The 230,686-nt window shown below is 57.9% G+C and carries 185 protein-coding genes and 15 pseudogenes (1 of these 200 cut by a window edge); 116 read left to right on the forward strand and 84 right to left on the reverse strand.

What is annotated here, in order from left to right; all coding sequences use genetic code 11:
- Window positions 1-77: 77 nt before the first annotated feature.
- Window positions 78-1,103, forward strand: a complete 1,026-nt coding sequence (locus NG900_RS00005) for an IS110 family RNA-guided transposase (RefSeq protein WP_252675502.1) — start codon at window positions 78-80, stop codon at window positions 1,101-1,103.
- 342 nt (window positions 1,104-1,445) lie between these two features.
- Here the strand turns inward: NG900_RS00005 and NG900_RS00010 are convergent, their stop codons facing one another.
- The gene (locus NG900_RS00010; protein ID WP_252675503.1) at window positions 1,446-2,723 is read right to left on the reverse strand and encodes a hypothetical protein; all 1,278 of its coding nucleotides are present in this window, start codon (window positions 2,721-2,723) and stop codon (window positions 1,446-1,448) included.
- Window positions 2,724-2,924: 201 nt separating this feature from the next.
- Here NG900_RS00010 and NG900_RS00015 point away from each other — a divergent pair, with 201 nt between their 5' ends.
- Together NG900_RS00015 and NG900_RS00020 are read left to right on the forward strand one after the other, a co-directional pair.
- The gene (locus NG900_RS00015; protein ID WP_252675504.1) at window positions 2,925-3,161 is read left to right on the forward strand and encodes a hypothetical protein; all 237 of its coding nucleotides are present in this window, start codon (window positions 2,925-2,927) and stop codon (window positions 3,159-3,161) included.
- Window positions 3,158-4,396 carry a hypothetical protein gene (locus tag NG900_RS00020; RefSeq protein ID WP_252675505.1) on the forward strand — a complete coding sequence of 413 codons (1,239 nt, stop codon included), beginning with the start codon at window positions 3,158-3,160 and terminating at the stop codon, window positions 4,394-4,396. The genes NG900_RS00015 and NG900_RS00020 overlap by 4 nt, the downstream gene beginning before the upstream one ends.
- A 34-nt stretch (window positions 4,397-4,430) precedes the next feature.
- Here the strand turns inward: NG900_RS00020 and NG900_RS00025 are convergent, their stop codons facing one another.
- From NG900_RS00025 to NG900_RS00070, 10 genes are all read right to left on the reverse strand, one after another.
- A complete protein-coding gene (locus NG900_RS00025) occupies window positions 4,431-5,177 on the reverse strand; it encodes an NYN domain-containing protein (RefSeq protein WP_252675506.1) in 747 nt (248 codons plus the stop codon).
- Window positions 5,178-5,526: 349 nt separating this feature from the next.
- Window positions 5,527-7,926, reverse strand: a complete 2,400-nt coding sequence (locus NG900_RS00030; protein ID WP_252675507.1) for a restriction endonuclease — start codon at window positions 7,924-7,926, stop codon at window positions 5,527-5,529.
- A gap of 17 nt (window positions 7,927-7,943) precedes the next feature.
- A complete protein-coding gene (locus tag NG900_RS00035) occupies window positions 7,944-8,798 on the reverse strand; it encodes a DUF5677 domain-containing protein (protein WP_252675509.1) in 855 nt (284 codons plus the stop codon).
- A 57-nt stretch (window positions 8,799-8,855) separates the two neighbouring features.
- A complete protein-coding gene (locus tag NG900_RS00040) occupies window positions 8,856-9,041 on the reverse strand; it encodes a hypothetical protein (protein ID WP_252675512.1) in 186 nt (61 codons plus the stop codon).
- Window positions 9,022-9,582: a hypothetical protein gene (locus NG900_RS00045; protein ID WP_252675514.1), complete on the reverse strand. Its 561-nt coding sequence runs from the start codon at window positions 9,580-9,582 to the stop codon at window positions 9,022-9,024. Before NG900_RS00045 ends, NG900_RS00040 begins: the two co-directional genes overlap by 20 nt.
- Window positions 9,583-9,720: 138 nt before the next feature.
- Window positions 9,721-10,431, reverse strand: a complete 711-nt coding sequence (locus NG900_RS00050; RefSeq protein WP_252675516.1) for an RES family NAD+ phosphorylase — start codon at window positions 10,429-10,431, stop codon at window positions 9,721-9,723.
- Window positions 10,431-11,054, reverse strand: a complete 624-nt coding sequence (locus tag NG900_RS00055; protein ID WP_252675518.1) for a hypothetical protein — start codon at window positions 11,052-11,054, stop codon at window positions 10,431-10,433. The genes NG900_RS00050 and NG900_RS00055 overlap by 1 nt, the downstream gene beginning before the upstream one ends.
- An 11-nt stretch (window positions 11,055-11,065) precedes the next feature.
- Window positions 11,066-11,638, reverse strand: coding sequence for a hypothetical protein (locus tag NG900_RS00060; RefSeq protein ID WP_252675520.1), 573 nt, complete (start codon window positions 11,636-11,638; stop codon window positions 11,066-11,068).
- A gap of 889 nt (window positions 11,639-12,527) precedes the next feature.
- Window positions 12,528-12,758, reverse strand: coding sequence for a hypothetical protein (locus tag NG900_RS00065; RefSeq protein WP_252675523.1), 231 nt, complete (start codon window positions 12,756-12,758; stop codon window positions 12,528-12,530).
- Between the two features lie 79 nt (window positions 12,759-12,837).
- Window positions 12,838-13,761, reverse strand: coding sequence for a LysR family transcriptional regulator (locus NG900_RS00070; RefSeq protein ID WP_252675525.1), 924 nt, complete (start codon window positions 13,759-13,761; stop codon window positions 12,838-12,840).
- Window positions 13,762-13,928: 167 nt separating this feature from the next.
- On the opposite strand from NG900_RS00070, the gene NG900_RS00075 reads away from it, so the two are divergent.
- The 11 genes from NG900_RS00075 (at window position 13,929) to NG900_RS00125 (ending at window position 25,501) form a co-directional block, all read left to right on the forward strand.
- Window positions 13,929-15,434 (forward strand): CoA-acylating methylmalonate-semialdehyde dehydrogenase, encoded by a 1,506-nt coding sequence (locus NG900_RS00075; protein WP_252675527.1) that lies wholly within the window; start codon window positions 13,929-13,931, stop codon window positions 15,432-15,434.
- 102 nt (window positions 15,435-15,536) lie between these two features.
- A complete protein-coding gene (locus NG900_RS00080; protein WP_252675529.1) occupies window positions 15,537-16,520 on the forward strand; it encodes a zinc-binding dehydrogenase in 984 nt (327 codons plus the stop codon).
- A gap of 47 nt (window positions 16,521-16,567) precedes the next feature.
- Entirely contained in the window at window positions 16,568-17,449 is an 882-nt protein-coding gene (mmsB, locus tag NG900_RS00085) for a 3-hydroxyisobutyrate dehydrogenase (protein WP_252675531.1), read from the forward strand.
- Between the two features lie 47 nt (window positions 17,450-17,496).
- Entirely contained in the window at window positions 17,497-18,720 is a 1,224-nt protein-coding gene (locus NG900_RS00090) for an ABC transporter substrate-binding protein (RefSeq protein ID WP_252675533.1), read from the forward strand.
- Window positions 18,721-19,114: 394 nt separating this feature from the next.
- Window positions 19,115-19,933 (forward strand): ABC transporter ATP-binding protein, encoded by an 819-nt coding sequence (locus NG900_RS00095; RefSeq protein WP_252676856.1) that lies wholly within the window; start codon window positions 19,115-19,117, stop codon window positions 19,931-19,933.
- Window positions 19,926-20,633, forward strand: coding sequence for an ABC transporter ATP-binding protein (locus NG900_RS00100; RefSeq protein ID WP_252675535.1), 708 nt, complete (start codon window positions 19,926-19,928; stop codon window positions 20,631-20,633). Before NG900_RS00095 ends, NG900_RS00100 begins: the two co-directional genes overlap by 8 nt.
- A 12-nt stretch (window positions 20,634-20,645) precedes the next feature.
- Window positions 20,646-21,533: a branched-chain amino acid ABC transporter permease gene (locus NG900_RS00105; protein WP_252675537.1), complete on the forward strand. Its 888-nt coding sequence runs from the start codon at window positions 20,646-20,648 to the stop codon at window positions 21,531-21,533.
- A gap of 11 nt (window positions 21,534-21,544) precedes the next feature.
- Window positions 21,545-22,564: a branched-chain amino acid ABC transporter permease gene (locus NG900_RS00110; protein ID WP_252675539.1), complete on the forward strand. Its 1,020-nt coding sequence runs from the start codon at window positions 21,545-21,547 to the stop codon at window positions 22,562-22,564.
- Window positions 22,561-23,568, forward strand: a complete 1,008-nt coding sequence (locus tag NG900_RS00115) for an NADPH:quinone oxidoreductase family protein (protein ID WP_252675541.1) — start codon at window positions 22,561-22,563, stop codon at window positions 23,566-23,568. Before NG900_RS00110 ends, NG900_RS00115 begins: the two co-directional genes overlap by 4 nt.
- Window positions 23,569-23,846: 278 nt before the next feature.
- Complete coding sequence (locus NG900_RS00120) at window positions 23,847-24,779, forward strand: NAD(P)-dependent alcohol dehydrogenase (protein WP_252675542.1); 933 nt, start codon at window positions 23,847-23,849, stop codon at window positions 24,777-24,779.
- Between the two features lie 2 nt (window positions 24,780-24,781).
- Window positions 24,782-25,501, forward strand: a complete 720-nt coding sequence (locus NG900_RS00125) for a helix-turn-helix transcriptional regulator (RefSeq protein WP_252675543.1) — start codon at window positions 24,782-24,784, stop codon at window positions 25,499-25,501.
- A 419-nt stretch (window positions 25,502-25,920) separates the two neighbouring features.
- Here the strand turns inward: NG900_RS00125 and NG900_RS00130 are convergent, their stop codons facing one another.
- The 8 genes from NG900_RS00130 to NG900_RS00165 all read right to left on the reverse strand — a co-directional run bounded on the left by NG900_RS00130 (window position 25,921) and on the right by NG900_RS00165 (window position 34,851).
- Window positions 25,921-27,576 carry an acyl-CoA synthetase gene (locus NG900_RS00130; RefSeq protein ID WP_252675544.1) on the reverse strand — a complete coding sequence of 552 codons (1,656 nt, stop codon included), beginning with the start codon at window positions 27,574-27,576 and terminating at the stop codon, window positions 25,921-25,923.
- 604 nt (window positions 27,577-28,180) lie between these two features.
- On the reverse strand, window positions 28,181-28,765 hold the full coding sequence (locus tag NG900_RS00135) for an NAD(P)H-dependent oxidoreductase (RefSeq protein WP_252675545.1): 585 nt from the start codon (window positions 28,763-28,765) through the stop codon (window positions 28,181-28,183).
- Window positions 28,766-28,929: 164 nt separating this feature from the next.
- Window positions 28,930-29,514 carry a TetR/AcrR family transcriptional regulator gene (locus NG900_RS00140; RefSeq protein WP_252675546.1) on the reverse strand — a complete coding sequence of 195 codons (585 nt, stop codon included), beginning with the start codon at window positions 29,512-29,514 and terminating at the stop codon, window positions 28,930-28,932.
- A 337-nt stretch (window positions 29,515-29,851) separates the two neighbouring features.
- On the reverse strand, window positions 29,852-30,625 hold the full coding sequence (locus tag NG900_RS00145) for an enoyl-CoA hydratase (protein WP_315862353.1): 774 nt from the start codon (window positions 30,623-30,625) through the stop codon (window positions 29,852-29,854).
- A 69-nt stretch (window positions 30,626-30,694) separates the two neighbouring features.
- Entirely contained in the window at window positions 30,695-31,891 is a 1,197-nt protein-coding gene (locus NG900_RS00150) for an acetyl-CoA C-acyltransferase (protein WP_252675547.1), read from the reverse strand.
- Window positions 31,892-31,913: 22 nt separating this feature from the next.
- A complete protein-coding gene (locus NG900_RS00155) occupies window positions 31,914-32,672 on the reverse strand; it encodes an SDR family NAD(P)-dependent oxidoreductase (RefSeq protein ID WP_252675549.1) in 759 nt (252 codons plus the stop codon).
- A gap of 24 nt (window positions 32,673-32,696) precedes the next feature.
- Window positions 32,697-34,067 carry an MFS transporter gene (locus tag NG900_RS00160; protein WP_252675551.1) on the reverse strand — a complete coding sequence of 457 codons (1,371 nt, stop codon included), beginning with the start codon at window positions 34,065-34,067 and terminating at the stop codon, window positions 32,697-32,699.
- Between the two features lie 61 nt (window positions 34,068-34,128).
- Entirely contained in the window at window positions 34,129-34,851 is a 723-nt protein-coding gene (locus NG900_RS00165) for a nitroreductase (protein WP_252675552.1), read from the reverse strand.
- Between the two features lie 490 nt (window positions 34,852-35,341).
- Between NG900_RS00165 and NG900_RS00170 the strand changes: the two genes are divergently transcribed.
- Window positions 35,342-37,039 carry a tannase/feruloyl esterase family alpha/beta hydrolase gene (locus NG900_RS00170; RefSeq protein ID WP_252675554.1) on the forward strand — a complete coding sequence of 566 codons (1,698 nt, stop codon included), beginning with the start codon at window positions 35,342-35,344 and terminating at the stop codon, window positions 37,037-37,039.
- 228 nt (window positions 37,040-37,267) lie between these two features.
- Here NG900_RS00170 and NG900_RS00175 read toward each other — a convergent pair whose 3' ends face one another.
- Window positions 37,268-37,918, reverse strand: a complete 651-nt coding sequence (locus NG900_RS00175) for a TetR/AcrR family transcriptional regulator (protein WP_252675555.1) — start codon at window positions 37,916-37,918, stop codon at window positions 37,268-37,270.
- Between the two features lie 248 nt (window positions 37,919-38,166).
- Between NG900_RS00175 and NG900_RS00180 the strand changes: the two genes are divergently transcribed.
- The 3 genes and pseudogenes from NG900_RS00180 to NG900_RS26655 form a co-directional block, all read left to right on the forward strand.
- Window positions 38,167-39,060 (forward strand): Crp/Fnr family transcriptional regulator, encoded by an 894-nt coding sequence (locus NG900_RS00180; protein ID WP_315862354.1) that lies wholly within the window; start codon window positions 38,167-38,169, stop codon window positions 39,058-39,060.
- A gap of 808 nt (window positions 39,061-39,868) precedes the next feature.
- Window positions 39,869-41,428 carry a methyl-accepting chemotaxis protein gene (locus NG900_RS00185; RefSeq protein WP_252675556.1) on the forward strand — a complete coding sequence of 520 codons (1,560 nt, stop codon included), beginning with the start codon at window positions 39,869-39,871 and terminating at the stop codon, window positions 41,426-41,428.
- A gap of 473 nt (window positions 41,429-41,901) precedes the next feature.
- Window positions 41,902-42,308: pseudogene (locus tag NG900_RS26655) on the forward strand (ATP-binding protein); the annotation flags it as partial.
- Between the two features lie 424 nt (window positions 42,309-42,732).
- Here the strand turns inward: NG900_RS26655 and NG900_RS00195 are convergent.
- From NG900_RS00195 to NG900_RS00205, 3 genes are all read right to left on the reverse strand, one after another.
- Complete coding sequence (locus NG900_RS00195; protein ID WP_252675558.1) at window positions 42,733-43,086, reverse strand: winged helix-turn-helix domain-containing protein; 354 nt, start codon at window positions 43,084-43,086, stop codon at window positions 42,733-42,735.
- A 237-nt stretch (window positions 43,087-43,323) separates the two neighbouring features.
- The gene (locus tag NG900_RS00200; protein ID WP_252675559.1) at window positions 43,324-44,421 is read right to left on the reverse strand and encodes a porin; all 1,098 of its coding nucleotides are present in this window, start codon (window positions 44,419-44,421) and stop codon (window positions 43,324-43,326) included.
- 122 nt (window positions 44,422-44,543) lie between these two features.
- Window positions 44,544-45,755, reverse strand: a complete 1,212-nt coding sequence (locus tag NG900_RS00205; protein ID WP_420804110.1) for an IscS subfamily cysteine desulfurase — start codon at window positions 45,753-45,755, stop codon at window positions 44,544-44,546.
- 200 nt (window positions 45,756-45,955) lie between these two features.
- Here NG900_RS00205 and NG900_RS00210 point away from each other — a divergent pair, with 200 nt between their 5' ends.
- From NG900_RS00210 to NG900_RS00260, 11 genes are all read left to right on the forward strand, one after another.
- On the forward strand, window positions 45,956-47,149 hold the full coding sequence (locus NG900_RS00210; protein ID WP_252675562.1) for an ABC transporter substrate-binding protein: 1,194 nt from the start codon (window positions 45,956-45,958) through the stop codon (window positions 47,147-47,149).
- A 59-nt stretch (window positions 47,150-47,208) separates the two neighbouring features.
- Window positions 47,209-48,078 (forward strand): branched-chain amino acid ABC transporter permease, encoded by an 870-nt coding sequence (locus NG900_RS00215; protein WP_252675564.1) that lies wholly within the window; start codon window positions 47,209-47,211, stop codon window positions 48,076-48,078.
- Window positions 48,075-49,040 (forward strand): branched-chain amino acid ABC transporter permease, encoded by a 966-nt coding sequence (locus NG900_RS00220; RefSeq protein ID WP_252675566.1) that lies wholly within the window; start codon window positions 48,075-48,077, stop codon window positions 49,038-49,040. Before NG900_RS00215 ends, NG900_RS00220 begins: the two co-directional genes overlap by 4 nt.
- A complete protein-coding gene (locus NG900_RS00225) occupies window positions 49,027-49,785 on the forward strand; it encodes an ABC transporter ATP-binding protein (RefSeq protein WP_252675569.1) in 759 nt (252 codons plus the stop codon). Before NG900_RS00220 ends, NG900_RS00225 begins: the two co-directional genes overlap by 14 nt.
- The gene (locus NG900_RS00230; protein ID WP_252675571.1) at window positions 49,772-50,467 is read left to right on the forward strand and encodes an ABC transporter ATP-binding protein; all 696 of its coding nucleotides are present in this window, start codon (window positions 49,772-49,774) and stop codon (window positions 50,465-50,467) included. Before NG900_RS00225 ends, NG900_RS00230 begins: the two co-directional genes overlap by 14 nt.
- A 32-nt stretch (window positions 50,468-50,499) precedes the next feature.
- Window positions 50,500-51,273 carry an SDR family NAD(P)-dependent oxidoreductase gene (locus NG900_RS00235; RefSeq protein WP_252675573.1) on the forward strand — a complete coding sequence of 258 codons (774 nt, stop codon included), beginning with the start codon at window positions 50,500-50,502 and terminating at the stop codon, window positions 51,271-51,273.
- Window positions 51,274-51,299: 26 nt separating this feature from the next.
- The gene (locus NG900_RS00240) at window positions 51,300-52,613 is read left to right on the forward strand and encodes a Rieske 2Fe-2S domain-containing protein (protein ID WP_252675575.1); all 1,314 of its coding nucleotides are present in this window, start codon (window positions 51,300-51,302) and stop codon (window positions 52,611-52,613) included.
- A 36-nt stretch (window positions 52,614-52,649) separates the two neighbouring features.
- Entirely contained in the window at window positions 52,650-52,958 is a 309-nt protein-coding gene (locus NG900_RS00245; RefSeq protein WP_252675577.1) for a non-heme iron oxygenase ferredoxin subunit, read from the forward strand.
- On the forward strand, window positions 52,955-54,178 hold the full coding sequence (locus NG900_RS00250; RefSeq protein WP_252675580.1) for an NAD(P)/FAD-dependent oxidoreductase: 1,224 nt from the start codon (window positions 52,955-52,957) through the stop codon (window positions 54,176-54,178). The genes NG900_RS00245 and NG900_RS00250 overlap by 4 nt, the downstream gene beginning before the upstream one ends.
- A gap of 45 nt (window positions 54,179-54,223) precedes the next feature.
- Window positions 54,224-55,327, forward strand: coding sequence for a zinc-dependent alcohol dehydrogenase (locus NG900_RS00255; protein ID WP_252675582.1), 1,104 nt, complete (start codon window positions 54,224-54,226; stop codon window positions 55,325-55,327).
- A 623-nt stretch (window positions 55,328-55,950) separates the two neighbouring features.
- Window positions 55,951-56,514, forward strand: coding sequence for a MarR family winged helix-turn-helix transcriptional regulator (locus NG900_RS00260; RefSeq protein WP_252675584.1), 564 nt, complete (start codon window positions 55,951-55,953; stop codon window positions 56,512-56,514).
- A gap of 702 nt (window positions 56,515-57,216) precedes the next feature.
- Here the strand turns inward: NG900_RS00260 and NG900_RS00265 are convergent.
- The 3 genes from NG900_RS00265 to NG900_RS00275 all read right to left on the reverse strand — a co-directional run bounded on the left by NG900_RS00265 (window position 57,217) and on the right by NG900_RS00275 (window position 61,642).
- Window positions 57,217-59,022 (reverse strand): methyl-accepting chemotaxis protein, encoded by a 1,806-nt coding sequence (locus tag NG900_RS00265; protein WP_252675586.1) that lies wholly within the window; start codon window positions 59,020-59,022, stop codon window positions 57,217-57,219.
- Between the two features lie 648 nt (window positions 59,023-59,670).
- Window positions 59,671-60,444, reverse strand: coding sequence for a citryl-CoA lyase (locus NG900_RS00270; RefSeq protein ID WP_315862355.1), 774 nt, complete (start codon window positions 60,442-60,444; stop codon window positions 59,671-59,673).
- A gap of 19 nt (window positions 60,445-60,463) precedes the next feature.
- Window positions 60,464-61,642 carry a CaiB/BaiF CoA transferase family protein gene (locus tag NG900_RS00275; RefSeq protein ID WP_252675588.1) on the reverse strand — a complete coding sequence of 393 codons (1,179 nt, stop codon included), beginning with the start codon at window positions 61,640-61,642 and terminating at the stop codon, window positions 60,464-60,466.
- Window positions 61,643-61,739: 97 nt separating this feature from the next.
- On the opposite strand from NG900_RS00275, the gene NG900_RS00280 reads away from it, so the two are divergent.
- Together NG900_RS00280 and NG900_RS00285 are read left to right on the forward strand one after the other, a co-directional pair.
- Window positions 61,740-62,462 carry a dienelactone hydrolase family protein gene (locus NG900_RS00280; protein WP_252675590.1) on the forward strand — a complete coding sequence of 241 codons (723 nt, stop codon included), beginning with the start codon at window positions 61,740-61,742 and terminating at the stop codon, window positions 62,460-62,462.
- Between the two features lie 55 nt (window positions 62,463-62,517).
- Window positions 62,518-63,372, forward strand: a complete 855-nt coding sequence (locus NG900_RS00285; RefSeq protein WP_252675591.1) for an SDR family NAD(P)-dependent oxidoreductase — start codon at window positions 62,518-62,520, stop codon at window positions 63,370-63,372.
- Between the two features lie 253 nt (window positions 63,373-63,625).
- Here NG900_RS00285 and NG900_RS00290 read toward each other — a convergent pair whose 3' ends face one another.
- The gene (locus NG900_RS00290; RefSeq protein ID WP_252675592.1) at window positions 63,626-65,170 is read right to left on the reverse strand and encodes a 4-hydroxyphenylacetate 3-hydroxylase family protein; all 1,545 of its coding nucleotides are present in this window, start codon (window positions 65,168-65,170) and stop codon (window positions 63,626-63,628) included.
- A gap of 182 nt (window positions 65,171-65,352) precedes the next feature.
- On the opposite strand from NG900_RS00290, the gene NG900_RS00295 reads away from it, so the two are divergent.
- From NG900_RS00295 to NG900_RS00320, 6 genes are all read left to right on the forward strand, one after another.
- On the forward strand, window positions 65,353-66,051 hold the full coding sequence (locus tag NG900_RS00295; RefSeq protein WP_252675593.1) for a DUF2848 domain-containing protein: 699 nt from the start codon (window positions 65,353-65,355) through the stop codon (window positions 66,049-66,051).
- A gap of 11 nt (window positions 66,052-66,062) precedes the next feature.
- On the forward strand, window positions 66,063-66,452 hold the full coding sequence (locus tag NG900_RS00300) for a cupin domain-containing protein (protein ID WP_252675594.1): 390 nt from the start codon (window positions 66,063-66,065) through the stop codon (window positions 66,450-66,452).
- Between the two features lie 10 nt (window positions 66,453-66,462).
- Entirely contained in the window at window positions 66,463-67,398 is a 936-nt protein-coding gene (locus NG900_RS00305) for an ABC transporter substrate-binding protein (RefSeq protein WP_252675595.1), read from the forward strand.
- A 10-nt stretch (window positions 67,399-67,408) separates the two neighbouring features.
- Entirely contained in the window at window positions 67,409-67,894 is a 486-nt protein-coding gene (locus tag NG900_RS00310) for a flavin reductase family protein (RefSeq protein ID WP_252675597.1), read from the forward strand.
- Between the two features lie 49 nt (window positions 67,895-67,943).
- Window positions 67,944-68,567, forward strand: a complete 624-nt coding sequence (locus tag NG900_RS00315; protein WP_252675599.1) for a flavin reductase family protein — start codon at window positions 67,944-67,946, stop codon at window positions 68,565-68,567.
- A gap of 455 nt (window positions 68,568-69,022) precedes the next feature.
- Window positions 69,023-69,937, forward strand: a complete 915-nt coding sequence (locus tag NG900_RS00320) for a TRAP transporter substrate-binding protein (RefSeq protein ID WP_252675601.1) — start codon at window positions 69,023-69,025, stop codon at window positions 69,935-69,937.
- Window positions 69,938-69,950: 13 nt separating this feature from the next.
- Here the strand turns inward: NG900_RS00320 and NG900_RS00325 are convergent.
- Window positions 69,951-70,136 (reverse strand): annotated as a pseudogene (locus NG900_RS00325) (DHA2 family efflux MFS transporter permease subunit); the annotation flags it as partial.
- Between the two features lie 18 nt (window positions 70,137-70,154).
- On the opposite strand from NG900_RS00325, the pseudogene NG900_RS00330 reads away from it, so the two are divergent.
- A pseudogene (locus NG900_RS00330) lies at window positions 70,155-70,346 on the forward strand (DHA2 family efflux MFS transporter permease subunit); the annotation flags it as partial.
- A gap of 221 nt (window positions 70,347-70,567) precedes the next feature.
- Here the strand turns inward: NG900_RS00330 and NG900_RS00335 are convergent.
- The 6 genes and pseudogenes from NG900_RS00335 to NG900_RS00360 form a co-directional block, all read right to left on the reverse strand.
- Window positions 70,568-70,951 (reverse strand): annotated as a pseudogene (locus NG900_RS00335) (transposase); the annotation flags it as partial.
- 99 nt (window positions 70,952-71,050) lie between these two features.
- The gene (locus NG900_RS00340; protein ID WP_252675603.1) at window positions 71,051-72,205 is read right to left on the reverse strand and encodes an enoyl-CoA hydratase/isomerase family protein; all 1,155 of its coding nucleotides are present in this window, start codon (window positions 72,203-72,205) and stop codon (window positions 71,051-71,053) included.
- Window positions 72,202-72,999, reverse strand: coding sequence for an enoyl-CoA hydratase (locus NG900_RS00345; RefSeq protein ID WP_252675605.1), 798 nt, complete (start codon window positions 72,997-72,999; stop codon window positions 72,202-72,204). The genes NG900_RS00340 and NG900_RS00345 overlap by 4 nt, the downstream gene beginning before the upstream one ends.
- The gene (mmsB, locus tag NG900_RS00350; protein ID WP_252675607.1) at window positions 72,999-73,892 is read right to left on the reverse strand and encodes a 3-hydroxyisobutyrate dehydrogenase; all 894 of its coding nucleotides are present in this window, start codon (window positions 73,890-73,892) and stop codon (window positions 72,999-73,001) included. Before mmsB (NG900_RS00350) ends, NG900_RS00345 begins: the two co-directional genes overlap by 1 nt.
- Window positions 73,893-73,911: 19 nt before the next feature.
- Window positions 73,912-75,459 carry a CoA-acylating methylmalonate-semialdehyde dehydrogenase gene (locus NG900_RS00355; protein WP_252675609.1) on the reverse strand — a complete coding sequence of 516 codons (1,548 nt, stop codon included), beginning with the start codon at window positions 75,457-75,459 and terminating at the stop codon, window positions 73,912-73,914.
- 171 nt (window positions 75,460-75,630) lie between these two features.
- Entirely contained in the window at window positions 75,631-76,764 is a 1,134-nt protein-coding gene (locus tag NG900_RS00360) for an acyl-CoA dehydrogenase (protein ID WP_252675611.1), read from the reverse strand.
- Between NG900_RS00360 and NG900_RS00365 the strand changes: the two genes are divergently transcribed.
- Both NG900_RS00365 and NG900_RS00370 read left to right on the forward strand, forming a co-directional pair.
- Window positions 76,726-76,983, forward strand: a complete 258-nt coding sequence (locus NG900_RS00365; protein ID WP_252676936.1) for a hypothetical protein — start codon at window positions 76,726-76,728, stop codon at window positions 76,981-76,983. The genes NG900_RS00360 and NG900_RS00365 overlap by 39 nt on opposite strands.
- 120 nt (window positions 76,984-77,103) lie before the next feature.
- The gene (locus NG900_RS00370; protein WP_420804104.1) at window positions 77,104-78,075 is read left to right on the forward strand and encodes a LysR family transcriptional regulator; all 972 of its coding nucleotides are present in this window, start codon (window positions 77,104-77,106) and stop codon (window positions 78,073-78,075) included.
- Window positions 78,076-78,276: 201 nt separating this feature from the next.
- On the opposite strand, the pseudogene NG900_RS00375 reads toward NG900_RS00370, so the two are convergent.
- Window positions 78,277-78,614 (reverse strand): annotated as a pseudogene (locus NG900_RS00375) (integrase core domain-containing protein); the annotation flags it as partial.
- Window positions 78,615-78,718: 104 nt separating this feature from the next.
- Entirely contained in the window at window positions 78,719-79,009 is a 291-nt protein-coding gene (locus tag NG900_RS00380) for an H-NS histone family protein (protein ID WP_252675615.1), read from the reverse strand.
- 62 nt (window positions 79,010-79,071) lie between these two features.
- Here NG900_RS00380 and NG900_RS00385 point away from each other — a divergent pair, with 62 nt between their 5' ends.
- Window positions 79,072-79,347, forward strand: a complete 276-nt coding sequence (locus NG900_RS00385; RefSeq protein WP_252675617.1) for a hypothetical protein — start codon at window positions 79,072-79,074, stop codon at window positions 79,345-79,347.
- A 224-nt stretch (window positions 79,348-79,571) separates the two neighbouring features.
- Here NG900_RS00385 and NG900_RS00390 read toward each other — a convergent pair whose 3' ends face one another.
- On the reverse strand, window positions 79,572-80,930 hold the full coding sequence (locus NG900_RS00390; RefSeq protein ID WP_252675619.1) for an NAD(P)/FAD-dependent oxidoreductase: 1,359 nt from the start codon (window positions 80,928-80,930) through the stop codon (window positions 79,572-79,574).
- A gap of 109 nt (window positions 80,931-81,039) precedes the next feature.
- Between NG900_RS00390 and NG900_RS00395 the strand changes: the two genes are divergently transcribed.
- On the forward strand, window positions 81,040-82,005 hold the full coding sequence (locus NG900_RS00395) for a LysR family transcriptional regulator (protein ID WP_252675621.1): 966 nt from the start codon (window positions 81,040-81,042) through the stop codon (window positions 82,003-82,005).
- 785 nt (window positions 82,006-82,790) lie between these two features.
- Here NG900_RS00395 and NG900_RS00400 read toward each other — a convergent pair.
- Window positions 82,791-83,579 (reverse strand): cell envelope biogenesis protein TolA, encoded by a 789-nt coding sequence (locus tag NG900_RS00400; protein WP_252675623.1) that lies wholly within the window; start codon window positions 83,577-83,579, stop codon window positions 82,791-82,793.
- Window positions 83,580-83,745: 166 nt separating this feature from the next.
- On the opposite strand from NG900_RS00400, the gene NG900_RS00405 reads away from it, so the two are divergent.
- Window positions 83,746-84,936 (forward strand): tyrosine-type recombinase/integrase, encoded by a 1,191-nt coding sequence (locus tag NG900_RS00405; protein ID WP_252675625.1) that lies wholly within the window; start codon window positions 83,746-83,748, stop codon window positions 84,934-84,936.
- Window positions 84,937-86,833: 1,897 nt separating this feature from the next.
- Here the strand turns inward: NG900_RS00405 and NG900_RS00410 are convergent.
- Both NG900_RS00410 and NG900_RS00415 read right to left on the reverse strand, forming a co-directional pair.
- Window positions 86,834-87,787 carry a ParB/RepB/Spo0J family partition protein gene (locus NG900_RS00410; RefSeq protein WP_252675626.1) on the reverse strand — a complete coding sequence of 318 codons (954 nt, stop codon included), beginning with the start codon at window positions 87,785-87,787 and terminating at the stop codon, window positions 86,834-86,836.
- Window positions 87,788-87,801: 14 nt separating this feature from the next.
- Complete coding sequence (locus NG900_RS00415) at window positions 87,802-89,013, reverse strand: ParA family protein (protein WP_252675627.1); 1,212 nt, start codon at window positions 89,011-89,013, stop codon at window positions 87,802-87,804.
- A 1,096-nt stretch (window positions 89,014-90,109) separates the two neighbouring features.
- Here NG900_RS00415 and NG900_RS00420 point away from each other — a divergent pair.
- Window positions 90,110-91,495, forward strand: a complete 1,386-nt coding sequence (locus NG900_RS00420; RefSeq protein WP_252675628.1) for a replication initiation protein — start codon at window positions 90,110-90,112, stop codon at window positions 91,493-91,495.
- 214 nt (window positions 91,496-91,709) lie between these two features.
- The gene (locus NG900_RS00425; protein ID WP_252675629.1) at window positions 91,710-92,084 is read left to right on the forward strand and encodes a PHA-granule associated protein 4; all 375 of its coding nucleotides are present in this window, start codon (window positions 91,710-91,712) and stop codon (window positions 92,082-92,084) included.
- A gap of 250 nt (window positions 92,085-92,334) precedes the next feature.
- Here NG900_RS00425 and NG900_RS00430 read toward each other — a convergent pair whose 3' ends face one another.
- From NG900_RS00430 to NG900_RS00455, 6 genes are all read right to left on the reverse strand, one after another.
- Window positions 92,335-93,198, reverse strand: a complete 864-nt coding sequence (locus tag NG900_RS00430; protein WP_252675630.1) for a hypothetical protein — start codon at window positions 93,196-93,198, stop codon at window positions 92,335-92,337.
- 1,547 nt (window positions 93,199-94,745) lie between these two features.
- On the reverse strand, window positions 94,746-96,275 hold the full coding sequence (locus NG900_RS00435) for a Fic family protein (RefSeq protein WP_252675631.1): 1,530 nt from the start codon (window positions 96,273-96,275) through the stop codon (window positions 94,746-94,748).
- A gap of 536 nt (window positions 96,276-96,811) precedes the next feature.
- Window positions 96,812-98,302, reverse strand: a complete 1,491-nt coding sequence (locus NG900_RS00440) for an ATP-binding protein (protein WP_252675633.1) — start codon at window positions 98,300-98,302, stop codon at window positions 96,812-96,814.
- Window positions 98,303-98,786: 484 nt separating this feature from the next.
- Window positions 98,787-99,086 (reverse strand): hypothetical protein, encoded by a 300-nt coding sequence (locus NG900_RS00445; RefSeq protein WP_252675635.1) that lies wholly within the window; start codon window positions 99,084-99,086, stop codon window positions 98,787-98,789.
- 456 nt (window positions 99,087-99,542) lie between these two features.
- On the reverse strand, window positions 99,543-100,523 hold the full coding sequence (locus NG900_RS00450) for a CAP domain-containing protein (RefSeq protein ID WP_252675636.1): 981 nt from the start codon (window positions 100,521-100,523) through the stop codon (window positions 99,543-99,545).
- 658 nt (window positions 100,524-101,181) lie between these two features.
- Entirely contained in the window at window positions 101,182-101,973 is a 792-nt protein-coding gene (locus NG900_RS00455; protein WP_252675637.1) for an IclR family transcriptional regulator, read from the reverse strand.
- 177 nt (window positions 101,974-102,150) lie between these two features.
- Between NG900_RS00455 and NG900_RS00460 the strand changes: the two genes are divergently transcribed.
- The 4 genes from NG900_RS00460 to ilvC all read left to right on the forward strand — a co-directional run bounded on the left by NG900_RS00460 (window position 102,151) and on the right by ilvC (window position 106,285).
- A complete protein-coding gene (locus NG900_RS00460) occupies window positions 102,151-102,753 on the forward strand; it encodes a type II 3-dehydroquinate dehydratase (RefSeq protein ID WP_252675638.1) in 603 nt (200 codons plus the stop codon).
- A gap of 519 nt (window positions 102,754-103,272) precedes the next feature.
- Entirely contained in the window at window positions 103,273-104,271 is a 999-nt protein-coding gene (locus tag NG900_RS00465) for a thiamine pyrophosphate-dependent dehydrogenase E1 component subunit alpha (protein ID WP_252675639.1), read from the forward strand.
- Complete coding sequence (locus tag NG900_RS00470; protein WP_252675640.1) at window positions 104,262-105,242, forward strand: alpha-ketoacid dehydrogenase subunit beta; 981 nt, start codon at window positions 104,262-104,264, stop codon at window positions 105,240-105,242. The genes NG900_RS00465 and NG900_RS00470 overlap by 10 nt, the downstream gene beginning before the upstream one ends.
- A gap of 26 nt (window positions 105,243-105,268) precedes the next feature.
- Entirely contained in the window at window positions 105,269-106,285 is a 1,017-nt protein-coding gene (gene ilvC / locus NG900_RS00475; protein WP_252675641.1) for a ketol-acid reductoisomerase, read from the forward strand.
- A 417-nt stretch (window positions 106,286-106,702) separates the two neighbouring features.
- Here the strand turns inward: ilvC and NG900_RS00480 are convergent, their stop codons facing one another.
- The 5 genes from NG900_RS00480 to pdxR all read right to left on the reverse strand — a co-directional run bounded on the left by NG900_RS00480 (window position 106,703) and on the right by pdxR (window position 113,193).
- Window positions 106,703-108,604 (reverse strand): FUSC family protein, encoded by a 1,902-nt coding sequence (locus NG900_RS00480; protein ID WP_252675643.1) that lies wholly within the window; start codon window positions 108,602-108,604, stop codon window positions 106,703-106,705.
- Window positions 108,605-109,405: 801 nt separating this feature from the next.
- A complete protein-coding gene (locus NG900_RS00485; protein WP_420804111.1) occupies window positions 109,406-109,714 on the reverse strand; it encodes an H-NS histone family protein in 309 nt (102 codons plus the stop codon).
- Window positions 109,715-109,933: 219 nt separating this feature from the next.
- Window positions 109,934-110,227 carry an H-NS histone family protein gene (locus tag NG900_RS00490; RefSeq protein ID WP_252675647.1) on the reverse strand — a complete coding sequence of 98 codons (294 nt, stop codon included), beginning with the start codon at window positions 110,225-110,227 and terminating at the stop codon, window positions 109,934-109,936.
- 373 nt (window positions 110,228-110,600) lie between these two features.
- Window positions 110,601-110,957 (reverse strand): MmcQ/YjbR family DNA-binding protein, encoded by a 357-nt coding sequence (locus tag NG900_RS00495; RefSeq protein ID WP_252675649.1) that lies wholly within the window; start codon window positions 110,955-110,957, stop codon window positions 110,601-110,603.
- A gap of 670 nt (window positions 110,958-111,627) precedes the next feature.
- On the reverse strand, window positions 111,628-113,193 hold the full coding sequence (pdxR, locus tag NG900_RS00500; RefSeq protein ID WP_476655364.1) for a MocR-like pyridoxine biosynthesis transcription factor PdxR: 1,566 nt from the start codon (window positions 113,191-113,193) through the stop codon (window positions 111,628-111,630).
- Window positions 113,194-113,330: 137 nt separating this feature from the next.
- Between pdxR and NG900_RS00505 the strand changes: the two genes are divergently transcribed.
- The 7 genes from NG900_RS00505 (at window position 113,331) to NG900_RS00535 (ending at window position 121,156) form a co-directional block, all read left to right on the forward strand.
- Entirely contained in the window at window positions 113,331-114,623 is a 1,293-nt protein-coding gene (locus NG900_RS00505) for a 4-aminobutyrate--2-oxoglutarate transaminase (RefSeq protein WP_252675652.1), read from the forward strand.
- 33 nt (window positions 114,624-114,656) lie between these two features.
- Window positions 114,657-116,117 (forward strand): NAD-dependent succinate-semialdehyde dehydrogenase, encoded by a 1,461-nt coding sequence (locus tag NG900_RS00510; RefSeq protein ID WP_252675654.1) that lies wholly within the window; start codon window positions 114,657-114,659, stop codon window positions 116,115-116,117.
- Between the two features lie 1,036 nt (window positions 116,118-117,153).
- A complete protein-coding gene (locus tag NG900_RS00515) occupies window positions 117,154-117,405 on the forward strand; it encodes a hypothetical protein (protein WP_252675656.1) in 252 nt (83 codons plus the stop codon).
- 376 nt (window positions 117,406-117,781) lie between these two features.
- Window positions 117,782-119,137 (forward strand): 2Fe-2S iron-sulfur cluster-binding protein, encoded by a 1,356-nt coding sequence (locus NG900_RS00520; protein ID WP_252675657.1) that lies wholly within the window; start codon window positions 117,782-117,784, stop codon window positions 119,135-119,137.
- Window position 119,138: 1 nt separating this feature from the next.
- Window positions 119,139-119,798: a M24 family metallopeptidase gene (locus tag NG900_RS00525; RefSeq protein ID WP_252675658.1), complete on the forward strand. Its 660-nt coding sequence runs from the start codon at window positions 119,139-119,141 to the stop codon at window positions 119,796-119,798.
- Between the two features lie 188 nt (window positions 119,799-119,986).
- The gene (locus NG900_RS00530; RefSeq protein WP_315862356.1) at window positions 119,987-120,421 is read left to right on the forward strand and encodes an acyl-CoA thioesterase; all 435 of its coding nucleotides are present in this window, start codon (window positions 119,987-119,989) and stop codon (window positions 120,419-120,421) included.
- A 48-nt stretch (window positions 120,422-120,469) separates the two neighbouring features.
- On the forward strand, window positions 120,470-121,156 hold the full coding sequence (locus NG900_RS00535) for a TetR/AcrR family transcriptional regulator (protein ID WP_252675659.1): 687 nt from the start codon (window positions 120,470-120,472) through the stop codon (window positions 121,154-121,156).
- A gap of 434 nt (window positions 121,157-121,590) precedes the next feature.
- Here the strand turns inward: NG900_RS00535 and NG900_RS00540 are convergent, their stop codons facing one another.
- Window positions 121,591-122,016 carry an alpha/beta hydrolase fold domain-containing protein gene (locus NG900_RS00540; RefSeq protein WP_252675660.1) on the reverse strand — a complete coding sequence of 142 codons (426 nt, stop codon included), beginning with the start codon at window positions 122,014-122,016 and terminating at the stop codon, window positions 121,591-121,593.
- Window positions 122,017-122,054: 38 nt separating this feature from the next.
- Between NG900_RS00540 and NG900_RS00545 the strand changes: the two are divergent.
- A pseudogene (locus NG900_RS00545) lies at window positions 122,055-123,202 on the forward strand (transposase).
- A gap of 1,000 nt (window positions 123,203-124,202) precedes the next feature.
- On the opposite strand, the gene NG900_RS00550 reads toward NG900_RS00545, so the two are convergent.
- A complete protein-coding gene (locus tag NG900_RS00550; RefSeq protein ID WP_252675661.1) occupies window positions 124,203-125,072 on the reverse strand; it encodes an oxidoreductase in 870 nt (289 codons plus the stop codon).
- A 141-nt stretch (window positions 125,073-125,213) separates the two neighbouring features.
- On the opposite strand from NG900_RS00550, the gene NG900_RS00555 reads away from it, so the two are divergent.
- A complete protein-coding gene (locus NG900_RS00555) occupies window positions 125,214-126,107 on the forward strand; it encodes a LysR family transcriptional regulator (protein WP_252675662.1) in 894 nt (297 codons plus the stop codon).
- A gap of 442 nt (window positions 126,108-126,549) precedes the next feature.
- Here NG900_RS00555 and NG900_RS00560 read toward each other — a convergent pair.
- Both NG900_RS00560 and NG900_RS00565 read right to left on the reverse strand, forming a co-directional pair.
- A pseudogene (locus tag NG900_RS00560) lies at window positions 126,550-127,254 on the reverse strand (IS110 family RNA-guided transposase); the annotation flags it as partial.
- Between the two features lie 80 nt (window positions 127,255-127,334).
- The gene (locus NG900_RS00565) at window positions 127,335-127,739 is read right to left on the reverse strand and encodes a RidA family protein (protein WP_252675665.1); all 405 of its coding nucleotides are present in this window, start codon (window positions 127,737-127,739) and stop codon (window positions 127,335-127,337) included.
- 353 nt (window positions 127,740-128,092) lie between these two features.
- Here NG900_RS00565 and NG900_RS00570 point away from each other — a divergent pair, with 353 nt between their 5' ends.
- Window positions 128,093-128,908, forward strand: a complete 816-nt coding sequence (locus tag NG900_RS00570; RefSeq protein WP_252675667.1) for a citryl-CoA lyase — start codon at window positions 128,093-128,095, stop codon at window positions 128,906-128,908.
- 270 nt (window positions 128,909-129,178) lie between these two features.
- On the opposite strand, the gene NG900_RS00575 is transcribed toward NG900_RS00570, so the two are convergent.
- The 3 genes from NG900_RS00575 to NG900_RS00585 all read right to left on the reverse strand — a co-directional run bounded on the left by NG900_RS00575 (window position 129,179) and on the right by NG900_RS00585 (window position 132,648).
- Entirely contained in the window at window positions 129,179-130,849 is a 1,671-nt protein-coding gene (locus tag NG900_RS00575) for an electron transfer flavoprotein-ubiquinone oxidoreductase (protein WP_252675668.1), read from the reverse strand.
- Between the two features lie 92 nt (window positions 130,850-130,941).
- Window positions 130,942-131,877: an electron transfer flavoprotein subunit alpha/FixB family protein gene (locus tag NG900_RS00580; RefSeq protein WP_252675669.1), complete on the reverse strand. Its 936-nt coding sequence runs from the start codon at window positions 131,875-131,877 to the stop codon at window positions 130,942-130,944.
- 21 nt (window positions 131,878-131,898) lie between these two features.
- Entirely contained in the window at window positions 131,899-132,648 is a 750-nt protein-coding gene (locus tag NG900_RS00585; protein WP_252675670.1) for an electron transfer flavoprotein subunit beta/FixA family protein, read from the reverse strand.
- Between the two features lie 576 nt (window positions 132,649-133,224).
- Here NG900_RS00585 and NG900_RS00590 point away from each other — a divergent pair.
- The 6 genes from NG900_RS00590 (at window position 133,225) to NG900_RS00615 (ending at window position 139,633) form a co-directional block, all read left to right on the forward strand.
- Entirely contained in the window at window positions 133,225-134,016 is a 792-nt protein-coding gene (locus tag NG900_RS00590) for an electron transfer flavoprotein subunit beta/FixA family protein (RefSeq protein WP_252675671.1), read from the forward strand.
- Window positions 134,016-134,999 carry an electron transfer flavoprotein subunit alpha/FixB family protein gene (locus tag NG900_RS00595; RefSeq protein WP_252675672.1) on the forward strand — a complete coding sequence of 328 codons (984 nt, stop codon included), beginning with the start codon at window positions 134,016-134,018 and terminating at the stop codon, window positions 134,997-134,999. Before NG900_RS00590 ends, NG900_RS00595 begins: the two co-directional genes overlap by 1 nt.
- Before the next feature lie 8 nt (window positions 135,000-135,007).
- The gene (locus tag NG900_RS00600; RefSeq protein WP_252675673.1) at window positions 135,008-136,519 is read left to right on the forward strand and encodes an FAD-dependent oxidoreductase; all 1,512 of its coding nucleotides are present in this window, start codon (window positions 135,008-135,010) and stop codon (window positions 136,517-136,519) included.
- A 65-nt stretch (window positions 136,520-136,584) separates the two neighbouring features.
- The gene (locus tag NG900_RS00605; RefSeq protein WP_252675675.1) at window positions 136,585-137,742 is read left to right on the forward strand and encodes an NAD(P)/FAD-dependent oxidoreductase; all 1,158 of its coding nucleotides are present in this window, start codon (window positions 136,585-136,587) and stop codon (window positions 137,740-137,742) included.
- A 458-nt stretch (window positions 137,743-138,200) separates the two neighbouring features.
- Entirely contained in the window at window positions 138,201-138,920 is a 720-nt protein-coding gene (locus tag NG900_RS00610) for a FadR/GntR family transcriptional regulator (RefSeq protein ID WP_252676872.1), read from the forward strand.
- A 5-nt stretch (window positions 138,921-138,925) separates the two neighbouring features.
- Window positions 138,926-139,633 carry a PDC sensor domain-containing protein gene (locus NG900_RS00615; protein ID WP_252675677.1) on the forward strand — a complete coding sequence of 236 codons (708 nt, stop codon included), beginning with the start codon at window positions 138,926-138,928 and terminating at the stop codon, window positions 139,631-139,633.
- 48 nt (window positions 139,634-139,681) lie between these two features.
- Here the strand turns inward: NG900_RS00615 and NG900_RS00620 are convergent, their stop codons facing one another.
- Window positions 139,682-140,467 carry an SDR family NAD(P)-dependent oxidoreductase gene (locus NG900_RS00620; protein WP_252675679.1) on the reverse strand — a complete coding sequence of 262 codons (786 nt, stop codon included), beginning with the start codon at window positions 140,465-140,467 and terminating at the stop codon, window positions 139,682-139,684.
- Between the two features lie 74 nt (window positions 140,468-140,541).
- Complete coding sequence (locus NG900_RS00625) at window positions 140,542-141,966, reverse strand: aldehyde dehydrogenase family protein (RefSeq protein WP_252675681.1); 1,425 nt, start codon at window positions 141,964-141,966, stop codon at window positions 140,542-140,544.
- A 494-nt stretch (window positions 141,967-142,460) separates the two neighbouring features.
- Between NG900_RS00625 and NG900_RS00630 the strand changes: the two genes are divergently transcribed.
- The 8 genes from NG900_RS00630 to NG900_RS00665 all read left to right on the forward strand — a co-directional run bounded on the left by NG900_RS00630 (window position 142,461) and on the right by NG900_RS00665 (window position 152,559).
- The gene (locus NG900_RS00630) at window positions 142,461-144,143 is read left to right on the forward strand and encodes a choline dehydrogenase (protein WP_252675683.1); all 1,683 of its coding nucleotides are present in this window, start codon (window positions 142,461-142,463) and stop codon (window positions 144,141-144,143) included.
- Between the two features lie 194 nt (window positions 144,144-144,337).
- On the forward strand, window positions 144,338-145,504 hold the full coding sequence (locus NG900_RS00635) for an alcohol dehydrogenase family protein (protein ID WP_252675685.1): 1,167 nt from the start codon (window positions 144,338-144,340) through the stop codon (window positions 145,502-145,504).
- A gap of 233 nt (window positions 145,505-145,737) precedes the next feature.
- Window positions 145,738-146,850: a nitronate monooxygenase gene (locus NG900_RS00640; protein ID WP_252675687.1), complete on the forward strand. Its 1,113-nt coding sequence runs from the start codon at window positions 145,738-145,740 to the stop codon at window positions 146,848-146,850.
- A 64-nt stretch (window positions 146,851-146,914) separates the two neighbouring features.
- Complete coding sequence (locus NG900_RS00645) at window positions 146,915-147,577, forward strand: nitroreductase (protein WP_252675689.1); 663 nt, start codon at window positions 146,915-146,917, stop codon at window positions 147,575-147,577.
- A gap of 259 nt (window positions 147,578-147,836) precedes the next feature.
- Window positions 147,837-148,601: an enoyl-CoA hydratase/isomerase family protein gene (locus tag NG900_RS00650; RefSeq protein WP_252675691.1), complete on the forward strand. Its 765-nt coding sequence runs from the start codon at window positions 147,837-147,839 to the stop codon at window positions 148,599-148,601.
- A gap of 161 nt (window positions 148,602-148,762) precedes the next feature.
- Window positions 148,763-150,190, forward strand: coding sequence for an amidase (locus NG900_RS00655; RefSeq protein WP_252675693.1), 1,428 nt, complete (start codon window positions 148,763-148,765; stop codon window positions 150,188-150,190).
- Between the two features lie 841 nt (window positions 150,191-151,031).
- The gene (locus NG900_RS00660) at window positions 151,032-151,436 is read left to right on the forward strand and encodes a RidA family protein (protein WP_252675696.1); all 405 of its coding nucleotides are present in this window, start codon (window positions 151,032-151,034) and stop codon (window positions 151,434-151,436) included.
- Window positions 151,437-151,623: 187 nt separating this feature from the next.
- Complete coding sequence (locus NG900_RS00665) at window positions 151,624-152,559, forward strand: alpha/beta hydrolase (RefSeq protein ID WP_252675697.1); 936 nt, start codon at window positions 151,624-151,626, stop codon at window positions 152,557-152,559.
- Between the two features lie 96 nt (window positions 152,560-152,655).
- Here the strand turns inward: NG900_RS00665 and NG900_RS26705 are convergent.
- A pseudogene (locus tag NG900_RS26705) lies at window positions 152,656-152,934 on the reverse strand (TetR-type transcription factor C-terminal domain-containing protein); the annotation flags it as partial.
- Window positions 152,935-152,972: 38 nt separating this feature from the next.
- Between NG900_RS26705 and NG900_RS00670 the strand changes: the two are divergent.
- From NG900_RS00670 to NG900_RS00700, 7 genes and pseudogenes are all read left to right on the forward strand, one after another.
- Window positions 152,973-153,439, forward strand: a pseudogene (locus NG900_RS00670) (transposase); the annotation flags it as partial.
- A gap of 28 nt (window positions 153,440-153,467) precedes the next feature.
- Window positions 153,468-153,815 carry an IS66 family transposase gene (locus NG900_RS26780; RefSeq protein WP_476655363.1) on the forward strand — a complete coding sequence of 116 codons (348 nt, stop codon included), beginning with the start codon at window positions 153,468-153,470 and terminating at the stop codon, window positions 153,813-153,815.
- Complete coding sequence (locus NG900_RS00680) at window positions 153,787-154,164, forward strand: IclR family transcriptional regulator domain-containing protein (RefSeq protein ID WP_252675699.1); 378 nt, start codon at window positions 153,787-153,789, stop codon at window positions 154,162-154,164. The genes NG900_RS26780 and NG900_RS00680 overlap by 29 nt, the downstream gene beginning before the upstream one ends.
- Window positions 154,165-154,655: 491 nt before the next feature.
- Window positions 154,656-156,131 carry an APC family permease gene (locus NG900_RS00685; RefSeq protein WP_252675702.1) on the forward strand — a complete coding sequence of 492 codons (1,476 nt, stop codon included), beginning with the start codon at window positions 154,656-154,658 and terminating at the stop codon, window positions 156,129-156,131.
- 168 nt (window positions 156,132-156,299) lie between these two features.
- Window positions 156,300-157,892 carry a carboxylesterase/lipase family protein gene (locus NG900_RS00690; RefSeq protein WP_252675704.1) on the forward strand — a complete coding sequence of 531 codons (1,593 nt, stop codon included), beginning with the start codon at window positions 156,300-156,302 and terminating at the stop codon, window positions 157,890-157,892.
- A 144-nt stretch (window positions 157,893-158,036) separates the two neighbouring features.
- Entirely contained in the window at window positions 158,037-158,393 is a 357-nt protein-coding gene (locus NG900_RS00695; RefSeq protein WP_252675706.1) for a hypothetical protein, read from the forward strand.
- Window positions 158,394-158,535: 142 nt separating this feature from the next.
- Window positions 158,536-158,688: pseudogene (locus NG900_RS00700) on the forward strand (ketol-acid reductoisomerase); the annotation flags it as partial.
- 82 nt (window positions 158,689-158,770) lie between these two features.
- Here NG900_RS00700 and NG900_RS00705 read toward each other — a convergent pair.
- The gene (locus NG900_RS00705; RefSeq protein WP_252675708.1) at window positions 158,771-159,202 is read right to left on the reverse strand and encodes a YybH family protein; all 432 of its coding nucleotides are present in this window, start codon (window positions 159,200-159,202) and stop codon (window positions 158,771-158,773) included.
- A 328-nt stretch (window positions 159,203-159,530) separates the two neighbouring features.
- On the opposite strand from NG900_RS00705, the gene NG900_RS00710 reads away from it, so the two are divergent.
- From NG900_RS00710 to NG900_RS00770, 14 genes and pseudogenes are all read left to right on the forward strand, one after another.
- On the forward strand, window positions 159,531-160,331 hold the full coding sequence (locus NG900_RS00710) for an amino acid ABC transporter ATP-binding protein (RefSeq protein WP_289813584.1): 801 nt from the start codon (window positions 159,531-159,533) through the stop codon (window positions 160,329-160,331).
- Between the two features lie 35 nt (window positions 160,332-160,366).
- On the forward strand, window positions 160,367-160,984 hold the full coding sequence (locus tag NG900_RS00715; RefSeq protein ID WP_252675710.1) for an amino acid ABC transporter permease: 618 nt from the start codon (window positions 160,367-160,369) through the stop codon (window positions 160,982-160,984).
- Entirely contained in the window at window positions 160,981-161,640 is a 660-nt protein-coding gene (locus NG900_RS00720) for an amino acid ABC transporter permease (protein ID WP_252675712.1), read from the forward strand. Before NG900_RS00715 ends, NG900_RS00720 begins: the two co-directional genes overlap by 4 nt.
- Complete coding sequence (locus NG900_RS00725) at window positions 161,637-162,581, forward strand: substrate-binding periplasmic protein (RefSeq protein WP_252675714.1); 945 nt, start codon at window positions 161,637-161,639, stop codon at window positions 162,579-162,581. Before NG900_RS00720 ends, NG900_RS00725 begins: the two co-directional genes overlap by 4 nt.
- 187 nt (window positions 162,582-162,768) lie before the next feature.
- On the forward strand, window positions 162,769-163,557 hold the full coding sequence (locus NG900_RS00730; protein WP_252675716.1) for an aspartate/glutamate racemase family protein: 789 nt from the start codon (window positions 162,769-162,771) through the stop codon (window positions 163,555-163,557).
- A 265-nt stretch (window positions 163,558-163,822) separates the two neighbouring features.
- A pseudogene (locus NG900_RS26665) lies at window positions 163,823-164,228 on the forward strand (transposase).
- A gap of 709 nt (window positions 164,229-164,937) precedes the next feature.
- Window positions 164,938-165,729, forward strand: coding sequence for an SDR family NAD(P)-dependent oxidoreductase (locus NG900_RS00735; RefSeq protein WP_252675718.1), 792 nt, complete (start codon window positions 164,938-164,940; stop codon window positions 165,727-165,729).
- 30 nt (window positions 165,730-165,759) lie between these two features.
- Window positions 165,760-166,578, forward strand: a complete 819-nt coding sequence (locus tag NG900_RS00740) for a polysaccharide deacetylase family protein (protein ID WP_252675720.1) — start codon at window positions 165,760-165,762, stop codon at window positions 166,576-166,578.
- A gap of 26 nt (window positions 166,579-166,604) precedes the next feature.
- Window positions 166,605-167,099: a MaoC/PaaZ C-terminal domain-containing protein gene (locus NG900_RS00745; RefSeq protein ID WP_252675722.1), complete on the forward strand. Its 495-nt coding sequence runs from the start codon at window positions 166,605-166,607 to the stop codon at window positions 167,097-167,099.
- A 29-nt stretch (window positions 167,100-167,128) separates the two neighbouring features.
- Window positions 167,129-168,649, forward strand: coding sequence for a class I adenylate-forming enzyme family protein (locus NG900_RS00750; protein ID WP_252675724.1), 1,521 nt, complete (start codon window positions 167,129-167,131; stop codon window positions 168,647-168,649).
- Window positions 168,650-168,752: 103 nt separating this feature from the next.
- Complete coding sequence (locus NG900_RS00755; RefSeq protein ID WP_252675726.1) at window positions 168,753-169,832, forward strand: tartrate dehydrogenase; 1,080 nt, start codon at window positions 168,753-168,755, stop codon at window positions 169,830-169,832.
- Window positions 169,833-170,354: 522 nt separating this feature from the next.
- Window positions 170,355-171,830, forward strand: coding sequence for an APC family permease (locus NG900_RS00760; protein WP_252675728.1), 1,476 nt, complete (start codon window positions 170,355-170,357; stop codon window positions 171,828-171,830).
- 886 nt (window positions 171,831-172,716) lie between these two features.
- The gene (locus NG900_RS00765; protein WP_338001345.1) at window positions 172,717-174,408 is read left to right on the forward strand and encodes a methyl-accepting chemotaxis protein; all 1,692 of its coding nucleotides are present in this window, start codon (window positions 172,717-172,719) and stop codon (window positions 174,406-174,408) included.
- Between the two features lie 274 nt (window positions 174,409-174,682).
- Complete coding sequence (locus NG900_RS00770) at window positions 174,683-175,996, forward strand: MFS transporter (RefSeq protein ID WP_252675730.1); 1,314 nt, start codon at window positions 174,683-174,685, stop codon at window positions 175,994-175,996.
- A gap of 135 nt (window positions 175,997-176,131) precedes the next feature.
- On the opposite strand, the pseudogene NG900_RS00775 reads toward NG900_RS00770, so the two are convergent.
- A pseudogene (locus NG900_RS00775) lies at window positions 176,132-177,381 on the reverse strand (IS110 family RNA-guided transposase).
- Window positions 177,382-178,670: 1,289 nt separating this feature from the next.
- Here NG900_RS00775 and NG900_RS00780 point away from each other — a divergent pair.
- The 5 genes and pseudogenes from NG900_RS00780 (at window position 178,671) to NG900_RS00800 (ending at window position 186,000) form a co-directional block, all read left to right on the forward strand.
- Window positions 178,671-180,053, forward strand: coding sequence for a DUF1329 domain-containing protein (locus tag NG900_RS00780; protein ID WP_252675732.1), 1,383 nt, complete (start codon window positions 178,671-178,673; stop codon window positions 180,051-180,053).
- A 145-nt stretch (window positions 180,054-180,198) separates the two neighbouring features.
- Window positions 180,199-182,016 (forward strand): DUF1302 domain-containing protein, encoded by a 1,818-nt coding sequence (locus NG900_RS00785; RefSeq protein WP_252675734.1) that lies wholly within the window; start codon window positions 180,199-180,201, stop codon window positions 182,014-182,016.
- A 58-nt stretch (window positions 182,017-182,074) separates the two neighbouring features.
- The gene (locus tag NG900_RS00790; protein ID WP_252675737.1) at window positions 182,075-184,435 is read left to right on the forward strand and encodes an efflux RND transporter permease subunit; all 2,361 of its coding nucleotides are present in this window, start codon (window positions 182,075-182,077) and stop codon (window positions 184,433-184,435) included.
- A 13-nt stretch (window positions 184,436-184,448) separates the two neighbouring features.
- Window positions 184,449-185,444, forward strand: coding sequence for a WD40/YVTN/BNR-like repeat-containing protein (locus NG900_RS00795; RefSeq protein WP_252675739.1), 996 nt, complete (start codon window positions 184,449-184,451; stop codon window positions 185,442-185,444).
- A gap of 232 nt (window positions 185,445-185,676) precedes the next feature.
- Window positions 185,677-186,000: pseudogene (locus NG900_RS00800) on the forward strand (PHA-granule associated protein 4).
- Between the two features lie 714 nt (window positions 186,001-186,714).
- On the opposite strand, the gene NG900_RS00805 reads toward NG900_RS00800, so the two are convergent.
- From NG900_RS00805 to NG900_RS00840, 8 genes are all read right to left on the reverse strand, one after another.
- Complete coding sequence (locus NG900_RS00805) at window positions 186,715-188,409, reverse strand: carboxylesterase/lipase family protein (protein WP_252675741.1); 1,695 nt, start codon at window positions 188,407-188,409, stop codon at window positions 186,715-186,717.
- An 809-nt stretch (window positions 188,410-189,218) separates the two neighbouring features.
- On the reverse strand, window positions 189,219-190,385 hold the full coding sequence (locus NG900_RS00810; protein WP_252676878.1) for an enoyl-CoA hydratase/isomerase family protein: 1,167 nt from the start codon (window positions 190,383-190,385) through the stop codon (window positions 189,219-189,221).
- A 330-nt stretch (window positions 190,386-190,715) separates the two neighbouring features.
- The gene (locus NG900_RS00815; protein ID WP_252675743.1) at window positions 190,716-191,588 is read right to left on the reverse strand and encodes an SDR family NAD(P)-dependent oxidoreductase; all 873 of its coding nucleotides are present in this window, start codon (window positions 191,586-191,588) and stop codon (window positions 190,716-190,718) included.
- Window positions 191,589-191,628: 40 nt separating this feature from the next.
- Window positions 191,629-192,399 (reverse strand): SDR family NAD(P)-dependent oxidoreductase, encoded by a 771-nt coding sequence (locus NG900_RS00820; protein ID WP_252675746.1) that lies wholly within the window; start codon window positions 192,397-192,399, stop codon window positions 191,629-191,631.
- Between the two features lie 181 nt (window positions 192,400-192,580).
- A complete protein-coding gene (locus NG900_RS00825) occupies window positions 192,581-193,450 on the reverse strand; it encodes a PPC domain-containing DNA-binding protein (protein WP_252675748.1) in 870 nt (289 codons plus the stop codon).
- A complete protein-coding gene (locus tag NG900_RS00830) occupies window positions 193,437-195,068 on the reverse strand; it encodes an acyl-CoA synthetase (protein WP_252675751.1) in 1,632 nt (543 codons plus the stop codon). Before NG900_RS00830 ends, NG900_RS00825 begins: the two co-directional genes overlap by 14 nt.
- Window positions 195,065-196,234, reverse strand: a complete 1,170-nt coding sequence (locus NG900_RS00835) for an acetyl-CoA acetyltransferase (RefSeq protein ID WP_252675753.1) — start codon at window positions 196,232-196,234, stop codon at window positions 195,065-195,067. Before NG900_RS00835 ends, NG900_RS00830 begins: the two co-directional genes overlap by 4 nt.
- Window positions 196,235-196,299: 65 nt before the next feature.
- Window positions 196,300-197,130 (reverse strand): IclR family transcriptional regulator, encoded by an 831-nt coding sequence (locus tag NG900_RS00840; protein WP_252675754.1) that lies wholly within the window; start codon window positions 197,128-197,130, stop codon window positions 196,300-196,302.
- A gap of 178 nt (window positions 197,131-197,308) precedes the next feature.
- On the opposite strand from NG900_RS00840, the gene NG900_RS00845 reads away from it, so the two are divergent.
- The 4 genes and pseudogenes from NG900_RS00845 to NG900_RS00860 form a co-directional block, all read left to right on the forward strand.
- Window positions 197,309-198,319 (forward strand): TRAP transporter substrate-binding protein, encoded by a 1,011-nt coding sequence (locus NG900_RS00845; RefSeq protein ID WP_252675755.1) that lies wholly within the window; start codon window positions 197,309-197,311, stop codon window positions 198,317-198,319.
- Between the two features lie 11 nt (window positions 198,320-198,330).
- Entirely contained in the window at window positions 198,331-200,199 is a 1,869-nt protein-coding gene (locus NG900_RS00850) for a TRAP transporter large permease (RefSeq protein WP_252675756.1), read from the forward strand.
- 594 nt (window positions 200,200-200,793) lie between these two features.
- Window positions 200,794-201,957: a porin gene (locus tag NG900_RS00855; RefSeq protein ID WP_252675757.1), complete on the forward strand. Its 1,164-nt coding sequence runs from the start codon at window positions 200,794-200,796 to the stop codon at window positions 201,955-201,957.
- Window positions 201,958-202,207: 250 nt separating this feature from the next.
- A pseudogene (locus tag NG900_RS00860) lies at window positions 202,208-202,781 on the forward strand (integrase core domain-containing protein); the annotation flags it as partial.
- Between the two features lie 125 nt (window positions 202,782-202,906).
- Here NG900_RS00860 and NG900_RS00865 read toward each other — a convergent pair.
- The 5 genes and pseudogenes from NG900_RS00865 to NG900_RS00885 form a co-directional block, all read right to left on the reverse strand.
- Window positions 202,907-203,803, reverse strand: a complete 897-nt coding sequence (locus tag NG900_RS00865; protein ID WP_252675758.1) for a tyrosine-type recombinase/integrase — start codon at window positions 203,801-203,803, stop codon at window positions 202,907-202,909.
- Window positions 203,804-204,032: 229 nt separating this feature from the next.
- A pseudogene (locus NG900_RS00870) lies at window positions 204,033-204,838 on the reverse strand (transposase family protein); the annotation flags it as partial.
- Window positions 204,839-204,863: 25 nt separating this feature from the next.
- Window positions 204,864-205,658, reverse strand: coding sequence for an SDR family NAD(P)-dependent oxidoreductase (locus tag NG900_RS00875; protein ID WP_252675759.1), 795 nt, complete (start codon window positions 205,656-205,658; stop codon window positions 204,864-204,866).
- Between the two features lie 65 nt (window positions 205,659-205,723).
- Entirely contained in the window at window positions 205,724-206,512 is a 789-nt protein-coding gene (locus tag NG900_RS00880; protein ID WP_252675760.1) for an SDR family NAD(P)-dependent oxidoreductase, read from the reverse strand.
- A 464-nt stretch (window positions 206,513-206,976) separates the two neighbouring features.
- Window positions 206,977-208,074, reverse strand: a complete 1,098-nt coding sequence (locus NG900_RS00885) for an alkene reductase (RefSeq protein ID WP_252675762.1) — start codon at window positions 208,072-208,074, stop codon at window positions 206,977-206,979.
- Window positions 208,075-209,064: 990 nt separating this feature from the next.
- Between NG900_RS00885 and NG900_RS00890 the strand changes: the two genes are divergently transcribed.
- On the forward strand, window positions 209,065-210,543 hold the full coding sequence (locus tag NG900_RS00890) for an APC family permease (protein ID WP_252675763.1): 1,479 nt from the start codon (window positions 209,065-209,067) through the stop codon (window positions 210,541-210,543).
- 234 nt (window positions 210,544-210,777) lie between these two features.
- Here NG900_RS00890 and NG900_RS00895 read toward each other — a convergent pair whose 3' ends face one another.
- Entirely contained in the window at window positions 210,778-210,927 is a 150-nt protein-coding gene (locus NG900_RS00895) for a hypothetical protein (protein WP_252675765.1), read from the reverse strand.
- A 69-nt stretch (window positions 210,928-210,996) separates the two neighbouring features.
- On the opposite strand from NG900_RS00895, the gene NG900_RS00900 reads away from it, so the two are divergent.
- From NG900_RS00900 to NG900_RS00930, 7 genes are all read left to right on the forward strand, one after another.
- On the forward strand, window positions 210,997-212,604 hold the full coding sequence (locus NG900_RS00900) for a Re/Si-specific NAD(P)(+) transhydrogenase subunit alpha (RefSeq protein ID WP_252675767.1): 1,608 nt from the start codon (window positions 210,997-210,999) through the stop codon (window positions 212,602-212,604).
- 22 nt (window positions 212,605-212,626) lie between these two features.
- On the forward strand, window positions 212,627-214,045 hold the full coding sequence (gene pntB / locus NG900_RS00905) for a Re/Si-specific NAD(P)(+) transhydrogenase subunit beta (RefSeq protein ID WP_252675769.1): 1,419 nt from the start codon (window positions 212,627-212,629) through the stop codon (window positions 214,043-214,045).
- A 114-nt stretch (window positions 214,046-214,159) separates the two neighbouring features.
- On the forward strand, window positions 214,160-214,321 hold the full coding sequence (locus NG900_RS00910) for a hypothetical protein (protein ID WP_252675771.1): 162 nt from the start codon (window positions 214,160-214,162) through the stop codon (window positions 214,319-214,321).
- A 10-nt stretch (window positions 214,322-214,331) separates the two neighbouring features.
- Window positions 214,332-216,035, forward strand: coding sequence for a phage integrase family protein (locus tag NG900_RS00915; RefSeq protein ID WP_252675773.1), 1,704 nt, complete (start codon window positions 214,332-214,334; stop codon window positions 216,033-216,035).
- 488 nt (window positions 216,036-216,523) lie between these two features.
- Window positions 216,524-217,057, forward strand: coding sequence for a 2'-5' RNA ligase family protein (locus NG900_RS00920; protein WP_252675775.1), 534 nt, complete (start codon window positions 216,524-216,526; stop codon window positions 217,055-217,057).
- A complete protein-coding gene (locus NG900_RS00925) occupies window positions 217,050-217,628 on the forward strand; it encodes a nucleotidyltransferase family protein (protein WP_252675777.1) in 579 nt (192 codons plus the stop codon). Before NG900_RS00920 ends, NG900_RS00925 begins: the two co-directional genes overlap by 8 nt.
- 195 nt (window positions 217,629-217,823) lie before the next feature.
- Window positions 217,824-220,751 carry a Tn3 family transposase gene (locus NG900_RS00930; RefSeq protein WP_252675779.1) on the forward strand — a complete coding sequence of 976 codons (2,928 nt, stop codon included), beginning with the start codon at window positions 217,824-217,826 and terminating at the stop codon, window positions 220,749-220,751.
- A 25-nt stretch (window positions 220,752-220,776) separates the two neighbouring features.
- Here NG900_RS00930 and NG900_RS00935 read toward each other — a convergent pair whose 3' ends face one another.
- Window positions 220,777-222,087, reverse strand: a complete 1,311-nt coding sequence (locus tag NG900_RS00935; RefSeq protein ID WP_252675781.1) for a site-specific integrase — start codon at window positions 222,085-222,087, stop codon at window positions 220,777-220,779.
- Window positions 222,088-222,395: 308 nt separating this feature from the next.
- Here NG900_RS00935 and NG900_RS00940 point away from each other — a divergent pair, with 308 nt between their 5' ends.
- On the forward strand, window positions 222,396-222,623 hold the full coding sequence (locus NG900_RS00940; RefSeq protein WP_252675783.1) for a hypothetical protein: 228 nt from the start codon (window positions 222,396-222,398) through the stop codon (window positions 222,621-222,623).
- 80 nt (window positions 222,624-222,703) lie between these two features.
- Here the strand turns inward: NG900_RS00940 and NG900_RS00945 are convergent, their stop codons facing one another.
- The 5 genes from NG900_RS00945 to NG900_RS00965 all read right to left on the reverse strand — a co-directional run bounded on the left by NG900_RS00945 (window position 222,704) and on the right by NG900_RS00965 (window position 225,373).
- A complete protein-coding gene (locus NG900_RS00945; RefSeq protein ID WP_252675785.1) occupies window positions 222,704-222,847 on the reverse strand; it encodes a hypothetical protein in 144 nt (47 codons plus the stop codon).
- A 164-nt stretch (window positions 222,848-223,011) separates the two neighbouring features.
- Entirely contained in the window at window positions 223,012-223,272 is a 261-nt protein-coding gene (locus tag NG900_RS00950) for a hypothetical protein (protein WP_252675788.1), read from the reverse strand.
- A 2-nt stretch (window positions 223,273-223,274) separates the two neighbouring features.
- Complete coding sequence (locus NG900_RS00955; protein WP_252675790.1) at window positions 223,275-223,739, reverse strand: plasmid fertility inhibition factor family protein; 465 nt, start codon at window positions 223,737-223,739, stop codon at window positions 223,275-223,277.
- 671 nt (window positions 223,740-224,410) lie between these two features.
- Window positions 224,411-225,088: an MgtC/SapB family protein gene (locus NG900_RS00960; protein WP_252675792.1), complete on the reverse strand. Its 678-nt coding sequence runs from the start codon at window positions 225,086-225,088 to the stop codon at window positions 224,411-224,413.
- A 63-nt stretch (window positions 225,089-225,151) separates the two neighbouring features.
- Window positions 225,152-225,373, reverse strand: a complete 222-nt coding sequence (locus NG900_RS00965; RefSeq protein WP_252675794.1) for an NADH dehydrogenase [ubiquinone] 1 beta subcomplex subunit 3 — start codon at window positions 225,371-225,373, stop codon at window positions 225,152-225,154.
- Window positions 225,374-225,656: 283 nt separating this feature from the next.
- Here NG900_RS00965 and NG900_RS00970 point away from each other — a divergent pair, with 283 nt between their 5' ends.
- Complete coding sequence (locus NG900_RS00970) at window positions 225,657-226,649, forward strand: DNA-binding protein (RefSeq protein WP_252675796.1); 993 nt, start codon at window positions 225,657-225,659, stop codon at window positions 226,647-226,649.
- 295 nt (window positions 226,650-226,944) lie between these two features.
- Here the strand turns inward: NG900_RS00970 and NG900_RS00975 are convergent, their stop codons facing one another.
- Complete coding sequence (locus NG900_RS00975) at window positions 226,945-227,886, reverse strand: LysR family transcriptional regulator (protein ID WP_252675798.1); 942 nt, start codon at window positions 227,884-227,886, stop codon at window positions 226,945-226,947.
- Between the two features lie 249 nt (window positions 227,887-228,135).
- Between NG900_RS00975 and NG900_RS00980 the strand changes: the two genes are divergently transcribed.
- The 3 genes in view from NG900_RS00980 to NG900_RS00990 are tightly spaced (at most 17 nt apart) and all read left to right on the forward strand, a layout consistent with a single transcriptional unit that may run on beyond the window.
- A complete protein-coding gene (locus tag NG900_RS00980) occupies window positions 228,136-229,452 on the forward strand; it encodes a cation:dicarboxylate symporter family transporter (protein WP_252675800.1) in 1,317 nt (438 codons plus the stop codon).
- 11 nt (window positions 229,453-229,463) lie between these two features.
- Window positions 229,464-230,024 carry a carboxymuconolactone decarboxylase family protein gene (locus NG900_RS00985; protein ID WP_252675803.1) on the forward strand — a complete coding sequence of 187 codons (561 nt, stop codon included), beginning with the start codon at window positions 229,464-229,466 and terminating at the stop codon, window positions 230,022-230,024.
- Between the two features lie 17 nt (window positions 230,025-230,041).
- Window positions 230,042-230,686, forward strand: partial view of an SDR family NAD(P)-dependent oxidoreductase gene (locus tag NG900_RS00990; protein ID WP_252675805.1) — the 5' portion only. 189 nt of this gene lie beyond the right edge of the window; the window shows 645 of its 834 coding nt (coding positions 1-645); it begins with the start codon at window positions 230,042-230,044; the stop codon falls past the right edge of the window.

Here is a 230,686-nt window from a genome sequence, read left to right on the forward strand (position 1 = left end):
CCTCCCGTAATGAGATGGTCACCCCCACCCTACGAGCGGGTAACGCTGGTAGGGTGTTTTTCTTTGTGGAGGCCATCATGGAGCACGTCACGCTGGTTGGAATCGATCTGGGCAAGCACACGTTTCACCTTCACGGACAGGATCGGCAAGGTAAGGCCGTGTTTCGCAAGAAGGTGAGCCGCAAACAATTGGTCGAGTTTTTCGCCAAGCTGCAAGCCTGCACCGTGGTCATGGAGGCCTGCGCCGGCGCACACCACATGGCCCGCAAGCTCGCTGGCTTCGGGCATCAGGTCAAGCTGATCTCGCCGCAGTTCGTGCGCCCCTTCGTCAAAGGCAACAAGAACGACTTTGTCGACGCCGAGGCGATCTGTGAAGCGGCCTCACGACCATCCATGCGGTTCGTGAGCCCCAAGACGGAGTCGCAGCAGTCACTCTCGGCTCTGCACCGGGTACGCGAATCGCTGATTCGCGACCGCACCAAGACGATCAATCAGATCCACGGGTTCCTGCTCGAATTCGGTATCAGCCTGCCGGTGGGCTTGGCCGTCATCAAGCGCCTGCCGGCTGTTCTGGCCGAGTCCCCGCTGCCGCCGCGCATGGTTGACCTGCTGGAGCGGTTGCACGCCCACTTCAAGCACCTCGGCGAGCAGATCGGCGAGATCGACCAGGAGATGGGCCGCCAGCTCGCCGAAGACGATCTCGGCCAGCGCCTGTTGTCGATCCCCGGCGTGGGGCCGGTCACCGCGAGCGTGCTGGCCGCCGAGATGGGCGATGGCAAGCAGTACGCCTGCAGTCGGGACTTCGCCGCTTCGCTCGGACTTGTGCCACGCCAGTACAGCACTGGCGGTAGAGCCAACCTACTGGGCATCAGTAAGCGTGGGGACAAGAACATCCGGCGCCTGCTGGTGCAGTGTGCGCGTAGCTACATGCTGCGGCTGGAGCGGCTGAGCGGGCGCCTTGCCGATTGGGTGCGCAGCATGCTGGCGCGGCGGCACTCGAATGTGGTGGCTTGTGCGCTGGCGAACAAGCTGGCACGCACGGCGTGGGCACTCGCTACCCACCACACGACATTCAAGCTAGATGTGAGCCTCGCACAGGTTTGAGCGCTCGCGATCGTCCCTGTTTTACCGAAGAACACCCCTCTGGTTTTGCGATTGCTGGAATTCTGATGACGTGAACGGCATACCGGCCTGACGGACACCCTGACAAAAAATTCGGCTCTCGAAGCCGATCCCGTTTTTAGGACCATCAGGCGCGGCTCTCATCGTGGCGCGGGCAGCTTCTGCCTACATTGACGCCGGATAGATTTAGGCAAGCCAAACACACCATCAAAACCCAGGGTTGCAAAAGTGGGGGTGACCATAGATTTTTGTTGGCCCGGCGCCGGCATGCCGAGTCACGGCTAAGCGATGAGCCATCGCTCTAGTCGTCCACCGAGCGGCGCGCTATTTGACCGTCGTCACCGTGATGTCGAGGTTGGCCGGCCTGGCTGCGCTGTCCCGGATGCGCAGCGTGTAAGTGCCGCCGGAGGCATTGGCCGGTGCCGCGAGGCGGATCTGCTGATTGGCGACGAGCCAGCTGTAGCCAGCATCGCTGTCCTTCGGCAAGGTGCCCACCCAGTCCGCGTACAGCGGCGACCGACCGCCGCTCACCACCACGACGGTGCCGTTCTCGCCAGCGTGCAACGTGACCGTGGTCTGGCTCGCGCTCAACGGGGTGACAACCGCGGGGGTGGCCGACAGGCAGTCCTTTCCAGCGTCGGCCACCGAGTTCACCACCTCGTTCAGCGTCTGCTTGTAACCCTCGAACGTAGTCTGCAACTGGCTCATTGTCTTCCGGTCCTCGTCCGTACAGGCATTGACCGGGATGACGTTCTCCATGAAACCAAAATTCTGATTCTTCAGCGTCAGACCGAACAAGGTACCGGTCGCGCCCGTCGTTGCTGTTGCGGTCGCTGAAGCCAGGGAGCCGGCTGCGGTCAGCGCGCTCTTACCGGCGGCCAAGTAGGCATCTGGGTTCGGGCGTTGCGTGTCGAGTTGCGCTTGCAAGCCGTCATGGGCTGCCAGGCGCGCGCGGAACAACAACTGTGCCAACGACACCTGCGAATCCCGCACGGAACGCAGGGCATCCTGCGCCGCATCGCGCGTCCGCACCAAGGCCGCATACTGCGTGTCGGCTTGGCAGCCTGTCGGCAATTGCGCGACCTGCCGCGATGTCTCTTCGATTTGGGCGGTCAGCGTACCGTAAGCGCCCAGCAAGTCGTTGCCGCGCGCGGCCACACACATCAGTGCGCTACGCGTGCCGAGCTGCACCTGCTCAGTCGTGCGCGGAAAGAACAAATTGCCGGCCACGTAGGTGGCACCGGCCCCTAGTGCGAGATTCTTCGCGCCGTTCGTGAGGGTGTTGCCGTGCACGAGCTTAACGCCGAAGGCCGCCGCCAGGCCAAACGTGGCAACGTCTGTGGCGGTCGAGGCGACCAACTCGGATTTCATGGCGTCGGTCATGTGCGTGGCGTCGCCGGCAGCCAGTCTCACTTGCTCGGCAACGAACGGGAGGTCTTTGCATGCCGCCTTGGTGTCGCCGTTGGGGCAGTACTCTGGCACCGTGGGATAGTGACTCAGCGCGCTCCAGCTCGCGCAGGAAGGCAGCGTCACCACAGCAGCAAGCACCAGCGCGCAGGAAACCAGCCGCCGCGAAGCGTCGGTCCGTGTGACATCGTGCATGAACCCCTCCCATACGCCCCGGCCGTCGGACGTTGATTGTTGTGTGCGGCGCACATGCATCGTAGGCACCTGCACGGGGTCATGCCTCCCTTCCGTGGTTGGGTAGCCCTCAGGAACACCCCAGTTCTGCGGCAAACGCCCTCTCGGAACGATCAGACCGCCGTGGTAGCCTCGCAGGGCTCCTCACTCACTCTCTGGATCATGTCGCCCATCTCCAAAAGCCTGCTCGTGTCGTTTACCGACAGCGAGGGGGTACGCAAGCAGCTCCTTATCGACGCGCCGCTTCCGTGCACGGAAAAATCGGCGTTGATCCAGTTGCTCATGGCCAAGGGCGTCGACGTTCCACTCTTGATCGACGTCTCGGAACTACGGCGGCGAGCGAAGCAACTCGCCCTGGCTGAAATCAGCTGGACGACGACCGACCGATCCACCCAATGACGCTTAACGCGACGTTTCCCACGGGCGCTGAACTAAAACAGCGTTTCTTCCAACTGGTAGAAAGCGGCGAGGTCAACCTGGACGGCGTGATGTCCCCGCTGACCCGGTCACTGGTCGAGCGATTCGGCGCGCAGGGCGTGGATATGACGCTGGCGTGGGCGTGCACCCCAACCGGATGGGCGTGCCCCGCATGCGGACGCTCCAAGCCGGAGATCGTGCGACTCAATTCCAATGGACACCTCATGTGCCGACTGGTCGAGCACCACGATCACATGAAAGATCTCGTGAAAAGCGAGTTCGAGCGCCAATGCAAATCGCAAAAAATCGTCGTCGCTGACGAATCCGCCAAGCAGTTTGCCGCGCGCGCTTCGCAAATGGTTTCTGCCTACGACAACGCGATCATCTGCGACGACTGCAATGCCGCCGATCCAGCCGCCAAGAGCGCTGTCGGCACCCACAGGGATTTTTCTTTTTCGCCGCAGGAGATCCACCGGTTTGTGCGCGCCCGGCCCAACCTTCCCCACGAAATCGACGTGGAGGAAGCCGCGCGGATCTGGCAGCAGCAAGAAGAGACGTTCCACCTGCGGCTCAAGATCGTCGCGCGAATCGCGGAGATTGCGGCAACCAATACCCACTGGTATCAGGAGCTACCGTTGGGGCAGCGCGCTGCGTTCGTGTATCGCCATGCCGAGCACCTTGCCGGCCGCTCTGGCGCTCCTGACGCCATCTACGAGCTGGCGGGGGACAAGCGGCCATCCCCTGCGGCAGATGTGAGCGCATGGCGACGTGTCCTGCAGAAGCGGCCGCGTACGCGCCCTCGCCCCGAAGACGTCGACTATCTCGCCAAGGTGACATGTGCCAAGCACTGGAGCACCGTAGACGAAGGGTGGCGTTGTCCTGCCTGCCAACGTGCCAAGCGCGAGACGGTACGCAAATCCAACAGCGGCGGGTGGACGTTCCGGCTGTCGGATCGAACCTTCTACGCCCCCGGCGAACGCTACAAGAACAAGCGTGCGGTGGTGTGCGGAGACTGCAGTGAACTGGCATCCAAGGTAGGCAAGGAAGCCTGCCTGACCGCTGGGGCCGAAGGAGAGAGCGACTACGCTCGCTTCCTGACTGTCCCAGAGATTGCCCTCGTGGTTTTGGCCCAACCGCACGGTCGGCACAACGTCAAGAACGAAGTCGCCGATGCACTGATAGTGCGTCTCGCCGAGCGCGTCTTAGCGCGTGAGTAGGCACGTTCTAAAGCGCCGCGGATCGAGTCGCGCTCTATGCCCTCCCGGCGCGCCCCGCCCGCCCCTTGAGCTTCACATGCAGGTGCTGGCCAACTCCATTGGCCTCGGGAACTTCCTTGTGCTCCAGATAACTCTGCTCGCGCACGAGATCACTCAAGCGCCTGTATCCGTAGTTGCGTGCATCGAACGACGCGTTGTTCTTGCTGATGAATTGCCCCACGGCGGCCAACGTGGCCCATCCCCCATCCCGGGACGTCTCCTGAATCGCATGCGTCAATAGCGACTTGAGGTCCGGCAAACCGTCGACCCGCAACGGGGACCCGACGTCACCATCGGTCTCGCTCTTGAGAACTTCGAAGAAGATGAAGCGATTGCACGCAGCGATAAACGGTTCAGGTGTCTTACGCTCACCCAAGCCGTACACCACCTTCCCCGCTTCGCGCAACCGTGTTGCCAGACGCGTGAAATCACTGTCGCTGGACACGATGCAGAAGCCATCGACGTTTCCGGCATAGAGCAGATCCATGGCATCGATGATGAATGCTGCGTCTGTGGAATTCTTGCCCTTCGTGTAGGCGAACTGCTGAATCGGCTGGATGGCGTAGCGGTGCAACTGGTCCTTCCAGCCCACCAGGTTCGACGTGGTCCAATCGCCATAGGCGCGCTTGACCGTCGCCGTGCCGTGTTTGGCCACCTCTTCGAGCAGTTCCTTCACGACTTTGGCCGATGCGTTGTCGGCATCGATCAGCACGGCGAGGCGGGTGGTTTCCTTGTTCGACACGTCGTGTCCTTCGTTCTGTTGTGCCATGGTTCAACGATTAACCGACTCAATCGATCAAGCGCAGTTGACCATGACGCTCCAACTTCTCTCGATCGGCCTGATCGCTATGCGCCGGCGCCACCGGGTGGGCAGCGCCACAGATCGTGCAAATCCATAGCTGCCCCCTTTGTGGCGCGTCGAACGGTGTCACTCCGGTTGTATCGGGAACGTGGTCACGCAGGACGCCACAGGTGTTGCAGGCTAGCCATCGTATGTGGGCTTTCATAGGCGAGCTTCGGGGTTGTCGGCCATTTCGATGATAGCGCGCACGTGCGCATTGCAAGGTGCCCGCTCATGTGGTGAACCGACATCAACGCAACTTTTGCCGCCACTCAGCAAATTGCTGCCCGTCGATTAGCTCGAAGCCAAACTCGCGCCCGACCTCGGCGACCCCCGACGTAAATCGGCTCGTTGTAATGACGATCCCTTTGCTGGTGGCGCTGCCGCCCCGATCCGCAAAGGCAATGGCCCCATGCAGTTCACGGACGGTCTCCGGGCCGACGCTACGGTGGGCCGCCCAGCATTTGCATTGCACGATCCACGATTGACCGCTCTCATCAACCGCGTACAGATCGACGCCACCATCGCCGTCCCGACTTGCCGCCTGATGTATCACGCGCAGCCCTCGATCCGTGAGCAGCTGCATGCAATCCCGCTCAAACTCAAACCATTCCGGACGTGCACCATCTGGCGCGGTCGAAACCTCTTCGTAGATCATGCGCGATGCGGACCGACTGCGGTAGACACGCACGCGCTCTACCTCCGCCATTGCACCGCGCGTGTGGGGGCGCACGAACGTGAACCCTTCCGGAAGATGCATGCCATACCGCTGCGCGAGAAAGCGCTGAGTCGCCGATGTGGTTGCCGCCCGGCGCAGGTGTTGAGTGACTGCGTGCGGCGCACGACCTGATCCCTGCGCGAGTTGCGCCGCATGGCGCAAATTGGGTCGACTATAGCGCACGCGCGGCAGGTACACCACCGTCGTCACGTCACGCCCACGGCTGCGGCGCGTTGTCGTCCGTGTGCCAAATAACGCCTCGCGCTCCTCCACCACCAGAAAATCCCGGACGATCGCAGCCGCGATCAACTGCAGGCTCAGCTCCGCATCGGTGTTCCACGTCACCTCACCATCGTCATCGCGCGGGCGGATCAAGCGCCCACCCGTCGCACGCGGCGGGTCGCTCGCAATGCCAATCACAACATGGAGGTAGCGCTGCACTGCGTCGAGGAAATGGCACGAGAATTCGCCTTGGTTCTCAAAGATCCGCACCGCCACGAACGGACCGAACGCCACCTCGACCCGTGCACCCCACGGGATGGACCATTGCCGAGCTTCCTGTGCCTCGCGCAGTATCGCCTGAATTGTCGCTTCCGCTTCGTCTTCGGTACCATCGAGCGCGACACTGCGCATGGCTTCACAGACATCCGCCAACGGGACCGGAAAATCGTTCGGCCCGAGCCGCTGGCCCGCGTCTATGAGGTCCAGGATTTCCAGACCACTGCGCCACATCACTTCGATATCGGGTAGGGGCGCGTCAAGATTAAAGGGCGCGCTGCGCAACTCCAAGCCGTATTGCCCGGTGTTGGCGAACCACGGCCTATGCGTGCCGCCCTGCGTGATCTTGTCATCGAGCAAGGCTGCCTCGAACGTCCAACGAGTGGCTTCGGCCAGCAATTGGTCGCCGGCGTCGTTGAGCAAAGGGATCAGCTTGTCGAGTACACAGAACAGCGCGTACGAATCGTGCAGGACATCGACACACGCGCGATGCGCGGATTCTGCGCAGGGCGTGGGTCCCGTCAATGCCGCGAGCCAAAGGCCGATCAATGGCGCACATGCGACCAACTCCCTGCCCTGCTCCGCAATCGCGCCATCACCGAGCCACTGACCTTCCTCAGTGACGACCGGTGGCACGCCGTCATGTGTTTGGCGCTCTACGATGCCGCGCACGAAACCGGCGGCGAGCCGGCGATTCCGATACACCTGGCTGCCCCAGGCAGCTCGAGCCTTGTCCGCCGAATGGAGGTCGGCTGCCCAGGGACCGTCGTAGTTCAGCTCTGCCCAGCTATCGGATGCGGGTTCCGACCAAAGCGGGATCGCAGGCACATCATCCGTGGTGTCACTCTGCTTTTCGCATGCGAACGGATCAAACCGCTGCCCTGCACGGGACCCCTTCAATCCCGGCGCTGGATGCGCCCAAGATCCTTCCATGGCATCTAGAGACGGTTCGGTGTCCTTTATGCCTGAATACATCTGCGCTTCAAACCAGGTGGACTGATGCCCTTCCGGCGTGACCGCGATCATGTAGAACCGGCCATGCCGGCGAATTGCAGCCACCACAGGATCGGTGCTCGGCCGAATCCAACGTGTATGCGGACGGGGATTCTTTCCTTCCAACATTAGCGTGAACGAAAACGCCATGGTGGGTGAGTTGTTCCAGAGCCAGCCAATCGCGACACACGTTCTCTGGTCACGGAGCTGCTGGACGGCGGCACGATTCTGCGCAATAAACACCAGGCAGGGAACACCATCCTCGCGCAGCCAGGCTGGCCCGAAGAACCGTTGGCCCACCGTGGCCCCGTTGTAGGGTTCCGCCAACGCTTTGATTTCGGCCGCCGTCGCACGATTCACATTGGTGGCCACCGCGCGCGCTACGGGCACGCGTTCGGATAACAACGTCTGCTGGTTGGGGGCGACAGATTCAGTGGGCATAGAGCGTTTCAGCAAACTCAATTCGGGGCGCTGTAATGAGGGGCTAGACGATCGGCGTTCAGATGCCACTGCTTCGCAAGGTTGCCCCCTTCGGGGTTGCTAGTCAGGACAGCATTGGCCTGGGGAAACAGGGCAACATAGTTCTGCACAAAGAAACTCATGAAGACGAGGGTGGCACTCACGAACTTGGCGGCCATCGCCTCCTGGGCACTTAGCGCTTGCGCGTCGCGAATCTGCAGAATGCTGAGCCAGCTCGAGTGCGCATAGCCGCAGAGGAAGCTATAGACGTTCCGGATATAGACCGGGTGGAAGCCGGCCGCGACGCCGATGTTGGCCCAAGACATTCCCGCATGCCATTCGCCCTTGAGCATCTGCTTACGCTGTGAAGCGGAATACTGCTGCCAGACACCATGCGTTTCGATCTCCGTCTGGAGCTGATCGATCTTGACCTTCTCGTCGGCCAGCTTCTTCCGGTGCGCCGGATCGCGGGCGGAAAAGTTCTGTCGATCGAGGAGGCCTGCGCGGTGCCAGACCAAATGGCGGAAATGCCTGACCTGCGCATCCTTGCTGCCATAGACGTAGGCGAACGTGAGGTAGGTTTCCAGCGCTGCGCGCGCCAGAATCATCACGGAGCTGTGGTCAATGTGGCAATCGACGCCGTGTCCGTCAATGTCGACTTCGACCGGTTGAGCTATCAGGCGTAGCGAGGCAACGTGGTAGCAGAACTTCTTGCCCAGGACTTGCGCATCGTTCAACCAAAATTGGTCCGCTGGTATCGGCTGCCCGGTCTGAGATTGAACGAGCTGCATCACCAGTGTCAGTAGACGCTCAAAATCAGTCGCAAGATTCTTGGTCAGCACCGATGCGGTCATTGCGGATATGAAAAAGCCGTCTTCGCAGACGGCTTTTGTGTTTTCACAAGGCGGGGATCATTTGAGTGCTAGTGTGGCTCCCTTGACGGCCACCCGCAGCTTCGTGCGCAGCACCACCGTCGCCGGCTTGCGCGGCGACTCTTGTGTGCGCGCCTTATCCGCATGACGCAGGATCACCTCCATGCCCTTCTTCTGCATGGCGACGACAGCTGGCCGCACGGCTTTACGCGCGTTGGTAGCCATAGAAACCTCCTTCGTCTGCTGCGGGCCGTGTGACACAACGGAATCTCACCGGAAATTGGCCGCGTTCAAAATTCCTGGCCATTCGATTATAAAGCGAGTCCAAACTCGCTGCCTGGGGAATGAAGAAATACTCCGGCACCTGGGGCAAATGTTCTGCGTGCGCAACAAGCGCTTCGGACAGCACCTCAATGAACTGCCAGATCGCTTGCGGTTGGGGCAACGGCCAGTGCTCCGGCTCGAACATCGTGGCGCGGTCAGCTTCAGCGCGCAGAAATTTCACGACGCGCGCGTCCGCTTGTGGCACATAGCCGCCAGCCCAGCTATTCACAGTCTGCTGAAGATAGTCTGGATCGCCGTCTGCCAGCGCGAGGGGACTGGCGAAGAACACCACAAAGCGCACGCTACCGAACACGATTCCCATAGCCTCGCCGACAATGTCCGGCGCGATCGGAATTGGACCGAAGACACTGACCGCATCAGGTTGGTCATCCTCCAGATCGAAGAGTTCGGCCAATAGCTCCGGGGTGATGTAGTCGTACATGGAAGTGCAAAGGGATGAGGCTGGCCAGGATCATCAAGTCCGCCATCGTAAGCCTTCAAGAAAGGAAGGCAACCAAGACCCTACGTTCCGCAATTAAGAACCAAGCTCCTTGGGCCCGATACGGTGGCGCGAGCGGCGCTATTCGACTGAGAATCCGCCCAGCAGCGGGGCCGCATAGTTTGAGTCGGCGCGCAGCAGTTCAAAATGCGGCATCTCCGCGAACGGTACGACCCGGACCGCCGTACTCTTGCGCCACTGCTCCAACGCCTGCGAGTGGATGGCCAGCGCGTTGTGGTTCCGGTGCCGACGCGACGGATAGCGAAAGCCCAAGGGACGCCCGAGCTCCGGCCACGCCGACAGCACCGCGTCGAGCCGCACCCCAAGCCACTGGCACCACGCGTGCTCGGCGCTGATGCGGTCGTAGATGCCGAGCTTGCTCAGCGCCGTGCCTGCCAGGTCGACGAGGGGCACGTCCATGCGCAGCGTGAACTCGGCGATCAAGCCCTGCTCGGCCACTGCGTCGGGGATGTAGAAAGTGCCCGGCTGCGTGATGTCGTTGCAGCAGAATTCGGCCTCCCACAGCGCGGTGTACAGATCCTGCGCCGCGTAGAGCCAGTAGAACGGATACTGATTTTGCGCATCGCGCAGGGTGTCGGGCGGCCCGAAGCGGTAGGTCCGCGTCACGTACGGCGGGATGACGGCGGCCAGATGCCGGACCGCACGATAGAGGCGGGTGCCGGCGGGGAGCACTGTCACGCTGGCGGCCAGGATCGGCTGCAGGCGTTCAACGGCAGGGAGGGTTTCGGCAAAGACAGGCGGTATTGTGGTTTCAGGTTGCGATGTCGGCATCAGCTGATGTCATCCGAACGGCGCGAGGGCAACCAGGCCAAGCGGGCCACCACCCTCGCCTGCCGCTGCGCTGCAGCTTGCGAGAGATGGCCCTGCTGGACGGCAGACAGTGCCGCCCGAGTCTCGAATGGCTTGCCTGCCAGCAGTTCGGCTGGGGTCAGGTCATCAAAGACGTCGACCGGGGTCACCCAGAACGCATGAATCTCACTGCTCGGAACGTCTTGCATCTGGCGCAGGATGGGGGCTAGCAGCTCTGGCACAGGCAGCGTGAACTGCCAGGCCGGAAAAGCTCGGCCGATCGCCTTGCCCGGCGGCGTGACGCAGTAGAAGCGTCCATCTTCCACCGCGCGGTACAGCGTCGCCTGCGACATGGCCACCAGACCCTGTGCAATGACCTCCGAGGGCTTCAGATATGACACGGCGAGCTGGTCGTCGACATCCACCGCCGGCGTACCGGGACGTGTGAGCGTTGCCGTCAGGCACTGGCGCACGATGGCCATCACGCGTTCGCGCTCGTGCGAATCGATGGCCAACTCCAGTTGCTCGTCAATGTCGTGGACCAATTTCTCGACCAGTCGGGGGCCGGCTGCCACAGCGGCCGGCATTTGAGTACGCGGTGTCATATCAAACTCCATCAGATGACAGCACGGGGCGGCGCGAAAGCCGGATGCACAGCCACTTCGCGGTCCGACAACAGGCAAGCAACAATATCCCTGGCGACCCGGGCGATCCGACGCCGGGCCAAAGCAATAACGCGACGGAAATGTTCACCGTTGTGGCGTAGGGACTGGACGTAGCCTTCGGAAATACTCCCGCTCACCACCTTCACGGCCACTACGCCGTCGGCTTCAACCCCGCCCAGGATGGCCAGAACCCGGCGTTGGTGACTCGTGCGGATATTTCCAAGCGGAACGAGCAGAAGATTGTGCTCCAACGAGAGCATCCCTCGTCGGAGGCCCACCTCGACCTCGGTCACCGGCATCTGGATAGCTTGTTCCTCCTCCGCCTGTAGTTCGTCGGCGATCTCGACGGCCCGAGAGCCAAGCAGCTTGCGATAGAGCGCACTGAGCGCTGCAACGTCCGCCTCGTGGACTGGGTCTTGTGCGTTGGCTTTTTCCACCCCGGCTGCCCGCAGCCTTTCGAGAAGCGTCTCCGGCTCGATACGCATGCGCGCGGCCAGATCGGCCACATTGGAATAGGTACACATGGTTGCGAAGGACTGTGCAGTGGATCTTGACTCAATCCTACGCAACTTTTGCAAGATTCTCAAGTTTCTCAACCGAACAAGGGGCGGATAACCGTTTTTCTGTGGTTGATAAGTTTCATTATCATGTGTTGCGAAATATGCGCGTCTGTGCACTTTTCTCGTCTGACGACACAATTTTGTTACCCCCCCTGTCACCCAGTTTCGGCTTCATGAGCAACAGCTGAATTTTCCCGATCGGGCAGATTCGGGCGAGTACGTCGGCAACGCTGGGCAAATATTCCCGCTCGGGAAGAAATGTGGATGAGCGACGTAAGGTGCTCCCCTACGCTGCTGTCACAGAACGGTGCTTACCGCTCAGTCGAAGACACCTGCCCCACCTCTGCCATCCCAGCAGGGTTGTCGGTCGCCGTGGTCGTTCCCTGAGGCACCCCGATGGATACGCCAGCCATGCCAGAGGCAGTCGGCCCGTTTGCTGTCAGCTCCGCGCCATAGTTTGCTAATGCGAGCGACGTCCAGGAATTCAGGCCAAAAAACAGCAATCCCAATCTGGCCCTGGTCCGCATGCCTTTTATCATCGTCTCCTCGCTTTCATCTAATGTAGCTGCGCGGTATGGCCTGCCCCAAGTCACCCAAGGCTGATGCCCTCGGGCAAACGGGCCGCAACGGGCAAACCGGGGTCGATCGGCCGCAGCGGCGTCCTATAGAGTCGCGAGGCCACGCTAGCGGTGATATGCAGCACCGTGCAGATACTTCGGTCTCTTCTAGACTGCGCTGCACCAGCCGTATACACACGCCTAAACGCCGTGGTGACGCCTCGGCGCCAGCCGCCTCCTATTCGCGCAGATCAAGCAGCGCCTACCTGCTAAGCCAGGCCGGCTCCATAGCGGTGCTAGCACCACTGGGCGTGCTGCTCTCGCCCCCCCCAGCCAACATCGGTACGCTTGGAGAGGTTGTAGTCAGCAATGAAGCTGGCTTGCCATGGGTTCGGCTGGTTGATGATGGGTTGTCCCGCCCTGACCTTCAATGCTTTGACCGCATCGTAGTAGTACACAAGGGTCAGGCCCAGGTTCGATGTCGGTTGGTAGTTGACGGCTGCCGAGTAGAAGTCATCACGCTGCAAGGTGCTGCTGCAAGAAGGCGCATCAAAGCGGGCTCGGTCGCGGTGATAACTTACAAAGAAGACCCGCACAGACGCTTTGTCACCTGACCCACGTAATGCGCGTTGTTTCCCCCATCATAAAGTCACAATTGGAATCGACCACTTCGCATATGTAATCCCATAAAGCCTTTACGCGCGCGACTTCCCTTCGCTCGGGCGGGGCGATCAGCCAAAAAGTTCGGGTAATGTCGACTTTGCCGGGAAGCACAGGGACCAGCCCATCAATCACACTGCCGAGAAAACAAGGTAGCACCCCGATGCCGCAACCTGCTTTCACGGCCTGCGCTTGAGCGTTAACGCTGGTACTTCTGAAGCATGGCTTGACGCCAGGGAGCCATTGTTCCAACGTGAATTGCTGCGGCGAGAAAATCAGGTCGCTGACGTAGGCTATCCATCGGTGTTCGATCAGATCATCGATATCCTTGATCGGTGGGCGACCGTCCAAGTACTCCTGCGTAGCGTACGGCAGTAACCGGTATTCGGAAAGCTTGCGGGTGACGAAGCTGTTGGCGCTCGGACGGTCGATGGCCACCGATGCGTCGGCTTCCCGCTTGGACAGGTTCAGGTTGCGCGGCAGCGGCAAGACGTCAACAGTGAGCGCGGGGTGCCTAGCGCAAAAGTGCGTCAGGTGCGGGGGTAGAAAGAACGTACCGAAGCCTTCAGTGGCCCCTAGACGAATCTCGCCTGTCAGCGCGACCTCATCGCTGATCATGCTCGACTCGACAGCCGTAAGCGTGCCCTCAAGCACCTCCACATGCTCGAGTAGCCGGTGCCCAGCGCTCGTTAGGCGAAGGCCCTGTGAGCTGCGATCGAAGAGCTTCGAGCCGGTATCGCGCTCTAGTCGTTGAATGCGCCTCGAGATCGTCGACTGACTCATTTTCAACGCGTGTGACGCTTCCAGCGCAGACTGCGCACGCGCTGCTGCCAGAAATATCCGCAGGTTGTCCCAATCGAACTGCTTCATCCCGTCTCCTATCCTCTTTATGCAAATATGGATAACGCAGTTCCATTTTAAGGTATTCCGATTGCAGAAATGCTCATTAAGATGACTCCTATGGCCGAAATTGGCGCAACGGTCTACGCAGTCGCCAATCAGGTGCGGCCCCATTCCAAACAGGAGACAAGGCAGTCATGAGTCAATTCATCGAGCATTTCATCGCCGGCAAACCGTATTCCGAGGCCGCAGGCCGAAGTGGCCCGGTGTACAACCCATCGACCGGCGAGGAAACGAGCCGTTGCGCATACGGAACGCATGCCACTGTGGACCACGCCGTCGTTGTGGCGGCAGAGGCCGGTCGCAAGTGGGGGCGTGCCTCCCACGCCGCGCGCCAAGCCGTGATCTTCAAGCTGCGCGAGCTGATGATCGCCAACTTGGATCTGCTCGCCGAGGTCATCGGGCGCGAGCACGGTAAGACCATCCCGGACGCGAAGGGCGAACTTGGGCGTGCCATCGAGGGAATCGAATTCGCCTGTAACGCGCCGCATGTCTCCAAGGGGGAGTACACCAACAACGTCGGGGGAGAAATTGAAGTGTTCTCCATGCGCCGACCGATTGGGGTGGTTGGGTGCATCACGCCGTTCAATTTCCCCATCATGGTTCCCGCGGTCATGATGACCATGGCGGTGGCTGTGGGCAACAGCATTGTCTGGAAACCCTCCGAGAAGGTACCCAGCGCGGCACTTGAGTTCGCGCGCCTTTGGAAGGAGGCGGGATTGCCGGACGGGGTCTTCAATGTCGTGCAAGGTGACAAGGAAGTGGTGGACGCGATTCTTGAGCACCCAGGCATTGCCGGAGTGAGCTTTGTCGGATCCACGGCGGTCGGCGAGTACATCTATCAAAAAGGCACCGCCCACAACAAGCGTGTAGCGGCCTTCACGGGTGGCAAGAACCATATGGTCGTCATGCCTGACGCGGATCTTGAGGCCGCGGCCTCCGCGTTTGTCTCTGCGGGTTTTGGCTCCGCGAGTCAGCGATGCATGGCCGTGTCGCTCTTGCTACCGGTTGGCGTGGAAACCGCCGAGCGCCTGCGCGAACTCGTCATTCCGAAGATTCAAGCTTTGAAGGTCGGGCCCTACAACGATGCAGTCGCAGACTACGGCCCGGTGGTGTCCCGAGAGTCGAAGACCGCAGTTGAGCGAGCCATTGCCCGTTGCCTTGAGGAAGGAGGCGAACTCGTCGTTGATGGGCGTGGCCTGGAGGTGCAAGGACACCCCAATGGCTACTACCTTGGGCCAACGTTGTTCGATCGGGTCACAACCGATATGCAGTTGTACCGAGAAGAAATATTCGGCCCGGTACGCGGCATCATGCGGCCATCGACATTTGAAGAGGCGATTGAAATCACCAACCGCCACGAATACGGCAATGGCTCAGTCATCTTCACGCGCGATGGCAAGTCCGCTCACCGCTTCATGATGGAGATCGAGTCCGGCATGATCGGCGTGAACGTACCGGTTCCGCTTCCCTCAGCCTACTTCAACTTCGGCGGATTGCGTCGTTCGAAGTTCGGTGATGGGCATCTGTACGGGCCAGACGCTGCTCGCTTCTACACGAAATTCAAGACCGTCTCACAACGCTGGCCGGAGCCGGATGACGACGCCATGCCGGTGTCCCTCGCGTTCAATCCCAGCGCCTGATTCTCAATCCAAATATCCGCGCACTGTGTGCCCGGCGAGCCGGGAAGGCATGGCCATTCCTCTTGGCCATCCGCGCAGCCCTGCGCTTACGAAAGGTATGCCATGAAAGCCATAGTTATCGTTCAACAGGACGGTCAGAAAAGGCCGACGCTCGAATATCAAACCGTACCGGATCCGGAGGCCGGGCCAACTGATCTGCTCGTCCGCGTCAAGACTGCGGGCATCAACCGCATTGATTTGGCCCGCTCCACCGCACACGGGGGGCCGGCCGCCGGCAAGCCGATGGTCGCGGGCCTCGAAATGGCTGGAGATGTCATCGCTGTCGGTAGCGAAGTCAAGGGCTTCAAGGTAGGCGACAAGGTCATGGGCATGACCACTGGCGCCTACGCCGAAATGGCGACGATCGACTACCGCTTCGCGATGCCGATCCCCTCGTCGTTCTCTTACGACCAGGCAGCGGCCGTATCGACTGTCTACCCGACGGCACACAACGCGCTTGTGACGAATGGCCATTTCTCGGCGGGCCAGAGCGTACTGATCCAAGGGGTGGCATCTGCTGTAGGGATCGCCGCGCTGCAAATCGCCCGAGCGATCGGGGCAGGGAAGATCATCGGTACAGGCCGTACGACCGATAACGCCAGCGCGCTGACCGATATCGGCCTGGACCGATTAGTGATCAACGGCAGTGATGACGTGGCGACCGAGGTCATGAACGAGACAAGCGGTCGCGGTGTAGATGTCGTCGTCGATATGGTGGGCGGGCCGGCAATCGCAGACAACTTGGCTGCGGTGGCTTTGGGCGGTCGCATTGTCAACGTTGGATGGGTCGGAGGAACCACGGGCGAGATCGACCTGGACACGCTTGCACGTAAACGGATTTCCCTGGTCGGCGTCTCCTTCCGGACGCGCACTGTCGAGCAGAAGGCAGAGTTGTTCGAGCAATTCCGACGCGACGTCTATCCCCTGTTCGTCGCTGGCACGCTTCTGCCCGTGATTCATGCCGCTTATCCGTTGTCCGATGCACTGAATGCGCAGGACACCATGGCTCGCGACGAGCATTTCGGAAAGTTCCTTCTGCACCCCTAGAACCGGCTGCACAGCCTAGGACTACCAATAAACAAGTAGGAGACAGCATGGAAATTGGATTCATTGGTTTAGGGCACATGGGTTTTCCCATGGTGGCCAATCTCTTGGCTAACGGCTATGCCGTGCGCGTCTACGACACATCGGATGCGGCGGTTGCTAAAGCGGTCGAACACGGCGCGATAGTAGCCCAGTCACTCATCGATCTGGCGCAAAGCGCCGACGCGATCATCACCATGCTGCCGACGCCTGCAGTTGTACGCAGCGTCCTGTGCGTGCCGGGCGGGGTCATTGCGAATGCCAAGCAGAACGCCCTCATCATCGACTGCAGCACGAGCGACCCGCAGACTGCTGTTGAGGTTGAGGCTCTCGGTGCAGTCGCCGGCAAGATTGTTCTCGATGCGCCAGTTTCCGGCGGTGTTCAAGGAGCCAAGGCTGGCACGCTGACCTTCATGGTCGGTGGCTCAAAAGATGGCTTCTTGCTTGCCAAGTCGATTCTCTCCGCGATGGGCAAGAACATCGTGCATTGCGGAGCGGCCGGAAGCGGTCAAGCCGCCAAGCTCTGCAACAACCTCCTGCTTGGGGTGTCGACAGTGGCCGTGTCGGAGTCCATGTGCCTCGGGGCTAGCCTGGGCCTCGAACCCGAGGTTCTGGCACAGATCATCAACACGTCATCGGGCCGCTGTTGGGTCTCCGAGCTCTATAACCCGTATCCCGGCGTCGTCAAGGACGCCCCCGCATCGAACAACTTCGCCGGCGGATTCGCATGCGATCTGATGATCAAAGATCTCTCTCTTGCGCTGGATGCCGCGCACGGGACACGGCAGCCGTTGCCCATGACTTCGGTGTCCAAGCAGCTGTTTCAACTGCTCAGCCATCAGGGGCACGGGGATAAGGACATCTCCGCCATTGTGGAGATGTTCAAGAAATAGAGCCGACCAATTCACGGCCACGACCAAGAAGATAAAAGGAGACAAAGATGAAATTCAAATTCAAGAAGACGGCTATCGCCGGGATACTGGGCGTCGTGTGTGCATCGTCCCACGCGCAGGGCGTTTCGGACGACGTCGTCAAGATCGGCGTACTGACGGACCTGTCCGGCACGTACTCGGAGTTCGCGGGACAAGGCGCCGTTACGGCTATCAAGATGGCGGTTGAGGACTTTGGAGGCAAGGTCCTTGGCAAGCCGATCGAGGTGGTGGTGGCCGATCATCTCAACAAGACGGACGTTGCATCAACGAAAGCGAGGGAATGGTTTGATACGCAAAAGGTGGATGTCATTGCGGATCTGACCAACTCTTCTGTGGCGTTGGCGGTCAGCAAGTTGGCCAAGGACAAGCAACGCATTGCGATCGTTGCCGGCGCCATGACGGAAAAAGTCACCAACGAAGAATGCACGCCTAACACGGTGCACTACGTCGCCGACTCCTATGCGTTTGCCAATGGCACGGCGAAGGCCCTTCTGGATCAAGGCGGGAATTCCTGGTACATCCTTGTTGCCGACTACGCGTTCGGTACGCTGATGCTCGATCGCCTCACGGCTACCGTGAGCGCAAATGGCGGCAAGGTAGTCGGCTCGGCGAAGCATCCCCTTGGTGCATCGGACTTCTCGTCCTTCATGCTGCAAGCACAGAACTCGAAGGCGAAAGTGATCGGGCTGGCCAATGCTGGCGTTGACACGGTCAATGCCATGAAATCGGCTCAGGAATTTGGCGTAACGCGCGGCGGCAAGCAAACAGTTGTGGGGCTGGCCACCACGATTACCGACGTCCACAGCATGGGTCTGAGCACCGCTCAGGGCCTAACTCTCACCACGCCGTTCTATTGGGATCTGAACGACGAAACCAGGCAGTGGTCCAAGCGTTACTTTGCAAAGATGCACAAGATGCCCAACATGGTTCATGCGGGCGACTATTCATCTGTCATGCATTACCTCAAGGCTGTGCAAGCCGCTGGTACGGACGATGCCAAAGCAGTGATAGCAAAGATGCGCGAGATGCCGATCAACGACTTCTTCGCCAAGAACGGAAAGATTCGTGAGGACGGCCGCATGGTGCATGACATGTACCTGGCACAAGTGAAGACACCTAGCGAGTCGAAGTATCCGTGGGACTACTACAAAATTCTGAAGACTCTGCCTGCTAGCACGGTGACGATTCCCGCCGCCGAAAGCAAGTGCCCGCTGCTTAAGAAGGGTTCGTAAGGACCGGTAATCCGTCCTAGTCTGGGTGAAGGCGGCAACGCGTCGCGCGCCGCACCGTTTACTGCTTCGGACGCAGGCGCAGCCTTCTCATGGAGTTGCGCTTGCCGAGCCTTATTTGTGTGTGCCATGGATGCACAGGCTTGCGGCTGTTCCGGCGCTTGAACATCGGCGCGCACTCAATGTTCGAAATTGCGGCAAGTCGGAGTTGGCGTCGCGAGGCATATATCTCGCAGCGTCGTCTCACACCTTACCGATTTCACCGGGTTCTTCATGGACCAACGGTAGTTTGGGCTACCAAGCATCTCCTAGGACGTAGCAATCCCTTCGTGGAGCGACACATTCCCACAAGGAGTTGCGCCTCCACACAAGGGATCACACTATTAGAGAGGTGATGATGACAGACATCATCCTGGAGACACGCGGCTTGACAAAGGTTTTCAAGGGGTTCACAGCCGTTTCAGATGTGAACCTGCAGGTACGGCGCGGTGATATTCATGCGCTGATCGGGCCGAATGGAGCTGGCAAAACCACTTGCTTCAACCTTCTGACCAAGTTTCTGGCGCCGACGACTGGAACGATTCTTTTCAATCAACGCGATATCACCACCGAGCAGCCCGCGCAGGTTGCCCGACAAGGGATCATCAGATCCTTTCAAATCTCGGCGGTATTCCCGCACCTATCGGTTCTAGAGAATGTCCGTCTAGGTCTGCAGCGCCGGCTCGGCACATCCTTTCATTTCTGGAGGAGCGAGCGCACGCTGGCCGGGTTGAACGATAGGGCGATGTCCCTTTTGGAGCAAGTTGATCTCGCGGGCTTTGCCCACACCATCACTGTCGACCTTCCCTACGGGAGAAAGCGCGCGCTCGAGATCGCCGCGACGCTAGCCATGGAACCGGAGTTGATGCTTCTCGACGAGCCGACCCAAGGCATGGGGCATGAGGATGTGTCCCGTGTTACGGACCTTATCAAGAAGGTGTCGGCTGGCCGAACCATCCTCATGGTCGAGCACAACATGAGCGTAGTCTCCGGCATCTGTGATCGCATATCTGTGCTGCAACGTGGTGCTGTCCTTGCGGAAGGCGCCTATGCAGAAGTTTCCGTAATTCCAGAGGTCATGGCGGCATACATGGGGACTGCCGGTGACACGCCGGAATCTGGCGATTCAAAAAGCTCCGTGCGGGCTGAAACAACAGATGGGAATACGCATGGATAAAGCACTTGAAATCGTGGATCTCCACGCTTGGTATGGCGAGTCGCACATCTTGCATGGTCTGAGTCTTTCAGTGAACAAGGGTGAAGTGGTCACGCTGTTGGGGCGAAACGGCGCGGGGCGCACCACCACACTGCGCAGCATCATGGGCCTGACTGGTTTGCGCAAGGGGACCATCAAAGTCAATGGCGTGGAATCGATTGGTCTGCCTACCCACAAGGTCGCCCACCTCGGCGTTGGCTATTGCCCCGAGGAGCGTGGCATTTTCTCCGCGCTCTCAACTGAGGAAAACCTGATGCTTCCGCCGATGCTTTCGAGCACTGAGCGGGGGATGTCGATCGGTGAGATCTACGAAATGTTCCCGAATCTCGCCGAGCGGCGAAGCAGCCAGGGCACACGTCTGTCAGGTGGCGAGCAGCAGATGCTCGCGGTGGCGCGCATCCTGCGGACCGGCGCACGGCTGTTGCTACTGGATGAAATATCGGAAGGGCTGGCCCCCGTGATCGTGCAGGCGCTGGCTCGCATGATTCTCACATTGAAAAGCAAGGGCTTCACGATCGTGATGGTGGAGCAAAACTTCCGGTTCGCTGCTCCACTGGCTGACCGCTTCTATGTGGTGGAGCACGGACGGACCATCGACCACTTCACCGCAGCCGAGCTTGAGGAGAAGAAGCCCGTGCTGCATCAACTGCTTGGCGTTTAGTGGGAGAAGAATATGGACGCAATTTTCGGAATTCCGCTGCCAGCGTTGCTAAGCCAAATCCTGCTCGGCCTCGTCAATGGTTCCTTCTATGCAATGCTCTCGCTTGGCCTTGCGGTAATTTTTGGATTGCTCAATGTCATCAACTTTGCTCACGGCGTGCTGTACATGTTGGGCGCCATGTTGACATGGATGGGCTTGAGTTACTTCGGTCTAAGTTACTGGGTGATGCTGGTTCTCGCGCCGCTCATCGTCGGCATCTTGGGTATCGCTATAGAAAGAACGATGCTGCGCTGGCTCTATCAAGTCGATCACATGTATAGCCTGTTGTTGACTTTCGGCATCACGCTAGTGGTGGAGGGCCTGTTTCGTTCCGTATATGGGGCTTCAGGCCAACCTTATTCTGCGCCTGCGGCTCTTACCGGCGGGCTCAACATCGGTTTCATGACGCTGCCTATGTACCGGGCGTGGGTGGTCGCTGTTTCCGTGCTCGTGTGCCTTCTGACATGGTTTGTTATCGAACGCACGAAGATTGGCTCATACCTTAGAGCGGGCACTGAAACCCCAAAATTGGTTGAAGCGTTCGGCGTCAACGTGCCTGTCATGTTCACCCTGACCTATGCGTTTGGCGCGGGATTGGCCGCGTTGGCTGGCGTGTTGGCTGCCCCGGTGGTTCAAGTATCTCCATTGATGGGATCGAACCTGACCATCACCGTGTTTGCTGTCGTGGTCATCGGAGGCATGGGCTCAATTGTGGGCTCCGTCATTACTGGGCTCGGATTGGGCGTTGTCGAGGGCATGACCCGAGTGTTCTATCCGGAGCTCTCCTCCACCGTGGTGTTCATTGTGATGGCCCTCATACTGCTAGTTCGTCCCGCAGGGCTGTTTGGCAAAGAGAACTGAGGAGACTCCCCATGAACAAAAAACTTGCCTACGGAATGACCCTAGGCGCGATGTTGGTTGCACCGCTGGCTGTCTATCCCGTGCTGTTGATGAAGCTTCTTTGCTTCGCCCTGTTGGCTTGTGCCTTCAATCTTCTGCTCGGCTTCGGAGGATTGCTGTCATTTGGGCACGCCGCGCTTTTTGGAGGAGCTGGATACATCGCTGGCTACGTACTGCGTGACTTGGGATATCCCTTTGAGGTCGGTCTGCTTGCGGGCGTACTTGGTGCCGCAGCGATGGGCCTGGTTATGGGTGCATTGGCGATTCGGCGCAAGGGAATCTACTTCACGATGATCACATTGGCGCTTGCGCAGATGGTTTATTTCTTCTGTCTTCAAGCCCCATTCACGGGCGGCGAGGATGGGCTGCAAAATATACCGCGCGGACGCCTGTTTAGCATCGTCGATCTGAGCAGCGATCTGGCCATGTACTACGTGGTTTTGGCGATCACCGTTGCCGGCTATGCGGCAATCGTACGCATCGTGCATTCCCCTTTCGGGAGAGTGCTGAATGCCATCAAGGAGAATGAGCCACGCGCCATTTCCCTTGGTTACGACGTAGACAAGTACAAGCTCCTGGCTTTTGTTCTGTCCGCCGCACTGACGGGCCTCGCTGGTGCAACGAAGTGTGCGGTGCTGGGCTTCGAGACCTTGGTTGACGTGCATTGGGGCATGTCGGGGCTTGTGGTGCTGATGACGCTTATTGGTGGTGTTGGGACACTTACCGGTCCTATTGTCGGAGCCCTGGCAATTCTGCTGCTTGAAAACCGGCTGGGAGAACTGGGGGACGCACTTGCCAACCTGACGGGCGTTAGTTGGTTTCAGGCCTTTGGGGAATCAGTCACCATCATTACGGGCCTCATTTTCATCATCTGCGTCCTTTTGTTCCGTAAGGGCATCGTGGGCGAACTTGTCGCTCGCCTATTTCGGCGGAGGAGGCTGAAGACCGCGCATGGAATTCAGGACGCCGTAGGTGCGACACAAGAGCCTTGAAGACTGATGGTGGCTATAAGGAGATTGGTATGCGGAGCTTCTTAGGTACAGGATTTGATCTTGACTCGTACTCGATCGTCGATCAGCCGATACCGGAGCCAGGCGAAGGGCAACTGCGCATTCGCGTCGAGGCGACGGCTCTAGGCTTTGTGGACGGGTTGATGATACAAGGCCGTTATCAAATCAAGCCGCCCTTGCCCTACGTTCCCGGGGGAGAGATAGCCGGTGTGGTCGACGCCGTAGGTCCCAGGGTAATGCCAGCCTTGGTAGGCCAGCGGGTTATCACTTGGCAGCTCGGAGGCGGTCTAGCCGAGTATGTTGTCGTCGAGGCGGCAGATGTTGATGTCATTCCAGACCGGTTACCGCTTCCCGTTGCTGCAGCCATGTTGGTCGACTATCAGACGGCTCACTATGCGCTGTTGGATCAAGGGAGATTGACGGCCGCCGATACACTGCTCGTGCTCGGTGCCGGAGGCGCGGTGGCTTCCGCCGCTATCCAACTTGCGGCCCGTACTGGCGCCCGTGTGATTGCTGCCGCCTCTAGCGAACACAAACGCAACGCAGCATGTGCGCTCGGTGCAGTGGACGCGATTGACTACAGTCTTCCCAATTGGCGTGAAGCGCTTAAGAAGGTGGCCCCCAGCGGCATCGACGTCGTGCTCGATCCTGTCGGCGCCGACAAATTTGAGCCTGCATTTCGATCGTTGGCCAAAGGAGGTCGATATCTGGTGGTCGGATTTGCGGGCGGAGCCATTCCATCGCTTCCGGTCAACTTGGCGCTACTCAAGAACGCCACGCTGCACGGAGTTGATATACGGTATTTTCTGTCCAACCGCCCGGAGCGGGCGCGGCGCATACGCGGCGCGCTTTTCTCGATGGTCGCGTACGGCGGACTTTTACCCCCTACGATGAACACATTTCCTCTCGCAAATGCTAGGGACGCCATTTTTGCGACAAGTGACAGGGCTAGGAGCGGAAAGGTTGTCGTGTTACCCGACGCGTAATCTTCAAGCCGAACTGCTTAGAACCGGACCGAGCCACAGCCTGATGGCACAAAACAAGGTTTGTGGCGCCGAGATTTTCATCGCTTATGGCACCCATGACGTGGCCGAAAATTATGAGTCTGGTGCTGGCGCGTGTGACCCGAGATTTTTTTGAGGGGCAAGCCAATCGTGGTTGTAAAAGGGTACGCCTATGGTGACAGAATCTGTCCTTATGGGGGTCTAGACTAGAGTTTTCTTATGGAAGGGAAACCATCATGACCTCGCTAAGCCGCCCTGTCATGCAACGCATTCAATACGACAAATACGGCGGCCCGGAGCTGATGCGCCTCGAGAACTTTACCTTGGCTGAGCCGGGTAAGGGCGAGGTTGCGGTGAAGGTGAAGTTCGCAGCCATCAATCCGATCGACTGGAAGTTGCGCAGTGGCTATCTCAAGATGATTACGGGCAAGGTTTTTCCCCGTGCGATGGGCAGCGATTTCTCGGGCGTAGTTATCTCGGTCGGCCCTGGTGTGGTGCGCTTCAAGCCAGGGGATGCCGTCTTCGGTTTGGCACGGCTCAAAGAAAGCGGCGCGCTCGGTCAGGCGGTTGTCACTAATGACACCTTCTTAGCCAAGAAGCCCGATAACATTTCCTTCGAGGACGCCGCTTGCCTTGGAACGCCGGGTGTCACCGCTTGGAACGGCCTGCTGGACAAGGCGAAACTGGCCGCTGGCAAACGTGTCTTCGTCAACGGCTGCACCGGTGCAGTGGGCGAAGCAACAGTACAGCTCGCACAGATGCTGGGGGCCACGGTCGCGGGAAGCTGCAGTGCCGGGGCAATGGAAAAGGCGCGATCCCTCGGCGTTGAAGCCGTCTTCGACTACCGAACAACCGACTTGTCCAAGCTCGGAATGCGCTTCGATGCGGTTTACGACACGGCCGCTACGATGACGACCGAGATGGGCTTCCGTCTGCTAAGCCCAGGTGGTGTGTTTTTGGACATTGATCCGACACCTGGGAAGTTCATCCGCTCGATTTTCAATCATCGGTTGAAGCCAATTGTTTGTACGCCACGGGCTGACATCCTTGATGGCCTGGCACGTGCCGCCAGAGAAGGGAAACTTCGACTCCCGGTCGCCAAGACCGCGCCACTGAGTGAAGCGATCCGGCTGATCACTGCCCTCGAAGGGGGCAAAACGCTCGGCGGGAAAGGCCTCGTTGCGATGGATTAAGCGTGTCACGAAGTCACCGATTATTCGACATCATGCAGGCACTTCGCCGGCATCGTGGGCCGGTGTCCGGCGAAGTACTTGCGAGCGAAGCGGGCGTATCACTGCGCACGATCCGCCGAGACATCGCCACGCTCCAGGCGATGGGGGCCGACATCGACAGTGCGCCAGGTATCGGTTACATCCTGCGACCGGGCTTCCTGCTGCCGCCCTTGTCTTTCACCGAGGAAGAGTTGCAAGCACTGGTGGCAGGCGCGCAGTGGGTGAGCCGCCAGACTGACGACGCTCTGGCGCTTGCGGCTCAGAACGCGCTCGCCAAGATCGGCGGTGTGCTCTCTCCCGACATGCGGCGAGCCCTAGACGATGACGCGCTCTATATCGGTCACCGGAAGGAAGACACATCCGGCCTCGACCTGGTACGATTGCGGCGTGCGATGCGAGAGCAGCGCAAGATGCTCATTGAGTACACGGATCAGACAGGGGCTGCTGCTGAGCGAACCATCTGGCCGATTATGCTTGGTTTCGTCGAAGGACAAAGGTTCATTGCGGGATGGTGCGAACTGCGCGAGGACTTCCGTCTGTTCCGCGTCGACCGAATAGCGAAGGCCACCTTCCTGGACGACCGCTATTCACGCGATCGCCGTCAACTGGCCAAGGAATGGTGTGCTCAGGAAGAGCTTCGGCTCCAACATCAAGCAGAGGGTCAAGCAGAGGGACATCGCTGAGATCTTTCGCCAGCAGGCGCTTGCCGATGCGCCATTAGCCCAGGTCGGGCAGACGTTCGTCGTACGTGCCATCCGGCGTCGGGCATCCTCGAGTAGGGTGTGGATTTCCGTCGGCAAAGAGTCAGGCTCGGTTGTGAGAGGCGTCGTTGAAGAGTGGTTTGGAGCGAGACCAACATGGCAGCCCCGCATCAAGGGCCGGGCGCCCAATCGCCTTAGGGTAGCGCTCACCACGGCAAGCATCCATAGTCCCGTGCTCTTCGCTGGCCCACGGACTTCGCGCACACAGCGACGATACAACTTCACCACCATGCTGAAGGCTGCAGCCCCGGGTCCTACGGCATTCGCCCAGCGAAGCAAACAAACGTGGGCGAATCAGGTACGGGGTAACAACCGTTCAGGACGAGGATCCTGCCAAGAACCTAAACGTTGGAAAGATCCGTAATGGCTTCGCGGCTTCCCGCCAGTTCCCGCAATCTGAATTTCTGGATCTTCCCCGTTCCCGTCTTTGGAAGTGCCCCATAGATGACCCTCACCGGGCACTTGTAGTGGGCCAAGTGCTCACGGCAGAAGCGGATGATCTCGGCCTGGTCCGGGGCAGCGACGCCGGGCTTCAGCTCAATGAACGCACAAGGTGATTCCCCCCACTTTGGGTCTGGCTGAGCGACTACAGCGGCGATCAAGACAGCCGGATGCCGATGGAGAACATCTTCGACTTCAACTGACGAAATGTTCTCACCACCCGAGATGATGACGTCTTTTGATCGGTCCGTAATCTGGATATAGCCGTCCGGATGCATCACAGCGACGTCACCCGTGTGGAACCAGCCCCCATTAAACGCGCTGGCAGTGGCCTCGGGGTTTTTCAGGTAGCCCTTCATCACGATATTCCCGCGGAGCAAGAGCTCACCTTGCGTTTTGCCATCCCGGGGCACGGGCTCGCAGGTGACTGGGTCAGCGACACGAAGTTGTTCCAAGCCGGAGGCCCGATTGCCCTGGCGGGCCATGAGGCGCGCTTTCTCATCCATAGGCTTATCGCTCCATGCCGGGTTGATGAAGCTGCTCACCGGGGTGCCGGATGCTTCCGTAATGCCGTAGACGTGTTCAACTTCGAAGCCCATCTCGATCACTGACTTCAGCACTGCCGCAGGCGGCGGTGAGCCGGCCGTCCTAACCCGGACAGTACGCTGCAGTTGACAACGCTCGGCATCAGAAGAGTTGGCGAGCGATGCCAATACGATCGGTGCTGCGCAGAAGTGATCCACGTCGTGCTGTTTGATGGCGCCAAAGATACTCGCGGCGGTCACCTTTCGCAGGCAGACGTGTGTACCGGCAGCGGCGGTGATCGCCCATGCAAAGCACCAGCCATTTGCGTGGAAAAGGGGAAGCGTCCACAGATACACCGGCCGACGGGGCATGCCCCAATCCGTCAGCTGGAGCATGCTCATCAGATAGGCGCCCCGGTGGCTTGGTACGACGCCCTTCGGGTCCGATGTCGTGCCGGACGTGTAGTTCAGGGCGATCGCCTCCCATTCGTCGTTGGGCCATACGCCGGAAAAACTCGCGTCACCCTCGGCGAGGAAAGTTTCATACTCCATCTCGCCGATCAGATCGCCGTTGGGTGCTTCCATGTCAGCGATGTCGATGACCAGTGGCTTGTTCTCGATCTGCTCGAGCGCTTTTGCAGCAAGCGACGAGAACTCCCTGTCGACAAGGAGAACCTTGCATTCGCCGTGGCGCAGGATAAAGCGAACGCCCTCGGCATCCAGGCGGCAGTTGATCGCATTGAGCACTGCGCCGGACAAGGGGATGCCGTGATGCGCCTCAACCATGGCCGGCGTGTTGGGCGCGAGAATCGAAACCGTATCTCCACGCTTGACGCCTCGCTTGACGAGGGCGCTCGCCAGGCGCAGGCAGCGTTCTCGTGTTTGCTTCCACGTTTGCCGCAGCGAACCGTGAATGATTGCGATGTGTTCTGGATACTGGTCGGCGCACCTGTCAAGGAAGTGGAGCGGTGTCAGGGGGAGGTGATTTGCAGGGGTACGATCAAGCTCGCTCTGATAGATGTTTCCGGTCATAGCAATGTCTCCACTTCATGTTATGAATGCTCGGTCCTGAGAGGTTCCCCGTTCCTCAAGCCACACTGCAATTTAGCGTTGATCCGAGGGGGGGAATGTCACCCCTGAGACATTCCTATGATTCGCGCGACAATCATCGAAGAGGAGAATGGTTGTCGATCGTAAGACATTGCGTTACAGATCGCTGGCCAACTTGCCTACCCTCAGGTGCCGCGACTGCACGATCTGGTAGCGTGTTTGGAAAGGCGCAGCAATATCTGCTCTGGCAGCGCCCAAGCTCAATCGCTTCTTCAAGAAAGGGGATAGGCAGATCAGCAACAACGCCTGTGAGGACACAACCAGGCCCCGCGTTGTCAGCCACAAAACCTCGTTGCTTTCGACCTCCGCCGGCAACGCAAAGGCCAGCGCAAACCGCTACAGGAGAGCGATTTGCAGCTGTCTTTACATGGCTTTACGCCTCCCCTTAGCGCACATCACGCGGTTTGCACACTGAGCTCCACCTACAAGACAACGGTGAACAAAGTCCGGCGGGGCGTAGAGCTATCAAGGACGACCTTGCCTGCGACTTTGGTACCGCCACTTGGGCGACTACGATCAAGCGCGTTTATCCGAAAACCGACTTCAGATGGGCCTCGAAGCGCTCGAAATCGTTTTCGATTTCAGGGTTCTTCATCACGTCGTATGCCATGAAGGTCGGCAAGGCCTGATAGCCGAACCACTTGAGGTTCAAATGCATCGGCAACAGGACATCGTCTTCACTGGCGCCGGCGAAGTACTTCTCTTCCGGGTTGTTAAAAGCTTCCTTAGGTGCATTCGCCGTCACCGACAACATGTACTTGCCCGTCATCTTTCCTCCAAGCCCGTAGTTCTTCTTGGGGGCCTCGGCGCTGCGACCATCGCCGTTGGACATCTCACCCATCAATCCCGCCATGAACACTTCATCGATGTACTTCTTGAAGAGCCAGGGAGTGCCCATCCAGTTGATCGGCATCTGCACGATGACGTAGTCTGCCCATTTGAATTTCTCGACTTCGGCAGGGACCTCATAGGGCTCGTGCGCTACTGTCGTCTTGACCTCGAAACCTCGGTCCAGGAAGAAGTCCTGGGCTTTCTTTATCAGTGCTGCATTCAGTTTGCCAGGAGCAAACGCATAAGGCTGGCTGCCATTGATGAGAAAAACTTTCTTCATTTGGTTTCTTTCCTTTTTCATGTGATTTCTTTCCGGCAGTCAGGGCCTTCAAGGTCAATCGCGGCAACGTCGCCGCAGTAAAGAACCTCGGTGGACGCCGAAGTTCTAAACGATGAATGTGTAGCCGTAGCTACAAAATTGATCAAAAAAAAGCCCGCTCGGGGCTACTTTTCAAATAAGTCCACAAAGCCTTGCACAGCCGCCTCGATCTCGCAGGTGGGTACTCCCCCCGCGGCCTGTGTCGCGATACCGGTGAGAACCATGTTCGTGAGTCGAGCCATCGCGTGGGGTTCGCCCGGTAGGGTACGGTCGCCAGTCTTCAAAGCAACAAGGAACCGCTTTGTCAGAGCCGTGGTGATGGCCTCTCCCTCGTTCTTCATGTCTTCGCGCAGTTGCATGGCGTTACTGCTGCCAACGGGTGCTCCCCTAACCAGCAAGCATCCTTTAACCAAGGGGTCCCGCGTCGATGCCTCGGTCAAATGCGTCAGAAGATACGCTACTACATCGCGCGCGGTCGGCTGCTTCACTGCCTCGTTTCGCACCGCGCGGATTCCTTCCGCGTAGCGGTCAAACACCCGCTTGAAGAGCATCTCTTTGCTTCCGAACGCTGCGTAGAAACTGGGTGGACTGATACCCATCGCCTCCGTCAGCTGCGCAAACGTCGCACCTTCGTATCCTTTTTGGATGAAAAGGCGTGTCGCCACATTCACAGCATCATCAATGTCGAACTGACGTGGGCGGCCCGCCATACCTCAGCCTCCAAGCAAAAAAAGCCGAATTATATAGCTGTAGATACATAATTGCAAACTGCAGTCCATGTGCGTTATGTAATGCTTCCGCCAGTTGACACCTCAGCCGTACGGGCCGCCAGCAGCTTGCCGGCGGTCGCACCTACTTGATGTAAGCCAACTACGTCCTTGTGCGCGGCCTAGGGCCGATATGCGAACGGTGTTCTACGGCTCGCCCAGCTCGATGTTTCAGGGCAGCTGGGTCTCGTAGTCTTGGGTCAGTCGCAACTTCTCGAAGAGCGCGACGAGGCAGCAGCTAAGCGACTGTCGTCTCGACAACTTAGGCATTGGCCTACTGTCAACGGTGCTTGAACTTCGGTTGGCGTTTCGAGAGAAAGGCGGACATCCCCTCCTTCTGGTCATCAAGTCCGAACGTGGAATGAAAGGCGCGGCGCTCGAAAAGCAAACCGTCACTCAACGATGACTCGTAGGCCCGATTGATCGATTCCTTGATCATCATGACGACAGGTAGCGAGTAACTGGCAATCAGCTTGGCAGCTTCCAGCGTTTCGTCGAGCAGCCGATCGCAGGGATAGACGCGCGATACGATGCCCCATCGCTCCGCCTCGGCCGCATCGACCATGCGCGAGGTAAGGCACAGGTCCATTGCTTTGGCTTTGCCGACAAGCCGCGGCAGGCGTTGTGTTCCGCCAGCACCGGGCATGGTTCCAATCTTGATTTCGGGCTGTCCGAACCGTGCCGTGTCTGAGGCAAAGATGAGATCGCACATCATCGCCAGCTCGCATCCGCCGCCCAATGCGTAACCCGACACCGCAGCCACCACTGGCTTTCTCGCTTCCCGAACCTTCTCCCAATTTCTCGAGATGAAGTTGCCTTTGTAGACTTCCTGGAAATCGAAATCCTTCATGTACGCAACGTCTGCACCCGCGGCAAACGCGCGCTCGTTGCCGGTCAGGACGATGCAACCGATGTTGTCGTCCCGCTCGTACCCATCGACAGCGGCACCAATTCCGTCCATGACATCGTCATTGAGCGCATTCAGCGCTTCCGGGCGGTTGATCTGAATCAGACCGACGCGGTCGATCATCTTTCGCAAAACCACTTCACTCACTTTGGACTCCAACCAACAACTTCATGGCACCATTTGCCTCACGCCGAATGCGAGGCAGATGGCCTTTCCTTACAACAGCTCGACCGCCACCGCCGTTGCCTCACCGCCACCGATGCAAAGGCTTGCCACGCCGCGTTTCTTTTCGGTCTTCCTGAGAGCGCCAAGAAGCGTCACGAGGATCCGTGCGCCAGATGCGCCGATGGGATGCCCAAGGGCGCACGCTCCGCCATGAAGGTTGACCGTTTCGGGGTCCAAGCGCAGGTCATGAATCGCCGCCATCGTGACTACAGCAAACGCCTCGTTGATTTCCCACAAGTCGACATCTGCGGTCGACCAGCCGGTCTGACCAAGCAACTTCTGGATGGCACCCGCCGGAGCGGTGGTGAAATCCGCCGGTGCTTGTGCATGCGTTGCGTGGCCAACGATTCGGGCGAGCGGCTGTACACCCAGCTTCCGAGCAGTCGATTCCCGCGCCAGCACCAACGCAGCAGCGCCGTCCGAAATCGAGCTTGAGTTCGCCGGCGTCACCGTCCCCCCTTTTTTGAAGGATGGCTTCAACGTACGGATCTTCTCGAGGTTGGCCTTCGGCGGCTGCTCATCGCTCTGCAGCGTGACCTCGCCTGACCGACCTTGGAGCGTGACCGGCGTTGTTTCCCAGGCGAAATCACCGCGCTCGATCGCTGCCTTCGCACGCTGGGTCGAGAGGATTGCCCATTCGTCCTGCGCTTCGCGCGAGAAGCCATATCGCTCGGCACAGTCTTCGGCGAATGTCCCCATCAGCCGGCCGCGTGTGTCGTCTCGATAGTGGTCTTCCAACCCATCGAAGAACATGTGGTCCAGCAACTGTCCATGGCCGAGCCGATACCCTTTGCGCGCCTTGGGGAGCAGATAGGGGGCGTTCGTCATCGACTCCATCCCCCCAGCAACCATCACTTCGTTGGTACCAGCGGCGATCGAATCGTGCGCCAACATCACGGCTTTCATGCCGGATCCGCACACCTTGCTGATCGTCGTACACGTCACCGATTCAGCAAGGCCCGCGTTCAGGCAGGCTTGACGCGCAGGAGCCTGACCCACGCCGGCCGGCAGAACGCAGCCCATCAGCAATTCCTGGATCGTGCCAGCATCGATATGCGCGCGCTCAACAGCAGCGCGAATAGCGAACCCGCCTAGTTCCGGCGCGGTGAGACTTGCGAGATCCCCTTGGAAGCCACCGATCGGCGTGCGCGCGGCGGACAGAATGACGACTGAATCGTTTGTACTCATGTGTGGTCTCCGCTCTGGTGATTTACTTTGCCGCCATCCGAATGGCGCCATCGAGCCGGATGACCTCGCCATTCAGGTAGCCATTGCCAAGCACGTGCTCGACCAGACCGGCAAACTCCGTCGCCTTACCCAAGCGCGGAGGAAACGGAACGGACCGACCCAGCGCCTCCTGCACATCCGCTGGCATCTTGAGCAGCATCGGGGTTTCCATGATCCCCGGAGCAATCGTCACGACCCGAATGCCGAACCTGGCCAACTCCCGCGCGAGCGGCAAAGTCATCGCAACCACACCACCCTTCGAAGCTGCGTAGGCGGCCTGCCCAATCTGGCCATCGAACGCCGCGACGGACGCAGTGTTGATGATCACACCCCGCTCACCATCGTCATCGGGGGGCTGCTGTTGCATGATCTCGGCAGCCAGCCGAACCATATTGAACGTGCCGCCCAGGTTGATGTTGAGGGTGCGCAAGAAGGAGCCCATTGCGTGCGGCCCCTGCTTGCCCACGACCTTCTCCGCGGGTGCAACGCCGGCGCAGTTCACCAGGCCGCGCAGTGTTCCCAAGGCGGTTGCGGCTTTGAACACCTCTTTTGCTCCGTCTTCGCTCGTCACGTCGGCACAGACAGACGCGCAGCGGAGTTCCTCAGCCATCGCCTCGGCGGCTCCGAGGTCGAGGTCGACGATCACCACCTTGCCTCCTTGCTTGGAGAGCAGTCGGGCGGTTGCGGCTCCAAGTCCAGAGCCGCCGCCCGTTACGACGAATACGTTGTTACTGATCTGCATCGGATGATTTCCTAAGAGTGACGGTCAGCTGCTTGCCGACGAAGGGATGTCAGCGTGTGAGAGAAGCGCTTCCGAGCCATGTGTGTTGGCTGCACTGCGGCGATGGTCGATCATCGTGACCGCGAGGGTGCCCAGTACGCCGGCAAGGCCAATCGCCAAGAAGTTCTGCTCCATAGGCAGTCGCATCGCCACCAGCATGCCGATCAGCACGGGTGCCGCGATCGCCCCGAGGCGACCGATACCGGAGGCAAAGCCCACACCGGTGGAGCGAATCGAAGCGGGGTAGAACTCAGCGGCGTATGCGTACGCCAGGAGCTGTGTCCCGAGGGTGGAGGCACCGACGACGAACACGACAAGGAAGAGCAGCTCAGTTGATTTCGTGTAACCCATCAACGCCAACGACACCGCACCGGTCGCGTAGAAGGCCACCAGCACATGTTTGATGTTGTACTTGTCGCCCAGCCAACCGCCACCCACAGCACCGACCATGGCACCAATATTGAAAACCAACACGAAGGTGAGTGCGGACCCAAGGCTATAGCCCGACATGGCCATCAACTTCGTCAGCCACGAGCTCAGCGAGTACACCATGAACAGCCCCATGAAGAATGCGACCCAGATCATGACGGTGCTGAATCCGCGTCCATCCTGAAACAGCTTGGCCACCGGTGCCTTGGTCACCATCGCCTCTTGCGGCATGACGAACCGGTCTCGGCTACTGACTTGAACCTCCGGCGCCATCTTCTTGATCACTTGTGCGAGTTTCTCGGTACGGTTTCTCTGCACCAGAAACGCCAGTGAGTCAGGCATGGTCAGCAAGATGAAGGGAATGAAGAGGATCGGCGTGCCGGCGATGAAGAACACGGACTGCCAGCCATAGGCTTCAATCAGTTGCTTGCCAGTGAGGGCCACGAGGATGCCCCCGATCGAGTACCCAGCGAACACCAAGGTGACGAGACGACCTCGGATTTTGCGCGGAGCAAATTCACCCATCTGAGCAGCCACGATGGGAAGCACGCCACCGATCCCCAGACCTGCGAGGAAACGGGTAACGCTGAAGCTCAAAGGATCATGCGTCAGTCCGGCCGCGGCTGTGAAGACACTGAACAGCGCAATGCACACGCAAATCGATACAGGCCGGCCGATCTTGTCGGCCAGCGTGCCGAGGTAAATCGCCCCGAACATCATGCCGAACAGGGCCGAGCTCGCCATGAATCCGGCCTTTGCTGCATCCACCCCCATCTGTTTCATGATGGACGGCAATGCCGCACCCACAACGGCCAAGTCGTATCCGTCGAGCACGAGAATCAGAACACACCAGAACAGGATCAAACCGTGGAAGCGCGAGAACCTCGCGTTCTGCGTGATCTTCTGAACATCAACTTCGTTACTCATGGTCTCCTCCATTTATGAATGGATATCGTTGGTGCTGCTATTGGTCCGTCTACGGGTAAAGCTAGGTGGCGTGATAAACCGTAAAGGTGGAAGAAGGCGCCCTTTCCGAGACGAGCGAGTTCTCAATGCGACTATCGTCGGCGTAGCCGAGGCTCATGCCCACCAGGAACATTTCCTCTGGCGGCAAGCCAAGCTCTTGCTCGATGATCTTGTGGTACTTCATGAAGGCGGCCTGAGGGCAGGTGCTCAGACCGTAGGTACGCGCGACAACCATGATGTTCTGCAGGAACATCCCGTAGTCGAGGAGACTACCGCGCTGCATCACGCGATCGATCGTGAAGAACAGCCCGACTGGTGCATCGAAGAACTGATAATTCCTACCGTGCTGCGCGTGCATCCTCTGCCTGTCGCCTTTCTCGATGCCAAGCAGGCCGTAGAGCTTCCATCCGATGTCACGACGCCTGTCGATATAGGGCGACACCCACTCTTCCGGGTAGTAGTCCCATTCATCGGCATGCGCTTCCGCCAACGCAGGATCGTTGTCCACTTTGGCAATTGCGGCGCAGACCCGGTCTCGGGCGTCGCCCATGACCACGTGCACCTTCCAGGGTTGAATGTTCACCCCCGTCGCCGCATAGCGCGACACATCAAGAATCGCCTTGATGGTCGCGTGGGGGACAGGCTTCGGAAGATAGGCACGAACGCTACGTCGCGTAGCAATTGCCCATTCCACAGCAGACCGGATCGATGAAAGTTCATCCGGTGGCGGTCCAGCTCGTTCCATCGACTACCTCGCTCACTGTCATGCGGACCTCGCGTCCACGTGAATTCAGATTAGCGAGCGTTTCCAAGCTCCAATGTCTTGCAGCCGACAATCGCTTTTCTTGCAAACGCGTTGTTCGTAAGCCGTAGATCAACCACGTCCTTGCGCGTAGCGCTAGTGCCAGCAGGCGCACAGCGCTCCACCTTTGCAATACATGCCAGCTCGCATAGGGGGCTTCTGTACAGCAAGCCGTTGCCGAAGTCTGGAAATGGCCACGCCACCGCAACATCATCAACCGAATGGGGGCGAAATCTCGAGCCGAATCGTCTTGCGCAAGACAATCCTCGGGAGCGCGGATCGGTACGGTCTTTATCGAGGTGCGCTGCCAGCGCAAGCATCGGCCAGCCAAGCTGGTCATCGCGTCAGACGGCGTACCTCGTAGGCCTATCTACTTGAACAAAAGCGACCCGTGGACAACTAGAAGTCTCGGCGTCTGCTAGGAGACATCGTCATGAAGCTCAACAAAGTCAGGCCGCAATGGCTTGCACCCACTGTGGCAACGCTATCGGCCTTGCTCGTCGCCGGTTGTGGAGGAGGAAGCGACCCTGTCGTAGCCGATGCCACGCCTCAGCTAACACCAGCGCAGCAGTGCGCGGCGCTGCAGGGTTCGGCCGTACCAGCTTCCGCGATTGGTTTGCCAACGACCGGCGCCACAATTTCTTCTGCAACGCTAATTGCTGCGACAGCGTCGGGCAATACAAACGGCGAGTTCTGCAAGGTCTTGGGTGGGATTCACCCCGTGGACCCGGCCGCGCCGGACATCAAGTTCGAAGTTGACTTGCCATCCACTTGGAATGGGAAATCTGTTCACTTCGGTGGTGGCGGGTTGGACGGTTCTGTCCCGGACACAACGGGCTTCACAAACACCGGCCTCACGGTCTATGGCGAGCCGAAGGGGGTTCTGACTCCGCTGGCGCGCGGATATGTGACGCTTGCGAGCGATAGCGGGCATGAAGGAAGCTTTGGGGACGGCAGGTTCGCTCAGAACGATGAGGCGTTGGCGAACTATGCCGGCGACCACATCAAGAAAACGCACGATGTCGCTCTCTTCTTGACCAAGCAGCGCTACGGGGCGACGTTCTCGCATAGCTACTACATTGGTGGCTCAGGCGGCGGGCGCCAGGCACTGATCGCTGCGCAGAAGTACGCCTCTGATTACGATGGCATCATTTCGACGTTTCCTGCGTCCGGGATCATGGGGCTGGCCTTCCAAATGGGGCGCATCTCTCAGGCGTCACTTGCCCCAGGCGGATTCATCAACGCAAACAAGGCCGCAGTGCTCAAGAAGGCTGTGATGTCGGCCTGTGACAGCCTGGACGGCGCGACAGACGGCCTGATCAGCAACCCCAGTCTTTGCACGTTCGATCCGGCTACTGTGCGATGCCCAGGGGGCACCGACACGGGCGACACTTGCCTGTCAGATGCTCAGATCAGCACCGTCAATACCATGGCCACGCCGCTGAATACGAGCTTTGATTTCGCAAACGGTATTCACAACATTCCGGGGTACAACATCCTCGCAGGCACCGATTTCTGGAGCAGCTTTTTGCTTCCGCTGGGTGACTCTGCAGCCGACGCCGTACTGGATCCCGCGACAAGCGCAGAGGGACAGTGGTCGTTCTTCTATGCCTTCCCGAATAGCCTCTTGCGATACGCCATTGCAAGGGATCCCTCGCTTGATCTGATGTCCTTCAACTTCACCAATCCAGGGCTACTCACCGCAAGAACACAGACGGTGAGTCAAATGATGGATGCCACGACCGTCAATCTGGACAACTTCAAGAACCGAGGTGGGAAGGTGATTCTCCAGCACGGGCAGTCCGACCAGTTCATTCCGGCCCAAATGTCGATTGACTACTACAACCGATTGCTGGCGAACTATGGGCAGAATGCGTTGTCATCATTCCTCAAGTTCTATCTGGTTCCCGGTGCCGCACATGGCATGGGCGGGCAGTTTGAGGGGGCATATGATGGACTCACTGCTTTGGACAACTGGGTCACGAAGGGTACGGCTCCGCAGAATCTCGTCATTACCGACCTGAACCCGCCCACTGCGGGACGCACGCGGCCGCTGTGCGAGTACCCGCTGTGGCCGAAGTACGTCAGCGGGGACTTGAACGCCGCAACAAGCTATACCTGTTCCAATTGATCCGCTGCCCGTGACGACACTGTCACGGGCGTGGTCAAATCTTTTCAAAACGTCAATCCTCTTGTTCTGCCGGCCCGAAACGCGAGGCTGGCAGCGCATCCGCCACGCGCAAAAAAAACCTTGTAGATGTAATTACCGCGAGAGAAATTCTTGTCGAAGACGAGCTCGCGGTGAAATCGTCTTGCCTCAGCCGGCCGACGGAGACCAGGAGATGCCTGGAGGAAGCGACTACACAGCCGGAATCCTAAAGGCGGGCGCTTGTAAGCCTGAAACCCCTCGCAGACAAAAGGTGATGATGGCCGAGCCATGGGCATCCGTCTGAGCCGCATCAGCTGCAGCGTTGTTGGTGAGCGGCGCCACCAGGCCTTCGAAAAGGCAACCGACTATGCAGTCTGCCGATGCGGCAGCATCCTGTGCGGGGAACTCGCCATTCGCCATACCTTGCTCGATGATCGTCTTGAATACCCTGGCCAGTGCTCGGTGATAAGTGAGCCGAGCAGCCTCGACATCCGGCTCAACAGGTTCAGCGACTAGTGCGTAGGCCAAGCGTCGGCCTCGCAACGCGCGACTCGCGAAGGTCCATGCCGCCGCACCAAGGCGCTCGAGTGCAGTCCCATCACGCATGGCGATACCAGCTACGACGTCGACTTCCCGTTGAGCCGTCGTCTTCACGAGCTCTACCAACAATTCCGTCTTGGACGGAAAGTAGCGGTACAACGTGCCAATCGCGATGCCTGCAGCCTCGGCAATCAACGACATCTGGGCTTCCCGGAACCCCGATTCCGCCACCAAATCTCGTGCGGCTTTGAGGATCAGCGGATGTTTGTCGGCACCCCGGCGGCGAATACGAATGCGCGGAGGACTATGTGGAATTTCCATTTCATTTATGCCTGCTTTCTGGCAGGTAATTGTGCGGCACATCGATCACCTTTATGGTGGTCATTATAGCGCTCTCCGTACAAACACCTAGCCTTACTTTGCTTGACAGCCTTCCTCTAGCGCCATAGTCTAAAGCGAATTCGGATTCCACTTAACGAAACTTCAAATCCTATTCGATCTCGACAGCTTCCTAGGTCGGAGGTCTGCCAAAGTTCGGGAACGCTGGCCTCCTGCACAGGGCTTGCCACATGCCAGCGGTACACGTCGGCGAGGGGCGCTCGGCGCAAACAGGTGATCATGCAACTGCGCAATACAGGCTCCAAATGATGAACCACGTGAATGGCGTGCAAGGCAAGCGAGCGGAACCAATGAGAGTTTCGCCTGTCGTCCTCTCGAAATCCAGCAGCTTGGTCGACTCCACCTTGCGTAAGCGCAATGATGGTTTTTGCAAGCCTAGCCACCTCAGTCTGGAGGCATTTCTTTTGCAGGCGCCCTGGTGCTCGAATCTGACCTCCGAGCAGAAGGCGCGAGTCATGCGTGATAGCTTTGACCGATCCTACGATGCTGGTGCTGTTGCGTGCCATCGTGGGGATTCTGCCGACCACTGGCTTGCTGTGATGGAAGGCATCGTGAAGGTCGATACTGCCTCGAGAGAGGGGAGGGTTATCACATTTGCGGGCGTTCCTGCGGGCTCCTGGTTCGGCGAGGGGGTTGTGCTGAAAGACGAGCCACGGCCCTATTCTGTTGTTGCGATCCGGGATAGTCGCCTGGCATTCGTACCCAAGTCGACATTCCTTTGGCTCCTCGAGCAGAGCCACTCGTTCAGCAGATACGTCATCGATCAGCTCAACGCTCGATGTGGCTACTACGTTGGACTGGTGCACAACCTTCGGCTGCATGAAGCATCTGCGCGAGTGGCATTCTGTTTGGCAGAGCTTTTCAATCAGCAGCTCTATCCAGCCACGGACAAGACGTTGGGCTTCTCCCAGGAGGAAATTGGGAGGCTTTGCGGGCTATCAAGGCAGAACACGAATCGGGCCATCCGCGAACTGGAAGACGCAGGATTGGTGGTTGCTGAGTATGGGTCGATTCAAATACTGAATCTTGACGCACTGCGAACATTCGCCCACTCCGGGGATTGATTACGCGCTTCCGCCGTGCGGCAGCTCTGGTGCGGAGCTGCTTGCCCATCTTGCAGCGTTTGATTCTGCTTTGGCTCTACACCTCAGACAGCCTCTCCGGCATTGTTGTTGAGGTGACAGTGTTGTGTAGCTGTAGCCTGAATCGCGCCAGGTCCTGGATATCACCCATCTTCTCGAATACCACCGGTACAACCCGCTGACCGGCAGTGTCGAAGTCAGTGGCCGTGCGAGCTCTGGATTTTCGGAGAGAAAACCGTATTCGGCATGGATCGGATCCACTCTGCTTGTTGCCAATACGGAGGATGCCCAAGGCACCCCTCCTCGCTGGCACCCGCCTGCAATCCTAAACGTCCCACGTTTCGACAATGTCACGCACAGGACATTTGCTAGTTCATGGAACTCGTAGAGTCAACTGCTACCGAGCCCACAGGGACTGGGGCAAAGCCAATCCTTGGGCAGTCGAAAAAGGAAGACGTCACGCGAGACGATCTCCCTATGTAAGAGATCGCAATCAGCTGATCCAACTCTTTCTATCAGCTGGTTCATGGAGACACAACAATGCAACGACAATCCGAGTATCGGTTTTATCCTCATCCTGAGCGTCTCGTACGCTGCAGGCGGCGACGGTACGGGCTCCATCTATTTGCATGGTCCAGGAGCGGTCATCGGCATGGCCTCGGCACCGGATCGTGCGTGCGCCTGAGAGCCGCGCTGTAGACGCGCATATCTGTTGGTTTCGCTAGTTGTAGTTGGGGCGACCTCGGCTTAAGGCCGACGATCGCCTGCGCGCAAACTCTCACTGAGCACGATGATCCGAATTTGCTCGATTTCAGGCCGTGTCCACCGGCTATATGCTTCCCTGAAAAGCCGCTATCCCGATGGTTTCTCCATCGACCCTGAGCATCACGTCAATGTCGGCGATCACGCAACACCGTTGCTGATGAGCGGCTCTCGGCAAGTCACGTTGGAGCATGCGCCACTGGACCAGTGGGGTGATCAGACTGCCGCCGTTGCTTCAATTTTCGTGTTGGCCGGCGATGACTTGGTCCGCATCGCGACCAACATCAAGAGCGCCGATGGCGTGCGTGCAGTCGGCGTGGTTATGGATCGCTCGCATCCGGCCTACGTGTGCAACCGTGCTGGAGGTCCTTACTATGGTTATGCAGTCCTAGCGGGCAGGAAATTCGTCGTTGACTACCGGCCAATCCTGGACGGCAACGGGCGGACGATTGGTTGCTTCGCTGTCGGACTCGACGTTAGCAACATGCGTACGCCAACGCTTGCCGAAAAGTTGGGAGCTGGTGTGACAATCAGCACAGCGACACTGCTTGTCGCGCGGGATTACATTGAGGCTGCATTTGGCTATACGCAAGCGCCGGGAGCCGTGCAGTGGGTAGCCTGCATTGGCATCTCCGCTTTGTTAGGTCTGGCTGTGCACGCCGCAATTGAGCGGTTTGCCGGCCGTCCATTACGAGAGGCGGCGGAGGCTGCTCGACGATTGGCTTCCGGCGATCTTTCCGCGCAGATTCCGGTCAAGCGTGGCGATGAGATCGGCGGTATCCTCGATGCGCAGAATGGAGTCAACATCGGTCTTGCTACGTTGATCGGCCGAGTACGCGAGTCGACCAGTAACCTCACCTCCGCGGCCGCGGAGATTGCAACTGGCAATGCAAACCTGTCCATGCGCACTGACGCACAGGCTAGTTCGCTAGAACAAACCGCCGCAGCCATGGACGAACTCACCTCTACCGTCCGGAACAATGCGGACAATGCACGACAGGCCCTCGCATCTGCGCAGTCAGCTACTCATCTGGCGAATGACGGCTCAACGTTGATGGAGCGCGCGGTTGGCACAATGGACGAGATTCGAGAGGCCTCGCACCGCATGTCAGACATCGTCAGCACGATCGAGGGCATTGCATTCCAGACCAACATCCTTGCGTTGAACGCCGCAGTTGAAGCAGCACGTGCCGGTGCAGAGGGCCGTGGCTTTGCTGTGGTCGCACAGGAAGTACGCATGCTAGCCAAACGTAGTGCCGATGCTGCGCACGAAATTAAGGAGTTGATCGGTACGGCCGTCGGCAAGATTGACACAGGAGGGCAGCTTGTCGACCAAACTGGGCGGAACATGTCACAAATCGCCGTCTCGATTCAAAACGTAACGCACCTGATGGCGGAGATCAGTCGCGCTAGCGATGCGCAGAGCGCCGGGATTGAGGAGGTCAATCATGCGATCGCCCATTTGGATGACATGACTCAGCAGAACGCGACGCTAGTCCAGCAGGCGGCAACTGCATCTGCCGACATGCAACTGCAGACTGGCACGCTTAGGAGTGCCGTGAAAGCTTTCAAGCTCGCTGCGGACTGAGCTGGTGCCAATATCGGCGCTACGATTGGACCCGGGGTGCGCGCGCCCTCCGCGCCGCACCCCATGCAGTAAAAGAACTTAGATGCCGAGATTCGCAACGCGTCGATTGTGGAAGGGCTTCTTTCGAACCGAGGTTGCTCGTTGGCGCATTAATAGATTTGACTCTATACGGCGTTCAAGGTTGTGGCAGGGTTCCGATCTTGATACAGACCAAGGTGAGTCGACTCGAATGACGGATTTCGACCATATAGCAATTTGAAATAGTTGTTGCGCCACCTCGGCGAGGTTCTTGCACACTTCAACGGGGACGCCTTATGCAGGAGGGGTTCCGGGCGGGGAAACAACCAATTGAGGTGCCAGATTGGCGTGCTTGGGTGCCCGGATTTGTGTCCACGCCCTCCGGCTTTCCCGCAGTCTCATAAGCCTCTTCCGACAACGTGTTCGACGTGCACAAGCTAACTCAAGCTTAGACCTCGACGGCAACCGGCGCGAGCAAATCATGCCTGGCTTGCGCCTTGGCGTAATACGCCTGCCGGCGAGGAACTTCGTGTACTGCAGGGTAACGGCGGGTTCACCAAATGGCTGGAGCAGGTCGCCCGCGTTGACGTCCTCTTGCTGGACGAGTGGGGAATGGCGCACTCGACACGATGGTTCGGAACGATCGGCTTGAATGATCGACGACCGCTCGGCAGGCAAGGCCACCATCGTGACCAGCCAGCTCCCGATCGAGCACTGGCATCGCTGGATTGGTGACGAGACGATTGCAGATGCGATGCTCGACCGTCTCATGCAGCACCATCACCGCATCGCGCTCGCCGGTGAATCGCTCAGAATGACATCGCCTGAACCCAACACTCCGGAGCCCGAACTCGACCAGCACTTTGCAGCAACGAAGACGCATAGTGGGACAGCGCAGAAGAGCAAGCCTGGCTCAGTCGCACGCGGTAGTAGACGATCCGCGTTTGCCGAAAACGCCGCGATCCGGATTCAAGGCCTTCTTGCATGCCGGCGCGCCTTTCGATCGTCGGTCGACTCTCGCTTGTACGCATGCTCACAATCGGACGCGTCGACCACATAGCAGGATCCGAGAGGCCCGACAACTAACTCCCTAGCCGTTAGGACAAGGTCAAGGAGTTCGTCAACAAGATGCACAAGGCCCTTCCCTCGTGTGTTCTTTCGCAACATGGGACGCTCAGTCAATCGAGTCATGGATCCTCCTATCGATAACGCCAACCCTATGCCGGCACCCGCTGGCGCCCTGCTGGGGCCATGCGCAGGCACAGCCTCGAATGAAGATACGACATCTAGGTTTCCTGCATTATGGATCTTGCAGACAACCTGAAGAGGTCTGTCACCTCCCCCATGCACACCTCAATGTCCTTGCCACGCCCTATCTCAAGCCCCGCACTCGTCTCAAGGAGCACCGACCAGTAGTTTTGGCCGGCGCGTCTACCGTACTCAGTGAGGCAATATTCTGCGAACTTCCCTTGGCGGCGCCTGAGCACGAGGCCAGCTTGCTCAAGTTTCCTTACGGCGTAGGTAACCAGATGCTGTTCGGTAACCCCCATTGAAAAACACAGGTTCGAGTAAGAGACATACCCTTCCGAAAGATTCAGGACAATGATGGCCTTACGCTCCATCGGCGAGAGTTCGGCCACGCCCGACTCCTGTGCACAACTTGCCGTCCATCGGTCCGCTGCTGACTTCATACTATCGACCAAGTTGATCAAAGTAAGGGGATCCCGTTTCATCCTTCTATCTCTTGAGCGTAATCGGTGAAGAGCCCCAGAGCCGACTTTGAATCTGCCCGCAGAGCGCCCGCCTAAAAAAAGACCCGCGCCACTGGATTCGCCAATCCCACCTCAGCGCGGACAAACACCGGTGAACCAGTACGTTTAGAAGATGGTTCTGATCCCCATCATCGCGCCAAGCTGGGAAGCGCCAGGTGTCGGCGCAGCGCCTCCGGCACCACTGTCCACCGACAGTGCCAAGTTTCCGCCGTTATTGATGTAACCCAGTGACGTGTAAACGGAGGTGCGTTTCGAGAATGCATAGGTGGCACGTACTACGCCGAGCCATGCCTTATCGGCACTATTGCGATACTTGAGGTAGAACGCCTCCCCTGCCAACGTCACCGCAGGCATAATGTCGTAGGCCAGCCCCGCGTAGAAAAGGTCACTGCGCGGAGACGGGAGCCCAGTTGCCCCGCTATGGCGCCCAATCCATCCGGCGCCAATCTTTGCCTTATCGACGAGCATGTAGCCGCCTACTGAAGTGCGATCGTCCTTCATGGAGCTTGAAGTCAGGCCACCATAGGCGCCAGGACCACCGCGAAGCGAGTCGTAGGCTGCCAGCACGCCCCACCAATTCGTCTCATAGCCCACCAGCGCAGACCATTCGCGGCATGCGGTCTTGTCGGCGGGATTCTCACCCGCGCAGTTAGCGCCGGACGGGCTTGGCCCGCCATTGACGGTGTCTCGCCCGAAGCTGTACGTACCGCCGACCGTAAAGCCTCCGAACTTGCCCTTGTAGGCGATGGAGTTGTCCACGCGGGCGTTCGGAAGATACACATCCAGCGAGCTCGAGCCGTAGGCATTCGGCCCGAGAATGTCAGTATCGAGTGTGGCCCAGAACAACATGGTGTATTGGCGGCCCAAGCTGACTTGCCCCCAGTTCCCACTGAGCCCCACCCAGGCTTGACGGCCAAACAGGCGACCTCCTTGGTTCGAAGTGCCACTATCCGGGGCGAAGCCAGATTCAAGGACGAAATTCGCCTTCATCCCCTCCCCCAGATCCTCGGTACCGCGCAGGCCCCACCGCGAGGGAACAGTCCCGGTGAGGTTGGGCATCTTGACTACCGAATTCTTGGTCGTACCGACGTTGTTGATGTATTCGACGCTCGAGTCGACGACACCATACAATGTTACCGACTGGGCTTCGGCTGCCAAAGGCAAAGCTAAAGCCGCCATTGGCGCCAAATGACGCAGTTTCATTTCCAACCTCCGTTGTTGTAGATCTCCGGCGCTGACGGGGCGCCTTTCTGAGGAATGCGGCAAGGATCGAGAGACGGTATGGCTCTAACGTCTGCTCGAACGCTATCCGCGGCAGTAACGATTTAGTGGGCAGCCCACTGAATCGCATTCATGTCGACGCCCTCTTGATACATGTCCCACAGGGGACTGAGCGTCCGAAGCTTGGTTACCGTCTTAACAACTTGATTAATCACCTCGTCGACCTCGGCCTCCGTAGTAAATCGTCCGAGCGTGAAGCGAATAGAACTGTGAGCGAGCTCATCGCTCCTGCCGAGCGCGCGGAGGACGAACGATGGCTCCAGTGAAGCGGATGTGCACGCCGATCCCGAAGAAACGGCGACGCCCTTGATTCCCATGATCAAAGACTCGCCTTCAACATAATTGAAACTGACGTTTAGGTTGTGGGGGATGCGCCTCGCCAAGTGGCCATTCACGTAGACCTCTTCCATAGCAGCGAGGCCGACAAGCAGTCGATCCCTGAGGCTGCGGACGCGCTTGCTTTCCTCACGCATTTCCAGCCGCGCGATCCGGAACGCTTCCCCCATGCCCACGATCTGGTGGGTCGGGAGCGTGCCAGAACGCATCCCGCGCTCGTGGCCGCCACCGTGAATCTGGGCTTCAAGGCGAACCCGGGGCTTTCGACGCACGTACAAGGCGCCGATCCCCTTCGGGCCGTAAACCTTGTGAGCCGTAACGGTCATCAGATCGACCTTGAGTTCGTCAAGATCGATTTCAATCTTCCCGGCAGCCTGGACTGCGTCGCAATGGAACAGGATGCCGCGCTCGCGGCAGAGCTCGCCGATCTCCCGAATGGGCTGGATTACGCCAATCTCGTTGTTCACCATCATGACGGACACGAGGATCGTGTCCGCGCGCAGCGCCTCCGTCAGTTGCGTGATATCCACGAGCCCCTCAACATCGACATCGAGGTAGGTCACCTCAAAGCCCTGCCGCTCGAGCTCGCGACACGTGTCCAGCACCGCTTTGTGCTCAGTCTTGACCGTGACAATGTGTTTGCCCCGTCCCGCATAAAAATGGGCGGCTCCCTTGATGGCCAAGTTGTTGCCTTCCGTGGCGCCAGACGTCCAAACGATCTCGCGTGGGTCTGCACCGAGGAGGTCCGCGACATGCTGACGCGCCGTTTCCACCGCATCTTCCGCTTCCCAGCCGTAGGCGTGACTCCGCGACGCGGGGTTACCGAAAAATTCGTACAAGTAGGGCGTCATCTTGTCGACGACCCGCGGATCGACGGGGGTCGTCGCGCTGTAGTCCATGTAGATTGGGCGCGCCGTCACTTCCTGCGTTTCCATGTGAACAACTCCAGACAGAGATTTATGGTGATGTGGGATTGCCCCTCCCTTCCCGCGGAGTCTAGCAAGGATTCGTTGTTATGGTTAGCTCAATACGTCTTATGACTACCCTAGTTGACAAAGCTATCTGTGATATATACGATCAAAACGCATAACCAAAGAACTGGGAACAAGAGGAGCCACTCATGTCAATCACTCGTAGGGACTTTCTGTCAGGTGCTGCTGGGATCGCACTTTCAACCGTTGTCAAACCGTCTGTAGCCCAATCGGATGTGATCCGAATCGGCGTGCCGACTGGCATTACAGGAAACTGGTCGGCGCTTGGCTCGCAGGTCCAGCGCGCCTGCAAACTGTTCGCAAAGAACGTCAATGCCAAGGGCGGCATTGATGGAAAGAAGGTGGAGTTCATTTATGAGGACACACAGGGCGACCCCGCTGCGTGTGTGCGCAAAGTCACGGAGCTGGTGGAAGGTCAAGGCGTCAAGCTGATTACGGGCGTGATCTCAAGCGCCGAGTCGCTGGCGATCATGCCGCGGCTGGCAGGTTGGGACGCGCTATACATGGCATCCATTAGTGGTGTCGGTTCGATCACAGGCGCCAACTTTGTGCCGAATGCCTTCCGCACGTGCACCTCCGGACCAATGCGTGCCCGCGCGATCTCGCTTTGGCTGTCCAAGTCACCAAAACAGCGCTTTTTCACGATCGCGCAGGACTACGCGTGGGGAAAGAACAGTCTCGCGACCTTCGAAAACCTCATCACCGCGCTGAAGAAGCAACCGGTTGGGAACGTGCTTTCGCCCCTTGGCACGAAGGACTATTCGAGCTATATCGCCCGCATCCGCGAGGCGCGGCCGGACGTCCTCTACGTTGCCATGAGCGGTGACGACGCTACCGCGTTCCTGAAGCAGGCCGGCCAGTATCGCCTTGCCGAGAAGATGGAGATCGTGACAGAGGTGCTGGATATGCTAAACACCAAGCCGTTGGGAGATGCAGGCCTGGGCCTTGCGGGCATAAGCCAATACAACTACGCCTATGACACGCCCGCCAATGCAGAGTTTGTCCGCATGTTCAAGGCCGAGTACGGCGACATTCCGGATACGTGGGAAGGCGAGACCTGGCAGTGCCTCGAATTCCTTGCCGCCGGCATCCGGAAAGCGAAATCGACCGATACCACCGCGATTCGCAAAGCGCTTGAGGGCATGGAAATTGCCACTGTCAAAGGCAAGGTGACCATGCGAGCCTGCGACCATCAGGCGGAGCAGCCCGTGTTCATGGCACGTCTCGACAAAGACCCCGCCGTCCGCTATCCCACCCCGAAAATCATTGACACCTATCAAGCCAGCGCCGTAGTGCCTGGGTGCCGCAAGGACTCGTTCTGAACAGCATTTTGGTTTTGTCCTATAGCCTCCGACAAGGGGCCCTCTAAAAGGATGTAGCCATGAACTCTTGGCAAGTCTGGCTGAATCTCTCGTTGAATACCCTAGCGCTCGCGTCGCTTCTCGCTATGCTGACGGTAGGCTTGACGTTGATTTTCGGAATCATGCGCATCATGAACTTCGCTCATGGCGCGCTCTATATGTTCGGAGCCTATGCCGGCATCTCCGCAGCACGTTTTTTTGACAATTTCTGGATTGGATTGGTTGCCGCCCCGCTCGTTGCTGGCGCAGTAGGTAGCGTCTTTGAGCTTCTGCTCATGCGCCACCTGTACAAGCGGGATGGCAGCAGCTTCCTCCTGATTACCTTCGGTTGGGCGCTGGTGCTGTCAGAGCTGACCCGGTTGATCTGGGGGTCCAATACCAGAGATGTACCGATTCCAGAGGCGTTCAATGACGTGTTGCTCATCGCCGGAGAGCCGTTCCCGCTCTATCGCGCGTTTCTGATCGTTTTCGGCTTTTCGGTGCTCGGCTTGTTGATTGTAGTGCTGCTGAAAACCAGACTGGGTCTTCTGATTCGTTCGATCTCCCAAAATCCTGAAATGACGCACGCATTAGGCGTCGATGTTGGCGTAGTTAGATCGCTCACCTTCGCAGTGGGATGTGCATTCGCCGGACTCGGAGGTTACCTGGCCGTACCACTCATCACGGGCTATATCGGCATGGGGAGCGCAGCGATTATCGACTCCTTCGTCATCGTGATGATTGGTGGAATGGGTAGCTTTATTGGATCTGCGGTTGGCAGCATTCTCGTCGGGGCTACACAAACGTTCGGGAATTTCTACATCCCAGATTTTGCGCTCGTGCTTACTTACATCCTCATGATTTGTGTTCTTTTCTACCGGCCCGGTGGTCTTTTTGGTGAGGAGGAATGATGAAAATCACCGTTCCGATCGTTATCGCACTGGCAGCAGCACCTTTGTACCTGGCGGGCTTTCAGCTCACGTTGCTGACTGAAATTCTGATTTTCGCTCTGTTCGCCATGAGCCTCGATCTGCAAATGGGCTATGCGCGTATGTTCTCCTTTGGACATGTCGCGCCATATGGTGCAGGTGCATACATCGCTGCCTTTGCGATGATGCACGGATGCTCGCTTCCTTGGGCGATCCTACTTTCTCTCGTGATCGTCACCATTCTTGCGGTACCCATTGGCTGGCTATGCACCCGAGCAAGCGGCGTCGCCTTTGCAATGCTCACTCTCGCGATTGGTCAGTTGACGTTTGCCATCGTATTCAAATGGGACAAGGTGACTGGCGGATCCGACGGATTGTCTGGCTTCGTTCGAAATCCCGGTCCGCTCGGATTGGAAGGCTTCGCCTCTCGCGAGGGGTTCTATTGGCTCGCGCTGGGCATTACGGTCGCCTTGTTTTTGCTCGCCAGAGAGTTCGTTCGGTCTCCGCTTGGCACAGCCATTGTGGGGGCACGGGAGAGCGAACAGCGAGCGGTCGCCATTGGCTACAGGCCCCGCTCGCTCAGAGTGGTTGCATTCGTCGCATCGAACGCCCTGGCCGGCATTGCCGGGGCACTGCATGCCGGATTTCTGCTGTTCGTGTCGCCCGAGATCCTCCATTGGTCTCTATCTGGCCATGTGATCATTGCAGTCATCCTAGGTGGAACCGGGACCTTGATTGGCCCCATGATCGGTGCAGCGCTGTTTGTTCTGGCACATCATGAATTGAGCGCCGTCACCGATAGTTGGCCGTTGGTAATGGGCCTGCTCTTCATTTTCATCGTCATCGCGGCTCCGCAAGGCTTGTGGGGATTCAAGGCGACGATTGAAAGCAAACTGTCCGCACGCAAGTCGAATCGTTTCGGAGCCAAGAATGCCACTTCTTGAATGCATCGGTCTCACTAAGCGGTGGGGCTCTGTTACCACCGTCGACAACGTAGACATCACGGTGAACCCAGGCGAGGTCGTCGCCTTAATCGGCCCGAATGGCGCCGGCAAGAGCACGATCTTCAACCTGATTGCCGGCACAATTAGGAAATCCGGTGGCACGGTCTCCTTCCTGGGAGAACGAGTCGAGAGGCTCGCTGCAGTAGATCTGGCACGTCTTGGCATGAGCCGCACGTACCAGATCACGAGCCTGTTTCCTCAACTGACCGCTCTTGAGAACGTGCGCCTAGCACTCCAATCGTGCACGCGCTCACGCCTCATGCCAGTCCCTTCAAAGGCACTTCGGGCGCAAACGACCGAAGAAGCGATGGAATGGCTTGACCGCGTCCGCCTGAAGGCACACGCCAACACCATTGCGGCCACGCTTTCGCATGGCGATCAGCGGCTTCTCGAGATTGCTACCGCGCTGGCGATGAAGCCGAAGCTCGTCTTGCTTGATGAGCCGACGCAAGGCATGTCGGTCGACGAGACACGCGGCACGGTGGAGTTGCTCAAATCCCTGCTGAAGGGTACGAATATGGCTGTGCTCCTCGTCGAGCATGATCTGGAGGTCGTATTCGGTCTGGCGCAGCGCGTAGTTGTAGTTGAACAAGGTCGCAAGATCGCAGACGGTTTGCCCGAGGCGGTGAAGGCGGACCCTGCGGTTCAGCGTGCATACCTGGGAGTTGGCCATGCTGAAAATTGAAGGCCTCGAAGCAGGGTACGGCGCAGGTCAGGTGCTGTTTGGAATCAATCTGAGTGCCCCAAAAGGTAAGGTCACAGCCATCATCGGCCGGAACGGTGTTGGCAAGACAACAACGCTGAAAACTGCCGTGGGCTTGATTCGGGCTTCGTCTGGCAAGGTGGCAGTCGCTGGCCAAGACCTGAGCAATAAGCCTGTCCACACAATCGTTCGTGCCGGTGTCGGTTATGTCCCCGAGGGGAGGCAGATCTTCCCGCGTCTCTCTGTCCTGGAAAACCTCCGTGTCGGTCAACGTCAGCGTCCCCGGATCTGGACGGAAGAACGAGTTCTGGAGCTCTTCCCGAACCTCAAAAACCGATTGAGAAACGCCGGCCACGCGCTATCGGGCGGTGAGCAGCAGATGTTGGCCATCGCGCGTGCGCTTGTGACGGACGTCCAGGTACTGATGCTCGACGAGCCGACCCAGGGGCTCGCGCCCAAGGTGGTCGAACAGATCGGCGATGTGATTCGACGCCTGAAGATGGAGGGCGTAGCGATCCTCCTAGTAGAACAGAACCTGAATCTGACCGGAAGTGTGTCAGACGACATTCTGGTCATGTCCAAGGGGAAGATCGTCGAGAAACTGACGATTGAGGAATTCAAGCGTGATGAGGAACGCGTCCATCACCAGTGGCTGACCATTTAAACATTGGCCAGCGTGTTGCCGAGGAAGATGAAATGATTGAAATGAATGGATCCCCCCTGCTGAACGGCAATGTGGCCGTGGTAACGGGTGCCGGACAGGGCATGGGAAAGGAGATTGCTCTGGGATTGGCCCAGGCTGGCGCCTCAGTGATCTGTGCGGACGTCAATGCGGAAACTGTGGGCAGCACCGCCAAGGAAATCATCGCTGCGGGCGGGAAAGCGTGGTCTCTGGTGTGGAACGTGGCCAACGAAGACGAAGCAAAACGCGCCGCGGATTTCGTGCGGGAGGTCGCAGGTAACGCTTCCATCCTCGTGAACAATGCCGGCATTCATCGCCGCGGCTTGGTCGGCAATCCCGACCACACGGCGACATGGCACGAAGTCATGGGTGTGAACGTCGACGGCATTATGTACAGCATTACAGCCTTTCTCGAACAATTGAAGGCGACGCGCGGCAGCATCGTCAATCTGGCCTCGATTCAGTCCTTCGCCGCGGCACCGAACGATACCACCGCATACACCACAAGCAAGGGCGCCGTGGCTATGCTGACCAAGGCTCTTGCCGTCGAATTCGCTCGCTACGAGATCCGTGTCAATGCGGTGGCCCCAGGGTTCATTGAGACCCCCCAGACGGAAGGATCCCGAGCGAACCCGGATCGCGTTGCATTCGTTCTGTCGCACACGCCGATGAAGCGATTCGGGCAAGGCCATGAAATGGCCGGCCCAGTTGTCTTCCTTACCTCCCCGCTGGCGACGTTTGTCAACGGCGTCGTCCTGCCCGTGGACGGCGGATTCCTCACCCTTTAACCGAACCTAGACTGAGAGTAGAGAAAATGTCGACCACAAATCGTACTGATACATTGTCGCGCGTCGGACCGGGCACAAAGGTTGGCGCGCTGTTCCGATCAGTGTGGCTCCCCGCCCTTCTATCGTCTCAGTTGCGGGAGCCGGGAGGTTCCCCGGTTCGCCTCAAGCTGTTGGGAGAAGAGCTTGTGGCGTTCCGCACCAAGAAGGGAGAGGTAGGTATTACGCAGGCAAACTGTGCACACCGTCTCGCTCCCCTCTATTACGGGCGCGTGGAAGACGATGGCATCCGTTGCAACTATCATGGATGGCTCTATAACTCCAGGGGACAGTGTCTCGAAATGCAAAACGAGCCGGACAGCGCGATCTGCTCGAAGGTCAAGATCAAAGCGTACCCGGTCGTTGAGAAGGCCGATATCGTCTGGATCTACATGGGCGAGGGCGAAGCGCCGGAGTTGCCGAAATTCCCTTGGATCGACCTGCCCAAGTCACAGCGCAATGCGACGGTATGGATTCAGGAATCGAACTGGTTGCAGGGGATGGAGGGAGAACTGGATAGCTCCCACGTGTCCATTCTCCACACCAATCCCGCTACGCTTGCTACGTCGCCCGTGCACCGCCCATACTCGGCGGTCGATCTGACACCGAAGCTCTACGCCAAGGACACCCCTATTGGCATCTTGGGGGTGGCGCGCCGCAATGCTGACAATCAGTACTATTGGCGTGTGTCGCAGTTCATGGTGCCGGCCTTTAGCTCCATCCCGAGTGTAGACTTCCCAGTAGGCGGCCGCGCGTTTATCCCTATCGACGACTACAACACCTATACCTGGGATTTCAACTACTACTCCAAGGGCGACCTTCCCCAGGACTTCCTAGACTACACGGGCAAGGGACTCGCTTTCCCGCCGGAGAGCAACTACCAGTCCTATCGTCTCAACACCGGGACCATCATCGACGCGTTTGTGCCAGTTCGGACGGCGGAGAACAACTACCTCATCAACCGTGACGGCGGCAGTCTATCGAGCCCGTCCGGTATTCACGGTCTGAATGACCAGGACCGCGCGATGCAGGAAGGAATGCTCGCGACCGAAGGCAGCGAGGGCCGCATCGTCGATCGCGAAAAGGAATTTCTTGTCGCGACCGACATTGCAATTGTTCGAGCTCGCCGCCGTATCCTCAATATCGTCCAGAGCGAGGAGAGCCTTGAGCAGTTCCGCCAGACGATCAAGGATGGCACCGCATATTCAGTCGAGCCTCTCGATGTCCTGTCGCAGATTGAAGACGTTGACGGTTTCGTGCGTGAGTACCAGACGCAACTCGGCCCGCAGAAGGCCAGCGTTTGATCTGCCCACGTGAAATGGAGTTCGAGGATCAATGATATGACGTGGCAACTCGCGACGACATGCGACAAAGTGGCACCGGACGCTCCCTTTGCGTTCTCCCGCGGGGAACAGAAGGTCGCAATTTATCAGGTAGGCGCTGAGTACTATGCAACGGACAACGTATGTCCTCATGCGTATGCGTTGATGACCGACGGCTTTGTGGAAGGTGACAAGGTTGAGTGCCCGCTCCACGGTGCAGTCTTTCACATCCCTACCGGCCGCTGCCTTGGGCCTCCCGCGGATTGTGATCTCAAGACGTATCCCTTGAAGATCGAGGGGAGCCAGGTTTTTATTGATCTGTCGTGAGCAAGCGTATGAACTCCGGGGCATCACAGCAATTTGTCATCATCGGCAGCGGTCAGGCGGGCGGGTGGGCCGCCAGAACGCTACGAGAGGGCGGTTTTGAAGGACGGATCGTCATTGTTGGCGAGGAGTCTCATCCTCCATACGAGCGCCCGCCGTTGTCCAAGGCGGTCTTAACCGCGCAAAAGCCGGCCGAGAGCTGCTACCTATGGAGCAAGGAAAAGCTTGGCGAACTGAACATCGATGCCGTCCAGGGCAACCGTGCGACGGCCATTCATCGAGACCGCCGGGAAGTTGAGCTTGCCGATGGGAGCCGTGTTCCCTACGACCGGCTGCTGATCGCCACCGGAGCACGACCTCGTCGACTGAACTGCCCCGGTGCCGACTTGCCCGGAGTTCATTACCTGCGCACGATTGAAGACAGCGAGCGGATACGTGGGTCTCTCTCCAAAGGCGGCAGGCTGCTCGTCGTCGGAGGGGGGTGGATCGGTCTCGAAGTGGCCGCCAGTGCCGTCTCCATGGGCGTCCCGGTGACCTTGGTTGAGGCCACTGATCGCCTGTGTGGCCGGTCGTTGCCAGAATCCCTTGGGCGATTCTTCATGGATCTTCATTTGCGCCATGGCGTGGATATCCAATTGAATGCCAACCTTACACGCCTCGAGGGCAACGGGCGCGTCGAACGCGCGGTGTTCGGAAACGGCGAAGCGATCGAGATCGCCACCGCAGTGGTGGGAATCGGGGTCGTTCCCAATACAGAGCTTGCGGCCGACTGCGGGCTTCCTCTGGAGAATGGGATCGTTGTGAATGAGTCGGCTTGCACAGCGGATCCCTGCATCTTCGCCGCAGGGGACGTCGCCAGTCAGCCTTCTTCCTGGCTGAATGGACGCGTGCGTTTCGAATCGTGGAAGAACGCACAAGACCACGGCGTGCTCGCGGCTTCCGCCATGCTCGGTGGAGATGCATTGACGCGCGACATTCCTTGGTTCTGGTCCGATCAGTACGATGTCAATTTCCAGTTGCTTGGCGTTCCGTCCGTTGGCAACCAGGTCTACCAGAAGGGAGATACGTCGTCAGGCCGTTTTACCCAGTACTTCGTCCAAGCTAACCGGCTGACCGCGGTGGCTGCCGTCAACAGTCCGCGCGATCTTCGCGATGCCAAACGCTCGATGCAGAACAAAAGCCAGTTCGATACTACCGGTCTGGTGCCCGTATTGACGCTATGAGAATGGCACCGAGCACGGCAAACACCTTTCAAAGAGTTACATCAAATGACACGTAATGCGTTAGCGCTTGTACTGGAGTCCCCCAAGAATCTGCAGGCTCGCGAGTTTCCGATTCCCGAGGTTGGAGAGGACGATGCCGTTCTCCGCGTGGAGGCTTGCGGTCTGTGCGGGACGGATTACGAGCAATGGCTAGGCCATATGAAGGATTGGGGTGGTGGCATGCCGATCATTCCCGGCCACGAGATTATGGGATTCATCGAGCGGATCGGGCCCTTGGCAGCCAAGCGCTGGAATGTCAGTGAGGGCGACCGCGTCGCAATCGAACCCATCATTCCATGCGGACACTGTGAGGATTGCGTTCGAGGGGCATACACGCGCTGCCAATCCGACCTGGGCTACGGCCTGTATCAAAGCACCGCAGTTGCACCGCACCTGTGGGGTGGCTATGCCACTCATGTGTACTTGCATCCGCGCACGATGGTGCACAAGCTGCCCACTAACTTGTCCACCGAGGTCATGACCTTGGTGAACCCCCTTTCCAATGCGATTCGATGGGTCTACGAGGTGGGCGGTGCAGCGCTTGGAAAGACTGTGGTTATCTCGGGACCCGGCCAGCGCGGACTGCTTGCGGCCGCCGCGGCGAAGAAGGCCGGCGCCTCGAACATCATCGTGACCGGCACCTCGGCCGACAAGTCTCGCCTGGAACTGGCACTGCAGCTGGGGGCAACGGCGGTGATCAACGTCGAAACCGAAGATCCGGTAGCAAGAGTCTCTGCACTGACCGGCGGCAAGCTCGCAGATGTGGTGCTCGACGTGTCAGCCGGCGCGGTGGCACCCATCGTGCAGGGCGTCGACATGGTCAAGCGCGGCGGAAAAATCGTACTGGCCGGCCTGAAGGGGACCAACCCGCTGAACGGGTTCCCGGTCGACAAGGTCGTTCTGCGGGAAGTCCAACTCGTTGGCGTTCTCAGTGCTGGCTGGGAGTCGACCGAATTGGCCATCGATATGATCCGCACAGATGCCGAGAAGCTGAGCGTGCTTTGCTCGCATATGTTCACACTCGATAACGGCACCGAAGCGGTTCGAACATTAGGCCGCGAGATCAGTGACGGAAAGGACGCCGTCCACATCACATTGATTCCCGGCTAACATCCCTATGTGCGGATTCTGCGCGCTGCGAGCAGCGTTAGCTCGCCCTGCGTCCATCGAAAGTGCCGACGCCTCGCCTGATGACACCTCAAGTGCCGGAATCCGCCTGAAAGATACCGAGAGCGCTCCTCCATACTCGAAGACCGATCGCGTGGCTTCCTCAGCGTCAGGGACAGACAGGGATCAAGCTACCCATCGCAAATGAAATCGGCGGGTCAGTCGTCGGCGCCCAGAAATGCGCATCGGCGCCGTAAGACGGAGTCTCTATACTCCATCCAAGTGACTTGCGACGCCGCGCCGCGGCCGACTTGCGCCAAACGATCGACGCAGCATACCGCTCGGCTATCGACTCCAAAAGCTCATGCGCTGAGCGTCTCCCAGGTCCATCCATGCCCCAATGCCAGTAGCGTAGTAGCTACGCACCACTGGGAGGTCGCTCCGGGCATCAGAGCACAACGATGGCATAAAGTGGTGCATTCTCGTCTGGTGGCTGCACCAAATCAAAGTGCCGAGAAATTATATGTGCTAACATACTCATTTAGTATGCACAATGATCGGATGTAGCAATTTACCCAGCTTCCCTTATGCGGGAAGTCTGATCGCCACACTCGGCAGAAACTTACATGACAGCGAAAGCGAAACGCGCCTCGACAAAGGCTCAGGAAATCGGGACAGTGCTTGCCTCGTCCACTCTACCCCTCGATGTTGCTCGGGTACGTCGGAAAGGTGTAGCAGCACAGCGGGCTCGTGAGACAGACGACAAGCACACTTACTTCGTGGCCGTCGCTGAAGCAAGGTATGTCCTGCGCAAGGTCTTCCGGATCGTTGAAGATCAGGCCAAGAAGTATGGGATAGATCCCCTTGCTCACCAGGCGTTGATCCAGATCTACGGAAGCGAAGATATGGAGTTGCAAGTCAATCAGATTGCGGCTCGACTGGATATCACTCCTGCGTTCGCATCGAGCTTGGTGCGTATGCTAGTGGAGAAGGATTTCGTTGTCCGCCGCCGCGGCGACGTCGACCAACGGGTGACGTACGTCGCGATCACGGAGCTGGGTCGCGAGACCATGGATGCCATCGACGAGAACGTCAAGTTTCACGTCGACTATTTTGTCACCCAATTAACGCCGGAAGAGCGCGAGGGTGCTCTGTCCATCCTCATGTTCTACGTCGGCGCGAAAATTTGAAGCCGATATCGGCAAGCGAGGGCTCCCGCGGCCGGCCGCATGGCGACCGCGCCAGTCTTTCCCGCGACGATCCAGGAGACCGCGCTCCAGGTTGATCCCTGCAGATTCCCACCCTGTCCACAACGGTGCGTCTAGGCAACCGACATCCGCATCGTCATGCCAAGGCTGCTGGCCCACCCAACAGCCCATTCGTCACGCTATGGGCAATGAGATAGTGGACTACGTGACGCCGGTTGCCCCTTAGCGCACGCGCTTGTGGAATAGAAAAAGCTACCTGCGCAGCGCTGGCCATGCGCGAGTGCCCCCTGGATTCGCCAAGCTTTGCAAACGCCCCGCTGCAAAGCGGGCCGGTAGCTTCCGAATTGCCATGGCCCAAGGATCTGTCAAGAATCGCGACCACGGTCACGCCTCGTCAGTGGCATGGAGCAATCAGGCGCACCGTATAGGTTTCGGACGGCCGCATGTCGCCTTCGGTCGATTTTCCATCTACGGTGGCCGCGCGATGGTTGTGATGCATCCTACTCGCTGCAATGTATGCCACTAGAATGATTCACCAAATGACAATGTGGCAACCTCCGCGTGACGCCAGCGACTTCGGACTGGCGACTCGTCGATGACCCGAACGCCGGGCAGAGCGCTCCCCCTGCCCTCGACGACCCTCTGCAAGAAAATGAAGAAGGGCGTGCGCGGCGCAAGATTGCGCTAGTCGGAAAGACGAAATGCGCCGACCGCCTCGTTTAGTTGTTTCGCCTGCTCCGTCAGTGACTCCGCGGCCGCCGCAGCCTCCTCGACCAACGCTGCGTTCTGCTGGGTCACCTGATCCATCTGGTTCACGGCTTGGTTGACCTGTTCAATACCAGCGCTCTGCTCGTCCGACGCTGCCGAGATTTCAACCATGATATCGCTCACCCGCTTCACTGCAGCCACAACATCCGCCATCGTCGCGCCCGCGCTATCGACGAGCGCCGAGCCATTCGTGACTCGATCCACTGAGTCTTGAATCAAAGCATTGATTTCCTTGGCGGCGCCGGCTGAGCGCTGTGCCAAATTGCGCACCTCACTTGCAACCACAGCGAAGCCACGTCCCTGCTCTCCAGCGCGCGCAGCCTCGACCGCGGCATTGAGCGCCAAGATGTTGGTCTGGAAGGCAATACTTTCGATCACGCCGGTGATGTCAGCAATGCGCTGACTGCTCTTGTTGATACCCTCCATGGTCTGGACAACCTGGCCGATCACCTCCCCGCCTCTTGCGGCAACGCTCGACGCGCTGAGTGCCAGGCCACTTGTCTGGCGAGCATTGTCGGCATTCTGCCTCACGATACTGGTTAGCTCTTCCATACTGGCGGCAGTTTGTTCAAGCGAACTGGCCTGTTCTTCTGTGCGCGACGAGAGGTCCGCGTTGCCTGCGGCGATTTCCTGAGCAGCCGAGCGTACGGAGTCGCTGCCCGAGCGAATCTGTTTCAGTACAACAGTCAGCTTGTCGGCAAAACTGTTGAACGAACGGGCGATGTGTGCGATTTCGTCTTCACCGTCGCACGAAAGGCGTTTGGTGAGATCTCCGTCTCCGGATCCAATATCGTCCATCGCATCCCGTATCGTCGAAAGTCGACGAAACGCCCTGGACGTGATTGCTCCGACGATAAGCGCTGCCACCACGGCAACTGCTATCAGCCCACCAATCGAGCTCAGCACCAGCGAACGCATTCCTGCCATCGCATCGGATTTATCAAGGGCAATCACCAGCCCCCAGTCAGTGCCCTTGATCTCCTGGCGAAACAGGAGCTTCGTCGCGCCGTCGATCTCCACTTCAGGTGGCACCAGCGCGTTGGCCAACGCCGAAAGAGTATTAGCCGTCAGTGCCACGGAAACGTCGGTCGCCGGCTTGAGCGCCAACTTGTCGACCGGATGCACGACGATCTTGCCCGACGAATTCACGAGAAAGCCAAAGCTCGCCGGCGTCGGTCGGATAGCCTTGATGTTAGCTTTCACCGTGTCCATCGACACGCTTCCCCCGACCACGCCCTTCAAAACACCATCGCGAATGATAGGTACCGCGAACATCACCACCAGCGCACCACCAGTGGTAGCGCCAACAAATGGCTGAGTAACCACCGGCCTTCTTGCATCCGCCGCCTGCTTGTACCAGGGACGGACCGTCGGATCGTAGTCCGGGGGGAAGCCTGCCGGATCCGCGAACTTTGCAGACTTGTCTGGATAGCCGACGAACACGTTGTCGAAGCCGCCAGCCTTGGCCACCGTTTTGAAAATGGGGATCGGATCGGTAGACAGCGCCACATCCTCCAACGCCACGATCATCTGCGTCCGGGCGGCAATCCAGTCGTCGATCCCGCCAATATGCCCTCGCGCAACAGATCGCAGATTCTGGCGAATCGATTCCTCGTTGTATGACCGGGTGACCAGATAATTCAGACCACCTGCCATGACCAGTGCACTGATCACGATGGCAACACAAGCTACTAAGATTCGGGTACGGATAGAAGTAAGCACGGTTGTATTCCTACAAGACCAAAGTGGCTCCGCCGTTCGCGGGGGCGTTTCACTACGAGGGTGGGCCAATTGCCACTCATTGGGCTCGAGTGACCGTAAACGACCAGTGGACGCCGGATCATCAAACCTCGAGTCCGATTAGTACTTATTTGACTTGGTCCACCACGCAATGATTGAAAATTAAATCGCTTAATTTTTTTACTTAATCGACCAATTTCATCATAGTTTACGGAGATCTTGGCTTCTTCTTTATGACATCTATTAACATCGATAAATTGTCGATGTTAATAGATAAATAATAATATGATGATCACATAAATTGATGTGATAGGACGGAACCACCTAATCCTGAGACTTCTTTACGCGGCAGCCGCGACCCGCCACCGAACAGGGCGCCGACCTCCTGCCATCTTGGCCCTAGCATGCAGATGCGTCCCGCCCTAAGCAGCATGTGTGACGGGAGAGAGAAAAGTGCTGGAATTGCTTTCGCTTCTGCGCAGAGAGAGAGCGACGACACACTGCTTGCAAAGTGAAGGCGATCGATGTCGCGTAGAAGGGGAGTATTGGAAGGAAACGAAGTGAAATGACTGCCTCGATTTCATTTGATAACAGACCGCCCAGCGGGCACGAGCGGTATGTATTTTTAGATCACTCGTCGTATTCGATGAATTCGCTGAACGTATAGATATCTGGAGAAATGGGTGACTTCCGTTCCTCTTCGACATGCGCAACCAGGCCCGCGCACCTTCCAACCACAGCGACAGCACGCATCGCCCCGACAGGGAAGCCGATCTCATGAAGTACGGCCCCCAATGCACCCGTCACGTTCAGGGTAATCGTACGCTTCGCGCTCGCATTGACGGCCTCATGCAGCGTATTCAGGAGATCGATGTACGTGCCCTTCACGCCGACATCTCGCGCCACGGAAAATAGCCGCTCGGCACGAGGATCCACCGACTGATAGTACGGGTGACCGAATCCGGGGATGCGGCGTCCCGATTCGCGATACTGACGGACCACATTCACCGCCCAGGCCTTCTTGTCGCCCTTGAACTCCATGCCTTCGCTAAGGATGCGACCCGCCCCGACCATAGTGCCGGCAAACTTATTGCCGACCATCAGCGCCCCGGCTGCCAGCGGGATCTGAATATCTTCGGGATTTGAATCGGCAACAAGCCGTGCGACGAGAGCACTTGGCGTGAGGCCGTGATCCATCAAGATCAGCAGGGCGGCGTCCAGGACGCGTGCCTGTGCTGGGGTCGGCTGACAGCCCGTCACGATGAAGTAAAAGCCTTCCGTGAAGGTCATCGATCCAACGACCTCCGCCAAGGTATCCCGCCCGCGCATACGCAAGCGCGCGGTATCGTTAGGATGACTCCCAATCTTTGTTTTAGACACTGGATCTCCGTTATGCTTGGTCACTTCGCGGGAAGCTCAGTTCTCATTCGCCGTTCAGCACGGCGGCAACTTCCGCGTCGCTGAGACCGATAGAGCGGAGAATTTCCGTGGAATGCTCGCCCAAATCCGGAGCGGCGTTTAGCGGCTGGTCATCGCGCCGGCCGTTGTAGCGCACCGGGCGACGAACGACCTTCTGCGGTCCGTGTTTGGGGTGTTCGATGTCTACGAACGTGTCGAGATGGGTGACTTGCGGGTCCACAAGCACCTCTGGCAGCGTCAATACGGGAGCGTGGGGCACGTCATGCTCCACCAGCCGAGCGAGCCAGAAATCGCGAGGTTGCGTTCGCGACGTCCTGTTAAGCTCGACTGCCAGCTCCTCATAGTTTTCCAACCGCCCTGCCCGTTCGCTGAAGCGCGGGTCCGACGCGAGATCATTGCGATCGAGTGCGGCAAGAAGACCGAGCCAGAACTTCTGCGGCGACGACATATGGACGGCAATCAGTGATTCGTCGCTGCAACGGAGTGCATACGACTGAGAGGCACGCACTCGCATCAACGGATCCGGCTTCGCACCTGCCATCAAATAGTTCGCGAAGGGATCGCTAATAAAAGCGATCGTGGACTCCAGCATATTCAGCTGGATGTCCTTGCCCACTCCCGTACGCTGCCGCTCATACAGCGCACCGAGGACGGCGTAACTCGCGTACATCCCCGTCAGGTTATCCGCAATCGACGGGCCCGTGATCTGCGCGTCCTGGCCCAAGAACAAACTCGAAATACCACTCAATGCTTGCCCGACGGCGTCGTAGGCAGGGCGATCGGCATACGGACCAGACTCGCCAAAACCCGTGATCGAGCAGACGATCAACTTCGGATTGACCTCGCGCAGCTGATCTGCGCCAAGACCCAATCGATCCATGACGCCAGACCGGAAGTTGACGATGAGAACATCCGCATTCTTGACTAACTCCAAGAAGGCCTCCTTCCCGTGCTCTCCCTTGAGGTTGAGCACCAAGCTCCTCTTATTACGGTTGTAAGTGCAAAAGTACGGACTGTAGTTGCCGCCTCGGAACGTCCGGAAGGGATCTCCCTCCTTGGGCTCCACCTTGATGACTTCCGCGCCGAGATCCGCCAGCAGCGTTCCCGCCAGCGGTCCGGTGATCATCGCCGTCAGCTCAACAATCCTTACACCGGCCAGGGGGCCGAGCGTCGCATTTTCCATGATCGCCCACGTCCTTCGTTGCACTGTAACAGATTGAATGCTAATCTACATAACATAACTAAGCATGTCAACAAACCTTTTTTACTGCAGGAGAGTCATGCAGCACAGATCGATTGACGTCAATATTCCGATCGGCGACGCCGGCATGGGAGGCCACTTGGCGGTGCCCGCCACGGCGCCGCGCGGAGCCATCGTCGTTATCCAAGAGATCTTCGGCGTCACCCCGGCAATGCGGGCTATCGCCGATGATTTTGCATCTCAGGGATACATTGCCCTGGTGCCGGACATTTACTGGCGCTTGCAACCCAATCTGGATCTCGGCAACGGCGAGGATCCGACAATGCGCCAGCTTGCTGTCGACTATTCGATCCGTTTCGACGAGGAGCTCGGCACCCAAGATCTCGTCGCCGCGGCAGATTGGCTCAAGAGCTTTCTTGAGCTCCCCTATCAGCCCGCTGTGCTCGGCTTTTGCCTGGGAGGTCGAATGGCAGTGCGCGTCGCCGCAGCCGCTAGGTTCTCTTGCATGGTTTCGATGTACGGTGTCGGGCTCGACAAGATGGGCGCCCAGATTCATTCGGCCTCCTGCCCTGTGCAATTTCACTTCGGCGAGAACGACAATCACAACCCGCTCACTACGATCGAAACGGTGCGCGAGGCCACTCGGACGAGAGGGCGAACGTCCGATGAGTTCTACACCTACCCCGGCGCGGAACACGCGTTCTACAACCGTTTCAGGCTGGACCGATTCAACGAGGCCGCACACCAGATCGCCCGAGAACGTATCGTGCGGTTCCTCGCTCACCACATGCTCGGAGCTTGAACAAACAGCTGCCGCTGCCGTGTGCCCTCCCTCTCCTGACAATAGCAAGGCCAGCATGATTAATGAGCTAAGCAACAAGACCTCACTTGTAACTGGTGCAGCAAATGGTATCGGGCGCATATTCGCCCTGGGCCTGGCGGATGCCGGTGCCACGGTCATTCTGGTCGACGTCGACTCAGAAGGGCTAAGAAAGGTCGAAGCCGAGATTGCCGAGAGAAATGGCAAGAGCTTGCCGAGAGCGATCGACATCTCGAACGTCGAAGCAGTCGAAGGACTGCAGCGGGAACTGACTGAGCTCCATGGCGAAGTGGACATCCTGGTGAACAATGCCGCCATCGGTCCGGAGCGCAACTCGCCGACCTATCTTCTAGACAAGCCCAAATTCTGGACGACGCAGGACAGTCTCTGGCTTTCGATGTTGCGTGTGAACATCTTCGGCGCGCAGCTAATGTCGAAGACGTTCGTCCGACACATGCTCGAGAAGCGTTGGGGACGGATCATAAATATTACGACCAGCCTCGACACGATGTACCGCCCCGGAATCGGTCCATACGGGCCATGCAAGGCGGCGCTGGAGGCGCTGTCTCGCGTGATGTGCCAAGACCTCGATGGCACGGGCGTCACGACGAATGTCCTGGTGCCCGGCGGCCCGGTGAACACACGAATGGTGCCGGCGGAATGCGGATTCTCCACGAAGGAACTCATCCAGCCAGAACAGATGCTTCCGCCATTGCTGTGGCTGTGCTCGACAGAGGCGGACAAGATCAACGGCTCACGGATCGTCGCTCAGAAATGGAAGGAAGAGCGGGACCCATCGCATAACCTGCGTGAGGCATCCGCGCCGATCGCCTGGCCGCAGCTCGGCGCGCAATCCCTTTTCCCGGGCAATCAGTTTCTTGTGCAAACCTGATCTCAGTCGACTTTCACGGGACTGTTGAAAGTGTTGCAAGTCTAGCTAACGCCGGCGTCTTTCCCCTGATACGGTTCCCGTATCAGGGTCCCTCGGGTGCGTCGACCAGGGGTCACGGCAACCACCGCTCCAATACGTCACGACTTGCACCCGCTGCAAATAATTTGAGGGGAGGATGAGCACTGGCACCCTCCCCTCAGATTTCCGTGAATCGATGGCCCCGCATTCACGGGGCCATCAAATCAACACTTGCTCACAGGAACTTCGACGGCACGTTCGAGAACGCCGGCAGCGCCAGCGCGCTTTCGACCATCTTCTTCGATCGATCGTAATCGAAGTGACGGTGAACGTTCTGTTTGACGAGGAAGGATGCGCCGCCGTAGAACTTCTCGTATTGCTGGTGACGATTACCAAACTCGGAACCGATGAAGTCCCAGGCCATGCGCATCAGCGCGACGCGCTCCTTGGCATCGCTCGATGCGGATGCGTAGTAGCGCTGGACATCCTCGGCAGTCTCCGGGTTGCGGAAGTCTTCTACAGAAGACGGCAATGTAATCATCCCGGCCCCGCTCAGTTCACGGATGATCTCGACCATGCGCGCATTCAGTTCGGATTGAAGCGCCATGACGGAATACAGCGCCGTGCGCGATGGCCACAGCACGCCATTTTCGTCAGTCGTCGCCGCCACTTCTTGCGAAAGCAGTGCGTGTTCGATGATTGACACCAGAGACGCGAGCTCACCCATCTGGATCTGCACCGCAGGATTGGCATCGTTTCCAGTCATCTCGTTCATCCGCTTGGCCAGTCCCATCATGAAGCGAAGCTTCGTAATGTACCGGGCCTGCGCTTGCAGATTGCCGTAGAGGTGTGCCGGCGTCTTCCACCATTGATCCCGTGCAACTTGCAGGTTTCGGTAGATGAACACGTGCTCCCACGGCACAAACACATTGTCCAAGACCACGAAACAGTCCGATTCATCGAAGCGGCTGGAGAGTGGATAGTCAAACGAGCTCGTCGCCAGCGCGCCGAAGGGGCGGCGCGGGTAGAGCTTTACACCAGGTGCATTGGCGGGGATGGCGACGCCGATTGCGTAGTTCTCATCACCAGGTTGCATGGGATGGATGCTACTGACGTAAATGTAATCGCTGTACACGCCAGCGGTTGCCAGTTGCTGCGCTCCCTTGATGACGATGCCGTCATCGCGCTCCTTGACCACGCCAGCATAGAGCGTCGGATCGCTTTGCTGATGGGCCGGCTTGCTCCGGTCAATCTGCGGCGGAACAATTGCATAGGTCGTGTAAAGGTGGTTCTCGCGCAGATGCTCGTAGAACTTCACCACATTGTCTGCGTACTCCTGACCACCCGCGGCGAAAACGCTGGGGACCGCCGCGTAACCCACAAAGAAGTTGGATACGTGATCGGGAGAACGTCCCATGAGCCCGAACGTCGCTTCCGACCACATCTCCGAGGCCAAGCGCTTGGCCCGAAGGTCCTCGTGCGTCTTCGGAATTTGGTAAGCACGCAGTACCGGGTTACCCGACGTAGGCGACGTAAACGTCATACGCTCGCGATTTTCCGGCGCCGCAGCGATGTCATACAGGTTCGCGAGTGACCGGGCACCCCGCGAAAACGCTGGGTGGGTAGTGACGTCCTTGACCCGCTCACCATTCACATAGACACAGCGGCCATCGCGCAAATTCTGCAGATAGTCCTCGCCTGTGCGCAGTTTACCGTTTTGCACCTTTGGCTCCTTCATTTGAGTGGTCTGATTGCCGCCCAATGTCTCAGGCGCGGCCATGACCAGCTTGAAGCGCCCTCCATCAATTCAGGTTGACGGATGCTTTTCGACGCATCATACTTAGTCATATACCTATGCTAACTCACCTTTTTGACTAACGCAATATCAGAAAGGCCAAGGGTGAGAAGCTCTCGGAAAAAGAGACGGCATAGGCTCAATCACAAATTCCTGACGAGGGCACGATGACATCCGGACGCACAACATGGCGGTTCGCTAACGCCACAGATGACGAGGGCAGTGTTGAGGTCGAAGTGGCGAATCTGGTGATTGCCGGATGGACGGGCCGGGACCCGCAAGCCATGGAAGCACACATTGCAGAACTGGAAAAGCTTGGCGTCCCACGACCCAAGTCGACGCCGATCTTCTACAGAGGATCGAGTTCGCTACTGACCCAGGCCAACGAGATCCAAATTGTCGGCAACAGTTCCAGCGGCGAGGTCGAACCTGTCGTGATTAGCAATGACGGCGGTCTATGGCTCGGCGTCGGTTCCGATCACACCGACCGGAAAGTCGAGACTATTGGCGTCACGATCTCAAAGCAGCTTTGCGCCAAACCCATTGCCAATCGTGTTTGGCGATTCGACACCGTGGAGAGTCACTGGGACCAGCTGATCGTCCGTTCATGGGTGACGCGCGAGGGCCAGCGACAGCTCTATCAAGAAGGTTCTCTCAAGAGCATGCGCCATCCCAAGGACCTCATCCGTCTATTCGGTGGTGAAGGCTTTGCATTGCCGCCCGGGACCGTCATGTTCTGCGGAACCATCGCGGTGCGGGGAGAGATCGCTCCGGCAGATCTGTTCGAAATGGAAATCGAGGATCCCATCCTGAAGCGCCGCATCACCCACAGCTACCGTCCCACTGAACTGCCTATTGCAGGCTAAGGAGTTACGCCATGCCTATGAACAAGCCGCACCTTGAATTTCACACCATCGACATGCACGAGGGTTGGGAGACCCCTCCGGGCTATCCTCCGGGCGGAGCCTCGCAGAGGATCCTTGCAAGCGATATCGATGAGACCAAGAAGATGGGCAGCCGAACACGGCTCTTGCGCATCGAAGCAGGCACATTCACGAAGAAGGCGTTCGTTCACGATCACTGGGAAGAGGTCTACCTCATTTCGGGCGACCTTACCGTGGGGAACGACGAAAACGGAAACGGCGGCGAGAGCTTTCCGAGCAACACCTATGCATGCCGCCCGCCGGGCGCATATCACGGACCTTTCAAGTCCGAGCATGGTTGTCTCTTGCTCGAGATCCACTACTACGACGAAAGCACGAAGTAGGAGCGAGGCCATGTCATTGCGAATCGCGGTCCCCGACCTTATCTCGAATTCCTACTTTCCCGTTGAGGCCGCCGTCGAACTCGGCTACTTCAAGGCAGAGGGAATTGATGTAGAGCTGGAACTGATCTTTCCGGTGGACAAGGCCTACGCTGCGTTGCGTGATGGCAAGGCCGACCTTGTTGGCGGGTCAGCGCACTCGGCACTGTCTGCCTTCCCTGAGTGGAATGGCGTCAAACTTCTCTGCGCACAGGCGCAGGGCATGTACTGGTTCCTCGTAATGCGTGCCGACCTTGCGGCCACGAGGAACGATTTGAGTATTGTTCGCGGTCGACGCATCGGCGCAGCACCCTGGGTGGACATGGGTCTGTCTCAATTGCTCAAAGAAGGCGGCATCGATATCGAGCGTGACAACGTTGAGATCGCCCCGGTGCCTGGCGCTCTCACCGCGGGCTCGAACTTCGGCGTTGCTGCTGCCAAGGCTCTGGAAGAGGGGAAGATCGACGGATTCTGGGCAAACGGCATGGGAACCGAGGTAGCCGTCAGGCGCGGCGTCGGCACCGTGGTGCTGGATGTTCGACGGGGCGACGGACCAAAGGGCTGCTTCGATTTCACGCTGGCGTCCGTCGCAGCCACCGATGCCTTTATCAAACAATCTCCCGACACTGCTGCAGGCGTCGTTAGGGCAATCGTCAACACCCAGCGCGCCCTGACTCATGACCCAACCCGAGCAACGTTTGTCGGAAAGAAGTTATTTCCGCCGTCTGAGGCTGCCCTCATCGCCGAACTGATTCGTCGCGACACGCCGTTCTATGACGCCTCCATTTCCGAACAGACTGTGGCCGGCATGATTGCGTTTGCGCGCAAACTCGGGCTGCTGAAGGGGAATCCCGCGTTCCGGGACGTCGTGGCGACAGAGTTCCAGCATCTGTGGAAGCACAAAAACTGAGGAGGATGTCATGGATCAACGTGCTTTTCGAAACGCGCTAGGCCAATTTGCGACAGGCGTCGCGATCGTCACGACTACGGTAGACGGCGAGAATCTTGGCTCAACAATCAGCTCATTTAACTCAGTCTCTCTCGATCCGCCATTGGTATTGTTCAGCCTGATTCGCAACTCCCTTGGTTTCAACCAGTGGAAGAAGGCTGGCGCATTTTGCATCGCGATCTTGGGCGAAGACCAGCAGGATCTGTCAAACCGCTTCGCAAAAGCCGGCACAGACAAGTGGACCGGCATTCCCATCGCACGAGCAGAAAATGGTGCCCCGCGTCTTCCAGGTGCCATCGCGTACTTTGAATGCGAGCCCTACGACAACTGCGATGGCGGCGACCACGAGGTCTTCGTATGCCGGGTTACCAACTTCGAGGTCCCCCAGCACGGTGCTCCGTCTTTGATCTTCTACTCCGGGAAATACCGTCAACTGGCCACGCGGGAAGCAGCTTAACAAGCGTTGAAAAATCGAGGGCCACCTTCCGCATCGGGCGCGCATTGCCATGAGAAACACAGACACATACAGCTACCTTATCCGCGATGGTCACGACCTGGCACATGACCCTGTGCCTGGTATTCTCGGACCGCGCCCGATCGGCTGGATATCGACATGCGACGCGTCCGGTCGCCCTCGCCTGCAGACCTATAGCTTCTTCGGCATATTCAACTACGTTCCGCCTATCGTCGGCTTCGCTAGCGTCGGGGGAACCGAAAGCGTGAAGAATACGGAATCGACCGGGGAGTTCGCGTATAACCTGGCGACTCGCCCGCTGGCAGGCTGCGTAAATGAGACGATCGTTCCCGCGCTCACCGAAATGGACGAGTTTGAGCGCTCCGGGCTTACGAAAGCCCGTTCGATCGCAATTGCCGCGCCACGCGTCGCAGAGAGCCCTGTGTCTCTCGAGTGTCGCGTGACCAGCATCCAGCAACTCAATGGGCTGGACAGCGAGGCGCTTAACACCTGGCTTGTCCTGGGTGAAGTGGTAGCAGTCCATATCAACCGGGATTTGCTGTGCGAAGGCTTGTACGACACGGTCGCGGCCCAACCGATTCTGCGAGGCGGCGGTGTCTGCGACTACTTCGAAGTACTGGAAGCGGGGAAATTTCGGATGGCTCATCCTCGCTAGTCTGTCACCCTAGCGTTCGCGCAGTCGTGACGGCGCGGCTTCCCACAGGAGGCCGGGATGCTGCCAAAGTTTCTCCAACGAACTTTCAATATGACATGAATATTCTCGGCTGATTCCGGGCTAAATTGGCCCTTCTTCTTATCGCTTGCAGTGCCTGCGCGAACGGGCAGCCAGGGGCTCTTTGACTTGAAGGGCGATGGGATGCGCAACCTCCAGCTTCGCAAGTACGAGGGTTTCAAGCGCGTCGCGGACTCGGTGGGTCTGCGCAAACGGTAGAAGCCATGGTGGCAAAGTACATACATCCGCCACACCATCCCGAGAACCCCTGCTCTGTTGCCTCGGTCAGTACAACGGCGCTGGTCATCCCCGTGGCACGCGAGCATGTCCTTAGAGAGAGGCACACGGTGACTAACGAACCTTTCGAGCGATGTGAACCCACGTCTGCAGTCTGGCAGATGGCCACTGAGTACCCGAAGACGTCGATGCCCGGAGAGGGACTGGAGACATTCGCGCTTGAGGTCGCCCGGCAGTCCCAGGGATCCGTGACAGTGGACCGCACTTTCGAGGGTGATGATAGGAATGCCTGCTCCCACATTGCTGCAGCTATCCGCGATGGTACGCTTGCCGGTGGCGATGCATTTTGTGGGGCGTTGGGTGACTGCGATCCAGCATTCTTGCTGTCTTCTCTGCCGTTCTTGACGACGTCGGTCGATGACACGTATCAACTTGCCTCATTGGCACGTGAAGCGTATGGGAACGCGCTCCAGAAGCAAGGGCAACAGCTTCTCTACATGTCCCCTTGGCCGCCAAGCGGTCTCTGGTCTCGCAATCCAATCCATACACTCGAGGACCTCCGTGCACTGATCGTACGTACTTATGATGAGACGTCCGCGGCGGTGCTCCGAGCGACGGGTGCTTCCGCTCTGCACCTATCATTTGGAGAAGCGCTATCACGACTGAAAGAGGGTACAGTCAGCGCAGTATTGTCTTCGGGTGACGGTGGTGCCGGCAGAAAACTGTGGGACCATTTGCCGCATTTCACCGCCATCGGCTATGCCATGCCGCTGTCTTTTGCGGCGGTCGGCACTCGTGCATGGAATGCCTTATCGCCATCCCAACAACATGCGGTCGCGATTGCGGCCCAAGTTACCGAAGATAGGCAATGGGCTCGGCTGAAGACCAGATTGGCAGAGAACACAAGGCGTATGCGAGCGAATGGTGTGAAAATCAACGGTGCGCCCACTGCCGAGGTGCAGCGGGCTCTGCGCGATGCCGGTTCGACCGCCATTGCGCACTGGCGTACGCAGGTCGAAGGCCCGTGGTTGGCTTTGCTCGACACATGGCTTTGCACGAGGGCTAGCGCTCGATAGCATTCTTCAGGACCCACGTCGACACCGCAAACAGACTGATCCCAAACGTCAGCGGCCAACGCAAATCCATCCGGTTTGCCAGAAACGCATAGAGCGGAATGGAGAGCATCTGGAACAGGCCTGTTGAAAAAATCGCGAGACCGATCGAGGCGCCGAAGCCGCGCACCTCGCCCAGAAAAAGGGGCGTCAGGTAGATTGACCCTACACCAAGAAAAGCTTCGCGCTGATCACGCATGACTGGGGGGCTGCTGAGCTCATGCAACCTCAAGCGTTGCGCGGCATGGCACAGCAATTTGCCGTCGCGCCGACGGTCATGCTCACACTGGGCAGTTTGCCGCCGGCCAGATTGAAGCTCGCCTCCTGGCTATTCAATCTGATGCGCATCCTCGGTGGCGCCATCGGTGTCGCCTTCGGGCGCTCCCCGCCCGTTATGCAGGAGGGGTTTCCGGGCGGGGCAACAACCAATTGAGGTGCTAGATTTGCGTGCTTGGGTGCCCGGATTTGCGCCTACGCCCTCTGGCTTTCCCGCAGTCTCATAAGCCTCTTCCGACAACGTGTACGACGCGCCCAAGCTAACTCAAGCTTAGTCCTCGACACCAACCGGCGCGAGCAAATCATGCCTGGCTTGCGCCTTGGCGTAATACGCCTGCCGGCGAGGACATTCAGCGCTGTATCGGCGCGTGCCACGCCCCGGCAACGCGCGCTGATCTCCGTTTCGTAGGCGGTCGTCATGTCGATTGCCAACGCCCCGGTGCGCTCGGTGGCGCCCTCTGGAAGCTGTTCGAAGAAGGCGCGGGCGGTCGCACGAGAGCGCTCCGGCCCGATCCAGAGCTCCCGCCGATCGATCAAATCGACCACCACCGTGGCATAGCAATGGCCTGCGGCCACCGCCTGTACGCTGATCGACTGCAGCCGCTTCTAGCAGGCTTCTGCGAATCGCTGCGTCACTCTTTCGTAGCCACCCAGCCAGTTAAGCTTCTCCATCCTGGGTCCGCCACATCGCTCGCACCACACGTCGTTCGTTAAGGGGCCCGATGAGGCCACACACCTATCGATTGCCAATCTTGTGGTGATGGCTGCAACGTCAGCAGCGGCAAACTACATACATCCCCTCTAATTACCAAGATCAGCTAGCGGGTGGGCCTCGGTTCGCCACGGCGACGACAGGAAATGCATCACTCGCTCCGGCCGGATTTCCCGCAAGGTGGAGGGTGCCCAGCCGGGGCGATGATCCTTGTCCACCAGGTGCGCACGCACGCCTTCGCAGAAATCCCCTTCCTGAATCCCGCGTGCCACGATACCCAGCTCCATCTGGAAACACTCGGCCAGTGAAAGCTGCCGGCCGCGCAGCAGCGCTTCGCGCGTCACGTGCAGCATCGTCGGCGAGTGCGTGGTCATGGCGTCGAGTGTGGCCTGCAGCCACTGGCGCGGCTCACGTGCGGCTTCCCGCCCCAGGCTTTCGCGCAGCGTCGCGACAATGCGGTCGACCGACGAGCGCCGATCGAAATGGCGCACCACCCACGGCATGGCTTGAGCCAACGGCGCGTGCGGTACAACGTTGCACGGCGGCTCGAACACGCGGCGCAACGCCTGCATCAAGTCACCATCGTGCGGCATGCGTTGCAGCCGGTCTTCAAACGAGGCGAGCCATTCTGCGGGCACGCACACATCGGCCAGATGGCAATGCAGCGCGTCGGCTCCCGTGAGGGTCACACCCGTCAGCCCCACGTACAGTTCCAACTCAGGCGACATCACGCTCAGGAAGTGTGTCGCGCCCACATCGGGCAGGAAGCCGATGCGCGTCTCGGGCATCGCCATCTTCGTGCGCTCGGTCACCACGCGCAGGCGCGCAGCCTGCCCAAGGCCCATGCCGCCGCCCATGGTGATGCCGTCCATCAGCGCGACGATGGGTTTCGGGAACTGGTGCAGCGCGTAATCGAGCCGGTATTCATCGACGAAGAATTGCAGCCAGCCGTCGTTGCCTTCCATGCGGCCCTGTTGCGCAAGCTGATAGAGCGAACGCACGTCGCCGCCTGCGCAGAAGCCCTTCTGGCCCGCGCCGCGCACCACCAGCGCGACGATGCCGTCGTCGTGGCGACATTGCTCCAGCAGCACCGCCAGTTGCCGCACCATGCCGTGCGACAGCGCATTCAGTGCAGCGGGCCGGTTCAGCGTGATGATGGCCACACGGTTCACCACACGCATCAGCACTTCGGACTCAGCGGTGGTCGTATCGGGCAGCGTCGCCTGCATCTGGACTGCGCTCATTGCAGCGTCTCCGATTCCGATGCGGACTGCCAGCGCGGCGTGCGCTTCTCGAGGAAGGCGTTCACGCCCTCGCGCTGGTCCGGGTGATCGAACAGGTCGACAAAGCGTTCGCGCTCCACGGCCAGCGCTGCGCTGCGCGGCACACCGTTGCGCGCCTGGTGGATCAGTTGCTTGCTGAAGGTGACGGCCTGCGGGCTGAGCATCGTCACGCGCTGCGCCATCGCGATGGCGGCCTCGCGTGCGGCACCGGTTTCCACCACCTCTTCAACGAGGCCAATACGCAAAGCAGACTGCGCATCGACACGCTCGCCGGTCAGGATCATGCGTTTGGCCCAGCCTTCGCCCACCAGCCACGGCAAGGTCTGCGTGCCGCAGCCGCAGCACAGTAGGCCGACGGCGGTTTCCGGCACCGCCAGCTTGGCGTGTGTTTCTGCGATGCGGATATCGCAGGCCAGCGCGCACTCCAGCCCGCCGCCCATCGCAAAGCCGTTGATGGCAGCGATCACCACGGGGCGCGCGTTCTGCAACGCTTCGAATGCCGCGCCAAAGCGTGCGGCGGCCTCACGGGCCACATCGCGATCGCCATCGGCAAAGGTGTTGAGGTCAGCCCCAGCGCTAAAGAATTTCGGGCCATCGCCGGTGATGACGATGGCGCGCACGCGTGCATCGGCATTCAGTTGTTCGACGGTGGATTGCAGTTGCAGCAAACCTTCCGGCGTGAAGGCGTTGGCCGGCGGGCGCTTGAGCGTCAGCAGCGCAATGGTGTTGTCGTGCAGAAAGTCGAGTTCGATCATCACTCGGCTCCTTCGTGTCGATAGAGCTTGATGACGGCGGAGAAATCCAGCTTGCCGTCGCCCTTGGCGCTCACGGTTTGATAGAGCTGTTGCGCGAGTGCGCCCAGATAGACCGGCTGGCGGACCGACTTGGCTGCGTCGCCTGCCAGGCCCAGGTCCTTCAGCATCAGGTCGGTGCCGAAGCCGCCGGTGTAGCCGCGCGACGACGGCGCGGTTTCGATCACTCCCGGGAACGGGTTGTACGTGTCCGAGCTCCAGCAGCGGCCGGTGGACGTATTGATGATGCCGCCCAGCACCTTCGGGTCGATGCCCAGCGCCTCACCCAGCGACATGGCCTCCGCCACGCCCGCCATGGTGATGCCGAGCACGAGGTTGTTGCAGATCTTCGCACCCTGGCCTGCACCGGTGTCACCGCAGTGCACGAGGTTCTTGCCCATGGCGGACAACACCTCGCGCACCTGCTCGAACGCCGCTGCGCTGCCGCCTACCATGAAGGTCAGCGTGCCCGCCGCCGCACCGCCCGTGCCACCCGAGACCGGCGCGTCGATGAAAGTGTTGCCATGCTCGGCTGCCAGTGCTGCAAACGCCTTGGCGCTGGCCGGGTCGATGGTGCTCGAATCGATGATGGGCACGCCCTTGCCGATGCCAGCCAGCACACCGTCGTCTGCGCTCAGCACGTGGCGCACGTGGGCGGCGGCGGGCAGCATGGTGATGACGGTCTCCGCGCCGGTCACGGCTTCCTTGGGTGAAGCGGCGGCCGTGGCACCGGCCTCCACCAGCGAACCGACCGCTTGCGTGTTCAGGTCGAACACGCTGAGCGTGTGGCCTGCCTTGAGCAGGTTGCGCGCCATCGGGGCGCCCATGTTGCCCAGGCCGATGAATGCGATCTTCATGACAACGCTCCTTGGCTGATCAGCGCAGGCTGATGGTGGTGTTCACGCCGCCGGCATCCACCGCATCGTCAAACCAGCGGGCGGTCACGGTCTTCGTCTGCGTGTAGAACTGCACGACCTGCTTGCCGTACGGGCCCAGATCACCCAGCTTGGAGCCGCGCGAGCCAGTAAAGCTGAAGTACGGCACCGGCACCGGAATGGGGATGTTGATGCCGACCTGGCCGACGTCGATCTCGCTCTGGAACTTGCGTGCCGATGCGCCGCTCTGCGTGAACAGGCCCACACCGTTGCCGAACGGGTTGCGGTTGACCAGCGCGATGGCCTCGTCCAGCGTGGGCACGGTCAGCACCAGCAGCACGGGGCCGAAGATTTCGTTGGTGTAGATGTCCATGTCGGTCTTCACGTCAGTGAAGATGGTCGGTCCGACGAAGTTGCCATCTTCGTAGCCGGCTACGCGCACGTTGCGACCGTCCAGTGCCAGCGTGGCGCCCTGCTGCACGCCCGATTCGATCAGGCCGAGGATGCGCTGCTTGGCCGCGCGCGAGACCACGGGGCCGACGTCCGTGCCCGGCTCCACACCAGCATTCACCTTGAGCGTCTTCGCCTTGGCGATCAGGTCCGGCACCCACTGTTGAGCGGCACCCACCAGCACCACCACCGAGGTCGCCATGCAGCGCTGCCCGGCGGCGCCGAAGCCCGCACCGGCGAGCGCGTTGAGAGTCTGCTCGCGGTTGGCATCGGGCAGCACCACGGCGTGGTTCTTGGCGCCCATCATCGACTGCACGCGCTTGCCGTGCTCGCTGCCCAGTCGGTACACGTGCGTGCCGACTGCGGTGGAACCCACAAACGAAATCGCCTTGATGTGCTCATGCGTGCAGAGCGCGTCCACCACATCCTTGCCGCCGTGCACAACGTTCAGCACCCCAGCCGGCACACCGGCTTCCAGCGCCAGTTCCACCAGCAGCATGGTCGACAGCGGATCCTGCTCCGACGGCTTGAGCACGAACGTGTTGCCGCACACGATGGCCATCGGGAACATCCACAGCGGGATCATGGCGGGGAAGTTGAACGGCGTGATGCCCGCGCACACGCCAATCGGCTGGCGCAGCGTGTAGGTATCCACCGCGCCGGCCACGTTCTCCAGAAACTCGCCCTGCTGCAGCGAACCCACCGAGCACGCGTGCTCCACCACTTCCAGGCCGCGGAAGATGTCGCCCTCGGCATCGGGCAGTGTCTTGCCCTGCTCGGCGGTGAGCGTGCGGGCGATGCGCGGCATGTGCTCGCGAATCAGCGCCTGGAACTTGAGCATGATGCGCATGCGCGCACCGACCGGCGTGTTCTTCCACGTTGCGAAGGCCGCGTGTGCGGACTGGATGGCCGCATCCACCTCGGCTGCCGTAGCAAACGGCACGCGCGCCAGCACTTCCTGCGTGGCGGGGTTCACGATGTCGCGCCACTCCTTCGACTTGGATTCGACGAACTCACCGCCGATCAGCAGCTTGACGGTGGGCGGGGTGTCCTGGTTGGCGGCAGGCTTGGCGGAAGCGAGAGAGGCAACGGCGGTCATGAGAGTCTCCTGTACAAATCGAGAACGATTGGAATAGATGTCAAAAGCTAGATGAGATTCGGTATTGCTTCTTCCGGGTACCCCCATTCAACTGAGCGGGATCTGTCCGGCGTGATGTCACGAATCTTCAAGGGATAAATTTGTGTCTTTTCTAATGGATGGAATAGCGCATCAAACGCTGCGCGCGATCACCATCCGCTGGACTTCACTGGTCCCTTCGTAGATCTGCGTGATGCGTGCATCGCGATAGTGGCGTTCCACGGCGTAATCAGCCAGATAGCCATAGCCGCCGTGAATCTGAATCGCTTTGGAGCAAATTTCCTCGGCCAGTTCAGAAGCAAAGAGCTTGGCTTGCGAGGCCTCCGACAGGCACGGAAGATCGGCGCCACGCAGCCGTGCAGCGTGGTGCACCAACAGCCGTGCGGCGTTCAAGCGCGTGGCCATGTCGGCCAGCATATTGGCGATCGCTTGGTGCTCTCGCAGCGCTTTACCGAACTGAATCCGTTCGCTGGCATAGTTGCGCGCAGCATCGAACGCTGCACGCGCAATGCCGACTGCCTGTGCCGCGATGCCGATGCGCCCGCCCTCCAGATTGGATAGCGCAATCTTCAGCCCTTCGCCGCGTCCCCCCAGTAGGCTATCTTCAGGGACGGTGCAGTCTTCTAGCGTAATCGGACACGTGTCCGATGCACGGATGCCAAGCTTGTGCTCAGGCCGCCCGACGTGAAACCCCGGCGTATCCGTCGGCACAATAAAGGCCGAGATGCCACGCTTGCCAGCTTCCGCATCGGTCACGGCAAACACGATGGCAATATCGGCGCGCTCGCCGTTGGTGACAAATTGCTTACTGCCAGTAATGACCCAATGGCCGTCGCGCAGCACGGCGCGCGTGCGCAGGTTATGGGCTTCCGATCCGGCGTGCGGTTCAGTCAAGCAAAATGCTCCGATCGCACGCCCCGTGGCGAGGTCTGGCAGGTAGCGAGTCTTCTGCGCCTCGGTGCCGAACTTCAAAATGGGGCCGCAGCCAACCGAGTTGTGCACGCTCACGAGCGTCGCGCAAGCCGCGCAGCCTGCCGCGATTTCTTCCAGCGCCAACGCATAGGCAACGTAGTCGGTGTAGGAGCCTCCCCACTCCGCGGGCACAATCATGCCCAACAGCCCCAGCTCCCCCATCTGCTGCACAACGCCATCAGGCAGCACTCCGTCGCGATCCCATTGCGCTGCGTTGGGCGCCAAGCGCTCGACGGCAAAATCGTGAGCAGCGGCGTGGATCATTCGCTGTTCTTCGGTATAAAAATCATTCATTTGTCAGGCAAGCGCGCTGCGCGCGAGTTGGGTGAAGATCCATGCAAATACGCCACACCCAATCAGGCGTTCCTCGGCTGTATGCGCTGGCATGGCGGCGACGCAATCATCGAAAGTCGATGGCGTTTGCACGATGTCTCCGTTGTTCTGATTGCAGCGTGTGAGCGGATTTGGCCGCGCTGCGGCATCCCGGTAGCTGCTTTTGATGGTCGAGTATAGTTATGCAAACAACTACGGTGTAGGCGCAAAAGAACAGGTTAGATATGCATAAATGCACATCGAAGATAGCGACCCGCCCTGCCAAGACTGTGAGGCGACTGCCGAGCTCCGTGCAGCGAAATGACGAGACAAGGACCGAGCCCCGTGTACACATCTTCTAACCACGCCCTCAGCAAGCTCAACTGGGATGACCTGCGTTTCTTCTTGGAGGTGGCGCGCACTCAGCGCGCGAGCGCCGCAGCCAAGCGCCTGGGTGTGGACTACACGACCGTTGCGCGTCGCATACGCATTCTTGAGGAAGCCATGGGTACGCTACTGTTCGACAAGTCTCGCTCCAGTGGCTTTACGCTCACTGCTGAAGGACAACAGCTGGTGGCCTACGTCGATGCCATGGAAACCACAGTGCAATCGGCCTGCGACCAAGTGGCCAACACTGGGCACGCAGTGTCCGGCCATGTGCGCATAGGCTCGACTGAAGGATTCGGATGTTTCTTCCTCGCACCTCAATTGACCCAGTTTCGCATCGCACACCCGCACGTAACCGTGGATCTGCTACCGGTTCCCCACTTTGTCAGTCTGACCAAGCGTGAGGCAGATCTTGCCATCGCCCTCGATCGACCGGATCGCGGCCCTTACGTCTTCACCAAGCTGTGCGACTACAACCTTAAGCTTTATGCCACCCGCGAATACCTGGCGAGCCAGGCACCTATCATTACCAAAGACGACCTGCGTAACCATGACTTCGTCAGCTATGTGGACGATCTAGCATTCAGTGACGAGTTGCTCTATCTCGAGCGAACGGTCCCAGGCGCCGCGGCGGGCCTACGCACCACCAGCGTGATTGCGCAGTACGTCGCCACACTGCAAGGAGGGGGGCTGGCAATCTTGCCCTGCTTCATGGCCGCGCAGCAGCCGATGCTCGTCCCCGTGCTGCCGGAGGAAATCTCCCTGACCCGATGCTTCTGGCTGTCATGTCGTGAGGACTTACGTAAGCTGCGGCGCATTACGGTGCTTTGGGACTACTTGCGTACCGCTGCAGAGGAGAACCGCGCTTTGCTGGAGGGAACGTCTGGAACCCTTCGCTTTGTGTAGAAGGAAATACAAATCAACGGGCATCGTGCAGCTTAAATACTGACACCGCTTCCTTTATCTGCTTCACGCCCTATTGCGGGCCGTGCAAAACACAACGAAAACCTCACTTTCCAACCCCTCTCTTGCCCCTTCGGTCTTCGCGGTTTTTCACAAAGTAACGTGACCGGTATTCCGGTCCAGTTCTTGTGAGAGGGTTGAAGTTTATTGGATGGCGCCTGGTTGCTGTGCGGTCATCGGTGTTGGCCAGTGGGCGGCAGGTGCCGGCGGACGGTATCCAAGCGACGAATGTGGGCGCCGCGTGTTGTAGTGCCGGCGCCATTGTTCAAAATGACGACCTGCGCTTCCTTGAGGCTGTAGAACAGTTAGCCGTTGAGTAGCTCATCGCGCAGCTTGCCGTTAAAGGACTCGCAGTAGCCGTTCTCCCACCGGCTGCCCGGTGCGATGAACAGCGTCTTCGCGCCCAAACGTCCCAGCCAGTCACGCACGATGTTCGCTGTCATCTCCGCACCGTTGTCCGACCGCACATGCGTGGGGATGCCATGTGCCAGTGGTGCGCCGCGTGACAGCGATTCGCGCGCGCCCGTGGCCGTCCACGTCGGCAATGCCAGTGTGGGCCGGCGCAAGCGGCGTGCGCGAATCCTCCTTACGCGATCAGGAAGCGCGCCCGGTTCTTACCTATCCATGCCGGCGCACGGCCTCGACCCGACCAGGTGGCACCGGTCTTAGGGTCCTGATATTTCGGCGCAACCGGGGCCTTCGCGCTCCCCTTCTTCCCGCGCTTGGGCTGCAGGCTGAGATCTTCCGCGCTTAGACCGTAGTCCTGCACGATTTGACGAACCTGTTGAATCACCGCCTGCAACTCCGCTTGGCGGGCGACTTCAATCTGTTCTTCAAGCGCTGCCTTCTGTGCCAATAGGTCTTGATATTTCGCCACGATTTCCCCTCGTATGTGTTAATCGGCGAAAAGAGAGTACCACTACTATGAGCACATACTCGATGACTTTCAAAGAGACAACCATTACGCCGAATGCGGGAAAGCAGGGACTCAATGGACAAATATCGATCGCCCCGCACCTCTACGGAAACAAGGTTGGCTCGATCACGCCGTGGCGGCAGATGTATTTCACTTGCCAGTTGTTGTGGATTCCTCAGTCGCAACCTGCAGCTTCCTTCGAAGCACCACTGAGCGGACTCGCCACGCTGAGATTGTCGGATGCGAGTAGTTACAGTGTGCCGGAGGATGACCTCCATATTCTTCACCTGCATCGCTAGCACCGCAGGCAGCAACGCTTTACGAACGCTCGTCGCCACCGAATCCTCCGCAAGCCAAGTCGACCGAAGCACCGGCCCCAAGAAAAGAAGCCCGGGGTCGTGATTCGCGCGCGGCCGCCGACTTGGCTCGGGCTCGGGCTCGGGCTCGGGCTCGGGCTCGGGCTCGGGCTCGGGCTCGGGCTCGGGCTCGGGCTCGGCGCCATGATGGCACTCGTTCCGGATGGTCAATGCAGTTTGATAGCCGGCCGGCTTCCACGGCCAAGCCACTGCGCCAGCACTCCTAGCACCGCATGCTTGAATCCCGACACGCCGAGCAGGTGCTTGCGATACAGCAACCGATATAACCCGCTCGCCGCCGCACCGTTCACGATCAGCGCGCGTGACGGCACGCTGCCGCCTGTCTGATAGGTAGCGCCGGCCTGACCGAGCGAAACGACAGTGCCCGCGTCGCGGAACGTGAAGCCAGGCACTGGCTTGCCCGACAGGCGCTGCGCAAACGCCTTGCCGAGATACATCGCCTGCTGATGTGCGACCTGCGCTCGCGGCGGGAGGAAGCCGTTACTCGCAGCCGACGGGCACGCCGCGCAGTCCCCGAACGCAAAGATGCGAGGATCGCCCTGCGTTTGCAACTGGTCGGTGACGATGATCTGGTTCGCCGCATTCAGCGCGATGCCGTGTAGCGACTTTAGGAATGCCGGGCCGGCCACGCCAGCAGCCCAGACCGTGATGTCGCTGTCCAGCGTGTCGCCGGAGCCGGTCACGAGTGAATCGGCCCGGACCTCGGCCACCCGCGCACCGGTCACGACCTCGACGTTGAGCCGGCGTAGCGCTGCGGCGGCGCGGGCGGACACACGTTCGTCAAGCGCCGGCAGCACACGTACGCCACCTTCGATCAGCCGGATGCGAACGTCCCGCTTCGGATCTAACGCCTGGAAGCGATAGGCCGACAATTGATCGGCCGCGTGCGTGAGCGCGGCGGCAAGCTCTACGCCAGTTGCACCCGCGCCGATTACGTTGATGCTCACCGCAGGCGAGCTCCGCACACCGGCCGTTTCGAGCCGGTGATTCGCCTTCGCGCATGCGGCGTGAAACTTCCGGCGGAAGACCTCAGCATGCTCGACATTCTCGAGCGGCAGCGCGTGAAGCGCTGCGCCCGGCACGTTGAAGAAGTTCGTCACGCTGCCGACGGACAGCACAAGGCTGTCGTAGCGGATCTGCCGCTGCGGCAGGATCTCTGCACCTTCCGCGTCGAGCACGGCGCCGATTGCCGCGATGCACGCGTCGCGATCGACGTCCCCGAGTTGGCCCTGAACGAAGCGAAACCCATAGCGCTTCGCCTGCGCTAAATATTCGATGTGGTGGTTGGCCGGATCGCGATGCCCGGTCGCCGCTTCGTGCAGCAGCGGCTTCCAGAAGTGCGTCGGATACCGGTCGACGAGCACGATCTCCGCGGCGCGGCGCCGGCCAACGGTGTCGGCAAGGCGCGTCGCCAGATGCAGGCCGCCGGCGCCGCCGCCGATGATCACGATGCGATGAAGGTCCGAGCCGCTGTCGGCGTCGAGCATGAGGGGGGCGTGGGTCATGATGCGCTCCGCGTTGAATGCAATGTCCGGTAGCCCGCTGTCAGGCCGTGAGCACCCACGATATAGTCTCGGTTGAAGACAAACAATTTAATGTTTTTCGTCAACCCATATGCTTTCACTTATATCTAGACCAGCAACCTTCCGGCAGCTGAAGGCGCTCGATATGGTCACGCGGCTGGGCAGTGTGTCGCGAGCGGCTGAGGAGATGAACCTGACGCAGCCTGCGGTGTCGCTGCAAATCCGCCAGCTGGAGGAAGCCATCGGCGCACGCGTTCTGCAGCGTGTCGGGCGCGGTGTTCAGCTAACCGCGGCAGGCGAGATTCTCGCGCGATACGCACGCGAGATTTTGCAGTTATGGAGCGAGGCGGGCGACGAAGTCGCCGCGCTGAAGGGGGATCTTGGTGGCACGTTGCGCATCGGTGCTATTACAACGGCCGAGTATCTGATTCCGCCGATTCTCGTCAAGTTCGCGGAGACGCGTCCGCACGTGAAGACCTACTTCAAGGTCGGCAATCGCGAGGACATCATCCGCATGCTCGCGACGCACGAGATTGACCTCGCAGTGATGGGTAGTCCGCCGAGGGAACTGCGCACGAACGCGACGGAGTTTGCGAAGCATCCGATGGCATTCGTCGCCGCGCCCGACCATCGCCTGATGCGGCGCAAGCGGTTGTCGCTGAAAGACCTGGAGTCGGCGAATCTGCTGGTCCGCGAACGTGGTGCCGGTACCCGTTCGACGGTCGAGAGTCTGTTCAAGGCATCGAGCCTCAGGCTTCACATCGGCTCTGAGCTGTCGAGCAACGAAGCGATCAAGCAGATGGCCGAGGCGGGGCTTGGCGTCGCATTCCTGTCGCTGCATGCGTGTGCGCTTGAGTTACGGACCGGACTACTCGCTCAACTGCCATTCGCCGGCAATCCGGTCGAGCGCGAATGGTATGTGGTGACGCTTTCCGACCGGCGCATCTCTCAGGCGGCTGGCCTGTTTCGCGATTTCGTCGTCGAGCACGGCGCGCATGTGATCGACAATGCGAAGACGTCGCCAGACAGACGCAGGAAGTCGGCGCCGGCGCGATGATTGAGAGCGCCAGCATCATTGGTCAAATAACCGAACCACGGGACCAGGAAGCCGCTCAAGCTGTGCCATGTCGAACGAGCTATACCGGCGTGGCAACCTTAAGCACAATGAGTTTGACCTGCTACACGCCCTGCGATACCCGATCGCGAACAGTAGGAATGGCACTGCCACCACGAGCGGATCGAGCCCGAAGCCAGCAGCCTCAACAAACGTGCCCTGGCGGTCAGCGAAGAAGCCCGCGTCAGGATGGCGGTTGTTAAGCAATGAAGAAAAGTCTGGCCACCTGCGCCCGCAAACCGATGGCGAAGGGCTATAGCCTCATCCCTTACGCCGCTCGCTGCGGCACGCTGATGCCCGAGACCCTGGCTCGGTCGGGCGATCTCACCTCGAACAGCCACTCCAGGACATCAGGTGCGACCGACAGGTCGTGCCGGCTGTGTGTGGTTGCGATGAACTTGAACTGTGAGCGCGGACGCGGCCCCGCTATATGCATCCAGGTCCGTACTCGATAGCGACCGATCTGCTCACCCTCGGCATCCATCGCGTGCCCGCTGCCCTGGCTTTACGTTGGCGGCGCCGGCTGCTCGCACAGGCACTTCCTTTGCCATTGCTTTTCCTCGTCGTGGCGGATTGTCCTCTTATCGACTTTTCCGAGGAAATTGGACCGCAACATGCAGGCATCCGATTTCCCATAAAAGACGGCATAAGCTGAGCCACGATTAAGCTGATAAGGGAGCTACCCCGAAGCATGACGACAGACCGCACGTCCGGCATCAAAGTGCGAGCTAGCGCCCTGTTGTGATGCTACCCGCACCTCGTCGATAGACTTCCAGCGCCGTGCGGGTGGAAGCTAGTTCCCGTTCCAACGTCTCAATCCGGGCTACGAAGCCACTGCGCTCGTCGCGCAGCGCCTGACGCATCGCGTCAGTCTCTACTAGGCGGCGGCGCTCAGCCCCTTCGAGACGCGCGGCCAAGGCCTGCAATTCCTCTGGCGCCCGGGCGAGCCGGTCCACCAGCTCGCGCTCGCGGGCCGACGCTCCCGCCTGCACCTGGGCAAACAGCGCACTGGCTGCCTCCTCCCGGGCGCGAGCAACCGCGGCCTCCGTCTGGGCCACTTGCAGCTGCTCACGCAGGGCGCGGTTGTCCACCTCCAGCCGTTCACAGTGCTCGGCCAACCAAGCGGCCGCGCCCTCCCCTTCTATCGATGATGGCGGAGCCGACGGCGCCCAGTCCTGCAGCGCCACCCGGACCTCCTTCCGCACGAAGGCCTGCACACTGTCCTCGCGCCCTTCGGTTACGTCAACGACCTCCCCCTCGGCTGTTTCAGTAGCGGCGCGGCGGTCGTCCAGAACGGCTTGAAAGGTGGCCGTGCTCGGCGTGCGGGCAACACCTGCGGCCACAAGCAAGCGCCGGTACACCTTCTGCCCGAAGCTGCGCCCGGCAATGCGGTCAATCTCCTCGATCGCCCGAGCGAGGAATAACCTGTTATCGGGATAGCGCACGGCGAGCTGCTGCACGGCGAGCTGAATCGCATGCAATTGGTCGTCGGGGAAGGCAATTGGCGTGCGGGCCATCGCGGCAGGACGGAAAGAGTAGCAATGCCATCACTATAGCCAAAACTTTGATCTTAATGGTGACTATTAATATGATCTTTTTTGATAACGATTTACCATTAACAGAATAATGGTAAAATGGTTTTGCTTGCAGCTTTAGCCGCTTCCTTATCAAATTTAGTGCCCCATGAGTCACCAACCAATTGGGCTGCCTGCGACCAAAAATGCGTTGGTCGGCGCCGTGCTGCCAACCGGCGCGGGCGACGACGCCCTGATCGCCGCCTGGCTTAGCGCCAAACACGCTGGCGGCCTGGGTATCCGGCCCAACACGGCCAATCAGTATGCGCTGGAGGGCCGGCGTCTACTTTGGTTTGCCCACGTCACCGGATATCGCTTCCAGACCTGGGGCAAAGAGGAGGCCCTGGCCTACTTGCGCCTGCTCCAGGCGCCGCCGCCAGAGGCCATTGGCGATACCCGAACCCAGGACAGCGCAGCTTGGCGTCCGTTTCGCAAACCGCTCTCGCCGGCGTCGGTCAGGCAAAGCGCGTTGATCGCGGGGGCATTCTTCAAGTGGCTGGTTGAGCAGGAGGCGATTCGGGTGAGCCCCTTCCCTCGGCTTGCCCGCTCACAGGAACGCCGTGGCCCTGGTTCGCAACAGCGATACCTGGAACCGGTTCACCTGCGCGCAATCTTCGACGCCATTGCGGCTCGAGCCGCGACGACGTTTTGGGATCGCGTCAAGCGCGATCGCGATCGTTTGGTGATCGCCCTCGCCTTTCAAACGGGGATGCGCGCGTCCGAGTTGGCCGCCCTTACTTGGAGGGATTTCGAAAAGAAGCAAGGGAAGCACGGCAGCTATTGGTTGGTGGTAGTCCGCCACGGCGGCGGAGGACAAAACCAGGTCGTGCCATGCGATAACGCCATGCCCGAGATCTCTGCGTTTCGCCGTGGAATTGGCCTCAGCCCAGAACCGAAATCTTCGGATGGGACGGCTGTGATCCCCTGCATGCCGGGCGGAAAGCGGCGGCGCACAGATCCACACGGCAGCCTCGATCTGCAGCGCCTGCTGACACGGCCGGTTGCCACACGCCACGGCATCTACAGCATCGTGAAGCAAGCCTTTGAGGATGCAGCCATCCTTCTAGAAGGCAAAGGAGATAGCGACGCGGCGTACAAGCTGCGCCATGCCTCGACCCACTGGTTGCGTCACAGTGCTGCAACGCTGCTACTGCGTTCAGGTAGACCGGTTACCGATGTGCAGCGCGTTTTGCGACATCAGGACATCAATACGACACGGACCTATACACACGAGGAACTCGATGACCTCGCCTACTCGGTCCACGGGGGCCTTGCGCTCGACGAGATACTGCGGGGTTGACCCCCCTGCCCTGATGGCCTTACAGCCACTGAAGTCATCGTTCGCCACGCTTAAACGGAGTGAATGTACTTCAGCACCTGATTTCAGTATATAGCAGTCCATGTTGTGATCGCCTCTCAATTCTCACGCGGAAGCCACTTACGAATGCGCCCGTTGGCAGATCAAACAGAGGAGATACCTCCAAGTTCGATGTGCAATTTACGCGTAGCTTTCGCGAACGCGTCGATGCCTACGCATTGGTGAATAGGCTCCGGGGACCATTGCTCATACCTGTTTCGCGGTGTTCCCCCGAGTGGCGGGCTTCTCTGAGAAAGCGGGTCACCTGGACTCCCTTCTTCTCAACGAGTCATTTGCTCCCGTTGCGGTACCGCGACGTCATCAGCATCACAGGCCTCTCCACCGAAAAGGCATCCGAGAAGGGGCTCGCCGGAACATCGTGGTGCTCAGTGTTTCTCGACGGAAAGTATGTTCAGCCATTGCCCTACCCCAGTGCCACTCGCGCATGGCCAACGCTGCACATTGACGGCGAAGAATGGCGCATGTGGCACCTTCCGCGATCACGGCCTAGAAGAAATCGAATAGCACACCTCGGCGTCGGCCGGACCGCCTGGCAACCCGAATCGCACGGTTCACGGCACCTGTTGCCTTGCGGTAAGGCCACGCAGTGATCATGCGCATCGCAAGATCACTCTGCACGCGGGTCAATTGCTGCTGACTGAGAGAAAAGTCTCAATCGCGCAGCACCTTTGATCAGGCGAACGTGCAGCTTGCCGAGGTTAGAGGTGCAGTATCCAAAGGCTACCTCTCAATCTCGGAAATCTAGGCTGGGCTGGTGATCCTAACCTGCAGTCGACACCGATCGTACTGATGCTTCTATATGGCCCAGGCTTGAGTTCAGTCCTTGAGTTTGGATACGTCCAGGCTCGGGCTACTCCCTCACGGCAGATTGGATGAGGCACTCGACCGTTTGGTAGCTTGCAGTCGGTGTGCAGGGACGAAATGGCGATGGCTCTGAGCCCCCAGGCGGACAAGCGTGTGGGGAATGGCCCGTCGTTGCTAAAGATTGCCCCTCGAACTGAGACGGCGTGCCGATCTAGTAGGAGGCTGCATCGTATAGGAACCGTATCGCACTGAAATTCCCTCACCCAGGCTCATATATGTGAAAGTGATGCGGTTGCGGCGGCCTCGACCACGTCCAGCATGACCCGGCCGTTACTGCCGATTGGATCGCAACGGTGGTCGCTCGCCCTTTGGCTGCTGCCGGAAACGTGGGGCATTACGAATACGCTCACCTTGGCCCCGGCCATACCCGATCACCACATACCCCGGGGAGGGGGAGCGCAACCTCGCTAGACGCAAAGTTCGTCAATACTGAACGGCAATTCGTTTGCGTTGGCCGAGGGGAGGGTTGCAGGCAAATCTGCAGACCCATGTGTACGGAATCTTCATAGGGTCGAGCGCCGACAGATCTCGCACGCAGGCGCTAGCTGGGGCGAGCGTGTCCAGAGTCTGGACACGCTCGCCCACAGTACTTTGTCGCCAAACCTGGTGCGCGAACATGGGATCACATTAGACCAAAAACATCGGACACCGCCCGCAGCCCGACTCCCGATAGTGTCCAGAGTCTGGACACTACATCCCGATGGCTAACATTGGGCCGGCGCGAAGTCGCACAAGCAGTCGCCACCGAATTCAATCGAAGACACAAAAAAAAAGCCCGCTCACGGCGGTAATGCCGTTCAGTTAAGGCAAAAAAGGCCGCCCCGATTGACGTCGGGGCGGCCTTTTTCCTTCTTGTTGACTCAATTCGCGTTGTCGCGAGCCAGCCAAGTCACGCTTAACTGAACGGCATTACGCTCACGGCGGGCTTTTTCTTCTTCTCGATCAACAAGCACAACTACTGCAACTTCCCCTGCATGCTGAACATGTCCCCAATCAATTGGCGAATTTGAGTCTCTTGAGCTTCTGTCAGCACCCCTGACTTGAACTTGACAGTGAGGCCGCTACCATCCTTGGTAATGCTTCCCGCGTGCTCCTTACCCGCGAAGAACTTGTCGATGCTACGTCCATTCAGCGGACTCGACGTTTCTCCACGAGTCGCCTGGCTCTTGATCGCTGCGGCAAATTTCGACTGATCCAGGCTCCCCCCAACCACCAGTGTCCACAAAGACCGGGCGGCAGCATGTCCTTTCTCGCCATGGCTCCGGATGGCGCTCACCACTGCTTCCGCAGCAGTGCTCCCAAGCAAGCGGGGCTTTGACTCCAAGTCTCGTTGGATAAAATCCGGCAGCTTCTCATAGGCGAGATATTGGTACAGCGCCGAACGCGACATCCCTAGCGCGGTCGCCATCTTCTTCTTTTCGGGGAATTCACTTGCAGCTCGCCGAACGGAGATGCTGATTTCGTAGTCGCTCAAATCCTCACGGTCGACGTTCTCGAGCAAAGCGAACACGGCCATCTCTTCGTCAGAGCAGTCCGATACCAGTGCAGGGATTTCCACCCAACCAAGCATCTGGCACGCACGCCAGCGGCGTTCACCCGCAATGATTTCGTACCCAGCGGCACTACGGCGTACCAAAATCGGCTGCAGCAGCCCTGCCACTCGAACCGACTCCGCCAGCTCGGACAGCTTCAGCGGATCAAAGCTCTTACGGGGCTGCCACGGATTGGGCACGCACTGAGCGATCGGCACTGTCACTTGCCCGGCCTTTGCCTCCAACTCCTGGATGCGAGCCTCCGCAACAGCGAGCGCTCCCATCATTCCCGGGCCAGTCCGCGGCTTTGCCGGCTTTGCCACCTCGTTCGGCTTAATGTCAGCAGTCGACCGCAGGTCGGCGGTCTGCTGAGCCATTCGGTCCCGCAAGCTCATTGGGCGGTCCTCCACTGTTCGACGTATTGATCATCAATCCACCGGCAGAAATCCGCCAGAGGCTCCCGGACACGCTGAAAAGCCTTTGCGCTCACCGAAGACTTCGAGATGTCAAATACCGTGGAAAAAGCGAGCGCACCGTTACTCAATACCGAGCTAGCTGGCACCTCAATCGAATGCAGCCAGTCGCCATAAGCACGCTGGACCCAGCCCCGAACAATTGGCGCCGAGGAAGAAACCCCGTAGTCCACCTTCGAAAGCAGCACTGAAATGAAGTCATACTGCTTCTCCTCTTCCATGGCCATGAAGTTTTGCGCCAAGTCAGAGAACAATCCCCAGAAGGACACCGAACTGACAAAGTCCAAGCTCTCCGGAACCAGCGGCATAACCATCGCATCTGCAGCCATGAGTGCATTCAGCGTCAGATATGACAGCGAAGGAGCCGTGTCGATGACGATGTAGTCGTAGTGCTTACGCAGCGGTTCGAGCCCCTGACGCAGGATGGACCAGAACTTGAAGTTGGGATTCTGTTTGACCATGCCCGGCAGGTGAAACTCGGCGGCAAAGAGCGACGTGTGCGCAGGGATAACGTCTAATCCGTCCCAGTATGTGCTCTGGGCCACCGACAGCAGGCCACCTTCCATGTTCTGGTCGTAGATGTAGGGGAGGACTGTCTGATGTTCCTCCACCTCCTTCTCGGCGTACAGCCCGCACAGTTCAGAAAGAGACGCCTGTGGGTCCAAGTCGATGACGAGCACTTTTCGGCCACGCAGCGACAAACCTTGCGCAAGGCACATCGACGTGGTGGTCTTTGCCGAGCCGCCCTTGAAATTACTGACGAGCAGAATCTTGCCGTCACCTTCTCTTGCACCAGTCACCAGACCGGTCTGGTAAATATCGGAAACTTGGTGCACCCAAGCCCGCGCTTCGGCAAGAGTAAATTCGCGGCTGCGTCCGGTACCGTGCACCTGCCCCGACGGCAATTCGCCCCCTTCGCGCGTTGCAAGGTAATTAACTTTGCTGCGGTCCAGGCCACACAGCTCTGCGATCTGAGAAGTGGTGAAGGTAGGGGGGTTCTTGCGCGGCCGAGGTGCAAGAATCTTCTTGCGCAGTTCGCCGGTGAGCTGACTCAACCTTTGTGAAAAGTCAGCAATTTCCGACAGGCTCACGCTTCGGTCAAGAACCGGCAGTTGGCTCGTCATTGTCATATTGGTACTTTCCTTGAAAACGCGACGAGCCGTAGGATACAAGAGAAATGAAGGGCTGCTTCGATTTTCGACGCTTTTTCTCAGAAACGAGACAAAGCGTCGAATTAAAGCTGCGTATCGACCTCCTCTCTAAACTTTGCCGAAAAATCGCCCATTCAGTTTGCGTCCACCCTACCTATCTCGTCTGCCCATGAGGCTCGCAATTACCAACTGCCCGTGCTGCGCCGGCGCCCTTCGGGATGTTTGGCTGCAGAAAGGAAACTAGCTCACGCGTTAACCGTTGTGCATTTAAGACTACCGGCGAAGCTCAGCTCATTTGGCACGCATGCCCAAACAACACCTCCGCTGTAACCAAAAAAGCTCACCTCCGGCCTTCGCAATGGGAAGAACGCCGCCGCGCGTCACCAAAGAAGCTCACCTTAGAGTTCGCGACTTGGCCTGCAATGTCTTCGAATTCACGTGTCCCGGGGAGCAAAGGTGAGCCATTTTGGTAGCAGCCGTATTAGTGCGAAAGCCTGGAACCCTACTTGAACAGGAATCTCCGACTCGACTGGCTTAAAATGCTCTATTAATCACTCAAAGGTGAGCCTTTTTGTTGGCGTTCGCAACGCAGACAGGACTCGCCGGCGCAAGAACGTAGGGCCGGACCAAAAAAGCTCACCTAGCCACCAAAAAGGCTCACCTCAGGCGGCCCCAGCAGAACCACGCTGCCATATACCACCAAGGTTTCAGCGCTCAACGGCCCTTCCATACCAAAAAAGCTCACCTTTGCGAGGATGGGCGATCTGCTGAGCCAAACAAGCTCACCTCTGCTCCCGAGGAGGCTCACTTTCCCTACCAACGATACTCACCTCTGACCACCACAGAGGCTCACCTTTGTCACCAAATGCTCTCACCTCCACAGGACTAACTCATTGATTTACTTGATCAACGGAACCCTCTTTGTTTGTCTGTCAGTTGGTTTTGCTCGGGGTTTACTTCAAAAAACAAACAGACGAATCAACCGCTCACTCGCTCTCCAAAGGTGAGCTTTTTTGTTTTGACAACTCACCTCATCGTGCTAGATTTCCGGACAATTTGAGCGCGGGAGACAACCATGACAGAGAAGGGACAAGCGAGGGCAACCGCGCAGCAGTTGTCGCTTTCCCTGTTTGAGGACATGTTTGCTGTTGGCCAGACAATCGACAAAGCAGCTCGCGACGTTGGCTTCCAACGCAACAACGTTTTCATCGACATCGTCGATCTTGGGGTCACTGCTCGCCGGCTTGTAGATGCCGCCCACTTCATCGTCTCGCAAACAGAGGGCTCCCCGCAGTTCTATGACGTTGAACTGTCTTACTTCAAGTGGCTCATGCGCTATGACAGTAACAACCATCGTCATCTCAAAGGGCTTTTCACTGAAGCGCAAAAAGCACTGATTCAGGTCTCGGCAACACCAGCAGGGCAAGAGCCGTCGGACGACGACTCGTGGGTGTCAGTACACCTCTTACACACGGTTGCGTTCGCACCTGGCCGTGTACGCTTCGACGTACCGTCGCAGTTGCTCCCTCATATCAAGGACCCAGCGAAATCGCACTGGCTGAGCCTGCGTATCACCGCAAATTTCACGCAGGCCTATGCTCGAGCCATCTACGACCACGTTCTTCCGTACGTCGAGGAAGGAGCGACGCCTTGGATTCCGCTGGACACCATTCGCTATTGGCCTGGCAAGCTTTCGTCGGCTAGTGCTGAGTTCAAGTATTTCAAGCGGGACTCATTTGAGCCAGCCATTCGCCAGATCAACGAACTGTCTGACATCGAGTTGGAGTACGAGACCGCGCGGGAAGCGCTGACGAAGAAGATTAACCGCATCCGCTTCCGGATCAAGCGCAAGGAAGGTGCGGAATCCGTGGTCGCCAACCTACTTGGTGCACAGGAGTTGTATCTCGCGCTGAAGAACGAGTTCGGCTTTACCACCCGTCAATTTGACACTGTCGCCGCCAACCGTGCGACGTGGACTGACGAGCGCATTCTTCAAGCCATCGAATACACGCGCCATCGCCTCAAGCAAGGGAAGGTCACGCAAAACCCGGGCGGCTACCTAATGAAGGCCTTGAAGGACAACTGGCGCATCCCGGATGCCGAACTTCAAATGATGGCCGTCCTTGAGGAAAAGCGCTCTAAGGACAATATCAACACCGAGTCACAAGCGCTCGTTGCGAAGTCGCACGCAGCACGCGAAGTAGCCATGCAGAATCAGATGGCAGAAGAAGTGCGGCAGGGCAGGGAGGCATTCGAGCGCGCTGACACTAAGACGCGCAAAGACTTGGTTCGCTCCTTCCAAAGTTCGCAAGCGGGAAAGCTTACGCTGCGTCGGCTGCGGATGGACGGCCGCGTTCTTATGGAAACGGATATTCTGGCGCAAGCCGACTTGGCGTGGGCATTCGGCCTCTTTGCTTTTAGCAAGTTGAAGGAGAGGATCCGCGCAGAAGGACAACCGTAATGAGCGGAACGCCCGCTCGACTGTCCGGCGGATCGTCCTGAGGCTTACAGCTATCGAGCAGTTTGTGCCCGCAAGTCGGGCAACCGCCCATACAGAACGAGAACACATTTGCCTTCGCGCCAGAAGGGCAGGCCGATTAGGGAGCGCCGCTCGCTACAATGAGGTCGGCGCTATACGCGGCTCGTATGCGCTCGCGAATCAGACAGGGGAACGAATGACTACGGCGCGCGCTGGTACACGTGAGGAGGCGCTGCGGCTGCTGAACACGAACGAAGTCGCAGTGGTGGAGTTGGATTACGAAGCCGGCTGGCAGGATGCCGTCGAACTGGGGCGCTTAGGCCAGAAAGCAGGGATTCGCGTGAAGTTTCGCAGCCAGGAGCACGTCGCCGTCCAGTCGCTGGACGCGTTGAATGCTGGACTTTCACGCCCCAAGCTGACGTTTCGGCAGCGGAACCTCTACTGCCAATTCGATCTTGATGCGTTGCCGGCAGGAGAGCTGGATAGACTCGAGGCCAAGGCCGCGACATTGGGGGACTACATTCTCTCGGGCTATCTGATGCAGGATGCCGATGCCCGTTGGGATCGATAAGGGCAGCGCGAGTGTATTGTCTTGCTGTGTTTGTTCCCACCACACGCAAGTCGACACGATGAGTCGGCTAGAGGGACTGAAGTTGCACGGATGGATCGCAATTTCGGGCAAAATTTCCGCTACCTCCTAAGGAAATCAATACCTTAGGAGCGTTTCGCTCTCTCCGCAGGAGAGTGGAATCGCTCGAAGAGTTCCCCTTAGGATGGGAACTGGCCGAGCTGGAGCGGCCGGCAGCCTGGTTGGCACCCTCCTATTGGTATCGGTCGCGCTTTTCCCGAAAGCGCGCTAGGGCTTCCTGATGTTCGGCTGATTGCAGGTCGTACTTCTTCCCCCAGCGTTGCGCGCTGTCTTGCTGGTCTCGGCCCGCACCGGATGCCGGTGCTGCAGAAGGAGGCGTCTCGGATTGAGAAACATGGGGCTTGGGGGACAACCTGGAGAACCAGCTACCAGTGCCGGCCGGCCGATCCGATTCGCATCGCTGGCCGAGCGCTGCCTCACCAGTGAACGCTAAGACGGTATCTGATGCGGTGCTTGGAGCTTCCGTCTCAGTTCCGTCGGCGAATGCATGGCCAACTCGATTTCCAGTATGAGTGGTGGACACCACTTCAGTTTGAGGAGTGACGCTGGCCGTGAGCGCGGGCGGCTGTCCTTCAGATTGCGGCGCGGGCACGTCCAGCCTGGAAAAGTGCCAAGCGAGATTTTCCGGCGTGATGGATATACCGAAGTGTTGGTTCAGGTGATCAGCAATCATTCCGAAGCTAGCCCTACCGCGACGGAGCTCCACAATAACTTGCGTCAAGCCTCCTAGCAGCGTGCTGAGGGACTGGCTTGGATGCGAGTCGAAGGTTTGGGGCAAATCACTGAGAGAGCGGACTGGCGGGAGGGGGGGTGTCACACGCCCGCGCGTCGCCTCGATCCGTTTGTAATATTTGGCCACCGCCTGACGGGACACTTCCAGTCCGGCTTGCTGTTTTAGGTGGTCGACGATCAGCCCAAAACTCGCGCCAGCTTGTCGGAGTTCGGTAATGGTTCGCGCGAAGGGGGATAGCTTGCAGCGACGCGCGTTGTCGGGCAGGAAAGCGAGGACTTGGTACAGATCCGTGCTGCTGTCCATTCGAGGGCTCCTTCAGTCTAGCGGCTGTCGAACAGTTGGTCAGGTTGATAGGTGTGTTGCGCGTCGATTGTTCAACAAGATTTGGGCTGGGACGGCGGGGAATATTGAAGCGCGCGCAGTGATATTCCAAGGAACGAGGTGCTATTGACCGGTTAATGACAGCGTAATGTCACCTTACTGACAACGTAACCAAAGTTTGGAAACTGGAAGGATTCGGAGCGTCACTGTGATGAAAACACAACCAAAGGCGACTCTTTGGAGCCATGAAGGCGGCATCCTCGGTACGGCCAATTGTTCCGAGGTGCACAAACGGTGGGGTTGACCGGTCCCTTATGCGGCGTCAGTGCATTGACAACGGAACGTCAACATAGCCAAAAGCGGAGTCGCCGCAATGGCTACGCAACGACAACGTAACCGAAGGCGCGCAACGGAATAGAAGCGGAACGTCAACTCAATGACAACATAGTCAAAGTTGGCGGATGGGGATCTCGATTCAATGAGTCGTCGTTTTTTCGGGCGCAACAATGCGACGCCTACCTCTTAGGGACGAGCGCGTATTAGCTCTGGAATCTTTGACGTTGTTCGACGCAGGCGGTCCTTGATGATGTGAGTGAAGTGCATTGCGGTATTTGACGTGCCGACGCTCAAGAAATTGAGGTGCTCCTCTTGCGGCTGTATGTGATGTCGTGCTTTACTTGGCCATCGTCTGCACCTTGCAGGCGATACGGTTTAAGGAGCCACCCAAGTGGCATGAGCTGGACCTCGACTCGCATCGAGACAGCATTCAATCAAAGAGGCGTCGCACACCCTCTTTGCATCTTTCCCGTAGTCCAACGCGCGCACGCGCGTTTTTTTACGGATACGGCGGACGGAAACACATTGGAACACTGAGGGGAGGCAAACGCCAATCCTAGTGCGGCTGCGCGGGTGATTCCAAAGTTATTCGCCAACACATCACGAAAGTTCGAACGGGCTTTCTGACCATCGCAAAAGAGGCTTTTGCCGTCTTCGGACGGGCTATGACTGGCGTCGCGTAGGTGACGGGTCATAGAGGGCTCCGCCTGCTAAGGCAGGACTTCAAGCACAACAGATAAGCGCGCTATCTGAGAACCCCCGGCTATGGAGGCTGGAGGGAGCGCGTCGAATGGTCCCGCGTTATGGGCCGGCGCCAGTCTACGGACGAGGCAACCCACTAACCGTAAGGCGTGGGGCGTTGGGTGTTGTTGTACCAGTGGTGCTGGAGCCACTCACGCAATCGCACGTTTTCAAGGACGCCCACTCCAGGGCCAGAACCACTAGCAGATGTACCGGGCAGCCGGCTCGGGGCGCACCAGTAGATGGCGCCAGTGTTCATGGCGAGATGGGCATACAGGCACAGGCACAGGCATAGGCATAGGCGTGAGTGGCAAGCGCGCCGAGTGATAGGCATCGATCCGCGTCAGGGATGCGGGCTATCTACAAAGACGCAATGATGGCCAACCTTCGTCTACAGACTCACAAAAAACTCTACTTTTTTGTGGTTTGCAAGGGGAGGTGTCTACGCCGGCTCAGGCTCGTGCGCGTCCGTCGATGTATTCGGCGAAGTGCTCATTCACGGTCGCCTCGATGCGTGCAATCTCATCGGATGTGAGTCGTTCCACCAGCCTCCGCTTGTTCTTGGACAGCACGCCATTGCCCTGCACGATGACGTCAATGAGTGTGTTGAGCGCTGATTGACGCATATCGAGCCAGCTCTCGAGGTCGCGCACTGTGGCGTCGTGTGCGCGTAGGTACTCGACCTCCGTCTGCAGGTCCTCCTCGACGCAGGCCTTGCAGCATTCGAGGATAAATTCGCAGATATCGGTGGCGTCAAAGTACGCGTAGAGCCACTTAGGTTGCGGGGTGCGCACGTGGATGGTGCCGCTCTCGGCATCAAGCGCATACTCAAGGACGTCAGTCCGGGGGCGGGAGTAGGTCTTGAGCAGAGCGGAATAGCGCTCAAGCTGTTTGAGCATGCGTGCCGATAACGGTAGGACTACGCCCGCCGGCGTGAACCCGGCTTGCCGCAGGATGTGGTGTAGCAGGAATCGATGCAGTCGCCCGTTGCCATCCAGGAACGGGTGGACGAAAACGAAGCCAAACGAGGCACAGGACGCCGCCAGTACCGCGTCAAAACCCTCGGTCGCGAGGTTGGCCACTTGCGCGATACCTCGCATCATCCCCTCCACCAAGGCGGGTGGTGGCGGAATGTAGTCGGCTACGTTGCGTAGTCGACCAGGCCGGGAAAGCCAGTTTTGAGAGTCACGGAATTGTTGCTCGGCCATCAACGGACTGACGATTTGGTTCTGCCAATCGCACAGTTGTTGCTCGGTGAGCTCGCCCGGCTCCCCAGCCTGTTCAAGCAAGCGCCGGAAACGGGCCGCGCGATTGTTGTCCGGAATCTCGTCCTCGATGGTGTATGTAGACTGTGTTTCCGAGAGGTACAGGTAGTCCACCGCGCGCGATAGCATTTCCGGCTCGATCGCATTCACGGCGTCGGTGACCTTGCCGGCGAGGCCTTCAGCCAGCAGGGCGTTGAGTCGAGGCGTGCGGCGAATTAGCGGACAGAACCACGTCTCGCCGATGAGGTTGTTGATGACGCCGAATTTCGTGTCCGATCGGCCCGGGCCGATCACATATTCGTCCGGGTTGAGCAGCGGCACGCGCGGCGCACCTGGGGGCAGCCGATATTCGAACGTGCACCCCGTAAGCCACTCAGCGAGGTGGGCCGCGATCCGCGCATACTTCGACGAAGGCTTATCTGCCAGCCAAACCTGAATGGTGTCGAGTACTTCCTGGTGCTCACATAGCGCTCCGAGCACCGTCAGGTTGAGGCGCTCACGCTTGAGCGCGAATGTCAGCTGACCAACAAGAGAATCTGTGTCCTGAATGCGCGCGAGCGGCAACTCAATGAACTCGTCACCTTCCGGACTGACTGACCGCGTTTCGATGGCCCGTTCTACGGCTGAGTACACACAGCGCAGTGGTGGCACGCGAAGCCCATAGCGCCTGACGAGCGCTTCATAGCCAAGGTAGGTGCGATGTGCTGTTCCAATCATCTATAGCTGGCCCGTTCGACGGACAAAACGTCTACTGAATTTATAAAATATCTATTCCACAGCTCAATCTACAGAAAATATCTACACTGGACAACCTGGGCGAGGCGTTGTCCGACGAGGGGTGGAGTGGAGCACTCTTTTTTTGTGGGGAAGGTCCATACACGTTAACTACGTTTTGTGTGACGGTACCGGGCACTACAAGTCGCGGTTAAGTACGACTAGACGGGCACTCCCGGGGACAAGGCGCTTTTCGTTGTCAGTTATGAAAGCTGAATGCCCGAATGGCTGTTCAAGAGTAAGGGTGGTTGAGCACAGCATTTTTGCTCCAGGACCGCCCCAAAATCCGCGACGAGGCCTTCAGTTGCACAGCGGGATTTGATCGCGCCTCCGTGTCAATATCCTCTCCATAAAATTCCCGACGATCCCCTTTGTTTGTACTTGCGTGCCCGCCGGACACTGCGACCGTGTCGCGTCGCCCAACAGGGCGCGGATTTGAATCGCGGTCGGCGCGGCAATTTCACGTGCGGCGGCACCGTTCAGCGACTCGTATGGAGGCCTCCGAACGCAGTTTGCGCAGCTGCAACGACATCGGCCGCTCGAATTTCTGCGACTCCGGATCGGAGCGCCCGAACAGCGGCACGATTGACGGCCTCACTGATGAGGCCGTCCACGTCCGCAATTGAGCGACCGGCCAGCAACTTGATGCATCGGGCAATGGCGCCTTTCTTTAGGTCATAGCGGCCTTTGGCAGCTTGCCGGAGTTGTTTGCTGACGTACCGTACAAGGTCCGCGCGCTCCGGCACATCAAAGTGCACCTTATCGCCGAACCGGCCTGCACGCAGGGCGGCAGGGTCGAGTTGGTCATAGTGGTTTGTTGCCGCAACATAGATCACGTCGCGGATGCGCCCGCGAGCGCCGTCGAGGCTGGTGAGAATCTTGTTGGTCAGCGCAGCAACGTTTGAATATCGCCGATTGGCAAGGATGTCGTCCGCCTCGTCAATGAACACTACGACCGGCCGGATGTCGTGGGCTTCTTGCACCAAGCGCTCCCACTTGCAGGGCCGCGCGATGATGTCGGCGCCAGCGATGGGGAGAAAAGCGTAATCAGCCGCCTTGGCCAGCGCCATGGCCGCCTGTGTTTTGCCGGTGCCCGGCGGCCCGTAAAAGAGCAGGCCCCGCGGAAGCCGGCCGCCAATGTTCTCCAGCCGGTCGACCTCACGCATCCGGTATGCGAGGTCGCGCAGCATGTGTCGAGAACTCGCTGGCATGATGATTTCGTCGACGGCTTTGACGTCTTCCGGTAGCCTGCCGCGCCGCCCCTGAATCAGGCGCATGGCCTTCATCGCAATATCAAAAGTTACCGGCCCATGGAACCTGCCAGAGCGATGCAGCTCCGCAAGTTGTTTGCCGACCGCCGTCAATCGACTCGCGCTGAATCCCTCCCAGCGCGCGGCCAGCGCCTCAACAGTGTCGCGACGGACCGCCCCGGGTCCCAAGTGCTTAACTATCGGCAAGGCGATCAGCGAGATACGGGCCTTCAAATCGGGGGGAGGGACTTCGATTTTGAAATCGAATCGTCCCTCCCGGATGCCGGCGGGGTCGAGTTGCTCAAGGTAATTCGTAGCGGCAATGAGAACGATCGGCCATCCGCGCAGATCGACGATTTCCTTGAGCACTGTGTTGATTATGTCCCGGTCCATGGAGTGCAGTTGTGCGGATCCATCCCGTGGCTTGAGGAACGAATCGATTTCGTCGACGAACAAAACACAGCGGCCGACACGACGTGCGGTATCAAAGACAGCCTTCATCTTTTCTGGCGTCTCGTTGATCCATTTCGAGGCAGTGTCGCCGAATGCGATCGAGAGGAAGGGCAGATTGAATTGGCCGGCCAGCGCCTCAGCGAACCGAGTCTTGCCGTTACCGGGTTCGCCGAATAGGAGGATGCCGTTGCGCACATCGTCGCTTCCTGAGTGGGCTGTGAGAATGTCGGCCGCACACCTCCAGAGGCGTTCCTTGGTGTCAGCCATACCAATTACGTCCCGGAAGGTCAGTCGTGGATGGCGCACGCAATCACTGAAATCGTGTTTTGGTTGCGCTTGCCAAACTGTTTGTCTTGGCTTGGTGGCAGGCGCAGTTGCAGGGCGGCTCGCATGGATGGCCGGAGCATATGGTTCTGGCAGGCATGACTGAGGAGCAGAGCTCGACGGCGCAGCCGGAGTGATTGTCTGGAGAGGGGTGGAGACCTGAAGCAGTTGGGGGAGCGGTTCCGGTGCCGTAACACTGGCTTTGGGGCGCGCAAGCTTCATCTCGAGCGGGATTCGGACCAGAGAACCATCGACAGTGAGCTTCTGTGTTTTGCGACTCGGGGCAAGCAAGTTCCGGATTGTGGTCGTGAGGGTCATCGTGTTTCCGCGTGTGGATGCGTGGAAGGGGAGGAGCATCGTGTCTTTCGCCCGCCGCGATTCAGTCTCTCGCGTAGCTCGCCCGCCGCAAGTCAAGGCGCTGGTATCGTCAAATCGTGGCGGACGCGTTCGTGCTGGAGACCACCCGCGCATCAAGCGCTCCACGGACTTTCGGTCGACGCTTGATTCGGACCAGACCATGGAACTGCTTTGCTCTGCACCGCAGCGTCTCGCGTGCAACGCGGCGCTTCCAGGCAAGCGGGCGCGCGAACTGATCTCGCAGTCGGCGGTGAAATTGCTCAATCGCCTGTGGCGGGACTTCGGTGGGAATCAGCAGCGCCACGTTTCCTTGTGTGACACGGATGACCTCGCGGCTGTTGGCGGCAAAGAGAAAGCGGTGAACTTGCATGACGATTCCATCAAAGATTCAACAAAGAGGCGAAGCCCTCGTGCATGAGCCGCGGACTCATTGGCGACGGGAACGAACCCAGCGGATAAGCCGGATCAGAGGTTGTAGGCAGTCAAGAACGAAATCGCGACACTCGATCACGAACGTTTGCCAGAGTGGGGAGCGGTCCAATGTCTTTCTCCTTCGGTCGAAGTTGAGCAGTTGGCTTAGCGGCGTAGGTTTGTTCACCGTGCGATTCACTCAGGTGACAGCACCAGGCTCTCACACGGCTTTCGCTAAGCAAGTTGATGCGCGAGTGACGGGATCCGAGATCCACGTGACGATGAGGCGTTCGCCTCAGCAGGAATCGTTGCCCATAAACGCCTGAAGTTAGGCCAAAGCGTTCCACGCATTGATGGGGCGACTGCGGAAGAAGAAGGGCCATAAGCGGCCCTTGGTGGAACCGATATGGCGTGCTCAGCTGCCAGTCGTGAAGGTGAAATTGCGTGAGAACACCGTCCCGTTGACGGTCCCGTTCAGCACCACGGAGTACTGCGTATTCGGCTGCAGGGGCTGTGTCGGGTAGGCGACGGCTTGATATTTGGCCAACAGCTTGTTCGGATCGGTTGACGCGTTGAGGATTTGCACGGGGATGGCGTTACCAAGTGGGCCCGTGTAGATGGCGCTGGTCAGGGTTACCGTATCGTTGAGATTACCGGTGACGGATACCGGGGATCCCCACGATCCACTAGTGTTTGGCGGAGTCGGGGTCTCGCCTCGTCCTTGGTAGGCAATACCCGATACGCCTTGACATGGGAACGTGAGTGGGGCGTTGCTCAGTGTGTACGTTGCGGCTTGGCCGAGCTGCACGGTACCCGAACCCACAGGATAGCTGTTGTAGTTGGTTTCGTATTCGCCCAATCCGATCAGGTTGGCCAAGCTAGTAACGATAGCTATGTGGTACACGCCGCTCGCCCACGCAGCAACGAATTTCTGACCGAACTGGCTGGCCGTCACGATCGACGCACTGTAGTAGCCGGCATCACCGCGCCCCGTGTATACCCCCGAGGGCCAGCCGAAGGTTGCCGCGGTATCGGCGCCCGTGATCCCCGTGAATCCTAGATGGCCCGGTACCTCGGTGTCGGTGATGATGCTGTTTAGACCCTCGTACGTGGCATGCGCCTGGGCTGCCCGGTCGAGAACTGTGTTTTCCTGAAGCATTGGAAAGCCGCACTGGGAACGGTACTGATTGAGCATTGCGAATGCGGCCAGCTCCGCGCTCCCTGTTTGGTATTGCAGCGTTGTTACTGTGCCAGGAATGCTTTGCGTCGGCGGGGTTGTTGTACCTCCCGATGTGGACCCGGCCGTTGAGTTAGAGGCGCCGTCGTCACCGCCGCAGCCCGATAGATGGAGTGCGGAAGTGACAGCCACCGCCAACAGAGCGATCTTCTTGACCAATTGTTTTCTCCGGTAGTTGAACATCGGTGATCGAACATCGATCACACGATTCCAGGCTACCGATCAATTTTCGAAGTCAAGTCGGCATCCGTTGTTGATGCTGACGCCCCTGTCTTTGCGTAACAGGCGAGTGAGAATTCTCAGGGCCTTAGCACGTGAACAGGGTTGCGCTCTTGGTAAAGGGGGCGCATCGCACAACGGTGCGCTACGTTTGCACTGTATCGAGCAGTGCTGCAATGTGATCGGTGGTGCGGACGCCGACCAATCCGAGCAATTGACTCATAGCGCTAAAGGACACGTTGAAGATCAGAAGTCAGCGGAGAGCGGTCCGGCGAAGAATGCGCGGACTCATATCCTTCGCCTCGAAGTCGATGGCCTTGATCACAGCCTTGATGATGCGGCCGATGCAGGCCTCATTAATCAGTGGGCCATTTGGTGGAGGGTGAGAACACTGTGGCTCTGCGTCGGTCAACGAACGGCGCTCCACTGACGAGGATCGTGCGATACGCTTCGCAGGGAGGTCATTAGGGTCCAAGAATGTCCCCGACTCGATTCGTTAGTGGCCGCCCGACTGGTCAGCAGACGCACTGCCCGAATTTTCTTATGACACATTAAGTTCGTCGCAACACATTGGCGATGTTAGTTCGCCGAATGTGCCTTAGCTTTCCTTGCTGGGGGCCAACATCAAATCGCGGCTAACCTTCTGAAGTCTGGCGGCGATGACAGCTTGCCGTGCAGCGCTCAGTCGTACTGCGCTGGCATTCAAGACAATAGCCGCGACAGGCTGGCCATCGCGCAGAACTGGCACGCCAATGCCCCAGAAGCCTGGCGCGAGGGTGCCAGGTATGACGGCATACCCTTGTTCGCGCGTTTCAGCAATGAGTTTCCTAAGCGCCTCTTCCGTCATCTGCGGATACCGCCTACCAATCTCTGGAATGTTGATCTTCAGGATTCTTTCAGCTTCTTCATCCGGCATGGCGGCAAGGATCGCAAGGCCACCTGCCCCGAGTCCAAGAGGGTGCCGATCGCCGACCTGTAGCGAGGCGGCCGGATAGGGGATGTCGCCACTTTCCCTGGAAAGGCAGATGGCTTCCAACTCGTGTCTCACAGTGAAGAACAACCAGTCGCCGGTCTCTAGGGCCAGTGCGCGCAGCGCTGGCGCCGCAATGCGCTGCAGAGCGTAGTTGGGCTCGGCGGCTAGCCCGATCGCAAACGACTCTGGGCCCAGTTGATATCGACGAGTTACAGCGTCCTGGGCGACAAACTGCTCGTCCATCAGCGTGCGGGTTAGTCTGACAGCGGTTGCTTTATTCAATTCTAGTTTTCGGGCAATGTCGCTGACTCCAAGCCCCCCCGGTTGGTAACGCGCAAGCAATTTCAAGATGCCCAGTCCCCTTCGCAGCGTCTGAGCTCCTGCTGTTTCAGTGATCAATTCGGCGCGAGGCGGCATGAGCGGGAATCCTTGATGGGAGGTTCGCATATTGGACCAATAAAAGCACAGTATCGCATCCGCAGGCTAGGTGCGCCGAGCCTGATGCTCTAAATTCCGTTTGCCTCCAAATAGTGGACTAGCTGGGGGGGCCGTCGTCAAGTATGTCCGCCGGATCTTCGCCGCGTTGTGAGTAGATTGTCGATACGTTTCGAGTCACGGATCGCAGGAAAGCTTGCCCACAGCATCAATGAAGCGGGTTGGTCGAAGTACGCGGTGCTCACACCGTTGTTCTGTGGGGCGCTAATGGTGAGTCAGGAAAAACATCGGTTTAGGAGGGTGAGAGTGGGCAAGCCGGTAGAGAACGTTCTCGTAGTTCATGGTGCCGGAATGGAAAAGCGGGGCTTGGAGGCTATAGAGACCTTTGGATCTATGCGCCTAGGCGAATACGAGGAGGCAATTCGTGAATATGCGCGAGACGCGGGTCTAAGGGTTACGTTCTTTCATTCGAATGATGAGAAGGTCGTAGCGGACAGGCTGACACAAATAGGTGATTCGATGATCGATGCGGTCATCATCAATCCGGGGGGATACCTATCCGGCGCGCCTAGGATCATTTCGGCTATTGAAGCCTTGGCGTGTGCCTGCATCGAGGTTCATATAAGCAACCCCGCAGCACGTGGCATTTCGTCGCCCTTTGCCAGCAGTTGCAGCGGTGCAGTCACAGGTTTTGGCATTCGAAGCTACCAGCTCGCGCTGATGGGTTTAGCGGCGCGGATGGGGCCTTCCGGAAAATCGTGACTGGCTTCGTGGCGCACACCGATAACGTGGGGGCATGCCGCAACGGGACGAAGCGCCGTCGAGGTGCAGTACCAGGCCCGTGGTGAGTGGGCGGCAAACGACGCAGCGAAATCCTGGCGGTCGACCAACTGGCCATTGTTGGGCGGTTTGCGGCCGTCCGGATTTCAGCGATGGCATGAAGCCCATTGCCTTCTGCACTTTCCGGAGATGACTGTGTTCGATTTGCTTCGGCCGTAATGCAGCGCAAGCGTGGCGGCAGCTCGTCAGCGTTCTGGACGGGTTTTCCCTATATCTTTGGTTCATTTTATGGACCGATTTGTGATTCTAGTAGCCGTTTTCCCCGTTTTTTCCCCTAATTAGAGTGAGATGATCGGCGTCCGTTGTACATATTGGACCAGATGCCGATGAAACGTCTGCTGTGCCCGGTGGGGCCCAGTCTTCGTCTTCGCTACCGTCCTATCGGACGAATGGCGCTCTGACGTCGGCCAGGTATTTCGCGCCTTTTATTCACCCCACCTTATGGAACTACTTTCCCTGTACCGCAGCATGGCGCGCATTCGCGCGTTCGAGCTCGCTGCGGAAGAACTTAGCATTGGAGGCGTGGCCGTCCTTGGCCAGCTGATCGACGAACGCGCGAAGGTCCGTGGACCGTTGCATGTATCCATTGGGCAGGAGGGCGTAGCCGCCGGTGTTTGTGCCCACCTCGAACGGAATGATCTTCTGACCAGCAGCCATCGAGGCCATGGCCACACGCTGGCAAAGGGTGCGGACATGCGCAGGATGATGGCTGAAGTGTTCGGCCGTCGTGACGGGACTAACTCCGGCAAAGGCGGCTCGATGCATATTGCGGACTTTTCTGTCGGCATGCTAGGCGCAAACGGGATCGTCGGAGCCGGCATGGCTATCGCCTGTGGAGCTGCCCAGGCTCTGAAGCTTCAACGGAAGCGGAACATCGTGACCTGCTTTTTTGGTGACGGTGCGGTAAATCGTGGCCCATTTTTGGAAGCGCTCAACTGGGCGTGTCTGTACAAGTTGCCGGTGCTGTTCGTATGCGAGGACAACCGCTGGTCGTCGACGAGCAGCACAGGCGAACTCACTGCGGGTGCCGGTGTCGTCGCTCGCTCGGTGGCTTTAGGGGTGCCAGCTGAAAGTGTAGACGGCAACGACGTTGAAGCAGTCTCCGAGTTGGCGCAGCGTTTGGTCCGCGAGATCCGAGGGGGGGAGGGGCCGCGGTTGATGCACGCTCTCACGCGGCGAATGCGCGGTCATCTGTCCTCTGACAAGCAAACCTACCGCGACCCGGTCGACATCGAGATCGCGACGAAAGAGGAGCCGATGCAGCGTGCGCGGAAACGACTGCTCGAGAGGGGGGCATCGCAGGCTCAGATCGATTGCGTCGACGCGGAGGTGTCGCAAGAGTTGCAAGAGGCGCTTGCCTTTGCGGAAGCCTCGCCCATGCCACAGCCCATCGAAGCCTTTGCAGAAGTTCAGACGTTGGGAGAAGGTACATGGTACTGAAGACGATGACGTGCGCGGAAGCTGCCCAGCAGGCGCTTCGCGAGGCAATGGCGCGCGACCCGAGCGTCGTCGTTGTTGGCGAGGATGTCGGGCGGGGAGGGATTTTTCAGCAGTACAAGGGCATTCAGGCCGAGTTTGGACCTGAGCGCGTAATCGATACGCCTATCTCCGAAAGCGCAATCGCCGGTGTAGGTGTCGGAATGGCACTAATCGGCTTGCGGCCTGTCGTGGAATTGCGTGTCATCGACTTTGCACTGTGCGCGATGGACGAGATCGTTAACCAGGCCGCCAAGAACCGTTTCATGTTTGGCGGCCAAGGACGCGTTCCAGCCGTTCTTCGAATGCCCATTGGACATTGGAGCAGCTCCGCTGCCCAACACTCACAAAGCCTGGAGGCATGGTTCGCACATCTGCCTGGTGTGACCGTGATGTGTCCCGCAACACCGCAGGATAGCTACACGATGCTTGCGGATGCGCTGCGGGGCGAGGATCCTGTCGTGTACATGGAACACAAGGAACTGTGGGCTGTGAGCGGTCCAGTGGATACCGCGTCAATGCTAGAGCCCGGCCGCGCGCGCGTGCTGCGCCAAGGTTGCGACTTGACCATTGTTTCCTGGTCAGCCGCAGTGCGTGTTGCCGAGCAGGCGGCTACCGCTCTAGCTCTTGAGGGCATCTCTGCAAGCGTTATCGACTTGCGTTCAATTTGGCCGTGGGATCGCGAGACGGTGTTGGCTGATTGCGCGCGCACGAAGAACTTGTTAGTCGTCCATGAATCTGTGCAGGTCGCCGGCTTTGGCGCGGAAGTGGCGGCGACAGCTGCGCAGGTTACGGGATGCCGCGTTTCTCGGCTGGGCGCTCCGCGCATTCCGGTCGGCTACGCACAGTCCCTCGAAGCTGTTTCTCGCATCCGACCGGAGGATGCGGTCCGTGCCGCGCTCGCCTTATTCGATCAACACAACGCTGTGGCGTGAGCCCAGTAACTATCCCAGAGGATTCTATGAAAGTTTTTTACGACAAGGACGGCGATCTTAGCCTGATCAAGGGCAAGAGCGTAGCAATCATCGGCTACGGCTCGCAAGGTCACGCGCATGCGCAGAACTTAAGCGACAGCGGCGTGAACGTCGTGGTCGGCTTGCGTAAGGGCGGAGCTTCCTGGCCCAAGGTTGAGAGGGCCGGCCTGAAGGTGGCCGAGGTCGCTAATGCCGTGAAGCAGGCGGACGTCGTTATGATCCTGCTGCCCGACGAGCAGATCGCCAATGTTTACAAGAACGACGTAGCCCCCAACATCAAGGAAGGTGCTTCGCTGGTCTTCGCCCATGGCTTCAACGTGCACTACGGTTTCGTGCAGCCGCGCGCCGACTTGGATGTGTGGATGGTCGCCCCCAAGGCTCCCGGTCATACCGTGCGCAGTACCTACACTCAGGGTGGTGGCGTGCCCCACTTGGTCGCCGTGTATCAGGACAAGAGTGGTAAGGCCCGCGACTTGGCCTTGTCGTATGCCATCGCGAACGGCGGCGGCAAGGCTGGCATCATCGAGACCACCTTCAGCGAAGAGACCGAGACGGACCTTTTCGGTGAGCAGGCTGTGCTGTGCGGAGGTACTGTCGAGCTAATCAAGGCTGGCTTCGAGACGCTGGTGGAAGCCGGCTACGCTCCGGAAATGGCGTACTTCGAATGCTTGCACGAGCTGAAGCTCATCGTCGATCTGATCTATGAAGGCGGCATCGCTAACATGAACTACTCGATCTCGAACAACGCCGAATACGGCGAGTACGTCACTGGCCCGCGCATAGTGACCGACGAGACCAAGGCCACCATGAAGGCGGTGCTCAAGGATATCCAGACAGGTGAGTATGCCAAGAGCTTCGTGCTGGAGAACATCGGAGGCGCGCCCACACTGATTAGCCGCCGTCGCTTGACCGCTGAGCACCAGATCGAGGTGGTGGGCGAGAAACTGCGTGCGATGATGCCCTGGATTAAGGCCAATAAATTGGTCGACAAGAGCCGCAACTGAGGGGCCGCACGGTTGCCGGTCTCCCGCCTGTGATTGCGATCCGGTCCGACTTTCGTGACTTGTGAGCAAGACCTTATGGCCTCATGAAGGAAAGCAGGTGCAGATCTCTCGCATCCATTTGAAATGGGGTTCCGATTGCAGTGGAAGGGGCGCTACTCCAGACCGCAGCTAGCCAGACAGTTTGGAAGGCGCACTGCGCCCATATGGCCATAGAAGGCGACGACAGGGCCGTTTGGTGCGGTAGTTGAAAACCTGGAGTTAGAGTGTTGCGAGGCAGTGGATGACAACCGAAGCGACTGTCCAACGACGGGGCAGTTGCTTCCTTTCTGGTCTACGGCGGTCATGGCAACGCAGGCCTCAATGACATCGCGACATTTCGGGTGAAGGAGGAGACCTATGTCCATATGGCGGAAGTGTCTACCGGTGTTTTGCCGCCCAGTACCGATTGAGCGCGGTCGTTGCCTTTATTGCAGCATCCTCTTCAGTGTCGTGTTGTATGAATACCTGCTTCCGTTCATCGGTCAACACATATTCACCACCTACCATGCCTTCGAGCATAACCGCCAGCGGTTGCAAGTCAACCATGGTTGTTAGCGATTTTGAAGAATTTAAATCCAGATCGTGAAGTACGATCTTCAGCCACGACCGACATTCTTCCAAGTGACACCATCGCTCATGGGTAGCGTGTTTGTCGATCAACCTTTCTAAAGTCATGACTGGCCGTAGTGCTAGCTTTGCCTCGCTCATCCTTCGATCAAGAGTTCGAAATCGTTGGTATGTATCGGAAAGTCTTTGGGTAGCACCAGCAGCGAGTGTGTCTACAACACCCTTCAAGGCGATGAGGACAGCGCGCTCAGCCGAAGATGCCTCGCTTATTGCCCGCGCTGGAAATACCGCTGTCGCGACAAGTAGTGCGGCCAAAACGCCAATCGTGGTTTCCTCTAGGCGAGTGAAAAGAATTTGAATCTCAGAGAACCCGAGCGAGGCGTACAGCAGACCAACAAAAATTGTTGCAAAAAATATCCCGATTCCGTAGTTGGCAGGAAGGCAGAAATGCAGTGCAAAAATTACCGCGAATATTGTGGCGTATGCCAATACCAAATTTCCGCCGATTAGCCAGCCAGCCAGCAACCCGATTGCCAGACCTGTAACAGTACCGACAAGACGGAGAAAGCTTTTATGGAACGTTGATGTGTTGGAGCGAGCCAGGACAGCATTTGCCGTAACGACAGCCCAGTACCATCGACTAGGTAAAAGCAATTCGGCCAGCAGCAACGCCGTAGTGATCGCTGCTGTGACTTGAATCGCTGGCCGCCAAGCGAGCGAATCTATGGAAAGAGGGCTCTTTGGGGAAAGAACGATTGATCGGATCTCCATCTTCCCAGCAATAGTGCGCAGTGTTGATAGGGACTCATTAAGCACAGCGATGCGAGTGGACAGCCTATCGTTGAGCTTCGTGCTTTGACCACTCTCAGGTACGGAAGAATGGAGCGTCTCTATCGCGATTTTTGACTCGATATTGACCAGGTAGCAGCAAACTGCATGGGCTCGGGACAAGGCATGAAAGAAAGAATCGGATTGAGCGGAGTTGTGCCCGCTAAGTTCGCTCTCAATAACCGCTATTGAACGACCAAGTCGTTCAAGGGCCCTCAGCTTGGCTTTTCTTCGTGCATTGGCTTGCGATGGCTGGTCCAGTGCGCTGCGGCGGATGAAGTTTGCATTCCACTGGAAATCGGACAGGGCGCTTCGCAGTACACGGGTACGTAAGTGAGGCAGGAATAGAATGCAAATAGTGAAGGTCACCCCAGCGCCAATTGCGACGGACGCGATCTGGAACGGCATCGTTGCAAGCGAAGGGCTCAGGTAGAGCTCGACGCAAGTCACGACGAACCACATGATGGTTATACCGAATGCCCTGCGCGCACAGTCTTGGACCAACGTTCCGAAAAACATTCCAAGGCAAAGGTATATCGCCCCGCACCAAGACGGATAGCCGTTGAGATGGGGGATCACGAACGTAGTCACAGCGATTGCTGTGCTTGATGCGAGCAGCATTTCGACTTGTCTGCGAAATGTGGTCTCGCGTGCAAGTAGGACCCACAGGAATGAAATCAGGACTCCTGGAGCCACGAGCTCGATGGAATGTCCAGAACGAATGGCGAACTGATATAGGGTGACGGCGGCGACCAGTGACGCAACTACTGCCCGGACCGCATTGAACAGTCGAACTCTGCCCGGATCATGTGCCACCTCGGCAGCAAGATCGCTGACAGCGCCATTGAGACTCCAGAGCCGACCGGCAAATGACGTAGGATTCAATATTCAACTCGACAGAATTTAGGGTAGTCCCTAGCTCTATGCAATTCCTATTCCCGGTGCCGCCAGTGCGATGCCGGCGAATGGCAACCGGCCGGGTAGGCGAGTACGCCCATCGCTGGATGCGAATTCCGTCCTAGCCGCCCGGTTTCGCATGCGCGGGGTTGCGACAGTAGGGTCGGTTACAACATGTCCTGGGAGTCGGCGATGCGGCCACGTTGGTCAAGGGAGTGCACATGATCATGCCGTTGCTGCAATCGAGTCAGCCGAATGACCGTCACGGCGCCATCTGCGGGCACAGGGAGAAGCCGGGAAACGCAAGCACCTGCCGTCGTTTTAGTGGCTTACTGTGGTGCTCGCGACGATAAACAGCACTACTTAGGTGCGGGGTTCGGAATCGCGGGACAGTCTGCCTCGCACCGGTGCCCGGTCTGGTATGTCCATGGTAGCCGTTGACATGTAGTCGCTTCTATCCGTTGGCTAAAGGCGGGTGGCGCTGACCGATTGCAATTTCGAATCGGTTCGCTCGCTGTGTGGAGCGCTAAGGGTCGTTCGGCGAGCCGGTCTAGTCGGTGGCGAGACAGAGCATCGATTGGGTACATCATTTGAATCGATATACGCCCCGGATGCCTGCTGAATGCCCTGAACCACGATAGCAGGTGTAGGGGCTCGACTTGGTCGCAATGGCAGAGAACCCGGCCTTTAGCGGATGCCAGTCGCTGTCGGCATGGTTGAGGTTCGAAACGTGTTAACGATACGAACCATCTGAGCTAGTCACGCGGCGATCAGCTATATCGCTTCGCTTCACGTTCCTAACCGGAAATGTTCGATGCTTTGTCCGGCATTGACGGCGCGCCGCAGCCAGTCTGGCATTTCGCCTATCCCGTCCCAAGTTTGCCCGCTGGCACTGCCATACCGCGCCTTCGCCAACCTAGGGAGTTCGCGCTCGCGTTCGCCTTCGGCTTGAGCGAAACATCCTGCCGCAATCAAATCCGCCACAGTCAGGCCGTATTGCGCCATCTGGGTTCGAATCCACACAACGGCCTCAGCGCGCTGACGTAGCATAGCTGTGGAACTGGTCGCAGCCGGGGGAGGGGTGGCACGTTGGTGCATATGGAAAAGCGAGTCTGACATGATGTTCGGTTCTACCGTGGTTGACCGCCCCAGCATGGTCACCAGGCCGCGTCAGCCGCTGGGAAGTAGGTGTCATGCGCGAGTATTCTAGGCTTCCGATTCCGCCATATACATCCATGCCAGCACGCGGAAACCGAGTCATACCTTTCAAACAGAACATTCCTTTTGTGTAAGGGGCTTCGCTGCAACCTGGTACAACTACGCAATCAAGAATCGATTTCGGTTCTTGCCAGCAATCCAGGCAGGCGCACGTCCTCGGCCCGACCAAGTGGCTCCAGACTTTGGATCGCGATACTTTGCGACAAGTGGGGCTTTTTTGCCGACATACCGACCAGATCGCGGCGCCAAGCCGATATCCTCGGCTGTCAGCCCGTACTCTTCCATAATTTGGCGAATTTGAAGGATCACGGTTTGCAGCTCTTGCAAGCGGGCTGCTTCAATTTTCCCGTCTAACTCGGCTTTTTGAGCCACCAGTTGGCGGTAGGTCGGCATTCGTTTCGTCCTCGCTAAGTCGGAGCTTAGATACTAGCTCAAACTAGTTGCCGCACTCCAACGTTTGCCGATGTAGTTTCGACGACGCATAATTTCACTCAGGATGGCCGCTTAGGCTAGAAGTCGTTGGTCCGGAAGCGTAATGGGCGCTAGATCGCGCACTTCTGACATGTGTCTGTCCGAGCAAAGCTATCGCCCTCTAGCTCTCCTATGGCGCGGCTCATCTCACAGGTTGGTACTCGAGGGATCACGGATGAACGGTGGGACCACACAAGGAGCCAGTGTGTAACTCCAGCCGCGCCATCTACGAAGCTGCTGCTCCGCTCAGAAAGCTAATACGCGGCCGGTCCCCGCCAAGCGGGGCGACTTACGCTTATTTGGTCAATTCGAAGCTGTCGTCAATCACCTCGAATACCTCATCTTCAGGGACTGACCCGTCGAGAACAACCGTGACCCAGTGTTCTTTGTTCATGTGGTAGGCAGGCAAAAAACCAGGTCGCTTGCGCAGAGCGCCAACTACTTCTACCCGCGCCTTCACATCGATAACATCGACCACTCCTTCCCCGTCGAGACCAAGCTTAGATCGTGGCACGTTCATCAGCAGGCAGAACCATTTCTGATCGCCTGAATGTCGGAAGACGGCGTATGACGGATACCTGTCCCAAGGGTAGTCGGGCACTACGTGATATTTCTTTTTGATGTAATCAAAAACCATCGACTTGCCGTGCATCTCAGCCTCCGAGTTGAAGAGTACTCGCATCACGATTGAATGGGGAAATCGATATAGTCGATACGGCGACACTTCCCCCGTTCCAGGAGCGACTGCAGTCATGCGCCACTAAACTGTAAGCCGCTTTATCTCAGATCAAACGATGCTTCAATTGCCATGCCGTAGTGACTCTCGCTGCTTTCTTCTTACGAGGAACCTTCACAGTCGAGGTTTTGCATCTGAGAAGACTTGGCTTGGCGGTCACGTCCATGTCGGCCAAGGTCCGTCTGTGTCGACATACGTGCACGCATCAAAAAGGATGCTCATTGGTCTCTAAAACATACCACAAAGTCAAATCTCTCAAGTTTGAGATGATGCAATGCCTCATCAGCGAGAGGGAACCCGATTGGTTTGCGTGGCCGGCAGTTGCTTAGGGTGCTCGGAGGTTGGCGAAGTTGATAAGTGGAAACGTTGAGTTAGGTGGCTTTTTCTTGCCGCGTCTGCACATGTGAAGGGGCGTTGTAAGCGGTGCCAGCGAGCACGTGGGGTGGCTCCTATTCGCTGCGCATAACCGTCAACCGTCGTACGCATGGGAGCGCGCTGCGGCCGCGATGCCTTGTTGCTGGGTGCGTGATGACGTTAGACCGACATCGAGCTGGTGTTGGGTTTTCCGCGCCCCGAGGCAGCCCGGTCAAGTTTTTTCAGCGGAGTAGCTAACATTGCATTTTGACGTGGTCGCGTCAATGGATTCTGCGAGCGTATCGAAAGCGGGCGCGATTTCGCCGTCCGGTACGCACGCATAGCCAAGGAGTAGGCCGCCCGACGCGCGCGACCGATCCGCATAGTAAGCGGACAGCGGGCGCACAATGACGTTCCGTTCGAGTGCCGCATCTGCGACTGCGTGGTCGTCGACTTCCCGTGGTAGATTCATCACGAGGTGCAGTCCGGCATCACCACCAACAGCGGTGAATGCATTGCCATAACGGCGTGCCGCAGCTTCGAGCAGAATCTGGCGGCGCTGCCCGTAAAGCGTCCGCATCTTCCGGATATGAGATGCCAGATGCCCTTCTGCGATGAATTCAGCGAGTACGGCCTGCTGCAACAATTGCCCTTCGCGATACAACTCTGCGCTAGCGGTGGCGAAACTTTGAGCGAGTCGCTCGGGTAATACGATATACCCCACACGTAATCCTGGAAAAAGCGTCTTGCCGAAACTGCCGACGTAGATCACTTGTCCATTGGTGTCGAGCCCCTGCAGTGACGCAAGTGGCCGGCTGCCATAACGGAACTCGCTGTCGTAGTCGTCTTCTATGACCCAACACCCATGCTGGCGCGCGTACTCGAGTAGCACGCGCCGGCGTGCAAGGCTCATCACCATGCCGAGCGGATACTGGTGCGACGGCGTAACGAGAATAAGCTTCGGCGGTTGCGCGAGATCTGCTGCGGATGGATTGATACCTTCATCGTCCACCGCTATCGGCCGCGGTTGGAGGCCGGACACCTGCAATACACTGCGCAGGCCCCAATAGCACGGGTCCTCGGTCCAGATTATGTCGCCGGGATCTGACAGAAGCCGCACAGCGAGATCGATCGACTGGTGGATTCCGGTTGTTATTACAACCTGTTCGGGTGTGCAATGCACCGAGCGCGACGCGCGCAAATAGTCTGCCAGCGCATGCCGTAGGAACGGAAGGCCGCCGCCCGGCGCATATGTCAATAGATTATGTGGGGTACGCCGCCAGTACTTGTTTTGCAGGCGGTTCCACGCGTGAGCCGGAAAGCGTGTGACGTCGGGCACCCCTGGCATGAACGCACCCCACTGGTGCTTTGACACGCCAACGCCAGCTAGGAGCCGCTGGCCGCGCGCAGACAAGACCTGCTTTGTCGGCGACGCTGGATGCCAGGTATCCGCAGCCTCGTCTTGGTCGTCGTCCAAAGTCGCCGACTCTGACTCTTCCAGGCGATCGGAGTCCTTATTAACGGCTCCGACGATCTCATCAGGCGACGTGTCCGCGACGAAGGTGCCTCGACCTGTTGTCGACGCCGCATAGCCTTCCAGTACCAATTGTTCGTAGACCTGCGTGACCGTGTTTCGCGCAATCCGCAGCTCTTTCGCCAACAGACGCGACGGAGGCAACCGCGTGCCCGCCGACAGTTCTCGGGACAGGATCGCCTGCTGCAACAGCAGGTGCAATTGGCGGTACAGGGGCTGCTCGCTGCGGCGGTCAAGGCGCTGAGCTAGCCAATCGGACAACATCGTGGGTTTCAAATTGGCTCCAAAACTTTCGCCAAATTGGCTCTCAGGCTAAGAGCCACTACCAATTATAGTGGACGACAGCAAGCGCTCGCGGACCGTTATGGACGCGACACACCAAACGGATGAGAGGAGTGAAGATGAAAGCCAACAATGCCAATCTGCAGCAACGCAAGAACACCGCCACACCACGTGGCGTCGGCGTCATGTGTGATTTCTATGCAGACCGTGCGCTGAACGCAGAGTTGTGGGATGTTGAGGGCCGTCGCTTCATCGACTTTGCGGCCGGCATTGCAGTTACGAACACCGGCCACCGTCATCCGAAGATTGTTTCGGCAATCCGGGAGCAGTTGGACCGGTTTACCCACACGGCATATCAGATCGTCCCGTATGAGTCGTACGTGGAACTCGCCGAAAAGATCAATGCGCGCGCGCCCGGCAAGCATGCGAAGAAGACGGCATTCTTCACAACTGGCGCAGAAGCAGTCGAAAACGCAATCAAGATCGCACGAGCTGCGACGGGGCGAGCGGGTGTAATCGCGTTCACTGGTGGTTTCCATGGCCGCACGATGATGGGGATGGCGCTTACCGGCAAGGTCGCGCCGTACAAGATTGGCTTCGGGCCGTTCCCGTCGGACGTATTCCACGTGCCGTTTCCGAACCCGTTGCATGGCGTGACAACGGCCGATTCCCTGAGGGCGCTCGAGTATCTCTTCAAAGCGGACATCGACCCCAAGCGGGTGGCCGCGATCATCTTCGAACCCGTGCAAGGTGAGGGCGGTTTCTACCAGGCGCCCGCAGATTTCGTCCAGGAGCTGCGGGCGCTGTGCGATAAGTACGGCATTCTGCTGATCGCAGATGAAGTCCAGACCGGCTTCGCGCGCACGGGTAAGCTTTTCGCGATGGAACACTACGACGTGGTGCCGGACCTCATGACGATTGCGAAAAGCTTGGCGGGCGGCATGCCGCTGTCGGGTGTCGTCGGTCGTGCGGAGGTGATGGACGCTGCGGCGCCAGGCGGACTAGGCGGCACCTACGCCGGCAATCCACTTGCCGTCGCCGCAGCTCACGCGGTTCTTGACATCATCGAAAGCGAAAAGCTGTGTGATCGCGCAGCTGAACTTGGCGAACGTCTGAAGGCGAAGCTGACGGCGCTGCGTTCGGCCGTCCCACAGATTATTGATGTGCGCAGCACGGGCGCCATGACCGCCGTCGAGTTCTCCGAACCCGGTGCTGCAGATGCTCCCGACGCAGCATTCGCGAAGCGTGTGCAGACTCGTGCGCTCGAGCGTGGGCTGTTGCTGCTGGTTTGCGGTGTCTATTCAAACGTCATCCGGTTCCTGTTTCCGCTGACGATCGAAGATGGGGTGTTTGAAGAAGCGCTCACGATTCTCGAAGACGTGCTTAAGCAAACCGCAACGGACGCCGTGTAAAGCGGCACATCACGGCTATAAGAACTCGACATCATGACGATTATTCAACTCAATGATCCATCGCTGCTTCAGACGCAATGCTACATTGCGGGCGAATGGCAGGACGCGGATACGCAGGCCACTTTCGATGTAACCAATCCGGCGACCGGCGCGGTGATCTGCAACGTGCCAAAGATGGGAGAAGCAGAAACGCGTCGCGCCATCGACGCGGCCAACGCCGCGTGGCCGGCTTGGCGAAAAAAGACAGGCAAAGAGCGCGCAGCCGTTCTGCGTAAGTGGTACGAACTGATGATCGCGAACCTCGATGATCTCGCTCTAATCCTGACGACGGAACAAGGCAAGCCGCTTTCTGAAGCGAAGGGCGAGATTCAGTACGCAGCGTCATTCATCGAGTGGTTTGGTGAGGAAGCCAAGCGTACGTATGGTGACGTGATCCCTACCATTGCCAATGATCGACGCATCGTCGTCACGAAAGAGCCGGTGGGTGTTTGCGCTGCGATTACCCCGTGGAATTTTCCAGCGGCGATGATTACGCGCAAGGTTGGGCCAGCGCTGGCGGCGGGTTGCCCCATGATTGTGCGCCCGGCTGACGCGACACCATTGTCGGCACTTGCGCTGGCCGTGCTCGCGGAACGCGCCGGTGTGCCCAAGGGTGTGTTTAGTGTCGTGACGGGCAGTTCGCGCGTCATCGGCGGCGAAATGACCAGAAACCCGCTGGTGCGCAAACTGTCGTTTACGGGATCGACGCCGGTCGGCAGCGAACTGATGGCGCAGTGCGCGCCGACCGTCAAGAAGCTGTCGCTTGAATTGGGCGGCAATGCGCCGTTCATTGTGTTCGATGATGCAGACATCGACGAAGCGGTGGCCGGTGCAATCACTTCGAAGTACCGCAACTCAGGGCAGACCTGCGTCTGCGCGAATCGCTTCTACGTGCATGAACGAGTCTACGATGGGTTCGTTTCAAAGCTGACGGATGCGGTCGCTCGCCTAAAGGTTGGGCTCGGAACCGATGAGGGAGTCACGCAGGGGCCGTTAATTAACGAAGCGGCGGTTCTGAAAGTTGAAGAACACATTCGGGATGCGCTTGATAAAGGGGCGCGCCTGCTGATCGGCGGTAAGCGCCATGCGCTTGGCCACGGCTTCTTTGAGCCAACCGTGTTGATCGACGCGAAGCCGTCGATGATGCTGGCGCGCGAAGAGACCTTCGGGCCGCTTGCCCCGATCTTCCGCTTTAGCAGCGACGACGAAGTGATCGCGCTTGCAAACGACACAGAATTCGGGCTTGCCTCGTATTTCTACAGCCGCGATCTCGGTCGCGTATGGCGCGTAGCGGAGGCGCTTGAGTACGGTATGGTCGGGATCAACACTGGCATGATTTCCAACGAAGTTGCTCCGTTTGGAGGGGTCAAGCAGTCGGGCCTTGGACGCGAAGGCTCTCACTATGGGATTGACGAATACATGATCGTCAAATACATGTGTGTCGGAGGGATCTAGTTCGAGTGGCAGCGGATGTGGTGACGGTTCGAGGTGAAAGTGCCTTTGGATTGTGGTTGCCTGAGGGCTTACGAGTACACTGGAACCCGTATTCCACCAGTTGGCGGTGATCACGTCGACAATTCACGATGCCACCAAATGCCCCTACTCTTTCACGAGGGTAGGGGTTTTGTATTCGGGAAGTCGCATACAGCGACTAACATCTCGCCGCAGTTTGACTCTTCGGACAATGTCGATACATCGGTCTTCTAGCCCTGCCACTATCCTGACACCGCCTCAGCGCCGGGCACTCAAGGAACTGCGAGCGGCGGAGCTAACCGATCCGAATAGCCAAGTTGGCGCAGCCCGTGACATTACGGTCGGACATGCGGGCGTAGCGTTGGAAAGGAAGGGGTTGGTTAAGCGCATCGGGCCAGGCGCAACGTCGGCGGGAACGCGCCATATCTGCTATTGCCTGACCGACGCGGGACGGGCTGCAGTCGCCGGTCTGAAATGACACCATTCCAGTGGAAACAACACACTGGTGTTCTTATCCTAAGCCCGCGTTGTCGGGTTGGTGCTCTTGGTCACAGTAGAGATACCGGTTCAGCAAAGGCCTGCATGAAAGCGAACAGCGGCTGTGCAGCAACGAGGCGTTCGATCCCTTGCCTCAAGACTCCGGCGGTAAGCCAGGGGTAGTCTAGAGTTGCATGAAGCAACTGAAGCGAGACAGCGTCCGTATCGGCCCATTCGTTCGATATGGATACGCGGCGATGCGATGTGGTACGAGCCGTCTTTTCCTTTGAGAAACGCCGCCGATAAAATCCGGTTCCTGACATGCATCGCGTGTGCGGCAGTCTCTCGCATTGCCACGAGCCAGTGAATCATTAGTGTGTAGCCCGCAAGTGCCAGCTTGTCGGCAACTTAGTAGGTCCGACAAAGATCGTCCACTTTGACAAACTCGGAGACGGGCGTCCTCGCGATGCCTGTTGCCCTTTCAGCTTCCAAGGGGAAGTTTATGGGGCGGCGTTGATTGAGAATTTCCGAGGGGCGTCCGTTGCAGCAATTGAGCCATCGTGGATGGGGAGCATTCCGTCGGGCCATCTCCTCGACGGACATCAAGGACTACAGTGCCTACCCCTCACTGGACGGCGATCTTGGCCCCCATACCGTTGGCCCAGAAACCGTCGATCTTTCCATCCTCCAGCGCCTTGGCTCCAGTTACGTCAAAGCTAGTACCAGCAGCCAGTGCTCCAAGTACGGGCGTGATTTGAGCTTCGTCGCGTTGGATGCCGATGCACCTTTTTGAGCAGTTGACGCAGGCCCAAATCAGCCCAAGGCGCTACCACAATACGCCGGCCTCGTACAACACTCAGATCGTTACGCTTGGCGCAGAGATCGGTCGGCGGCGTGCTGCCTCTTTTGTCATGTGTCAGACCATCTGCCCAAGAAAGAGGCGGCCCGCTACAAAAGAAGGTTGACGTTATCGTAGTTTGGTGCATACTGACTGGTCAGTTGAAAAATAAGTCGTTACGGTACTAAGTCAGATGTAAAGCCGCTGCAAGGTTTCCAGTCTGGAGCTTGCTGCCATGCTTCCGGTGCCCCGGGTCTGTGTCGGGGGACTTAGTGACGTTTCGCTCGCTTTCCAGTGGTAACAGATAGCCCCAAGTCGTACAGCCAGCCTCTTGGCTTTGTATTTCATGAAAATTGTTAATGTACTCAACGGCGCTGAATTTGAGGCGCATGGTGACGTTGACGTTGTAAGTGCGTCCATCCAGGCGCACTGCACGGTCAGTCATTCTTGCCGTCGCGGAGTCTGTGGGCAGTGCGCAGGCCTGGTGCGAGATGGTGCGTTTTCGAATGGCATCGAGGGCACGACGCAAACTGTGTCACGTGATGGCAAGCCCGTCAGTGTGCTGATGTGTCAAACGTTCGCACGATCAGACTTGACGATTGAATGCGCTGACAATGACTCGGTTGCGCCAACGCGGGCCGTTCAGGTCACCTCCATCGAATTCCCAACGCCTGAGGTGGCCGTCATCGATCTCCGCTTTATGGATGAGCGGCCTTTCGAATTCCAAGCAGGTCAGTTCGTTGCTATACGGTGGACTGGTGATCGTCAGAAGTACTTTTCGATCGCCAGCAACGCGAACGGTTCGAAGGGTATCCAGCTGCACATCAGACGCCAAGCTCATGGCGAGTTCACGGGCTGGTTGTTTGAGGCGGCAAGAGCCGGCGATATCTTCGGTTTGGAAGGCCCTCTCGGACGTTTTACGTGGTCTACCCCGGATGCGCGACCCGTTGTCTTGATGGCGACGGGAACGGGATTCTCGCCCATTCAGTCTTTGGTCGAGACACACGAATTGTGGGCACGTCAATCTCCCGTCTATCTGTATTGGGGCGGACAGACCGAGAACGACGTTTATCGTCCCGAAGTCGCACGCCAATGGTCAGCGATGGGCCGGAACTTCCACTTCATCCCGGTTGCTGCGGCTCCGCTCAGAGAGTGGGCTGGCCGCATAGGATATCTGCAGGAGTGCGTCGCCCAAGATCATCCGAATCTCACTGGATATGACGTGTATGCGTGTGGTTCGCCGATCATGATTGCCCGAGCACAAGAGAGGCTCATCGGTGATCTTGGGCTTCCGAGTGAGCGCTTCTTCACGGACTCGTTTAATGTCACTCCGCCGCAAACGACTGGGTCGGGCAATCTGGTTGATTTCACAGTGAAATTTCAAGGTTCAGCGCAAGGTCGTATCCACGCCGAGGGCGGGAGAACGCTCCTGCAGGCCCTGATGCGAGCTGGTTTAGATCTGGACCACTATTGTGGAGGCGGCGCCGTATGCGGGACCTGTCGGGTCAGCGTGGAGCCAGCGTTGCTCGCGGGTATGAACGAAGCCGAAGCCGATCTTCTCGAATGCTTGCCGTCTACATGCGATGAGCACCGGCTTGCGTGTCAGTTCCAACTCAGCCAAGACATTGAGTCTCGAACCGTTTATTTGCCGGGTACACCTGGTCGAGTTTCCGCATTGGAGGACTGAAATGGACAATGAGCAGAGTCAACGCGAGTATGTCGGCAAAGCCTTTACATCGGAAGGTATGCTCGAAGCTCGTCGGAGAACGTGGCTTGCCGTAGATGACATCGCAGAGGCGATCAAGCCCGGTATGACCGAACCGCAGGCAACCCAACTAGTAAGGAAGATGCTCAAAGAGCGTGGACTCTTGCAGGGCTGGCACGCTATCTGTGTTCGCTTCGGCTGCAACACAATGCTCGAGTACGGCGCACCATCGAAGCCTGACGTTGTGCTTGGTGAAAACGACATTTTCACTCTTGATCTCGGCCCGCTCTGGGATGGGTATGAGGCAGATTCTGGTGCTACGTTCGTTGTTGGCAGCGACCCGGAAATGTTGCGAGCTAAGACCGACGTCAAAGTTCTGTGGAGCCGAGTGCGTGACGTATGGCGGGAGCGTGCACTGACTGGAGCCGGTCTCTATGAATTTGCTGCCGAGGAGGCGGAAAAGCTGGGCTGGGTGTTTAACCCGATCATGTCCGGCCATAGGGTCGGCGACTTTCCGCATCAATATCAGGGGACACTCCGATCGATGGATGGTATTCCTAGCCCGCATCTCTGGATTCTTGAGATCCTTATCAGGCATAAAACGCTCCCGTTCGGTGCGTACTTCGAAGACTTATTGACCTAGTGCCTATGCTCAATGTACCGGTGGAAGAAGCGGAAAAGGGCGTGGATTTCATCCTCGGTAGGTGGCGTGTGTCGTTCCTTTGATGTAAGTGGGACGGACGAAAGTATTGACTGGTCGGTCAAAAAAAAAGACAATATACGCATGCCTTTGCGATGCGAAGGCGGTAGCGCGTTCATCGAGGGTGATGAGTGGGAATCGCAACTTTCAATGGTGTTGTTTACCCTTCGCAGACAGATGCGATGGGGCACTTGACGGTCCAGTACTACGTCGCTGCGTTTGATCAAGCTATGTGGCATCTTGTGTCCCACCTCGGGTACGACCCTGAGTGGCGGGATTCACGACATGAGGGTTGGGCAGATGTACGTTACGAGATTGATTTCCAGTCGGAACTTCGAGTCGGTGATCTCTATATTGTCGAAAGCGAAGTTGTCGACGTAGGTAAAAGCTCGCTCAAGTCGAGACATCAGCTGCGTGCTCGAAGTGGGGCGGTGAGTGCTGAACTCTTGATGACATCAGTCTACTTTCATCTGAAAGACAGGAAGAGTATTCCGATACCTGATTCGGTTCGGCGAGCCGCCCGCGCTCTTGTAGAATCATCCGGTGCGATGGATGTCTCCGAGTGATTCACGGTGCTCGTTGCTTGAACTAAATGCTGATTGTGAGGAAAGCGAATGAAGATCGATCGAAGAGAGCAGCTTAAGGCTAAAAAGCAGGCGTACGTGCAGGATGAGATTATCGCTTCAGCCGTGGTCTTGTTTGCGGAGCGCGGTTTTCGTGCTGTCACGATCGATGACGTTGCGTCGAATCTAGGCTATACGAAGTCTGTGGTCTATTACTATTTCGACAGCAAGAACGAGATTTTGTGGCAGATTTTTAATCGTATTTACGATAGTTACTTCGCAATGATTTCGTCAGTTGTTGCGAAGGGGTTGCCGCCTGAGCTCGCACTAAGGGAGCTTTTGAAAGGTCATGCGCTCCTCGTCATGGAGCGCCGAGACTGGACTGCAATCTACAATCGCGAAGAGAGCGAGTTGGACGAGAAGCAGTTGAAATTGCACATCCAACGCCGGCGTGAATACGATGCCACCATCACTGGTGTTTACAAGGACGGTGTAAAAAGTGGAGTATTTCGCGACATTCCCCCGAATATTGCGATTGCTGGATTTCTTGGGATGTGCAATTCGTTGTACCGCTGGTATAATGAGCAAGGCCCGATTCCTGCCTCGGAGATTGCTGAATATTACGTAGATATCTTGGCCAGCGGTTACATGGCGACCCAAAAGGCGACAAAGTTAGTCGCGAACAAAACAATCGCGCGCAAGACGGCGATGAGGGTCATTAAGGCTACTACTGCGTGATATATGTGATATAAGGCGCGCTTGGATAGGTTTGTCTGGCGGTGGCGTACTAGTTGCGAGAGGCGTGAGCGCAGAGGCATCGGACTCCAAATCGACCTCCTTTATTTAATTCCCTGTTCTTCCGTCATAAGCGTCGGCTATTGGCCGTGTGCCCGTCATTTTCGCCGACCCGAAAGGGGTTGGCGATGCCCCAGATACTCGCGTTTGTCTCGATTATTATCCGCAGTCAGAACACACACGCAAATGAAACCGCTAGAGTTGATTTTCGGTGAGCTATTGCGTTGAGTGGATGGGCGCCAGCTAGAACCTATGGAATCCTGAACTGCCTTGACTGTGAGCTCGACTATTCGATGTCGGCGCTGGCTTAGTGCGCTGCTCGCCGAAAGAGAAGCTAGCTCCGAGTTTGAGGCGAGGCATGCCACCATTTTTTGAGATCAACTCCCCACCGCCCGCTTTAACGCGGATATCGAATCTTGAACATAGGCGCGGGTGACTTGGGCGGACTCGATCAGATGGAAGCCGTGTGGGGCACCCGGATAGATGTGAAGCTCGGTCGGCACGCCCGCAAGTATCAATCGACGAGCATAGTCCATGTTCTCTAAGAGAAATAGGTCTAGTGCCCCGCAAGCTATGAAGGTTGGTGGGAGACCCTCTACATTCTCGGCGCGTGCGGCAGCGGCGTAGGGTGAAACATCAGTGCCACCGGGAAGTCCTCCAAGGAGGGAAGTCCATCCGAAAAGGTTGGCCTCGGGTGTCCAACGGAACGGACCTAGATAGTCGCCCCTGAACAATCCGCAGAGCCTTGAAGCACAAGGCTTTGCAGTGGAAACGGTATTGTCGGAAGTGCAGGAGACGTGCATATTGGCGCAGTCATCCTGCAAATTCCGACGAGGTTTGGATGGGTCCGAAGGAGCCTGTGGCGGCCAGCAAGGAGTTGTTCCGGCAACCGCTGCGCGAGCAGATCAATCTGAAGCATCCGCTGGTGCGCCTGGCCGATCTGATCGATTGGCAGCGACTGAGCATGGCGATGAGCGAGAGCTTTGTGTCCAAGCGTGGACGCCCGGCCACCTCGCCGCGGCTAATCGCCGGCCTGCTGTACTTGCAACACGCGTTCGATCTGTCCGATGAAGAAGTCGTCTGGCACTGGGTCGAGAACCCGTACTGGCAGGTGTTCACGGGTGAGACGTACCTACAGACTGAGCCGCCGATCGCCCCATCGAGTCTGACGCGCTGGCGTAAGCGATTGGGAGAAGCAGGCGTGGAAGAGCTGCTGGCCGAGACGATCGAAGCGGCCAAGCGCGCAGAGGTGATCAAGCCCTCCAGCATCAAACGCGTGATCGTCGACACGACGGTGATGCAGAAGGCGATTGCGCATCCGACCGATTCGCGCTTGCTGGAGCGCTGCCGCGAGCATCTGGTGAAGGCGGCAGCCCAGCATGGGCTGAAGCTGCGACAGAACTAATTGGCCGCACCAAGCGGATTCTGTCGCAGAAGCAAAAAGACAAACACAAGCTCTACGCGCTGCATGCGCCGGAAGTGGAGTGCTTAGCCAAGGGCAAGGCCAGAACGCCGTACGAGTTCGGCGTCAAGGTGTCGATCACGACAACGCACAAGGAAGGGTTGGTGCTGGGCGCGCGCTCGATGCCGGGCAATCCGTATGACGGGCACACGCTGCACGAGGCGCTGGAGCAGGCGGAGATTCTGGGCGGGGTGAGGCCATAGATCGCAGTGGTTGATCGTGGCTATCGGGGCGTGGAGGTCGAGGGCGTGAAGATCTACCACCCAGGCCTGCGTCGCGGCATCACGCGTGGCTTGCGCGCAATGATCCGGCGGCGCAGCGCCATCGAACCGGCCATCGGCCACATGAAAGCGGACGGCAAGCTCGATCGGAACTGGCTCAAAGGCGCGTTGGGTGATGCGATGCATGCGGTGCTGTGCGGCGCCGGCCACAACCTGCGCATGATCCTCAGGAAGCCGCGGCTTCTTTATGCCCTTGTTCTTGTTGTCCTGTGGAACCGCTGCGGCCCCGCCACGGCGATGGCATGAGGCCGCGCAACGGGAAGAACGAATTGTTCAGAGCCGACGCCTTAAGGGATAGCCGACCAAATTTAGGTTTTGCCAATCTCTGCGCACCTCACAGAGAGGGCACCCTTAATCCAACAGCCAGACCAAGTGAAGCAAGACGGTAGTCAGTAGTGCAAATGGAAGGGAAATCAGTGGCGCGAAGCCGACCACTGGGCCCAACCTTACTGCCGAACTCTCGCTTGGAGTAACCGTCGGAAATTCAGAGCAGTTTGTTGCCTGCGTGGATTTCTCGGCTTCCGATTTGCTCTCACTGGGCACCCTTGGCGTTGCGCTTAGTTTTGCTGCGTACCCAACCTCGGACGAAGCGAATGAAGCCAACCCAGACGTATAACCCTGCGGTCCGCCGGACGCTACGCGATAAAGCCGCGCAGCGCCGGTGACCTTCACGTCCCTGAAGGGCCACTTCTCCATTCGGCAATTGCCGCTTTGGGTCGGGTCCGGCTGTAGGGCTGGCGTTCTGCGGCCAGTGATGCCATAGCAATCAAGGCCGGCGGGAACCGGCCAGGAGCTGACGTCGGGAATGCAAACGCTTGCGAGCAGCGACCATGTGAGCTGGATGCTGGAGAAGGAATAGATGCAGATCGAAACAAGACCGTTCGCACCGACAAAGCGGATCAATTTAGGATCAGACGTAGATTCGTTTAGGCCGCGAGCTTATTGAGCGACTGATAGAAGAGGCTCATGCGATGGGATATTGCGAGATTAGGCTCGACGTGATGGAAAAATATGTATCCGCGCAGCAACTCTTTGCGCCCTTTGGTTTCGTCCCGGCCGAGCCAATTTCTTTCAATTCTGCGCCTGGAGCATCGTTCCTCGGACTCCACCTCTGACCCACTGGTTTGCAGGCCTTTCCCGCTTAACTATTCTTCAGGGAAAGACCCGACTATCTCAATCGACGTTCGTTTTCGGGAAAGCTGTCCCACCAAAAACTTAGCCTATTCTTACAGATCTGCGCATCGCGTTATGCCCCCCCGTCCGAATCGGTAGGCGTATCTTCGAAAGCGGTGTTCGAGCCGCGCTCGCGCCAGGAATTCAGGTCGGCGTTGCGTGCCTTTACCGTGCGGTCCCAGTACTCATATGCATCGGTACCCAGCGGCAATCGAAGTGGCGGGGAATCGCTATCAGCAACAGCCAACATCAACTTGGCCGCCTTAGCTGGATCACCCGGCTGCCTCCCGGATCGACCGTATAGGCCACTCTGGATAGGCGCGATGACAGAACGATATGGCTCCAGCTGCTGCGCGGGACGCATGTTTGCATCACTAGCGAACTCCGTCCGGAAGTTTCCGGGCTCGATGAGGGTTACCCTAATACCCAAGGAAGCGACTTCATATGACAGTGCCTCGCTCCAGGCCTCAAGCGCGAACTTGCTAGCGCAGTAGGCGCCGAACCCGGCGACCACTATGAGCCCGCCAATGCTCGTCAGATTAATCACGTGGCCATGCCCTTGCGCACGCATGTACGGCAAGACAGTCCGGGTAAGCTCGGCCGGTGCGAGGAAATTCACCTCCATCTGCTCGCGGAGCTGCTCAGGCGCGAACTCCTCAACTGCGCCGACTGAGCCTCGGCCTGCGATGTTCGCAAGCACGTCTATCCGACCGAAGCGGTTGATCGCTTCGTCAATCGCACGCGCTCGTCCAGCAGGATCGGTGACGTCCAACTTAACGGGCAATGCTCGCTCTCCATGCTCGGCCGCCAGCGCCTCGAGGCGCTCGACACGTCGCGCGGCAAGTACGGCCCGATCCCCCCGCGCCAACGCTGCTTCCGCCAGCGCCTTGCCAAACCCTGAGGATGCCCCCGTAATAAACCAGACCTTGCCTTGATCTTTCATTTCAATCTCCTGTCCGTAATGAAAAGTGTTGATTCCGTCGCAGGTTTGCGATGCTTTTCTTTGACAGGTAACACTGTAATCTACAAAGTAGGTTTTGATTAGCTGGTAGAATTTGAATGTTCCGATAAGCGGAGCTTCTTAATGCCGAAACAGAACCTAAACGATTTGCAGACATTCATCGCTGTTGCACGGGAAGGCAGCTTCACTCGTGCAGCGGCACAATTGGGAGTTTCCCAATCGGCTCTCAGTCAGACGGTACGTGAGCTTGAATCCCGGCTAGGCATTCGATTGCTGAACAGGACGACGCGCAGCGTGTCGCCCACAGAAGCCGGGGAACGATTGCTTGCGACGGTCGCTCCCCGATTTGAAGAAATCGAAGCGGAGTTATTGGCATTAAGTGAACTGCGGGATAAGCCAGCCGGCATGATCCGCATCACAGCGTCGGGTGATTCGGCCGATTCGATTCTTTTGCCAAAGTTGGTCCAAATTCTCCCAGACTATCCAGATCTGAAGATTGAAATTAATACTGACTATCGGCTGATTGATATTGTCGAGCACCGCTTTGATGCGGGCGTGCGCTTGGGCGACCAGGTTGCGAAGGACATGATTGCGGTGCGTATCGGGCCAGACCTGCCAATGGCATTGGTTGCGTCACCCACATATTTTGAAAAGTACGGAGTACCGAAGAAGCCGGAAGATCTGACCGAACACAACTGCATCAATATTCGCCTTCCAACGCATGGAGGTTTATACGCTTGGGAGCTCAAAAAAGGGAAGCGCGAACTCAACTTGCGCATGGACGGCCAGTTGATTGTCTGTAGTATGCAGCAGCAGGTGTATGGGGCAATGCAAGGCTTGGGATTGGCCTTTACGCTCAAGGATCGCGTCCAACCACTTATCGATCAAGGGCATCTTCAGTCAGTTCTTGAAGACTGGTGTCCGACTTTTCCGGGCTACCATCTTTATTATCCAAGCCGCCGGCAATCTTCGCCTGCACTCGCGTTACTCATTGATATTCTGCGGTATAGGAAATAGCAAGAGTATTCATCGGATTGTTACTGTGGCGAACTTTCGCTTTGGGTCGAGGTAGTGTGAAAATGCAAAATCGACCGGTTTTTCGGAATCGTTTTACCATTCCCCAAGGCAAGAAAATCGATTGTAGAGCGTTTCTGAAGGCCAAATGCTTTTGGAATTCATGAAATTTTGCGTTTTTACACAGCCTTATATGGACACCGCCCAGTTTGCCAAGTCGATCTTGTTGTGATGCCTTAACGAGGTATCGGCTGCAGTCTTATATCCGGCCTGCGATGCAAGCCGAAGCCTGCGGGCCCTGATGGAATTCGCCAGGAACGTCCTCATCTCGGCCACGCACTTTTAAGCGCAAGGCTGTGTTCAGGTTTGCGTTCCTGCGGTCCGACCTGTTTTGCCATCACGTGGAAATCAACCTCAGCAACCTATTGGTACTGCAACGTTACCTTTACTGCTGAGCTGCTACGGACCTCATACTGACGCAATGCTTATCGTACGTACCGCTGTGCGCCAGAATGGCCCATGCCGTGCGCGCCATCTTATTGGCCAGGGCCACGGCCGCAACATTCGCTGGTCGTCGCTGCTGGATTGCCTTCTGCCAGGCAGTCGGCACTTTCGCGTGACACATTACCGAGCGCGCGCCATGGATCAGCAGTGTGCGCAGGTACGGATCACCTCGTCTGGAGATTGATCCGAGCCGGATCTTGCCGCCGGTGCCGGTTTGCCGGGGCACCAGCCCGAGAAACGAGGCAAATTCACGGCCAGACCTAAACGTCTTTGCATCACCAATCGTGGCGATCAACGCAGTTGCAGTGAGCTTGCCGATACCAGGTACTTCAGCGATCGCGCGGCACGCAGCCTCCTGTCTGTGCCAGACGGTTATCTTCTTCTCAAGCGCGTCGATATCCTGCTCGATCGCGTCGATACGTCTCAACTGGTCCTGGAGACTGCTGGTCACGACCCCCGGCAGGGCGTCTTCGAGCTCCGCCATGCGTGCCCGGATCTCAGTGAGTCCGGCCACGCGTCCGGCGCGGAACGACACACCGAACTCGTAGAGGAGGCCTCGTATCTGGTTCACCTGCATGGTGCGGAACTTGATCAGCTGCGAGCGCATCCGGTGAAGAGCGAGCATTGCCTGCTGATCTTCTGTCTTTGTCCGTCACGTCGCTCGGACGAGGTCTGCGTTTCTCCATCCAGATCCGAGTAATGCAGATTCAAAAAGCGCATAACGCGCTAGGCGATGCGGATCTTCGAGGGAACTACGGCAATGCCATCAACCTCGATTCGCGCGCGCGGATCGAAGAGCTTCACTACGGGAATGAACGTGCTGGCCGGTGGGTTCTTGCCAACGATAAATTCGGCGCGCACACGCTTGAAGATCGGCAGAAGGCTCTCGTCGAAGTTCGGAACGTAGTAGGTAAAGCGGGCAACGGCGTCAAAATCTGCGCCGGCAGCTCGCAGTGTTCGTTCCAGGGCCCGAAACGTGTTCCGTACTTGGGTTTCGAAGTCGCCGTCGACGAAATTGTCCTTTTCGTCTGCAGAAACATGACCGCCCAGCACTAGGACGTCACCCGCCCCCTGAATTGCTTGCGAGATGCCGGGATAGGAGATTCCAGGCTGGTTGATTGCCGTAAGCATGGCTGATTCCCTTGATTGATGGAGAAAGTTGACTCGCTCTATCGGTGGTCGATCGAGCTTCTGTCCGGTCAGCGAATTGCATTCACTGTCGCGGAGCACGCAGGCTTTACGAACAAGCAGGACGTGACGAGAGCTTCGCGTGAGTGGATGCGGCGCTGTGAGGCGCACCAAACCAATTGACGACGCCCGCGCGCACGAAAGCTCTCGCTGCGCCTCTATGCTGTCTGACTTCAATGTACCAATTGGACGGAAATTTGTCCAGCGAGTATATTATAGTACTGATGGGTCTGTGGCCGGAGCTGAGATTCTCGTCACATAGAGCTGATCAATTAAACTGATGAATAGGATAGGACATGACAAATGGCGCCAAACTAGCGTGGGAAACGTCGATCAGCGACGTCGAACAATCGAGTGTTTTTATTCGTGGGTATGACCTGGGAGAGTTGATCGGTCAACTTTCTTTCGCATCCGCTTCCTATTTGCTGATTCGAGGGCGGTTGCCAACGCCCGGCGAGTCCAAGATGATGGAGGCGGTCCTTTGTTCTGTTCTGGACTTTTCGTTGAAGAAGCCTGGTACCGTGGCGGCGCGCTATTGTGTTTCTGGCAATCCGTCGATGGTGGCTGGTTTGGCCACGGCAGTGCTATCTGCTGGCGAATATACGCTTGCCCCTGACAGCGGCGGTGAGTTCATCCTGTCAAGCTTCGCTGCATACAAAAAGCAAGCTGAATCAATGACTCACGCGGCTGATGCTTTCGTGGCGGAACTCCGGGAGAAGGGGCAGAGAGTGCCCGGCTTTGGACATCCGAATTTCCGTTACACAGATCCCCGTGCCCAGAAGCTGAAAGCAATCGCGCAGCAGAATGGAGTCTGGGGGGAGATGTGCGACTGGTATGAGGCCATTCATGCGTCCTTTATCAAGCAAGCGAACAAACCCGATCTCGTCATCAACGAAGTAGGGATGCTTGCAGCAATTCTGGCGCAGATGCAGTTCACGCCCGCGGAGATGACTGGGCTAGCGCTCGTTTCGACGATGCCCGGGCTTATTGCGCACATCTCTGAGGAGCTCCGAGGGAAGATTCGCATTCGCGGCGTCGCAGATGCGGACGCGTCATACTCGCGCGAACGCAAGAACCTGAAAGAGGATCTGGACGTTGCGGGTTGGGGCTGATTTCCATTTCATCGTACAGGCCCGCATCCTCAAGCGAGGGTTCGGGCCAGGGCAGCACCGCGACGCGAAGCAGCTCTAATCCACAACATCCCGCAAGGTTTGCACGCTTTTAGCTTAGCCAAACGATGAGTGGCAAATTTCACGACTGGGCTTTAGGGCGGCAGGATAAGCGCCCATGAACTCTTGGTTCATGCATCTGCTTAGGGGCGAACCTTAATGCTCCGGGAGCGCTGCCATCTTCTAGCGCGCTCTCGGGGCATATCGTTAAGGTCACATATTGGGGTAGTTTGGCCCGCCTCCCCCTTCAGGAGTGACCCAAACGATGTTTTGTGTCGGATCTTTGATATCGCAGGTTTTGCAGTGCAAGCAATTCTGCGCGTTGATAACAAGCCGATCACTCCCGTCATCGTTTCTCGCGAATTCGTAGACGCCAGCAGGACAGTAGCGGCTCTCGGGACCTGCGTACGTTCTCAAGTTTACGTCTACTGGCACCCCTGAGTCGCTCAGTGTTAGATGTGCCGGCTGGTTTTCCTCATGGTTCGTATTTGAAATAAAAACTGATGATAGCCGGTCGAATGTTAGCTTGCCATCAGGCTTTGGATAGTTGATTGGCTCACTCTGGGCGGCTGGTTTCAGCATCTCGTGATCCCAGTGTTTGTGGTGGAGCGTCCACGGTACGTTGCCGCCGAACAGTTTCTGCTCAATGCCTACCATCAGCGTGCCAAGGTATAGACCTTTGCTCATCCATTGCTTGAAGTTGCGCGCCTTGTACAGTTCGGTATGCAACCACGAAGCCTTGAACGATGCTGGGTAGGCGGTCAGCACGTCATTTTGGCGGCCGGCTTGCACTGCGTCGAATGCGGCGTCCGCTGCTAGCATGCCGGTCTTGATGGCAGCGTGTGTACCCTTGATGCGTGAGGCGTTCAGAAAGCCTGCATCGTCTCCTACCAACGCACCCCCCGGGAATGCGAGCTTAGGCAGTGAGAGTAGACCACCTGCAGTAATTGCCCGCGCACCGTACGACAAGCGCTTGCCGCCCTCGAAGAACGTGCGGATCGCCGGGTGCGTCTTGTAGCGCTGAAACTCCTCGAACGGTGACAAATACGGGTTCGAGTATCCGAGGCCAACGACAAACCCTACCATCACCTGGTTGTTGTCAATGTGGTAGAGGAACGAGCCGCCGTAGGTCTGTGTATCGAGCGGCCAGCCTGCGGTGTGGATTACGAGCCCGGACTTGTGTTTCGCCGGATCGATTTCCCACAGTTCCTTAATACCAATGCCGTATACCTGCGGATCCGACGATTCGCGCAACTTGAACTTGTCCTGCAGATGTCGGCCAAGATGGCCACGCGCGCCTTCGCAGAACAGCGTGTATTTTGCGTGCAACTCCATTCCGAGTTGGAAGTTTTCTGTCGGCTTGCCGTCCTTGCCAATCCCCATATTGCCGGTGGCGACACCCTTCACCGAGCCATCGTCGTTATACAGCACTTCGGCTGCCGGAAAGCCTGGGAAAATCTCCACGCCAAGCGCTTCCGCCTGCTCACCCAACCAGCGCGTGAGATTCGCGAGGCTGATGACGTAGTTGCCGTGGTTCTTGAAGTTGTCTGGCAGTGCCCAGTTCGGTACGGCCCTCGCGTTGTCTTCTGACAAGAATAGGAAGCGATCTTCAGTAACTTCGACGTTAATCGGCGCCCCTTTTTCCTTCCAGTCGGGTATTAGTTCGGCGAGCCCACGAGGGTCCATCACCGCGCCTGACAGGATATGAGCACCGACTTCAGAGCCCTTCTCGAGAACGCAAACGCTGACTTCGGAGTTCAACGATGCGGCACGTTGCTTGAGACGGATCGCCGCTGACAATCCGGCTGGACCACCACCGACGACTACAACGTCATACTCCATTGACTCTCTTACTTGAGTCTGGAAGCCGGTCTCAACTGCCATAAATATACAACTCCGTCCGTGAATAAGATTTGTGAGGCGGCATTAAGATTGCACGCTGTAGCTAAATGCGCTTTTGATTTAAGGCGCTAAGCTTAATGCAGTGCCTTAACAAGTTCTGGTACAACCTCGAATAGGTCGCCCACGAGACCGTAGTCCGCCACACTAAAAATGGGTGCGTCAGCGTCTTTATTGATCGCTACGATGACGTGGGAGTCTTTCATGCCGGCGAGATGTTGAATCGCGCCCGAGATGCCAATTGCGATGTAGAGGCGAGGCGCGACAATCTTTCCTGTCTGCCCAACCTGATAGATATTCGAGGCATAGCCGGCGTCGACCGCTGCTCGCGATGCACCGACCGCTGCATTCAATGCATCGGCGAGAGGCGCAAGTACCGACTCGAAGTTCTCTTTGCTTCCGAGCCCGCGCCCACCTGCCACAATTACGTTAGCAGTCGTGAGCTCCGGGCGCTCGAGCTTGGCGGTCTCACGGGAGAGGAAGTGAGTAAGCTCCGAGGCGGGTGCCGCAGCAATTGTATCGAGAGCGGCGTTTCCACCTTCCCTCGCTGCGGCATCGAAAGCGGTGGAGCGAACTGTGATGACTTTGATCGGGTCGAACGATTGGACAGTTGCGATAGCGTTGCCAGCATAGATCGGGCGCTGGAACGTATCCGCAGAATCGACGGCGATGATATCGCTGATTTGGGCGACGTCGAGCTTTGCTGCGATACGAGGCAAAGCATTTTTGCCATACGCCGTCGCAGGTGCAAGTACGTGGGTATAGCGGTCTGCGACGCCGAGTACGGTCAACTCAATATTTTCGGCTACGCCGTCCGCCAATTGTGGCGCGTCTGCTAGCAGAACCTTTGCTACGCCCGGGATCTTTACAGCGGCACTAGCCACTGACTGCGCATTGTGGCCAGCCACCAGAATGTGTACATCGCCACCGATTTTCTGCGCGGCGGTTAAGGTGTTAAATGTGGCCGGATTCAGCGTCGTGTTGTTGTGTTCAGCAATAACAAGAATCGTCATTTCATCAGTCTCCGCAATTTCTCAAAGGACTTTGACTTCAGTCTTGAGTTTTGTCACGAGCGTTGCGACGTCGGACACTTTCTCCCCTGCCGAACGTTTCGGCGGCTCATTCACCTTGAGCGTCTTGAGGCGAGGCTTGACATCAACGTGCAATTCATCAGGTGTCGTAACTGCCAGTGGCTTTTTCTTCGCCTTCATGATGTTTGGCAGCGTAACGTAGCGAGGCTCGTTCAAGCGCAGGTCGGTCGTCACGAGCGCGGGGAGCGTCAACGCCAATGTTTCTGCGCCTCCATCGACTTCGCGTGAGACGGTCACTTTGCGACCCTCGACAACCACTCTTGATGCAAAGGTCGCCTGTGGCATGCCAGCGAGAGCTGCAAGCATTTGGCCCGTCTGATTCGAGTCATCGTCGATGGCTTGCTTGCCGACAATGACGAGGTCTGGCTCCTCTTCTTGAACCAGTGCATGTAGAAGTTTCGCGACGGCCAGCGGTTGCAGTTCGTGTTGCGTTTCCACGAGGATGGCGCGGTCGGCGCCCATGGCGAGTGCGGTACGTAGCGTCTCCTGGCATTGGGAGACACCGCAGGACACGACAAGAACCTCGCCTGCCGATCCGGCTTCCTTCAAGCGCACCGCCTCCTCAACGGCGATCTCGTCAAAAGGATTCATAGACATCTTTACCGCTGCAATGTCCACGCCTGTGTTGTCTGACTTGACGCGAACTGCGACGTTGTAGTCGACAACTCGTTTTACTGCTACCAGAACCTTCATCCTGACCTCCGATCCATCGATGATTGGGTGACCCGATGTCCACGTTTTGCTATCAGCGGTGGGCGTTCGCTCGTCTGTGAACCAGCCGGTCGGGCCGCTCTTCACCTGTACGCCGACCAACCTTGGGTTGCTCGAAGTCCTCCGAAGCCCGCGCGCCACGTTGATGTTGGGTCCGTTGACTGCGCCAGAAAAACTGCTGATAATAAAAAACTGACCACCTAGTATATATCGTGAAATTTGTGGCATGCAAGAAGGGGGCCGACTTGCAGCCACTTCACGCGGCGCTGTGTTTCCCGGCGTATGGGCTTGCGTGCCAAGCAAGGAAGTGTGCAGGGGGCAGAGGAGGAAACTTTTGACTTTGAGGCCAGTTGGTGCATACTGACCGGAGGGTCGAATTATTCTGCCTGGCGGTCGTAATTTTGTGCGCGTGACTCTTTCGCGGGGAAGGCGTGCGCGAAACATCGCACGGGCGACCGGGAAGGCAAGGGCAAACCCTAGCGTGTCGGAATGAAGTCGTGGCGTGGGGCGGCGGGTCGATGGCAGCGTGACGGGCGATCTATTCGGATGGAGAGATAAATGCATATCGTAGTAACACTGAAGCAGGTCCACGACCCCAATACTCCAGCGGAGCGTTTGGTACTCGGCGTGGATGGTAAGTCGCTGACGGGTCCCGCTGGCATGAGTGATGTGGCGAACGGGTATGACGTCAACGCCGTTGAAGAGGCACTCAAGGTACGAGAGGCGGTCGGTGGATCGGTTACCGTTTTGGGCGTCGGAGGCGAGACGCTAAAGGGACATCTTCGCCGTGCGATCGCGATGGGTGCCGACAAGGCGATTCACGTAGAAGGGACTGGCGGTATCGACTCGGACCCGACTCAGGTTGCCGCGCTTCTAGCCGCAGCTATTCGAACTCTGCAGCCGGTGGACCTCGTGCTTTGTGGGCGGCAATCATCTGATACAGATAATGGGCAGGTCTTGTTCCGCCTCGCTGAGCAACTTGGGTTTAGCGCGTTGTCGCCTATCAAGCAGATGCTTGAAGTTACGGCGGCTTCAGTTTGTGTCGAGCGGCTGACTGATGACGGTATTCAGCGAGTTCGATCGGCCTTGCCTGTCTTGCTGGGTATTTCGAATGAAGCGAATAAGCCTCGCTCGCCCTCGCTCAAGGGGGTCATGAGTTCCAAAAAGGCTGAGATTCCAACGCTTACGCAGGCAGATCTCGGTGTTGAGTTGCCAGCGCCGAGTATGGCCCTTCGGCGAATCTATTTTCCGGAGGTTGGCGTCGGACGCGCTGAGATTGTTTCGGCTGTGGATGGGGCGGCATCTGGTCGGGCCCTTGCCGACCGGTTGCACGAGGAAGGAGTGATCTGATGGCTGGCGTTCTGTTTTTTGGTTGCACTGCGAATGGCGCATTGCTCCCAGGCACACAAGAGGTCGCGGCGGCAGCGCTGCAACTCGCGCAGACTTTGGGCACATCGGTGGCAGCCGCTATTCTCGGCAGCGACATCGAGAAAGCTGCATCTACGTTGGGCGAGATGGCTGGGACAGACGTCTACTATGTGGATGACGTGCGACTCAAACCATATCTTGGCGACGCGTACATCGCTTCGGCACAGTCCATCATTGACGCAGCTTCGCCAGACTTTATCCTTTTCCAGCAGACCTCTGAAACCAACGAGTGGGTGCCGCGGCTAGCGGCGCGTTTGGACGCAGCACTGGTCACTTCGTGTAACAGTATTGTCGTCGGTGATGGCGGACCCATAGCGACGAAGCCGGTGAGCGGCGGAGCTGCAAATGCCGAGTATGTTTTTAACCGGCCGTTGCGCATGGCCATCCTCGCACCGGGTAGCTATGAGCCGTGCGAGCAGCAGGGCGGGGCGGGCACCCTTCATAGAATCGCCGCACCGGAAATCAATACTCGTGTCGAGGTATTGGAGGAGATTCCCGATCCGGTTGGTGCCGGTCCGCAGTTGAAGACTGCACGGGTTGTCGTGTCGGGTGGGCTCGGTATCGGCAGCAAGGAGAATTGGAAGCTGATCGATGACGCAGCGGCCGCGTTGGGTGCCGGGGTTGGCGGCAGCCGAGCCGTGGTGGAACTCGGCTGGATCCCACCTTCGAAGCAAGTTGGATTTAGCGGTGTAAAGATTCGGCCGGAAGTCTACTTCGCTGTTGGAATTTCGGGCGCGGTGCACCATCTCGCGGGCATCTCAGGCGCCAAAACTGTGGTCGCAATCAACAATGATCCAGAGGCGAACATCTACCGAGTAGCGCGGTTTGGTGTCGTCGGTGATGTGAAGGATGTTCTCCCCGCGTTTGTGGAGCGGGTGAAGGAACTGCGCTCCCAAAATGTTTAAGTGTGGCCATGGAAACGACATCTAAGCACGTGATTGTGGTGGGTGGGGGTGCTGCGGGTTGTGCTGCTGCTTTGGAAGCCGCCAGCGCCGGATTGCAGGTTACCCTGATCGACGAACATCCCCAGGAAGTATCGGCCATGAGTCTTGACGCGCCGTACTTCTACGGTGCTCGACTCCCGTCGGTCCTGTCGGATCAGGGTCTTGTCGCAGAGCGGGTACTGGGTTCCAATGAGCCGCTAATGGAGTGCCTCGAGGCAGGTGTCGACATCGTCACCGGCACTGCCGTATGGGGTAGTTTCCGTCCTAGCAAAAACAATACGTATCAGAAAGGCAACCAGATCGGGCTTGCCGACGCTGAGCGCAGCTGGCTGCTTGACTACGACTACTTGGTTATCGCCCCTGGCTCGCGCGATCTTGTCTTGTCGTTTCCAGGTTGGAATCTGCCAGGCGTTCTGGGCGCCAATGGTGCGAGCGCCTTGCTTTCGCGCTATGAGGCACTTGGGGGCGGAAAGGTCGTAATCCTCGGTAGCGGTAACTTGGCCTTGCGAACGGCCCAGTTGGCGCTCTCAAAAGGCGTCTCTGTCGCCGCTATCGTTGAAGTTATGCCGGCGATACAGGGCGACGAACGGTTGGCCGAGGAACTCAAGAAAGCAGGCGTCGCTTTTTATCTTTCAACGGCTGTCCGTCGAGCTATCGGTGAAACTGAGGTTAAAGGAATCGAACTCGTTGGCCTGGACGACTCGAGTCAACCGATCGACGGAAGCATCATTGATATCCCATGCGACACTATTTGCATGGCGTTCGCTGCGCTGCCGAACATTGAGTTTGCGTCAATCACCGGCTGCAAAACCGAGTTCAATCGCGCGCTTGGCGGTTGGGTGCCCGTTGTAAGCGCCAACATGCAAACGAGTCTTCCGAACGTGTTCGTCGTGGGCGATGGGGCTGGATTGACGGAGAGTATGTTGCTCGATCCCGCCGACGCAGAAGCGCAGGGTCGCCGAGCTGCACAATACATCGCGGCGAGCGCCGGTGGCGATGGGGCTTTGCCGGTCGATGCAGAGCCACGGATCACGTCCTTCAGTGTGGCGGCTAACTATCCGCCAACCGAATGGCTAGAAGCATTTGTGCGTGTGCAAGGTTTAGACGTTACCGTGTGCCAGTGCGAAGAGGTCTCTCGTCGGGAATTGCTCGATGTCAGCCCCCCGGGCTACCTGAAGGCAGAAAACCGGATCCCATGTGGCGGTCTTGCGGGACTCTCTGACGTTGGGAAGTCGAGTCAAGACCTTGTGAAACGACTAACTCGAGTCGGGATGGGCCACTGCCAGGGCAAGCGTTGTCGCGATCAGTCGTCCATGCTGCTGGCGAAGGCAGCAGGCAAGGCTTTGGAAGATATCACTCCCGGATCCTATCGCTGCCCGGTGCGCCCCATCCCTCTGCAAGTCATTGCGGACTACAACGAGAGTGAAGAGATGCGCGCCGGCTGGTTGTACTGGCCTGCTCCGCCAATCGACCACGAATGATGCGAACGAAGTTCAGTTGGTCGGTGTAGTAAGGGACGGTGCGAATGAATATGCAGAGGAATTTCATGGAAACCGCTGACGTAGCTGTTGTGGGGGCTGGGGTTGTCGGGTTGTCGACCGCATACTGGCTCGCAAAGGCCGGGGCGAAGGTCGTTGTATTGGACAAGGGTAAGGCTGCTTGGGAAGCGTCGGGTCGGGCCAGTGGGTATTTGAGCTTGCGTGGTGAAACCCCTATAGAAGCCCGTGTTGCTGCCGAAGCGGAGCGAATCTGGAATACCTTGGACGACGAACTCGGGTACGTGACCGAGTGGTGCCCTAAAGGCCGTCTGTGGGCAGCATTCCCGTATGAATGGGAAGACATGCAGGCAACATATGCGGCGTTCTGCAAGACGGATTTCCCGTTCCGGCTGATTGATGGAAAGGAAGCGCGAGAGTTGCTTCCCTATCTGAGCGAAACGGTCGTTGGAGGTATTCATACCACTCATGGTGGCCATGCCAACCCGCAGCGCACGGCGCAGGCGTTTGCGTGGGCGGGGCGCGATCGTGGCGTGGTGATCATGGAGAATTCCCCCGTACTATCGATCACGACATCGGGTGGTGCAATTACGGGTCTCAAGACGCCTGGCGGTGAAATTTCCACGCCGCGTATTGTGAACTGTGCGGGTCCACAGGCTGGCATGATTGCGGAAATGATCGGCGGTTATGTGCCGGTCGCTGCGGCTAGGCTTGAAGCAATGGTTTCTGCGCCTTTGCCACCTATGTTCACTTTTGCAATGATTGGGAACGGCGTGTCGGTACGTCAGACTCATCGTGGAAATCTCCATTTCAACGGAGGTCCACATGAATGGATCGACGTTGACTTGACGTCGGAGCCGGAGAAGCCGACTACGCCAATCATTCGCAACGCTGCTAGACGAGTGGCTGAACTGCTGCCATCAGCAGCCAATGCTCCGCTTCTGCGCTGCTGGGGTGGTGTTATTGATCTGACGCCCGATCATTCAATTGTCCTTGACAAGGTCGACGGGCCGGAAGGCATGTTTGTGGCGCTCACATCGGGTCACGGTTTTGGTTTGTCGCCGGCAATCGGAAAGGCCATGGCTGAGCTGACGCTGACAGGGGAAAGCAGCATCCCGATCAAAGAACTGGGTCTGTCGCGATTCGCGAAGCTGCCACGAGATTGGCGCAAGCAATTCAGGTGGGACGCAGGGAACTGCAATACCTGATGGTTAGTAAAAGCATCAACGGCCAAGCATCGGGTCTTGGCCGTTTTGCGCCGTGCACTAGCGGAAACCGGAATGCCGTCCTGGTGAGCGATGTCGCTTGACGGCCGGACCTTTTGCCAAGTGAAAGTCGGGGAGAGGCGGCCCCGAGGGCGATGCTGTCCCGTGCGTCATAACTTGCGGCTTGGGGCAATGAGCCATGCTTGGTCGTATGGGTAATGGCTTTTCGGGCCTGTATAATCGTCGAAGTACTGCAGATTCTCGCCTGGTGCGGCATTTCAGCCAGTCTCATGCGATTGTCGCCTGACGTGCGAGGCCCATTCGTCTTCCGACTTTACCCACTGCGTCCCCGCGCGGAGATTCACTCGCCTATGTTAAGAGATGCAGCGCGGCTTCGCAGGCCGCAGGAAGAGATTGCTTCGCGTTCGCCGGAGCAGTACACCGTCCCTTGGCATTCAGCGATGTTCGCGCCCATAGGGGCATTGTCGGGGGTGGCAGGCATCGTCGCACGGCTTCGAACTGCGATTGATCTGGGTTTCCTAGAAGATGGGGAATTGTTGCCGAAGGAGGCCGCACTAGCGGGCCAACTTCGGGTGAGTGCTTTTGCCTTGCGCGAGGCTCTGGCGGAACTGCGCGCAGAGGGATTGGTCGAGACGCGTCCGGGCCGAGGGGGGGGGACGCTAGTTCGCCGCCGCTCGACGGTTGTGCACCAGAATGCCCTGCGCTTGCTTTGCGATATGTCCTCAGTCTCGCTACGGGACCTTGCTGACTGGCGCGGTATGTTGCTTTCGGAGTGTGCAGGGTTAGCTGCGCGTAGATCCTCAGCGGCAAACCGCCGCAGATTGTTCGAGTATGCCAAGAGCATTAGAGGAGCAAAAACACTGACCGATGCAAGCCGAGCGCATGCTAGGTTTGATGTCGAACTTGCCTCGGCCGCGCAGTCTGTGCGGTTGACTTCGGCTCTTCTGGAAATCTATGAGAAGTACGCGTGGCTCTTTGGGCTTGCGCATGAGGACGAAAAATACCGAACCGGGGCTCAGCGGACGCTACAACAGATAACAGAGTCGCTCGAAGCCCGTGACGAACAGCGAGCGACCTCACTTGCGAGGTCGCTCGCATCCGAAACGTTTGATTATCTTGTTCGTCTTCGCCTGCAAGCTATAGCCGAGCAAGCGGTCTAGATGATATGGCAACGAAAAACTCTGAACTGAAGAATACATGCGCGAGCATAGCTGGCCAAATTGGCCGATTGCTCGACGAGACATTTTCGCAATTGGAGGCACTCGCCGCTAGCTATCGAGAGGACCTTGAACTGTTGTTAGAGACTGACGGGGTGATCGGGGCGAGGGATCTTCAGCCGGGTAAACAACGTATGGTCCGCGCGCTTGCCAATGCACATCCGATCGTCTCGAGCATGGGAGTCGTGATTGACACTGGTGTGACTAAAGCTTTGCCGCATTGGGTTGAGTGCATTGAACGTGGCGCCGATGGCGAAATCTATACGACAAAAAACGGCGTCATTCCATGGCGTGGCGCGTTCTACGATTATCTAAATGCCGATTGGATGAGTCTGCCTCGAGAAGGTCATCGTCGAGTTGCCGTAGGGCCATATGTCGACCTTGATCGCTATCTGTTGACCTTGTCTTGTCCGATCCAGACAGAAGAACGGTTTCTTGGCGTAGTCGTAGGCGATTTTCTGCTCGATGACTTCGAGCGACTGCTTGCTCCGCTTTTAAGCAAAGTTGATGTCGACGGTGGCGTGTTCAACAGTGAACATCGCGTCTTGGTGTCCAACAGTGCTACTTTTCCGGTGGGGGAACTCGTCGCGACGGCGAGGTTAAAGGGGAAACGGTACCCGTGTGGTGACGTGGGTTGGTACGTTGGCATTGCCTAGAAGCAATGCTTGGCGAGAGAAATATGCGGGCGATTGCCCGCATATTTCTTACTGGATTGTCCAGCCACCATCAACCACGAGAGAGTGACCATTCATGTAGCCCGAGTAGGGCGATGCCGCGAACATGATGGCATTGGAGATGTCGTCGGGTTGGCCTTTGCTTCCAGCAGGGACACGCTTTAGCGCATCAGGGTTGACGCCCACGCCGCGCATGGGGGGAGCGTCATCGGCAAGAATACGTGTCGAGTGCTTTCGCATTTCGGTTTGAATCATGCCGGGGCAGACTGCATTAACCTTGATGCCTTTCGCGGTCAAGTCACAAGCCATTTGGCGTGTAAGCCCGATCACACCGAATTTCGACGCGGTATAAGCCAAACCATCCGCACCGCCGACGATGCCCCCGACAGAGGCAACGTTCACGATGGTGCCGGTACCCCGCGGCATCATATTTTTCAGGACCGCCCGACTCATCAGGAACGTTCCCCTCAAATTGGTATTGAGGACCTTGTCCCACAGCGCAGCGGACGTCTCATTGACACCCGCGAATCCGTCAAAGATTGAAGCATTGTTGACCAACACGTCAATGCGACCGTATTTGGCCACGATTCTTGCGGTCACATCTTCAATCATGGCTTCGTTTTGCACGTCGGTTTTGACAAACTCCACCTTGAGATTTTCTTTTGCAAGAGAGGATACGACATCGTCACCCTCATCCTCGAGAAATCCAGCGATAATTACGCTCCCGCCTGCTCGAGCAAATGATTCCACCGTTGCTCGGCCAATCCCGGTCTCGCCGCCGGTTACCACAATAATCTTGTCTTTGAAATCAAACATTATTTACACCTTAAAGTCGAACGCGTTCAATTACATGCCACGGAGATTTCACTCATGCGCGTGTTTGACCACGATCAGCCGTGGCCGACGATGGATTTCACTTCGAGATACTCTGTCAGGCCATAAGCACCCGCTTCGCGACCGTTGCCAGATCGCTTGTAGCCACCAAACGGCGCGCGAACGTCAAAGTCCGGGCAGTTGACAAAAATAGATCCCGCACGCAGGCGTCGCGCAACCCGTCGGGCACGCTCGATGTTTCCAGACGAGACGTAACCTGCGAGGCCGTATTCGGTTGCGTTTGCAATCTCGACCGCCTGATCTTCGCTGTCGTAGGGAATCATCACCAGAACTGGGCCGAAGATTTCCTCGGAGGCGATCTCCATATCGGGAGACACGTCGGCAAAGATCGTCGGCTTGATGTAAAAGCCACGTTCGAGGCCTTCGGGGCGCCCGGGACCACCAGCGACAGCGCGCGCGCCGGCGGCAACGCCACCTGAAATGAGTCGCTGGATCTTTTCAAACTGGACGCGATTCGCAACCGGGCCCAACATCGTTTTCGGATCCGAAGGGTCGCCGACAGTGTGCTTGCGTGCCTCGTCCGCAGCAATTTCTACAGCTTGTTCGTATTGATGGCGCGCGATAAGCATCCGCGTTGGTGCGTCGCAAGTCTGCCCGCTGTTCCCAAACAGCGCGCGTACGCCGGAACGAATCGTGAAATCGAGATCGGCATCATCAAAGATAATGTTTGCAGATTTGCCGCCGAGTTCTTGCGTGACTCGCTTTACGGTATCGGCAGCTGCTTTGGCAACAAGGATGCCTGCACGCGTAGAGCCAGTGAAGGACACCATATCAATCCCCGGGTGACGGGAGATCGCTTCACCAACCGTCGGTCCATCGCCGTTCACCAGATTGAATACACCAGCTGGAAGGCCGGCTTCCTCTAGGATTTCAGCAAAGATAGTCGCATCGAGCGGCGCAATCTCGCTGGGCTTCAATACGATAGTGCAGCCGGCCGCCAGAGCATAGAGCACCTTACATACAACCTGGTTAAGTGGCCAATTCCACGGCGTAATAAGCCCAACAACACCGATAGGTTCCTTTGTAATTCGAGTGGTGCCAACTTGTTCTTCGAATTGATAGGTCCTCAGTATGTCGATGACGGTTTCGGTATGCAGTTCGCAAGACGCTACTTGCGCTTCGTTGGCGAAAGTGATCGGGCAGCCCATCTCACGCGAAATTAGGGATGCGATCTCTTGATGACGTCGCTGAAGGATTGGTAGAACGCGCTCAAAGAACGCAATCTTCTCCTCCGTCGAAGTTTGCGAATAGCTGGGAAAAGCTTGTTGAGCAGCCTTTACCGCACGATCCACATCGGCTTGCGTCCCCATCGAGATGAACGCAGTCGGTTCTTCCGTAGCTGGATTGATGACGGCTGCTGACCGCGGTTCGATAGGATCGACCCATTGACCCGCGATGTAAAACTTCAAGAACTTATCCATGGTTGTCTCGTGAACTATGGGAACTGGGAAAGAAGGCGCACGCTTCTCAATCTCAAAGCTGCGAGGCGCCAGGGAGGCCGAGAGCTGACGTCAAAGCGTGGCCAGCTTAGGAAGCATGCCGCTGTAATCTACGTCAGCAAATATTTGAAAGCAAGTATTATGAAGTGGATGCCCATCCAGTGGGCAAGGTCGCCCGGTGTCGGGTGCTCAAGAGCGAGGAACCCATCGTTGGCCTCAATGTACTCGATGGTCAGATTTTTGTCCGCATGATTCAGTTCCGCGGCGATGCCGTCGATGCGCGGGTGGCGTCACTTGGGGGGGGCGGACCCTGGCTAAGGGGCTTCCTATGGAACCCATATTGGGGAAACTACCTATGCTCGATGAGCCCCCTATGGGGCTCTGTTGGGATCTTTCGTTCAAAAAAAATAGTACTGAGTAGTCAATTTTACAGTACCATTGGTCTAAACAATGTCCGTGTCGTTCTTGTTACGAATATGAAAGACTTCAAATTGAGCGACCAGATTTTCGACTACATCGTCATCGGGGCTGGCTCTAGCGGGTGCGTGGTGGCCTCTCGGCTCTCGGAGGATCGTGACGCTACAGTGCTGCTCGTCGAGGCCGGTCCGGAAGACAAAAGCTGGACCATTGACATGCCCCTCGCAGTCGAAAGTCTCGTCTCTGGAAGGGAATTTAATTGGCAGTACGTCAGCGAGCCGGAGAAACATCTCGCTGGGCGGCAAGTCGACCATCCGCGGGGTAAGGTCCTAGGAGGATCGTCCTCAATTAACGGAATGGTGTACACGCGAGGCAACGCCCTTGATTACGATGGGTGGGCTGAGACCTATGGCTGCGCTGGGTGGGCCTACGCAGATGTTCTTCCCTATTTCAAGCGTTCGGAGACGTTTTGCGGAGAGGGGAATGACTATCGGGGGCGCTACGGTCCATTGCGAGTGACGCGACCGGATGTGGCTAAGGATCCGCTTCAGGCGGCTTTCATGGAGGCTGGAAAACAAGCCGGCTATCCAGCGACTGATGACTCCAACGCATATCAGCATGAGGGCTTCCACCCGAGCGAATGCACGATCTTCGGCGGACGCCGGTGGAGTGCTGCGCGCGCGTACCTGTCGCCGGACGTGCGACGTCGCACGAATCTTGAGATTCGCACCGAGACCTTAGCGGAACAAATTGTCTTCGCGGGACGCAAAGCGACAGGCCTTCGAGTTCAAAAGAATGGCCAAAGCAGCCTTGTTGCCGCCCGCAAGGAGGTCATCCTTTGTGCGGGCTCAATTGGCTCGGCTCAACTTCTGCAACTCTCAGGCGTGGGACCTTCCGATGTGTTGCGTGCTGCGAATGTCGACGTGGTGCATGAATTGCCAGGGGTTGGCGCGAACATGCAAGACCATCCGGATATCACGCTGCAGGTCGAATGCCGCCAACCGCTCGGTCTCGCCGCATTCACGAAGTTTCCGCGCAAGCATTTGGTGGGCGCGCAATGGTTTTTGACGAAGACTGGGGTCGCGGCGAGCAATCAGTTTGAAGCGGCCGCCTATATTCGGACCAAGGCAGGAGTTCGCTATCCCGATTTGAAGCTGGAGTTCTTGGGGCTGGCTTTCGCACCCGACACTTTTTCGCCATACCCAGGCCACAGCTTTCAAATTCATATGACGTTGATGCGCGCCGAAAGCAGGGGGCGGCTTGCGATCAAGAGCAACAATGCCACCGACAAGCCGTGCCTCACATTCAACTATCTTGAGGCAGAGGCTGACCGCGAGAGCTTCAGAAATGCTCTGCGTCTAACGCGCGAGATCGTTGAGCAAGAAGCGTTTGATCCCTATCGAGGGAAAGAACTGGCACCCGGCAAGGATGTTCAGACCGACGAACAAATTGATACGTGGGTCGCGTCTCGCGTTGGCACTGCCTACCATCCGTCTGGGACATGTCGCATGGGTCCAGCAACTGATGAGGGGGCAGTGGTGGAGCCGAATCTAAAGGTCCGGGGGCTGGAGAACGTCAGAGTTGCTGACGCATCGGTTATGCCCCTCATTGTGGCTGCAAATACAAATGCTCCGTGCATCATGATTGGGGAAGTGGCTTCGGATCTCATCCGTAATCGCAAGCTTCCTCCCGAGCCCCGACCCCATTTCGTTGCGGAAAATTGGGAGACGTCGCAGCGGTAGTGCGCTTTGCGCTGCACTAAGTCCGGTGTGTCCGCCGGGGTGGTCTAGGTGGAATGGAAAATATTGTCCAAGCGAGCCGCTCATCCTAAGGCTAAGAAAAGAGCCTTGACGCTGTCAGAGAACGCTCGGGGAAAAGATGTTCGGCGACAACCTTGCGGTGTCCCGATGGTAATCAACTGTACGAAGAGGTAGCGATGAACTCAGAGGTGTCTGGCTCGGCAATTCCCAAGGTTATGCGTGCAGTGTTGCTAACCGGCTTTGGTGGTATCGAGAAGCTTCAGTTTAGAGCAGACGTTCCGGTGCCGCATCCGAATGCAGGAGAGGTGCTTATCAAGGTCGGTGCTTGCGGGATTAATAATACTGACATCAACCTTCGCACGCAGTGGTATCACCGCGCAGCAAGCTCCAGCTTGACGGAAGAAGTCGGGCTGCGCGGTGTTCAGGGCATCACGGACAAGGCAGAAGAGGCGGCCGCCACATGGAAGCAGGAAGCGCTAGTCTTTCCGCGAGTCCAGGGTGCTGCAATTGCGGGTCGAATCGTGGCTGTTGGTGACGCCGTGATTGCGGGTCGTATCGGTGAGCGCGTTATCGTAGACCCACAGGTGCGCGACCGGTCTTTGCCAGAGAGAGCGCAGCTCGTTGCGTACATCGGCGGCGAACGGGACGGCGGATTTGCGGAGTACGTGGTTGTGCCCGCGGAGAACGCATACGCGGTCACATCGCACCTGACAGACGCTGAGCTGGCCACATTCCCGACCTCGTACGACACCGCAGAGGAGATGTTGGAGAGAGCGCGGTTGTCGGAGGGTGAAACGGTCGTTGTTACCGGTGCTTCAGGCGGCGTTGGAACGGCTCTAGTTCAACTTGCATTGATTCGCAAGGCGCGAGTAATCGCCATTGCCGGTCAATCGAAGGAGGCTCGCGTCCGAGCGCTCGGTGTGCACGAGTTTGTTCCTCGCGAGTCGGAGAGCATCAAGGCTGCAGTTGAGGCTATTGTCGGCTCGCAAGGTGTCGACGTTGTCGCAGACGTCGTCGGAGGCCCAGCGTTTGGCGACTATCTGAAAATTCTGCGTCGCGGAGGTCGATATACGACCGGTGGTGCGATTGGCGGACCGGTTCAGCCGATGGACCTTCGCGATTTGATCTACAAAGACATCGAAATGTACGGGATCACTTGCCCGACGCCGTCGACTTTCGCGCGAGTGATTTCACATGTTTCATCCGGGAAGTTGCGCCCCCTACTCGACAAAGTGTATCCGTTAGACGAACTTGCTCAAGCGCAAACGGATTTCGTCAAGCGAACGCATGTAGGCAAATTTGTCGTCGAACCGACACCTTCCGCGAGTGGTATCGCGAAATGAGAGGGCGCGTGCTGGCGAGACGTTTCACGATGTCGTTGTGACAACTCGCTACATTCGGGAATGTTCGCGTTCGATGGAGAGTTTTTCCTGTTGACCGAAGGTACCAACAAGTATATTTTGCATACTGATTGGTCAGTGTTTGCGAGCGTAACTCTGGGGAGTGATACATCGCCCCCAGAGCAGGATGGACGCGGACAGTCGGGTCTGGGACTCAACCGAAGATAGGATGTGTGATGAAGACTGAACTTGGTACCCAATTTGGGATTGATGTACCGATCTATGCGTTTTCCCACTGTCGTGATGTCGTCGCGGCGGTCACGAAAGCGGGCGGGCTGGGTGTCCTCGGTGCGGCGTGGATGACGCCGGACGAGTTGGCCATGTCGATTGATTGGATCGAAAAGCAGGTAGACGGCAAGCCCTTTGGCGTAGATCTCGTTTTTCCGGGTACGGGCGGCGACGAAAAATCGCCTGAGGAATATCTAAAACAAATCCCTGAAGGTCATCTGTCGTTCGTTAAGAAGCTCTTGGACGACGCCGGAGTTTCGGACATGTCCGAAGCGGATCGCAATGCGTACATGGCTGAATACGCCACCAAGATGGCCATGACGAATAAGAAGAGCCAGGAACAGCTCGACGTGGTTCTTAGCAAGCCCGTCAGTTGTGTGGTGGGCGCCCTCGGGGTCACGCCGGACTGGGTGGTCAAGCAAGCTCACTCTCGCGGGATTAAGGTTGGCGCGCTGGTTGGGAGTGGTCGGCATGCAGCCAAGCAGAAAGATGCCGGAGTCGACTTCTTGGTCGCTCAAGGCACGGAGGCCGGTGGCAGTGTGGGCTCCATCGCATCGATGGTTTTGTGGCCACAAGTGGTCGAAGGCGCCCGCGGCTTGCCAGTACTTGCGGCGGGGGGTGTGACACGTGGTTCTCATATTCTTGCGGCATTGGCGTTGGGATGCCAAGGCGTTTGGATCGGCTCGCTGTGGCTCGGTACCGCCGAGAGCGATCTGAACATGGAGATGCGTGAAAAGCTGTTCCGGTCGGAGTCGGAGGACGCCACGCTTAGCTTCGCAATGACGGGGAAACAGTGTCGCATTCTCAACACGGATTACATGAAAGCATGGAATCGGCCTGATGCTCCTAAACCTTTGAAGTGGCCGATGCAGTCAATTCTGGGTGGCTACCCGTTCAAGCGAGCGGAGCGTTCACACAATATGGACTATTGGAGTTACTCGGTCGGTCAGGCTATTGGCGATATGAAGGGACACACAACGGTCAAAGGCGAGTTCGAGCGTCTCTTGAATGAGTATTTGGAATCTCTTGAGGCGCTGAACGCGCGGACCTCCTACGAGTAAGAAAGCCATGGATGGCTGCTGCGCGACCGGTGCATCCTCGACCGAGGATCAAAGGCAATCTGCGATGCTCAAATTGCTTCTCGACGAACGTCGGTCGTGCAGAGCTTTCAAGTCCACCGTTTTGCCTCGTGCCACTATTTTGGATATCTTGGCGGCAGCGCAGAAAACGGCATCGGACTGCAATATACAGCCGTGGCGAATCCGGATCATTAGTGGTAATGCGCTAGACAGGCTTCGTCGTGCCATGTATGAGCGCGCGCTCAGCGGAGCATCTCTAGTATCAGATGTACCACCAATCGCCAGCTATTTTGGTGTCTACCAAGATCGCCGGCGCGACTGTGGTTGGCAGCTGTACAGCGCTCTTGAGATAGCACGTGGGGATCGATTTGCTTCTGGGAAACAGGCGCTTGAAAATTTTCGCTTCTTCGGGGCTCCGCACTTAGCGCTGGTTACCACCCCCGCCTCGCTTGGTGTGCGTGGCGTGTTGGATTGCGGGGGGTATCTAACCACATTCATGCTTGCAGCTAGTGCTTTGGGTGTGGGTACCGTTCCGCAAGCGTCAATCGCGTATCGAGCCGACGTAATTCGCGAACAGCTTGGGATTCCTGCGGACGAGCACGTTGTGTATGGCGTGTCTTTTGGATGGCCAGACGAGTCTCATCCGGTCAATAGCTACCGAACTTCACGTGCACCTCTCGAAGAAGTTGTCGATTTCATCGACGTGTAGATCAAAACGTCTACTCGTCAACTTCAAAAATGGTACGTGCATATGGCCAGGTGTTCGAAGGATCCGCATCCGCAGTCGCGTCAGTATCGTAGCGCTTGAGATTGATATCGTACCCATGACATCCGAACCGTAGGCCATTTTGGTGACGGGCCTTAGGAATGGCGAATCGCCGGTGGACGTTGCGGGGTACTACGCAGGCGTGCAACGAAGTAGATCCAAGTGGTGCCAGCCCTGTTGGAGTTGGCGCTAGGAGGTTGAGATGTCGTTGAATGTGACCATCCAAGGCTTTGTTGCGTCCGTGGCCATTAACCGTCCTGAGAAACTGAATGCGCTCGACCTGGCAGCGTTCGCAGAGATTGGAAGACTAGCTGAAGAGCTCGATCGTGATGAGCGCGTGCGAGTTGTTGTCTTTCGAGGTACAGGCCATCAGGCATTCAGTGCCGGCGCTGATATTTCCGAGTTGGTCGACATTACGAACGACGAAGCTCGAGATCGGGCCAAGTGCCGGCAGGCAGCGCTACAGAAGCTCGAGGATATGTCGAAGCCCACAGTTGCTGTCATGAGCGGTTATGCGCTGGGCGGTGGCGTGGAACTAGCTCTGGCATGTACCTTCAGGATCGCAACAGCTGACGTCAAAATTGCGTTTCCGGAGGTCAAGATCGGGCAACTGCCGGGGGCGGGGGGTACCCAACGGCTTCCACGGTTGATAGGACGTTCGCGAGCGCTCGATATGATGCTTACAGGGCGGATGATTGGAGCAGAGGAGGCGTTAGGTTTTGGCCTCCTCAACCGTGTGATTGACGATCCAAACTGCGACGCCGATGCCTTCATTGGGCAGTTCACGTCACTGAGTCCGGTTGCACTAGCTGCTATTAAACGTGCAGTGCATTGGTCAGAGGGCCCACTCATGAAGGGGCTCGAGATGGAAGTTGATCAGCTGTACGAACTAAACAAGAGTCTCGACGCAGAAGAAGGAAAGCGTGCCTTCCTTCAAAAGCGCCCTCCGGTGTTTGTGGGGCGCTAGCTATCAGTCGATTCCACCGGATTGGAGCCTGAGTCGATTCAGCGGCGTTAGTGGCATAAATGAGATGGGGACGCTACCCCATCGCTAGAGCCAACGCAGTTAGGTCATAAACGAATTTTCTGGTCGGCAATTGACGAGTGCGCCGAATTGAGGGGTATAGCATGAAATCATCTGAATACATTCGGCATGACGCGCTGGGCTTGTCCGCGTTGCTTAAGGAGGGATCTGTTTCTCCAGAGGAGCTGATGAACTGTGCGATCGACGTTGCGATCAAAGTCGATCCCAAGATTCACGCTCTATGCTACGAGGACTTTGATGGGGCCAAAGCGCAAGCGAGAGTAGCGAGATTGAAGGGGCCATTCAGCGCGGTTCCCTTTTTGTTGAAGGACTCCGCTCTTGCCTCGAAGCAATTCCCGACGAGCATTGGATCTAATCTGTTTCGCGATATCGCGTTCAAGTACGATTCGACCCTCGTCGAGCGATTCAATGAGGCAGGACTTATTTCTTTCGCTCGAACGACAGTGCCTGAACTTTGTATGGCGCCGACGACGGAGGCTGTTGCGAACGGACATCCTACGAAGAATCCTTGGGATCTAACGCGTTCATCTGGCGGATCGAGTGGCGGTGCGGCAGCGGCAGTGGCAGCTGGTATTGTTCCGATCGCGCACGGCAGTGACGGAGGCGGTTCCATCCGAATTCCGGCATCCTGCTGCGGCGTGTTTGGTTTGAAGCCCTCACGCGGCAGGATCCCGATGGGGCCATCGCGTGGTGAAGGCTGGGGCGGGCTCGCTGTTGAAGGGGTTTTGTCAAAAAGTGTTCGTGATACAGCTGCAGCCTTGGATGCCGTTGGCGGCTGTGAGGCGGGCGCTCCTTATGCTTCACCTTCCGCGCCGGCATCATATCTGGACCTTCTGAGTCGTGATGTTGAGAGGCCGCTGCGCATTGCAAAATGGACCTCCGCATTTAACAACATTCCGGTTGCGCGGGAGTGCATCGAGGCCGTCGAGTATGCGGCGGGATTGCTCAAGCAAGCAGGCCATGAGGTGGTGGACACGCAGCTCCCGCACATCGACTATGACGAACTGGTCCATGCCCACATTACGGTACTAATGGCGAACGCGTACTCGTCTATCGCAGGCATGGTGAAGGAGGGAGAGGGGAATTGGCAGGGGCGTGTTGAGCCGGCAATCCTTGATGCGTATAAGCGAGGTAGGGAGTTGGGTGCAGCTGAATATGTATCCGCGATAAATACTTTCCACAGCGTAGGCCGGCGGATGGCAAGAGGCATGAAGGATTTCGACCTTGCCTTGACCCCTACGCTGACGCAACTCCCGGTGCAGTTGGGACAACTGTCGATGGCGACTGACTTTCTATCTTTCCGTCAAAAAGTTTCGAAGTACACTGCCTTCTTGACGATCATCAATGCCTCAGGACAACCTTCGGCAAGTGTTCCATCCTACTGGACTAAGGGTGGTTTACCAGTTGGTGTTCAGCTTATTGGTCACTTCGGGCGGGAAGATCAGATTCTCGTTGCGGCAGCGCAAATGGAGTCGCTCGCTCCTTGGTCGGGTCGGGTGCCGGAACTTTGATGATGCCTCGCCAGGGCTCGCCAGTTATCCGAGACGACTCCAGCTGGGGAAACACCCCGATTTGTGGTGGAACGTGCGTTACGTGGACCGCGGAGTTGGACGTGCTGCGTGTCTGTGAGAAGTAATCCGCCGGCGCCAAGTCCAAGAGGATGTCGATCGCCCACGCGCAAGGCTCTCTGCGGATACTGCTTGTTTGCGCTCGCGCGGGAAATACATATGGCCTCAAGGCCGTGCCGCACTGTAAAGAAAATCCAGTCACCGGTCTCCAACACTAGGGATCGGAGCACCGGCGCCGCGACACGCTGAATGGCGTAGCTCGGCTCAGCTGCCAGGCCCACCGCGTAGGCTTCCGGCCCGAGCCGGTACCGTCTCGTCGCCGGATCCTCAACGAGGGGATCCTGTCTTTCGTCAACAAGACCGCCGCGTGCTACGGTGCTCGAGTAGGGATGACTGCCCGGGAATATGTGTCGCTCCTTCAAACCACGCTTGCATTGAAAACTACGGGCACATCGGTACGCGCAAGCGAAGCGTGAAGGTGATCGGAGATTTGGGCAGGTAAACCGCGGAAGAAGGCTGATAGCGATAGCGCGCCCTTGTCTGCGCACGAAGTGCCAGGAAATGGACATATCGGGATTTTTTGTGTGTGAGGCATAACTTGTCGACAAGGAGCGTGTATGCCACGCTTGTGCCAAGGTTCGAAGTCACCAGGGCAAGTAGACGGTCGGTTACCGACCCGAGGTCCTCATGACAGCGCAGCGCACTCCCGTCGGAATTGCGCGTCCGTGGCCGGAGCGGCATGGCGTTCCACTCGCAATGTCTTTCATCAACTTGGGGATAAGCAATGCTTACCGCAATCAATCAGCCTGGGATGTCCTACCCCGGCATTTCTCAAGCGACTCAGGGTTCCGGCGACGTCCTGGTGTTGGGCGGCCACGTCTCATCAGACGAAAAAGACAATTTCGTCGACGGCGACTTCGAAACGCAGGTGCGAAACACGTTCCGAGCGCTCGAACGAACGCTGCGAGCTGCTGGCGTGGGCTTCGAAGCCGTCGCCCGCTTCACCTACTACGTCCCGGATTTTGAAGAGAACCTTCTGCCCATCTTCAAGCGGGTTCGGGCTGAGTTCATTACAGGTCAAAATCCGCCGGCGAGCACTTTCATCCCGGTCGTCAAGCTTTTCGATTCGCGGGCAAGGATCGAGGTCGATGGTATTGCCGTAGCCCCCGGGAAGACTCGCATCGGCTAAAAGTGGCGGCGTTGGATTTCGCCGTGAAAGAGCGCGAGGTGCAAGCCCCATGTTACGCCTGCAGCTCGTTAGGACGCGTAAAACGCGGCGCGGACGATGACCTATGCCCGCTCCCGCGCAACGCCACGCAAATCGTGGGCAGTATAGTGATATCAGAAGGAGGTCCGTCGTGCCGTCAAGACATCTCGTGGATCCAGAACTCAGTGCGCTTATTGAGGAAGAGGCCTCGTCCCCGATCGATCTTGGCACGCTGCCGCAGTCGCGGGCCGTTATGGCGGAAAGCATCGGCGTGTGGTTTCCCCCTCCGCCAGATGGGGTAGAAATCGTCGAGCGCATGATCCCTGGGCCGGCCGGTGCGCCGGATGTGCGCGTGGTCATCACACGGGCGAAAGGGAGCGGCAATGGTGGCCCCGCTTTTCTTCACATCCACGGTGGTGGCTACGTCATGGGCTCGCCGGAGATCAACCTTGCTATCGACGCGGCTTATGCGCTCGAATTGGGCGCGACTGTAGTGTCCGTGGGCTATCGTTTAGCACCAGAGACCCCGCATCCCGGACCGCTGGAGGACTGCTATGCCGCGCTGAGCTGGCTCAACGCCGAGGCAGAAGCGCTAGGCGCCGACCGAGGTCGGATCGTCGTCACCGGCGAGAGCGCCGGCGGCGGCCTTGCGGCGGCGTTGGTACTCCTCGCCCGCGACCGGGGCGAAATCTCCATCGCTTTCCAGCATCTGGTCTACCCGATGCTCGATGATCGCACGGCCGTGTGCGCAGAGCCGTCGCCTTATCTAGGTCAGTTCGTTTGGACACAAACGAACAACTTCTTCGGATGGACGTCACTGCTAGGCAGACCTCCGGGTGGCACGGATGTGTCAGCTTACGCTGCAGCGGCGCGCGCAGACAATGTCGAGGGACTTCCGCCCACCTTCATCGCCTGCGGGGCGCTAGATCTTTTTCTACTGGAGAACATGGACTACGCACGCCGGCTGATGCTAGCGGGTGTGCCGACCGAGCTTCACATCTATCCGGGCGCCCCGCACGGGTTCGATCTGGTCGATACCGCTCAAGTCGCCCGAGCCTATATTCGCGATTCGATGTCCGCGCTGAAGCGGGCGGTGGGCGACTGAGCTAGCGCAAACGAGGCCAGCTTTCGCTCAACGCGCTCGGGCCTCAGCGTCAGCAACGCAGCCTTTGAGCGCTCTCCAACTCGTCTACCCAGGCAGTTACGCGTTAGCCGCCCTCACAACCTTCGTCGCCGTTTTGCGCGCGGTTGTTGTCTTGTTCGCGGCCAGCTTAGCGGCTTGAGCGAACATGTAACCGCTGGTCAAAATAGCCACGTAGCAATCGGCGATCTCCAGCGCGGAAATCGGACCTTGCTCGTTGTACCAACGATACAAAGAATTGCACATCCCCAAAAATCCCGCGACAGCGATATTCAGGGGGATGCACGGAACACGCCTTTCTTGACGCCGTCCTTGTACACGCCATTTGATGACGGCATCGTACTCGCGCCGACGCTGGACGTGGAGCTTGAGCGGCCGTGCAGACCTGCTTCGTGCATCTGATTCGCAACAGCTTGGAGTACGCGAGCTGGAAGGATCGTAAAGCCATCGCGCATGCCTGCGTCCGATCTACACAGCAGCAAGCGCTGAGGCGGCCCAACAGGCTCTGCACGCCTTTGCCGATGGGCCCTGGGGCGCCAAGTATCCGGCCATCGTGCAATCCTGGCAGCGCGCCTGGGAGCACGTCACGCCGTTCTTCGAGTTTGCACCGGAGATTCGACGGGTCATTTATACAACCAATGCGATCGAGAGCCTGAACATGCAGTTACGCAAGATCATCAAGACGCGCTGTCACTTCCCCAATGACGAGGTCGCCATCAAGCTACTTTGGCTGGCACTGCGCAATGTGCTGGCCAAGTCCGTGCGGGCTGCCGTCGACTGGAAATCGGCCATGAACCAGTTTGCTATCCTGTTCGGCGACCGCTTCACGATGGCGCGCGGGTAACGATTTTTTAACCGCCTCGCCCACAAAAATGCGGACAGGTTCCATCCTGATGCAACTGCGTGCCTGGCTTGACGAACAGCGACGGCGTGTCCCCGAGGCATCGGCCAGCGCGCGGGCCATCGACTACAGCGTCAAGCGGTGGCGGGCGCTCGTGCGTTACCTCAATGACCCAGCGGTGCTGATCGACAACAACCACGTCGAGCGACAAATCCGTCCGGTGCCACAAATGACTTGCGACGCGATGTCGATCCCAGCTGTCAAAAAAGTGATGCGCTGGACCACGACAAGTCACAGGAATAGATTTTCACATTACCTCAAGGGGTCGCATAGCCTTCTTCAACAGCGCTTTGGCGATCTTTGCCGCGATGTCCGATGAGGAGGTCGAATCGATCATGCGGGCCAATGCTGAACGCTACGGCGCCGTGTACACCAATATGTCGGCGACCACTGTGCGCAAGCAGGTCGCGGAGACGAGGGCGCGCGGCTACGCGTTCATCCCGGGAACATTGGCGCCGGGGTTTCGGGGCATTGCTGTGCCTTTGCTGCAGGAGGGCGGCAATCCGATTGCAGCCATCGTGCTGGTCTCCACGCCGGCGCGACTTAGCGATGCGCGTCGCGCGGCGCTGGGCGACCGGATGCAGAAACTCGGAAAGGAAGTGATGAATAGTGCGCGCGTCTTGAGCGACGATTCGACGGATGAATCTCTCTTCCATCAGGCCGATTGAAGTCACTTTCAAAAGGTCGCGAGTCGAATGACGCGTTAGCGATGAATTGACCGCGAGACGTCAATTGCGACATCGCCAAATGTGTCGGCGTGGCAGGGGCGTCCGCGCAAAGCCCCCAGGGTGATGCCCCAAAATTGCGCGGCAAGTTAGGGAAAGTACTGTAGGGGCTCGTCGTCGCCCGGCTGGATCGGTTCTCACCGTCATGCTTGCGCTGAGGGCCCAGAAAACTCTTGTATAAAAACTTTTGCTCCCTTAAAGTTCACCTCATCGTACTTGACGTTCTTTTGATTTGACCAACGAGTACGTAATGTGCAGCGGGAGGGGCGGCCGCTGGGAGAACGGCTCTTGGTGACGGTGATTCGTCATTTGCATGGATGTGAGTTCGCGTTCTCGTCGCTGGTTTGCTCTTGTCGAGCCAGGCGTTGACAGGACGCAACCGGCTTGCTGGGCCGGAGGTAGACCATCTTGGAACGAAAAGCGGGAGAAGGAGTGTGAGTACGTTGATCGACAGTAAAGAAGGGGCCGCGCTGCCGGAGTTCGCAACACCTTCCGGCGAGAATCGTCCCGCCACGCTTTCCGGGCAACTGGGGATGCTGGAAATCGTATTCACCGTGTTGGCGTATAACGCTCCACTAACCGTTTTCACCGGCATGGGTGTCATGCTTACCCTCGGCAACGGGCTGGGCGCTCCAGTCACGTATCTGATCGCTGGGGCGCTCATTCTGATTTTCTCCGTGGGGTTTACTGCAATGTCTAAGCACGTACCCAATGCGGGTGCGTTCTATGCATACATTACCGCAGGGATCGGGCGACCTCTGGGACTTGGTAGCGCGCTGATGGCGATGCTTGCCTATGGCTTTATGATGACTGGCGTCTATCTCTATGCCGGAATAGTCTACGCTTCGTTAGTGAAGCATCTGTTCAATGCAGAGCCGCTTCTTTGGTGGGGATATTCGCTCATTCTGCTTGCCGCAGTTGGAGTGTTTGGCTATTTGCGTATTACGTTTTCGGCGCGCGTTCTCACGCTCGCTCTCATCTGCGAAGTGCTGATCGTATTCGTATGGCAGATCGCCGTGGCTGCGGCTAAGGGAGCAGCCGTAGTGTCGCCATCATGGCTGACTCCTAGCGCTGTTACATCCGGTTCTGTAGGGCTCGCCCTGTTGTTTGGGGTGACCTGCTTCGCTGGGTTTGAGGCTACCGCCGTGTTCCGAGAGGAGGCTCGTGATCCGGAGGTGACTGTTCCACGCGCGACGTATTGCGCGATCTTGGTCATGGCCATCCTGTTTAGCTCCGCATCATATTTTTTGATTTGCGCGTTCGGTCCTCAAACCGTCCTGGAGAGGGCTGCAGCGGACCCGTCGCAGATATCCCTCAACGCTATCGGCCTCTATCTGGGCAAGGCTGGTTTAGAAGCCGTCAATGCTTTGCTATGTTCGAGCGTTTTTGCCTGTTTGCTCGCCCTACACAACATCCTTTCTCGATACATCTATTGCTTGGGGCTCGACGGCACGTTTCCACGCACCTTGGCGACTGTACATGAACGCCATGGTTCGCCTCATCGTGCCTCAGTAGTGGTAACCGGCTTGATGTTGCTTATTTTGATCGGTGTGATAAAGAGCGGATTCGAGCCATTTGGTGCGTTTGCCATCCTCACCGGAGTTGGCGGGTATTGTTTGCTACTCCTACTGATTTTGACGTCATTGTCGGTGCTAGTGTTCTTTGTCCGCGATATGAAAGGTCAGAATCTTTGGAGAACAAGGGTTGCGCCTATAGTGAGTTTCTTTCTCCTTTCCTTTGTCGGTTGGCTGGCGACGAAGAATATGGAAGTTTTGACCGGAAATGTGCAGGTTGCTCAGGCTCTGATTTCTGTGGTTTTCGGAACGCTCTTGATTGGTGTCCTTTATGCGCGGTACTTGAAACGGGCGAGGCCGGAAATCTATCGTGCTATCGGAAGGCAGGTGATTTGATGTGCCTCAGGCCATCGGTCGCATAACCCGGGCGGTCATTCGTAGTGCGCGTTTCTTAACTTCATGTTGGCCGTGGCCGTGGCCGTGGTCGCGTCGTCGAACGTTAGCGATCGGGCGTGCGCCCGCGCGCCGGTCCAATGACTGATATTCATTTAAGGAATCGAGATCGTGAACATTGCAGTTGAGCAAGACAAAAAATATGGTGGGCACGCCGAGGACTCGTTTAGGGTCGTCGAGACGCAGTACGGCAAACTGCGCGGCCGCGTGAGCGAGGGGCTGGCATCCTTTCTAGGCGTTCGATACGGCGCCAACACTGCGGGAGCGAATCGTTTCATGCCGCCGCAGCCCGTCACGCCCTGGACCGGCATCCGCGATGCACTCGTGCTCGGCGATCACTGTGTGCAAACCAACCCCGACTTTCCGGTTTGGCTCAATCCCGGCCCGGCGAGCGAAGATTGCCTGACGTTGGACGTCTTTTGCCCGGCGAGTACCACTGCGTCATCACAATTGCCGGTCATGGTGTGGCTCCATGGCGGTGGCTATTCGTTCGGCTCAGGCTATGCGCCTGCGTTCAATTGCGGCAATCTTGCCAAGGGTGGCAACGTTATTACGGTGGCGGTTAATCATCGTCTGCACGGGTTCGGCTATACCTACCTGGGCGACGACGAACACTTCGGAACGTCGGGCAATGCAGGCCATCTTGACATCATCGAGGCGCTCAAGTGGGTGCAAGCCAACATCGAGCGCTTCGGCGGTGACGCGAGCAACGTCACCGTGTTCGGTCAATCGGGGGGGGGCGGCAAGATCACCATGCTCTGCGGTATGCCCGCTGCGCGAGGTCTGTTCCACAAGGCCATCCTTCAGAGCGGCTCGATAATGAAAATCCGAACCGCTCGTGAAGCGTCGATGCTGACCGATGCCGTTTTCGATACCCTGCAACTAAAACGAGGCGATATCCGAGCGCTGCAGGCCGTGCCGACCGACACACTTGTTCGGTGCTTCGACAAAGTTGCCGAGGAAACCAACACCAACTACACGCCGTACCTCGCGTTTGGCCCCACGGTGGACGGGCGAGTTATGCCTGAAATGGTCTGGCGCGACCAGGCTCCCGATTTCGCGCGCGACATTCCGTTTCTAATCGGCGTGAACTCCGACGAGGGGGCGACGTACGTTGGACTCGACATGTATGGTCCATTGAAAGCGGATGTGGACATCGCAAGACTGTGCGCGAAAAGTCAATTGCAATGGAACTTCAGTGTCGAACAACTGGTTCCCCTGGTCCGAAAGTATCGCGAATTGATGCCCCATCTTTCCGACCCGGAGATGGCTGTGCGGGTCGCATCCGATGTCAGCTTTCGGAAGGGCGCCACCATTCAGTCGGAGCTCCTCATTGCACGTCAGGGGGCGCCGGTCTACATGTATGAATGCGCGTGGAAGACGCCGTGCTTCCGGGGGAAATGGGCCGTCCATGGGGTGGAATTGCCCTTCATCTTTGCCCTCGGCGAATACGGTACGGCGTGGGACGGAGAGGATACCGATGCGCTGCGCGCTGCGGCCGATCCTGACAACAAGCGAGCCGTTGTCGGCCGCCTTATGTTCGACGCGTGGGTAAACTTTGCTCGAAGCGGAAATCCTTCGACGAAGGATTTGCCTTGGCCGACCTACGATTCCTCTTCGCGCACGACCGCGGTCTTCGGCCCGGAGTCGAAGACCGTCGATGATCCTCAACGAGAAGTTCGAGATCTCTTGCTGGGCTTGTGAGCGGGCCTCGGCATTCTCCACTCGCAACAAGGCTTGTTTGACCAGGGACCTGCTTTGGTCCTTGGCAGGCGAGCATGAGCCTCAAGCCGCCACCCTTGTCAACGCCGCACTCGGCGTTGACGAAGCGCTCCCACCTAACTCGGGGTGATCGAGTGGACCGTACATCGCGAATTCGGCAAGAGAGAGAACACGGGCAAGCCGATAGGGACCGGTCTCGTGGTGCATGGCGCAGGAATGGACAAGCGCGGGTTCGTAGCGATCGAGATCTTCGGATCCATGAAACTCGGCGAATACGAAGTCGGCCCCGAACAATTTGCATCTTGCGCTGCCGGATATCACGCCGCCACCGCGCTCAGTCGTTGCCAATCGATCAGGTTGGTCAAGCGCACCAACGGATGCTCCAGATTGGTCTGCTCGCCCAACGGTTGCCGGAACAACTCGCTGCTGGCCGCTACAGATGTCTTCGGGCCCGTCCAAATCTCGTCGGAATTCGCAGGATGACTGCACCAATCTGCACGTCTCCTGCAATTTCGACAACACGACTTCCGCTGCAAAGCCTTGTGCTTTAAGGCTCTGTGGATTGTTCAGGACCGACTACGAAGCATCGATTCGCGGGTACGCGACAGAAGAGGGCTTCGACTTGACGTTCTTTCTGGAATCCGCTGGCGGCGCCCTCATGTTGATCAGCCGCCGTCGCTTGAACGTAGAGCACCAGGTCGAGACGGTGGGAGAACAGCTGCGCGCGATGATGCCTGGGATCGAGGCCAACAAATTGGTCGGCAAAAGTCGGAACTGAGAGCGCGTGGTCGACACCATAGCAACGAATCAGTGCCGCGCCGCCGCTCTGGATGTCACGGCGGTCGGCATTGATCTGCGACTCAGGATGCGACGGCGCAGGCGAAAGACTTCGTCAGCGCCCAGTTCGAATGAACGATTCGCCATTTCTTATTGATCAGGCGGTATATCTCAGTCGAATTCCATGCTCTCAGCAACTTCTCACCGCCCGACTCGTCTGCAACGAAGGTGTTGAGGTTGTAGCTCAGCACCGCTAGGTCACCAGCATCACTGACGATCACGTGCGGGTTGAGATACTCGCTCCGCACGATGTGCGGGTTGCTGTAGATCTTCGAAATGTGTGCCACGACCGTGGAGCGACCGACAAGCAACGTTTCTGTCACGGGGTCGAAATAGCTGATGTCCTCATGGTAGTTCTCAAGATAGCCGCTACTGTCGCCAGAACTCCATCGCTCATTGAGCGAGCGTTCCAGCGTCATGAGTGTGTCGCCGATCTGTTTCACGTCTACTGTCATGTGGGCTCCTATTATTGCTTCCGCGAAAAAGGTTTCGGCCGGCAGGCATCGACATCGATGTGTGCCGGGCCTCCGACGTCAGTAAGCCGTCGCCCCCCAGTGTTGAGCGGCTACTCGTCGTTTCCTCGACGGCACTGATAAACAATTTTGACGCGCAGTGCTATCGAGCGCATACTGACTATACAGTCTAATTTTAATCCTTAGTGGTCGGATCGCAAGATACGGCGATCTACGCTAGTGCGCACACTTTTTGTTCACGGCCAGGCCTGTTGGCCCCTCTGATGCTGGCACGACGGCCATCGCAAATGGAATGACGGAAAGGTCTGCAATGAGTGATCTCTCAGAGCCCGCAGCCGCTCGCCAAACCACAGCGAGCACGAAATCACATCTGGTCAAGCTCGATCGCGTCGGGAAGGTATATGGCGATCATCGCGTCCTGCATGACATCAGTCTTGAGATTGCCGCTGGGGAAGTCGTCGCAATCATCGGCCCGAGTGGCTCGGGGAAGAGCACGCTGTTGCGATGTATCAACCAGCTCGAACCGCCTACGTCTGGGTCGGTGACGGTCGACGGCGTGCAAATTGTGGCCAGCACTCCCCCGAACACCGCAAAGCTCACGCACTTTCGCAGGTCATTGGGGATGGTCTTTCAGTCGTTCAATCTCTTCCCACATATGACCGTCCTCGAGAACGTGAGTCTCGCGCAACGTCGAGTGCTCGGTCGTTCCAACGAAGAGGCAAACGATCGATCAATCGAGTTGCTTACTCGGGTGGGGTTGGCCAACAAAGCTGGCCAATACCCGGCTCGGTGCTCGGGCGGGCAGCAACAACGGATTGCAATCGCGCGCGCAATAGCCCTAGAACCGAAAATCATGCTGTTCGATGAGCCGACATCGGCGCTGGACCCCGAGGTAGGTCTGGAGGTACTTGCGGTGATGCGGGAACTGGCCGACGACGGTATGACCATGATGGTCGTGACACATGAAATGCGATTTGCAGAGAGCGTGTCCGATCGTATGGTCGTGATGGCTGATGGGGTCGTTTTGGAGGAGGGGCCCAGCGCGGACGTCATGGCGAACCCAAAGACGGAGCGCGTCCAGCGCTTCTTGTCGGCCGTAAGGGATCGATGATGTCAGCTCTAGTCGTGCAGATCTTCGGAGAGATCATGGCAGCGCTGCCGTGGACGATCGCGCTTACAGTCACGTCGTTCGTGATCGGTGCGTTACTGGCGATACCGCTATGCAGGCTTCGCATCGCCCGCAATCCACTGGTCAGACACGGCGCTGTGGCGCTCATCCTAACTTTCAGATCGATCCCGCCGATCGTTTGGCTCTTCATCATATTCTTTGGGCTCGGAAGCGATCTCGTTTCGCTTAGCCCGTTTGCTTCAGCAGTCATTGGACTCGGGCTCATCACGGCGGCGAATGTCGCTGAGATCTATCGGGGGGCCATCAAAGCGGTGCCTATCGGTCAGTTCGAAGCGGTGCGGGCGCTCGGGCTGCCGGCGCACTGGCAATACAGCGATGTATTTATTCCGCAGATATTTCGGCTTGTGCTCCCCACTCTGGCGAGTTACGTCATCGGCCTATTGAAGGATACGGCTGTTGCATCGACTATCGGCGTGCATGACCTGGCGTTCTCGGCATATCGGGTATCGCAAGAAACGTTTCGCGGCATCGAGATCTACGTAATCTACGGGCTCGTGTATTTCCTAATCAGTGTGGTTATTGCGTATCTCACTCGAAGACTCGATCGGCGACTCAGAGAAAGGATTTCGCGGTGAACGCACTCGTCAGCTTGTGGGCGCAATGGTTGCCCAGTCTTTTGTCTGGATTGCTGACAAGCATGAAGGTGACCGCTTCCTGCATGGCGATTGGCATACCGCTGGGCTTGGTTTTTGCGCTGGGCGTGGGTGCGACCGGCAATGCCGTTCGTCATGTTACGGTGGTTCTCGTGGAGCTCGGGCGGGGCGCTCCCGCGCTCATTCTGCTGCAGTTCTTCTACTTTGGGCTGCCGACGCTGCACATCACGCTGTCATCGTTCGTATCGTCGGTATTGGCTCTGGCGTGGTGTACGGCCGCATACACCAGTGAAATCATACGCGCGGGCCTACTTTCGGTCCCCCACGGGCAACGCGAGGCCGCCTACACGATCGGACTGAAAGAGATTGACACGCTGCGATTGATCGTATTGCCACAGGCTTTCCGTGTTTCCTTGCCGCCCCTGCTGGGCTTCGCCTTGGTCATGCTGCAGGCGACTTCGCTGTGCTTCACGATAGCGCTTCCCGAACTGGTGACGCGGGCCAATCAAATCGGCACTAGGACGTTCCTGTATATGCCGGTCCTCACGTTGACGGCATTGCTGTATGCCTCCATCTGCGTACCGTCGACGTTGTTGGTGTCATCGTTGGAACGGAAGCTTTCAAGGCACGAGGCGTGAGCAATACCGGCGCGAAGTTACACGGAGCCGGTATGGGGCTCAACACAAGGCACCTCGAAACGATCATTCATTTCTTCACAACTCGCTCGACGGGAGATAGTCAGATGAAGCTTGCACAAAACATTCTCTGTGGTACCGCTGCGATAGCACTGGGTGTGACCGGCATCTGCAATGACGCATATGCGGACTGCAAACCCGCACACGAAATGAAGACACTGGTTCCCGGTACGTTGACGGTATCGACGATGATGCTTCCGCCGTACAACATTCCAGGTAAAGACGGCTCCATGTCCGGCGTCGAGGGCGACATCCTCAAGCGGATCGGCGACATGGAATGCTTGAAGATCCATGCTTTGCAGGTTGATACGGCGGCGGAGATCCAGTACGTCACGACCGGTAAAGCCGACATGAGCGCCGGAAACTGGTATGCCACCGCGGAGCGGGCGAAGGTCCTCGGTCTCACCGCTCCGGTGTATCTCGATCAGCCAGGCATCTTTTCCAAAGATGGTTTGACGAAATTCTCTCAACTGAAGGGTAGGACAGTTGGAACGGTCCAAGGCTACAACTGGGTCGGCGACCTGCAGACGATGTACGGCGACGATCTAAGGCTTTACCCGACACCAGTGGCACTCGAACAAGATCTTGCGACGGGGCGTGTGGATTCCGGGGTGGATAGCCCAGGTGCTGGGCTACACGCGCAGAAGAAGGGCGGGTATCCCGGTATCAAGATCAAGGTCGCCGAGCCTGATCCGAAAATTCGTGCATCTGTCGAGCCAGCACAGATCGTATTTCTGCATTCGAAGAGCAGCGTTCAGCTCGGGGAGGCTCTCAATGCGGACATCGCTACGCTGCGCAAGTCTGGTGCGATCGCTCAAATTCTTAAATCGTACGGGCTGGATGCGCGCAGCGCCGACGTTGGGCCAGCGCGTCTAATCAATTGAACGAGAGTGGGGAGCATGGTCCGACAGGCCGCGGCGCGCCCAGTGGGCCAGGCGGCGAAGTCCACCCGGCTGTTTGGCCAGATGCCCCGTCTGTCACATCTTGGGTTCACCGAGGGCTGCCACCATGCCGCACGCCTGGCACCAGCACCGAAGCGAGTACCGATTTTCAACGGCAATGAGAGGTGAGATGACTGTTGCGATCAAATTCATCAACCCGTTCGGTACCGATCAATACAACGGTTTGATCAGAGAGACGATGGCACCATATTTGCGAGATGGGACGGAGCTTGTCGTCGCGAATACGAGCAATTGCCCCGAAAACATTGACTACTACTACAACAAGCATCTAATCGAAGAAGCAATATTCGAAGAGGTGATCAAGGCGGAGCGGGAGCGATTCGACGCTGTCATTGTCGGGTGTTGCTATGACCCGGGGGTAAGGGTTGCCCGTGAGCTCGTGGACATACCGGTCATTGGACCGCTTGAAGCAGCGATGTATTTCGCACCGTACTTTGGCCACGATTACGTCGTCGTCACCGACCACCACAAAGCCGTGCCATACCTCCGTGACCTTGTGCGGCTGTATGGCCAGCAGGCGAATTGTCTCGACGTTTCGTGTATCAACTGGTTTGTCACTGAAATGATCAAAGATACCGACGGCGTTGCGAGGGATGCGATGAATGCAGCAGTGGCTGCGATGATGAACAAAGGTGCCGAGGCAGCCATCCTCGGCTGCACGATCATCTCTGCAAGCTATGAAAAATTGATCTTGCAAACTGGCGAGGAACGCAATCGCGCGGTACTGAATCCGAATACTTGCGCGCTAAAGATGGCTGAGTCGCTTGCCGATCTCAAGCGCCAAGGCATCTATCAGATCAGTCGCCGTGGCTACTACCAGCAGCTCCAGCAACATAATCCCATCGAGTACGCAGCGGTGCGAAAACGGTTCGCGCACCGTGGACAAGGTGAAGTTTGACAACGATCGTCCCTTCCGATCGGCTGCTTGCTCGGCACTGCGTCAGCAAGCGGCCCCGCCCCGCTTTCCGCCGTGGCTGAGGGTAGACTGGCTTACCCGTTCTTGGTCAATTCGAAGCTATCGGCAATCACTTCAAATGCGTCGTTATCGAGAACCGACCCATTCAGAACAACGGTGACCCAATCCTCCTTGTTCGTAAGCGTGTCCCCAGCGCCGTGTCGACGACGTGAAAAGAAGTTACCAGAGTGATTTCCACCAGAAAGTAGTGGGGACCAAAGTGGCGACAGAAGCGCCGAAGAGACGTTCACGCAGAGGCATCCCGAATCACCCCATTGAGTTAGGACGACAACTGGCGAAGCTGGCGTGCGAGCCAGGCGTATCGGTGGCGCGTCTGGCCATGGAGCACGGGTGCCCCCGAACCTGTCTTCAACTCGTGCCGAGCACTTCGTGCTGGTGAATATGGTCCGGTCGGTTTGCTGCCTGTGACAACGGAGGCCCCGGTGCAAGAGATGCAGCAGCCGGCACCGTCACCAGCTGCCACCGGAACTCCAGCAGGCGCCACTGAGATTAGCGTGGGCAAAACCCGCGTGCGCATTGGAGGCTTACCCGACAAAGCCACGTTACTGTTGGTACTGCGCATGCTGCGCAGTACGTCGGGATCGGCGATATGATTTGCTTACCCAGTCGGACGAAGATCTGGCTGGCCGCCGGCGTGACCGACATGCGCTCGGGCTGCAGCAGTCTGGCCACCAAGGGCCGGCCTGTATTGGTGCGATCCGTTTAGTGGCCACGTGTTCGTATTGCGAGGCAAGCGCGGCGATCTGGTCAAAGTGCGTGTTGATGAGGCGGCTTGAGCGTGGCCGGTTCGTGCGGCCACGTGCCGATGGTGGCGTGGTATGCCTGAGCCTGGCTCAAGCGGCATGCAGTCGATCATCGTGTCAGAAGATCGCATGCTAAAGCAAGGCGGCCATCACGCCACGCTTACGCACGCTGAGTTACCTGACACCATTCCTAATTTGGACCGTGCGTGCTGAACGTATGCGCGCCGCGGCGTTCCCTTGCTCCTGAGGATGGCATCGAGTGATGCCGCATCCAAAGTCGCGAGCATTGTGCCCGCTTTTCCGGATCCACCTTGGTGCGAGTTGTGGTGGTGAGTCGTGATATCGCGCACCCCCATTCAGAGGCGCGCTCCAAATCAAGTAGCGTCTCGCCCCCCGACCGCGCCTCTCCTCGACATGCTGACGTCCATCGCGGCATATCCTAGTCGCGCTTTATTTTTGACTTGATGGTCTAATTTTTTTATTGTAGAGTACATGAACACATTGGCGAGACGGCGTCTTGTGATCTGACGCGCAAGCTGTCGCTCCTGCGGAGAACGTTATGGTTGATCTCAACGGTCGCGTGGCAGTGGTCACGGGCGGTGAAACGGGTATTGGGCTCGCAATCGCTCGCACCCTGGCAATGTCGGGGGCCCAGACGGTCATCGGGGGGATCATCGAAGACAAGGGCAACGAGGCTGCAGAGACAATTCGGACTGCTGGCTGTGAAGCGGTATTCGTCAAGACCGATGTCAGCATCGAAGAGCAGGTTGAGTCGCTAGTTCGTGCCGCAGTTGATCGCTATGGCAAGCTCGACATCATGGTGAACAACGCAGGCGTCTATGACGGTTTTGCGGATTGTCTCGAGACGTCGCCCGCCCTGTGGGATCGAGTTATTGAGATCAACCTCAGGGGTGTGTACTTGGGGACGCGCGCAGCGCTCAAACGAATGGTTCCGCAGCGATCGGGCCGAATTATCAACACGTCCTCGGTTGGGGGCCTTCGTGGCTCTGCAGACGGCTGCTCCTATACAGCGTCCAAGTGGGGGGTCATTGGTTTGACCAAGCAGGTTGCATGTACCCACAGCCAATATGGCATCACCGTCAATGCAATCTGCCCCGGTGTGATTCAGACGAGCCTGCGTGAAACCTCCGCGATAAATCTTGGGGACGTGGCCCCAGACATGAACCGCGGTGTAGGCGATAGCCCCGACGCGTTCAAGGTAGTTGTTCCTGCGAAACGTCGCGGTTCTCCTCAGGAGGTAGCGGAGGTTGCAGCATTTCTCGCATCCGACGCGGCGAGCTATGTCTCAGGGCAAGCGATTGCAATTGACGGCGCTTGGACTGCGTTTTGACAAGGTTATTGAACAATGACAACTGTATGTTTGACCTTCGACTTCGACGCGCTAGCAATTTGGTTTAGCACGTTCAAGCAGACAACTCCCACGGCACTTTCTCGGGGCGAATACGGCGTCCGCGCAGGTATTCCACGCATCTTGGCAATGCTCGCGCGTCAGGGCGTGAAAGCAACGTTTTTTACTCCTGCACATACCGCGCGCAATTTTCCAGCCTCGCTTGAAGCAATTACAAGCGCGGGGCACGAGGTGGCTGCGCATGGTCTACTCCACGAGAGCCCGGTAGGTCTTCCGATAGAAGAGGAGCGTGATCTCTTGTTTCGCAGCCTCGACGAACTTGAGGCAGTGACGGGCAAGCGGCCCCGCGGGTATCGTTCGCCCGCTTGGGACCTTAGCGACAACAGTATCGCGCTTCTCGAAGAGGCGGGCCTTCAGTACGACAGCAGCATGATGGCCAATGACTTTCAACCGTATTTCGCTAGGACGGGCGACAAGATGACGGACGACAAGATCACGTTCGGCGTCAACAGTTCGGTCGTCGAATTTCCGGTCGCATGGGAGCTCGATGATTACCCTTACTTCCATTGGTCTGCGCGCCCATACAACGCGGGTTTGCGTTCGACAGAAGATGTGTTCGGTTCGTGGAAAGGGGAGTTTGACACGGCATATGCGGAAAACGGGGTTTTTACTTTGACATGTCACCCCGAAATTATTGGACGGGGTCCGAGAGTGGCCATGCTTGAGCGCTTGATAGAACAGATGCGCGCTCGGGATGGGGTAGAGTTTTTAACGATGGAAGAAGCTGCAAAGAAATTTAAGGCAGCGTTCCAATCTGAAGAAATTGGTTAACAAAATATAAGGTTAAGGAAATAAATATGTCGACAGTGGAAATTCAGGTCGTTGATCAGATCGGCCCCAATGCAAAGTACTACGAAGAGCTGGAAGTCGGCACGGAGTGGGTGACTCCCCGCCGTACGATCGCCGAGGCCGATATCGTGCTGTTCACCGCTGTTACCGGTGACCAAAATCCGGTCCACACGGACGAGGAGTTCGCGAAGAACAGCATCTTTGGCGCACGTCTCTTGCATGGCCCCGCTGTGTTCGCAATTGCAACCGGGCTTGAGTTTCGCCTTGGCCTCAAAGAGGGTACCGCCATTGCCTTCCTGGGCATGACGTGGGATATGCGAGGCCCCGTGAAGGCTGGCGACACGCTGCACGTGCGTGAGCGAGTGACCTCGAAACGCGAGACGAAAAAGGCCAGCGCCGGTATCGTGTATTTCCACGTTGCGGTTGAGAATCAACGTGGAGAAGTCGTTCAAGAGGGTGAGTGGAAGGTCATGATGAAGCGCAAGCCCGGTCTCGATTCTTGATAAACGACGAATTTTGTGGTGTGCAGACCATGAACAACAACATGCTAACGGCGGACATCGAAGCCTACGCCCTGAACAATCGTCAGCACGTCGCTCTTCGTAGCGGCGATTCAGTATTGACGTACGGGCAGCTTTTGGAGCAGGTCGATGAGCTTGCTAACCGCCTTAAGGATATTGGGATCGGGTCTAACAGCACCGTCGCATCGCTTTGCGAGAATCGGATTGAAGTGATCCTGCTCTACTATGCAATGAGCAGGATCGGTGGGACATTTATTTCGATCAACCCGAGTTTGACGGCTCCCGAGGTTGCTTACATCCTCGATCATGCGAGCGTAACGCTCCTGTTGCACGACGAGAAGATGCGAATGGCGGCAGAGGCCGCCGCAGCACAAGTGCCTACTGTCCGCAAAGCGATTTTTGAAGACCTAGGGAGCGTAGGCGGGATAGAGAGCAGCGAGAAATCCACCGTTGCCTCTACTGAGATCTTCCAGATTGCCTACACATCGGGTTCAACGGGGAAGCCAAAAGCTGTTGCGTTTGACCAAGTGGCGGAAGTAGCTGGAAATCAATCGCTTATCGATCTATGGGGCATGACTCCGGACGACGTAACGGTTGTTGCGTTGCCTCTCGGGTTTCTGTACGGCCTTTCGACCGCGTCCTCTATGACGCTTCAGGCCGGAGCCGAAGTCGTGCTGATGAGGCGATTTCACCCACGAGAAGTGCTGGAAGCATTTGTAAACCACAAGGCCACCGTGTTTCATGGTGTTCCGACGATGTTCGCCATGATGCTGGAATATGTCGAGCAGAATGACATGCACATCGACTTGTCATTCATGCGCCTATTGGTGTCGGCTGGTGCTCCGTTGACACGTGAGCTTCGCGATCGCTTTGAGGTCAAGTTCAATAAGAAAATCGACGACTACTACGGGCTGACAGAAGTTCGACCCGTCTTTGGGCGGTTTGCAGATGATCCTTCGCCGGTTCCGGATGGCGCGATCGGAAAGGCCGCACCAGGGGTGATCATCAAGATCGTTGATGCCGATGGCAGCGAGGTGAAGGACGGCGAGGTGGGCGAACTGCTTGTGCGCGCGCCATCGACGACGCTTGGCTACTACAAAAATCCGGAGCTGACGGCGGCCACGTTCGAGAGCGGCTTGATGAGAACCGGTGACCTTGGCTATCGAGATGAGAACGGCTTCTACTATCTCACCGGCCGAATCAAAGACATCATCATTCGCGGTGGTGCAAATATCGCGCCTGCGGAAGTCGAGGAAACCATTGCGACTCATCCAGACGTCAAGTCTGTGTCGGTTATTGGCGTGCCAGACGAGAAATTCGGCCAGGTTGTTGCCGCATATGTGGTTCCTCGTGACATCCATCATATCTCGAAAGAAGGGTTGGTCGAATACTGCAAGGTGAGGCTCGCCGATTTCAAAGTTCCTAGTCAGATTTACTGGTCAGACGATTTGCCGCTGGGCGTCACTGGGAAAGTTGACAAGAAGGCGCTTCTTGCGCGCTGGACCGAAGAGCGCGCATCGACGCATGCCTAATCTCGGCAAGCCGATTCGATGCCTTGAGTTGGCGGCAGAGATGGAAATTTTGGGCCTCACGATGTGAGGCCGTAGATCAGTGGATTGATAGATAGTAGCGACCATGAAGACGCACAAGATCGCGGTACTCGCAGGTGACGGTATCGGAAAAGAGGTGATGCCGGAGGGCCTCCGTGTTGTCACCGCCGCTGCGGAAAAGTACGATATCCAGCTAGAATTCGAAACGTTTGATTGGGCAAATTGCGATTACTTCGCCAAACATGGCGACATGATGCCGGCCGACTGGTTCGAGCAACTGCGCAATTTTGAAGCAATCTACTTCGGTGCCGTGGGCTGGCCTGAGATCGTCCCAGACCATGTTTCATTGTGGGGTTCGCTCCTCAAATTCCGGCGAGAGTTTGACCAGTACGTTAATTTGCGCCCGGTACGCCTTATGCCCGGTGTACCTTGTCCGCTTGCGGGGAAGAGTCCTAGCGATATCGACTTCTATGTCGTTCGCGAGAATACGGAGGGCGAGTATTCTTCCGTGGGGGGGCATATCTTCGCAGGTACTGACCGCGAGGTCGTCCTTCAAGAGGCCGTGTTTTCGCGTCATGGCGTCGACAGGATCGTAAAGTTTGCATACGAACTCGCGAACAGCCGCCCGAAGAAGCATCTTACGTCTGCAACGAAGTCGAACGGTATTTCGATCTCCATGCCGTTCTGGGATGAGCGCGTCGCCGCCATTGGTGCATCCTATCCAGATGTAAAGTGGGACAAGTACCACATCGATATCCTCTGCGCGCGTTTTGTTCTCTCGCCAGAGCGCTTCGATGTTGTCGTCGCGTCTAATCTGTTTGGCGACATCCTTTCCGATCTTGGCCCAGCCTGTGCGGGCACGATTGGCATCGCACCGTCGGCGAACCTGAATCCGGAAAGAACGTTCCCATCACTGTTCGAGCCCGTGCACGGCTCAGCACCGGATATCTACGGGAAAAATATTGCCAACCCGCTCGGGATGATCTGGACAGGCGCAATGATGCTGGATTTTCTGGGTCGAGGAGAAGGGAAGTACCGTGCAGCGCACGACGCAATCTTGCGCGCCATCGAAGAATGTATCGCTGAGGGACCGCGCACACCGGACTTGGGTGGGAAAGCAAACACGGCAGAGGTAGGGGTGGATGTGAGTGCGCGAGTAAGGTAGGCGTGAATGGGCACCCTCTCGCTACGAACGCATCATCCATTCTGATTGGCGCCCGGGACTTTCGCTGTGGAAACCTTGTCGACAAGCATCGCGGGCTCTGCGCACCCCTGGGCCCCCCGGCTTGAGAGACGCGCTCTCAAGGCTCGTTTTCGACAGCGAGAGAACAGCAACGGTAGGGGGACGGCGGCATAGGGAAACTACGGTGTCGCCGCAAAGCCTTGATGGTCTGGCTAGGACTGCTGAAAACTCGCTGTCTGGCGTAAACCGGTTGTATCAGAATGCCTGACTTACTAGAGTCAACGTACTTATTGGTATGAAAATGTAACCAATAAGTATAAATTGTGACGGGGCGACGAAGTTAGCGGACGGAGCTTGGCGCGATGTGCGGAGTAATGTGGGGCCGCGATGAGTGGCACGCACTCCAGCATAAACATGCGGGACCAACCGAACCTCGTGCCAGTGGCTAGAGACGTCGTGCGAGCGGCCACTAATGCAGATCGAGGAGTTGTTGGAAGAATGGAAATGTTGAGTAACCGTGCAGACGGCGCCGCGGGCAGTCCTGAGCCAGAGGGCAAACTGAGTAGCGGGCGACCCGCTACGCTTTCCGGGCACTTGGGAACGTTCGACATTGTGTTTACCGTCTTGGCCTATAACGCGCCGCTGACGGTTGTCACAGGCTTTATTGGACTCCTGTTGTCGATGGGGAATGGATTGGGCACCCCGGTGACCTTTGTGGTTGCCGGCTGCCTTATGTTGTTGTTCTCAGTTGGCTTCACCACGATGTCGAAGTATGTGCGCAATGCCGGTGCGTTCTATGCGTATATCACCGCTGGACTCGGGCGTCCGATCGGATTTGGCAGCGCGCTAATGGCGATGCTCGCTTATGGTTTCATGATGGTTGGCATCTACCTTTATGCCGGTGTGGTCTACACGTCGTTGGCTAAACATCTGTTCAATAGCACGGCGATCGTCTGGTGGGTGTATTCGCTGATCCTGTGGGCGATCGTTTCTGTATTTGGATACCTACGCATCACCTTCTCGGCGAAGATTCTCACGTTGGCATTGATTTTTGAGGTGCTGCTCGTATTTGTCTGGGAGATAGCGATCGCTTTCAGTAAGGGGCCGTCTGGAATCTCGCCTGTTTGGCTGACTCCCAGCGCCGCCACGTCCGGTTCCGTCGGACTCAGTTTGCTTTTTGGTGTGACAAGTTTTGCGGGCTTCGAAGCGACGGCTGTTTTTCGTGAAGAGGCTCGTAACCCTGAAGTGACCGTCCCGCGCGCCACATACAGTGCAGTCATCTTCCTGACGGTCCTGTTCGCGTCGGCCTCCTATTTCCTGATTTGTGGTTACGGACCAGAGGCCGCGATAGCCAAAGCTGGCGCAGATGCGTCAACTGTGGCAATTGATAGTATTGGTATGTTTTTGGGCAAGGCGGGTTTGGAGGCTGTCAACGTGCTGGTTTGTTCGAGCGTGTTCGCGTGTCTTCTCGCGTTGCATAATATTTTGTCGCGATACATCTACTGTCTCGGCATTGATGGTACGGCTCCCCGAGCATGGGCAGCGGTGCATGAGCGCCATGGTTCACCGCATCGAGCATCGATGATAGTGACGGCCCTAATGCTGGTGATCATAGTCTGTGTGATAAAGAGCGGTGTGGAGCCATACGCCGGATATGGTGCACTGACCGGAGTTGGCGGGTACGCTCTTCTTCTTCTTTTGGTTCTCACTTCGCTGTCCGTATTGATGTTCTTCGTGCGGAAACCAACCGGCGCAAACTTCCTGAAATCCAAGGTTGCGCCGTTGATTAGCTTTGTTTTGTTGTCCCTGATTGGTTACTTGGCGTCCATCAATATGGACGTACTCACGGGTAACGTGAGGGTAGCGGAAATATTGCTGGCGTTCATCTTTGGTACGCTTGTCCTTGGGTGTCTATACGCGCGACGTCTAAAAGTAACCAAGCCAGACGTGTACGCTGCGATCGGTCGCCAGAAAATCTGAGGAATGAACGATGAGGAATTGCTGCGGATTCTCAAAATGGATAACGCGTTGACCGAATAAATCCGTCATAAGTCGATCATATCCATGACGCTCGCCGGCGGCGCCCCTATTGTTATCTGCAGTCGCCATCTTCTGATTAGGATGGGAGCTGAGGAGACGGTTTTTCTTTCGCAGATTAGATAATGGTAAGTTGCGATGTCGGCGATAGCGGAGCATCGGCCGGCGTGAGTGTGATAAGAATGAGCGTGTGCTGCGATTGTCTGAAAACCGTGGAACCTGTTTGCCGATCACACTGTTTCCACTAAAAGACGGCTCCCTGCTTGTATGTGCCTACTGAGAGTCTGGTTGCTTAGGGTGGCAAGGATAAGCTGAGCGAAATACGTTCGTGTGAAGCTGGTCTCGTCACTCTTCAAAAGATTGTTTACGCAATTTTAAGTTGAGGCCGGTTAACTATGAGAAGCCTTTTTGAAGGCTTTTTTTATTGGAGCAACACCGTCAATGTCGCCGTTCGAGACGATGCGGAACTTTGTCATTCCGCCGACAAAGAACGAAGCACAACAAAATGGGGGGTATCGTGGGTTCCGGGAACGAAGGATTCTGGTCGTCGCGTAGGGCTGGGTTTCTGAACTTGTCGTCGTTGAGCTTGAGGGCGAGGCTGTTGGTGGTCACGGTTCTTACCGTCCTACTGGGCTTCTTGATTACGATATCGGCACTGACTTGGCAGTCAACGGAGGCTCAGAAGACTTCCGCGCTTATGTATGCTGAGCAATTGGCCGATAGGAGTGCGGAAAACGTCGAAACTCACTTGGTGGCTGCGAGTCGCGCAGTGCATCAACTTGTAGACATGCTCGAGGCTGATCGCGCGCTTGGCGGGGCAAGACGTCACGTGGGTATCGACTTCATAAGACGCATCGTAGAGGCTAATCCAGGATATCTGGCAATGTGGACCGTCTGGGAGTCGAATGCTTTTGACGGCCGAGACGTTGAGTTTGTGCACACGGCAGGCACCGATGGGACGGGTCGATTCATTCCCACGTGGGCGAGATACACAGGAAGCGTAGCACTGGAACCAGCGGTCTATTACGACGCGAGCACAGAGGAGGGCGATTGGTATCGTGAGCCTCAACGGACCGGTCACGATGTAATTACCGAACCGAAGACCTATGCGTTGCACGGGAAGAATATATTGCTGTCGAGCGTTGAGGTCCCGATGTACGAGAAGGGAAAGTTTCTCGGCGTGACGGGGGTCGACATCGACTTCGAGAAGATCCAGTCTGAACTGGCGCGCGTTCATCCCTTTGGCACTGGATTTCTGAGCCTAGTCTCGCAAGATGGAAAGGCAATCGCGGATGGACACGTTGGAGGAGCGAAAGCGTCGATCGGTACGGGTTTCGACGTAGAACAACTAGCCGCTGTTCGTGCGGGGAAGCGGCTTATTACGGAAACAACTCTCGATTCAGGGCAGAAGGCCATACGCATACTTGTTCCCGTTCCGGTTCCCCAAACGGGTAGCTCCTGGTCGCTTGTTGTAACCGTGCCGGAGCGGGAGGTCTTGGCAGGCGTTGTAAAACAACGGTTGATGGCAGCAGCTCTGGGTGTGCTGAGCGTAGTAGCCGTATCGATGCTGCTGGGATTTTGCATCAACCGGACCGTGCTTCGTCCTATGGGCGGAGAGCCGCAGGCGGTACGAGCTATTGCGTCGCAAGTCTCGGCAGGTGATCTAACCGGCGCTGTTTCTCTGGCAGAAAACGACACGTCGAGCTTGATGGCGGCAATGGCGAGGATGCAGGACAGCTTACGCCGCATAGTAAGGACGGTCCGGGAGAACGCGGAGGGTATTGCTGTTGCCTCCACAGAAATTGCCGAGGGCAACCAAGATCTAAGTAATCGGACGTCTCAGCAGGCGGTTGCTATCGAGCAGGCAAGTGCGTCTATGGAAGAGTTTGCGGCGACGATTCAGGAGAACTCGTCCAACGCGCACGAAGCTAACTCTCTTGCGTCGGACGCAGCAGTTGTAGCAACGAAGGGGGGCGAGGCCGTGGGGCAGGTGGTCGTGACCATGCGTCGAATTAGCGACAGCTCTAAACGAATCACTGACATTGTTGGCTTGATCGAATCAATTGCGTTTCAGACGAATATCTTGGCTCTCAACGCGGCTGTTGAGGCGGCTCGCGCAGGGGAGAATGGCAGAGGATTCGCAGTTGTTGCTACAGAAGTGCGAAGTTTGGCCCAGCGATCTGCGGTGGCATCGAAGGAAATCAGAGAACTCGTCGCAAGCAACCAGGATTTGGTGAGTCAAGGCACAGGTCTTGCGGATGATGCGGGCTCAACGATGACTGACGTAATGACAAAGATCTTGCAAGTCGCGTCAATTATCAGCGAGATTTCGATTGCCAGCGCTGAGCAAGAAAAGTCGGTTTCCCAACTTGGTACGGTCGTACGCGGGATTGATGACAACACGCAGAGAAACGCCGCGCTTGTCGAGCAAAGCGCTGCGGCCACACAAGGTCTTCGGAATCAGGCTAACGAGCTTGTCAGGCTGGTGTCTACGTTCAAGATACCGGTCCAGGCAGCGTAGCTGGCTTACAACGGCCGCATGGCGTCCACTGAGCGCCGACGGCGATCTATAGCAACTCACGCAGGGGGATGGCACGTGCTGGTCGATTTGTTAGCCAACATCCACTTCATGTGGCATCTCTTGTGCAGCCTAACGCTGTGCTGTTCATCCCAGCTCCGGCAGTTCGATATCGGACGTACTTTGTAACGCTCACACGGGTTTGACGACTGCGCCCCTTCTTAGCGGCAAAGAGAGATTCCTGTTCGTCAATGTTTCATCGCTCAAGGAAAAATCCATGCCGACCACACGCCAGTCTCACCTAAGCGAGTCGCGGAAGGTCAAAACCGGCGGCATTCGTCGGGCCTTCTTTGTCGGGCGATTGCGCTGGGGGATGTTGGCGCTCGTATTTGCAGCCACAGCGCTCAATTACATTGATCGCGCTGCGCTTGGGATACTTCAGCCCGTCTTAAGTTCCTCGATGGGTTGGACAGCGATGGACTATGCCAACATTAACTTTTGGTTCCAGGCCGGCTACGCGGTCGGCTATCTGTTGCAGGGCACTTTGATCGACCGACTTGGTGTCAAACGCGTGTATTTCGCTGCGGTTTTGTGCTGGAGCGTCGCGACAGGTGCACACGCGCTGACAACTTCGGTGGCAGGTTTCACGCTTTGCCGGTTGGTACTCGGGCTGGCTGAAGGCGCAAACTATCCGTCAGGCGTCAAGGTGGCTCGGCTGTGGTTCCCTGCCGGAGAACGGGCAATCGCGACCGGGATCTTTAACGCTGGCACTCATGTGGGCGCCATCATCACGCCGCTCCTGTTGCCGGTGATTCTTCTGGTGCTGGGATGGCAAGCGGTATTCATCGTGATCGCGTTTTGCGGGTTGCTCTGGGCCGCTGTCTGGGCACGCCACTATTTCGATCCGCAAAAGCATCCAACGATTAGTCAATTGGAGTTGACCTACATACAAGGCGGTTCGGAACCACCAGCTCCTCGAGTGTCGATCTATCAGATTCTGGCGATGCGCGGAACATGGGCGTTCGCTATTGCATTCACCTTGACTGCACCAGTGTTCTGGTTTTATCTCTACTGGTTGCCGCCGTATCTTTATCAGCATTATTCTCTCGGCATAAGTGTGAATCAGATTGGCGTTCCTCTCATTGTTATCTACTGCGCTGCCGATGCAGGCAGTATTGGCGGTGGTTTCTTGTCGTCGTTCTTGATTACTCGCGGGATGCAACCCGTTCCCGCTCGTCTTGCCAGCATGTTCCTATGCGCGCTTGTGGCCGTCAGCATCGTCGCCGCCGATTCAGGCGACCTGTGGACGGCGGTGTTGGCAATTGCGTTTGGCATAGCGGCAGGCCAAGCGTGGATCTCCAACCTCTACTGCATTCTGATGGACTACACGCCCCGGCACATGGTGAGCACCGTATTTGGATTTGGCGGGATGTGCGCCGCGGTAGGCGGTATGTTCATGACACAGATTGTCGGCTATGAGCTCACGACTACGCACAACAATTTCAGGCTCCTTTTTATGTGCATCCCTGCTCTCTATGCTGTCTCGCTGGTATGGCTACTATTGATGGCACCGAAACGCTCGGTCAACTGAGGAGTTCTAACGAATCTAAAGACAAACCTTTAATGTCCCATGTGATCAGCTGGAAGTCATTTCGCCCCGCACGTACGGCTTCGCCCATTGTCGAGGCTAGCATCAGTCAGCCGGCTTGGCGCACGGTTAAGAAATCTAGGGTGGACGGCGCAAGAGGGTCGCTTGTTTCGCAATCATCGTGTCGCCAGTTGCACTCCCTCTATGTGCGTGGCAACGACGCCTGGCCAGCGCGATGAGGCCTTGGTTGTGACGCGCTTGCCTTGCTGGATCTTGCGCGTGTAGTAGGCGCGTGAGACGGGGCTCGCAAGGCTGCAAGAGAAGGAAGGTGCGTTTGAGCACCTTGTTGCCGCGCCGGATGGGAGTTCACCTCGGATGGACGAGCCCGAGCGTCGGGGGACTGGCGCGCAGCCAGCGTAGGCGGCCAGATGCGCGGCCGAAGCGAAGGCCTCGTGCGCGACTTCGGCCAGGAGTCCGGCGGCGGTCCTGATGCCGACTCGGAGCATGCTGGTCAGGAACAGGGAAAGAGGGTGGCACGTACCAGGCGCTCGGCTTCACTGGCGACCCCGTCGCGCTGCTGCAGCAACGCAGCGAACTGCTTGGCAAGGGACGGCATGACGACGGTCGCGGTCTGGGTGCCGGGCGCGACCACGGTCTGTTCGCCAAGCGCCTGAACGATCTCGGCGGCAAAGCGCTTGCCCATGCGCGGAGCAAGTTTGGTCTGGCGGTTGGCGAGTGTCTTCTTGCTGGTTGCGGCAAGTGCGGTCGGTGACGAGTAGCGCTCAAGCAGGTCGAGCACGGCGGGATGGAATTTAGGTGAGTAGGCCGCGAATGCGGTTGCTGGTTTGGGTGACTTGGGCGGCCAGATCGTCGTCGAAGCCGCACAGCATGGTGAGTTCGGCAATCCGCTCGTCTGCCAGCCGCAGAGAGCGCAGGGTGTGCGGCATCGATCGGTCGGGCGGCTTCGGCAGTGATTGCCGCGTCGTGGGCGTCAGTCTTGGCTTCGCCGGCGTGCAGATCGGCAATGCGGCACATGACCAACCCTGGCAGATAGGCGACCAGGACACGCTCGTCGCAAGCGACGGCCACCGGCAGGGCACCGGCGGTGGCGGGTTGGTCGACGACGAACAGAAGCTGGCCGTGCGCCTTGGGTTCGTTGATCGGGGCACGTAGCTTGCTTCGTCATTGAGCAGCGCCTTGCTGTACAAGCGCTTGCCGCTGCGACCCAGCGCGACGGCGTGATGCTAGCCCTTGCCGACATTGACGCCGACAAAGACATCAATGAAATTGTGCTGAAGCGGTTCTTGCGTGAAGGCGAGACGCGGTGAAACACATTGGCCCGCAACCTTGGCGGCAAGTCCCGGCGCCCACGTTACGGACGGCCTCAGGAAATCCAGGCTAAGCCCCTATCAGCGATCACCAGCCCCCCACGAGGCCCGGTGACAAGCCCCCCCCCCAGATCATGGGCGACTTGGGGGCCGGAGTCATGCCAGGCCCGGCTGGCCAAAGCCCCGATTATTGGGGACGAAGATAGTAACGGGGGCTGCGGCAAATATTTCGGTCCCACTCGATGCACTACTGCTACCTGCCGGCATTGCGGTTGGACTTATGCGCCAACTTGCCTCGGTCGAGCGTAGAGAAGCGGGCAGTTCGACTGCTTTCCCCGCAATTTGACTGACGAGGATGTACCCGTGAGTGCCGCCGGATCTTTAATCGCGCTTGCGTGGGTTCGCCCACATGTCCGTCCGTGCTGTCCGGTGACCTTCGACTCAAGTGGAGCCTAGCGGAGGATACTGATCGTTACCAAGTATCGATAAGAAGAACCACTACTCATGCGCAGCTCCTTTGAGGTTTGCCGGAAGGCATCCCTGGGTGAAGGATCCGCGCGGCGAAACGAGCCGGGGCAAGATTTAGGAGTGTCAAACAACACGCTGGGTCTGATGTAGGTCCAGGGAAAGCTCGTATTGGGTCGCAAATTCGGAACGAGCACTTGAAGTCGGAGCTAGCCGGTCGCGTACATTCCTGGTGCACGCAAGGGCTAGGAGCGAGGAAGATCATGGTGCACGGGCGGCGACAGCCGTGAATTGATCGGTTCGCTGCACCTAAGTCGGGCTTCACTGCTTCAGAATCGCCACTTCTGATTGAGCTTTCTGCGCTCAGCCCAGGTCTGATGTTTTACAACGGTGTTTGCTTCGAAGGCAGCCTCTTTTTCATCGCCGCCCATAACCTTGGCGGTGTGAATGTGCACTTCCTCAAGCGAGCGACAAGCCGTTGTTGTCGTTCATGGGCGGCACTAGGGGAAACACGGGGGCGGCGCCATGCCTTGTCCAGAGCCAATCGGCGGACGTAGGACGCGTGTGGACCAAAAAAAAACTTGTGTCGAAATGTTTGTTGTCGTAGATTTTCGTAACAGAGGTATGGAACGTCGGACTGTTAAGTACGGCACATAGGTGCCCAATGCTTCATGGTGTTGTCGACAGGCCACTGCGTGGCGGTTGCAGCTAGGATGGGCCGCTCAAAGTACAGCCAAAGCGTTGCGCTGTTTTTTTTGGCCAATTTACATACTCACCGGTCAGTCTAAAAGCATACTGGTCAGATTGTTGATAAAGCGATTGTTGCGCGGTCCAGGGCTCGGCGACAAAGGTGATGGGTCGGTTCTTACAGAGGAGAGAAGGACATGAAGATGAGGAAATCGGTGTTGGCGCTCGCAGCGCTGGCGTTCTTTTCGGTCAACGCTTGGTCGGTGAGTGACGCTGACATTGCAAAGCTCGGGCAAGAGCTCACTGCTACCGGTGCGGAGAAGGCCGGTAGTAAGGACGGTCAGATCCCAGCGTTTGAGGGGCAGTCCAAGCCAGTTGGAAATTGGACCTTCGGAAAACCCCGAGGGGACTATTGGAAGCATAAGGACGAAAAGCCGCTTTTCGTGATTGATGCGTCCAACGTCGACAAATACGCTGCCAAGTTGACACCTGGCCAGATTCAGCTGCTGAAGCAGGTGCCGGGTTACACGATGCCGGTCTATCCGACTCACCGCGAGTGTGGTGTACCCGACTTCGTCGCACAAAATACGAAGGCCGGCGCATTGAAGTCTGCAATCGCGAGCGACGGTTGGTCTTTGGATGAGGCTGTGTTGCCAAGCATCCCGTTCCCGGTACCGCAAAACGGTATCCAAGCAATGTGGAATTTCTTGGTTCACTATCAGGGCGCCGGTACCGCCTACCCGAATATCCTCACTTACCTTTCCCCGCGTACAGGGTCTACCCAATCTATCGAGTACCACTCGGAAGCTCTGGGATATTATCCTTGGGGCAGCAAAGGACAGCACAGTCCGAAAGAGGCGGGCCGGCTTACGTTCGGAAACTACTATGTCTATGCTAGCCCGGCGGCACTTGCTGGGCAGGGGACAATCCAGCGCACCTACTTCGGTAAGGACGTCGATACGTTCTATTACTTCACGGGTCAGCGACGTGTTCGGCGCCTTCCCGCTTACTCGTACGACGCTCCAATGATTGGATATGAGAACGAGTACACGATCGATTCAACCGCGATTCTCACCGGCAATCCGGATCGGTTTGATTGGAAGCTGGTAGGGAAGAAGGAGATTTACATCCCCTACAACGTCTACGCTATGCAAAACATGAACGCCAAGACGAGTGACGTTGCCGGACCTCATTTCGTAAATCCAGAATTCCGCCGATATGAACTGCACCGGGTTTGGGAAGTGGTTGGAACGGTCAAGAGCGGCATGCGGCACTCCACTCCTAAAAAGGTTATTTACCTAGACGAGGATAGTTGGATCGCAGCCGTGGGTGATGACTACGATGCGCAAGGGAAGATCTGGAAAGCAAAAGAGAACGATATCACTCCTCAGTGGGAACTCGGCGCTTGCAATTATAATGGGTTTGTTCAAAACGATCTGATTAATGGGCGGTATATCATCGACTTGACGGTTATTGGATCTGGAAAAGACTTTAAGAATATCCAGGATCCAAAGGACGATCGACGCCTTACAGACAGCTTCTTTACCGGGGAAAGCCTGCAGGCAATTAGCGCACAGTGAGTCGGTAAGCTATCTCCCCCTTTTTTGAAGAGCGATAAAGTTTTTCAAAAAAAGGGGGCAAGATAAACCGCCGCGTGCGGGCGGACTTGATATGCGAGTCAGCGTTTATCGATTTAATAATAGAAATGCGGATGAGGAGAGCGTAATGGAGAGGAAGTTATTGAGCTTGTTGGTGCCGGCTGTACTTTCTATTCTGGCTAGCGGGCAGGCGGAGGCATACTCATTTGAAACTGGAATGGGTGATTTGCAGGGTCAATGGAATACAAACGCGACCGGCGGGGTTTCGGTAAGGACGAAGAATCCAAGTTGTTCTCTGACTGGCGATCCAAACACTGGAAATTGCGGGGCTGCAGCGAATACGGCTCAATGGGCAAACGGCGACGACGGTGATCTTAATTACCGTAAGTTTCAGCCCACCAGTGCCTACATGAGTCTTACGTCGGAGCTGCTGCTGACGATGCCGTCTGAAGGATACAAGTTCATGGCACGCGGCACGGGGATGTATGACTTCGCGGCGGCGCACACGAACCGAACGCAGCTATCCCCAGATTCGTACGATCAGTTGGTACGCAACGCACAAATTTTGGACCTTTGGGCGCAGAAGGACTTTCACATCAGCGACCAGAGTGCGCATGTCCGTATCGGTAACCAAGTCATCAACTGGGGCGAAAGCTACTTCGCGTCCGGCGGCATCAATGCTACCAACGGGCTAGACATTCAGAAGCTGCTCGTCCCCGGCACTCAACTCAAGCAAGCACTGTTGCCCGCGCCAATGGTCAGCTTTGCAACGGGCCTTCCCGCAGGATTTTCAACAGAAGCCTACTACCAATGGAAGTGGGTCGGGAATCGGTATCCTCCGGTGGGAGGGTTCTGGTCCGCCTCGGATGTTTTCGGGCGTGGAGCTCAGCCAGCCTCAGTCAGCGGTAGCAATTTCAACGTGGGTGCGATTGACGCCGGCACGATCGGCGGTGGTAATCACGTTAGCAACGGCACCCTTAACGCGATCAACACCAATCTAGTCAATGGTGCATATGCGGACCTTCCCACCAATCCGGTCGGGGTCCCGTTCTTAAACACCTTGCCAAGAAGCCGCCCCCAGTACGGCGTGAAGCTTGGATATCGTCCGAGCTTCGTTGATGCGACGTTCGCGTTTTACTACGAGAACTATACGGATAAGACACCAGTTCTCACCAATCTGGCAAATGGCTCGGCGGAGTTTTCGTATTTGCAGAATCGCCAGCTCTTTGGTGTAAGTACAAACTTCTCGATCGGTGACTGGGCAATCGGTAGCGAGCTGTCGTATCGCCCACGTGATGCAGTTGCACTATCAGGTTGCTATGGTGTCGGTGGTCCCGCTGATGCCAACACAAACGGCGTAGCAGGAACGTGCAAAGCGTACACGGAGAAGAAGAAGTTTCAGTTCGATATCAACGGGCAGTTGAATCTGACGAAATCCACCTATCCGATCCTGAAGTACCTGGGCGCGGATATGGCCGTTCTTACGACTGAGTTCACCGCAATTCATTATCCAGGTGTAAGCCCTGATTCGAAATTTTACAGTTCCGTCAATGGAACGCCGACTTACCAAATTCCAGCTGCTGGGTATGGTTCGTGGCTGACCAACAATTCGAATCTAGGCTATCCAATTGCGACCGGTCAGGGAACAGCGCTTTCCACGGGGATGACGCTTGACTTTAACTGGACGTACGATGGTACGGTGATTCCGGGTTGGCAGGTGACGCCTGGTGTGACGTTCTCGGCCGCGCTGACTGGGTACACGCCGACTTTGTCCGCAAATTACGAGCGCGGAGCTAAATCCGTCAACCTGTATGTTCTGTTCAACCAAAATCCGTCTGTTTGGCAGGCTGGCATGAACTACACGATGTTCTTCGGCGGTAACGCACTTTCTCAGCCTTACTCGGATCGAAATTTTATTGGGCTGTTTGTCACCAGGAACTGGTGAGTAGTTTGAGGCTGATGGCGAGCCCTCAATTAGAGGGCTCCGCCTTAGGAGAACATACGTGTTGAACCGACGAATTAAACGTATTGAGGATTGGCTCTTCCGTAGTCGCGGGCCGGTCTTGTTGGTATTTTTGCTTTTTACTGCCTTTATGGCATTCTTTGCTGCACAGTTGAGAATGGATGCTGGCTTTGAGAAGCAAATTCCAGTTGGCCACGAATACGTGGAGACACTCAACAAATATCGCGCAAATCTTTTCTCAGCGAACCGGTTGACGGTAGTCCTGCGGGCGCGTCACGGTACGATTTGGACGAAGGATGCACTTTCGAGGCTCGCCGCTCTGACTCAGGCGGTGGTGTACTTGCCCAACGTGGACCGTCTTGGCGTGCAATCCCTGTGGACGCCAAATAGCTTCGTGAATGAAATCACGGAAGAGGGATTTCGCTCACAGCCATTGATTCCAGGAACAATCGTACCGGAGAGTTTAACGGAACAAACTATTTCAAAGATTCAGCAGTCAACAGTTGAGGGTGGGTTTGTTGGCTCGTTAGTGTCTCGAGACGGGCAAGCGGCTATGATTACTGCCGAGCTTAGTGAGCTCGGTGCAGATGGTAAGAAGTTGGATTACATTGCGTTCAACCATCTTCTTGATACGTCGATTCGGAAGGCTTTCGAGAACGATGACTATGAGGTTCAGATCATCGGCTTTGCGAAGCAGATTGGTGATATCGCCGATGGGGCGAAGTCAGTCCTAGTGTTTTGTGCTATTGCTCTGCTGCTGACTGCCTTTGCCGTTTATTGGTACTGTCATTCAATTCGCTTTACTATTCTGCCCATTGTTTGTTCGCTGACTTCGTTGGTATGGCAGTTTGGGTCGCTGAGGTTGTTAGGTTTCGGGCTTGATCCCTTGGGGGTCCTTGTCCCATTCCTGGTATTTGCGATTGGTGTCTCACATGGTGTTCAGCAGATCAACTACATCACTAGAGAACTCGCGCATGGGAAAACGTCCATGCAAGCGGCACGCATCAGCTTCACCGGCTTGCTTATCCCTGGAACGTTAGCGCTTGTGACCGCGTTTGTGTCATTCGTCACGTTGCTATTGATCCCGATCCCGATGATTCGGGAACTGGCTATTACTGCCTCTCTTGGTGTTGGTTACAAGATTCTGACGAACCTCGTGATGCTGCCTCTTGCGGCATCGTACTTCCATTTCGATCAGAAATACGCTGATTCGATGATGAAGAAGCGCGAGCAGCGTTCTAATTGGCTAAGGGTGCTTTCCCGCGTCGCTGAGCCTCGTAACGCAGTTTTTGTCTTGCTAATCCTTGTGACCGTCTTTTCCGCGGCGGTTTGGGAGAGCCGAGATCGCGTGATCGGAACGCTTCAACCGGGAGCCCCGGAACTTAGGTCCGAGTCTCGGTTCAATCGCGATGCTGTTTCGATCGCGAGCAATTTTGACATGGGTCTTGACTGGCTATCCGTGGTTGTCGAAGCGCCACCTAATTCGTGCGAAACCCCCGGTGTGGGGCAGTTCGACGATAAGTTGATCTATGCATTGCAGAGCGTGCCTGGCGTCGTGTCTATCGCCTCTTATCCGGGAATGCTTCGCTCATATAGTCAGGGGTACAACGAAGGCAATCCGAAGATGAATGTTGTGCCGATCGACTCTGGAAACTATGCAGGCCTTAGTGTTGAAATTGGGCGGGTGCGCGGTTACGTGAACCAGGATTGCAGCATGACCGCCGTGCACCTTTATCTTTCCGATCACAAAGCAACGACCATCAGTCGAGTGATCGACGCGGTCAAGCAGTTCCGTGATGGTCATCCGACCCCCGGCGTCCGCGTGCGCCTTGCCGCGGGCAACGCTGGAGTACTTGCTGCGATCGACGATGAGGTTGCCAAGAGCGAGTTTCCGATGATGCTCTATGTGTATGCTGCGATCATTTTTCTCGTTTTTGTTGTGTATCGGGATCTGCGAGCGGTTGTGGCGTGTTGTCTTCCTCTCACGGTGGGGACATTCATTGGCTATTGGTTCATGAAGGAGTTCGAGATTGGTTTGACCGTCGCGACTCTCCCGGTGATGGTCTTGGCGGTAGGTATTGGCGTTGATTACGCTTTCTATATTTACAACCGTCTCCAATCTCATCTATCAGAAGGCGAGAACATCGTCGACGCGCTTGAGCACTCGATCCTGGAAGTTGGGATGGCGACAATTTTCACTGCAATCACGCTTGCAATTGGCGTAGCAACGTGGAGTTTCTCTAGCCTTAAGTTTCAGGCGGATATGGGGAAGCTGTTGGCTTTCATGTTTATTGTGAACCTTGTCATGGCGATGACCGCGTTGCCGGCTCTAGCGGTCGTTCTCGAGAAGGTCTTTCCTCGTCGCAAGCCGGTTCGTGCACCTAGCATCGCCGGTCATTAATGGGAGACGTGAAATGACCACTCGCGCGAAAGCTAATAGGTTCGTCACGGCGTTTTTCCTTCTTCTTGGTAGTGGCTTCGCACTTGCATCTGCAGGTGATGCGCGGCCAGTTTCAGGGACGGCAGCAGTCAGAATTCGTGCTGCCGAACCAAGCCCGTCCTTGGATGCGACCCAGATTCTTGCATCTACCACCGCAGGGCAGCGAATTGTTGCAGTTGGTGATCACGGGGTTGTGATGCTGTCGGATGACAGTGGGCTATCGTTTCGGCAGGCTTCCTCCGTACCCGCTGACACTACGCTGACGTCTGTCTCCTTTGTAGACCGCGACCACGGTTGGGCAGTAGGACACGGAGGCGTAATCATTCAAACGTCCGACGGTGGCGAGCACTGGACTCTGCAACGGAAGGACGTGTCAGTTGATCAACCTCTTTTGGGGGTGTATTTCAAGGATCGCCAGAATGGGTGGGCTGTCGGGCTCTGGTCACTAATGTTGGAAACGAAAGATGGAGGCATGAATTGGTTACCTGTAAAGCCTCCGATCCCCCCCGGTGCCAAGAAGGCTGATCGGAATTTCTTTTCGATCTTTGGCGACGGTAGGGATGGCATCTACATCTCTTGTGAACAGGGCCTAGTGCTGCGTTCCACAGACGGCGGTGCAGTGTGGTCGTATGTTGAGACTGGTTATCAGGGTTCGTTGTGGGCAGGACTCGCGTTACCGGATGGCACGTTGCTGGTCGGTGGGCTACGGGGGAATATTTACCGAAGCGACGATCATGGTGTTACTTGGACACATTCGGCAACGGACTTCACAACCTCGGTCACCGGATTTTCTGTCGACCACAAAGGTGCTGTTTTCGCTTCTGCAGTTGATGGCGTCGTGTTTGAGAGTGGCGATGATGGACGAACATTCCAAGGGCATCAAAGATCTGGTCGAGAGTCGCTCACTGCAGTGACGGCAACCTCTAGCGGAAAGGTCGTCTTGTTCTCGCAGTCGGGTCCTATTAAGTAGTCTAGGAACGCCTCAATCTGAGAAAAGATCTACGCGAGCATGTCTCGCGTAGATTTCTTTGTGGTCCCATGATTCCTCCGAGTAGGATGTGCGTACCAGGCTTAACGAACGAGGTATAAAGGGGCTCTTTGTCGGGCGTTGATGGATGGGTTCAGTTTCAAACATCCTCGCATCAGCCCCGATTGGGGCAACAGCGCTTATCGTTTTGACCTCGGTATGGTCATTATCCTAAGTGCGGCTGGTAGGGCCAGGTGGCGTCGCAGCCGTCGAACTCGACTACGAATCTGGCTGGCAAGATGCAGTTTAGTTGGGCCGCCTCGGCGGGGAAGTTGGTGTTCGCGTGGAGTTCCGCGGCCACAAGAGCATCGCCGTCAAATCATCGGCTGCACTCGTCGCTGGACTCGGTCGAGCAAAGACCACGTTCCGGCAGCGAAACCGCTAGTGTCAGTTTGACCTGGACCAGATGTCAACGAGGCACGTGGAACAGTTGGGGTCAAAAGCAGCCAAGCTGGGAGAAGCGAGCTTTCGCGCGAGTGGGCCTGGATCCGCTCCATGATGGCCACCTGGTCGTGTTGGGCGATCGGTGCGGCCTTCACTTCGCCGTTGCGTTTGACGATGCTAAACACCTCACCTTGCCTGCCGCTCCCCAACCCTGTTGCCGTGCCGAGCGCTGCCAAACGTGGTTTCGTCGCATTCCAGAGTGCCAGAGACCGCGCTTGCATGAACGCGCCGGCGTGATGACAACGACGAGCCTAGGCTTCGGGGAGGGGGGAGTGTGTTCGGCGATGCCGAGATGGCCATGGTGCTGCTCGACCACCTCACACATCACTGAAACCGTTAACGAGTCGTAGCGCTTCAAGACCGGCGTGGCGAAAGCTAGACCATCCCGTCGGAAAGGCTCAAAAGAGGCGGAAAACGAAGATCTATCCACACCGAAGTAACGCTTCACGTCGTTCGGTGTGGGGCAAATTTGGCGCGCCAACAGAAGGGTTCGTCTGTGACCTAATAACCACTGATCCAAGAGCCCGTGCACGGACAGACGAGATGTTGTTGACCAATGGAGCAGGGAGCTCTGGGGGGGGAGGGAAACCGTGTCTGGCAACGCGCTAGATGATCTTTACCGCCTGCGAGTGATTATTTCCGTCGTGAAAGAGAACGAAATGTATGAAATAACTGTCAGAACTAGCCATTTCAATAAATATCGTTTGAATGAGAGGTACCCGAAATGGCTGGCACCTACGTAGGTGCCAGCATTCTCATCGCCTATGCCTTAAAGGCTCATGATGGCGTCTCGAACCTTTGCGTAAGGGTCTGAGACCACTTTCGATTTCGCGTCAAAAACCATTGTGGATCGCGTAGTGGAATCGTATGCGGGCCACGCCAAGGTCGGCGTGGAAGGATTGCCGCTTCTCGCGAAGTTTGTCCACGCATCGAACATGCGACGCCCGACAGCGAGTCGATCGTTGTTTGGGTCCGCCGACACGCGTAGGGCATCAGAATCCTTACCATCCCAAGCCGTGTCGTAATGTTGTACGTTGAAAACGAAAGGCAACTCAACACCATGCAGGGCCCATTTCCCACGGAAACATGGCGTCTTCCAAGCACACTCATACATATGAACTGGTGCGCCCTTGCCGGCAAGAAGCAACTCAGACTGAGTCATCGCACCTTTCAAGAAGCCGATGTCAGTTGAAATTCGGACAAGTAGCTCTGGGTCGGAAAGTTTGGGCATTCGCCGCCGGTACTCTTTTACCAACGGGAGAACCTGATCGGTGCTAACGTTGTAAAGTAAGTTAGATTTTGCGGCCATCTCCGCCATGGCTGCGTCGTCTTTTATTGGGTTGAACGCATCAAATCCCATGAACGCTATAGTTTCATCAGAATCAATACCCATCAAAATTGGGACCTCGCGCGCAAAGGCTGGAGCGCTGCCACGCCAGATCATCTCAGGCATGGATTTCCCGTCAGCTACAGGACCAAAAAGGATATATGGGCTGTAGTTTGTCTTCATTGCGAAGGCGACTTTGTCAAAGCATTTAAGGAGCGCCTGCGTGGGAACGGCCTGAAGTGCTTTGATATCGCCTCGTTTCAACTGAAGCTCGTCGAACACGGCATCAGTCGTAATTGAGGCCTCGTCTGCCTCGCGAACCTTCAGAACAGAGCCGCTCTGGATAATGGCCTTATGGAACAGACCGCGGGCCTTCGGCATACCGAAAAGCGTACTGATCTTGCCGCCACCACCCGACTGGCCGAATACGGTTACGTTAGACGGATCCCCCCCGAATTGCGAGATATTGTCTCGAACCCACTCAAGTGCTTGGATGATATCCAAATGGCCTGCGTTTCCGGAGGACGCGAATCGAGCATCATGCTGTGCACCCAGATAGGTGTAGCCGAAAATATTGAGCCGATGGTTGATACCTACGGTGACGACATTTCCAGTCTTGGCGATACTCCCGCAATTGTATACGTGCGAATAGCTCGATCCGAAGGTGTACCCGCCTCCATGCAACCATACCATCACAGGTAAGCGTGAAGACGCTGTTGCCTTCTCTGGACTGAATACGTTGAGCATCAGGCAATCTTCGGTCGCGGGACTTGGATCAAGCCACGGAGCAAAGTCAGGGTTGTTCTGCGCGCACTGGTTTCCCAATGCGAGTGCATCTCGCACTCCGGCCCATGGCTTCACTGGCTGAGGCGGCATGAACCGGTTCATGCCGCCGGTGTCGGCGCCGTACCTAATCCCAAGAAAGGACGATAGTCCGTCATTTACGCGGCCACGCAATTTTCCGTGCCGTGTCTCGACGGTCTTGAACGAGGCATTTGCACGTGCGAGCCCCCCCGGCAACGAAATCAGAGACGCCGTTGCGCCAGCCATGCCGAGACGAAGCACGTCTCGCCGAGTAAAGCCGTCACGCTGATCGTAACTGTCGGACCTGTGTTTGGTGTCTACGTCGATGCCCACAACTGTGCTCCTTGTCTTCGAGGGTAACCTGCTGGCCAGATCCGTCTGGTTGCCTTCATCTCCCTTCCTTTTCCGTTGGTTTAACGTACTAATTGGTCAGAAAACGATAACTTGATGGTCTATAAAAAATACCAAAAAGTCAAGATCGTCCATGAGACTGTCCGGGAGCCCGCGACGACTGGGCTAACGAGATATTTCAGTCGCCGGCATGGCGGGCGCGCCGTCACCAACATACTGCTTTCAGTGCGTGCAGCTCGTGGACTGACGCCGCAACCGCAGGGCTCCATGTTCGACACGGTCAACCAGACCTTAGCGTCAAACCGATTGGTTCTTCGCGGGATGGCAGGGCGAATGTCGAAGGAGGACGCTCGAAGCTATCGGGCCGAAATGTTGGTGCACGTAGCTCTTAGCATCCGGCGGGCGCCACCAATATGCGAACAGTGCCCGTGGGGAATAGCTTTCAACTTCCGCGCGAGGAGCGGTTTGGCGCAGAGGATTACTGCCCCTTTGAGCGGGCCAGCGAAAGCAAGCCGCCCGCATGAGGGAGCTAGCGCACGTCGAAGGTGGAGCGCTCCCAGATATGCGGAACCACGCTGTCGGGAAACACTGCCGCTTATCGGCTGGTGGAAGGAGCAGCATGAAGTCCCGACAAAATCACCCATGTCGCCGGGAGCGTAGCTGGTTGATCGACGACACAAGAGCGCGATCCCGAGTACTTGCAATTGGCTGCTATGCGCATGTCACGGGATAGTCCTGTATTTGCTGCAACCTGCGCCACGCTGTCCTATCAGCTACCAAAACCAGATCACTCAGGGGTGCTTGCATTCAATGCTACGCAGCGGATGATCTTGTTCGCGCCATGGTGATGACAGGAAGTGTCGTACCTGATCGGACTTTACTTCGGCCAATGTGGCGGGCCTCCAACTAGGTCGATGGTCCCTGTCCAGCAAAAGAGCACGGACGCCTTCCGCGAAATCGCCCTCGTCGACGCACCGCACGACGACATCTAGCTCGCGACGAAAGCATTCCCCGAGCGTGGCCTCCCTTCCTCTGAGAACGGATTCTTTCGCCACGCTCACCATGAGTGGCGAGTTCTTCGTGAGCGCATCTCGCGTGTTAATCAGCCAGTCCTTACGGGCAGGGTCGTCTTCTACTTCGGCACTTTCTGCTAGCGATTGGACAATATCGACGACCGACTTGGACGGGCGGAAGTGTGCATTAATCGCCGGAAGGAGGGTTCCGAGAGCGCAGTCCTCGTGGGGCTGATTGTTCGGACTAAAGACAGTGCGCAACGAGTGAAGCAGGACATCCGGGAAAGCGGGATCGAGCAGGAATCGAGGCATTGCGACCAGACGTTCTTCGAAAGTGCTCAGCCACTCCGACGACACGCATACATCCGCCAAGCCTGAAAACACTGCGTCCGGCCCGTTCAGTGCCACGCCTGTCAATGCGAGATAGAGAGCTACTTGTACTGGCATACGTGCAAGAAAGTAGCTCGCCCCTACGTCCGGAACAAGCCCAATTCGAGTCTCCGGCATCGCGAGCTTGGAACGCTCCGTCACTACGCGCAGCCATGCGCCCTGAGACAGTCCCATCCCTCCGCCCATCGTGATGCCATCTAACAAAGCGATCACAGGCTTGGGAAACTTGTGGACTGCAAAATCGAGCTGATACTCATCTGCAAAGAATTGCACCCAACTCCGATCTTTATTGGTGGCTTTGTCATAAAGGCTACGCACGTCTCCGCCTGCGCAGAACGCCTTCTCTCCTGCGCCGTGCAGTACCACCGCGACGATCTCGCCGTCATCACGGCATCGCCGTAGTATGGCCCCCAAGACCAGAATCATGTCATGTGAGAGGGCGTTGAGAGCCTTCGGCCGGCACAGCGTGATAATTGCGACCCGGTTGACGACCCGAAACGATACCGACGAACTCGTGTCGAGAACGCCTAGGGTAACTTCACTATTGACTTCGATACTCACGACGACTTTCCTTGTTACAGCGTGGACCAGACAGGGGTACTCTTATTGAGAAGCGCATTCACGCCCTCTGTCTGGTGAGGTCCATCCAACAAATCGACGAATCGCTTGCGTTCAACTGCAAGTACCACGGAACGAGGAACGACTTTCTCCCCGAAATGGGTCAGTTTCTTGTTGGAATTGACCGCTCGCGGATTGAGTGCAACTACCCGTCTCATTCATAACTGACGGGTCCGCTTGGGTGCCGCGTTCCTGTTGTTCCCGCAGCGTTCGCTCGAATTAATAAAAACTCCTGATCTAACTTCCGGTGTTAGAACCCAAACATGACTAGATCAAGCCCGGGAGGACACACGAGTGTCCGCCATCTACGGGCAAACAGACGCCCGTTATAAAGCGGGCTTCGTCGGAGGATAGAAACACTGCGGCACTAGCAATGTCCCACGGTGAACCAGGCTTTTTCATCGGCACTGCGCGGCTGCGCGCCGCTACCATCTCTTCGATCGACGAGTATTGAGCCGAAATCTGTTGATAGACGAGCGGAGTATCGATAACCCCCGGCATGATTGCATTGGCACGAATGCCCCTGTCGGCATACTGTAGGGCGATAGCGACAGTGGCTTGGTTAACTGCTGCTTTGGAGGCGTAATAGGCGAAATATGAATACCCACTCCACCGGATTGCAGCTAGGGACGACACGTTGACAATGGCGCCACTGCTCTGCGCTAGGAAGTGAGGCAGCACTGCTCGCACCGTACGGTGAACTGAACCCACATTGATGTCCATGGTGCGTTGGAATTCCGCGTCATCCAACTCAAGAGGCCCCCCTGGAGACGCAATGCCAACGTTGTTGTGCAAGATGTCCAAGCGGCCGAAGCGTTCGACCGCGGCCAGTACGGCACGATTGACTTCTTCTGTCCGCGTTACATCGGCAACTACACCGATCGATTCGTAACCTTCATCGCGGATTACCTGAGCGGCTTCCTCTGCTGCCTCTGCAACCCGGTCGACACAGATTACAGCTGCGCCTTCTCGGGCATAGGCGACAGCTGTTGCCTTACCGTTGCTCCACTCATTGGGCGGTCCTCCCGCGCCAAACACAATGGCCACCTTATTTTTGAGACGGTCAACCACATTTAACTCCTTTTGCAACACCAATGGGGTGAGGATTTTTTCCGGTTCGCCTGATCGAGACCATGTCATTCATTACCTCGGCCATCGCTCCAGTGATGTCAACGGCGGGCTACGCTTCAAGCATTCCTGCGATTACGAATCCACCGTCAACTGCAAGTGTCTGGCCGGTAACATACGCAGCATCATCGGTTGCGAAGAATGCAATCGCTGCGGCGACTTCCTCGGGCAAGCCATACCGCTTCATCGGAACCTGACGGAGATAAGCCTCGCGTGCCGAAGCGGAATGATTGCGCGCAAGTGCCGTCTCGATCGGGCCGGGTGCGACAGCATTCGCAGTAATGCCATAGACTGCGAGTTCAACTGCCATCTGGCGCGTCAGTCCGATCAGTGCTGCCTTGGAAGTCCCGTAGCCCGCACGCCCTGCCCCGGCGCGGATCCCGCTAGTCGAGGCAATATTGATAATCCGACCCCAGCCACGTTGCTTCATCCGCTGTACTGCATGTTGCGTCAGTGCAAGTGGCCCCGTTACGTTAATCTCGAAAGTGCGACGCCATGCGTCTAGCGGGAGCTCTTCGAAAGGAGTCAGGCTGGCAATGCCCGCGTTGTTCACAAGCACGTCGCAACGCCCTAATGTGTCGTCGAGCCTCGCAAAGAAGTCAGTGATTGCATCAAAGTTGCCTACATCAAGCGCCATGCCTGTGGCAGCGTTCCCCTGTTCAGCAATCCCGGCGGCAACTGCTTGTGCCGCATCGACGCTCAAATCGGTAACGACGACGTGCACCCCCGCTCGAGCAAGACGGGTCGCAACCGCACTGCCGATGCCGCCCGCGGCACCGGTGACTACTGCAACGCGCGCGTCAGTCGGAACATTCACTTCCATATAGCGTGTATCTCCTAGATACTAGAATTGAGCTTACGTTGCCGCGGCAGGAGAGGGCAGCTTTCCTCAACGCTACGTCGGCGACACAGTAAGAACGATAGAATTTCTGACACCGCAGTCACTGCCGCGAAAGCGGCAGGCCGCGCTGCACGTGGAGTTTCGTTTGGGCGACTGTTGATCGCTATGCCCTCGCAAACTCGATGGGTTCAACCAATAGCTCGAACGTCACAAGCACCGGATTTGCCGCCCGGCGAAGGCGTCCTTCACTCAGGCCACCCAGATGGTCAACAAGGCCGACGTCGATGTTGGCGACCAAGTCCCCTTTCTCTGTCTTGGTGACAAGCCCGTCGCGAACGAATACCTCAGTCACGAAGGGAAGAACTTCGCGGCCATCGTCGAATGTCGCGCCGATGAGGCTACCGACACCGCCATGCACCCGAGCACGAACAATTCCGCGAGCTCCGCATTCATCTTCAATAGTGGTACAGAAGTCTTCGTTCGGACGTATAGACATCGCGAACGGGCCGCTTTTGGGGAGCGGGGATGGGGACGACGCTACCGGCTCGAATAGAGAGAATCCTGTTTCCGGGCTGGGGACGACTTCGAACGATGCGCCATCTAGGAACCATATGGAGGCATCGATTGGCTCAGAGATCACTGCATCGTTTGGCAACACGTGTCCACCGAGGCGCTGGCCGCTCTCGTTATACCAAGTGCCATGACAGTGAAGCCATGGCGAAGAATCACGTTGACCTACCGTGACGGAGGCATATTCCAGTCGGACGGTCCCCTCTGGCTGGTAGCGCTCGCTGAAGTACACCGCATGTTCAGGTGTCGGGGAAAGGGCTGGCATACAGTACGCAAAGGGATCAAAGCTTCCCCCGCGCAATCTGGCAACGGCGCTTTTTACATGGTTGGCGTCAAGGAGCGCAGCCAGCGTAGGAAGCAATGCGTTACCCGGCGGTAGCTTCACCTGAGCATGTCGGATATCGCAATCCGCGGTGCAGCGCCGCTGAACAGCAACCATTCCCGGATGCTCAATGTGGCGCATCGACCTTCTCCTTCAGGATCTCGATTTCAACCGAGACGCCACGCCGTGCGAGCTCGTCTTTCACTAGCCGCTTCGGCACTTTGCCGTACCCTGATTTTGGAAGCTCATCCCAGAAGTACACGCGCTTCGGAATCTTGTAGCGTGCAATACGGGTGGACATCCATTCGAGGAGCTGCGTTTCAGTTAAAATCGCCCCAGGCCGAAGTACACACACTGCCACGCCCACTTCACCCCACTGCGAATCCGGTAGGCCCAAGACTGCGACTTCTGTCACATCGCCGTGCGTGAGGATCTTTTCTTCCAACTCGCGCGGGTAAATGTTCGACCCGCCGGAGATGTACATATCGGAGTGTCGCCCGGTGAGATACAGGTATCCGTCACGGTCCATGTAGCCTAAATCGCCGGTGCGGAACCAGCCGTTGCGAAATGCCTTTGCGTTGGCTGCTGGATCGTCGTAATAGCCCACGAAGACCGCAGGGCCAATCGCGCAGATCTCTCCCGTCTCCCCGCAGGGAAGTTCATTCCCTTCATCATCCTGAACTGATACTTGAATGCCTGTACGCTCGTAGCCACAAGTGCCAGCGCGACCTGCAGCGCCTTGCTTATGATTCTGCGGGGGCAGAACGCTGATGTTGCCTGTCACTTCCCCTAAGCCGTAGTACTGAACAAGAACGGGGCCAAGTTTTTCGAGCGCGAGGTTCTTGTCGACCTCATACATTGGCGCTCCAGCGTATACGACATAACGCAGACTCGAGTGGTCGTGTAAATCGACGCTTGGGTGTTCCACCAGCATCTTCAAGATGGTGGGTACGGTGAACATGTTGGTCAGGCGATGGCGCTCGATGAGCTTAAACGCTTGTTCCGCAGAGAACTTCTCCGAGGGTAGCAGGACAGTTTTTGCGCCTCGCGAGGCCATGATCAATTGATGCACGCCCGCACCGTGTGAAAGCGGTGCGACTACGAGCGAGCCGTCGCTGCAGTCAGTCCCCGGCATCAAGTCGGCCAAATGGTTATTGACAACGAAAGCCATCTGGCCGTGAGTGAGTACCGCGGCTTTGGGTTTGCCCGTCGTGCCGGAAGTAAAAAGGAACCAGCAGGGGGTGTCCCGGTCCACAGCGGCGTTAGGTACGGTACAACCGAGCCTCGCAGCTATGAGATCAGAGGCCCGAGGGCCGTCATCATGCGGCTCGGAACCCGTCAACCAGATCACCTGTGTGTCCGGTCGTGCGGCGCAGACGGCGGCAGCATACTCGGGGAAGTCACTTTGGCACAAAAATATCTGGCTTTTCGATTTGTCCGCGATATAGACAACCTCGTCCGGCATGAGCCGGAAATTTGTGGGAACCCACGTGGCACCGAGCCTGAATGTCGCGAACATCGACTCGAACATCTCGTTGCTATTCTTCGAGTGAACGAGAACCGTGCTTCCTGCGCCCACGCCTCGCTCGGCGAGGGCAGCCGCGAAGGCGCTCACACGTGCATCGAACTCTGCCCAAGTCCAAGATTTCTCACCCCAAACAAACGCGACATGGTCGGCTAATCTGCGCGCATTGTGTGTCGACCAATAGGCGAGGTTCATGACGCGGGTGGATGTTGGTGATTGAAAAACGGCGTTCATCGCGCACGCTCCAGAATCGATACATAATTGGCTACAGCGGCACCGCCCATGTTGAACACTCCGGCGAGATTCGCGTTGCTCAACTGCATGTCACCCGCTTCCCCGACAAGTTGCATCGCGGCCATCACGTGTTGGGAGACCCCGGTCGCCCCCAGCGGGTGTCCGCGTGCCTTGAGGCCCCCGGAGACGTTGACTGGAAGCTGACCATCCTTTCTGGTTACGCCCTCCCTGATGGCTCGCCATCCTTGTCCCGCAGGCGTCAACCCCATTGCCTCGTATTCGATCATTTCAGCGGTCGTGAAACAGTCGTGCGTCTCGACTAGGCTAAGGTCACTTAGTGTTGCGCCCGCCATCTTTAAGGCCTTCAGCCATGCACGTCGTGCCCCTTCGAATGCTGTCGGGTCGCGCCGTGATAGAGGCATGAAGTCGTTCACTTGCGTACGCGCGCGGAAGCGGATCGCCCTGCGCAACGTTGCCGCCGTCTCTTCGTCAGCGAGCACAACTGCGGCAGCACCGTCCGAGACCATCGAGCAGTCGGTGCGACGGAGTGGACCCGCAACTAGTGGATTGCGGTCCGACACCTCATTGCAGAAATCGAATCCGAGATCCTTGCGCACGTGAGCGTAAGGGTTGGCAAGCGCGTTGGCGTGATTCTTTGCCGCGATCATTGCCAGTTCTTCGCTGTGGTCCCCATACTTTTCAAAGTACGCCTGCGTGATCTGACCGAAGATTCCGGCAAAGCCATCGACGTTCTCCTCTTCCTTGCGGTAGCAACCGCTAAGTAGGATTCTTGGAATCTCCCGCGAGGGCACAGCGGTCATTTTTTCTGCGCCGATGACCAACGCAATCCGCCCGCGGCCGCTCTCGATGAAGTCTGCGGCGCTGTAAATCGCAGCCGTTCCAGTTGCGCATGCATTCTCGACGTGCAGCGCTGGCGCGAAACGCAGGTCTGGATTCCCCAGAGAGACAAGTCCTCCTTCGAATCCCTGTGGCGTTAGCCCATTGTTGAAGACGCCAACCGTAATGACGTCAACGTCCGAAGCTGAAATCTGGGCGTGGTCCAGTGCGGCAGTAGATACTCGGGCGATCAGCGACTCGACGTCGGGGTCGTCGAGCTTGCCGAATTCGGTATGCGCCCAGCCGACAATGACGGCACGTTTAGACATAGGTTTTATCTCCTGATGGGTGTGTTAGAGGTCGAGCACTTTTGGATAAAAAATTGCGCTCGACGCTAGGCTTGGTTGAAGCCAGTGACGGGATGTCCGAAACGCTGCATGCGTTTCTCAAGCCGATCCTTCTCTTCGCGAAGCATCACCGCAAGCTGCTGAATATGGGCGTCGGTGAAGCGGCTTTCCACGCCCGCGATCGTGACGGCAACTGACATTCCGCTGCTTGGATCCTGTGTCGCGACGGCAATCGCGTAGGAACCTTTCACGACAAGTCCGGGATTTATCGCGTAGCCGCGCGTACGCGTTTCCAGTACTTGTCGCTTGAGGAACTCGGGCGAAAGGGTGGGGTAGTTCACAGCGAACCGTTCGGCGTTGAAAGCCAGCGCCTGATCGACCTCAGCATCGGACATGGCGGAAAGCAGTGCCAAGCCTCCTGCTCCGACCCCGATGGGGTGACGATTTCCTGGTTGCAATACGTGCGAGCGCAGTGGGTACGTGCCTTCTTCCCTTGCGAGGCAGACAGTCTCGTATCCGTGCCGGACGCTAAGCAGGGCCGCATCCCCACTGTGCGCGGCTAGGCTGGTGAGGCTTTCCGCTGCCAAGCGATGGATACCGAAACGCTCAGACGCGAGGAGCCCCAAGGCATAGGTTTCTGGCCCTGCGTAGTATCGGCGGTCCTCGTCGCGCTGCTCCACTAGCCTGTTATCGATCAGAGCAAGCAGCAGCCGTCGGGTAGTTGGCTTGGTCAGTCCTGTTTTCTTCACAAGATCCGAGAGGCCAATGCCGCCCAATCGGGAGCCCGCTACAAGTTGTAGCACTCGCACGGCGCGATCCAAGGTCTGACTCGATGCGACGCAAGCGACGCGCCCATCGTCTTTGCGAACGGCCGGCATTGTTTGTCTCCGATTGGTCCAATATATGGACCTTCAATATGGTGAAAACCTTAGTTTCTGCGTGCTAGTTTAGGTGCTTTAATGGGTTCTGAGAACTAGGATAGATACCTGGTCCGTATATTGGACCAGTAAATAAACAAGAGGTCCGCGTAGCAGACCTCCATAACTGGAGACAAAGATGGATCGACGTCACTTTGTGAAGGGGTTGTCAATGGGCGCCCTCGCATCTGCAACCTTGCCGATCGCCCGCATTGCTCAAGCGGCGGAGTTCACCTTCAAGATTGCACACAGCACCCCTACAACCCACCCGCTACACATCCGCCTGATCGAAGCGGCTGCGAAGATCAAAGCTGACACGAAAGGCCGTTTTGACCTTCAGGTTTTTCCCTCCGACCAGCTCGGGGCGCAGCCCGATGTACTTGGTCAGGTTCGGTCTGGCGCCACAGATTTTTTCGCTCTGTCGGGCGTTGTTCTATCGACGCTAGTCCCTGCAGCAGCTATTAGCGGGATCGGTTTCGCATTCAAGGATTACGAGACTGTCTGGAAAGCGATGGATGGCAATCTTGGTGCCTTCATTCGCTCCGAGATTGATAAGACAGGTTCACTGTTTGCGTTCGAGAAGATTTGGGACAACGGTTATCGACAGATCACCAGCTCAAATCGTCCTGTTTCGATGCCGTCAGACCTCGCTGGAATGAAGATCCGTGTTCCTCCTTCCGCAATGTGGGTGTCTCTCTTTAAGGCACTCGGATCTTCTCCGACGACAATTAGTGCAAATGAGCTTTACTCGTCGCTGCAAACGAAGGTGGTCGATGCACAGGAGAATCCCCTCGCGGTCGTGCTGAGCTTTAGGCTTTACGAGGTTCAAAAATACTGTGCTCTCACAAACCATATGTGGGATGGATTTTGGATTCTTGCGAACCGAAAAAATTTCGACACTTTGCCGCCGGAAGTGCAAAGCGTAGTCAGGAAGCATCTCAATGATGCAGCTGTCGCGGAGCGGAAAGACCTGGCTAAGCTCAATGTATCGTCGCAAGAGCAATTGATTGCTAAGGGAATGCATTTCACTACCCCGAAGACAGCGGACTTCAAAGAGAAGCTTCGCGCCGCTGGTTACTATGCTCAATGGAAGAACAAGTTTCCGGCCGCTGGATGGGCCCAGCTGGAATCGGTTGTCGGTCAGCTATAAGGAGGCACGTCATGAGTTCTTCCGTCTCGAGACATCTAGTCAGCTCAGCGAGCACCACTCCCGCGATCGATCGTCTGCTTGCTTCCGTTGTCGCATGGATCAGCGCACTCCTGATGAGCGCCGTAATTCTGTTGCTATTTGCAGGAGTGGCTGCCCGATACGTCTTTCACGCGCCACTCGTTTGGTCTGACGAGTTGTGTTCCACGTTCTTTCTCTGGTTGGCAATGCTGGGCAGTGCATTAGCGGCGCGCCGGCTTTCTCATATGCGCATGACGGCAATAGTGAACAGATTGGATGCTCGATGGGCACCGTTCTGCTCGGCTCTTGCAATCTCTGCCGGCCTCGCTTTCCTTTTACTTGTGCTGATGGCGGCATACCACTACGCGAGCGAGGAAGTGTTAATCACAACACCTGCGCTAGAAATCTCCGGGGCCTGGCGCGCGGCTGCTTTGCCAGTGGGGATTGCACTGATGATTGTGTTCAGTGTCTTCCGGCTGATTGAGGTCGCAACCGATCGGCGGAGTTACGCTGCAGTCGCGGTAGTAGCAGCGCTGGTGGCTGCGTTCTGGGTAGCAAGCCCGCTACTCGCTGGTGCGGGCCAGCTCAACCTGTTGATTTTCTTTGTCGGCGTGGTGGGTGCATGCGTCTTCGCTGGTGTTCCCATCGCCTTCTCGTTCGCGCTCGCGACTTTAGGTTTCCTGGCATTGACCACTCGCGTGCCGGTAACCGCGCTAATTGGCCGAATGGATGAAGGGATGTCCCACTTGATGTTGTTGGCTGTGCCGACCTTCGTCTTTCTGGGCTTGCTATTGGAGATGACAGGAATGGCCCGAGCCATGGTGCAGTTCCTTGCGGGGCTGTTGGGGCATGTTCGCGGCGGGCTGTCCTATGTTTTGGTTGGCGCTATGTACCTCGTTTCGGGGATTTCGGGCTCAAAAGCAGCGGACATGGCAGCGATTGCGCCTGCATTGTTCCCAGAAATGTCCAAAAGGGGGGCGAAGCCGGGCGAACTTGTAGCGCTTCTCTCCGCAACAGGTGCGCAGACGGAGACGGTTCCTCCCTCCATTGTTCTTGTCACTATCGGATCAGTGATGGGCGTATCGATAGCCGCCCTTTTTGCAGGCGGATTGCTACCGGCCTTTGTGCTCGGTGTTGGTCTCTGCATTGTGGTAGGCATTCGTTCTAGAAGCGACGACCGCTCGAATGTTGAACGCTTGCCGTGGCGTGAGGTTATGAAGCTCTTCCTCATTGCTCTCCCGGCGCTTGCACTGCCGTTTGTGATCCGTGCTGCGGTAGTCGAGGGCATTGCAACCGCGACAGAGGTATCCACACTCGGGATTGCATATTCCGTCATTGCAGGGGTGCTCGTGTATCGGCAGTTCGATGTCGGCCGCATTCGCCAAATGCTCGTTGACACCGTCGTCTTGTCGGGTGCCATCCTCTTCATCATCGGTGCGGCATCGGCCATGGCCTGGGCTCTAACCCAGTCCGGGTTCTCCCGAGATTTGGCAGCCACCATGCAGTCTCTGCCGGGCGGCAGCAACGGCTTTCTGCTGGTATCGATCGTTGCTTTCATCATCTTGGGCAGCGTACTCGAAGGTATTCCCGCAATCGTGCTGTTTGGCCCGCTCGTCTTTCCGATCGCACGCGTTATGGGAATCAATGAGGTGCACTACTCTATGGTAGTGGTCCTATCCATGGGTCTTGGGCTGTTTGCGCCGCCATTCGGAGTTGGCTACTACACAGCGTGCGCTATCGGCAATGTCGACCCCGAAGAAGGAATGCGTCCTATCTGGGGGTACATGCTCTCACTGTTGATCGGGCTTACCGTTGTGGCAGCTGTCCCGTGGCTGTCCACTGTTTTCATCAAAGCTTCATAAGCGCTGTAGTGGGTGAATAGGGGAATTGCTCGACTGCTCACCCAAGCTATGAATTGATGATGATTGGCTCAACAGTGTCGGTATGGCTACGGACATCATAGTGCCGACAGCTTGTCGAGCTGGTACTGCGATAAAGATGCCGGTAGCGGCGAGGTCACCAAGCGCCTCATCCCATTGACGCTGCATTTGCTCGTGCAACTATCGACCGTAGTGGTGTGGCATTGAGCGGCTTGGGGGGGGAAGCGTTTCTGCGCGTGCAGGCATTGGTCGGGACATATTGAAAGTGAAATGCCTGCCAACGAAGAAGCCCTCAAGGAATGGCCTATAGGGCGGCTAATCTGAATCTCGCTCCCTTAAGCTCTTCGTTGCTTTGATGACGAAGAGCTTATGGCCGACCCGCTATCGGTCATTGCTCCAATCGCGACTACCGGCGTTTGAGCCGGACGATCGCTCTCAATCACGAATCTGAAGTCCAGGCGGCAGCCTCTGGCGCGCTTCGGCATCGGCTCGTATCGACAGAAGACTGGTAGGAAAATTTTTACCAACCGGACGAGGACACTCGTCCACAACGAGAAGAAGAAGGAGGAGGCGCTTATGGAACTTAAGTATATTGCCGCTGCGTCCGTGCTCGCGTTCGCTGGAAGCGCTTACGCGCAGAGCAGCGTGACGATTTACGGTCTCGTCGACCTCAACGTGGAGTATGCCAGTCACGTTGGGGCAATCCCCTCGGCTGCAAACGGTTTTAATCCAGGACCAAGTAATCGCATCGTCCGGATGGGCACTGGCGGCCTCGCTGGCTCGCGTTGGGGTCTGCGGGGTGCCGAAGATTTAGGCGGGGGCCTTAAGGCAGTTTTCGTTCTCGAAAGCGGTTTTGCTGCAGACACGGGGCTGAGCCAACAAGGTGGCCGACTCTTTGGTCGCCAGGCATTCGTCGGGCTCCAGAACGATAGCTATGGTCAGTTGACCTTTGGTCGTAACTACACATCCATCTTCGATGCACTGGCCAACTTCAGCCCGCTGTCTTACGCGACCCTCTACGCGCCTACGGTGTTGTTGAACGGTGGGAATTATCGCGAGGACAACAGCGTTAAGTACACGGCAAAATTTGGTCCTCTGACCACGTGGGCACACTGGTCCTTCGGTGTGGGGACAACCGTGCCACAAGCTTCTAGCAGTGCCCTGACCTATGGCGGCAATGGTGAAGTGCCGGGGCAAGGTCGACGCGACAGCGCTTATGGTGCTGCCGCAATGTATTCAACAGGCCCGCTGGCCGCGACGATCGCGTACGACCAATGGAACCCCTCAATTGGTGTTTCTAGCGGTACTGCCAAGAAGCTCGGCGTCGCTGCGAGCTATACCTTTGGTCAAACGAAGATCATGGGTGGCTATCGATGGGCACAGAGCAAGAGTCCCGCCGAGGTTGTGATGGTTCGCGATGATCTTTATTGGATTGGTGCTAACTATCAGGCAACTCCGGCTTTAGGGCTGTCGCTCGAGTACTCGTATGACAAATTGAAAAACCTTTTTGGCAATACGAGTGCCCCTAATCCGTGGCAGATTGCATTCATCTCAACGTACTCCTTCTCCAAGCGTACGGATATCTACTTGACTGCTGCATACGCGAAGAACGCCGGCCTAACTCTCGACTCTGCTGCAACTGGGTATCTGAGTAGTCTTGGCGTTGCGGCAAGTTACGCGCTGCCAAGTGGTGCGAGCTCGATGCTAGGCGTTGCAGTGGGCATGCGCCAGAAGTTCTAACTTCTTTGAAAGCGGCATGGCGTACGCACTGGTAACGCCATGCACAGTAGACGATTGAAGCTCAATGGTGGTGGCATGCCTTGGTCTCCGATTTGGCCACCACCATTTTTTTCCTGGACTCCGTGTTCTTTATATACGAGTACAACGGTTGAGGGATCTGCTGTTCCACAACAGCAGCAGCAATGCCTGGCTGTGCGCACTGCTTGGGACGTACGCTTTTCGCAAGCGCATCTCCGTCTAGGTGGGGTGGCGCACGCACGGCCTGTTGCTGGAGCGCAGGCCGACGCCACTGCGCCCACAGCGTCGGCACGAAGGCAAGGTCGCTGTAGCCAAGAGCAACCAGCGCTGTGCTCGGACGGGTTCGAGTTCCGCTGCGACGACGGCGAGCCGCTGCGCGTGACGTTCGCCTTGGATTGTTGCGACCGCGTGGCGATGAGCTGGGTGGCGACCACCGGTGGCGACAGTGGCGACGTCGTGCGTGACGTGATGCTGGCGGCCGTCGAGCAGCGCTTCGGCAATGTTCCGAAAGCACCGGAGCAACTCGAATGGCTGACGGACAACCGCTCAGGCTGCATTGCAGGGAAGACCCGCGAGTTCGCTACGGACATTGGCCTGAAGCCATTGACGACGCCGGTTTGCAGCCCGCAGAGCAACGGCATGGCAGAGAGCTTCGTGAAGGCAATGAAGCGTGACTACGTGGCCTTCGTGCCAAAACCCGATGCGTCGACGGCTGCGCGCAACCTCGCCATCGCGTTCGAGCATTACAACGAGCAACATCCCATAGCGCTCTGAAAGATCCCTCGCCACGCGAGTTCAGGCGCTAGACGGAATCACCAACTCAAGTGTGAGGCGGTGTCCGGAGATGCGGGGGGGGGGCAAATCCACCCCTCGACTGTTTATTCAGACATAGCTTTTCCATTTGTGCGCACGGTGTCGTACATCGCTACCCCTATACACGGTTAATCGTGGCGGCGATGCGATCAGCTGTACGAACGCTCACTAGGCCAAGGCATTGGCTCACCTCTTCAATGGCAATGCCGGCTAACAGCATCCGACGGCACACGGTATTGCGGAGGATACGCGGGCTCATATCGGCCGCCTCAAACTCTATCGCCTGCAGCGCAGATTTGACGATGCGTCCGACGCTCGCAGCGTTGATCGGTTCGCCTGATGTATGAAGGGTCAGCAGAACTGGTCCCTCGGTGCCTTTCTCCGCGCGGCGCAGCAGCCAGGCATCTAGTGCCGGGCGCGCGAACTGGGCGACGAGAACTGTTCGCGCGCCGCGTGCACCCTTCGGTTTCACACTGAGGAAGGGCTGCACACTATGCAATTGAAGGTCGCCAACCTCTGCGGCAATGCCTTCCGAGAGCGTGATACCGGTGCCGAGGTAGAGAGCGACCACAGCGCGCGAGCGAATCTCTCGCAGACCATCTGCTGACCCAGGCTGTGTATAGGCCTGAAGGAGGGCGTCCTTGTCTTGGGGGAGGAATAGCGGCTGGTCCTCCTCAGGCCAATGGCACAGGCGCAACTGCTCAGCCGCGGGATTAAATGCGCGCACGTCAACGTTCACAAGCTGTCGACCGACGCGATCCAACAGTTTTAGATACCGCATCTTGGTCGCATCCGATCGAGCGCCAACAGCCTCGCAAAAAGCTACTACGTGCTCGTCCTCGTAGTTGGCCAGGTCCCGATTGGCCTCGCTGAGATAGCGCAGAAACTTCTCAAACATTGCCTGGTGCTGGGTGCGTGATCGGGCCGAGAAGTGCCGTCCGTCGACCCCTTCGGCCTCGCGTTCCTGCCAATCAGCGTAGGCGGCGCGCGGATTGTCGAGCCAGAGCTGGTCCATAGGGGGCAGCAAAAGTGGTTGCTATATACTGAAGTATTTTACCCAAACATAAAACCTGCTATCAACGTCGGGGGCGACCTATCGTGCGGCGCAACATGGGGTGTCTCAAAAAACGGTAAAAACATACGCTAAGAGTAGCAAAGCGTTACTTATTTCAGCATTGAGTCCCTTTGCGAGACTTATATCAAATGACCGACTGTGAACAATTTGCACCTTGCGCTGCCAGATGTCACGCAGCCGACGCGGACAGTCGTGTACGAGCAGAAAGCGCGGCCGGAATCAGGGTATAAAGAAGCCGCAGCTTCCGGAGGATCAGGCCCATGTTATGGCCAGCGCCGCAAGCCGGGTTGGTAGATCTGCACGCCTTCCACTGCGACATCGCGATAGTCCCGATCAACGATCGCGTTCTGCGGCCTAACCTGACTCAGAATCAGCGCCTGCTCCAACGCTTTGGCAAACGTATGGTCTTCGTAGGGATTGCTTGGCATCGAGCGCCCGCCGAGTACCAGGGCCTTGTGCATTGTCGTGATCGACACCTTCACATTGAGTTCGTAAGTCGTTTTGGCTTTGCCCTTGGCTAAGCACTCGACTCCCGGCGCGTGCAGTGCGTAAAGCTTGTGCGTGTCCTTCGGCTTCTGAGACAGAAGCCGCTTGGCTCGACCGATCAGTTCTTCCAACGCCGAACGGCTTTGCGCTGCCACCGAGCCGAGCTGCCACTCAACGTCGCACATTACTCGCCCCACCCGCGAAGGCAAGGTGCGCTGCGCGCGCCGCATGCGCTTGTACTACTTCGCATGTGCATAGCGGCCAATCTGGCCCGCTAGCCGTGGCGCCTCGCAGTTGCAGTTCTGTCGCCGCTTCAGCCCATGCTGGGCTGCCGGCTTCTCCCAATCGCCTGCGCCCGCGCGCCAGACTCGATGGGTCGACCCGCAGCTCGGTCTACAGATACCTTTCGCCTGTGAACACCTGCCAGTAAGAGGTCTCGACCCGGTGCCAGACGACTTCTTCATCAGACAGGTCAAAGACGAATTCCAAGGTTATCGCAGGGACGTGAAGCAAGCTACCAACCTGGATTGATGTTTGCCAATCCGCAGATCGAAAAATTTTGGCCACTGATAAAACCCGCGCCGGCCGAGGTCAAGAATAGCGCCATGGCAGAAATATCGGTCTTACTGCCATAGCCAAAGCCAGTCACCTCACCCATCTGCTGAACCCATTTCACGGCTTCCGCTGAATTACTCGAAAGCATGACCTCATCGTAACCGCTCACGATAGGACCCGGCGAAATACAGTTGACAGTAATCTTATGTCGAGCAATCTCCTTTGCCAATGCATTACTAAAGCCAATCACCGCTGCTTTAGCACCGGAATAATCGGCCCGCCCAGACGCTCCAATTACTCCATCAAGCGAGGATATATTAATTATCCGCCCGCCCTGCTGCGCAATCATTCCGTTAATAACAGCGTGGGTGACGTTAAGAACCCCCTTGTAGTTCAGGCCAATAATCTCATCCCACACTTCCTCAGTGGAATCGCAAAATAGGGAGGACCGCTCTCTAGCACTTCCGCCAGCGCAGTTGACCAAAATGTCAACCTTGCCAAACTCGTTGATGATGGACTCATACATGTGGTCCACTTCAGTCTTCTTCGATACATCTGCTACAACACCCAGCCCACGCACACCCAAAGATCTTATTTCCGCTGCCGTTTCCTGAAGTGTAAGGCCGTTCCGGCTGGTGATGGCGACATCTGCCCCGGCTTCAGCGAGTTCAAGGGCGATCGTGCGGCCAATACCCGTACCGCCTCCCGTGACAAGGGCAACTTTGCCCTTTAGCATTGCAGTCAAAAAGTCCATAATTGCTCTCATTCCTGATAAATCGGATCTTCTCCGCCTTAAGCGGAATTCGTCACTTCGGTGCTTTACATACGATTGGTTCTTCCGCCATCGACCGGGATGGTTTGCCCGCTGATATATGCAGATTCATCAGAGACTAGGAAAAGCGCTGCGTTCGCAATGTCTTTCGGTAGGCCGGTCTTGCCCAACACTGTGGGCTTACTGAACTCCTTGATCATTGCAGCATATTCTTCTGGTGTCTTGCCCTCCCTAACGAGGGGAGTTGCCACAAAACCTGGGGCAATACTGTTCACGTTGATATTGTATTTCCCTAGCTCCGCCGCGGCATTGCAGGTTACCTGGATAACTCCCGCTTTAGATGCGCTATAGGCAATACCTTCACTAACCGCACCGCGGCCGCAAATGGAGGAAATATTGACGATCTTGCCGTACATCTGCTGAACCATGTATTTGGCCGCGGCCTGAAGGCAAAGAAACGCTCCTTTTAAATTAACATTCATATTAGCATCCCACTCCTCCACCGATGTTTCAAGCAGGGAACTTGAGATACATATTCCAGCGTTATTAATCAGGATATCAATTTTTCCGAAATGCGCATACACCTTTGCCATCATTTCTTCCACTTGATCTTTATTGCTTATATTCGCCGCAATCGACAAACACTTGCCGCCACCTAATTTAATTTCCTCTTCTACTGCCGTTAAGTTTTCCAAGGAAATATCACAAACGGCGACATTTGCACCGGCCTTTGAGAAAGTTAGCGCGATCTCTTTACCCATTCCGCGCCCGCCGCCCGTAATGATTGCGACCTTTCCTTCCAAAATCTTGTTGCCGTCAATATCTACCACACGCATGATCTTTAGCTCCAATTCGGTTTTATATGGAGACAGCAAGCATCTCCGGACACAGCGCTACGTCAGAGGAGTAGCTGCTGCAAATTTTCCTCTGCTTTGTTTGAGACTCCACGCTCCAGTTACTAGGACACGGTTTAAAATAGGCTCTTGCCGATTGCAGAATTCTGCGATCGTACTTGAGGACGCAATACAATTGATCGGTCGGTCATTAAACAAACGACCACCTTGACGCACTCTCATGTGGCGCCCCAATATACCGCTCGAATTGACGCACTGGACAGATTTCCGGCTTTCAGATATGCGCCAGCAAATTCCGCGCAGCGAGACAACGCCCGCCCCAAAATGGCCGTCCACAGCATTCGCCGTCATCCGACCTCTTTTGGAGAAAATTCTAGAAATCTGCCTGCCCATTATTTGGCCGCCGCCAGTGATGAGGTCCTTTTGAACCGGACCACACCATATCTTCAATTACCAGAACCAATCGCAGCGTCTTCTAGGTATGGATAGTCGATATAGCCAGTCGAACCTTGACTAAACCATGTCTCGCTTAGAGGTTCATTCAGGGGAGCACCTTGTTTCAGGCGTTTCGGCAAGTCTGGATTAGCTAGGAACGGGCGACCGAAACTTATCCCATCTGCCAAACCAAGTGCGACATCTTCGCGTGCTTTCTGAATGTCGTAATCGCTATTGAGGATAAGCGGACCGGAAAAATGCTGGCGAATCAGTGGGGACTGCCGGGGAACGTGCGTGCTGCCGTACGTACCCGTGGGACCGGGTTCCCGCAGTTCGAGGAAGGCGACACCAATGTCTTGCAAGGCCATCGCTACAGCTTTAAAGAGCGTGGCTGGATCACTATCGTCAACACCTTGACTATCCCCGTTTGGGGAGAGTCGTACAGAGACTCGATCCGCGCCTATTGTCTCAACGACTGCTTGTGTCACTTCCTTAAGAAAGCGAATTCGGTTCTCGATCGTGCCACCGTACTTGTCATCGCGGTGGTTGCTGCCATCACGCAAAAATTGGTCGATCAAGTATCCGTTCGCCGCGTGAATTTGTACGCCGTCGAAGCCCGCAGAAATTGCATTTCGTGCAGCGCGAACATAATCGGCAACGATGCCCGGGATTTCCTCGATATTCAACGGCCGAGCCAGTTCATATGATTGCTTTCCTTGATAGGTGTGCACCATGCCGGGTGCAGCGGTAGCGCTGGCTGACACTGGTTGTTCGCCCGTCACGCTACTATGGACAGCGCGCCCCATGTGCCAGAGTTGGACGACTATGCGTCCGCCAGCTTTATGGACTGCCTCCGTGACCGGCTTCCAGCCAGCCACCTGCTCGTCTGACCAAATGCCGGGGGCATAAGGCCACCCTAGCCCTTGTTGAGAGATACCTGTCGCCTCGGCGATGATCAGCCCCGCGGACGCACGCTGGCCATAATATTCGGCCATGATCGCTGTAGGAACATGGTCTCGAGTCGCGCGACCACGCGTCATTGGTGCCATAAGCACCCTGTTCGGCGCGACGATCGAACCCAACGGCAACGGCTGAAAAAGACTGGTCATCAAATTTTCTCCTGAGACTCTCTGAAACACGCAAGGATGCGTCTACCGCCTCCTGTGCGCCGATGTTCGGTCCATGTCGAGCAGATGGGCCGCAAGATTCACCTGCAAAGAAAGCGCTAAATTGGCTCGACCGACAAGGCGAGCAGTGGCTGGACCACACAGCTCTTTACCAGCTGCTGCATGGAGCCAGCCGCTACCTTGATGTCTCCCACATCGTCGATGCGCCGGCAGAATCACAACTATCGGGCCACGCCCGCAAACGTTGTTTATGCCGGACCAGTCGTCGTCATTTCTCCCCGTGCTGAGCTCCAGGGGAGTCGACTTCAGCCTATCGCGCCTGTTGGATCCATCCGCCGCATACCATATCCGACTTTTTTAGAACTATCGGTATATTACACAGACCAATGAGTACGTCAATCGATAGCGGCGGATAGCTACGGTCAGCCTTCCCGTTGCATGCTGGACGCATAGAGGCGGGTCGATTTGCGTGCAATCTCCGATTGCTGGCAGGGCTTACGAAGATCGACCAACGGGAGTGTGCTTTTAGGGAGAGAAGGTCGCTGCCCTCTCGCTGGCCATCCAGTGTGATCCAACAGCACTGAGTATCGAGCTGTCGGACGCCAGTCTCAAAATGGCGACTTACTTGAGTGACGGCGTGCACAAGGGCAGAGTAGGGCACTACTGTAATGCCTCCCTTAGTCTCCCAGACAGCGGTCGGACAGGAAACACCTCACCGACTCACAGAAGACTTGAATCAAAGCGTTACCCGTCGTAGAGTTCGCCCTGGTAACGTACCGATTGATCTTTTTGTTTGACCAACAGGTACGTGAAAGCGGCCTTGACTGGGCAATGTTCCCGTTGAGCCGTTGGTAAGCAAAGGGCGCCCTGACGTAAGTCGCGCGTCTACGATCGGATGTCTCTTACATGCATGCGACGTGATTGTGCGACGCACGCGTGCTACTTCGATGAAAGTCAGGAGCTTGAAAAGGAATGGACACGTTACTCGACAGTGAAGGCGGGCCGACCGCGCAAGGCGTGCGAGAGACTGGGGGGAAGGGTCGCCCGGTCACGCTCTCCGGGCGGCTTGGGACCTTGGACATCGTCTTCACAGTCTTAGCCTACAACGCGCCGCTGACTGTGGTGACCGGCTTTTTCGGCTTATCGATGGCCCTCGGAAATGGGTTGGGTACTCCCGTGGCATTTTTGGTTGCCGGTCTGCTCATGCTTGTCTTTGCAGTTGGCTTTACGACGATGTCGAAGCATGTCCCAAACGCCGGCGCGTTCTATGCCTACATCACCGCGGGGCTCGGCCGCCCGCTTGGATTCGGAAGCGCGTTGATGGCGATACTCGCCTACGGATTTATGTTGGTCGGTATGTACTTATACGCCGGTTTTTCGTACGCGGCCCTCGTTAAACAGCTTTTCAAAGCAGAACCGCTTATCTGGTGGGGCTACGCGCTCATTTTGCTCGCAGTAGTAGCGGTGTTTGGGTATCTGCGAATCACGTTCTCAGCGCGGCTTCTTACTATCGCATTGGCATGTGAAGTGTTGCTGGTTCTCCTCTGGGAAGTAGTAGTTGGCGTGACTAAAGGGCCGTCCGCCCTGTCGCCAGCTTGGCTGACCCCTGCTGCCGTAACGTCTGGCTCTCTTGGAATTGCAATGCTTCTCGGTGTGACCTGCTTCGCCGGATTCGAAGCCACCGCGGTTTTTCGAGAAGAAGCACGCGATCCCGAGGTTACAACCACGCGGGCCACATATATCGCGATCGGTGTCATGGCGCTTTTGTTCACCTCGGCATCATACGTGCTCATTTGTGCATATGGCCCGAAAGCAGCGATGGCAAAGGCCACTGCGGATGCATCGACGATCACGGTGGATTCCATCGGAATGTATCTAGGGACGGCGGGATCAGTCACAGTGAACGTTCTTCTGTGCTCGAGCATCTTCGCTGCAGTGCTCGCACTGCATAACATTTTGTCCCGATACATCTATTGCCTCGGAATTGACGGAACGTTTCCACGTCCACTTGCTGCGGTTCACGAACGACATGGATCACCGTACCGCGCCTCTGTCTTGGTTACTCTTGTAATGCTGTTCCTCGTGGTTGGTGCAATAAAGACCGGCGTAGCTCCGTATGAAGGATATGGGGTCCTGGTTGGCGTCGGCGGCTACTGCTTACTTTTACTCTTGGTCCTCACTTCGTTGGCGGTATCGTTATTCTTCGCGCGGAACGCGCATGGAGCCAACGTCTGGAAAACAAAAGTTGCTCCGTGCGCGAGCTTTGTGCTCCTTGCAGCGGTAGGTTGGTTTGCAACGGTAAACATGGAAGTTCTCGCAGGGAACGTGAAGGTTGCGGTCATCCTGCTGGGCTTCGTTTTTGGAACGATGGCGATCGGTTCACTCTATGGCTGGCGACTGAAGAAGACGAAGCCTGATGTCTATGCAGCTATCGGGCGACAAGTGATCTAGCAAGGCCAGGGAAAGCTGTCGGTTAATAGGTGAGCAGTTGCGGTGTTTCGCGAGGTAGGGCGCGCCTTACCCCGCTTTCTTTCTTGACGATACAGTTGTGTTGCGGCGGCTCCGCTGCGGGCATAGACGGGTAAGCCGGCGTTGAGGCGATGATGAGCGCCTTTCACAGAAAAGGACGGAAGGCAACAGCAGGAGCCTGTCCGTATTTTTGTGGGCGAGGCGGTTAGCGAACCATCATCCACGCGCTATCTTGAAGCGGTCGTCGAACAGGACAGCAAACAGGTTCGCGGCTGATGTCCAATCGAGGGCAATCGACATCGGTACTTCCGACGATGCTTTGCCTTCCGCTGCTTCTTCGAGCTTGCAGAGCACCTTGTCATGCACTTCAGAAGATCGTCCCTCGCGGAGAGGTTCGGATCCCCCCATTGAATACCCAAGTCCAGGAAATCATTGATGCAGCCCAATCAGAGTTCGGCGCCGCAGCGCATCGGCGTGCCGCGGGAAACGTTTCCCGGCGAAAAACGTGTCGCCACGGTGCCCGATGTGGTGGAAAAGCTCATCAAGCTGGGCTTTACGGTGGCGGTCGAATCCGGCGCCGGCGAAGCCGCCAACTTCAGCGACGACACGTACCGCGCAGCCGGGGCCGAGATCATTGACGGCGCCGCTCAACTCTGGGCCGCATCCGACATCGTGCTCAAGGTCCGCCCACCCAGCCCTGACGAAGTGGCGCTGATGCGCGAAGGCGGCACGCTGATCGACTTCATCTGGCCCGCCCAGAACCCCGACCTGATGCAGCAGCTGGCCGCCAAGAAGGCGACCGTGCTGGCCATCGACTGCCTGCCGCGCACACTCTCGCGCGCCCAGAAGATGGACGCGCTGACCTCCACCGCCGGCGTCAGCGGCTACCGTGCCGTCATCGAAGCGGCCAACGCCTTCGGCCGCTACTTCAACGGCCAGATCACGGCCGCGGGCAAGGTGTCGCCGGCCAAGGTCTTCATCGCCGGTGCCGGTGTGGCAGGCCTGGCGGCCATCGGCACGGCAGCCAACCTGGGCGCCATCGTGCGCGCCAACGACACGCGTGCCGAGGTGGCCGACCAGGTCAAGTCGCTGGGCGGCGAGTTCGTCAAGGTCGACTACGAGGAAGACGGCTCGGGCGGCGGCGGCTACGCCAAGGTCATGAGCGAGGGCTTCCAGGCCGCGCAGCGGCAGATGTACGCCGAGCAGGCCAAGGACGCGGACATCATCATCACCACCGCGCTGATCCCCGGCAAGCCGGCGCCCAAGCTCATCACCGCCGAGATGGTGCAGAGCATGAAGCCCGGCAGCGTGATCGTCGACATGGCCGCCGAGCAAGGCGGCAACTGCGAGCTGACCGTCCCTGGTGAAGCCGTGGTGCGCCATGGCGTGACCATCATCGGCTACACCGACCTGGCCTCGCGCCTGGCCAAGCAATCGTCCACGCTGTACGCGAACAATCTGCTGCGCCTGACCGAGGAGCTGTGCAAGGCCAAGGACGGTGTGGCCGTGGTCAACATGGAGGACGACGCGATCCGTGGCCTGACCGTGATCAAGGACGGCGCCATCACCTGGCCGGCCCCGCCGCTCAAGGCCGCGCCCGTGCCGGCGCCCAAGGCTGCGGCTGCCCCCGTGGTCGAGAAGAAATCGGGCCACGGCCATGGCAGCGGCGCGCCCATGTCTGCCAAGGCGCTCACCATCACCTTCGGCATCGCGGCGGTGCTGTTCTGGGCCATCGGTGCCTTTGCGCCTGCGGCCTTCCTGGGCCACTTCACGGTGTTCGTGCTGGCCTGCTTCATCGGCTACATGGTGGTGTGGAACGTCACGCCCGCGCTGCACACGCCGCTGATGAGCGTCACCAACGCCATCTCCAGCATCATCGCCATTGGCGCGCTGGTGCAGATTGCGCCTCCAGAAATGGGCATGGACGGGCGGCCCGACGGGCTGATCCGCTGGCTCGCCTTTGCCGCGCTGGTGCTCACCGCCGTCAACATGTTCGGCGGCTTTGCCGTGACGCGCCGCATGCTGGCCATGTTCCGCAAATAAGAAGAACGAGGAGAACCGAACCATGTCCCAAAGTCTCGCCACGGTGGCCTATCTCGGCGCCGCCATTCTCTTCATTCTCAGCCTGGGTGGCCTGTCCAACCCGGAAACCTCGCGCCGCGGCAACCTGCTCGGCATGATCGGCATGGCGCTGGCCGTGCTGGCCACGGTGTTCGGCCCGCGCGTCGGCCCGTCGGGCCTGGCGTGGATCATCGTCGCGCTGGTCATCGGCGGCGGCATCGGCCTGTATGCCGCCAAGGTCGTGAAGATGACCCAGATGCCCGAGCTGGTCGCGCTCATGCACAGCCTCGTGGGCCTGGCGGCCTGCGTGGTGGGCTTTGCCAGCTATGTCGACACCTCGGTGCCGTTTCAGGGCGCGGAGAAGCTCATCCACGAGGTGGAGATCTACGTCGGCATCCTGATCGGCGCGATCACCTTCTCGGGCTCGCTGATCGCCTTTGGCAAGCTCGCAGGCCGCATCGGCGGCAAACCGCTGCTGCTGCCCGCGCGCCACTGGCTCAACCTGATTGCGGTGCTGATGGTGATCGGGTTCGGCCGCGCGTTCCTGAACGCCCACGATGTGCAAGCCGGTATGACGCCGCTGATCGTGATGACGGCGATCGCGCTGGTGTTCGGCGTGCACATGGTCATGGCCATCGGCGGCGCCGACATGCCGGTGGTGGTGTCCATGCTCAACAGCTACTCGGGCTGGGCCGCTGCGGCCACGGGCTTCATGCTGAACAACGACCTGCTGATCGTCACCGGCGCGCTGGTGGGTTCGTCGGGTGCGATCCTGTCGTACATCATGTGCAACGCGATGAACCGCAACTTCATCAGCGTGATCGCGGGCGGCTTCGGCTCGGGCGCGCCGGCCAAGAAGCCTGCTGGCAACGGTGAAGCTGCAGAACCACAAGGCGAGGTGGTGTCCGTGAGCGCGCAAGAGACCGCCGAGATGCTGCGCGAGGCCAAGAGCGTGATCATCGTGCCCGGCTACGGCATGGCCGTGGCGCAGGCCCAGCACACGGTGTACGAGATCACCAAGACGCTGCGCGAGAAGGGCGTGGACGTGCGCTTTGCCATCCACCCGGTGGCTGGCCGCATGCCGGGCCATATGAACGTGCTGCTGGCCGAAGCCAAGGTGCCGTACGACATCGTGATGGAGATGGACGAGATCAACGAGGACTTCCCCGAGGCCGACGTGGCCATGGTGATCGGTGCGAACGACATCGTGAACCCCAGCGCCGCCGAGGACCCGACCAGCCCGATCGCCGGCATGCCGGTGCTGGAGGTGTGGAAGGCCAAGCAATCGATCGTGATGAAGCGCTCGATGGCGTCGGGCTATGCGGGCGTCGACAACCCGCTGTTCTACAAGGAGAACAACCGCATGCTGTTTGGCGATGCCAAGAAGATGCTGGATGAGGCGCTTGGCGCGCTCAAGGGGTGATCAGTAGGCGTTGCGCGGGGCTGGTCTGGACCGTTAGGCGCAGAAGTGTCAGAGGTGACCGACACTTCTGCAGCTTTTCGACGGAGCGGACCATACATTTTTGGAGTGAGTGCCGTGAACGATCAAGGCGGCGGCTCTTCCGCTAAATGCTGGGTCTGCCGCAAGGAGGCCCGCCCGCAAGAGTTGATCACAGCCGCGATCAACCCGTTCGTGGCGCGCGTTTATATGACTATTGTGATAACTATTCTTATCGCAATAGGTGTGTTGAAGCACTAAACTGCCTGCTATGAAAACGCGCCTGCTTCCCGCCGATCCCGCCGTCGACACCCCACCTGATTTCCCCGATGCCACCGAACTGGCGGCGCTGCGAGCCTGGCATGCCGGCTTGTCCACCCGCGAGGCCGTTGAGCGCTATCTGGGTGAGCGTCTTCCTCCTGGACTGTCGTCACGCGGCGAGCTCGGCCGCATCCGGCGTCAACTCGCGGCGTTTGCGCGCCGGCGTCAGCGCGAGGACTTGGCGGCGCTATTCGAGATTCCCGCGACCGAACGCGCCAAACAAGGCAGGGCTGCCGACCAGGCGATCGAGTTGCTCCGCACGCTGCCATTGCCAGAGCCGGCCATCAGCGATGACGTGGCGCTGTGGCTGGATGCGCGCACCGTCGCCGCGCTGCGGGCCGCTGGCATCGCCACCTTGGCCGATCTGACTGTCCGCGTGCCGCGCCGGCGCCGCTGGTGGGCTGTCATCCCCGGCTTGGGGCAGGCCAGCGCGCGACGCATCGAGGCATTCTTTGCCGAACACTCCCGATTGACCGAGCGCGCCCGGGCGCTGATCGCCGAGCAGGTCCGCGGCGTGGTGGTGCCGTGGGAGCACTTGCGCCTGCGCCATGAGGTTGACGGCTCGCAGGGGCAATTCCGTGCGCCGCGCGAGACCTGCGTACTCACCGCTGACAACGATTACGAGGCCATTCAAGCGTGGCTTTCCCTACACGAATCGCCCGCTACCCAGCGCGCTTACCGCAAGGAGGCGGAGCGCCTGATCTTGTGGGCCATCGTCGAACGCGGCCGGCCACTATCCTCACTCACCACCGAGGATGCGATTGCCTACCGGAGCTTCCTGCGTCGGCCGACACCACGGGAGCGTTGGGTCGGGCCGGCGCGCCCGCGTACGTCTGCCGAATGGCGGCCATTCACGGACGGGTTGTCTGCGCGCTCGATCGCCTACGCGTTGTCCGTGTTGGGCGCGATGTTCCGTTGGTTGATTCAGCAGCGCTACGTGCTGGCCAACCCGTTTGCAGGCATCAAGGTACGCGGCGGCGGCAGGACGGCCGCGCTGGATGTCTCGCATGTCTTTACCGAGGGCGAATGGGCGCTGGTCCGCACCATCGCCGATGGACTGGAGTGGTCGTATGGCTGGGAGGCACCCGCCGCGCAGCGACTGCGCTTTGTGTTGGATTTCGCTTATGCGACCGGCCTGCGGGCCAGCGAACTTGTTTCTTCCAAGCTCGGCGAAATCGAAACGGACCGGCAGGGCGATCACTGGCTGAAGTTGGTGGGGAAGGGCAGTCGCGCTGGCAAGGTTGCGCTGCCACCCCTGGCGCGCGCGGCGCTCGATCGCTACCTCGTGGAGCGCGGGCTACCGGTCTCGCGGACGCACTGGAATCCAAAGACGCGACTGATTGGCGGGCTGGGGATCGATGCCGCTGAAGGCATTACGGGGACGCGGCTGTGGAGCGTGGTTAGACGGTTTTTTGAGACGGCGGCTGACACCATCGAGAATGACCATGCAGTGTTAGCCGAGAAACTGCGTAAGGCGAGTCCGCATTGGATGCGGCATACGCATGCCACCCACGCGCTCGCGCGCGGCGCGGAACTGACCACCGTGCGCGACAACCTGCGCCACGCATCGGTCTCGACCACTTCGATCTATTTGCACAACGATGAGATCAGGCGCGCGCGGCAGCTCGGGGACGCCTTTGGTGTCCGAAAGTGAAAATCTGCCCGGCGACCCTCAGGTAGAGTAGGGGAGTAAAGGTGGAATGTTCAAAGGCGATGCGCGTAGCTTGGGCAGTTGTCGAGATTCATTGAACTCTGAACCGGTAGGTCGCCATTTGTGAGCCTTCCAGGCGGAGTTGCTCAGCCAACTTTGAACGCTTGGTTCGTTTAACTTTGAACTATCCGCGTTTTGGGGTAGTCGTACTTTCCGTGCAAAATCTGGCGGTTTCCCTGCAAGGCCTTTATCCGTAAGGCTTTCCAAGGGCGTAGATGACTGGAATTACGGATTTTCTCGACAAATGAGCGGCTCGCCTGCCGCAACATGCGCGGCATCCCCTCAATCTTTTTGCTAACTGCGCGGCTCCTTTCGCCGCCAAAGTCCTCCAACCGGTGGATCCTGAACGTCCCCGGGGGACATAGGGGCGAAAGGTGTGGTGGTGGATGGGATACTATGCAAGCCGGTTTGACTTGGACGACCGATCTCCCATGTCAGTTTCGGCCCTTGTTGTTAAAGTTCCCGCAGCTGACGGGCTAGTGGGAGATCTGCGGGATCGATTCGATGCCACTGCTAGGCTGGGTGTCCCCGCACACATCACGGTTCTATTCCCCTTTATGCCGCCCGACGAAATTACGTCGGGCGTCTTGGAGCAAACGCAAACGGCATTGAATGCAGTGCCTTCGTTCTCTTTCTCATTGGCAAGTGTGGGCCGCTTCCCTACCACCGCCTACCTTTCCCCAACACCCCAAGATCCGTTCGTCGCCCTGACGACCGTATTGACCAAGTGCTTTCCGAAGTTTCAACCTTACGCGAGCGCACACGCTGATGTGGTTCCTCATCTGACCGTCGCACATGGCGATGCAGTGAACGCACAGGCCGTTGCAATGGAGCTCGAACGGCGACTCGGTGAGTCAACGCCCATACTGGCCAGATGTGGTTCCATCGCCCTGCTTGAGAACTCATCTGGCCGATGGAGAGAACTGCACACGTTTGCCCTTCCTATTGCAAGCCAGCATGATTGACTCACTTGACTTCGAAACGCGCCTGATCGCGATGGCACGGCAGTCATCGTGGTTCTTTCCTGCACTCATCGCCGCTCGCAATTTGGAATTGACTTCCTGGTGCATTGGAGCGGGAGCAGTCCGCAACCTTGTATGGGATGCGCTTCATGGGTTCGCGGCACCCTCGGCATTGTCGGATATCGACTTGGCTCATTTTGACGAGCGAAACCTGTCTGCGGAGCAGGACCGCAGACTTGAACACCGGCTTACAGGCACCTACCCCAACGCCCAGTGGGAGGTGACCAACCAAGCAGCCGTACATCGGTGGTTCGAAGCCAGCTTTGGCTATGCCGTACGGCCCCTCACGTCGCTGAAAGACGCCGTGGGATCGTGGCCTGAGTACGCCACATCGGTAGGGTTGACGCTCAATCCGGACGATTCGATAACGGTCATTGCACCCTACGGGCTTGATGATCTTTTCAAGATGGTCATCCGCCGCAATCCCGCACGAGTGAGTATTGAGGCCTATGAGGCTCGCATAAAGCAAAAACAATACGCCACGCGCTGGCAGCAGGTGACGATCATCCGGTAGGCTTGCGTCGGCGCTGACACGGTTCGCCCCGCTTCGCAGCAGGTTTCCTGGGATGCCCTATGCTGAAAGTGCCTCTCTGGAGGTATCCCACTATGAGCCAAGCAGTGCCGACAATTGTCTGCTGCCTTCAAGTGACTTCGGGAGTAGGATGTCCGCCCGCGACTTCGGATCGCGTCACCTGGATGGGGGCGGAAGATGTCGAATTTGCAATTTCGCTATGTGGGATGGGGCAGTCTGCCCAGCCGATTGTCGGAGTTCGATGTCGACCACTACTTCGCGCTGACCGGCAGCGACATTGACGCGATCAACCAGAAGTTTCGACGTGACGGGCGTGCCGGCGCCGCCATCCAACTGGTCTTCCTGCGTGCAAGCGGCCACGCCCTCGACCAACTCAATACGCTCCCTCGACAGTTGCTGCGCTACGTCGGCGACAAGCTCGGCGTGGCTACCCCAACCATTGCGTCACTGCGCACGATCTACCAGCGCTACAAGACGCTCTACGAGCACCAAGTCTGGGCTTGTGACTACCTCGGCCTGAAGCGACTCGATGAGGATCAGTGGACAGGCCTCGAAGCCTGGTTGCGGCAGGATGCCACCGAAGCGTTGTCGCTTGAGGAACTGGTCCAGCACGCCAACTACTGGCTGTATGAGCGGCGGATTCTGATCCCCTCCACACGAGCGTTGCGGGACCTGGCGCGCTCCATCTGGGCGAGCATCGAGCGCGATTTGCTGACCACGATCGAGGCGACCGTGCCCTTGGAGCAGATTGCGCAGGCCGAGGCGGCTGTGTTCGCCCCACATGCGGCCACCGGCTCGACTGTGCTGGCATGGCTCAAGACGCCGCCGGCCCGGCACAGCCCGTCAACCATGAGCGAGACGCTGGACAAGATCCGCTTCCTCAAGGGCCTGGGCGCGCATACTTGGGCGTTTGACGGTGTCCCGATCGAGAAACAGCGTGCCTACGGCCAGCGTGTGCAGGCCCGCCGGCCCGCTAAAGTCCGTGAGCTGAAGACCTCCACGCGCACGATCGATCTGGTGTTCTTCCTGCGCGTGACCCTGCTGGAGCTGACGGACGCGATGCTCTACCAGACCGGTCGCCGCGTCTCCGACCTGGTCCGGCAGGCTTACAACAAGACCACGACCAAGCAAGTGCGCTCGGCAATTGAATATCGCCAGCAGTTGGTCGAGATCAGAGGGCTGGTGGACGATACCAGCCGTTCGGCCGAAGAGCGGCTGGCCGACATCGGCAAGCTGCTCGAAGGCTTGTCGGCCAAGCCCCCGGCCAGCCACGCCGCGAGCGTGCGCGAAACGCTCACAGAAGACCACCACCGCATTCGTAACCTCCTGACGCCCATGCGGGAATTGGAGTTCGCCAGCAACGGCAACGATCCGGCGATGCGTCAGCTTGAGTTCATCGCTGGTCTGCACGAACAAGGTGCGACGGAACTGCCGCCCGATTGCACGGTGCCGGTCGGCGCGGCCTGGCGTGATCTGGTTGACGGTGAAGACCGCAAGCGGGCCTTGCGCGCGATGGAAGCCTGTGCGATCACGGGCTTGCGCAAGGGGCTGCGTCGCGGCACGGTGTGGATCAGCCACAGCCTGTCATTCCGGGAGCGCGACCAATTATTGATCCCGCCGGCGCAGTGGGATGCCGAGCGTGACCGCTATCTGTCGTCCCTCGGTTTGCCGAACCAGCCGGACATCTACCTCAACCGCCTCACGGACAATCTCAAAGCGGGCCTTGCGGCAATGGACGAGGCCCGCGAGGCCGGCCACTTCACCATCGACACGGATGGCGTGCTGCACCTGTCGCCGCTCGAAGCCGCGCAAACCGACGGCGTCCCCGCGCGCACCCGTGACCTGCTCTTCAAGGAGATTGGCAACGCGCAGTTCGCGGACATGATCCTGGAGATTGACGCCCGTACCAATTTCAGCGAAGTGCTGCTGGCACGCAAGGCCAGGGACGCGCACGAACTGATCTCGCTCTACGCGGCGCTGATCGCACACGGCACCGAGTTGGATGCCAAGGGCGTGGCAGCCATGATCCCGCAACTGGATACCGCCCATGTCTCCACCGCGATGCGCGCGCTGGAGATGCCGGGGCGGCTGCGCCGCGCGAACGAGCGCGTGGTGGAATTTCAGGGCACGCATTCGATCACCGAGCTGTGGGGAACCGGTCAACAGGCATCGAGCGATTCGATGAGCCTGGATACCTCTCCGCACCTGTTCTACGCGCGTGCCGATCCCCGCCGGCGCACGCATGCGGTTGGTATCTACACGCACGTGCTGGACCAGCACGGCATCGCGTACAACCAGCCGATGGTGCTCAACGAGCGCCAGACCGGCGTGGCAATCGAAGGTGTAATGCGCCACAACGAAACCCGCAGCGATGGCGGGCTGCTGCGGCTTGCGGTCGACACCCACGGCTACACGAACGTAGGAATGGCGGTGGCCAAGTTGCTCGGCTTCGACCTGTGCCCCTGGCTGCGCAACCTGTCCGAGCGCAAGCTGTATTTGCCGCGAGGCCTGCAGGTGGCTGACGGCCTGGCGGCCGCTGTCTCGCACGAGATCTCGCTCAAGGCCATTCGTAACGGCTGGGACGGGCTGCTGCGCCTGGTGACGTCGATCTACTCGGGGCGCGTGAGCGCCATCGTCGCTCTGCAACGGTTCGGCAGCGCCGCCCAAGGCGACCCCATTCACCGGGCGGCGGATCATCTGGGCAAACTGCTGCGCACACTGTTTCTGTGCGACTTCTTCAGCAACGCGGAATTTCGCCGGGAACTGCGCACACTGCTCAACCGTGGCGAATCGGTCCACCAGCTCCAGCGGGCCATCTATTCCAGCAAGGTGGCGCATGACCGCGGGCGCCGGCAGGACGAGATGATTGCGATATCCGGTTCGCTCACGTTGCTGACGAATCTGGTCATCGCCTGGAACACCCAGCGCATGCAGGCGATGGTCGACGCCTGGCGTCGCAAGGGTCAACGGGTTGAGGACGACTGGCTGCGCCGCATGGGCCCGGCGCACTTCGCCCACGTGAACTTCCGCGGCGTCCTGAGTTTCCCGATCCACCAGTATCAGGACACCTTGTTGGAGGCGGCGCCACGCCGACGTGCGGGGTAAAATCACGCCTCAGACGCCCGACTGATCAGCTCCAGTAGGTGTCCGTCAACGGATCGTTCAGCGTGACCTCGACAAAGCAATTGCACAGATCCGCGTTCTCGTGCATTTCCGTGATCAGCTGCTCGATGGCTTGCTCCAGTTCCGGCCCGGCCGCAAACGGCATGACGATCTCGTAGTGCGTACGCGGCCCCTCAAGCGCCTGCATCTGGTATTGGGACAGGCAGAATTGCTCGATCCACCGGCGCGCCTTGGCCTTGCCGCGCACGAACTTGCTGTTGCGCTCGATGTAGAGGTGCACCGTTAAGCGCGTTTGGGCCACGGGCTTGGACGCAGCAATCGGAAGATGTTCTGGCGGCGGTGCAGAAGGCATGGCGGCCGGTGGTGGCACCGGAGCTGCCGGCGGCGCCAACGCCGATTCGATGCGGTGCTGCGCGAATGGGTCCGCCGCGTCGATGTAGCGCATGGCCGCGCGCACGTCCTTCCAGCCGACATATTCCATCAGCATCTTGAGGTCCCACTGGTTCGCGTTCGCCCAGGTTGCAAAGCCACGTCGCAGCGAGTGGCTGCTGTAGCTGTCAGGGGCCGGCAATCCGGCTGCACGGAACAAGGAGCGCAGGAGCGGCACAAAGCTGCCGGCGTTCAATGCCTCGTCGCCAACGTGTCCCCAGCGGTCGATGCGCCGGAACACCGGACCTTCGGTCACGCCGGAGGCTGCGATCCAGGCCTCGAAGGCTGCCACCGGGCATAGGCGCGAGAGCGCGGGCGCTTTGAACGTCGTGCCGCGCAGGGCCCGGTCCGCCTTCGTACGCGGCAGAAACATCGTCATGCCGCGACCGGTCTCCACCTCGACATGCTCGACGCGCATGCGGCTGAGTTCGTCGGACCGGAAACCGCGCCAGAAGCCGATCAGCACGATGGCTTTGTCGCGGGCGTGCGTAGCATAGGTCCGCACGTCGCCGCCGGCGTTGGCGTGGGCCAGGCGCGCATCCAGCCAAGCGACCAGTTGTTCGAGCTGCGTGAGCTGCAGGGGCTTGGCGCGCTTTTCGGTTGCGGGGTGCAGTGCCGCAATGCCCTTGAGGACCTTGCGCACGTGCGGCGTCTTGGTCGGGTCGGGAAACCCCTGGGTCTGGTGCCATTGCGCGAGCGCCGCCAGGCGTGCACGCAGTGTGTTGAGCGACAACAACTCAGCGTGTTCGGCCAGGTAACGCGCGACCGCATCGGCGCTAGCCGGCAAAAAGCCGCCCCATTCGACCTCAAAATGGCGAATCGCCGATTGGTAGCTGCGCCGCGTGTTGTCGCGGGTGGCGGCTTCCAGGTAGCGGTTGATGTCTGCCATTTCGAGTAAAACGAGGGAAAAACCCCGCGACTGTGCGCCGATCGGGGGCGAGGCCGTGCTGGGCCATCGATCGCACATTATGGCGGGATCGTGTTTGGTATCGCCGGGATTTTGCCACGACGGTTACGGCGCTTTGAGGGTTCGATCTGCTCGTGTCGTCTACTGGCGCTAGCCTGTACCACGGCACTCCCACGTGGCGCGTTCTCGGACGCGCGCGATCAATCGCCCCTTTGGAATGGGTGGGCGCCGGATGGGCGTGGCGCAGTATCATTTCGGCGTCATTGCACGCGACAACCGGAGATGAGGACATGCAACAAAACATTGTCCGCGGGAAGGCGTTCACCGTGCGCTGGAATAACGGGTGGGCCGAGCACTTCAAGGGCGTTGTGACCCTGCGGCTGGTCAGCGGCAACAACAAAGAACGGACCGAGATGTATCAGTGCGAGCAGACACGGCCCGAGCGCGACTTGGCCCAAGAGGACGCAGACCGCTTGCTCTCACTCAAGACCAGCGGACTTGCCTCAAGGCTGGCGTGAGGATGTTGGCGGGGCCTCGTTTACAGAGATCTGTGCCTCTGCGTTTCAAGATGTGCCCTGGGGCTGGGCTCGGCCGTTGACTACCGAGCCAACCAAGCAGACCACGCCAGATACAGCAGGCCGATTGCGACCAGGCCGACCGCAACGCCAAGGTAGTAGCGGCTGCCATAGTGGGGCTTGCCCGCACCATACATGTGATGTGAATGCTGAATGTGAGGCTTCATGATGCGCCTGAAAGGTGCGCTGCTGATAGTTGAAGGATAGACAGTCCTGCCTGGTATGCGAGCACGCAAGTTCTGCGCCGGCCTGCACCTGCGCCAGAACGCAAGGACAGCCCCGGTTGGGGCGCCTGACGCCCGACCATCACCCGCCTCATGTGGTGGCGCGATTAGGCAAAGGGGAAGATTGCGCGGCTCGGCCGTATGACTGCGACACCGTTGACGTCGAAGTTGTAGGCTTGGCCATTCGATTCAAAGGACAGGCAGTGGGGCGTCCAGTCCAACGCCAGCAATTGGCGGACTTGGACACCATCGACGGTCAAACCGCCCGGCGCGACGGTAATGCTCTCGCACTCCAAGCGCAAGGCAGCGGCACCCTCTGCGAGGCGGTGTTCTTCGACGAGGAGCGTCTTCGGAAAGTGGACAGGCATGTTCAAGCGCCGCAGTAGCGTTCAAGCAAGGCCGCTTCCGTCTCGTGCACCTCGACAGGAAAACTCGCAGCACCGGCAAACGCCAAATAGCGCGCGCGATGCTGGCCGTTCCGGAAGGAGGCTATGCCTTCCTTCTCCAAGCCGATTGAGCCGAGCAGTGTGCGACGGTGTCGCGTCTTGAACGTGACATACGGCATCTCGGGAATTCTTGGCTGGCTGGGGTCGAGGAACTCGCGGATGCCACGGGCCTTTCCTGGATACCAGTCGGCCACTGGCGGCAGCACATAGTCGGTGGTGTCGCGATCTGCGCAGGCGAGCAACTTTCGCGCATCGACCATCACGACCCGATGGCGCGAATCGTCGGATACAAACACACGCTTCAGGCGCGCGAATTCATACGGCTCGTGATTACGAAGCCGGACGTTCCAAATCTCGACATCACTGCGAAGCGCCTGATCGACTTCCATGCCATCCCCGCAAGAAGTAGTTCTGCAAACGAGGGATTATGCCGAAGGGGGACGACAACATGGCACTGCATCCTGCCTTTCTACAGGCTAGCCCTTTTTGCACGGGCTCCCAAGCGCATCGGCCCGTCCGTGCGAGCAAAAAAAGGCTCTATGAGCCACACGTAGACGAGGCGGAAGGCAATATGCCTACCCGCGACAGCCTGGGAAGCTGCGCAAGCTCTCATTCAGGAGATCAAATGGCTGGGAGGTGGCGCGATCAATGCACGATAAGAGACGGTCGTCGTCCGTCTGGGCGGGCATGTCCGCAAGCCTTGAGAAACGCCTGCCCTTGTAACGTCACCCGAGCGTAGCTGCGGGCTGGGCCATCACACTCTAGCGCGACCAGTTTGCGTTCAATCAACGCATCAACGTCCTCAGGGTCCAGCTCGCAGGATTCCGCGCTGTCGCTAATCAAGAGCAAAACCGCAAATTCATGGGGACTCAGCACAGGTACCTCCTGCTTGTCGGTCTGTTCTTTCCCTTTTGCCTTTTGGATCGGCGCCTTCAGGAAGAGAAAGCATAGGCATGTACGAGTCACCGTTCAAGGTGACCGCGGGCATCTCGTCGGGATGGACGAAGGCGACAGTTGCTCGCCTGGCCAAGCGGAATGCTGGTGGCATGGCCGTTACAGACTACTTAATGCGTCGGCACTCTCGGACACCAGGCATGCCCTCAAACCGCAAGCAGATCGCCTCGAACTCGTTGGTGGTGGCGCGTGAGAACGCGATGGAGACCTCATCAAGATCAGGATCATCATCTGATTGCTGCACGATGAACTGCTTGACGCGAACGCTTCCCGTGCCCAGCGCCCCGTGGACGGTAGCCAGCGTTACGCTGCCGCGTTCGGTGAGAAGCTGGATACCGCGCTGCTGCTTGACTGAGATGAATCGGCGCTCTAGCGGTTTAACGCCGGCGAGGATGAGCAAGATGATCGCGGTGGCGCCGACTGCAGCCACATACATGCCACCGCCAACTGCCAGCCCTATCCCGGCAACTGACCAAAGGCTTGCCGCTGTCGTCAGGCCACGAACAACTTCACCTCGCAGCAAAATCGATCCAGCGCCGAGAAAGCCAATGCCTGAAACCACCTGGGCTGCCACGCGAGAGGGGTCGAGCACGACGTTCGGCTGGCCAAGTGCATCAGCAAATCCAAATGCGGAGACCAGCATGATTAGGGCTGCACCAACGCAGACGAGCATGTGCGTGCGCAGGCCAGCCGCCCAATTCAAACGTTCCCGCTCGAAGCCGATCACGCTGCCAAGCCCTGCAGCAAGGACGAGGCGAAGCAATAATTCAACGTTGTTGATCATATAGCTCCTCGACTTGCTGATTGGCTCCACCGTCAGTTGTTCGGTCGGAGTGTGCAGCGCAGGCTACCGGCGCTTCTGTCGGTGGATCTCGCGGCCGGCGTAGATCACCATGAACACCCCGATCAACACTGCCCCGACAGCCAGCGACTCGTCAAGCTGGGTGACATGCTCTGATTCCTTCATGTAGCGCCAGAGCACCACGCCGACGGCTGTCATGAATGCACCGAAAGCCAGCCCCCATCCCGGTCCGGCGGTTCGTACCTGCCACCTATGGGACTGTTTCATGACGTTCCCCTGTGTGCCTCAACGCTCGAGGTGATTTCACAAGGCTACAAACATGCCGGAGCAAAGGCCAGGGGAATCTCCTGCCGCTGGCCAGCATTCCTGGATCGCGCCGTTTCTGGCTTTCTGTACCGAGGCACTGGATGGCGCCCCATCCATAATGTCCTCACATAGGATAATCCGCCATTATCAAGTGTGAATTTTCGGCACGGACCAACCCGCTTGACGGCTTCCATTGGTACGTATATACATAGTACGTAATACGGTACGAAATTGTAGGAGAGCCATGGCCCGCGCCGGACTGAGCCGCCTGGATATCAAACGCGCCCGCGATTCACTGCTCGCACAGGGGCAGCACCCGTCGATCGATGCGATACGTATCGCGCTCGGCAATACCGGCTCGAAGACAACGATCCACCGCTATCTGAAGGAACTAGAAGACGAGGAAGGCGCGACGCTCAAGCGGGCCGGCTCGACCTCTGACGCCATCTTGGATCTGGTGGGCAGACTGGCGGCGCGCCTGCATGAGGAGGCGCAGTCAGTGGTCGACCAGCAGGTTGCGGCCGCCGCCGCACAGCGCCAACAAGTCCGGGCGGAGGCCGACAAGCTGGCTGCGGAGCTCGCCACGCTTCGCGGCGAGCTGGCGCAGGCTCACACCACCCTTTCCGACATGCAGGCCGCGCACAGCGACGCACAGGCGGCGCTGCAGCAGCGAGCCCTGGAGGCCGAACGGCGGGCGCAGCAGGTCCAGGACCTCACCGAACGACTGACCGAGCACGAAGGCTTCCGGCGCTCGTTGGAGGAGAAGCTGCAGCACGCACACCAAGCACTGGAGCACTTCCGCAACGCCAGCAAGGAACAGCGCGACCAGGATGCCCGTCGGCACGAGCAACAGGTCCAGCAACTACAGGTGGAACTCCGGCAGGCCAACCAGACGTTGATCGTCAAGCAGGGGGAGATCACGCAGTTGAACAAGGACGGCGCGCGGCTGGTCGCCGAAGCCGGCGCCGCAGCCAAGCGAGTCCGCGAGCTGGAGGCGCGGGGCGAGCAGGTGCAGACTGAATTGAGTCAGGCGAAAGCACACCAGGCTCGGACGGAAGCGGAGCGCGATGCCCTGCGTGCGGCGATGCAGGCGCAAACCGAGGATCTCACGGCCACTCGCACGGAGCGAGAGCAGATGGCTGCAGAGCTAGCCAAGCTGACCGCACGCCTTGAAACCCAGCAGCTGTTGTTGACTGATTATCGGACGCGGCTCGGCTTGGCCAACCCCGCAGGCTGAGTGCGCCCACAACCATCTGCGCTGCAACGTGGGATGGTGGCCGATATTCGGTGAAAACGGCTTATTTACTGCGCAGTGAATATGTCGCCTATAGCGCTGATCCCGGCTGGCGCCAGGGCGAGAAACCGCCAGTTTCCGCACGAAAAGGACGGCAATCACGAAAACACTGAATTCCCAAAGCGTTGATCTGAAACGGAAATTCGGGCGAAACCGCCAGATTTTGCACGCAAAGGACGACTACCCCGTTTTGGTTCACGTAAGTCTGAACTTTCCTGATAACGGCGGCCGACAGCGGCTAACGAGCCCCGTCGATCTGCCAGACCACATCCGCTTTCCACGATTCCGACGCAATGAATTGCTTGAGCCTGTCTTGCAGCAGAGCGGTCCAGGCAGCGGCGAAGCGGGAAGGGGGATTCTCGCGCAGGGTCGTGATCGCCACGTTCGAACGGATGCCGGGACGGCCAATGCGATGCGCCACAAGTTCACCGCGCGCGATCTCCTCCTTGATCGCGATGTAGGTCAGGATCGAATAGCCAGCACCGGACTTCACCAGTTGCTTGGTCAGCGACACGCTGTCGACTTCCAGGGCGACGCGCAGGCGCACACCGTGCTGAATCGCCGCCTGTTCGACCAGGCGCCGATTGCTGTGCGGCAGGCCGGGCAGGATCAGAGGAATGCTGGCCAGGTCTCGAATCTGGTATTCGCGCTGATCGGCTTCTGAGCCGGGCGGCCCCACGAGGATCATGGGCTCGCTGAACAATGGGCGCACGTGGAACGCATCCAGCGGCGGCTGGTTGTAGACGACGGCGAGGTCAACACGCCGATCCAGCACCCACTCCTGCAGCGAACTGCTCAGGCCTTCACGCACGTGCAGCGATACCTGGGGCCACTGCGCCCTGAAGGCTTGAACGAGATCGGCGCCGATCAGCGCCCCCATGGTCGGCGGCAGGCCAACGGCCAGATGCCCGCGCTCTTCGTCCGCGCTAGCGCGGACGTCTTCGCTGGTTTCGCTGAGGAGGTGCGTAATCATTTCAGCCCGCTCCAGCAGACGCGATCCCGCCGAGGTGAGCCGAACGCCGCGGCCATGCCGCACCAGCAGCGGCACCCCAATCTCCGCTTCCAGTTTTGCAATCTGTCGACTCAGCGCAGGTTGCGCGATGTACAGCTCGGCCGCGGCGCGGCTGAAACTTCCCGCACGCGCCACGCGGATGAAGCTCTTCAGTTCTCGGATGTCCATGCTTGCGCTCAGATATGCTGTAGAAGCATAGCTTTGTATGTTCACATGGTCTTTGTCAAGAAAAGACCATCAATCTATGCTTTCTACAAATAACAAATCACCAAACTCGTACAGGAGACGGCTCGCCCTCAGGCCAAACGGCCGGGCGGTCACGCCTCCCAGTGACGACCGCCTTTCAAGCAATACAAGTCCAGCAAGCAGGTGCCGGTGGTAACGCAGAGCCCTGAACGACTGGACGCAGGAGACACCATGAAACATCTGAAGAAGCTGCATGTGCAGGTCTTGATCGGCCTGGCGTGTGCGGTCGTCCTCGGCATCGTTGCCCCGCAGTGGGCCATTGCCATGAAACCCATCGGGCAGGCGTTCATTGCACTGCTGAAGATGATGCTGGCCCCGATCATCTTCTGCACGCTGGTGCAGGGCCTGGCGCACGTGCGGGATCTGCGCATGCTGGGCCGCATGGGGGTGAAGTCGCTGCTGTACTTTGAAGTGGTGAGTACGGTCGCCATGGTGCTGGGCTTTGTGCTCGTCAACGTGTTCGAGCCGGGCGTCGGGCTGCACGCCACCAACTTGGCCGAAAGCGCTGATGCAGTGAAGGCCACGAGCAACGCTGGCGGCATCTCGGCCGTCAATTACCTGCTCAGCCTGATTCCACACACGCTTGTCGACGCCTTTGCCAAGGGCGACATCGTGCAGGTGCTGATCATCTCGATCCTGGCGGGCTTGGCGTTGAATCTGTCTGTGGGGCCCGACTCGGTGCTGCTGCGCGGTATGGATGAAGCGCAGAAGGTGCTGTTCCGCATGCTCGGCTTCATCATGAAGCTGGCACCGCTGGGCGCGTTCGGTGCCATGGCGGCGGCTGTGGGCAGCTACGGCGGCGTGACGCTGCTGTATCTGCTCAAGGTCATCGTGCTGTACTACGCCGCCTCGCTGCTGTTCGTGTTCGGCGTGCTCAGCTCGATCAGCTGGATGATCGGCCTGCCTTACTTCAGCGTGCTCAAGCTGATTCGCGACGAGATGCTGCTGATCTTCGGCACGGCCTCGAGTGAGGTGGCCTTCCCGCGTCTGGTGGAGAAGCTGCAGCGTGCAGGTTGCGATGAAGCCGTGGTCGGTTTCGTTCTGCCCGCCGGCTATAGCTTCAACCTCGACGGCACCTCGATCTACATGGCCATTGCCGTGGGCTTCATTGCACAGGCGACGGATACGCCGTTCTCGCTGTGGCAGCAACTCGGGTTGCTCGCCATCCTGAGCCTGACCTCCAAGGGTGGCACGACGGTTGCCGGCGGCGCATTCGTCAAGCTGGCGGCCACGCTGCAATCGGTGCGCTCGCTGCCCGTGGCGGGCCTGGGCCTGCTGTTCGGCATCGACCGTGTGATGGCCATTGCGACCGCGCTCGTCAATGTGGTGGGCAACACCATGGCGGTCTTCGCTATCGCCCGTTGGGAAGGCGCGTTCGACGCGGAAGCCTTCCATCGCGAAACCGGCGGGCAGGCCCGTTCTTCTCTCCTCAAGCTGCAGAAGCCCGCCGCACGAGCTGCGGTTGCGCAAGACGCACTCACTCACTGAGCAAGACTCACATGCAACGCATTCCCGCCCTCAATCCTGATGCGCTGGACGCAGAACAGCGCGCCGTGTACGACGCCATTGCCAATGGCCCCCGCAAGGGTGTGCGAGGCCCGCTGGCTGTCTGGCTGCATCGTCCGCTGCTTGCCGACCGCGCACAGGCGCTCGGACGTTATTGCCGCTACGACAGCAGCCTGCCGCCGCGCCTGTCTGAACTTGCCATCCTGTTCATGGGCCGTTACTGGCTGGCGGAGTACGAATGGGCCGCGCATAAGCCGTTCGCGCTCGAGGCTGGTGTGTCACCGGCCGTGATCGACGCCATTCGTGACGGCATGAACCCCGCGTTCGAGCAGCGTGACGAGGCACTCGTCTTTGCGTTCCTCACACAACTGCATGCAAAGCGTGAGGTGGACGACGGCCTGTACGCGGAGCTTCTCGATGCCATCGGGCAGGACGGCTTGGTCGATCTGGTCGGCATTGCCGGGTACTACACGCTCATCTCCATGACCATCAAGGCATTCAATGTGCCCGCGCCGGCCGGTGCGACGCCGGAACTGCCGACGCAATTGCAATAAGCAACGAGGAATTCACTGTGCAAGCAACGACCGAATTTGAACAAGCCACGGCCGCGGGCCGTCTGGCAGGCAAGGTGGCCATCGTGACCGGCGCGGGCTGCGTCGGCCCCGGCTGGGGTAACGGCCGCGCCGTGGCTGTGCTGTTTGCGATGGCGGGTGCGCGCGTCTTTGCCGTCGACAAGAGCCTCGAAGCCATGGAAGAAACGGTACGCCGCGTGCGCGAGGCTAACGGGGACGTCACGCCGTACACCTGCGACGTGACTGACACCACCGCCGTCAAAGGCATGGTCGATGCCTGCGTGGAGCAGTACGGCCGGGTGGACATTCTGGTCAACAACGTGGGCGGCTCGGCTGCCGGCGGTCCAGTGGCGCTGTCCGAAGACAAGTGGGATGCGCAGGTCGCGTTCAACCTCAAGAGCGTCTATCTGACCTGCAAGCACGTGCTGCCGGTGATGGAAGCGCAGGGCGGCGGTGCGATCGTCAATACGGCGTCCACGTCGGGCATCCGCTGGACGGGCTCGGCGCAAGTGGCTTACGCCGCGTGCAAGGCCGGCGTGATTCAGCTCTCCAAGGTGGTGGCTGTGGAGTATGCGAAGAAGGGCATTCGCGTGAATACCGTGGTGCCGGGGCAATTGCATACGCCTATGGTGGAAGTGCGCCTG

The sequence above is a fragment of the Ralstonia soli genome, assembly GCF_023955655.1.
In the GTDB taxonomy this organism is placed as follows: Bacteria; Pseudomonadota; Gammaproteobacteria; order Burkholderiales; family Burkholderiaceae; genus Ralstonia; species Ralstonia soli.

Excerpts from the sequence above, each read along its gene's own strand:
- NG900_RS00170 (WP_252675554.1), top strand. The coding sequence starts at position 35,342 with ATGAAGCTCAACAAAGTCAGGCCGCAATGGCTTGCACCCACTGTGGCA.
- NG900_RS00340 (WP_252675603.1), bottom strand. The coding sequence starts at position 72,205 with ATGAGCGCAGTCCAGATGCAGGCGACGCTGCCCGATACGACCACCGCT.
- NG900_RS00960 (WP_252675792.1), bottom strand. The coding sequence starts at position 225,088 with ATGATCAACAACGTTGAATTATTGCTTCGCCTCGTCCTTGCTGCAGGG.
- NG900_RS00820 (WP_252675746.1), bottom strand. The coding sequence starts at position 192,399 with ATGGAAGTGAATGTTCCGACTGACGCGCGCGTTGCAGTAGTCACCGGT.
- NG900_RS00095 (WP_252676856.1), top strand. The coding sequence starts at position 19,115 with ATGACAGACATCATCCTGGAGACACGCGGCTTGACAAAGGTTTTCAAG.
- mmsB (WP_252675531.1), top strand. The coding sequence starts at position 16,568 with ATGGAAATTGGATTCATTGGTTTAGGGCACATGGGTTTTCCCATGGTG.
- NG900_RS00845 (WP_252675755.1), top strand. The coding sequence starts at position 197,309 with ATGGATCGACGTCACTTTGTGAAGGGGTTGTCAATGGGCGCCCTCGCA.
- NG900_RS00950 (WP_252675788.1), bottom strand. The coding sequence starts at position 223,272 with ATGCCTGTCCACTTTCCGAAGACGCTCCTCGTCGAAGAACACCGCCTC.
- NG900_RS00395 (WP_252675621.1), top strand. The coding sequence starts at position 81,040 with ATGCTTTCACTTATATCTAGACCAGCAACCTTCCGGCAGCTGAAGGCG.
- NG900_RS00440 (WP_252675633.1), bottom strand. The coding sequence starts at position 98,302 with ATGGCTGACACCAAGGAACGCCTCTGGAGGTGTGCGGCCGACATTCTC.
- NG900_RS00595 (WP_252675672.1), top strand. The coding sequence starts at position 134,016 with ATGGCTGGCGTTCTGTTTTTTGGTTGCACTGCGAATGGCGCATTGCTC.
- NG900_RS00355 (WP_252675609.1), bottom strand. The coding sequence starts at position 75,459 with ATGACCGCCGTTGCCTCTCTCGCTTCCGCCAAGCCTGCCGCCAACCAG.
- NG900_RS00815 (WP_252675743.1), bottom strand. The coding sequence starts at position 191,588 with ATGACATGGTCTCGATCAGGCGAACCGGAAAAAATCCTCACCCCATTG.
- NG900_RS00630 (WP_252675683.1), top strand. The coding sequence starts at position 142,461 with ATGAAAGACTTCAAATTGAGCGACCAGATTTTCGACTACATCGTCATC.
- NG900_RS00715 (WP_252675710.1), top strand. The coding sequence starts at position 160,367 with ATGGCAGCGCTGCCGTGGACGATCGCGCTTACAGTCACGTCGTTCGTG.
- NG900_RS00400 (WP_252675623.1), bottom strand. The coding sequence starts at position 83,579 with ATGGCCCGCACGCCAATTGCCTTCCCCGACGACCAATTGCATGCGATT.
- NG900_RS00165 (WP_252675552.1), bottom strand. The coding sequence starts at position 34,851 with ATGGAACGAGCTGGACCGCCACCGGATGAACTTTCATCGATCCGGTCT.
- NG900_RS00965 (WP_252675794.1), bottom strand. The coding sequence starts at position 225,373 with ATGAAACAGTCCCATAGGTGGCAGGTACGAACCGCCGGACCGGGATGG.
- NG900_RS00220 (WP_252675566.1), top strand. The coding sequence starts at position 48,075 with ATGATGAAAATCACCGTTCCGATCGTTATCGCACTGGCAGCAGCACCT.
- NG900_RS00620 (WP_252675679.1), bottom strand. The coding sequence starts at position 140,467 with ATGTTTGATTTCAAAGACAAGATTATTGTGGTAACCGGCGGCGAGACC.
- NG900_RS00750 (WP_252675724.1), top strand. The coding sequence starts at position 167,129 with ATGAACAACAACATGCTAACGGCGGACATCGAAGCCTACGCCCTGAAC.
- NG900_RS00185 (WP_252675556.1), top strand. The coding sequence starts at position 39,869 with ATGATCCGAATTTGCTCGATTTCAGGCCGTGTCCACCGGCTATATGCT.
- NG900_RS00100 (WP_252675535.1), top strand. The coding sequence starts at position 19,926 with ATGGATAAAGCACTTGAAATCGTGGATCTCCACGCTTGGTATGGCGAG.
- NG900_RS00785 (WP_252675734.1), top strand. The coding sequence starts at position 180,199 with ATGGAGAGGAAGTTATTGAGCTTGTTGGTGCCGGCTGTACTTTCTATT.
- NG900_RS00425 (WP_252675629.1), top strand. The coding sequence starts at position 91,710 with ATGACTACGGCGCGCGCTGGTACACGTGAGGAGGCGCTGCGGCTGCTG.
- NG900_RS00360 (WP_252675611.1), bottom strand. The coding sequence starts at position 76,764 with ATGAATGATTTTTATACCGAAGAACAGCGAATGATCCACGCCGCTGCT.
- NG900_RS00215 (WP_252675564.1), top strand. The coding sequence starts at position 47,209 with ATGAACTCTTGGCAAGTCTGGCTGAATCTCTCGTTGAATACCCTAGCG.
- NG900_RS00570 (WP_252675667.1), top strand. The coding sequence starts at position 128,093 with ATGACAAATGGCGCCAAACTAGCGTGGGAAACGTCGATCAGCGACGTC.
- NG900_RS00575 (WP_252675668.1), bottom strand. The coding sequence starts at position 130,849 with ATGGCAGTTGAGACCGGCTTCCAGACTCAAGTAAGAGAGTCAATGGAG.
- NG900_RS00945 (WP_252675785.1), bottom strand. The coding sequence starts at position 222,847 with ATGAAGCCTCACATTCAGCATTCACATCACATGTATGGTGCGGGCAAG.
- NG900_RS00040 (WP_252675512.1), bottom strand. The coding sequence starts at position 9,041 with ATGGCTACCAACGCGCGTAAAGCCGTGCGGCCAGCTGTCGTCGCCATG.
- NG900_RS00850 (WP_252675756.1), top strand. The coding sequence starts at position 198,331 with ATGAGTTCTTCCGTCTCGAGACATCTAGTCAGCTCAGCGAGCACCACT.
- NG900_RS00540 (WP_252675660.1), bottom strand. The coding sequence starts at position 122,016 with ATGCACGTCTCCTGCACTTCCGACAATACCGTTTCCACTGCAAAGCCT.
- NG900_RS00010 (WP_252675503.1), bottom strand. The coding sequence starts at position 2,723 with ATGCACGATGTCACACGGACCGACGCTTCGCGGCGGCTGGTTTCCTGC.
- NG900_RS00470 (WP_252675640.1), top strand. The coding sequence starts at position 104,262 with ATGGTACTGAAGACGATGACGTGCGCGGAAGCTGCCCAGCAGGCGCTT.
- pdxR (WP_476655364.1), bottom strand. The coding sequence starts at position 113,193 with ATGTTGTCCGATTGGCTAGCTCAGCGCCTTGACCGCCGCAGCGAGCAG.
- NG900_RS00260 (WP_252675584.1), top strand. The coding sequence starts at position 55,951 with ATGACAGCGAAAGCGAAACGCGCCTCGACAAAGGCTCAGGAAATCGGG.
- NG900_RS00005 (WP_252675502.1), top strand. The coding sequence starts at position 78 with ATGGAGCACGTCACGCTGGTTGGAATCGATCTGGGCAAGCACACGTTT.
- NG900_RS00730 (WP_252675716.1), top strand. The coding sequence starts at position 162,769 with ATGACTGTTGCGATCAAATTCATCAACCCGTTCGGTACCGATCAATAC.
- NG900_RS00970 (WP_252675796.1), top strand. The coding sequence starts at position 225,657 with ATGGCCCGCGCCGGACTGAGCCGCCTGGATATCAAACGCGCCCGCGAT.
- NG900_RS00140 (WP_252675546.1), bottom strand. The coding sequence starts at position 29,514 with ATGGCGGGCCGCCCACGTCAGTTCGACATTGATGATGCTGTGAATGTG.
- NG900_RS00525 (WP_252675658.1), top strand. The coding sequence starts at position 119,139 with ATGGACAATGAGCAGAGTCAACGCGAGTATGTCGGCAAAGCCTTTACA.
- NG900_RS00565 (WP_252675665.1), bottom strand. The coding sequence starts at position 127,739 with ATGCTTACGGCAATCAACCAGCCTGGAATCTCCTATCCCGGCATCTCG.
- NG900_RS00985 (WP_252675803.1), top strand. The coding sequence starts at position 229,464 with ATGCAACGCATTCCCGCCCTCAATCCTGATGCGCTGGACGCAGAACAG.
- NG900_RS00060 (WP_252675520.1), bottom strand. The coding sequence starts at position 11,638 with ATGTGTACCTATTCCAATGTGGCCGATCTGGCCGCGCGCATGCGTATC.
- NG900_RS00940 (WP_252675783.1), top strand. The coding sequence starts at position 222,396 with ATGCAACAAAACATTGTCCGCGGGAAGGCGTTCACCGTGCGCTGGAAT.
- NG900_RS00290 (WP_252675592.1), bottom strand. The coding sequence starts at position 65,170 with ATGGCCGCGCCTGAGACATTGGGCGGCAATCAGACCACTCAAATGAAG.
- NG900_RS00825 (WP_252675748.1), bottom strand. The coding sequence starts at position 193,450 with ATGCGCCACATTGAGCATCCGGGAATGGTTGCTGTTCAGCGGCGCTGC.
- NG900_RS00840 (WP_252675754.1), bottom strand. The coding sequence starts at position 197,130 with ATGCCGGCCGTTCGCAAAGACGATGGGCGCGTCGCTTGCGTCGCATCG.
- NG900_RS00615 (WP_252675677.1), top strand. The coding sequence starts at position 138,926 with ATGGCAACGAAAAACTCTGAACTGAAGAATACATGCGCGAGCATAGCT.
- NG900_RS00080 (WP_252675529.1), top strand. The coding sequence starts at position 15,537 with ATGAAAGCCATAGTTATCGTTCAACAGGACGGTCAGAAAAGGCCGACG.
- NG900_RS00275 (WP_252675588.1), bottom strand. The coding sequence starts at position 61,642 with ATGGAAAATGCGACGCTCGGCCCCCTGGCCGGTGTAAGGATTGTTGAG.
- NG900_RS00510 (WP_252675654.1), top strand. The coding sequence starts at position 114,657 with ATGACGATTATTCAACTCAATGATCCATCGCTGCTTCAGACGCAATGC.
- NG900_RS00240 (WP_252675575.1), top strand. The coding sequence starts at position 51,300 with ATGTCGACCACAAATCGTACTGATACATTGTCGCGCGTCGGACCGGGC.
- NG900_RS00955 (WP_252675790.1), bottom strand. The coding sequence starts at position 223,739 with ATGGAAGTCGATCAGGCGCTTCGCAGTGATGTCGAGATTTGGAACGTC.
- NG900_RS00045 (WP_252675514.1), bottom strand. The coding sequence starts at position 9,582 with ATGTACGACTACATCACCCCGGAGCTATTGGCCGAACTCTTCGATCTG.
- NG900_RS00600 (WP_252675673.1), top strand. The coding sequence starts at position 135,008 with ATGGAAACGACATCTAAGCACGTGATTGTGGTGGGTGGGGGTGCTGCG.
- NG900_RS00405 (WP_252675625.1), top strand. The coding sequence starts at position 83,746 with ATGAGTCACCAACCAATTGGGCTGCCTGCGACCAAAAATGCGTTGGTC.
- NG900_RS00880 (WP_252675760.1), bottom strand. The coding sequence starts at position 206,512 with ATGCGTGTGGTAGATATTGACGGCAACAAGATTTTGGAAGGAAAGGTC.
- NG900_RS00890 (WP_252675763.1), top strand. The coding sequence starts at position 209,065 with ATGGACACGTTACTCGACAGTGAAGGCGGGCCGACCGCGCAAGGCGTG.
- NG900_RS00455 (WP_252675637.1), bottom strand. The coding sequence starts at position 101,973 with ATGCCGCCTCGCGCCGAATTGATCACTGAAACAGCAGGAGCTCAGACG.
- NG900_RS00975 (WP_252675798.1), bottom strand. The coding sequence starts at position 227,886 with ATGGACATCCGAGAACTGAAGAGCTTCATCCGCGTGGCGCGTGCGGGA.
- NG900_RS00875 (WP_252675759.1), bottom strand. The coding sequence starts at position 205,658 with ATGGACTTTTTGACTGCAATGCTAAAGGGCAAAGTTGCCCTTGTCACG.
- NG900_RS00655 (WP_252675693.1), top strand. The coding sequence starts at position 148,763 with ATGAAATCATCTGAATACATTCGGCATGACGCGCTGGGCTTGTCCGCG.
- NG900_RS00705 (WP_252675708.1), bottom strand. The coding sequence starts at position 159,202 with ATGACAGTAGACGTGAAACAGATCGGCGACACACTCATGACGCTGGAA.
- NG900_RS00550 (WP_252675661.1), bottom strand. The coding sequence starts at position 125,072 with ATGAAAGATCAAGGCAAGGTCTGGTTTATTACGGGGGCATCCTCAGGG.
- NG900_RS00415 (WP_252675627.1), bottom strand. The coding sequence starts at position 89,013 with ATGACAATGACGAGCCAACTGCCGGTTCTTGACCGAAGCGTGAGCCTG.
- NG900_RS00645 (WP_252675689.1), top strand. The coding sequence starts at position 146,915 with ATGCTCAAATTGCTTCTCGACGAACGTCGGTCGTGCAGAGCTTTCAAG.
- NG900_RS00245 (WP_252675577.1), top strand. The coding sequence starts at position 52,650 with ATGACGTGGCAACTCGCGACGACATGCGACAAAGTGGCACCGGACGCT.
- NG900_RS00315 (WP_252675599.1), top strand. The coding sequence starts at position 67,944 with ATGAGAAACACAGACACATACAGCTACCTTATCCGCGATGGTCACGAC.
- NG900_RS00150 (WP_252675547.1), bottom strand. The coding sequence starts at position 31,891 with ATGAGTACAAACGATTCAGTCGTCATTCTGTCCGCCGCGCGCACGCCG.
- NG900_RS00770 (WP_252675730.1), top strand. The coding sequence starts at position 174,683 with ATGCCGACCACACGCCAGTCTCACCTAAGCGAGTCGCGGAAGGTCAAA.
- pntB (WP_252675769.1), top strand. The coding sequence starts at position 212,627 with ATGTCCCAAAGTCTCGCCACGGTGGCCTATCTCGGCGCCGCCATTCTC.
- NG900_RS00590 (WP_252675671.1), top strand. The coding sequence starts at position 133,225 with ATGCATATCGTAGTAACACTGAAGCAGGTCCACGACCCCAATACTCCA.
- NG900_RS00295 (WP_252675593.1), top strand. The coding sequence starts at position 65,353 with ATGACATCCGGACGCACAACATGGCGGTTCGCTAACGCCACAGATGAC.
- NG900_RS00755 (WP_252675726.1), top strand. The coding sequence starts at position 168,753 with ATGAAGACGCACAAGATCGCGGTACTCGCAGGTGACGGTATCGGAAAA.
- NG900_RS00610 (WP_252676872.1), top strand. The coding sequence starts at position 138,201 with ATGTTCGCGCCCATAGGGGCATTGTCGGGGGTGGCAGGCATCGTCGCA.
- NG900_RS00430 (WP_252675630.1), bottom strand. The coding sequence starts at position 93,198 with ATGGACAGCAGCACGGATCTGTACCAAGTCCTCGCTTTCCTGCCCGAC.
- NG900_RS00625 (WP_252675681.1), bottom strand. The coding sequence starts at position 141,966 with ATGGATAAGTTCTTGAAGTTTTACATCGCGGGTCAATGGGTCGATCCT.
- NG900_RS00310 (WP_252675597.1), top strand. The coding sequence starts at position 67,409 with ATGGATCAACGTGCTTTTCGAAACGCGCTAGGCCAATTTGCGACAGGC.
- NG900_RS00420 (WP_252675628.1), top strand. The coding sequence starts at position 90,110 with ATGACAGAGAAGGGACAAGCGAGGGCAACCGCGCAGCAGTTGTCGCTT.
- NG900_RS00160 (WP_252675551.1), bottom strand. The coding sequence starts at position 34,067 with ATGAGTAACGAAGTTGATGTTCAGAAGATCACGCAGAACGCGAGGTTC.
- NG900_RS00305 (WP_252675595.1), top strand. The coding sequence starts at position 66,463 with ATGTCATTGCGAATCGCGGTCCCCGACCTTATCTCGAATTCCTACTTT.
- NG900_RS00230 (WP_252675571.1), top strand. The coding sequence starts at position 49,772 with ATGCTGAAAATTGAAGGCCTCGAAGCAGGGTACGGCGCAGGTCAGGTG.
- NG900_RS00175 (WP_252675555.1), bottom strand. The coding sequence starts at position 37,918 with ATGGAAATTCCACATAGTCCTCCGCGCATTCGTATTCGCCGCCGGGGT.
- NG900_RS00885 (WP_252675762.1), bottom strand. The coding sequence starts at position 208,074 with ATGACCAGTCTTTTTCAGCCGTTGCCGTTGGGTTCGATCGTCGCGCCG.
- NG900_RS00835 (WP_252675753.1), bottom strand. The coding sequence starts at position 196,234 with ATGTCTAAACGTGCCGTCATTGTCGGCTGGGCGCATACCGAATTCGGC.
- NG900_RS00735 (WP_252675718.1), top strand. The coding sequence starts at position 164,938 with ATGGTTGATCTCAACGGTCGCGTGGCAGTGGTCACGGGCGGTGAAACG.
- NG900_RS00485 (WP_420804111.1), bottom strand. The coding sequence starts at position 109,714 with ATGCACCAACGTGCCACCCCTCCCCCGGCTGCGACCAGTTCCACAGCT.
- NG900_RS00180 (WP_315862354.1), top strand. The coding sequence starts at position 38,167 with ATGCCAGCGGTACACGTCGGCGAGGGGCGCTCGGCGCAAACAGGTGAT.
- NG900_RS00865 (WP_252675758.1), bottom strand. The coding sequence starts at position 203,803 with ATGGACCAGCTCTGGCTCGACAATCCGCGCGCCGCCTACGCTGATTGG.
- NG900_RS00935 (WP_252675781.1), bottom strand. The coding sequence starts at position 222,087 with ATGGCAGACATCAACCGCTACCTGGAAGCCGCCACCCGCGACAACACG.
- NG900_RS00015 (WP_252675504.1), top strand. The coding sequence starts at position 2,925 with ATGTCGCCCATCTCCAAAAGCCTGCTCGTGTCGTTTACCGACAGCGAG.
- NG900_RS00155 (WP_252675549.1), bottom strand. The coding sequence starts at position 32,672 with ATGCAGATCAGTAACAACGTATTCGTCGTAACGGGCGGCGGCTCTGGA.
- NG900_RS00535 (WP_252675659.1), top strand. The coding sequence starts at position 120,470 with ATGAAGATCGATCGAAGAGAGCAGCTTAAGGCTAAAAAGCAGGCGTAC.
- NG900_RS26780 (WP_476655363.1), top strand. The coding sequence starts at position 153,468 with ATGCGGACAGGTTCCATCCTGATGCAACTGCGTGCCTGGCTTGACGAA.
- NG900_RS00055 (WP_252675518.1), bottom strand. The coding sequence starts at position 11,054 with ATGACACCGCGTACTCAAATGCCGGCCGCTGTGGCAGCCGGCCCCCGA.
- NG900_RS00255 (WP_252675582.1), top strand. The coding sequence starts at position 54,224 with ATGACACGTAATGCGTTAGCGCTTGTACTGGAGTCCCCCAAGAATCTG.
- NG900_RS00830 (WP_252675751.1), bottom strand. The coding sequence starts at position 195,068 with ATGAACGCCGTTTTTCAATCACCAACATCCACCCGCGTCATGAACCTC.
- NG900_RS00445 (WP_252675635.1), bottom strand. The coding sequence starts at position 99,086 with ATGCAAGTTCACCGCTTTCTCTTTGCCGCCAACAGCCGCGAGGTCATC.
- NG900_RS00855 (WP_252675757.1), top strand. The coding sequence starts at position 200,794 with ATGGAACTTAAGTATATTGCCGCTGCGTCCGTGCTCGCGTTCGCTGGA.
- NG900_RS00280 (WP_252675590.1), top strand. The coding sequence starts at position 61,740 with ATGCAGCACAGATCGATTGACGTCAATATTCCGATCGGCGACGCCGGC.
- NG900_RS00585 (WP_252675670.1), bottom strand. The coding sequence starts at position 132,648 with ATGAAGGTTCTGGTAGCAGTAAAACGAGTTGTCGACTACAACGTCGCA.
- NG900_RS00920 (WP_252675775.1), top strand. The coding sequence starts at position 216,524 with ATGTCAGTTTCGGCCCTTGTTGTTAAAGTTCCCGCAGCTGACGGGCTA.
- NG900_RS00200 (WP_252675559.1), bottom strand. The coding sequence starts at position 44,421 with ATGAAACTGCGTCATTTGGCGCCAATGGCGGCTTTAGCTTTGCCTTTG.
- NG900_RS00390 (WP_252675619.1), bottom strand. The coding sequence starts at position 80,930 with ATGACCCACGCCCCCCTCATGCTCGACGCCGACAGCGGCTCGGACCTT.
- NG900_RS00320 (WP_252675601.1), top strand. The coding sequence starts at position 69,023 with ATGGCCACTGAGTACCCGAAGACGTCGATGCCCGGAGAGGGACTGGAG.
- NG900_RS00980 (WP_252675800.1), top strand. The coding sequence starts at position 228,136 with ATGAAACATCTGAAGAAGCTGCATGTGCAGGTCTTGATCGGCCTGGCG.
- NG900_RS00030 (WP_252675507.1), bottom strand. The coding sequence starts at position 7,926 with ATGCCCACTGAATCTGTCGCCCCCAACCAGCAGACGTTGTTATCCGAA.
- NG900_RS00120 (WP_252675542.1), top strand. The coding sequence starts at position 23,847 with ATGCAACGCATTCAATACGACAAATACGGCGGCCCGGAGCTGATGCGC.
- NG900_RS00635 (WP_252675685.1), top strand. The coding sequence starts at position 144,338 with ATGAACTCAGAGGTGTCTGGCTCGGCAATTCCCAAGGTTATGCGTGCA.
- NG900_RS00035 (WP_252675509.1), bottom strand. The coding sequence starts at position 8,798 with ATGACCGCATCGGTGCTGACCAAGAATCTTGCGACTGATTTTGAGCGT.
- NG900_RS00300 (WP_252675594.1), top strand. The coding sequence starts at position 66,063 with ATGCCTATGAACAAGCCGCACCTTGAATTTCACACCATCGACATGCAC.
- NG900_RS00105 (WP_252675537.1), top strand. The coding sequence starts at position 20,646 with ATGGACGCAATTTTCGGAATTCCGCTGCCAGCGTTGCTAAGCCAAATC.
- NG900_RS00075 (WP_252675527.1), top strand. The coding sequence starts at position 13,929 with ATGAGTCAATTCATCGAGCATTTCATCGCCGGCAAACCGTATTCCGAG.
- NG900_RS00505 (WP_252675652.1), top strand. The coding sequence starts at position 113,331 with ATGAAAGCCAACAATGCCAATCTGCAGCAACGCAAGAACACCGCCACA.
- NG900_RS00235 (WP_252675573.1), top strand. The coding sequence starts at position 50,500 with ATGATTGAAATGAATGGATCCCCCCTGCTGAACGGCAATGTGGCCGTG.
- NG900_RS00210 (WP_252675562.1), top strand. The coding sequence starts at position 45,956 with ATGTCAATCACTCGTAGGGACTTTCTGTCAGGTGCTGCTGGGATCGCA.
- NG900_RS00070 (WP_252675525.1), bottom strand. The coding sequence starts at position 13,761 with ATGAAGCAGTTCGATTGGGACAACCTGCGGATATTTCTGGCAGCAGCG.
- NG900_RS00760 (WP_252675728.1), top strand. The coding sequence starts at position 170,355 with ATGTTGAGTAACCGTGCAGACGGCGCCGCGGGCAGTCCTGAGCCAGAG.
- NG900_RS00650 (WP_252675691.1), top strand. The coding sequence starts at position 147,837 with ATGTCGTTGAATGTGACCATCCAAGGCTTTGTTGCGTCCGTGGCCATT.
- NG900_RS00555 (WP_252675662.1), top strand. The coding sequence starts at position 125,214 with ATGCCGAAACAGAACCTAAACGATTTGCAGACATTCATCGCTGTTGCA.
- NG900_RS00345 (WP_252675605.1), bottom strand. The coding sequence starts at position 72,999 with ATGATCGAACTCGACTTTCTGCACGACAACACCATTGCGCTGCTGACG.
- NG900_RS00795 (WP_252675739.1), top strand. The coding sequence starts at position 184,449 with ATGACCACTCGCGCGAAAGCTAATAGGTTCGTCACGGCGTTTTTCCTT.
- NG900_RS00435 (WP_252675631.1), bottom strand. The coding sequence starts at position 96,275 with ATGATTGGAACAGCACATCGCACCTACCTTGGCTATGAAGCGCTCGTC.
- NG900_RS00780 (WP_252675732.1), top strand. The coding sequence starts at position 178,671 with ATGAAGATGAGGAAATCGGTGTTGGCGCTCGCAGCGCTGGCGTTCTTT.
- NG900_RS00110 (WP_252675539.1), top strand. The coding sequence starts at position 21,545 with ATGAACAAAAAACTTGCCTACGGAATGACCCTAGGCGCGATGTTGGTT.
- NG900_RS00090 (WP_252675533.1), top strand. The coding sequence starts at position 17,497 with ATGAAATTCAAATTCAAGAAGACGGCTATCGCCGGGATACTGGGCGTC.
- NG900_RS00385 (WP_252675617.1), top strand. The coding sequence starts at position 79,072 with ATGACTTTCAAAGAGACAACCATTACGCCGAATGCGGGAAAGCAGGGA.
- NG900_RS00495 (WP_252675649.1), bottom strand. The coding sequence starts at position 110,957 with ATGCACGGCAAGTCGATGGTTTTTGATTACATCAAAAAGAAATATCAC.
- NG900_RS00370 (WP_420804104.1), top strand. The coding sequence starts at position 77,104 with ATGACGAGACAAGGACCGAGCCCCGTGTACACATCTTCTAACCACGCC.
- NG900_RS00285 (WP_252675591.1), top strand. The coding sequence starts at position 62,518 with ATGATTAATGAGCTAAGCAACAAGACCTCACTTGTAACTGGTGCAGCA.
- NG900_RS00490 (WP_252675647.1), bottom strand. The coding sequence starts at position 110,227 with ATGCCGACCTACCGCCAACTGGTGGCTCAAAAAGCCGAGTTAGACGGG.
- NG900_RS00925 (WP_252675777.1), top strand. The coding sequence starts at position 217,050 with ATGATTGACTCACTTGACTTCGAAACGCGCCTGATCGCGATGGCACGG.
- NG900_RS00410 (WP_252675626.1), bottom strand. The coding sequence starts at position 87,787 with ATGGCTCAGCAGACCGCCGACCTGCGGTCGACTGCTGACATTAAGCCG.
- NG900_RS00050 (WP_252675516.1), bottom strand. The coding sequence starts at position 10,431 with ATGCCGACATCGCAACCTGAAACCACAATACCGCCTGTCTTTGCCGAA.
- NG900_RS00020 (WP_252675505.1), top strand. The coding sequence starts at position 3,158 with ATGACGCTTAACGCGACGTTTCCCACGGGCGCTGAACTAAAACAGCGT.
- NG900_RS00745 (WP_252675722.1), top strand. The coding sequence starts at position 166,605 with ATGTCGACAGTGGAAATTCAGGTCGTTGATCAGATCGGCCCCAATGCA.
- NG900_RS00660 (WP_252675696.1), top strand. The coding sequence starts at position 151,032 with ATGCTTACCGCAATCAATCAGCCTGGGATGTCCTACCCCGGCATTTCT.
- NG900_RS00580 (WP_252675669.1), bottom strand. The coding sequence starts at position 131,877 with ATGACGATTCTTGTTATTGCTGAACACAACAACACGACGCTGAATCCG.
- NG900_RS00640 (WP_252675687.1), top strand. The coding sequence starts at position 145,738 with ATGAAGACTGAACTTGGTACCCAATTTGGGATTGATGTACCGATCTAT.
- NG900_RS00915 (WP_252675773.1), top strand. The coding sequence starts at position 214,332 with ATGAAAACGCGCCTGCTTCCCGCCGATCCCGCCGTCGACACCCCACCT.
- NG900_RS00465 (WP_252675639.1), top strand. The coding sequence starts at position 103,273 with ATGGAACTACTTTCCCTGTACCGCAGCATGGCGCGCATTCGCGCGTTC.
- NG900_RS00710 (WP_289813584.1), top strand. The coding sequence starts at position 159,531 with ATGAGTGATCTCTCAGAGCCCGCAGCCGCTCGCCAAACCACAGCGAGC.
- NG900_RS00930 (WP_252675779.1), top strand. The coding sequence starts at position 217,824 with ATGTCGAATTTGCAATTTCGCTATGTGGGATGGGGCAGTCTGCCCAGC.
- ilvC (WP_252675641.1), top strand. The coding sequence starts at position 105,269 with ATGAAAGTTTTTTACGACAAGGACGGCGATCTTAGCCTGATCAAGGGC.
- NG900_RS00225 (WP_252675569.1), top strand. The coding sequence starts at position 49,027 with ATGCCACTTCTTGAATGCATCGGTCTCACTAAGCGGTGGGGCTCTGTT.
- NG900_RS00130 (WP_252675544.1), bottom strand. The coding sequence starts at position 27,576 with ATGACCGGAAACATCTATCAGAGCGAGCTTGATCGTACCCCTGCAAAT.
- NG900_RS00605 (WP_252675675.1), top strand. The coding sequence starts at position 136,585 with ATGGAAACCGCTGACGTAGCTGTTGTGGGGGCTGGGGTTGTCGGGTTG.
- NG900_RS00900 (WP_252675767.1), top strand. The coding sequence starts at position 210,997 with ATGCAGCCCAATCAGAGTTCGGCGCCGCAGCGCATCGGCGTGCCGCGG.
- mmsB (WP_252675607.1), bottom strand. The coding sequence starts at position 73,892 with ATGAAGATCGCATTCATCGGCCTGGGCAACATGGGCGCCCCGATGGCG.
- NG900_RS00135 (WP_252675545.1), bottom strand. The coding sequence starts at position 28,765 with ATGAAGAAAGTTTTTCTCATCAATGGCAGCCAGCCTTATGCGTTTGCT.